This window comes from Streptomyces sp. NPDC085932, from assembly GCF_044540525.1.
GTDB lineage: Bacteria > Actinomycetota > Actinomycetes > Streptomycetales > Streptomycetaceae > Streptomyces > Streptomyces levis.
Genome location: NZ_JBITSJ010000003.1, coordinates 656,723 through 881,586, shown reverse-complemented (window position 1 = coordinate 881,586; position 224,864 = coordinate 656,723). Strand labels below are relative to the sequence as shown.

209 protein-coding genes, 4 tRNA genes, 3 pseudogenes and 1 riboswitch (2 of these 217 running past the window's edge) are annotated in these 224,864 nt (G+C 71.4%); of the genes and pseudogenes, 131 read left to right on the top strand and 85 right to left on the bottom strand.

The features are described 5' to 3' along the window. Nucleotides 1-1,049: the 3' portion of a PLP-dependent aminotransferase family protein gene (locus ACIGAQ_RS20135; protein ID WP_399784543.1), read on the top strand. The gene continues 175 nt to the left of window position 1, outside the view; 1,049 of the gene's 1,224 nt are visible here — the last part of the coding sequence; its start codon lies off the left edge, out of view; it ends in the stop codon at nt 1,047-1,049. A gap of 9 nt (nt 1,050-1,058) precedes the next feature. On the opposite strand, the gene ACIGAQ_RS20130 is transcribed toward ACIGAQ_RS20135, so the two are convergent. Genes ACIGAQ_RS20130 through ACIGAQ_RS20120 form a run of 3 tightly spaced genes read right to left on the bottom strand, consistent with a single transcriptional unit; the run spans nt 1,059 to nt 3,559 of the window. Further along, nucleotides 1,059-1,844, bottom strand: coding sequence for a DUF4253 domain-containing protein (locus ACIGAQ_RS20130; RefSeq protein WP_362286956.1), 786 nt, complete (start codon nt 1,842-1,844; stop codon nt 1,059-1,061). A 45-nt stretch (nt 1,845-1,889) separates the two neighbouring features. Further along, nucleotides 1,890-2,729, bottom strand: a complete 840-nt coding sequence (locus tag ACIGAQ_RS20125; protein WP_399784540.1) for a DUF2690 domain-containing protein — start codon at nt 2,727-2,729, stop codon at nt 1,890-1,892. Continuing rightward, nucleotides 2,726-3,559: a peptidoglycan-binding protein gene (locus ACIGAQ_RS20120; protein WP_399784537.1), complete on the bottom strand. Its 834-nt coding sequence runs from the start codon at nt 3,557-3,559 to the stop codon at nt 2,726-2,728. The genes ACIGAQ_RS20125 and ACIGAQ_RS20120 overlap by 4 nt, the downstream gene beginning before the upstream one ends. A gap of 307 nt (nt 3,560-3,866) precedes the next feature. Here ACIGAQ_RS20120 and ACIGAQ_RS20115 point away from each other — a divergent pair, with 307 nt between their 5' ends. Next, nucleotides 3,867-4,250, top strand: a complete 384-nt coding sequence (locus ACIGAQ_RS20115) for a peptidase inhibitor family I36 protein (protein WP_311688008.1) — start codon at nt 3,867-3,869, stop codon at nt 4,248-4,250. Nucleotides 4,251-4,341: 91 nt separating this feature from the next. Here ACIGAQ_RS20115 and argS read toward each other — a convergent pair whose 3' ends face one another. Beyond that, complete coding sequence (gene argS / locus ACIGAQ_RS20110; RefSeq protein ID WP_399784534.1) at nt 4,342-6,108, bottom strand: arginine--tRNA ligase; 1,767 nt, start codon at nt 6,106-6,108, stop codon at nt 4,342-4,344. 149 nt (nt 6,109-6,257) lie between these two features. On the opposite strand from argS, the gene lysS reads away from it, so the two are divergent. Next, entirely contained in the window at nt 6,258-8,006 is a 1,749-nt protein-coding gene (gene lysS, locus ACIGAQ_RS20105) for a lysine--tRNA ligase (protein ID WP_399784531.1), read from the top strand. A gap of 82 nt (nt 8,007-8,088) precedes the next feature. Here the strand turns inward: lysS and ACIGAQ_RS20100 are convergent, their stop codons facing one another. The 3 genes from ACIGAQ_RS20100 to ACIGAQ_RS20090 all read right to left on the bottom strand — a co-directional run bounded on the left by ACIGAQ_RS20100 (nt 8,089) and on the right by ACIGAQ_RS20090 (nt 11,316). Next, complete coding sequence (locus ACIGAQ_RS20100; RefSeq protein WP_399784528.1) at nt 8,089-9,345, bottom strand: DUF2637 domain-containing protein; 1,257 nt, start codon at nt 9,343-9,345, stop codon at nt 8,089-8,091. Nucleotides 9,346-9,469: 124 nt separating this feature from the next. Continuing rightward, nucleotides 9,470-10,363 (bottom strand): DUF3558 family protein, encoded by an 894-nt coding sequence (locus tag ACIGAQ_RS20095; protein WP_399784525.1) that lies wholly within the window; start codon nt 10,361-10,363, stop codon nt 9,470-9,472. Nucleotides 10,364-10,497: 134 nt separating this feature from the next. Then, nucleotides 10,498-11,316, bottom strand: a complete 819-nt coding sequence (locus ACIGAQ_RS20090) for a DUF3558 domain-containing protein (protein ID WP_399784523.1) — start codon at nt 11,314-11,316, stop codon at nt 10,498-10,500. 171 nt (nt 11,317-11,487) lie between these two features. Here ACIGAQ_RS20090 and ACIGAQ_RS20085 point away from each other — a divergent pair, with 171 nt between their 5' ends. Next, nucleotides 11,488-12,681, top strand: a complete 1,194-nt coding sequence (locus tag ACIGAQ_RS20085; protein ID WP_399784520.1) for an RtcB family protein — start codon at nt 11,488-11,490, stop codon at nt 12,679-12,681. 40 nt (nt 12,682-12,721) lie between these two features. On the opposite strand, the gene ACIGAQ_RS20080 is transcribed toward ACIGAQ_RS20085, so the two are convergent. Then, a complete protein-coding gene (locus ACIGAQ_RS20080; RefSeq protein ID WP_399784517.1) occupies nt 12,722-13,558 on the bottom strand; it encodes an LAGLIDADG family homing endonuclease in 837 nt (278 codons plus the stop codon). A gap of 144 nt (nt 13,559-13,702) precedes the next feature. Next, nucleotides 13,703-14,479 (bottom strand): SDR family NAD(P)-dependent oxidoreductase, encoded by a 777-nt coding sequence (locus ACIGAQ_RS20075; protein WP_399784514.1) that lies wholly within the window; start codon nt 14,477-14,479, stop codon nt 13,703-13,705. A gap of 118 nt (nt 14,480-14,597) precedes the next feature. Here ACIGAQ_RS20075 and ACIGAQ_RS20070 point away from each other — a divergent pair, with 118 nt between their 5' ends. After that, nucleotides 14,598-15,032 carry a nuclear transport factor 2 family protein gene (locus ACIGAQ_RS20070; RefSeq protein WP_311688015.1) on the top strand — a complete coding sequence of 145 codons (435 nt, stop codon included), beginning with the start codon at nt 14,598-14,600 and terminating at the stop codon, nt 15,030-15,032. 24 nt (nt 15,033-15,056) lie between these two features. On the opposite strand, the gene ACIGAQ_RS20065 is transcribed toward ACIGAQ_RS20070, so the two are convergent. After that, on the bottom strand, nt 15,057-15,392 hold the full coding sequence (locus ACIGAQ_RS20065) for a YnfA family protein (protein WP_311688016.1): 336 nt from the start codon (nt 15,390-15,392) through the stop codon (nt 15,057-15,059). A 42-nt stretch (nt 15,393-15,434) separates the two neighbouring features. Then, on the bottom strand, nt 15,435-15,842 hold the full coding sequence (locus tag ACIGAQ_RS20060) for a helix-turn-helix domain-containing protein (RefSeq protein ID WP_311688017.1): 408 nt from the start codon (nt 15,840-15,842) through the stop codon (nt 15,435-15,437). A 124-nt stretch (nt 15,843-15,966) separates the two neighbouring features. Here ACIGAQ_RS20060 and ACIGAQ_RS20055 point away from each other — a divergent pair, with 124 nt between their 5' ends. Further along, on the top strand, nt 15,967-16,857 hold the full coding sequence (locus ACIGAQ_RS20055; protein ID WP_399784510.1) for an NADP-dependent oxidoreductase: 891 nt from the start codon (nt 15,967-15,969) through the stop codon (nt 16,855-16,857). A gap of 243 nt (nt 16,858-17,100) precedes the next feature. On the opposite strand, the gene ACIGAQ_RS20050 is transcribed toward ACIGAQ_RS20055, so the two are convergent. Continuing rightward, nucleotides 17,101-17,925, bottom strand: coding sequence for a DUF6597 domain-containing transcriptional factor (locus ACIGAQ_RS20050; protein ID WP_399784507.1), 825 nt, complete (start codon nt 17,923-17,925; stop codon nt 17,101-17,103). 62 nt (nt 17,926-17,987) lie between these two features. Here ACIGAQ_RS20050 and ACIGAQ_RS20045 point away from each other — a divergent pair, with 62 nt between their 5' ends. The 5 genes from ACIGAQ_RS20045 to ACIGAQ_RS20025 all read left to right on the top strand — a co-directional run bounded on the left by ACIGAQ_RS20045 (nt 17,988) and on the right by ACIGAQ_RS20025 (nt 23,414). After that, entirely contained in the window at nt 17,988-18,590 is a 603-nt protein-coding gene (locus tag ACIGAQ_RS20045) for a TIGR03086 family metal-binding protein (protein ID WP_399784504.1), read from the top strand. Between the two features lie 52 nt (nt 18,591-18,642). After that, nucleotides 18,643-19,719, top strand: a complete 1,077-nt coding sequence (locus ACIGAQ_RS20040; RefSeq protein WP_399784501.1) for an LLM class flavin-dependent oxidoreductase — start codon at nt 18,643-18,645, stop codon at nt 19,717-19,719. A 127-nt stretch (nt 19,720-19,846) separates the two neighbouring features. Then, nucleotides 19,847-20,569: a response regulator transcription factor gene (locus tag ACIGAQ_RS20035; RefSeq protein WP_362276607.1), complete on the top strand. Its 723-nt coding sequence runs from the start codon at nt 19,847-19,849 to the stop codon at nt 20,567-20,569. Next, entirely contained in the window at nt 20,570-22,003 is a 1,434-nt protein-coding gene (locus ACIGAQ_RS20030) for an ATP-binding protein (protein ID WP_399784497.1), read from the top strand. A 145-nt stretch (nt 22,004-22,148) separates the two neighbouring features. Beyond that, a complete protein-coding gene (locus ACIGAQ_RS20025; protein ID WP_399784494.1) occupies nt 22,149-23,414 on the top strand; it encodes an ArgE/DapE family deacylase in 1,266 nt (421 codons plus the stop codon). A gap of 22 nt (nt 23,415-23,436) precedes the next feature. On the opposite strand, the gene ACIGAQ_RS20020 is transcribed toward ACIGAQ_RS20025, so the two are convergent. Continuing rightward, nucleotides 23,437-24,237, bottom strand: a complete 801-nt coding sequence (locus ACIGAQ_RS20020) for a GNAT family N-acetyltransferase (protein WP_399784491.1) — start codon at nt 24,235-24,237, stop codon at nt 23,437-23,439. A gap of 227 nt (nt 24,238-24,464) precedes the next feature. Here ACIGAQ_RS20020 and ACIGAQ_RS20015 point away from each other — a divergent pair, with 227 nt between their 5' ends. Next, nucleotides 24,465-25,877 (top strand): condensation domain-containing protein, encoded by a 1,413-nt coding sequence (locus tag ACIGAQ_RS20015; RefSeq protein ID WP_362276618.1) that lies wholly within the window; start codon nt 24,465-24,467, stop codon nt 25,875-25,877. 21 nt (nt 25,878-25,898) lie between these two features. Here ACIGAQ_RS20015 and ccsB read toward each other — a convergent pair whose 3' ends face one another. The 7 genes from ccsB to hemL form a co-directional block, all read right to left on the bottom strand. Next, the gene (ccsB, locus tag ACIGAQ_RS20010; RefSeq protein ID WP_311688027.1) at nt 25,899-26,978 is read right to left on the bottom strand and encodes a c-type cytochrome biogenesis protein CcsB; all 1,080 of its coding nucleotides are present in this window, start codon (nt 26,976-26,978) and stop codon (nt 25,899-25,901) included. Continuing rightward, complete coding sequence (locus tag ACIGAQ_RS20005) at nt 26,975-28,705, bottom strand: cytochrome c biogenesis protein ResB (protein ID WP_311688028.1); 1,731 nt, start codon at nt 28,703-28,705, stop codon at nt 26,975-26,977. The genes ccsB and ACIGAQ_RS20005 overlap by 4 nt, the downstream gene beginning before the upstream one ends. 3 nt (nt 28,706-28,708) lie before the next feature. Continuing rightward, nucleotides 28,709-29,482, bottom strand: coding sequence for a cytochrome c biogenesis CcdA family protein (locus tag ACIGAQ_RS20000; RefSeq protein WP_399784487.1), 774 nt, complete (start codon nt 29,480-29,482; stop codon nt 28,709-28,711). Nucleotide 29,483: 1 nt separating this feature from the next. After that, complete coding sequence (locus ACIGAQ_RS19995; RefSeq protein WP_399784484.1) at nt 29,484-30,107, bottom strand: TlpA family protein disulfide reductase; 624 nt, start codon at nt 30,105-30,107, stop codon at nt 29,484-29,486. A gap of 66 nt (nt 30,108-30,173) precedes the next feature. Then, nucleotides 30,174-31,472, bottom strand: coding sequence for a polysaccharide deacetylase family protein (locus ACIGAQ_RS19990; RefSeq protein WP_362276627.1), 1,299 nt, complete (start codon nt 31,470-31,472; stop codon nt 30,174-30,176). 158 nt (nt 31,473-31,630) lie between these two features. Continuing rightward, the gene (locus tag ACIGAQ_RS19985) at nt 31,631-32,278 is read right to left on the bottom strand and encodes a histidine phosphatase family protein (protein ID WP_311688064.1); all 648 of its coding nucleotides are present in this window, start codon (nt 32,276-32,278) and stop codon (nt 31,631-31,633) included. 89 nt (nt 32,279-32,367) lie between these two features. Next, nucleotides 32,368-33,684 (bottom strand): glutamate-1-semialdehyde 2,1-aminomutase, encoded by a 1,317-nt coding sequence (hemL, locus tag ACIGAQ_RS19980; protein WP_311688031.1) that lies wholly within the window; start codon nt 33,682-33,684, stop codon nt 32,368-32,370. Nucleotides 33,685-34,190: 506 nt separating this feature from the next. Between hemL and ACIGAQ_RS19975 the strand changes: the two genes are divergently transcribed. Continuing rightward, nucleotides 34,191-34,628 (top strand): hypothetical protein, encoded by a 438-nt coding sequence (locus ACIGAQ_RS19975; protein WP_003974483.1) that lies wholly within the window; start codon nt 34,191-34,193, stop codon nt 34,626-34,628. A 75-nt stretch (nt 34,629-34,703) separates the two neighbouring features. Here ACIGAQ_RS19975 and ACIGAQ_RS19970 read toward each other — a convergent pair whose 3' ends face one another. Together ACIGAQ_RS19970 and ACIGAQ_RS19965 are read right to left on the bottom strand one after the other, a co-directional pair. Then, nucleotides 34,704-35,027, bottom strand: coding sequence for a helix-turn-helix domain-containing protein (locus ACIGAQ_RS19970; protein ID WP_399784479.1), 324 nt, complete (start codon nt 35,025-35,027; stop codon nt 34,704-34,706). Further along, a pseudogene (locus ACIGAQ_RS19965) lies at nt 35,027-35,239 on the bottom strand (type II toxin-antitoxin system RelE/ParE family toxin); the annotation flags it as partial. The pseudogene ACIGAQ_RS19965 and the gene ACIGAQ_RS19970, both read right to left, overlap by 1 nt. A 90-nt stretch (nt 35,240-35,329) precedes the next feature. On the opposite strand from ACIGAQ_RS19965, the gene ACIGAQ_RS19960 reads away from it, so the two are divergent. Together ACIGAQ_RS19960 and ACIGAQ_RS19955 are read left to right on the top strand one after the other, a co-directional pair. Beyond that, nucleotides 35,330-36,223 (top strand): phosphorothioated DNA-binding restriction endonuclease, encoded by an 894-nt coding sequence (locus ACIGAQ_RS19960; protein WP_399784476.1) that lies wholly within the window; start codon nt 35,330-35,332, stop codon nt 36,221-36,223. Nucleotides 36,224-36,294: 71 nt separating this feature from the next. After that, complete coding sequence (locus tag ACIGAQ_RS19955) at nt 36,295-37,785, top strand: hypothetical protein (RefSeq protein ID WP_399784473.1); 1,491 nt, start codon at nt 36,295-36,297, stop codon at nt 37,783-37,785. Here the strand turns inward: ACIGAQ_RS19955 and ACIGAQ_RS19950 are convergent. Continuing rightward, on the bottom strand, nt 37,760-38,506 hold the full coding sequence (locus tag ACIGAQ_RS19950) for a MerR family transcriptional regulator (protein ID WP_399784470.1): 747 nt from the start codon (nt 38,504-38,506) through the stop codon (nt 37,760-37,762). The genes ACIGAQ_RS19955 and ACIGAQ_RS19950 overlap by 26 nt on opposite strands. 81 nt (nt 38,507-38,587) lie before the next feature. Between ACIGAQ_RS19950 and uvrA the strand changes: the two genes are divergently transcribed. Continuing rightward, complete coding sequence (uvrA, locus tag ACIGAQ_RS19945) at nt 38,588-41,047, top strand: excinuclease ABC subunit UvrA (RefSeq protein WP_399784467.1); 2,460 nt, start codon at nt 38,588-38,590, stop codon at nt 41,045-41,047. 88 nt (nt 41,048-41,135) lie between these two features. Next, on the top strand, nt 41,136-41,543 hold the full coding sequence (locus ACIGAQ_RS19940) for a DUF6281 family protein (protein WP_399784464.1): 408 nt from the start codon (nt 41,136-41,138) through the stop codon (nt 41,541-41,543). Nucleotides 41,544-41,558: 15 nt separating this feature from the next. Here ACIGAQ_RS19940 and ACIGAQ_RS19935 read toward each other — a convergent pair whose 3' ends face one another. Beyond that, nucleotides 41,559-42,167 (bottom strand): hypothetical protein, encoded by a 609-nt coding sequence (locus tag ACIGAQ_RS19935; protein ID WP_399784461.1) that lies wholly within the window; start codon nt 42,165-42,167, stop codon nt 41,559-41,561. A 105-nt stretch (nt 42,168-42,272) separates the two neighbouring features. Here ACIGAQ_RS19935 and ACIGAQ_RS19930 point away from each other — a divergent pair, with 105 nt between their 5' ends. Then, nucleotides 42,273-43,223 (top strand): Scr1 family TA system antitoxin-like transcriptional regulator, encoded by a 951-nt coding sequence (locus ACIGAQ_RS19930; protein WP_399784458.1) that lies wholly within the window; start codon nt 42,273-42,275, stop codon nt 43,221-43,223. Then, nucleotides 43,171-43,284 carry a DUF397 domain-containing protein gene (locus ACIGAQ_RS19925; RefSeq protein WP_311688065.1) on the top strand — a complete coding sequence of 38 codons (114 nt, stop codon included), beginning with the start codon at nt 43,171-43,173 and terminating at the stop codon, nt 43,282-43,284. Before ACIGAQ_RS19930 ends, ACIGAQ_RS19925 begins: the two co-directional genes overlap by 53 nt. A 1-nt stretch (nt 43,285) precedes the next feature. Here the strand turns inward: ACIGAQ_RS19925 and ACIGAQ_RS19920 are convergent, their stop codons facing one another. The 3 genes from ACIGAQ_RS19920 to ACIGAQ_RS19910 form a co-directional block, all read right to left on the bottom strand. Next, the gene (locus tag ACIGAQ_RS19920; RefSeq protein WP_362276654.1) at nt 43,286-43,630 is read right to left on the bottom strand and encodes a hypothetical protein; all 345 of its coding nucleotides are present in this window, start codon (nt 43,628-43,630) and stop codon (nt 43,286-43,288) included. Further along, nucleotides 43,627-44,232 (bottom strand): DUF6232 family protein, encoded by a 606-nt coding sequence (locus tag ACIGAQ_RS19915; protein ID WP_311688041.1) that lies wholly within the window; start codon nt 44,230-44,232, stop codon nt 43,627-43,629. The genes ACIGAQ_RS19920 and ACIGAQ_RS19915 overlap by 4 nt, the downstream gene beginning before the upstream one ends. Nucleotides 44,233-44,337: 105 nt before the next feature. Next, nucleotides 44,338-44,658 (bottom strand): PLD nuclease N-terminal domain-containing protein, encoded by a 321-nt coding sequence (locus tag ACIGAQ_RS19910; protein ID WP_094056886.1) that lies wholly within the window; start codon nt 44,656-44,658, stop codon nt 44,338-44,340. Between the two features lie 67 nt (nt 44,659-44,725). On the opposite strand from ACIGAQ_RS19910, the gene ACIGAQ_RS19905 reads away from it, so the two are divergent. The 3 genes and pseudogenes from ACIGAQ_RS19905 (at nt 44,726) to ACIGAQ_RS19895 (ending at nt 47,694) form a co-directional block, all read left to right on the top strand. After that, complete coding sequence (locus tag ACIGAQ_RS19905) at nt 44,726-46,177, top strand: menaquinone biosynthesis decarboxylase (protein ID WP_311688042.1); 1,452 nt, start codon at nt 44,726-44,728, stop codon at nt 46,175-46,177. Further along, on the top strand, nt 46,174-47,076 hold the full coding sequence (mqnP, locus tag ACIGAQ_RS19900; RefSeq protein WP_399784452.1) for a menaquinone biosynthesis prenyltransferase MqnP: 903 nt from the start codon (nt 46,174-46,176) through the stop codon (nt 47,074-47,076). The genes ACIGAQ_RS19905 and mqnP overlap by 4 nt, the downstream gene beginning before the upstream one ends. A gap of 46 nt (nt 47,077-47,122) precedes the next feature. Further along, nucleotides 47,123-47,694: pseudogene (locus ACIGAQ_RS19895) on the top strand (Uma2 family endonuclease). On the opposite strand, the gene ACIGAQ_RS19890 reads toward ACIGAQ_RS19895, so the two are convergent. After that, a complete protein-coding gene (locus ACIGAQ_RS19890) occupies nt 47,691-48,305 on the bottom strand; it encodes a rhomboid family intramembrane serine protease (protein ID WP_399784449.1) in 615 nt (204 codons plus the stop codon). The pseudogene ACIGAQ_RS19895 and the gene ACIGAQ_RS19890 overlap by 4 nt on opposite strands. A 91-nt stretch (nt 48,306-48,396) precedes the next feature. Here ACIGAQ_RS19890 and ACIGAQ_RS19885 point away from each other — a divergent pair, with 91 nt between their 5' ends. The 9 genes from ACIGAQ_RS19885 to ACIGAQ_RS19845 all read left to right on the top strand — a co-directional run bounded on the left by ACIGAQ_RS19885 (nt 48,397) and on the right by ACIGAQ_RS19845 (nt 54,887). Beyond that, nucleotides 48,397-49,083, top strand: a complete 687-nt coding sequence (locus ACIGAQ_RS19885; RefSeq protein WP_399784446.1) for a UbiX family flavin prenyltransferase — start codon at nt 48,397-48,399, stop codon at nt 49,081-49,083. 57 nt (nt 49,084-49,140) lie between these two features. Then, nucleotides 49,141-49,596 carry an Lrp/AsnC family transcriptional regulator gene (locus ACIGAQ_RS19880; protein WP_094056892.1) on the top strand — a complete coding sequence of 152 codons (456 nt, stop codon included), beginning with the start codon at nt 49,141-49,143 and terminating at the stop codon, nt 49,594-49,596. Nucleotides 49,597-49,678: 82 nt separating this feature from the next. Then, a complete protein-coding gene (gene mqnE, locus ACIGAQ_RS19875) occupies nt 49,679-50,842 on the top strand; it encodes an aminofutalosine synthase MqnE (RefSeq protein ID WP_399784443.1) in 1,164 nt (387 codons plus the stop codon). Nucleotides 50,843-50,912: 70 nt separating this feature from the next. Then, on the top strand, nt 50,913-51,563 hold the full coding sequence (locus tag ACIGAQ_RS19870; RefSeq protein WP_399784440.1) for a UdgX family uracil-DNA binding protein: 651 nt from the start codon (nt 50,913-50,915) through the stop codon (nt 51,561-51,563). A 16-nt stretch (nt 51,564-51,579) separates the two neighbouring features. Next, nucleotides 51,580-52,104, top strand: coding sequence for a GNAT family N-acetyltransferase (locus ACIGAQ_RS19865; RefSeq protein ID WP_311688049.1), 525 nt, complete (start codon nt 51,580-51,582; stop codon nt 52,102-52,104). A gap of 95 nt (nt 52,105-52,199) precedes the next feature. Beyond that, nucleotides 52,200-52,499 (top strand): DUF4229 domain-containing protein, encoded by a 300-nt coding sequence (locus tag ACIGAQ_RS19860; RefSeq protein WP_311688050.1) that lies wholly within the window; start codon nt 52,200-52,202, stop codon nt 52,497-52,499. A gap of 142 nt (nt 52,500-52,641) precedes the next feature. Then, a complete protein-coding gene (locus ACIGAQ_RS19855; RefSeq protein ID WP_311241034.1) occupies nt 52,642-52,743 on the top strand; it encodes a putative leader peptide in 102 nt (33 codons plus the stop codon). A gap of 73 nt (nt 52,744-52,816) precedes the next feature. Continuing rightward, nucleotides 52,817-54,130 carry a dicarboxylate/amino acid:cation symporter gene (locus ACIGAQ_RS19850; RefSeq protein WP_399784435.1) on the top strand — a complete coding sequence of 438 codons (1,314 nt, stop codon included), beginning with the start codon at nt 52,817-52,819 and terminating at the stop codon, nt 54,128-54,130. 91 nt (nt 54,131-54,221) lie between these two features. Further along, complete coding sequence (locus ACIGAQ_RS19845; protein WP_311688052.1) at nt 54,222-54,887, top strand: TetR/AcrR family transcriptional regulator; 666 nt, start codon at nt 54,222-54,224, stop codon at nt 54,885-54,887. Nucleotides 54,888-54,905: 18 nt separating this feature from the next. Here the strand turns inward: ACIGAQ_RS19845 and ACIGAQ_RS19840 are convergent, their stop codons facing one another. Next, nucleotides 54,906-55,790, bottom strand: a complete 885-nt coding sequence (locus ACIGAQ_RS19840) for a MaoC family dehydratase (RefSeq protein WP_399784432.1) — start codon at nt 55,788-55,790, stop codon at nt 54,906-54,908. Continuing rightward, nucleotides 55,790-57,100 carry a 3-oxoacyl-ACP reductase gene (locus ACIGAQ_RS19835; protein WP_399784429.1) on the bottom strand — a complete coding sequence of 437 codons (1,311 nt, stop codon included), beginning with the start codon at nt 57,098-57,100 and terminating at the stop codon, nt 55,790-55,792. The genes ACIGAQ_RS19840 and ACIGAQ_RS19835 overlap by 1 nt, the downstream gene beginning before the upstream one ends. A gap of 141 nt (nt 57,101-57,241) precedes the next feature. Here ACIGAQ_RS19835 and ACIGAQ_RS19830 point away from each other — a divergent pair, with 141 nt between their 5' ends. The 4 genes from ACIGAQ_RS19830 (at nt 57,242) to kstD (ending at nt 63,805) form a co-directional block, all read left to right on the top strand. Next, complete coding sequence (locus ACIGAQ_RS19830; protein ID WP_399784426.1) at nt 57,242-58,531, top strand: acetyl-CoA C-acetyltransferase; 1,290 nt, start codon at nt 57,242-57,244, stop codon at nt 58,529-58,531. Between the two features lie 229 nt (nt 58,532-58,760). Then, nucleotides 58,761-60,680 (top strand): AMP-dependent synthetase/ligase, encoded by a 1,920-nt coding sequence (locus ACIGAQ_RS19825; protein WP_399784423.1) that lies wholly within the window; start codon nt 58,761-58,763, stop codon nt 60,678-60,680. Nucleotides 60,681-60,792: 112 nt separating this feature from the next. Further along, nucleotides 60,793-61,917, top strand: a complete 1,125-nt coding sequence (locus ACIGAQ_RS19820; RefSeq protein WP_399784420.1) for a sugar ABC transporter substrate-binding protein — start codon at nt 60,793-60,795, stop codon at nt 61,915-61,917. A 97-nt stretch (nt 61,918-62,014) separates the two neighbouring features. Further along, the gene (kstD, locus tag ACIGAQ_RS19815; protein ID WP_399784417.1) at nt 62,015-63,805 is read left to right on the top strand and encodes a 3-oxosteroid 1-dehydrogenase; all 1,791 of its coding nucleotides are present in this window, start codon (nt 62,015-62,017) and stop codon (nt 63,803-63,805) included. Nucleotides 63,806-63,900: 95 nt separating this feature from the next. On the opposite strand, the gene ACIGAQ_RS19810 is transcribed toward kstD, so the two are convergent. From ACIGAQ_RS19810 to ACIGAQ_RS19800, 3 genes are all read right to left on the bottom strand, one after another. Continuing rightward, nucleotides 63,901-64,545: a class I SAM-dependent methyltransferase gene (locus ACIGAQ_RS19810; RefSeq protein ID WP_362276697.1), complete on the bottom strand. Its 645-nt coding sequence runs from the start codon at nt 64,543-64,545 to the stop codon at nt 63,901-63,903. Between the two features lie 266 nt (nt 64,546-64,811). After that, nucleotides 64,812-65,090, bottom strand: a complete 279-nt coding sequence (locus ACIGAQ_RS19805) for a hypothetical protein (RefSeq protein WP_399784414.1) — start codon at nt 65,088-65,090, stop codon at nt 64,812-64,814. 109 nt (nt 65,091-65,199) lie between these two features. Continuing rightward, nucleotides 65,200-65,403: a cold-shock protein gene (locus tag ACIGAQ_RS19800; protein WP_003974443.1), complete on the bottom strand. Its 204-nt coding sequence runs from the start codon at nt 65,401-65,403 to the stop codon at nt 65,200-65,202. Between the two features lie 321 nt (nt 65,404-65,724). On the opposite strand from ACIGAQ_RS19800, the gene ACIGAQ_RS19795 reads away from it, so the two are divergent. After that, complete coding sequence (locus ACIGAQ_RS19795; RefSeq protein WP_094056706.1) at nt 65,725-66,573, top strand: menaquinone biosynthetic enzyme MqnA/MqnD family protein; 849 nt, start codon at nt 65,725-65,727, stop codon at nt 66,571-66,573. Between the two features lie 94 nt (nt 66,574-66,667). Continuing rightward, nucleotides 66,668-68,416 (top strand): serine/threonine-protein kinase, encoded by a 1,749-nt coding sequence (locus tag ACIGAQ_RS19790; RefSeq protein ID WP_399784410.1) that lies wholly within the window; start codon nt 66,668-66,670, stop codon nt 68,414-68,416. Here ACIGAQ_RS19790 and ACIGAQ_RS19785 read toward each other — a convergent pair. After that, nucleotides 68,331-68,996 carry a hypothetical protein gene (locus tag ACIGAQ_RS19785; RefSeq protein WP_399784407.1) on the bottom strand — a complete coding sequence of 222 codons (666 nt, stop codon included), beginning with the start codon at nt 68,994-68,996 and terminating at the stop codon, nt 68,331-68,333. The two genes, ACIGAQ_RS19790 and ACIGAQ_RS19785, sit on opposite strands and share 86 nt — an antisense overlap. Before the next feature lie 4 nt (nt 68,997-69,000). Then, nucleotides 69,001-73,650 (bottom strand): FtsK/SpoIIIE domain-containing protein, encoded by a 4,650-nt coding sequence (locus ACIGAQ_RS19780; RefSeq protein WP_399784404.1) that lies wholly within the window; start codon nt 73,648-73,650, stop codon nt 69,001-69,003. Between the two features lie 360 nt (nt 73,651-74,010). Here ACIGAQ_RS19780 and ACIGAQ_RS19775 point away from each other — a divergent pair, with 360 nt between their 5' ends. From ACIGAQ_RS19775 to ACIGAQ_RS19750, 6 genes are all read left to right on the top strand, one after another. Further along, nucleotides 74,011-74,310 carry a WXG100 family type VII secretion target gene (locus tag ACIGAQ_RS19775; protein ID WP_082319687.1) on the top strand — a complete coding sequence of 100 codons (300 nt, stop codon included), beginning with the start codon at nt 74,011-74,013 and terminating at the stop codon, nt 74,308-74,310. Nucleotides 74,311-74,399: 89 nt separating this feature from the next. Then, a complete protein-coding gene (locus tag ACIGAQ_RS19770; RefSeq protein ID WP_399784400.1) occupies nt 74,400-74,723 on the top strand; it encodes a type VII secretion target in 324 nt (107 codons plus the stop codon). Continuing rightward, nucleotides 74,720-76,240 carry a putative T7SS-secreted protein gene (locus tag ACIGAQ_RS19765; RefSeq protein WP_399784397.1) on the top strand — a complete coding sequence of 507 codons (1,521 nt, stop codon included), beginning with the start codon at nt 74,720-74,722 and terminating at the stop codon, nt 76,238-76,240. The genes ACIGAQ_RS19770 and ACIGAQ_RS19765 overlap by 4 nt, the downstream gene beginning before the upstream one ends. 258 nt (nt 76,241-76,498) lie before the next feature. Continuing rightward, entirely contained in the window at nt 76,499-77,608 is a 1,110-nt protein-coding gene (locus ACIGAQ_RS19760) for a hypothetical protein (protein ID WP_399784394.1), read from the top strand. A gap of 32 nt (nt 77,609-77,640) precedes the next feature. Continuing rightward, nucleotides 77,641-78,279 carry a hypothetical protein gene (locus tag ACIGAQ_RS19755; RefSeq protein ID WP_399784658.1) on the top strand — a complete coding sequence of 213 codons (639 nt, stop codon included), beginning with the start codon at nt 77,641-77,643 and terminating at the stop codon, nt 78,277-78,279. Further along, nucleotides 78,272-78,865 (top strand): hypothetical protein, encoded by a 594-nt coding sequence (locus ACIGAQ_RS19750; RefSeq protein ID WP_399784391.1) that lies wholly within the window; start codon nt 78,272-78,274, stop codon nt 78,863-78,865. Before ACIGAQ_RS19755 ends, ACIGAQ_RS19750 begins: the two co-directional genes overlap by 8 nt. A 119-nt stretch (nt 78,866-78,984) precedes the next feature. Here ACIGAQ_RS19750 and ACIGAQ_RS19745 read toward each other — a convergent pair whose 3' ends face one another. From ACIGAQ_RS19745 to ACIGAQ_RS19695, 11 genes are all read right to left on the bottom strand, one after another. Then, nucleotides 78,985-79,644 (bottom strand): hypothetical protein, encoded by a 660-nt coding sequence (locus ACIGAQ_RS19745; RefSeq protein ID WP_399784388.1) that lies wholly within the window; start codon nt 79,642-79,644, stop codon nt 78,985-78,987. A gap of 107 nt (nt 79,645-79,751) precedes the next feature. Then, nucleotides 79,752-80,420 carry a hypothetical protein gene (locus ACIGAQ_RS19740; RefSeq protein ID WP_399784385.1) on the bottom strand — a complete coding sequence of 223 codons (669 nt, stop codon included), beginning with the start codon at nt 80,418-80,420 and terminating at the stop codon, nt 79,752-79,754. A gap of 116 nt (nt 80,421-80,536) precedes the next feature. Continuing rightward, nucleotides 80,537-81,205 (bottom strand): hypothetical protein, encoded by a 669-nt coding sequence (locus tag ACIGAQ_RS19735; RefSeq protein WP_399784382.1) that lies wholly within the window; start codon nt 81,203-81,205, stop codon nt 80,537-80,539. Next, complete coding sequence (locus ACIGAQ_RS19730) at nt 81,205-82,083, bottom strand: hypothetical protein (RefSeq protein WP_399784379.1); 879 nt, start codon at nt 82,081-82,083, stop codon at nt 81,205-81,207. Before ACIGAQ_RS19730 ends, ACIGAQ_RS19735 begins: the two co-directional genes overlap by 1 nt. Nucleotides 82,084-82,100: 17 nt before the next feature. Continuing rightward, nucleotides 82,101-83,363 carry a putative T7SS-secreted protein gene (locus ACIGAQ_RS19725; RefSeq protein ID WP_399784376.1) on the bottom strand — a complete coding sequence of 421 codons (1,263 nt, stop codon included), beginning with the start codon at nt 83,361-83,363 and terminating at the stop codon, nt 82,101-82,103. Continuing rightward, on the bottom strand, nt 83,360-83,665 hold the full coding sequence (locus ACIGAQ_RS19720; protein ID WP_399784373.1) for a hypothetical protein: 306 nt from the start codon (nt 83,663-83,665) through the stop codon (nt 83,360-83,362). Before ACIGAQ_RS19720 ends, ACIGAQ_RS19725 begins: the two co-directional genes overlap by 4 nt. Before the next feature lie 46 nt (nt 83,666-83,711). Beyond that, nucleotides 83,712-84,797 (bottom strand): hypothetical protein, encoded by a 1,086-nt coding sequence (locus tag ACIGAQ_RS19715; RefSeq protein WP_399784371.1) that lies wholly within the window; start codon nt 84,795-84,797, stop codon nt 83,712-83,714. Continuing rightward, entirely contained in the window at nt 84,794-85,465 is a 672-nt protein-coding gene (locus tag ACIGAQ_RS19710) for a hypothetical protein (RefSeq protein WP_399784368.1), read from the bottom strand. Before ACIGAQ_RS19710 ends, ACIGAQ_RS19715 begins: the two co-directional genes overlap by 4 nt. A 134-nt stretch (nt 85,466-85,599) precedes the next feature. After that, complete coding sequence (locus ACIGAQ_RS19705; RefSeq protein ID WP_399784365.1) at nt 85,600-86,529, bottom strand: hypothetical protein; 930 nt, start codon at nt 86,527-86,529, stop codon at nt 85,600-85,602. After that, a complete protein-coding gene (locus tag ACIGAQ_RS19700) occupies nt 86,526-87,854 on the bottom strand; it encodes a hypothetical protein (protein ID WP_399784362.1) in 1,329 nt (442 codons plus the stop codon). Before ACIGAQ_RS19700 ends, ACIGAQ_RS19705 begins: the two co-directional genes overlap by 4 nt. Nucleotides 87,855-88,007: 153 nt before the next feature. Next, complete coding sequence (locus ACIGAQ_RS19695) at nt 88,008-90,089, bottom strand: hypothetical protein (RefSeq protein ID WP_399784359.1); 2,082 nt, start codon at nt 90,087-90,089, stop codon at nt 88,008-88,010. Nucleotides 90,090-90,655: 566 nt separating this feature from the next. Between ACIGAQ_RS19695 and ACIGAQ_RS19690 the strand changes: the two genes are divergently transcribed. From ACIGAQ_RS19690 to ACIGAQ_RS19645, 10 genes are all read left to right on the top strand, one after another. Next, entirely contained in the window at nt 90,656-91,387 is a 732-nt protein-coding gene (locus tag ACIGAQ_RS19690; RefSeq protein WP_399784356.1) for a hypothetical protein, read from the top strand. A 17-nt stretch (nt 91,388-91,404) separates the two neighbouring features. Next, on the top strand, nt 91,405-92,361 hold the full coding sequence (locus ACIGAQ_RS19685) for a hypothetical protein (protein WP_399784353.1): 957 nt from the start codon (nt 91,405-91,407) through the stop codon (nt 92,359-92,361). Continuing rightward, nucleotides 92,358-93,665, top strand: coding sequence for an ATPase, T2SS/T4P/T4SS family (locus ACIGAQ_RS19680; protein ID WP_311680452.1), 1,308 nt, complete (start codon nt 92,358-92,360; stop codon nt 93,663-93,665). The genes ACIGAQ_RS19685 and ACIGAQ_RS19680 overlap by 4 nt, the downstream gene beginning before the upstream one ends. 7 nt (nt 93,666-93,672) lie before the next feature. After that, nucleotides 93,673-94,668: a type II secretion system F family protein gene (locus ACIGAQ_RS19675; RefSeq protein ID WP_399784350.1), complete on the top strand. Its 996-nt coding sequence runs from the start codon at nt 93,673-93,675 to the stop codon at nt 94,666-94,668. Then, on the top strand, nt 94,665-95,588 hold the full coding sequence (locus ACIGAQ_RS19670) for a type II secretion system F family protein (protein ID WP_399784347.1): 924 nt from the start codon (nt 94,665-94,667) through the stop codon (nt 95,586-95,588). The genes ACIGAQ_RS19675 and ACIGAQ_RS19670 overlap by 4 nt, the downstream gene beginning before the upstream one ends. Nucleotides 95,589-95,641: 53 nt before the next feature. After that, nucleotides 95,642-95,893, top strand: coding sequence for a hypothetical protein (locus ACIGAQ_RS19665; protein WP_283973369.1), 252 nt, complete (start codon nt 95,642-95,644; stop codon nt 95,891-95,893). Nucleotides 95,894-96,003: 110 nt separating this feature from the next. Next, complete coding sequence (locus ACIGAQ_RS19660; protein WP_394814202.1) at nt 96,004-96,384, top strand: TadE family protein; 381 nt, start codon at nt 96,004-96,006, stop codon at nt 96,382-96,384. Next, complete coding sequence (locus tag ACIGAQ_RS19655) at nt 96,384-96,815, top strand: TadE/TadG family type IV pilus assembly protein (RefSeq protein ID WP_311680449.1); 432 nt, start codon at nt 96,384-96,386, stop codon at nt 96,813-96,815. The genes ACIGAQ_RS19660 and ACIGAQ_RS19655 overlap by 1 nt, the downstream gene beginning before the upstream one ends. Nucleotides 96,816-96,820: 5 nt before the next feature. After that, nucleotides 96,821-97,282 carry a pilus assembly protein TadG-related protein gene (locus ACIGAQ_RS19650; protein WP_399784655.1) on the top strand — a complete coding sequence of 154 codons (462 nt, stop codon included), beginning with the start codon at nt 96,821-96,823 and terminating at the stop codon, nt 97,280-97,282. 300 nt (nt 97,283-97,582) lie between these two features. Further along, nucleotides 97,583-97,810 carry a hypothetical protein gene (locus tag ACIGAQ_RS19645; RefSeq protein WP_399784342.1) on the top strand — a complete coding sequence of 76 codons (228 nt, stop codon included), beginning with the start codon at nt 97,583-97,585 and terminating at the stop codon, nt 97,808-97,810. A gap of 76 nt (nt 97,811-97,886) precedes the next feature. On the opposite strand, the gene ACIGAQ_RS19640 is transcribed toward ACIGAQ_RS19645, so the two are convergent. Then, nucleotides 97,887-98,213: a hypothetical protein gene (locus ACIGAQ_RS19640; protein WP_311680446.1), complete on the bottom strand. Its 327-nt coding sequence runs from the start codon at nt 98,211-98,213 to the stop codon at nt 97,887-97,889. A gap of 180 nt (nt 98,214-98,393) precedes the next feature. On the opposite strand from ACIGAQ_RS19640, the gene ACIGAQ_RS19635 reads away from it, so the two are divergent. Then, on the top strand, nt 98,394-101,399 hold the full coding sequence (locus tag ACIGAQ_RS19635) for a BTAD domain-containing putative transcriptional regulator (protein ID WP_399784338.1): 3,006 nt from the start codon (nt 98,394-98,396) through the stop codon (nt 101,397-101,399). Beyond that, nucleotides 101,396-102,124 (top strand): prepilin peptidase, encoded by a 729-nt coding sequence (locus ACIGAQ_RS19630; protein WP_311680444.1) that lies wholly within the window; start codon nt 101,396-101,398, stop codon nt 102,122-102,124. The genes ACIGAQ_RS19635 and ACIGAQ_RS19630 overlap by 4 nt, the downstream gene beginning before the upstream one ends. Before the next feature lie 22 nt (nt 102,125-102,146). Here the strand turns inward: ACIGAQ_RS19630 and ACIGAQ_RS19625 are convergent, their stop codons facing one another. After that, nucleotides 102,147-102,320 (bottom strand): hypothetical protein, encoded by a 174-nt coding sequence (locus ACIGAQ_RS19625; RefSeq protein WP_399784334.1) that lies wholly within the window; start codon nt 102,318-102,320, stop codon nt 102,147-102,149. Between the two features lie 172 nt (nt 102,321-102,492). Here ACIGAQ_RS19625 and mqnC point away from each other — a divergent pair, with 172 nt between their 5' ends. Both mqnC and ACIGAQ_RS19615 read left to right on the top strand, forming a co-directional pair. Then, a complete protein-coding gene (mqnC, locus tag ACIGAQ_RS19620) occupies nt 102,493-103,692 on the top strand; it encodes a cyclic dehypoxanthinyl futalosine synthase (protein ID WP_094056679.1) in 1,200 nt (399 codons plus the stop codon). Nucleotides 103,693-103,709: 17 nt separating this feature from the next. Next, the gene (locus ACIGAQ_RS19615; RefSeq protein ID WP_399784330.1) at nt 103,710-104,372 is read left to right on the top strand and encodes an imidazolonepropionase-like domain-containing protein; all 663 of its coding nucleotides are present in this window, start codon (nt 103,710-103,712) and stop codon (nt 104,370-104,372) included. 9 nt (nt 104,373-104,381) lie between these two features. Here the strand turns inward: ACIGAQ_RS19615 and ACIGAQ_RS19610 are convergent, their stop codons facing one another. After that, nucleotides 104,382-105,392, bottom strand: a complete 1,011-nt coding sequence (locus ACIGAQ_RS19610; RefSeq protein WP_399784327.1) for a chitinase — start codon at nt 105,390-105,392, stop codon at nt 104,382-104,384. Nucleotides 105,393-105,841: 449 nt separating this feature from the next. Between ACIGAQ_RS19610 and ACIGAQ_RS19605 the strand changes: the two genes are divergently transcribed. Beyond that, nucleotides 105,842-106,537 (top strand): demethylmenaquinone methyltransferase, encoded by a 696-nt coding sequence (locus ACIGAQ_RS19605; RefSeq protein ID WP_094056673.1) that lies wholly within the window; start codon nt 105,842-105,844, stop codon nt 106,535-106,537. Between the two features lie 17 nt (nt 106,538-106,554). On the opposite strand, the gene ACIGAQ_RS19600 is transcribed toward ACIGAQ_RS19605, so the two are convergent. Continuing rightward, nucleotides 106,555-106,866: a PASTA domain-containing protein gene (locus tag ACIGAQ_RS19600; RefSeq protein ID WP_311680512.1), complete on the bottom strand. Its 312-nt coding sequence runs from the start codon at nt 106,864-106,866 to the stop codon at nt 106,555-106,557. 238 nt (nt 106,867-107,104) lie between these two features. Between ACIGAQ_RS19600 and ACIGAQ_RS19595 the strand changes: the two genes are divergently transcribed. Further along, on the top strand, nt 107,105-108,388 hold the full coding sequence (locus ACIGAQ_RS19595) for a geranylgeranyl reductase family protein (RefSeq protein WP_311680441.1): 1,284 nt from the start codon (nt 107,105-107,107) through the stop codon (nt 108,386-108,388). Between the two features lie 553 nt (nt 108,389-108,941). Here ACIGAQ_RS19595 and ACIGAQ_RS19590 read toward each other — a convergent pair. After that, the gene (locus tag ACIGAQ_RS19590; RefSeq protein WP_362276775.1) at nt 108,942-109,775 is read right to left on the bottom strand and encodes a C40 family peptidase; all 834 of its coding nucleotides are present in this window, start codon (nt 109,773-109,775) and stop codon (nt 108,942-108,944) included. 725 nt (nt 109,776-110,500) lie between these two features. Between ACIGAQ_RS19590 and ACIGAQ_RS19585 the strand changes: the two genes are divergently transcribed. The 14 genes from ACIGAQ_RS19585 to nuoN are packed head-to-tail and all read left to right on the top strand — an operon-like array spanning nt 110,501 to nt 126,572. Then, nucleotides 110,501-110,860 carry an NADH-quinone oxidoreductase subunit A gene (locus ACIGAQ_RS19585; RefSeq protein ID WP_003974383.1) on the top strand — a complete coding sequence of 120 codons (360 nt, stop codon included), beginning with the start codon at nt 110,501-110,503 and terminating at the stop codon, nt 110,858-110,860. Between the two features lie 13 nt (nt 110,861-110,873). Further along, the gene (locus tag ACIGAQ_RS19580; protein WP_007383964.1) at nt 110,874-111,428 is read left to right on the top strand and encodes an NADH-quinone oxidoreductase subunit B family protein; all 555 of its coding nucleotides are present in this window, start codon (nt 110,874-110,876) and stop codon (nt 111,426-111,428) included. Then, the gene (locus tag ACIGAQ_RS19575) at nt 111,425-112,177 is read left to right on the top strand and encodes an NADH-quinone oxidoreductase subunit C (protein WP_311680439.1); all 753 of its coding nucleotides are present in this window, start codon (nt 111,425-111,427) and stop codon (nt 112,175-112,177) included. Before ACIGAQ_RS19580 ends, ACIGAQ_RS19575 begins: the two co-directional genes overlap by 4 nt. After that, nucleotides 112,174-113,496 (top strand): NADH-quinone oxidoreductase subunit D, encoded by a 1,323-nt coding sequence (locus ACIGAQ_RS19570; protein WP_094056668.1) that lies wholly within the window; start codon nt 112,174-112,176, stop codon nt 113,494-113,496. Before ACIGAQ_RS19575 ends, ACIGAQ_RS19570 begins: the two co-directional genes overlap by 4 nt. Then, nucleotides 113,493-114,353, top strand: coding sequence for an NADH-quinone oxidoreductase subunit NuoE (nuoE, locus tag ACIGAQ_RS19565; protein ID WP_311680437.1), 861 nt, complete (start codon nt 113,493-113,495; stop codon nt 114,351-114,353). Before ACIGAQ_RS19570 ends, nuoE begins: the two co-directional genes overlap by 4 nt. After that, nucleotides 114,353-115,699 carry an NADH-quinone oxidoreductase subunit NuoF gene (nuoF, locus tag ACIGAQ_RS19560; RefSeq protein WP_394814201.1) on the top strand — a complete coding sequence of 449 codons (1,347 nt, stop codon included), beginning with the start codon at nt 114,353-114,355 and terminating at the stop codon, nt 115,697-115,699. The genes nuoE and nuoF overlap by 1 nt, the downstream gene beginning before the upstream one ends. Next, the gene (locus ACIGAQ_RS19555; protein ID WP_399784319.1) at nt 115,696-118,200 is read left to right on the top strand and encodes an NADH-quinone oxidoreductase subunit G; all 2,505 of its coding nucleotides are present in this window, start codon (nt 115,696-115,698) and stop codon (nt 118,198-118,200) included. Before nuoF ends, ACIGAQ_RS19555 begins: the two co-directional genes overlap by 4 nt. Next, the gene (gene nuoH, locus ACIGAQ_RS19550; protein WP_399784316.1) at nt 118,197-119,576 is read left to right on the top strand and encodes an NADH-quinone oxidoreductase subunit NuoH; all 1,380 of its coding nucleotides are present in this window, start codon (nt 118,197-118,199) and stop codon (nt 119,574-119,576) included. The genes ACIGAQ_RS19555 and nuoH overlap by 4 nt, the downstream gene beginning before the upstream one ends. Further along, entirely contained in the window at nt 119,569-120,234 is a 666-nt protein-coding gene (gene nuoI / locus ACIGAQ_RS19545) for an NADH-quinone oxidoreductase subunit NuoI (RefSeq protein ID WP_311680433.1), read from the top strand. Before nuoH ends, nuoI begins: the two co-directional genes overlap by 8 nt. Further along, the gene (locus ACIGAQ_RS19540) at nt 120,231-121,073 is read left to right on the top strand and encodes an NADH-quinone oxidoreductase subunit J (RefSeq protein WP_399784313.1); all 843 of its coding nucleotides are present in this window, start codon (nt 120,231-120,233) and stop codon (nt 121,071-121,073) included. The genes nuoI and ACIGAQ_RS19540 overlap by 4 nt, the downstream gene beginning before the upstream one ends. Then, entirely contained in the window at nt 121,070-121,369 is a 300-nt protein-coding gene (gene nuoK, locus ACIGAQ_RS19535) for an NADH-quinone oxidoreductase subunit NuoK (protein WP_003992252.1), read from the top strand. Before ACIGAQ_RS19540 ends, nuoK (ACIGAQ_RS19535) begins: the two co-directional genes overlap by 4 nt. 15 nt (nt 121,370-121,384) lie before the next feature. Continuing rightward, nucleotides 121,385-123,349 (top strand): NADH-quinone oxidoreductase subunit L, encoded by a 1,965-nt coding sequence (gene nuoL, locus ACIGAQ_RS19530; protein WP_383334323.1) that lies wholly within the window; start codon nt 121,385-121,387, stop codon nt 123,347-123,349. Between the two features lie 5 nt (nt 123,350-123,354). Next, a complete protein-coding gene (locus ACIGAQ_RS19525) occupies nt 123,355-124,926 on the top strand; it encodes an NADH-quinone oxidoreductase subunit M (protein WP_399784309.1) in 1,572 nt (523 codons plus the stop codon). Next, nucleotides 124,923-126,572 carry an NADH-quinone oxidoreductase subunit NuoN gene (gene nuoN / locus ACIGAQ_RS19520; RefSeq protein WP_399784307.1) on the top strand — a complete coding sequence of 550 codons (1,650 nt, stop codon included), beginning with the start codon at nt 124,923-124,925 and terminating at the stop codon, nt 126,570-126,572. The genes ACIGAQ_RS19525 and nuoN overlap by 4 nt, the downstream gene beginning before the upstream one ends. Nucleotides 126,573-126,633: 61 nt before the next feature. Here the strand turns inward: nuoN and ACIGAQ_RS19515 are convergent, their stop codons facing one another. After that, nucleotides 126,634-127,215 carry a hypothetical protein gene (locus ACIGAQ_RS19515; RefSeq protein WP_399784304.1) on the bottom strand — a complete coding sequence of 194 codons (582 nt, stop codon included), beginning with the start codon at nt 127,213-127,215 and terminating at the stop codon, nt 126,634-126,636. 326 nt (nt 127,216-127,541) lie between these two features. On the opposite strand from ACIGAQ_RS19515, the gene recQ reads away from it, so the two are divergent. Further along, nucleotides 127,542-129,746: a DNA helicase RecQ gene (gene recQ, locus ACIGAQ_RS19510; RefSeq protein WP_399784301.1), complete on the top strand. Its 2,205-nt coding sequence runs from the start codon at nt 127,542-127,544 to the stop codon at nt 129,744-129,746. A 55-nt stretch (nt 129,747-129,801) separates the two neighbouring features. Here the strand turns inward: recQ and ACIGAQ_RS19505 are convergent, their stop codons facing one another. From ACIGAQ_RS19505 to fahA, 8 genes are all read right to left on the bottom strand, one after another. Beyond that, nucleotides 129,802-132,615: a fumarate reductase/succinate dehydrogenase flavoprotein subunit gene (locus ACIGAQ_RS19505; protein WP_399784652.1), complete on the bottom strand. Its 2,814-nt coding sequence runs from the start codon at nt 132,613-132,615 to the stop codon at nt 129,802-129,804. Nucleotides 132,616-132,638: 23 nt separating this feature from the next. Then, the gene (locus tag ACIGAQ_RS19500) at nt 132,639-133,472 is read right to left on the bottom strand and encodes an ABC transporter ATP-binding protein (RefSeq protein ID WP_399784298.1); all 834 of its coding nucleotides are present in this window, start codon (nt 133,470-133,472) and stop codon (nt 132,639-132,641) included. Beyond that, entirely contained in the window at nt 133,456-134,352 is an 897-nt protein-coding gene (locus tag ACIGAQ_RS19495; protein ID WP_399784295.1) for an ABC transporter permease, read from the bottom strand. The genes ACIGAQ_RS19500 and ACIGAQ_RS19495 overlap by 17 nt, the downstream gene beginning before the upstream one ends. After that, on the bottom strand, nt 134,349-135,695 hold the full coding sequence (locus tag ACIGAQ_RS19490; protein ID WP_399784292.1) for an ABC transporter substrate-binding protein: 1,347 nt from the start codon (nt 135,693-135,695) through the stop codon (nt 134,349-134,351). Before ACIGAQ_RS19490 ends, ACIGAQ_RS19495 begins: the two co-directional genes overlap by 4 nt. 15 nt (nt 135,696-135,710) lie before the next feature. Next, nucleotides 135,711-135,938, bottom strand: coding sequence for a ferredoxin family protein (locus ACIGAQ_RS19485; protein WP_043497678.1), 228 nt, complete (start codon nt 135,936-135,938; stop codon nt 135,711-135,713). A gap of 33 nt (nt 135,939-135,971) precedes the next feature. Further along, nucleotides 135,972-136,772 carry a GntR family transcriptional regulator gene (locus ACIGAQ_RS19480; protein WP_399784284.1) on the bottom strand — a complete coding sequence of 267 codons (801 nt, stop codon included), beginning with the start codon at nt 136,770-136,772 and terminating at the stop codon, nt 135,972-135,974. Nucleotides 136,773-136,900: 128 nt separating this feature from the next. Continuing rightward, nucleotides 136,901-137,839 (bottom strand): M56 family metallopeptidase, encoded by a 939-nt coding sequence (locus ACIGAQ_RS19475; RefSeq protein ID WP_399784649.1) that lies wholly within the window; start codon nt 137,837-137,839, stop codon nt 136,901-136,903. 471 nt (nt 137,840-138,310) lie between these two features. Beyond that, nucleotides 138,311-139,522 (bottom strand): fumarylacetoacetase, encoded by a 1,212-nt coding sequence (gene fahA, locus ACIGAQ_RS19470; protein ID WP_311680419.1) that lies wholly within the window; start codon nt 139,520-139,522, stop codon nt 138,311-138,313. Nucleotides 139,523-139,839: 317 nt separating this feature from the next. Here fahA and ACIGAQ_RS19465 point away from each other — a divergent pair, with 317 nt between their 5' ends. The 5 genes from ACIGAQ_RS19465 (at nt 139,840) to ACIGAQ_RS19445 (ending at nt 147,109) form a co-directional block, all read left to right on the top strand. Continuing rightward, a complete protein-coding gene (locus ACIGAQ_RS19465) occupies nt 139,840-141,087 on the top strand; it encodes a DegT/DnrJ/EryC1/StrS family aminotransferase (protein ID WP_311680417.1) in 1,248 nt (415 codons plus the stop codon). A 4-nt stretch (nt 141,088-141,091) separates the two neighbouring features. Beyond that, nucleotides 141,092-143,497 carry a lipopolysaccharide biosynthesis protein gene (locus ACIGAQ_RS19460; protein ID WP_399784281.1) on the top strand — a complete coding sequence of 802 codons (2,406 nt, stop codon included), beginning with the start codon at nt 141,092-141,094 and terminating at the stop codon, nt 143,495-143,497. 215 nt (nt 143,498-143,712) lie between these two features. Next, complete coding sequence (locus tag ACIGAQ_RS19455) at nt 143,713-145,527, top strand: glycosyltransferase (protein ID WP_399784279.1); 1,815 nt, start codon at nt 143,713-143,715, stop codon at nt 145,525-145,527. Then, nucleotides 145,524-145,964 (top strand): hypothetical protein, encoded by a 441-nt coding sequence (locus tag ACIGAQ_RS19450; RefSeq protein WP_399784276.1) that lies wholly within the window; start codon nt 145,524-145,526, stop codon nt 145,962-145,964. Before ACIGAQ_RS19455 ends, ACIGAQ_RS19450 begins: the two co-directional genes overlap by 4 nt. Then, on the top strand, nt 145,961-147,109 hold the full coding sequence (locus ACIGAQ_RS19445; RefSeq protein ID WP_399784273.1) for a glycosyl hydrolase: 1,149 nt from the start codon (nt 145,961-145,963) through the stop codon (nt 147,107-147,109). The genes ACIGAQ_RS19450 and ACIGAQ_RS19445 overlap by 4 nt, the downstream gene beginning before the upstream one ends. A gap of 14 nt (nt 147,110-147,123) precedes the next feature. Here ACIGAQ_RS19445 and ACIGAQ_RS19440 read toward each other — a convergent pair whose 3' ends face one another. The 3 genes from ACIGAQ_RS19440 to ACIGAQ_RS19430 form a co-directional block, all read right to left on the bottom strand. After that, nucleotides 147,124-147,879, bottom strand: a complete 756-nt coding sequence (locus ACIGAQ_RS19440) for a polysaccharide deacetylase family protein (protein ID WP_362276834.1) — start codon at nt 147,877-147,879, stop codon at nt 147,124-147,126. A gap of 434 nt (nt 147,880-148,313) precedes the next feature. Further along, nucleotides 148,314-149,696, bottom strand: a complete 1,383-nt coding sequence (locus tag ACIGAQ_RS19435; protein WP_399784270.1) for a glycosyltransferase — start codon at nt 149,694-149,696, stop codon at nt 148,314-148,316. A 19-nt stretch (nt 149,697-149,715) separates the two neighbouring features. Beyond that, a complete protein-coding gene (locus tag ACIGAQ_RS19430; protein ID WP_311680409.1) occupies nt 149,716-150,801 on the bottom strand; it encodes a GNAT family N-acetyltransferase in 1,086 nt (361 codons plus the stop codon). A 171-nt stretch (nt 150,802-150,972) separates the two neighbouring features. Between ACIGAQ_RS19430 and ACIGAQ_RS19425 the strand changes: the two genes are divergently transcribed. After that, nucleotides 150,973-151,821 carry an HAD family hydrolase gene (locus ACIGAQ_RS19425; protein WP_311680408.1) on the top strand — a complete coding sequence of 283 codons (849 nt, stop codon included), beginning with the start codon at nt 150,973-150,975 and terminating at the stop codon, nt 151,819-151,821. Here the strand turns inward: ACIGAQ_RS19425 and ACIGAQ_RS19420 are convergent. Continuing rightward, nucleotides 151,785-152,546: a transglycosylase SLT domain-containing protein gene (locus ACIGAQ_RS19420; RefSeq protein ID WP_399784266.1), complete on the bottom strand. Its 762-nt coding sequence runs from the start codon at nt 152,544-152,546 to the stop codon at nt 151,785-151,787. The genes ACIGAQ_RS19425 and ACIGAQ_RS19420 overlap by 37 nt on opposite strands. 3 nt (nt 152,547-152,549) lie before the next feature. Beyond that, nucleotides 152,550-152,728: riboswitch (cyclic di-AMP (ydaO/yuaA leader) on the bottom strand. A 504-nt stretch (nt 152,729-153,232) separates the two neighbouring features. Here ACIGAQ_RS19420 and ACIGAQ_RS19415 point away from each other — a divergent pair. The 4 genes from ACIGAQ_RS19415 (at nt 153,233) to ACIGAQ_RS19400 (ending at nt 157,630) form a co-directional block, all read left to right on the top strand. Further along, nucleotides 153,233-154,243, top strand: a complete 1,011-nt coding sequence (locus ACIGAQ_RS19415; RefSeq protein WP_311680406.1) for a polyprenyl synthetase family protein — start codon at nt 153,233-153,235, stop codon at nt 154,241-154,243. A 231-nt stretch (nt 154,244-154,474) separates the two neighbouring features. Continuing rightward, nucleotides 154,475-155,725 (top strand): outer membrane lipoprotein carrier protein LolA, encoded by a 1,251-nt coding sequence (locus ACIGAQ_RS19410; protein ID WP_399784261.1) that lies wholly within the window; start codon nt 154,475-154,477, stop codon nt 155,723-155,725. Nucleotides 155,726-155,784: 59 nt separating this feature from the next. Beyond that, on the top strand, nt 155,785-156,768 hold the full coding sequence (locus ACIGAQ_RS19405; protein ID WP_399784258.1) for an ATP-binding cassette domain-containing protein: 984 nt from the start codon (nt 155,785-155,787) through the stop codon (nt 156,766-156,768). Next, nucleotides 156,755-157,630, top strand: coding sequence for an ABC transporter permease (locus tag ACIGAQ_RS19400; protein WP_399784255.1), 876 nt, complete (start codon nt 156,755-156,757; stop codon nt 157,628-157,630). The genes ACIGAQ_RS19405 and ACIGAQ_RS19400 overlap by 14 nt, the downstream gene beginning before the upstream one ends. A gap of 31 nt (nt 157,631-157,661) precedes the next feature. Here ACIGAQ_RS19400 and ACIGAQ_RS19395 read toward each other — a convergent pair whose 3' ends face one another. From ACIGAQ_RS19395 to ACIGAQ_RS19385, 3 genes are all read right to left on the bottom strand, one after another. Beyond that, complete coding sequence (locus ACIGAQ_RS19395) at nt 157,662-158,243, bottom strand: NAD(P)H-dependent oxidoreductase (protein WP_362276852.1); 582 nt, start codon at nt 158,241-158,243, stop codon at nt 157,662-157,664. Nucleotides 158,244-158,363: 120 nt separating this feature from the next. Beyond that, on the bottom strand, nt 158,364-159,605 hold the full coding sequence (locus tag ACIGAQ_RS19390; RefSeq protein ID WP_399784252.1) for an amidase family protein: 1,242 nt from the start codon (nt 159,603-159,605) through the stop codon (nt 158,364-158,366). A gap of 131 nt (nt 159,606-159,736) precedes the next feature. Further along, on the bottom strand, nt 159,737-160,240 hold the full coding sequence (locus ACIGAQ_RS19385; RefSeq protein ID WP_399784249.1) for a DUF6668 family protein: 504 nt from the start codon (nt 160,238-160,240) through the stop codon (nt 159,737-159,739). Between the two features lie 159 nt (nt 160,241-160,399). Here ACIGAQ_RS19385 and ACIGAQ_RS19380 point away from each other — a divergent pair, with 159 nt between their 5' ends. Continuing rightward, nucleotides 160,400-162,133 carry a tetratricopeptide repeat protein gene (locus ACIGAQ_RS19380; RefSeq protein ID WP_399784246.1) on the top strand — a complete coding sequence of 578 codons (1,734 nt, stop codon included), beginning with the start codon at nt 160,400-160,402 and terminating at the stop codon, nt 162,131-162,133. Between the two features lie 13 nt (nt 162,134-162,146). Here the strand turns inward: ACIGAQ_RS19380 and ACIGAQ_RS19375 are convergent, their stop codons facing one another. Next, nucleotides 162,147-163,097, bottom strand: a complete 951-nt coding sequence (locus tag ACIGAQ_RS19375; protein ID WP_311680399.1) for a M28 family metallopeptidase — start codon at nt 163,095-163,097, stop codon at nt 162,147-162,149. A 152-nt stretch (nt 163,098-163,249) separates the two neighbouring features. Next, on the bottom strand, nt 163,250-163,723 hold the full coding sequence (locus tag ACIGAQ_RS19370; RefSeq protein ID WP_311680398.1) for a VOC family protein: 474 nt from the start codon (nt 163,721-163,723) through the stop codon (nt 163,250-163,252). A gap of 74 nt (nt 163,724-163,797) precedes the next feature. Between ACIGAQ_RS19370 and ACIGAQ_RS19365 the strand changes: the two are divergent. Further along, nucleotides 163,798-165,000, top strand: a pseudogene (locus ACIGAQ_RS19365) (MFS transporter); the annotation flags it as partial. Nucleotides 165,001-165,032: 32 nt separating this feature from the next. Here ACIGAQ_RS19365 and rarD read toward each other — a convergent pair. Next, on the bottom strand, nt 165,033-166,046 hold the full coding sequence (gene rarD / locus ACIGAQ_RS19360) for an EamA family transporter RarD (RefSeq protein ID WP_311680397.1): 1,014 nt from the start codon (nt 166,044-166,046) through the stop codon (nt 165,033-165,035). A 121-nt stretch (nt 166,047-166,167) separates the two neighbouring features. Next, entirely contained in the window at nt 166,168-167,022 is an 855-nt protein-coding gene (locus ACIGAQ_RS19355) for an NAD(P)H-binding protein (protein WP_399784241.1), read from the bottom strand. A gap of 91 nt (nt 167,023-167,113) precedes the next feature. Here ACIGAQ_RS19355 and ACIGAQ_RS19350 point away from each other — a divergent pair, with 91 nt between their 5' ends. Beyond that, on the top strand, nt 167,114-167,494 hold the full coding sequence (locus ACIGAQ_RS19350) for a helix-turn-helix domain-containing protein (protein WP_311680395.1): 381 nt from the start codon (nt 167,114-167,116) through the stop codon (nt 167,492-167,494). Nucleotides 167,495-167,525: 31 nt separating this feature from the next. On the opposite strand, the gene ACIGAQ_RS19345 is transcribed toward ACIGAQ_RS19350, so the two are convergent. The 5 genes from ACIGAQ_RS19345 to ACIGAQ_RS19325 form a co-directional block, all read right to left on the bottom strand. Further along, the gene (locus tag ACIGAQ_RS19345) at nt 167,526-168,605 is read right to left on the bottom strand and encodes a 2-oxoacid:ferredoxin oxidoreductase subunit beta (RefSeq protein ID WP_399784238.1); all 1,080 of its coding nucleotides are present in this window, start codon (nt 168,603-168,605) and stop codon (nt 167,526-167,528) included. Beyond that, nucleotides 168,598-170,526: a 2-oxoacid:acceptor oxidoreductase subunit alpha gene (locus ACIGAQ_RS19340; RefSeq protein ID WP_399784235.1), complete on the bottom strand. Its 1,929-nt coding sequence runs from the start codon at nt 170,524-170,526 to the stop codon at nt 168,598-168,600. Before ACIGAQ_RS19340 ends, ACIGAQ_RS19345 begins: the two co-directional genes overlap by 8 nt. A gap of 158 nt (nt 170,527-170,684) precedes the next feature. Then, complete coding sequence (locus tag ACIGAQ_RS19335) at nt 170,685-171,344, bottom strand: response regulator transcription factor (RefSeq protein WP_311680509.1); 660 nt, start codon at nt 171,342-171,344, stop codon at nt 170,685-170,687. Between the two features lie 233 nt (nt 171,345-171,577). Next, complete coding sequence (locus tag ACIGAQ_RS19330; RefSeq protein ID WP_399784232.1) at nt 171,578-172,939, bottom strand: sensor histidine kinase; 1,362 nt, start codon at nt 172,937-172,939, stop codon at nt 171,578-171,580. A gap of 110 nt (nt 172,940-173,049) precedes the next feature. Then, nucleotides 173,050-174,258, bottom strand: coding sequence for a sensor histidine kinase (locus ACIGAQ_RS19325; protein WP_399784229.1), 1,209 nt, complete (start codon nt 174,256-174,258; stop codon nt 173,050-173,052). A 257-nt stretch (nt 174,259-174,515) separates the two neighbouring features. Between ACIGAQ_RS19325 and ACIGAQ_RS19320 the strand changes: the two genes are divergently transcribed. The 12 genes from ACIGAQ_RS19320 to ACIGAQ_RS19265 all read left to right on the top strand — a co-directional run bounded on the left by ACIGAQ_RS19320 (nt 174,516) and on the right by ACIGAQ_RS19265 (nt 186,424). After that, nucleotides 174,516-174,923, top strand: a complete 408-nt coding sequence (locus ACIGAQ_RS19320; protein WP_094054411.1) for an NADH-quinone oxidoreductase subunit A — start codon at nt 174,516-174,518, stop codon at nt 174,921-174,923. After that, a complete protein-coding gene (locus ACIGAQ_RS19315) occupies nt 174,914-175,543 on the top strand; it encodes an NADH-quinone oxidoreductase subunit B (RefSeq protein ID WP_399784226.1) in 630 nt (209 codons plus the stop codon). The genes ACIGAQ_RS19320 and ACIGAQ_RS19315 overlap by 10 nt, the downstream gene beginning before the upstream one ends. Next, the gene (locus ACIGAQ_RS19310) at nt 175,540-176,979 is read left to right on the top strand and encodes an NADH-quinone oxidoreductase subunit C (RefSeq protein ID WP_399784223.1); all 1,440 of its coding nucleotides are present in this window, start codon (nt 175,540-175,542) and stop codon (nt 176,977-176,979) included. The genes ACIGAQ_RS19315 and ACIGAQ_RS19310 overlap by 4 nt, the downstream gene beginning before the upstream one ends. Then, nucleotides 176,976-177,944, top strand: coding sequence for a complex I subunit 1 family protein (locus tag ACIGAQ_RS19305; protein ID WP_094054414.1), 969 nt, complete (start codon nt 176,976-176,978; stop codon nt 177,942-177,944). Before ACIGAQ_RS19310 ends, ACIGAQ_RS19305 begins: the two co-directional genes overlap by 4 nt. A gap of 2 nt (nt 177,945-177,946) precedes the next feature. Then, nucleotides 177,947-178,711 (top strand): 4Fe-4S binding protein, encoded by a 765-nt coding sequence (locus ACIGAQ_RS19300; RefSeq protein ID WP_399784220.1) that lies wholly within the window; start codon nt 177,947-177,949, stop codon nt 178,709-178,711. Next, on the top strand, nt 178,708-179,391 hold the full coding sequence (locus ACIGAQ_RS19295) for an NADH-quinone oxidoreductase subunit J (RefSeq protein WP_399784217.1): 684 nt from the start codon (nt 178,708-178,710) through the stop codon (nt 179,389-179,391). The genes ACIGAQ_RS19300 and ACIGAQ_RS19295 overlap by 4 nt, the downstream gene beginning before the upstream one ends. Continuing rightward, on the top strand, nt 179,391-179,798 hold the full coding sequence (nuoK, locus tag ACIGAQ_RS19290; protein ID WP_311680385.1) for an NADH-quinone oxidoreductase subunit NuoK: 408 nt from the start codon (nt 179,391-179,393) through the stop codon (nt 179,796-179,798). The genes ACIGAQ_RS19295 and nuoK (ACIGAQ_RS19290) overlap by 1 nt, the downstream gene beginning before the upstream one ends. Beyond that, entirely contained in the window at nt 179,795-181,789 is a 1,995-nt protein-coding gene (locus ACIGAQ_RS19285; RefSeq protein WP_399784214.1) for an NADH-quinone oxidoreductase subunit L, read from the top strand. The genes nuoK (ACIGAQ_RS19290) and ACIGAQ_RS19285 overlap by 4 nt, the downstream gene beginning before the upstream one ends. Nucleotides 181,790-181,795: 6 nt before the next feature. Beyond that, nucleotides 181,796-183,370 carry a NuoM family protein gene (locus ACIGAQ_RS19280; RefSeq protein WP_399784211.1) on the top strand — a complete coding sequence of 525 codons (1,575 nt, stop codon included), beginning with the start codon at nt 181,796-181,798 and terminating at the stop codon, nt 183,368-183,370. Next, nucleotides 183,367-184,893 carry an NADH-quinone oxidoreductase subunit N gene (locus ACIGAQ_RS19275; RefSeq protein WP_399784208.1) on the top strand — a complete coding sequence of 509 codons (1,527 nt, stop codon included), beginning with the start codon at nt 183,367-183,369 and terminating at the stop codon, nt 184,891-184,893. Before ACIGAQ_RS19280 ends, ACIGAQ_RS19275 begins: the two co-directional genes overlap by 4 nt. A gap of 278 nt (nt 184,894-185,171) precedes the next feature. Next, on the top strand, nt 185,172-186,035 hold the full coding sequence (htpX, locus tag ACIGAQ_RS19270) for a zinc metalloprotease HtpX (RefSeq protein ID WP_311680379.1): 864 nt from the start codon (nt 185,172-185,174) through the stop codon (nt 186,033-186,035). Further along, the gene (locus ACIGAQ_RS19265) at nt 186,032-186,424 is read left to right on the top strand and encodes a YccF domain-containing protein (RefSeq protein WP_311680378.1); all 393 of its coding nucleotides are present in this window, start codon (nt 186,032-186,034) and stop codon (nt 186,422-186,424) included. Before htpX ends, ACIGAQ_RS19265 begins: the two co-directional genes overlap by 4 nt. Nucleotides 186,425-186,848: 424 nt before the next feature. Here ACIGAQ_RS19265 and ACIGAQ_RS19260 read toward each other — a convergent pair whose 3' ends face one another. After that, entirely contained in the window at nt 186,849-188,162 is a 1,314-nt protein-coding gene (locus ACIGAQ_RS19260; protein WP_399784204.1) for an APC family permease, read from the bottom strand. Nucleotides 188,163-188,355: 193 nt separating this feature from the next. Here ACIGAQ_RS19260 and ACIGAQ_RS19255 point away from each other — a divergent pair, with 193 nt between their 5' ends. Beyond that, a complete protein-coding gene (locus ACIGAQ_RS19255; RefSeq protein ID WP_311680375.1) occupies nt 188,356-188,622 on the top strand; it encodes a GlsB/YeaQ/YmgE family stress response membrane protein in 267 nt (88 codons plus the stop codon). Nucleotides 188,623-188,710: 88 nt separating this feature from the next. Here the strand turns inward: ACIGAQ_RS19255 and ACIGAQ_RS19250 are convergent, their stop codons facing one another. Then, nucleotides 188,711-189,199 (bottom strand): YajQ family cyclic di-GMP-binding protein, encoded by a 489-nt coding sequence (locus tag ACIGAQ_RS19250; RefSeq protein WP_094054423.1) that lies wholly within the window; start codon nt 189,197-189,199, stop codon nt 188,711-188,713. A gap of 219 nt (nt 189,200-189,418) precedes the next feature. Between ACIGAQ_RS19250 and ACIGAQ_RS19245 the strand changes: the two genes are divergently transcribed. Continuing rightward, nucleotides 189,419-189,500 (top strand) — tRNA-Tyr (locus tag ACIGAQ_RS19245). A 163-nt stretch (nt 189,501-189,663) separates the two neighbouring features. Here ACIGAQ_RS19245 and ACIGAQ_RS19240 read toward each other — a convergent pair. Next, nucleotides 189,664-190,329: an HNH endonuclease family protein gene (locus ACIGAQ_RS19240; RefSeq protein WP_399784200.1), complete on the bottom strand. Its 666-nt coding sequence runs from the start codon at nt 190,327-190,329 to the stop codon at nt 189,664-189,666. A 368-nt stretch (nt 190,330-190,697) separates the two neighbouring features. On the opposite strand from ACIGAQ_RS19240, the gene ACIGAQ_RS19235 reads away from it, so the two are divergent. The 3 genes from ACIGAQ_RS19235 to ACIGAQ_RS19225 all read left to right on the top strand — a co-directional run bounded on the left by ACIGAQ_RS19235 (nt 190,698) and on the right by ACIGAQ_RS19225 (nt 193,635). Beyond that, entirely contained in the window at nt 190,698-191,741 is a 1,044-nt protein-coding gene (locus ACIGAQ_RS19235; RefSeq protein WP_399784197.1) for a polyprenyl synthetase family protein, read from the top strand. A gap of 230 nt (nt 191,742-191,971) precedes the next feature. Further along, a complete protein-coding gene (locus ACIGAQ_RS19230; protein ID WP_394814198.1) occupies nt 191,972-192,877 on the top strand; it encodes an ABC transporter ATP-binding protein in 906 nt (301 codons plus the stop codon). Beyond that, entirely contained in the window at nt 192,874-193,635 is a 762-nt protein-coding gene (locus ACIGAQ_RS19225; RefSeq protein ID WP_311680370.1) for an ABC transporter permease, read from the top strand. Before ACIGAQ_RS19230 ends, ACIGAQ_RS19225 begins: the two co-directional genes overlap by 4 nt. A gap of 77 nt (nt 193,636-193,712) precedes the next feature. Here the strand turns inward: ACIGAQ_RS19225 and ACIGAQ_RS19220 are convergent, their stop codons facing one another. After that, the gene (locus tag ACIGAQ_RS19220; RefSeq protein WP_311680368.1) at nt 193,713-193,955 is read right to left on the bottom strand and encodes a hypothetical protein; all 243 of its coding nucleotides are present in this window, start codon (nt 193,953-193,955) and stop codon (nt 193,713-193,715) included. 234 nt (nt 193,956-194,189) lie between these two features. Between ACIGAQ_RS19220 and ACIGAQ_RS19215 the strand changes: the two genes are divergently transcribed. Then, nucleotides 194,190-194,801 carry a CAP domain-containing protein gene (locus tag ACIGAQ_RS19215; RefSeq protein ID WP_399784192.1) on the top strand — a complete coding sequence of 204 codons (612 nt, stop codon included), beginning with the start codon at nt 194,190-194,192 and terminating at the stop codon, nt 194,799-194,801. A 7-nt stretch (nt 194,802-194,808) separates the two neighbouring features. Here ACIGAQ_RS19215 and ACIGAQ_RS19210 read toward each other — a convergent pair whose 3' ends face one another. Beyond that, entirely contained in the window at nt 194,809-195,882 is a 1,074-nt protein-coding gene (locus ACIGAQ_RS19210) for a glutamate dehydrogenase (RefSeq protein WP_399784189.1), read from the bottom strand. A gap of 241 nt (nt 195,883-196,123) precedes the next feature. Here ACIGAQ_RS19210 and rox point away from each other — a divergent pair, with 241 nt between their 5' ends. Both rox and ACIGAQ_RS19200 read left to right on the top strand, forming a co-directional pair. Further along, a complete protein-coding gene (gene rox, locus ACIGAQ_RS19205) occupies nt 196,124-197,554 on the top strand; it encodes a rifampin monooxygenase (protein WP_399784186.1) in 1,431 nt (476 codons plus the stop codon). A gap of 179 nt (nt 197,555-197,733) precedes the next feature. After that, entirely contained in the window at nt 197,734-197,946 is a 213-nt protein-coding gene (locus tag ACIGAQ_RS19200) for a hypothetical protein (protein ID WP_094054425.1), read from the top strand. A 66-nt stretch (nt 197,947-198,012) separates the two neighbouring features. On the opposite strand, the gene ACIGAQ_RS19195 is transcribed toward ACIGAQ_RS19200, so the two are convergent. Continuing rightward, nucleotides 198,013-198,669 (bottom strand): NAD(P)H-binding protein, encoded by a 657-nt coding sequence (locus tag ACIGAQ_RS19195; protein ID WP_362276948.1) that lies wholly within the window; start codon nt 198,667-198,669, stop codon nt 198,013-198,015. A gap of 122 nt (nt 198,670-198,791) precedes the next feature. Then, a complete protein-coding gene (locus ACIGAQ_RS19190) occupies nt 198,792-200,045 on the bottom strand; it encodes an amidohydrolase family protein (protein ID WP_399784182.1) in 1,254 nt (417 codons plus the stop codon). Between the two features lie 243 nt (nt 200,046-200,288). Here ACIGAQ_RS19190 and ACIGAQ_RS19185 point away from each other — a divergent pair. From ACIGAQ_RS19185 to ACIGAQ_RS19145, 9 genes are all read left to right on the top strand, one after another. Beyond that, a tRNA-Thr gene (locus ACIGAQ_RS19185) sits at nt 200,289-200,361 on the top strand. 45 nt (nt 200,362-200,406) lie between these two features. Continuing rightward, nucleotides 200,407-200,479 (top strand) — tRNA-Met (locus tag ACIGAQ_RS19180). A gap of 89 nt (nt 200,480-200,568) precedes the next feature. Then, a complete protein-coding gene (gene rpmG, locus ACIGAQ_RS19175; protein ID WP_003948671.1) occupies nt 200,569-200,733 on the top strand; it encodes a 50S ribosomal protein L33 in 165 nt (54 codons plus the stop codon). 100 nt (nt 200,734-200,833) lie between these two features. Continuing rightward, entirely contained in the window at nt 200,834-201,286 is a 453-nt protein-coding gene (locus ACIGAQ_RS19170) for a MaoC family dehydratase N-terminal domain-containing protein (protein WP_094054427.1), read from the top strand. A gap of 8 nt (nt 201,287-201,294) precedes the next feature. Continuing rightward, the gene (locus ACIGAQ_RS19165) at nt 201,295-201,723 is read left to right on the top strand and encodes a MaoC family dehydratase (RefSeq protein WP_399784645.1); all 429 of its coding nucleotides are present in this window, start codon (nt 201,295-201,297) and stop codon (nt 201,721-201,723) included. A gap of 113 nt (nt 201,724-201,836) precedes the next feature. After that, nucleotides 201,837-202,406: a TetR/AcrR family transcriptional regulator gene (locus ACIGAQ_RS19160; protein ID WP_311680358.1), complete on the top strand. Its 570-nt coding sequence runs from the start codon at nt 201,837-201,839 to the stop codon at nt 202,404-202,406. A 101-nt stretch (nt 202,407-202,507) separates the two neighbouring features. Next, entirely contained in the window at nt 202,508-203,944 is a 1,437-nt protein-coding gene (locus ACIGAQ_RS19155) for a DHA2 family efflux MFS transporter permease subunit (protein WP_399784177.1), read from the top strand. Between the two features lie 37 nt (nt 203,945-203,981). Next, nucleotides 203,982-204,362 carry a DUF3291 domain-containing protein gene (locus ACIGAQ_RS19150; RefSeq protein ID WP_311680356.1) on the top strand — a complete coding sequence of 127 codons (381 nt, stop codon included), beginning with the start codon at nt 203,982-203,984 and terminating at the stop codon, nt 204,360-204,362. A 94-nt stretch (nt 204,363-204,456) separates the two neighbouring features. After that, entirely contained in the window at nt 204,457-205,512 is a 1,056-nt protein-coding gene (locus ACIGAQ_RS19145; RefSeq protein WP_399784174.1) for a UDP-N-acetylmuramate dehydrogenase, read from the top strand. A 235-nt stretch (nt 205,513-205,747) separates the two neighbouring features. Here ACIGAQ_RS19145 and ACIGAQ_RS19140 read toward each other — a convergent pair whose 3' ends face one another. Next, nucleotides 205,748-206,779 (bottom strand): adenosine deaminase, encoded by a 1,032-nt coding sequence (locus ACIGAQ_RS19140; protein WP_362276962.1) that lies wholly within the window; start codon nt 206,777-206,779, stop codon nt 205,748-205,750. A 138-nt stretch (nt 206,780-206,917) separates the two neighbouring features. Further along, complete coding sequence (locus tag ACIGAQ_RS19135) at nt 206,918-208,144, bottom strand: pyridoxal phosphate-dependent aminotransferase (protein ID WP_094054433.1); 1,227 nt, start codon at nt 208,142-208,144, stop codon at nt 206,918-206,920. Nucleotides 208,145-208,450: 306 nt separating this feature from the next. Here ACIGAQ_RS19135 and ACIGAQ_RS19130 point away from each other — a divergent pair. The 15 genes from ACIGAQ_RS19130 to fusA all read left to right on the top strand — a co-directional run. Next, nucleotides 208,451-208,523: transfer RNA gene (locus ACIGAQ_RS19130), tRNA-Trp, on the top strand. A 108-nt stretch (nt 208,524-208,631) separates the two neighbouring features. Continuing rightward, on the top strand, nt 208,632-208,916 hold the full coding sequence (gene secE, locus ACIGAQ_RS19125; protein ID WP_094054434.1) for a preprotein translocase subunit SecE: 285 nt from the start codon (nt 208,632-208,634) through the stop codon (nt 208,914-208,916). Nucleotides 208,917-208,996: 80 nt separating this feature from the next. Then, entirely contained in the window at nt 208,997-209,824 is an 828-nt protein-coding gene (nusG, locus tag ACIGAQ_RS19120; protein ID WP_311680353.1) for a transcription termination/antitermination protein NusG, read from the top strand. A gap of 169 nt (nt 209,825-209,993) precedes the next feature. After that, nucleotides 209,994-210,428 (top strand): 50S ribosomal protein L11, encoded by a 435-nt coding sequence (gene rplK, locus ACIGAQ_RS19115; RefSeq protein ID WP_093613725.1) that lies wholly within the window; start codon nt 209,994-209,996, stop codon nt 210,426-210,428. An 80-nt stretch (nt 210,429-210,508) separates the two neighbouring features. Then, entirely contained in the window at nt 210,509-211,234 is a 726-nt protein-coding gene (gene rplA, locus ACIGAQ_RS19110; protein WP_311680351.1) for a 50S ribosomal protein L1, read from the top strand. 127 nt (nt 211,235-211,361) lie between these two features. Further along, a complete protein-coding gene (locus ACIGAQ_RS19105; protein ID WP_399784167.1) occupies nt 211,362-212,216 on the top strand; it encodes a hypothetical protein in 855 nt (284 codons plus the stop codon). 90 nt (nt 212,217-212,306) lie between these two features. Next, nucleotides 212,307-213,143: a DUF1396 domain-containing protein gene (locus ACIGAQ_RS19100; RefSeq protein WP_311680349.1), complete on the top strand. Its 837-nt coding sequence runs from the start codon at nt 212,307-212,309 to the stop codon at nt 213,141-213,143. A 312-nt stretch (nt 213,144-213,455) separates the two neighbouring features. After that, complete coding sequence (gene rplJ, locus ACIGAQ_RS19095) at nt 213,456-213,986, top strand: 50S ribosomal protein L10 (RefSeq protein ID WP_094054440.1); 531 nt, start codon at nt 213,456-213,458, stop codon at nt 213,984-213,986. A gap of 114 nt (nt 213,987-214,100) precedes the next feature. Next, the gene (gene rplL, locus ACIGAQ_RS19090; RefSeq protein ID WP_311680348.1) at nt 214,101-214,487 is read left to right on the top strand and encodes a 50S ribosomal protein L7/L12; all 387 of its coding nucleotides are present in this window, start codon (nt 214,101-214,103) and stop codon (nt 214,485-214,487) included. Between the two features lie 574 nt (nt 214,488-215,061). Further along, nucleotides 215,062-218,547 carry a DNA-directed RNA polymerase subunit beta gene (gene rpoB / locus ACIGAQ_RS19085; RefSeq protein WP_311680347.1) on the top strand — a complete coding sequence of 1,162 codons (3,486 nt, stop codon included), beginning with the start codon at nt 215,062-215,064 and terminating at the stop codon, nt 218,545-218,547. Nucleotides 218,548-218,640: 93 nt separating this feature from the next. Next, the gene (locus ACIGAQ_RS19080) at nt 218,641-222,540 is read left to right on the top strand and encodes a DNA-directed RNA polymerase subunit beta' (protein ID WP_311680345.1); all 3,900 of its coding nucleotides are present in this window, start codon (nt 218,641-218,643) and stop codon (nt 222,538-222,540) included. Nucleotides 222,541-222,840: 300 nt separating this feature from the next. Further along, nucleotides 222,841-223,371, top strand: a complete 531-nt coding sequence (locus tag ACIGAQ_RS19075) for a DUF1707 and DUF4190 domain-containing protein (protein WP_399784162.1) — start codon at nt 222,841-222,843, stop codon at nt 223,369-223,371. 343 nt (nt 223,372-223,714) lie between these two features. After that, the gene (gene rpsL / locus ACIGAQ_RS19070; RefSeq protein WP_003948652.1) at nt 223,715-224,086 is read left to right on the top strand and encodes a 30S ribosomal protein S12; all 372 of its coding nucleotides are present in this window, start codon (nt 223,715-223,717) and stop codon (nt 224,084-224,086) included. A 2-nt stretch (nt 224,087-224,088) separates the two neighbouring features. Continuing rightward, the gene (rpsG, locus tag ACIGAQ_RS19065; RefSeq protein ID WP_003998848.1) at nt 224,089-224,559 is read left to right on the top strand and encodes a 30S ribosomal protein S7; all 471 of its coding nucleotides are present in this window, start codon (nt 224,089-224,091) and stop codon (nt 224,557-224,559) included. Between the two features lie 39 nt (nt 224,560-224,598). Continuing rightward, on the top strand, nt 224,599-224,864 hold the 5' portion of the coding sequence (gene fusA / locus ACIGAQ_RS19060) for an elongation factor G (RefSeq protein WP_311680343.1). The gene runs 1,861 nt beyond the window's last position; 266 of the gene's 2,127 nt are visible here — the first part of the coding sequence; the start codon lies at nt 224,599-224,601; its stop codon lies off the right edge, out of view.

Genomic DNA, 224,864 nt, shown 5'->3' with positions numbered 1-224,864 from the left:
CGGACTCCTACCGGGCGGTGCTGGCCGAGCAGCCCGCGCGGGCGCTGCAGTACTCCACGACCGAGGGAGATCCCGCCCTGCGGGCCGCCCTGGCCGCCCGGACCACCGCCCGCGGGCTGCCCACCGGGCCCGACGACCTGCTCGTCACCACCGGCTCCCAGCAGGCACTCTCGCTCCTGGCCACCGCCCTGCTCGAACCCGGGGACACCGTCCTCGTCGAGAACCCCTGCTATCTCGCGGCGCTCCAGGCCTTCGGGTTCGCCGGAGCGCGGGTCGTGCCCGTGCCCGGCGACGAGCACGGGCTCGACCCCGAGGCGCTGGAGGAACTCGTCGTGCGCGAGCGGCCCAAGCTGCTGTACACCGTGCCCACCTTCCAGAACCCCACCGGCCGTACGCTGCCCGCCGACCGGCGCGCGGCCGTGGCCGCCGTCGCCGCCCGGCGCGGACTGTGGATCGTCGAGGACGACCCCTACGGCGAGCTGCGCTACGAGGGTGAACGCCTGCCCTGGATCGCCTCCCGGCCGGGCGCCGAGGACCGCACGGTACTGCTCGGCAGCTTCTCCAAGGTGATGGCGCCCGGGCTGCGGCTCGGCTGGCTGCGGGCGCCCTCGGAGCTGCGGCGGGCCTGTGCCGTCGCCAAGCAGGCCGCCGACCTGCACACCCCGACCGTCAACCAGCTCGCCGCCGCCCGCTACCTCGCCGACCACGACCTGGACGCCCACGTCGGCCGCGTCGCCGGGGTCTACCGCGCGCGCCGTGACGCCCTGCTCGCGGGGCTGGCCGGGGCACTGCCCGAGGGCTCGGTGTGGGACCGGCCCGAGGGCGGCATGTTCCTCTGGGCGCGGCTGCCGGAGCCCTACGACACGACCGCGCTGCTGCCGCGGGTGGTGCGGCACGACGTGGCCTACGTCCCCGGCGCTCCCTTCTACGCCGGCCGGCCCGACCGGAGGACCCTGCGGCTGTGCTTCGTCACACAGACGCCCGAGGAGATCGGTGAAGGCCTGCGCAGGCTGGGCGAGGGGCTGCGGGAGGGTGCGGCGGAGGACTAGGCCCCCCGGTCAGTCCCACCAGAAGTGCCAGGTCCGGCCGGCGAGAACCCGCTGCTCGGCGTACGCCCGCAGGGACGGGACCGCGGCGTGCCGGACGGTGTCCGGGCAGAACGCGAAGTGCTCGGCGGCGACGGCCTCCGCCTCGGCGAGCGTGGCCGGCGGGGCGGCGACCGACACCAGCAGATGGTCGAAGCCGAGCGCCGTGACGCGTATCCCGAAGCGGTCCTCCCAGTCGCGCAGGACCGCGCCGAGCCGGCCCGCGTCGGCCTCGTGGTGCACCGCGCCGGTCCAGCCGATCGCCGCCGGGATGTCGGCGCTGCGGCGGGCCGGGACGAGGGCCAGGCGGGGGTCCTTCAAGGGGCCGCCCTCCTCCAGCAGGGCGTCGCCCACGTCGGCGGCCACCGTGTCCGGGTCCTGTTCCGCGAGCGGCGCCGTGTCCGCGCCCGGCCAGGGGGCGCCGTCCGCCGCGTGCTCCTGCCAGTACTCCGCCAGTACCTCCCCGGCGTCGTGGTCCCCCGGGTACGACACGTCCGCGGGCGCCAACTCCCAGCGGTCCGGGCCGCCGTGGCCGCCCCCGACGTCCAGCACGACCGGCAGCAGGCCCCTGCGCCGGGCCGGCTCCAGCAGCTCCCGGTCACCCGGCCGGGCCCGCTCCCGCGCGCACCACAGCAACGGCTCGTGCCAGGGCCCCTCGGCCGTGGTGTCGACGAGCGCGCCGGCGGGCAGCCGCAGTCCGAGCGCGCGGCCGCCGGGGTCCGCCGCCAGGGTGGGCAGGGGGTTCGGGAGAGTCGCCATGGGGGTGACTGTAGGGCCGGCCACTGACACCGTGGCCGGCCGTCCTCACAGGCGGGCCTCGAAACACTCGCCCCGGGCTCCCGTCACCGGCCGGAAGCAGGCGCGCAGCACCGTGCCGGAACGGGCCGCGGTCATGGGCGTGTAGACGTACGACTGGGCGGCCAGGCCGTCGGTGATCTCGGCGGAGTGCGGCCGCCCGGCACCGGCCGCGTTCAGCTCCAGGCGGTCGCCGATGCGCGTGCTCCACATCCGCGCCCAGCCGGCCCCGCACTTGGCGCTGTAGCGCAGTTCGAGGTGGGCCCCCGTGGCCGTGCGGTGCGAGGCGAGGGTGCGCGGGTCCGTGCCGCACTTCATCAGCATCGGGCTCCCGCCCTCGCAGGCGCTCCCCCGGCAGCGGGGCGCCGGGACCGACGGCGACGGCGCTGCCGGGCGGGGTTCGGTCGACTGCCCCGCGAGCAGCACCAGGGCGACCGAGAGGCCGCCGGCGGCCAGCGCGCACAGTGAGGCCAGTACCGCCATGAACCGGCCCCGGCCGCCCGCCCGTTCGTCCCGCGGGGCCACCGGTGACCGCGGCGGCTGTGGCGCCCGCGGGGTCCCGGTGCTCGCCGGCGGCGTGGCGGCCCGCCCGCTCCACTCCGACTCCGCCAGCTCCCACAGCGCCAGACACCGGCCCTCCGGCTCGCCCGCCAGCCGGCACAACTCCCGTACCGCCTGATCCGGCGGCAGCGTCTTGCCGTTGAGGTACCGCTCCCAGGACGACTTGCTGAAGGTGGTCCTGTCCGCCAGGGCCGCCAGACTCAGGCCCGTGCCGTCCTTCAACTCCCGCAGGCGGCACACCAGCCGGGCGCGCTCCGGGGGCAGCCCGGCCGCCGGGGTCGGTGTCATTCCCGCAGCGCCTTCCAGGTGTGCGGGCCGACGATGCCGTCCACGACCAGCCCGGAACGCTTCTGCAGATCCCTGACCGCGCGTTCCGTGTGCGGGCCGAAGATCCCGTCGACGGCCCCCGGCGCCAGCCCCGCCTCCCGCAGCAGGCACTGGGCCTCGGCGACCTCCGGGCCCGCGTGCCCCTTCGCCAGGACGGCCTTGAGGGTACGGCTGTTGCCCGCGTACCACCGGCCGTCGATGCGCTCCGAGCGGCAGGTGTACACCGGGCGATCCGACTCCCGGGCCGAGGGGGCCGGCGCGGCCGACGACGCCGAGGCGGTCGGAGGGGCGGCCGCGACCGGCTCCTCGCCGTCCGTGAGCCGCACCGCGAGCAGGACCGCGGCGGCGACCGCCAGCACCAGCGCCACCGAACCGGCGACCAGCGTGACGCGCAGCGCCCGCCCGTGCGCCCGGGGCGGATCCGCCTCCGGGTCCGCCCAGGGGCCCGCCTCCGGATCCGCCTCTGGATGCGCCTCCGGGTCCGCCGGCGCCGGTGGGCGCGGTGCGGGCGTCACGTCGGGGGCTCTGCCCCACACCTCGGCCGCGACCTCGTGCAGCGCCAGCAGCCGGGCCGGGTCGTCACCGCCGAGCCCGGCGATCGCCTCGACGGCCTCCCGGGGCGGGAGCGATCTGCCGGACAGGTACCGCTCCCAGGACGACGTGCTGTAGCCCGTCTTCGCGGCCAGCCGGCGCAGGCTCAGTCCGCTGCGGTCCTTGACCCGGCGCAGCCCCACCACCAACTGGCGGACCCGCGGGTCGAGTTCTTCGGGCAGCCCTTTCCAACGCGACATGTTCCCCCCACTCGCGTGCGTGCGGACCGTGGTCAGCGGTCCCTCACCGCCGCATTCTGCAACAGCATCCACGCGGAGCCCCGTACAACGGTTCCGTTCCCCCCGCCGGCCCCTCCCGATTCGGCCACGCCCCGCCGCGAGCGTCCCGCCGCACCGTCCAGGCGCACGACGTCCCCGCAGGTCGGCGGGCGGGACGTCCCGCGAGGACGTCACTTTCGGGGCGATGGTGGCGGACCGGGGCGCGGGGGCCGCAGTCTCGTTCCCGAGCCGGCCGGTACGGTCGGCCGACCACGAAGGGGGACACACCATGCGTATCGCCGACAAGCTCGCCGTCATCGCCGGGGGGATCGCGCTGACCGGCGGTCTGCTGGCCGGCACCGCGGGCACGGCCGGTGCCGCGCAGACCGCGCCGCAGGCCGCCTCGGACTGTCCGTCGGGCTGGTTCTGCGTCTGGGCCGGGCAGAACTACACCGGCCGCATGCAGAAGGTCGCCGGCACCAACAGGGACCTCACCCAGTTCGCCGTGTTCCAGAACTTCAAGTCCTGGTACAACCACGGCGCGTCCTGCGACTTCAAGTGGTTCTCCGAGAAGAACCACGGCGGCTCCAGCGGCGTCGTCCCGCGGGGCTACAAGGAGACCGGCAGCGTGAGCCGCTACATGAAGTCCAACACGTGGGTCAACTGCCGGTGATCCACGGCTCCTGAAAACGCCGAGGGCGACACTCACGGGGGAGTGCCGCCCTCGGTCCGTCCGTGCGTCCCGGCCGTGTCCGGGCCCGGGCTCAGAGCCGCTCGGGCGTCCGGATGCCGAGCAGGGACATGCCCCGGTGCAGGGTGCGGGCCGTGATGTCGCACAGGAACAGGCGGTTCTCCGCGATGTCCTGCGGCGGCTGAGGCTTGATCACCGGGCACTTGTCGTAGAACGTCGTGTACAGCGACGCCAGCTGGTACAGGTACGCCGTCATCTTGTGCGGGGCGTACTCCCTCGCCGCCTCCGTCACCGTCTCCGCGAACGCGTCCAGGTGCAGGCCCAGGGCCCGCTCGGCCGCGTGCAGCTCCAGCTCCGGGTGTGCGGCGGGCCGCACCTCGCCGGCCTTGCGCAGGATGGACTGGATCCGGGCGTAGGCGTACTGCAGGTAGACCGACGTGTCGCCGTTGAGCGAGACCATCTGGTCCAGGTCGAACTTGTAGTCCCGGTTGGCCGACGTCGACAGGTCCGCGTACTTCACCGCGCCGACCCCCACCTGGGCGCCCCGCTCGGCGATCTCCTCCTCGGAGAGGTCCTGGGCCTTCTCCCGGACCACCGCCGAGGCACGGTCGATCGCCTCGTCCAGCAGGTCCACCAGACGGACCGTCTCGCCCTCACGGGTCTTGAACGGCTTGCCGTCCTTGCCGAGGACCGTGCCGAAGGCCAGCTGGTACGCCTTCACGTCGTCGTTGAGCCAGCCCGCCTTGCGGGCCGTCTCGAAGACCATCTTGAAGTGCAGCGACTGGCGGGCGTCCACCACGTAGATCAGGGAGTCGGCCTTCAGGTTGAAGACGCGGTCCCGGATCGCCGACAGGTCCGTCGCCGCGTAGCCGTAACCGCCGTCCGACTTCTGCACGATCAGGGGGACCGGCTTGCCGTCGGGTCCCTTGATGTCGTCGAAGAACACGCACAGCGCGCCCTCCGAGCGGACCGCGACACCGGACTCCTCCAGCAGGCGGCAGGTCTCGGCGAGCATGTCGTTGTAGCCGGACTCGCCGACGATGTCGGCGTCGCGGATCTCCATGTCCAGCTTCTCGAAGACGGAGAAGAAGTAGATCTTCGACTCGTCGACGAACTTCTGCCACATGGCGAGGGTCTTCTCGTCGCCCGCCTGGAGGTCCACCACCCGGCGCCGGGCGCGCGTCTTGAACTCCTCGTCGGAGTCGAACAGCTTGCGGGAGGCCTTGTAGAGACGGTCGAGGTTCGACATCGCCTCCTCGCCGGACACCTCGGCCGAGTCGTGGTCCAGCTCGTGCGGGTGCTCGTCCAGGTACTGGATGAGCATGCCGAACTGGGTGCCCCAGTCGCCGATGTGGTGCCGCCGGACCACGTTCTCGCCGGTGAACTCCAGCAGCTGCACCACCGCGTCACCGATCACCGCGGACCGCAGGTGACCGACGTGCATCTCCTTCGCCACGTTCGGCTGCGCGTAGTCGATCACCGTCGTGCCCGGGTGCTCCGCCGGGGGCACGCCGAGGCGGCCCGTGTCGTCCGCGTACCGCGCGGACAGGTTCTCGGTGATCGCCCGGTCGGAGACGGTGATGTTGAGGAAGCCGGGGCCGGACACCTCGATGTCCCGGAGCAGCTCGCCCGACTCCACCTGCGCGACGACCCGGGTCGCCAGCTCCCGCGGGTTGGCCTTCTCCTTCTTGGCGAGGGCCAGGATCCCGTTGGCCTGGAAGTCCGCCCGGTCGCTTCGTCGCAGCAGCGGGTCCGCGGAGCCGGCCTGCGGCAGAGCTGCCGACAGGGCCGCCGCGAGGCGCTGGTGGACGGAGTCGCTGAGGGACGTGACCGAGGCCATGGGCGAGGGTGCCGTTCTCCTAGGGGAAATCGATGGACCCGGCCAGTATCCCACGGGGGTAAAGCCGTTTTTCCGGGCGCGAGCCGGTCTGGGACAATGGGGCGGTCAGCCGTGCGACCGTACCGGCTGCCCGATGCAGAAAGAAGGACGTGCCGATCGTGGCTCAGAGCACCGAGACCACCGACTGGGTCTCCCGTTTCGCGGATGAGGTCATCGAGGAGTCGGAGCGCCGGGCCCCGGGCAAACCCGTCGTCGTCGCGTCCGGCCTCTCCCCGTCGGGCCCCATCCACCTCGGCAACCTCCGCGAGGTCATGACCCCGCACCTCGTCGCCGACGAGATCCGCCGCCGGGGCCACCAGGTGCGCCACCTGATCTCCTGGGACGACTACGACCGCTACCGCAAGGTGCCCGAGGGCATCCCCGGTGTCGACAAGGCGGAGTGGACCGAGCACATCGGCAAGCCGCTGACGTCCGTGCCCGCGCCGAAGGGCTCCGCGCACCCGAACTGGGCCGAGCACTTCAAGGCCGCGATGATCGAGTCGCTGGCCGAGCTCGGCGTGGAGTTCGACGGGATCAGCCAGACCCAGCAGTACACCTCCGGCGCGTACCGCGAGCAGATCCTGCACGCCATGAAGCACCGCGGTGACATCGACGCCATCCTCGACCAGTACCGCACCAAGAAGGCCCCGGCCAAGAAGCAGCAGGGGCAGAAGCCGGTCGACGAGGCCGAGCTGGAGGCCGCCGAGGGCTCCGGCGCGGCCGCCGAGGACGACGGCAGCTCCGGCTCCGCCGGCTACTTCCCGTACAAGCCGTACTGCGGCAACTGCGAGAAGGACCTCACCACCGTCACGTCCTACGACGACGACTCCACCGAGCTCACCTACGCCTGCACCGCGTGCGGCTTCTCGGAGACGGTCCGGCTGAACGAGTTCACTCGCGGCAAGCTGGTCTGGAAGGTCGACTGGCCCATGCGGTGGGCCTACGAGGGCGTGATCTTCGAGCCCTCCGGCGTCGACCACTCCTCGCCCGGCTCGTCGTTCCAGGTCGGCGGGCAGATCGTCGGCATCTTCGGCGGCAAGCAGCCCATCGGCCCCATGTACGCCTTCGTCGGCATCTCCGGCATGGCCAAGATGTCCTCCTCCAAGGGCGGTGTGCCCACCCCGGCCGACGCCCTGCAGATCATGGAGCCGCAGCTGCTGCGCTGGCTCTACGCCCGCCGCCGCCCCAACCAGTCCTTCAAGGTCGCCTTCGACCAGGAGATCCAGCGGCTCTACGACGAGTGGGACCGGCTCGACGCCAAGGTCGCCGACGGCAGCGCCCTGCCGGCCGACGTGGCCGCGCACTCCCGCGCGGTGCGCACCGCCGCCGGCGAGCTGCCCCGCACGCCCCGGCCGCTGCCGTACCGGACGCTCGCGTCCGTCGCGGACATCACCGCCGGGCACGAGGACCAGGCGCTGCGCATCCTCAGCGAACTCGACCCGGACCAGCCGCTGACCTCGCTCGACGAGGCCCGCCCGCGCTACGACAAGGCCGAGGCCTGGATCAACACGCACGTCCCCGCCGACCAGCGCACCATCGTGCGCGACGAGCCCGACGCCGAGCTGCTGAAGTCGCTCGACGAGCAGGGCCGCGCCTCGCTGCGGCTGCTGCTCGACGGACTCGCCGACCACTGGTCGCTCGACGGGCTGACCCACCTCGTCTACGGCGTGCCCAAGGTGCAGGCCGGCTTCTCCGCCGATGCCACGCCGAAGGAACTGCCGCCGGAGATCAAGACCGCCCAGCGGTCCTTCTTCGCGCTGCTGTACCACCTGCTGGTCGGCCGGGACACCGGGCCGCGGCTGCCCACGCTGCTGCTCGCGGTGGGCCAGGACCGGGTGCGGGCCCTGCTCGGGGAGTAGGCACGCGGACGGAGCACAACGGCGGATGAGGGGCCCTCGCACGAGGGCCCCTCATCCGCCGTTCCGTTCTCCTGCGTCGCCGTCAGGCGATGTGGTCCTCCTCCAGCTCCGCCGAGTGGCGCTTCTGGAAACGCTCCACGAGGGACTTCAGCTCACCGGGGCTCAGCGTCGTGCCGTAGGTGGCCTGGATGTTGTCGCCCAGCGCCCGGGGAGTGGGGTAGCTGCCGTCGATCGACTGGCGGAACACCTGGTAGTACGCCTCCTCGTCCGGCTCCGGGGCCGGGGGCGTGCCACCGCCCTCGCCGAGCTCGCGCGTGCGGTTCGGACCCACCGGGATCGGGAAGCTGCCGGTGTCCTCGGGGGACGGCGGCTCACGGTCGTACTCGGGCTGGTACTGCTCGGCCTCCTGCTGCTCCGCGATCCACTGCGCGTAGTGCTCGGCCGGGTCGTAGTTCGGGTCGTAGCCGCCCTGGTACTCGACGTCGCGCGGGGTGTTGAACCACGGGCTCTGGTCCGGCTCGGCGTCCTGGTCCGGGTACTGCGCCTCGGGGCTGCTGTCGAGCTCCAGGCGCTGCTCGCCGGAGGGCGCCGCCCGGCGCGGCTCGGGGGCCGGGCCCGCCGTACGGCGGCCCGCCGTCACCTCCGTCTGCTGCGGGGGCGGCGGGATCAGCGCCGGCTCGATGCCCGCCGCCGCCAGCCCCGCCGGGGCCGTCTCCGCCAGCGGCACGCCGTAGCGCGCCAGCCGCAGCGGCATCAGCGACTCCACCGGCGCCTTCCTGCGCCAGGACCGCCCGAAGCGGGACCGCAGCCGCGCCTGGTACACCAGGCGTTCCTGCTCCAGCTTGATCACCTGCTCGTAGGAGCGCAGCTCCCAGAGCTTCATACGGCGCCACAGCAGGAACGTCGGGACGGGCGAGAGCATCCAGCGGGTGAGGCGGACGCCCTCCATGTGCTTGTCGGCCGTGATGTCGGCGATGCGGCCGATCGCGTGCCGGGCCGCCTCGACCGAGACGACGAACAGGATCGGGATCACCCCGTGCATGCCCACGCCGAGCGGATCCGGCCAGGCCGCGGCGCCGTTGAAGGCGATCGTGGCCGCCGTCAGCAGCCAGGCCGTCTGACGCAGCAGGGGGAACGGGATCCTGATCCACGTCAGGAGCAGGTCCAGGGCCAGCAGGACGCAGATGCCCGCGTCGATGCCGATCGGGAAGACGTAGGAGAAGTCCCCGAAGCCCTTCTTCAGGGCCAACTCGCGGACCGCCGCGTACGAACCGGCGAAGCCGATGCCGGCGATGATCACGGCACCGGCCACGACCACGCCGATGAGAACGCGGTGCATCCGAGTCAGTTGCAGTGGCGCGGCCACCCGTACTCCCCTCCCCTTGCGAGTTGTTGCGCGCAACAGGGTGGCACATGCGTACGGAGAACGGGTGGCCGGATCCCGTCGGGCTTGTTCGGCTCCGCTACGCGGCCTTCTTGGACGGCGACTTCGACGCCGCCTTCGACGGCTCGTCCGAGGCGTCACCGGAGGCCGGCTTCGACGCCGACTCGGACGGGGACTTCGACGGGGACTTCGAGGCGGACTTCGACGGGGAGCCGCTCGCCTTGCCGCCACCCGCGCCGTTGGCCTCGGACACCGCGGCGACGGCCTCCTTCGCGGCCTTCTTCGCGTCCTTCAGCAGGTCGTCGGCGCTCGGCGTCTTGTCGCCCGCCAGGCCCGCGCCGTTGTAGTCGAGCGTGACGACCACGTTCTCCACGCGCGCCACGATCGTCTGCTGCTTGAAGGTGCCTTCCTTCTTCTTCAGGTCGTAGTGGACCGCCGTCGCCTGGTCACCCGTCCCGGACACCGGCTCCGACTTCACGCCCTTGGCGCCCTCCACGGCCTGCACGTCCTGGACCTGCTTCGCGTAGTACTCCTGCGCCAGCTTGTCGGCCGCGCCGCGGGTGACGTCCGACTCGAAGCGCAGCATCGACACGTTCAGCCAGCGGAACTGCGAGCCCTTCACGCCGTTGTTGTCGAGGCTGTTCCAGGAGCAGCTGGCACGCGTCGAAATGTCGTCCGACTTGCCCTCCTTGCCCGACTTGCTCTCCGGGACGAGGTCCTCCAGCGTCTTCTTCGACAACGCCTTGCACGGCTCCGGAAGCTTGCCGTACGCCGCCGCCTCCACGGTCGGCGACGGGCTCGCGGACGCCGACGCGGCGGCCTTCTCGGCCTTGTCCGTGCTCTCGCCGGAGCCGGAGTCCGAGGAGCAGCCGGCGGCGACCAGCATCACGGGGACGGCGGCCGCGCAGACAAGGACGCGGCCCAGGCGCTTCGCTCGCTGCTCTCGCTCTTCTCGCTGTGCTCGTCGCTGCATGGTTCCTTCACTCATGACGCTCGTGGTTCCCTGCGGTCGGAACGGGTCCGAGTGGTCACCGTACGCGGTGAGGCAGCGGTGTGTTCTTCCTTCGGCTGCTTTGCGGGCACCCGTGAAGGGGCCGTGAAAGGGCCTCAGCCGCTCAGCGAATCCGCCAGCCGGGAGGCCAGTTTCTGGGCCCTGTCCTGCATTTCCTTGCTGTCCGGGACCACGCCCACGGTCGCCGGCTGCTCCGCGTACTCGATGGTCACGATGACGTTGGACGTGCGGAACGCCACAGTCACCGTCCGCTGCTTGGCGGTCGAACCGGAACTGCTCAGCTCGTCGTCGAGGAACGCCTCGTCGCCCAGGTCCTCCAGCACGCGCGGCCGCAGCTCCGTCGGGGTCGTGGACGGGGACGCCGGGGGCGAGGAGGAGCCGGACGGGGACGGGGAGCCGCTCGGGGCCTCGGAGGAACCGCCCGCCGGGGTGCTGCCCGCGACGGCCGACTCCGTCGTGGTCGGCTCGGGCAGGTGGGCCGCCGCCTCCTGCTCCGCGAACAGCTGCTCGGCCTGGCTGTCGTCGCTGACGGCGTTGTCGTAGGAGACGACCCGCTCGAAGTCCACGAGCAGGTGGTCCGTGGCGTCCCGGGAGTCGACCTTCCAGCGGCAGCCGACCTTGCGGTCGGTGTCGAACGTCGTCGTGGGCGCGCCCTCGTAGGCCCGCTCGCGCTGCTCCTCGTCGCCGATCTGCCGGATGCCGGGCAGGAGTTCGTCGAGGGTGCCCTCGCCGACCGCGGTGCACGGCTCGGGCAGTGTGCGGTAGCGGCCGGGCTCGGCGGCGGGTGACGCCGTGCCGGTGTCGCCCGGGTTGGAGTCGTCCGTGGTGCCGCCGTCGCCCGAACCGCCGGTGCAGCCGGCCAGCAGCACCGCGAGGAGCGCGGCGATACCGGACGCGTACGCCTTCCGTTGCACGTGGTGGCTCCTCTCGACGCGGAAATCGGCTTGCCGCCGTGGGGCGGCCGATGAACACAATGTGTATCGCACGCACTGCCGTGGACGCCGGTCCGGAATCCCTTTCGTCGACCTTGGCTCCGGTATTTGCTCTTGAAGACTTCTGTTCGTTTACGGGGGATTGGGGACGTTATGTCGTATGTAGAGATGCCTGGTGCGAAGGTACCGATCCGGATGTGGGCCGACCCGGCCACGGTGGAGGACGGCGCGCTCCAGCAGCTCCGCAACGTCGCCACGCTGCCGTGGATCAAGGGCCTGGCCGTCATGCCCGACGTGCACTACGGCAAGGGCGCGACGGTCGGCTCGGTCATCGCCATGCAGGGCGCGGTGTGCCCGGCGGCGGTCGGCGTCGACATCGGCTGCGGGATGTCGGCGGTCAAGACGTCCCTGACGGCCAACGACCTGCCCGGCGACCTGTCCCGCCTGCGTTCCCGGATCGAGCAGGTGATCCCGGTGGGCCGCGGCATGCACGACGACCCGGTCGACCCCGGACGCCTGCACGGCTTCGGCACGGCCGGGTGGGACGACTTCTGGGGGCGGTTCGACGGGGTGGCGGATGCGGTCAAGTTCCGTGAGGAGCGCGCTGCCAAGCAGATGGGGACGCTTGGATCCGGCAATCACTACATAGAACTGCTGTTCGATGACGAGGGGTCGGTGTGGCTGATCCTGCACTCCGGTTCCCGCAACATCGGCAAGGAACTGGCCGAGCATCACATCGGCGTGGCCCGGAAGCTTCCGCACAACCAGGGTCTGGTCGACCGGGACCTGGCCGTCTTCGTCGCGGACACCCCGCAGATGGCGGCTTACCGCAACGACCTGTTCTGGGCGCAGGAGTACGCCAAGTACAACCGCTCGATCATGATGGCGTTCCTCAAGGACGTGATCCGCAAGGAGTTCAAGAAGGCCAGACCGACGTTCGAGCCGGAGATCTCCTGCCACCACAACTACGTGGCGGAGGAGCGGTACGAGGGCATGGACCTGCTCGTGACCCGCAAGGGCGCGATCCGGGCGGGCTCCGGCGAGTACGGGATCATTCCCGGCTCCATGGGCGCCAGTTCCTACATAGTGAAGGGCCTGGGCAACGAAAAGGCCTTCAACTCGGCTTCGCACGGAGCCGGCCGGCGTATGAGCCGGAGCGCGGCGAAGCGGCGCTTCACGGTCAAGGACCTCGAGGACCAGACGCGGGGAGTGGAGTGCCGTAAGGACTCCGGTGTGCTCGACGAGATTCCCGGCGCCTACAAGAACATCGAGCAGGTCATGAGTCAGCAGGGCGACCTTGTCCAGGTCGTGGCGAAGCTGAAGCAGTTCGTGTGCGTGAAGGGCTGACCGAAGACGCCCCCGGTGTGCACCGGGGGCGTCTTCTGCCTCATCGCTGGTCGGCCGGCAGCGGAAGCCTCTTGGTCTGCAGACGCCACAGGCGGATGCAGCAGCTCTTCTCGGTCCGGCCCAGTTCCTTGGCGGCCTGGACGTGATCGCCTAGCCGCAGCAGTGCGCGGTCCTCATCGTCTGACCAGCGGCGGCACTCGGGAGCAACCCTCATGTCCGCCGGGCGCATCCATGCCGATAGCGAGGCGGCCGCGAGGTTCTTGCGCTCCAGCGCCAAGCAGTCCTCGTAGTAGAGATCTGCTGCCAGCCTCTGGGCGTTCTCCTTCGTGTAGAGGACGTTGTAGATGCCGTCTCGTGCGTTGCGGCGGAGCGTGCGTTCAGCCCCCGTGACCTGCTCCGCGTAGGAGCACAGAAAGGTACCGATCGCGGTGCTGGCGGTGGTCAAGGAGACGAAGGGCAAGCCTTGCCCGGTGTAGCCCACTGATCCGTCGGCATCGATGATCCCTCGGACGTAGTCGCGGGCTGAGAATGCGCCGGGAGGCGGGGCGATCGTCTGCGACTTGCGGCCGTAGGGAAGGCCGAGGGCGTTGATCGTGGTTCGTGCCTCAAGGGAGCACAGGCGCCAGATCACCGACGTGTGCACAGCACTGAAGTTCGTGGATCGCGTGCGTTCGGTGATGCTGCTGTAATACGGCGTCAGCTCTTGGAACTTGTGCAGAAGGGCGACGTCTCGGGCGTTGATCTCGACGGCCAGACGGCCCCTCTGGCCTGCCCCCTGGGACAGATGCCCGTCCGCCTGTAAGAAGCCGAACATGTACGCGTACTCGGGGACCTTGAGGTCCATGAAGCGGTGAGCACTAGGCTCGCGGTCAGCCACGGGGAAGCCTCTACTTCCTTGTCGGCGAGGCCCTCGGTCGGGATGCCGGTCCCGGCCGGGGGCCGTCGTGTGAACCATGTGGCGCGAGCCTAGATCGGCAGTTCACATGCCGTTCGGGCGATCGAGGATGTTCACCGCTGTGGGTTATGCCTCCCGGTGGACCTTCGTGTTCGAGGCCTGGGCTCGGGGGCGGACCACCAGGAGGTCGATGTTGACGTGGGCGGGGCGGGTGACCGCCCAGGTGATCGTGTCGGCCACGTCGTCGGCGGTGAGGGGGGCGGCGACGCCCTCGTAGACCTTCGCCGCCTTCTCCTCGTCGCCGCCGAAGCGGGTCAGGGCGAACTCGTCCGTCCTGACCATGCCGGGGGCGATCTCGATGACGCGGACCGGCTGTCCGACGATCTCCAGGCGGAGGGTCTCGGCCAGCACGTGGGCGCCGTGCTTGGCGGCGACGTAGCCGGCGCCGCCCTCGTAGGTGGCGTGGCCCGCGGTGGAGGAGACGACCACGACCGTGCCGTCGCCGCTCGCGATCAGCTTGGGCAGCAGGGCCTGGGTGAGGTTGAGCGTGCCGATGACGTTCGTCTCGTACATCTGCCGCCAGTCGGCCGGGTCGCCGGTCGCGACCGGGTCGGCGCCGAGCGCTCCGCCCGCGTTGTTCACCAGGACGCCGATGGTCCGGAAGGCCGTGGCGAACTCGTCGACGGCCGCGCGGTCGGTGACGTCCAGCGGGTAGGCCGTGGCCTGGTGGCCCGCCGCGGTGATCTCCTCGGCCAGGGCCTCGATGCGGTCCTTGCGGCGCGCGGTGAGGACCACGCGGTAGCCCGCGGCGGCGAGTCGGCGTGCCGTGGCGGCGCCGATGCCGCTGCTCGCACCGGTGACGACGGCGATGCGGGAGGCTGCGGGCGGGACGGCGGTGGCCATGGGAGCTCCTCGGGTGGGTGGGCCGGCCGGCTGGTGCGCCGGGCTCGCGGCCAGGATAGAAGGGGCCCGCGGTGGGAGAATGAGGGCGGGTGATCCCCTGTTTCCCTGGAGGTGGATCATGGGTGAGGCACGTGAGGTCATGGACCGGCTCACGGACGCGGTCACCACGCACGCCGATCTGAAGGTCGTCGCCGACCTGTACGCCGAGGACGCGGTCGCCTTCACCCCCGACGAGGGCGAGCTGCGCGGGCGTGACGCCATCGTCGCGTACTGGAGGACGATGACGGAGGCGGTTCCCGACGCGACGTTCCGGACGCTGCACTCCTACGAGGCCGGGGACACGGCCATCGACGAGGGGATCTACAGCGGGCGGAACACGGGGCCGCTGGAGCTGCCGAACGGGGAGACGCTGCCTCCGACGCAGAAGGAGGTGCGGATCCGCGGGGTGGACATCGCCACCGTGAAGGACGGGCGGATCGTGGACTACCGGCTCTACTTCGACGAGATGGACTTCCTGGGGCAGCTGGGTCTGCTGCCCGACGAGCCGTTCTGAGCCCCGCTCGGGGCGGGGCCGCGGTCAGTTCCCTCGTGGGGCGTACATGATGACGGCCATGCCCGCGAGGCAGATCAGCGCGCCCGCGACGTCCCAGCGGTCGGGGCGGTAGCCGTCGGCGACGACGCCCCACAGGAGCGAACCGGCGACGAAGATCCCGCCGTAGGCGGCGAGGACGCGGCCGAAGTGGGCGTCGGGCTGGAAGGTCGCGACGAATCCGTAGGCGCCGAGCGCGAGGACGCCGCCGGCCGCCCAGAGCCAGCCCTTGTGCTCGCGCACGCCCTGCCAGACCAGCCAGGCGCCGCCGATCTCCAGCAGCGCGGCGAGGACGAAGAGGGTGGCGGAGCGCAGCACGGACATGGCGGTCAGCTTCGCATGCCCGGGCGCACGCGGGGCCCGGGGTCAGGCGTCGGCGTTCTCGGCGTCGTAGCGCTCCCGGGCGTCCCTGACCTCGTCGAAGTGGGTCTCCGCCCAGTCCTTCACGGCGGTCAGCAGCAGGGCCAGGTTGCTGCCGAGCGGGGTGAGTTCGTAGTCGACGCGGACGGGGACGGACGGGGTGACGCTGCGGGTGAGGATGCCGTCGCGTTCCAGCGAGCGCAGGGTCTGGGTGAGCATCTTGGGGCTGACGCCGGCGATCTTGCGGCCGAGGTCGCTGTAGCGCAGGGGGCCGGGGGCGAGCGCGGAGACGACGAGGCTGACCCACTTGTCGCTGATGCGGTCCAGGAGCTGGTTGGTGGGGCAGCTCCTGAGGAAGGCGTCGTACTCGACGCGGGCCTGTTCGCGCCGCTGGGCCGCGGTCATGGTCGCCATGGCTCACCTCCGGGGTAGGTACGCACTCCCAGGTAACTACTTACTGCTGGATAGTAACTCTTCCTAGGGTTGCGGTCAGTGGCCGGGAGGAGATCCCGGTACCGACCAGTCAAGGGGAGTCGCTGTGCGTGCGGTCGTGGTGAACGCGTTCGGTGGGCCGGAGGCCGTGGAGGTCGTGCGGACGGAGGTGCCGGAGCCGGGTGCCCGGCAGGTGCGGATCAAGGTGGCGGCGGCCGGGCTGAACCCGGTGGACGCCGGGGTGCGGGCCGGGGTCTTCGGGGGTGCGGGGAAGCGGATCGGGCTGGGCTGGGACGTCGCCGGGAGGGTGGACGCGGTGGGCGTGGCCGGCTCGTGGCGAGTCGGGGACGAGGTGGTGGCGCTCGACTACGGCATGGTCAAGCCGCTGGGCACCCATGCCGAGTACGTCGTCGTGGACACGGACGCCGTGGCGCCGGCGCCGGCCTCGGTGGACGCCGTGCACGCGGCGACGCTGCCGCTGAACGCGCTGACCGCGGCGCAGGCCCTGGACCTGCTGGAGCTGGAGCCGGGGCAGTCGCTGCTGGTGACCGGGGCGGCGGGGGCGGTCGGCGGGTACGCGGTCCGGCTGGCCGCGCACCGGGGCATACCGGTGACCGGGCTGGCCCGGGCGGCGGACGAGGGGTTCGTACGGTCCCTCGGGGCCGGGCATGCCACGGGTGACACGGTCGCGGACCGGGGCTTCGACGCGGTGCTGGACGCCGCGGTGCTCGGTGAGCCGGCCCTGGCGTGGGTGCGCGACGGGGGCCGGTACCTCGGTGTCATCCCGCAGGCCGAGCCGGCCTCGGTGCGGGGGGTGCGGACCGGTGCGGTCGAGGTGAGCGCGGACGGGGCGCGACTGGCGGAGCTGGTGCGGCTGGTCGACGAGGGGGTGCTGGAGACGCGCGTGGCGCAGACGTTCGCCCTGGACGACGCCGCGAAGGCGCATGCGCGGCTGGACGAGGGCGGGCTGCGCGGACGCCTGGTGCTGGTGCCCTGAGCGCACGGCGCGCAGCACGGCCCCTGCCGCCGGGGGCGGGGGCGGGGGCGGCGCGGGGCGCCGCCGAGCGGTCGGGGGCGGTGGGCGTGGGGCATGCGGAGCATGGGCGTGCGGGGCGTCGCAAGGCTGGTGGAGAGGCGGGTCGCCTCCCGGTCCCCACCGGAGTCGCCGCCGAGCGGGCGGGGAGTGCGGTGGTCAGAAGGCTGGGGGAAGGGGCCGGGTCGGTCGGGTCCGTCGGGGCCGTCAGCGTGTTGTGGTCGCCTCCGCCGCGTAGGCCGTCGGGGGGACTCCCACCGTCGCCGTGAAGTCGCGGACCAGGTGGGCCTGGTCGGCGTAGCCGAGGTCGGCGGCGAGGGTGGCCCAGTCGACGTCGGTGCGGGTGCCGGCCTGTTCCAGGGCCTCGTGGATGCGGTAGCGGAGGAGGATCCACTTGGGGCTGACGCCGACCTGGGCCGCGAAGAGCCGTTGCAGTGCCCGTACGGACAGGCCCTGCGCGCGGGCGAAGTCGCTGACGCGGCGCACGGTGCGGTCGGCGCGGATCCGCCGGACCAGGTCGATCGCGAGGTCGGCCTGGGGGTCGGGGGCGCAGGGCAGGGAGAGCAGGAAGGCGTCGAGGGCGGCCACCCGGGCGCGGTCGCCGGCGCCGGTGACGATCGCGCGGATCGTGTCGTCGGTGATCTGCGGGAACACCTCGCGGGCGGGCAGGGCGCGGCCCGTCCACCGGGTCGCCGGTGCCCCGGGCGTGTAGGGCCGGAAGCCGCCCGGGTGGAACTTCACCCCGCAGACCCGGCCCCGGCCGGTCAGTTTCCTGGTGTAGAGCCCGAGGGCGACGCCGGTGACCTCGGCGTAGGGCGGTCCTTCGTCCTCGTCCCACTGGAAGGTCAGGTTGACGGACGGGTGCGGGACGATGTGCGAGGCGTAGGGCGCGGGCAGGTCCCAGTCGATCAGCCAGTACCACTCGACGTACCGGCGCAGCGGCTCGGCGGGCTCGTGGCGGCGGAACCGCACGCGGCTGAGCAGCCCGGACGGGTCGACGATCCCGCGGGTGTCGCGACGGGGTGCCTCCATGGCCGGATCGTACGTCGCGTTTCTTCAAGAAGGGCGGCCCCGGTCCTTTCTACGGTCGGGGCATGGACACGAACCACGTGCGGACGTACGGAATCGGTGAACTGCTGGAGCTGGCCCGGGAGCGGGCGGTGCCGGTGGTGCGGGGCATCGGGGACGGGGTGCTCACGGCTCGCACACCCTGTGCCGAGTACGACGTGAAGGCCCTGGTCAATCACCTGTTCCAGGTGATCGTGCAGTTCCAGCGGCTGGCCGTGAAGGAGGCGGCGGACTTCGGTGAGCCGGCCGACGTGGTCTCCGCGGGCCCCGACTGGCGCGAGCGGCTGGCGCGGGAGGCGGAGCGGCTGGTGGCGGCCTGGTCGGCGCCCGGTGCCGAGCAGGGCACGACCGGCGGGATGGGCATGCCGGCGCGGCTGGTCGGCTCGATGGCACTGCTCGATCTGACGGTGCACGTGTGGGACCTGGCGCGGGCGACGGGCCAGGACGACCCGGGTGCCGACGAGGCGGTGGTGGCGGAGCTGGCCGGCGCGGTGGACGAGCTGGCGCCGACGGCCCGGAGGATGGGCGTCTTCGGGGAGCCGGTGCCCGAGGCCGAGGGCGCGTCGGCGTTCGAGCGGCTGCTGGCGCGCACGGGCAGGAATCCGGCCTGGGAACAATCCGGGGTGTGACGGCGCTCTCCAGGTATGGTTGAACAGTAAACAACCTGGAGGGTGAGCGACCATGCAGTTCGGGATCTTCAGCGTCGGGGACGTCACCCCCGACCCGACCACCGGCCGGACGCCGACCGAGCGCGAGCGGATCAAGGCCATGGTCGCGATCGCGCTGAAGGCCGAGGAGGTGGGCCTGGACGTCTTCGCGACGGGGGAGCACCACAACCCGCCGTTCGTGCCGTCCTCCCCGACCACGATGCTCGGCTACATCGCCGCCCGTACCGAGCGCCTGATCCTGTCCACGGCCACCACCCTCATCACCACCAACGACCCGGTGAAGATCGCCGAGGACTACGCGATGCTCCAGCACCTGGCCGACGGCCGGGTGGACCTGATGATGGGCCGCGGCAACACCGGGCCGGTCTACCCCTGGTTCGGGCAGGACATCCGCCAGGGCATCAACCTCGCCCTGGAGAACTACGCCCTGCTGCGGCGGCTGTGGCGCGAGGACGTCGTGGACTGGGAGGGGACGTTCCGCACCCCGCTGCAGGGCTTCACCTCCACGCCCCGCCCGCTGGACGGCGTGCCGCCGTTCGTCTGGCACGGCTCGATCCGCTCCCCGGAGATCGCCGAGCAGGCCGCCTTCTACGGCGACGGCTTCTTCCACAACAACATCTTCTGGCCGGCCGACCACACCAGGCGCATGGTCGAGCTGTACCGGGAGCGCTACGCGCACCACGGCCACGGCACGCCCGAGCAGGCGATCGTCGGGCTCGGCGGGCACGTGTTCATGCGCCGGAACGCGCAGGACGCGGTGCGCGAGTTCCGCCCGTACTTCGACGTCGCACCCGTCTACGGGCACGGGCCCTCGCTGGAGGACTTCATGGACCAGACGCCGCTGACCGTCGGCTCGCCGCAGCAGGTGATCGAGAAGACGCTGGCCTTCCGCGACTACGCCGGCGACTACCAGCGCCAGCTGTTCCTGATCGACCACGCCGGGCTGCCCCTGAAGACCGTGCTGGAGCAGATCGACCTGCTGGGCGAGGAGGTCGTACCGGTGCTGCGCAAGGAGTTCGCCGTCGGCCGCCCGGCGCACGTGCCGGACGCCCCGACGCACGCCACCCGCCTCGCCGGAACCCGGCGGTGAGGACACGGCGGGCACCGGCGGGCACCCCGCCCGGGGCGCCGTGTCCCCTGGTGAGAGGGCAGTAAGAAGGACGCCCCGGCGCAGCTCATCCGGCCCCGCCGGCCCGGCGGCGGGGCACACTGGACGCGTGCCCCACACCGTGCTGCTCGCCGAAGACGACCGCGCCATCCGCAACGCCCTGGAGCGCGCCCTGACCCTGGAGGGCTACCAGGTCATGGCCGTCGCCGACGGAGTCGAGGCACTGGCGCAGGCCCACCGCCACCGCCCGGACGTCCTCGTCCTGGACGTGATGATGCCCGGCATCGACGGCCTCCAGGTGTGCCGGGTGCTGCGCGCCGAGGGCGACCGCACGCCGGTGCTGATGCTGACGGCGCTCGTGGAGACCGCCGACCGGATCGCGGGGCTGGACGCGGGCGCCGACGACTACGTGGTGAAGCCCTTCGACGTGGAGGAGGTCTTCGCCCGGCTGCGGGCCCTGCTGCGCCGCACCAGCCCGGTCGCCGCCGTGAGCGCCCCCGCGCCCGCCGAGGCACCCCGGCCGGTGCCCGAGCGGTTCGTCGAGGCCGCCGGCATCCGCATGGACCCGCAGGCCCGCCGCGCCTGGCGGGGCGCGCGCGAGCTGGAGCTGACCCGCACCGAGTTCGAACTGCTCGAACTGCTGGTCCGCAACGCGGGCATCGTCCTGGACCACTCCATGATCTACGACCGCATCTGGGGCTACGACTTCGGTCCCGGCTCGAAGAACCTCGCCGTCTACGTCGGCTATCTGCGCCGCAAGCTCGACGAGCCGGACGCGCCGCAGCTGATCCACACGGTGCGCGGCGTGGGTTACGTGCTGCGGGAGGACTGAGTGCGCCGCCCCGGCCGCCCGGGCCGGCTGCCGGCCGGACGCCGGCCGAAGCTGGTCTCGCTGCGCACCACCTTCGCGGTGTCGTTCGCGGCGGTGACGGCGGCCGTGACGATCCTGGTCGGCATCCTGTCCTACAGCGCGGCCGCGCGGCTGGTGCGGGTCGACCAGCAGACCGTCTTCGACGAGGTCGTGCAGGACCTGCGGGACGAGGTCAGCGAGAACCGGATGACGCCCGGCGACTTCTCCTCCGCCTCGCCGGGCCACGACCTGGTGCGGCCCGCCCGCACGGACGTGCAGGTGCTGGGCCCGGACGGGCGGATCGTCGACCCGGGCAGCCCGGGGCTGCCGGTCGTCCGGGCCGACGTACGGATCGCCGCGGCGGCCGACTCCGGCCGGGTGGTGCAGCACAAGGACGTCGACGTCGGCGACGACGTCTACCGCGTCGCGACCGTCTCCCTCGGCGACGGCCGGGGGGCCGTGCAGGTCGCGCAGGAGTTCAGCGATGTCGAGGACCTGCTGCGGGCACTGCAGCGGCGCACGCTCGTGCTGGTGGCCGCGGTGGTGCTCGGCGCCGGGCTGTTCGGCTGGTGGCTGGCGAGGCGGATCACCCGCCGGCTGGTCGTCCTCACCGACGCCGCCGAGGACGTCGCCCGCACCCGCCGCCTCGGCATCCAGGTGCCCGTGGCCGGACACGACGAGGTCGGGCGGCTGGGCCGGGCCTTCGACCGCATGCTGGGCCGGCTCGCCCAGTCCGAGGAGGACCAGCGCCGCCTGGTCCAGGACGCAGGCCACGAGCTGCGGACGCCGCTGACCTCCCTGCGCACCAACATCTCCCTGCTGCGCCGCATCGACGAACTCCCGCCCGCCACCCGCGAGGAACTGGTCGCCGACCTCGGGCAGGAGGCCCGTGAGCTGACCGACCTGGTCAACGAGCTCGTCGACCTCGCGGCCGGGCAGTCCGACAGCGAACCGCCGCGCAGGGTGGACCTCGCCGACCTCGCGGAGGAGGTCGCGGCCCTCGCCCGGCGCCGCAGCGGCCGGCGGATCCTGCTGCGCGCCGCCGGCGACACCACGACCGACGGGCGGCCCGGGATGCTGACCCGGGCGCTGTCCAACCTCGTCGAGAACGCCGTCAAGTTCGACCAGGGCGGCACGGCCCCCATCGAGATCGTCGTCGCCGGGCCCGCCCGGCCCGGCGCGATCCGCGTCGAGGTCCTCGACCGGGGCCCCGGCATCGCCGACGGCGACCTGGACCGCGTCTTCGACCGCTTCTACCGCGCCGCCGACGCCCGTTCCCTGCCGGGTTCCGGCCTGGGCCTGTCCATCGTGCGGGAGGTGGCCCTCGCGCACGGAGGCGCGCCGTTCGCCCTGCGCAGGGACGGAGGCGGAACGGTGATCGGCTTCACGGTCGGCGGCGGCATCCCGGAAGCCTGACCTCCACCACTCCGCCACGGCCGCCGGGCCCTCGCCGGCCGCACGGCCGTTTCCCCGCACGGGTGTTCATGGAGGGCCCCGGCTGAGCAGATATCCGGGGCGGGGCCGTGAGCGTCGCGGCCCGGGCGAGGGGAGGACCGGCAGCGTGCTGAGTGACGAGGAGGCCGCCGCCCTGGCGGAGATCGACGAGGCGGCCCTGGCGCGGACCCTCCAGGAGCTCATAGCCGTGCCCAGCGTGACCGGCAGCGCCGCGGAATCGGAGCTGCAGCACCAACTGGCGGGCCGGCTGGAGTGGCTGGGCCTGGAGACCGACCTGTGGTCGATGGACCTGCCCGCCCTGCGGGCCCACCCGGACTTCCCGGGCACGGAGGCGCCCCGCGACGAGGCATGGGGCCTGGTCGGCACCACACCCGACGGCGGCGACGGGCCCACCCTCATCCTCCAGGGCCACGTCGACGTCGTCCCGCCCGGCGACCGCAGCGCCTGGGACGGCGACCCGTTCGTGCCCCGGGTGACCGGGGACGTCGTGCACGGGCGCGGCGCCTGCGACATGAAGGCCGGCATCGCCGCGCACCTCGCCGCGCTGGGCGCGATCCGCGCGGCCGGGATCCGCCTGCGCGGCCGGGTCGCCGCGCACTTCGTCGTCGGCGAGGAGGACGGCGGCCTCGGCGCCTTCGGCACCCTGCGACGCGGCCACCGCGGCGACGCCTGCGTCATCGCCGAACCCACCGCGGGCACCCTGATCACCGCCAACGCCGGCGCCCTGACCTTCCGCGTCACCGTGCCGGGCCGGGCCGCCCACGCCAGTTCCCGCGAGCGGGGCGTGAGCGCGATCGACGCGTACCTGCCGTTGCACCGGGCCCTGGCCCGCCTGGAGACCGTACGCAACGCCGGCCCCGACCCGCTGCTGGCCGAATACCCCATCCCCTACGCCCTGTCCGTCGGCACGGTGCGCTCCGGGGACTGGGCGAGCAGCGTCCCCGACCTGCTGGTCGCCGAGGGCCGGCTCGGCGTGCGCCTCGACGAGGACCCGGCCGACGCGCGCCGCGCCCTGGAGGAGTGCGTGACCGAGGCCTGCGCGGCCGACCCGTGGCTGCGCGACCACCCCCCGGCCGTGACCTGGCCCGGCGGCCAGTTCGCCCCCGGCCGCCTGCCCGACGGCCACCCCCTGCCCGGCGTCCTGCGCGGCGCCTGGTCCGACACGGCCGGCGGCCCCGCCCTGCGCGAACGCGGCGCGACCTACGGCAGCGACCTGCGCCTGTACACCGCCGCCGGCATCCCCACGCTGCAGTTCGGTCCGGGCGACATCCAGGTGGCGCACAGCGCGGGGGAGCGGGTGTCACTGCGGGAGACGGTGGCGGTGGCCCGGGCGCTGGTGGTGGGGGTGCTGCGGACGGTGGGGACGAAGTGAGCGGCCCGGTACGGGCCGGCCGCTACCCCCTGAGCCCGTAGAACCGGATCGGTGAGTTCGGCTCGAAGCCGATGCGGGGGTACACCGGGGCGCCCGCCGCCGTGGCGTGCAGGGTGGCGCGGGTCAGGCCGGTGGCCCGGAAACCCTCGTGGAGGGCCTTGCGGGTCACGGCCTCCCCGTAGCCGCGGCGTTCCCAGGCCGGGTCGGTGGCCACGAGGATGACGAAAAGGCGCCCTTGGGCCGCCACGGTGGCGGCGCAGGTGACGGGGACGCCGTCGCGCAGGCCGAGGTAGGCGTGCACCTCGCGCTTCCAGAGGGCGGAGCCGGCGAGGCCGTCGCGGCCGTCCTCCGGCGGGAAGCCGTAGGCCCGTGAGTTGAGGTCCGCGTAGGCCCGCAGCCCCTCGTCGTCGGTGACGCGGGCGAACGTCAGGTCGGGATGGGCCGGTTCGGGCAGGGACGGCAGGTCGGCGGCCATGCCGGTGCCCGGGAAGGCGTACGCGAGCCCGGCGGCGTCGGCGGCCTCGTCGAGTCCGGCACGGGCCGGCTCGTCGAGGAGGTCCTCGAAGACCCACAGGAACCCGGGCCGCTCCTTGGCGCGCATCACCCGTGCCGCCTCGTCGAGCCGCTGCTTCGTCAGCCCGGCGTCGGCGCCGACGTCCGTCAGCGTGAGGCAGTTCCAGAACGCGAACCGGCAGTCGGCCCACCGCACGGCGATCCCCGGCAGGTCGCGGACGTCCGAGCGCGGGTCACGGTCGAGCACCATGGCCCGCCAGACCAGCGCGAGTTGCTCCATCGATTCGACCGAGTCCGCGTGACGGCGCATGAAACCCCCAAGGGTGTCGAAAGGGCGCGAGCCGCACGGACAGTACACGCTCGCCACCGCCCGGGGGCGTGTACCGGACAGGCGTCAACCGGGGGCGGCGGCGTGGTCTCGGATCGTCGTTCGAGATGCCATCCGTTCCCCTGAAATACGGCCCCAGGCCGTGTGTCCGGCAGCCGGCTCGCCATTGAGTTGATCGGGTCTGTCCCAACTGCGAACGGAGACGCCCTGTGCGAATGTCTGATATCCAGCGCTGCGAGGTCCGGCCTGGACGACTCGTCGAATGGACGCTCAGTCCGGCGACCGTCGCGACGGCGAAGGCGCTGCCGGAGGACTCCCGGCCGCCCGCCTACATCCAGGAGTCCCACCTGAGGACGGCCCGTTCGGTGCGGGAGGACGGCCTGTTCGTGCCGACCTGGATCGGAGCCGCCTTCGACCTGCCCGGCCGGGCCGACCTCGACGCGCTGGGCGCGGCGCTGCGCGGCTGGACGCTGCGGCACGAGACGCTGCGCAGCGGTTTCCGCTGGGCGGGCGGGCCCGGCGACTCCATCCGCCGCTTCACGCTCGACGCGGACTCCGTGTCCCTGCACCGCGAGGACGTCGGCGACTTCACCGACCCCGCGGCCCTCGCCCAGCACCTCCAGGACCGCTTCGACACCACCGCGGACGCCCTGCGCTGGCCCAACCTCATCTACACGGCGGTCGTCCGGGACGACAGCACCAGCGTGTACATGGCCTTCGACCACAGCAACGTGGACGCGTTCTCGATCTACCGCATCCCGGCCGAGATCCACGAGCTGTACTCCGCCCACCGCAGCGGCCGCACCCCCGACCAGGCCCCGGTCAGCAGCTACGTCGACTTCTGCGAGGCGGAGCGGGCGGACGCGGACCGGATCGACGCCGACCACGAGATCGTCGCCCGCTGGCGGGACTTCATCCAGCGCTGCGACGGACGGCTGCCGAGCTTCCCCGTCGACCTCGGCCTGGAGCCCGGCGACGCGCTGCCCACCCAGAAGCTGATGCGCGAGATGCTCGTGGACGCGGACGCGGCCGCCGCGTTCGAGGCGTACTGCCGCCCCTGCGGCGGCACCCTGGTCGGCCTGCTGGCGGCGACCGCCCTGATCGTCCACGAGATCGGCGGCGAGTCCGTCTACCGCACCGTGGTGCCCTTCCACACCCGGGCGAGGTCGGCGTACTCGGACTCCGTGGGCTGGTACGTCGGCGGCGCGCCGATCGAGGTGCCCGTGGCCCGCACGCCCGACTTCCCCGCCGCGCTGACGACCGTGCGCAACGCGCTGCACGCGGCCCGGCCGCTGGCCCGCATGCCGCTCGCCCGGGTGCTGCGGCTGCTCGGCGCGGACTTCCGGCCGACCTCCCCGGACATGTACTCGATCGTGTCGTACACCGACACCCGCGCGATCCCGGACTCCACGAACTGGACCGAGCGCAACGCCTACGGGCTGATCCGGGTGTCCTACGGCGACCAGGTCTGCGCGTGGGTCACCCGGCTGCACGAGGGGCTGTGGTTCGCGGCCCGCCTTCCCGACACCGACGTCGCGCACAAGAACCTGCGGCTGTACGCCGACCGGCTGCGCGACATCATCCTGTCGGTCGCGGACCGCGCCCCCCACACCAGGCGGTGAGACGCCGGCGGAGTCCCCGCGCTACACGCCCGCGTACGAGTGCAGGCCGGAGACGAACATGTTCACGCCGTAGTAGTTGAACAGCCAGCAGGCGAAGGCGAGCAGGGCCAGGTAGGCGGCCTTGCGGCCCTTCCAGCCGGCCGTGGCGCGGGCGTGCAGGTAACCGGCGTAGGCGACCCAGGTGATGAAGGACCAGGTCTCCTTGGGGTCCCAGCCCCAGTAGCGGCCCCAGGCATCGCCCGCCCAGATGGCGCCCGCGATGATCGTGAACGTCCACAGCGGGAAGACGGCGGCGTTGACGCGGTAGGAGAACTTGTCGAGGGAGGCGGCGGAGGGCAGCCGCTCCAGGACCGAGGTCGCGAAGGTGCCGGGACGGCCGCCGCTCGCCAGCTTGTTCTCGTAGGAGTCCTTGAACAGGTACAGGATCGTGCCGACCGCGCCCACGTAGAAGACCGCGCCGCAGAAGATCGCGGTGGAGACGTGGATGTACAGCCAGTACGAGTGCAGCGCCGGGACCAGCTGGTCGCTCTCCGTGTACAGGACGGTGACCGCGAGGCCCAGGTCGAGCAGGACGGTGGTGGTCAGGAACAGGCCGAGCCAGCGGATGTTCTTCTTCAGCGCCAGCAGCCCGAGGTACACGCCGACGGCGACCGTGGAGAACGTGATGTTGAACTCGTACATGTTGCCCCACGGCGCCCGCTCCACCGAGGCCGCGCGGGCGATGACGCCGCCCAGCTCCAGCAGGAACGCGAGCACGGTGAGGGAGATGGCGATGCGGCCGTACAGGTCGCCCTGCGCGTCACCGCCGTGCGCTCCCGGGCCGTCCGGCACGTCCCGCTGGCCGGCCGCGGCCCGCACGGTGACCTTCGGCCGCTCCAGCACGGCGGTGCCGCCCGCCTGGTTGACGGTGACGGCGGGCGCCTTCTTCGCCTCGGGCTTCGCCGTGAGCGCGGCCGCGGTGCGGGCGACCTTGCTGCGGCTGCCGAAGAGCCATTCGGCGATGTACGCGAAGAAGGCCAGGGTGTAGACGGCCATCGCGGAGTAGATCAGCGTATTGCTGAGGTTGGCCAGGTTCTCGTTGGTCGCGGCGGCGAGCGTCACTGCTTCTCAGCCCCTTCGGCAGGTACGGGGGTCGTGGTGCCCGGCTCCTGGTCGGGGTCGGGGGAATCTGCGGGGTCGGGCGCGGCGGGCGCCTGGTCGTACAGGGTCCCGGCGAGGTCTCCGAGCTCCTCGGGGACCTTCGCGGACTCGCTGCGGCCGAGGCCGGCCATCTCGACGACGGTGACGCCGTCGGCGCCCCGCACCGCGCGGACCCAGACGCGGCGGCGCTGGATGAACAGCGAGCCGGCCAGGCCGAAGATCGCGGCGACGGCGCCGCCCAGGGCCCAGCCGCTGGCGGGCTGCTGGGTGATCTGGAACTGCGCCCACTCCTTGATGTCCTTCTCGAAGGTGATCGAGCCGGCACCGTCGGGCAGCTGCATGGTCTGGCCGGGCCTGAGCAGCTTCTTCAGCAGCTTGCCCTCGGAGTCCTTGAACTCCTTCATGTTCTTCTTGTCGAGCTGGTACACGCTCTGCGGCAGGCCCGAGTCGACGCCCAGGTCGCCGTGGTACGCGTTCAGCGCGAGCACCGGGCTCATCAGCGCCGGGAACTGGGAGACCATCGCACCGCCGTTGTAGGTGGGCACGAAGAAGGCCTGGAAGCCGAGCTGTTCCTTCTCGCCCTTGGCGTTGCGGTAGCCGTCCATGACCTTGACGGCGCCGGAGGAGGTCGCGAAGCCGTCCAGCGGCAGCAGCGGCACCGCGTCGCGGTAGACGACGTCCCCCTTGCCGTCGCGGACGGTGACGACCGGGGCGTAGCCGTGGGCGGCGAGGTAGACCTTGGTGTCGCCGATGGTGAGCGGCTCGTTGACCTTGATGGTCTTGTGCCGGTCCTTGCCGTAGGCGCCTTCGCTGTAGTCGACGGTCGCCTGGTACGTGCGCGGGGTGCCCCGGTTGGGGCCGCTCATCTCGTAGGTGCCCGTGAAGTCCTTCAGGCGGAAGCTGAAGGGGTTCAGGTCGTCCTGGGTGAAGAGGTTGCCGGACTTGAAGTCGTCGTACTGCGTGAGGGTGTTGGAGAAGCCGTCGCCCTCGACGACCAGCTTGAAGCCCTCCGCCTTGAACAACTGGCCCCAGGCGAAGGCGATCAGCATCACGATCAGGGCGAGGTGGAAGACGAGGTTGCCGACCTCGCGCAGATAGCCCTTCTCGGCGGCGACCGCGTCACCGGCGAGGTGCGCGCGGAAGCGGCGCTTCTTCAGCAGGGCCAGCGCGGCCTCGCGGACCTGCTCGGGCTCGGCCGTGGTGCGCCACGTGGTGTGGGCGGGCAGCCGGGTCAGCCGCCTGGGCGCGCCCGGCGGGCGGCCGCGCAGCTGGCCGACGAACTGCCACGTGCGGGGCACGATGCAGCCGATGAGCGAGACGAACAGCAGGATGTAGATCGCGGAGAACCACACCGAGCTGTAGACGTGGAACAGCCCGAGCTTGTCGTAGACGTCGCCGAGGGTGGGGTTGTTCTTGCGGAACTCGGCGACCTTGGTGGCGTCGATGCCGGTCTGCGGGATCAGCGAGCCGGGGATCGCGCCCAGGGAGAGCAGCAACAGCAGCAGCAGCGCGACCCGCATGGAGGTCAGCTGCCGCCAGAACCAGCGGGCCCAGCCGATGACGCCCAGGGACGGCAGGGTGGGCGCCTCCTCCTTGGGGGCGGTGGACAGCTGGGCTCCGGCGTCGCCGAGGTCGGTGTCCTCGGAGCCGCCGGCGGGGGCCGGGTCGGTGGTGCCGGTCTTGCTCATCGATCAGATCCCCACAGTGAAGCCGTTGGACCAGGACTGCATGTCCTGCACGATGACGTCCCAGGCGCCGGTCAGCAGCAGCAGACCGGTGATGATCATCATGCTGCCGCCGATGCGCATCACCCAGACGTAGTGGCGCTTGACCCAGTCGAAGGCGCCCAGCGCCTTGCGGAAGGCGACCGCGGCGAGCACGAACGGCACACCGAGGCCGAGGCAGTACGCCACCGTCAGTATGGCGCCGCGGCCCGCGCTGCCCTGGTTGGAGGAGAGCGCCAGCACGGAGGCGAGCGTGGGGCCGATGCAGGGCGTCCAGCCGATGCCGAACAGCGCGCCCAGCAGCGGCGCCCCGACCAGACCGGTCACCGGCCGCTTGTGGAAGCGGAACTCGCGCTGGGTCATCCAGGGCATCAGCCCCATGAAGAACACGCCCATGAGGATCATGAGCCCGCCCAGGACCTTGGAGAGCACGCCCCGGTTGGCCTGGAGCGTGTCGCCGAAGTAGCCGAACAGCGCCCCGGAGGAGACGAACACGGCGGTGAAGCCGAGCACGAACAGGGAGGCGCCGGCGACCATCCGGCCGCGCCGGGCCTCGGCCAGGTCGGTGCCGGTGACGCCGGTCACGTAGGAGAGGTAGCCGGGGACGAGCGGCAGGACGCAGGGGGAGAAGAAGGAAACCAGTCCGCCGAGCAGCGCGATGGGCAGGGCCGCCAGCAGGGCGCCGTTGAGCACCGTGCCGTTGTAGCCCGTCGCCGCGAGCGTGGTGACTGCGGAGGTCACGTCACTTCTCCGCGAGGACCGGGGCGATCATCTTGCGCAGCTTCTCCTCGCTCAGCGCCTGGAGCGAGCGGGCGGCGATCTTGCCGTCCCGGTCGAAGACGAGCGTGGAGGGGATGGCCTGCGGGTTGAGCGTGCCGCGCTCGAAGCGGAGCATCAGCTTGCCCGTCGGGTCGTACAGGCTCGGGTACGTCACCCCGTAGGTCTTCTCGAAGGCGAGGGCCGGGCCGGTGCTGGTGTCGCGGGTGTTGATGCCGACGAACTGGACGCCCTGGTCCTTCAGGTCCTCGGAGACCTTCTGGAAGCCGGGGGCCTCGGCGCGGCAGGGCGGGCACCACGAGCCCCAGACGTTGACGACGACGACCTTGCCCTTGAAGTCGTCGACGTCCAGCTGCTTGCCGTCGACGGTCTTGCCGGACAGGTCCGGGGCGTCGGCGCGCTCGCCCTTGTCCGCCGTGGCGATGCCGTCCTTGCCCAGGACGAAGTTGGTGTCACCGCCCCCGCCCGACGTCCCGCCGGAGCTGCACGCGGACAGGACCAGCGCCGCAGCCGCGGCACCGGCGGCGAGCAGGGCGGCGCGGCTACGGGTGCGGTTCGAGCACTGGGGGGCGCGGCTGGCGGCACTCATGTGAAAAGTTTCGCATGTCCGTTCCGGGGATCTCGCCCACCCCCCTTGCGGGCGGAAAACCGCATTTCAGGCGGCGTTCGAGGAGGGCGCACCCGATCCCTCGGGAGTCGCCTTCAGGAACTCCCGCCAGCCGCCCGCCGGCTGCTGCCCGACATCGAGGGTCCGCAGCTTCGCCAGCACCTCGGGCCGCTGCGCGTCCATCCAGTCCACGTACTGCCGGAAAGAGACGAGACGCACATCGCCGCCCTTGTCCTTCTCGCGCGCGATGTGCTTGAAGGCCTCCTCGACGGCGTCCATGTAGATGCCGCCGTTCCACTGCTCGAAGTGGTTGCCGATGAAGAGGGGTGCCCGGTTTGTCTTGTATGCCCGCTTGAATCCCTGGATGTACGCCTGGGCCGACTGCTCGCGCCAGCCCGGGTAGTTGTGCGCGGGCGCCTTGGTGGAGTTCAGGGACTGGTTGGCCAGCATGTTGTAGTCCATCGAGAGGACCTCGAAGCGGCGGCCGGGGAAAGGTATCTGCTGCAGCGGCAGGTCCCAGATGCCCTGCCGCTTCACGGGCCACACCTGGCGCCCGCCCGGGGAGGAGGCGTCGTAGCGCCAGCCCAGCTCGCGGGCGGTGGGCAGCAGGTTGTCCTGGCCGAGCAGGCAGGGGGTGCGACCGCCGACGAGCTCCTTGTCGTAGTCGAACGGCAGGGCCGGCAGGTCCGTCCAGCCGGTGTTGGTGCGCCACTCCTTCACGAAGGACTTCGCCTGGTCGATCTCGCTGCGCCACTGCCGGGGCGTCCAGTTCTTGACCGAGCCGTGGGACTCGCCGCAGAAGTGGCCGTTGAAGTGCGTGCCGATCTCGTGGCCCTCCAGCCACGCGCGGCGGATGTTCTTCAGCGTGTCCTTGATGTGCGCGTCGGTGAGGTAGCCGATGTCGGAGGCGCCGCGCGGGTTGTTCGGCGGGTCGTAGAGGCGCTTCTTCGACTCGGGCAGCAGGTACAGCCCGGACAGGAAGAAGGTCATGCTCGCGCCGTGTTCCTTGGCCAGGTCGAGGAAGCGCGGGAAGAGGCCGTTGCCGACCTCGCCGGCGCCGTCCCAGGAGAACACGACGAACTGCGGGGGTGCCTGGCCCGGCTGAAGCGGTTCGGGCTTCGCGGGCTGGTGGGGCTGCTTGCCGGTGTAGGCGGTGGAACCGTCGCCGATCGGGCGGGCGGTGGGCTTGGGCGCGGCGTCGGACCCGCCCTTGCCGGTGTCGCCGCCGGAACCGTCGGCGTGGCTCGCATCGTCCGACCCCGTGAGGCCGGCGCACCCGGCGAGCGAGACAGCGGCGGCGGCTCCCGCGCCGATTGAGAGCATTCCCCTGCGGGAGTAAGGGCGCATGGCTTCCCCGATCCGTCACGTTCTCTGGTGGTCACCCAGTCAGAGGACGTGATGGCCGGGGAGGTTCCGCCCAAATTTGCAGATTCCGTAACGAAAGAGCCAGAAGCGATCGGAAAGGGCCAGAGCCCGTCCGGGGCAGGCAACCCTTGGGAGACCGCCTAGGCGCCGAACGCCTTGTCCTTGCCCTTCACCGGCTTCGCACCCGCGAGGAGATGCGCCGGGACGAGATCGCGGGCCGGTTCGCTGTAGCCGACGGAGACGATCCGGTCGCCCTGGTACGTGAAGGTCGTCAGCGAGGCGAGCGTGCACTGCCGCTTGCGCGGGTCGTGCCACAGCCGCCGCCGCTCGACGTAGGACCGCACGATCCAGATGGGCAGCTGGTGGCTGACCACCACTGCCTCGTGGCCGCGGGCCTTGTCCTTCGCCGCGCCCAGCGCGCTCATCATGCGCACGACCTGGTCCACGTACGGCTCGCCCCAGGACGGCCGGAACGGGTTGACCAGGTGCCGCCAGTTGCCGGGCTTGCGCAGCGCCCCGTCCCCGACACCGAAGGTCTTGCCCTGGAAGATGTTCTCGGCCTCGATCAGCCGCTCGTCCGTGTCGAGATCCAGCCCGTGCGCCTTGGCGATCGGCTCGGCCGTCTCCTGCGCGCGCTCCAGCGGCGAGGCGACGACGTACGTCACGTCCCGCGGGGCCAGGTGCTCGGCGACCCGGTCGGCCATGCGGCGGCCCAGGTCGGAGAGGTGGTAGCCGGGCAGCCGGCCGTAGAGGATGCCGTCCGGGTTGGCGACCTCGCCGTGCCGCATGAGATGGACGACGGTGACGTCCTGGTCGCTCTTGCTGCTGCTCCTGCCGTTCGTACCGCTCTTGTCGCTGCCGGGGTTCGTCGCGTCGCTCATGCCGTCGCCTCCGCCGCCGCACGGGCCGCCGCCGGGAGGGCGTCGGCGATCTTCTGCAGGGCCCGCTCGTCGTGCGCGGTGGACACGAACCAGGACTCGAACGACGACGGCGGCAGGTAGACGCCGTTCGCGAGCAGGGAGTGGAAGAACGCGGTGAAGCGGAAGGACTCCTGCGCCTTGGCGTCCTCGTAATTGCGCACGGGCCGGTCGGTGAAGAACACGGAGAACATGTTGGAGGCGGTCTGCAGCCGGTGCGCGACGCCCTCCTTGGCCAGGGCCTCGGTGACCAGGCCCTGGATCTCCTTCGACACGGCGTCGACCTTCGCGTACGCGGCGTCGTCGAGGAGCCGCAGCTGGGCGAGGCCGGCGGCGGTGGCGACCGGGTTCCCGGAGAGCGTGCCGGCCTGGTAGACGGGCCCGGCCGGGGCGAGGTGCGCCATCACGTCCGCGCGTCCGCCGAAGGCCGCGGCCGGGAAGCCGCCGCCCATCACCTTGCCGAAGGTCATCAGGTCCGGGACCACGCCGTCGATGCCGAACCACCCGGCGCGGCTGGTCCGGAAACCGGTCATGACCTCGTCGGAGATGTAGAGGGCGCCGTTGTCGGAGCAGATGTCCTTCAGGCCCTGGTTGAACCCCTCGGCGGGCGGGACGACGCCCATGTTGCCCGGGGAGGCCTCGGTGATCACGCAGGCGATCTCGCCGGGGTGCGCCCGGAAGGCCTCGCGGACGGCGTCGAGGTCGTTGTAGGGCAGCACGATGGTGTCGCCGGCCTGGGCGCCGGTGACGCCCGGGGTGTCGGGCAGCGCGAAGGTGGCGACGCCGCTGCCGGCCGCGGCGAGCAGCGAGTCGACGTGGCCGTGGTAGCAGCCGGCGAACTTGACCACCTTCGTCCGCTGCGTGAACCCCCGTGCGAGCCGGATCGCGGACATGGTCGCCTCGGTCCCGCTGGAGACCAGCCGCACCTGCTCCAGCGGCGCGACCCGGGCGACCATCTCCTCGGCGAGCGCGACCTCGCCCTCACCGGGCGTGCCGAAGGAGGTGCCCCGGGCGACGGCGTCCTGCACGGCCGCGATCACCTCGGGGTGCGCGTGCCCGAGGATCATGGGGCCCCAGGAACAGACGAGGTCCACGTACTCCCGGCCGTCCGCGTCCGTCAGATACGGGCCCGTCCCGGACACCATGAACCGCGGGGTGCCGCCGACGGCCCGGAAGGCCCGGACCGGGGAGTTCACGCCGCCGGGCGTGACGGCCGCCGCGCGGTCGAACAGAGCCTGCGAGGCCGGTGCTTCATACGGATATGCCAGTTCGCTCATGACCTGCGACTTCTCCGACCTTCTCCGACGTAGTCGGGCTCCGGGTGCCAGTGACCTGTTCAGGGTAGGCCAGGGGGCCGCGGGCGAGGGCGTGGGACAACCGGACCCCGGGCCCCCGTCGTCTGCGAGACTGGGACCTGATACACACAGCTCGACCGGCCCCACGCTGGTCGGAGGCTGCGAAGATCCTGCGGACAGATGTTTCAGCGCACGTTTCGGCGGGCGGCCGTGGGGGAGGTCACTGACACGATGATCGGGTTGCGCGGCGGGGGCGACGCGTTCTGGAAAAGCAGTCGGGTGGAGATATGCATCGCGGTGGCGGACTGGGCGAGGGGACCGATGACCTGGGTCCTCGACGTGCCCGGCGGGGAAGGCACCGGCGCGAAGCGGAGGACACGCAGGAGACACGGCAGGCATCGGGTCGGCCGAGTGAACCGGAGCGCCTCGACGGACGTACTGAACGCCGAGTGGACGATCTTCGGGCCGGGAGCGGGAATGGTGGTCGGGTGGGGGTGACGTACAAGTACTTCGGCGCGCCCGACGGCGCCACCGCGGCCCGCGTCCCGATCTCGATGCGTCCCGAGGAACTCGGCGGCGACGAGCTCGGCATGAACGGCATGTTCACGAAGATCAAGCCGGAGACCATGGCGGCGATGGTCCTGACGGGCATCGAGGGCGTGCCGCTGCACAAGGTCCCGCCGCTGGAGCTGGTCGTCCTGCACCCCGACTACGCGGTCGTCAAACTCCCCATGACGGTCGTCGACCCGCTGCGCGGCATCGGCGAGGAGGCGGTCGGAGCGGCGGCCTTCATCTGGTCGACGGTCCCGGACCGCGGCGGCCCGCGAGACGCGTTCAACGTCTACCAACTCCTCCACGAATGGCAGGACTTCAGCCACCGCCTGCACGAGGCGGGGCACCAGCCGTACTGCCTGGTCTGGCCCTGAGCCGCGCTCCCGAAGGGCACCCACGGTCCGTCGCAGGCGCCCTTCGGGTTACGACCGGGCCCTCCCGCCGACGACTCAGGCGGCGTGCGGCGTGAAGGTGACACGCGAGTCACCTTCGTCGATCGTCAGGCTCAGCGTGCCGTCCAGCGCCTTGGCCAAGCGCCGCAGCAGCGGGAGGGTCGGCACGGTGTCGCCGCCCTCCATCCGGGAGACCTGGGGCTGGGTCATCCCGGCCCGCTCCGCCAGCTCTGCCTGGGACAGCCCCAGCTCGATCCGGCGGTCATAGACCGCCTGCCCGAGATCACCGGCCAGTCGCGCGTCGACGTACTCCTGGTCGTACTCCACCGCCTCACCCGCAAGCTGCCGGGCCCGACGCGTCCGCCATGCGCTGTGATGCATCAACTCTCCTTGCGGCGCTCGTGCGTGTGCTGAGCAGGGCCGTGCTCGGCCTCGCAGACCTTCTGGGCGTGGTGCGCGCGCTCGACTTCCGCCGCTTCACGCATCCTCGTCTTGCGGAAGACCGTCAGCAGCACGATCCGCCGTCCCGGCGCGAGCCAGTACGGGATGCGCACGGCTTCGCCGCCCAACTCGAAGCGCAGTTCTCGTCTCGATCTCCCACCGTTCCGTCATGCAATCGACGGTATATACCTTTGAATGCATACCGCAAGCGCACCGAGCAATGCCATCTACGATCAGCCTTCATGGACTGGCTGGAGCGGATGGCGGCGTTGCGGCAGTGGGCGAGGAACGGGATCCGGGCTCCGCACAAGCCGCTGCTGCTGCTCTACGCCCTCGGCCGGTTTCAGGAGGACGCCGATCGCGGGCTGCGATACACCGCGGTGGAGCAGGACCTGCAGCGGCTGCTCACCGAGTACGGACCGCCTCACAAGACGACTCCGGCCTACCCCTTCCACCACCTCACCAGCGACGGCGTCTGGGAAGTGCGGACGGACCGCGGACCCGGCAGTCCCGGCAGCGGGATACGTGATCTTCGCGAGTCGGGTGCCACCGGGCGGCTCGCCCCGGAGCTGCAAGCGGCTCTGCGGCGCGAACCCGACCTGCTCGGCAGGATCGCGCGTCTGCTGCTCGATCTGCACTTCCCGCCCTCCCTGCACGGGGAACTGTGCGAAGCCGTCGGCCTCGACCTGGAACCGGCGGAGGCCGAGCTGCTCGCGGCGGTGCGCAGGCGGCGGGACCCGCGGATGAGGGAACTCGTCCTGACCGCCTACGAATACCGGTGCGCCTTCTGCGGATACGACGGCAGGATCGGCGCGGTACCGGTCGGCCTCGAAGCCGCCCACGTGCGGTGGTGGGCGTTCGGCGGACCCGACGAGATCGAGAACGGGCTGTGCCTGTGCTCGCTGCACCACAAGCTCTTCGACAAGGGCGTCCTCGGCGTGGGGGACGATCACCGCATCCTGGTCTCGCAGCGCTTCGTCGGTCACAGCGACGCCGCCCGCCGGCACGTCACCGCCCTCGCGGGCCGACCACTGATCGGTCCGCAGCCGGGCACGAGCCCTGTCGCAGCCGAGCACCGCGACTGGCACGCCCGCCAGGTCTTCCACGGAGAACCGCGCCCCACCGCAGCCGTCTGACCCCGGCCGTACAACCTTGCGCACGCCTCACGCGTCATGGGGGCGCCTGTTGTTCAAGACAAGGAGTCCCGTTGCGCAGAGCAGTCACGGCGGTCGCCGTGCTCACCGCTTCCGCCGCTGTCACCCTCACACCGGTGGCCTCGTCCGCCGCCGCGCCCTACAAGGGGGCGAACACGGCCGCCGTGCAGGACGATTTCAACGGTGACGGCTATCGCGATCTGGCCGTCGGGGCTCCGAGTGCCACCAACGGCACGGTACAGGCGGCCGGTTCGGTCGTCGTGCTGTACGGCTCCGCCTCCTCGGTGAGCACCGCCCGCAGGACGGTCATCACCCAGTCGACCACCGGCGTCCCCGGCACCGCCGAGGAGTTCGACCACTTCGGGGCCACGGTGGCCAGCGCCGACCTGGACCGCGACGGCTACGCGGACCTGATCATCGGCGCCCCGGACGAGGACGTGGACGGTGCCGAGTCACGGGGCTCGGTGACCGTGGTGTGGGGCGGGCCGAACGGGCTGAAGGGCGGCGCGAACATCTCCCCTCCGGCCGGCTATGACGAGTACACGTCCTCCTGCGGGTTCGGCTTGTCGCTCGCCGCCGGTGACATGAACGGTGACGGGGCCCCCGAGCTCGGCGTCGCCTCGGACCTCTGTGCCGTCGCTTCCTACAGCGGCCCCTTCAGCCGCACCGGGCAGGCCGCCGAGCGCTACCTGGAATGGCGGCAGAACGTTCGTGGTGTGGTCATGGGCGACGTGAACGGCGACGGCAGGGCCGAGCGCTTCTACCTGGCCGGTCCGAGCGACGACGACGTCCGCGGACCGGTGACCCTCGACACCGGAGCCCCCGACCCGGAGGACACGTCCGTCAACCGGGGCATCGACCTGCCGTACGCCGACGGCTACGCCGGGCAGGTCGGCGACGTCAACGGCGACGGATACGGCGACCTGGTCACCGGCATCCCGGCCGACGACTCCGTCGCCAACGGCTTCACCCCCGCCGCACACCGCGGCGGTGAGATCCAGGTCCTCCACGGCGGCCCCCAGGGCATCACTCCCGCGCAGAAGCCGAAGGTCTTCCACCAGGACACGCCGGGCGTTCCCGGGACTGCGGAGTGGGGCGACCGGTTCGGCCGGTCCCTGAGCGTCGGTGACACCGACGGCGACAGGTACGCCGATGTCCTGGTCGGTTCCCCCGAGGAGGCCGTCGGCTCCCTCGCCTCCGCGGGCACCGCCGTCCTGCTGCGCGGCTCCGCGTCAGGCCTGACCACGGCCAAGGCAGTCGCCTACACCCAGAACACGGCAGGGGTCCCCGGCGCCGCGGAGACCGGCGACTGGTTCGGTACCGCCGTCCACCTCGCCGACCTCACCAAGGACGGCAAGGCCGAGACGGTCGTCGGTGCGCCGACCGAGAACTCCGACGGCTGCGCGTGGGTCGCCCGTGGCTCGGCGTCCGGACCTGTGCTGAACGGCTCGGTCAACCTGTGCGGCAAGAGCGCCGGCATCACCGTGGGCGAGGTGAAGGGCTACTTCGGGGCGGCCCTCACGAGCCCTCACTGGGAGAGCTGACGGCGCCGGAGCCGGCCGAGCCCTCCAGGTAGGCGTGCAACGCCCCCGCACCCCTGATCATCCCTCGGGTGCGAGTCGTCAGGGTTTCGGTGCGGGTGGTGATCGCTGCTCGCAGGGCCTCCGTGCTGCCCTCGCGGCGCAGGTCGTCCAGGATCGGTTTGATCTGGGTGAAGAGGTAGTGGCTGCGGCGCAGGGTGTGGACCAGGCGGGCGTCGCGGACGTCCGGCGGCTCGTACGTGCGGTAGCCCGTGGCGCGTTCGCGGGACGGGGTGAGCAGGCCGGCGGTCTCCCAGACGCGGAGGGCGGACTGGCGGACGCCCAGCAGAGCGGCCACCTCGCCGATGCGCAGGCCGCCGGAGCGGGGGAGGGCGGCCGGGGGCTCCAGGGCCAGCAGTTCCAGGGCCTCGCTCGCCGCCCGCAGGGACACCCGCTCCTCGTGCAGCGCCGCGTGCGCGGCGTCGACCCGGGCGAGCGCGCCCGGGACGTCCCCGTCGTGGACCGCGCGCATGATCGCCGTCGCCGTCATCGGGCCGTAGCCCCGGAGCATCGTCCGGTACGCCAGCAGCGCGCGGCGGTGCACGTCCCCGAAGACGCGGTAGCCGGACGCGGTCCGTGCCGCCGGAGGGAGCACCCCGGCGTCCTCGTAGTTGCGGATCTGCTGCGTCGAGACACCGGCCAGGCGGGCCAGGTCGACGGGGCGGAGGCGGCGGTCGTTCGACATCGATTTGAAGGTTAGGGCAGGAAGAGGTGCGTGCGCACGGCCAAAGTCTCAACAACGGACTTCAATGGAAGACTTGAAGGAATGGACCCCTGCATTGACCCCTGCATTCATGTCACCGGTGCGCGGCTGAACAACCTCAAGAACGTCTCCCTCTCCCTGCCGAAGAGCAAGCTGATCGTCATGACCGGTCTGTCCGGATCCGGCAAGTCCACCCTCGCCTTCGACACCCTCCACCAGGAGGGCCAGCGGCAGTACCTGGAGTCGCTGGGCATGGTCACCGGCTTCGTGAGCAAACCCGCCGTCGACTCGATCACCGGTCTGTCCCCGTCCATCAGCGTCGACCAGCACCACACCAACCGCAGCCCCCGCTCCACGGTCGGCACGGTCACCGAGGTCTTCACCTACCTGCGTCTGCTGTGGTCGCGCATCGGCGTCCGGCCGTGCCCGGACTGCGGGCAGAGCATCCCGCCCTCCTACGCCGACGGCACCGAGCCCGACGAGGACGCCGAGGCCGAGCAGCGGCCCTGCCCGCACTGCGGCACGCTCGTGCCCGAACTCGTCATGGGTTCCTTCTCGTTCAACAAGCCCGCGGGCGCCTGCCCGGCCTGCACCGGCCTGGGCGAGGTCATCCGCCCCGACGTGCAGCGCCTCGTCGACGGCGGCCGGTCGGTCGCCGACGGGGCGGTACGGGGCTGGAACGCCAAGTACACCGAGTGGGCCCTGCCGGTGCTGCGCGCCGCCGCCGCCCACTACGGCCTCGCCTTCGACCCGGACCGGCCGGTCGACGAACTCGACGCCGTCCAGCGGGACCTGCTGCTCCACGGCGTCGAAAGCCCCGCGTTCCGGAGGCACTTCCCCGGCACCGAGCCGCCGAGGACCGTCTCGGCGGGCCGTTTCGAAGGAGTCGCCACGGCCCTGCTGCGCCGCTACGAGGAGCGCGCCGACGACCCCGAGTACCGCGAACGGGCCGAGCGGCAGGGCCTGGTGAAGCAGCCCTGCGCGGAGTGCGCCGGCACCCGGCTGCGTGCGGAGAGCCGGGCGGTGACCGTGCACGGCCTGACCATCGTGGAGGCCGCGCAGCTCCCGCTGACCGACCTCGGCAGCTGGCTCGCCGGGCTGCGCGAGCGGTCCGCCGGGGACGAGTGGCTGCTCGTCGAACCGGTCGTCGCCGATCTGGAGGAGCGGGTGCGGCGCCTGGTCGACGTCGGTGTCGGCTATCTCACCCTCGGCCAGGCCACGCCCAGCCTCTCCGCCGGGGAGACGCAGCGGCTGCGGCTGGCCGCCCTGCTCGGCTCCGGACTCACCGGCGTCCTCTACGTCCTCGACGAGCCGACCATCGGCCTGCACCCCTCCGACACCGCCCGCCTGATCGGCGTCCTGCGCCGCCTGCGCGACCTCGGCAACACCGTGCTGGTCATCGAGCACGACCTGGGGGTGCTGCGCGCCGCGGACCACGTGATCGACGTCGGCCCGGGCGCGGGCCGGGACGGCGGCCGGATCGTCGCGGCCGGCACGCCGGAGGAGGTCGCCCGCACCGAGGGCTCGGTGACCGGCGCGTATCTGTCGGGCCGGCTCCCCGCCCCCCGCTCACGCGCCCGCGGCGACGGCGACACGGCCGTGGTCGTCCGCGGGGCCCGGGCCCACAACCTCAAGGACCTCACCGTACGGATCCCGCTGCGCCGCCTGGTGACGGTCACCGGCCCGTCCGGCTCCGGCAAGTCGACGCTGCTGCTGGACATCCTCGGCCGGGCCGCCCGCCGCCACTTCGACCGGGCGGGCGAGCTGCCCGCCGAACACGACGGCATCGACGGCTGGGAGCACCTGTCCAAGGCCGTCCTCATCGACCAGGAGCCGATCAGCCGCGTCCCACGCTCCAACGCGGCCACCTACTCGGACGTCTTCACCCCGATCCGCGAGGTCTTCGCCGCCCGCAGCCGGGGGGCGTTCACCGCCGGGCACTTCTCCTTCAACGTGCCCGGGGGCCGCTGCGAACGCTGCGAGGGCGCGGGCGTCCTCACCGTCCGCATGCACTTCCTCCCCGCCGTGGAGGTGCGCTGCCCCACGTGCAAGGGCCGCCGCTTCCGGCCGGAGGTGCTGACCGTGCGCCACGAGGGACACGACATCGCCGAGGTGCTCGCAGCGACGGTGGACGAGGCGCTGACCGTGTTCGCGGACGTCCCGGCGGTCGCCGCCCGGCTGCGCCGCATGGCCGACGTCGGCCTCGGCTACCTCCCGCTCGGCCAGCCCGCCACCACCCTCTCCGGCGGTGAGGCCCAGCGCCTGAAACTCGCCAGGGAACTGGGCCGGCGCACGACCGGCCGCGCCCTGTACCTCCTCGACGAACCCACGACGGGCCTGCACTCCGCCGACACCGCCCGTCTCCTCGACGTCCTCCAGCGCCTCGTCGACGCCGGGCACTCGGTCATCACCATCGAGCACAACACCGACGTCATCCGGGCCTCCGACTGGCTCATCGACCTCGGCCCGGAGGGCGGTGCGGGCGGCGGGCAACTGGTGGCCCAGGGCGCCCCCGGCAGCTGAACGTTTCCCGCCCCCCACCCGTCTTCGTCACGTGACCGTCGCACGGAGCCCGGGCTCCAGAAGGAGACGTACCGATGAAGGCGTACCGATGAAGGCGGGCCGGCTGACGTGGGCCCCGTGGGCCCCGGCGGTGGCGGGCGTCGCCGCCGCCCTGAGCGCGGGCTGCGCGCCCCCGTCCACGGACGGCGGCGCGCAGCCCGCGCCCTCCTGCGCCTACGTCGTCGAGTACGACGGCCGCACCTACCTCGGCAGGGAGGAGACCACCGTGCCCGTGGGGCGCTCGCTCGGCCCCGCGACCCGCCCGGCCTGCGACGACACGCCCGGCGACGGCGACGACGGGGAGGGCCCGGTCGCGACGACCGCGTACGCCGTGCGGGGCGTGGACCCCGCGGTCGCGGTCGCCGTCGCCGAGGACACCGGGACCCACCGCCTCGTCGTCGCGGAGTCCGTCGAGGACCTCCCGCCCGAGCTGCGGAAACTGACCGAAGGTTCCTGAGACCCGGCCGGGTCCTCAGCCGCCCTGCCGTTCCAGCACCGCGTAGTCGGCGAAGCTGCGGCGGTAGCGCAGGTGCCGGGTCTCCTGGGTGTGCCTGCGCTGCCACTCCTCCACCTCGCCGGGCGCGGGGCAGGGCCCCGAACTCGCCCCGCAGTCCACGTCCTCGCCCGAGACGCAGTACGCCTGGTACTCGGGCAGCGCGGACGCGTCCTGCACGATCGTGTACGGCACGTACCGGAAGACGCGGCGTCCCGCCGACTCCCCGCCGTGCTCCTCGCGCTGGTGCTTGCGCAGCAGGACGTTCGTGTCCGTCACGGCGCTCGCGTCGAACGCCGCCCGCGCCCTGTCCCGCCGGACCGACAGCTCCTCGCACACCGCGCAGCCCCGCACCGGCAGCGGAGGCCGGTTCGGATCAGCCGACAGCCCTTCCCGGGAACGGTCGTTGGCCGCGCGCACGCCCGCGCTGAGCCGTTCGTCCGGGGTCGCCTCCCGGACCCGCGCCGCGTCCGCCTGCCACTCCCGGCCGCCGCCGACCGGGCGCAGCATCACGTACGGGCCGATCCTGTCCTGGTACTCGCCGACCCTGTTCGTCCGCGGGTCGTAAACGAGCGTTCCCGGTTCCATTCCGTGCACCTCCGTCACTCTGGGTGTACCGAGCGTTGCGCACGGGAATGGCTCGCTTCAATGCTTGGCGTGTGACACCGGTGCACTGTCACGGAGGGGGCTGCCGTGGGCCGACGCAATGGCGGAGCGGAGTCGGGGGCGAGTACGGCCGCCGTGTTCGGAGAGGTGCTGCGGCACTTCCGCGAGGCCGCGCTGCTCACGCAGGAGGGTCTGGCACGCCAGATCCCGTGCGACCGCTCGCACGTGGCCCGTGTGGAGGCCGGTACGAGGGTGCCGCAGGAGTCCTTCGCCAAGGCGTGCGACGAACTCCTCGTCACGGGCGGGGTGTTGGCGCGGCTGTGGGCGAAGATCGACTGGTACCCGCAGGTGGAGCATCCCGACTGGTTCCGGCGACGGGCCGAGATGGATGAGGAGGCCATCGCTCTCCGGGAGTACCAGGAGCGCGTCATGCCGGGTTTGTTGCAGACGGCGGACTACGCCCGGGCGTTGTTCTCCTTGCTCGTCAGCGGGGAGGAAGTGGAGGAGCGAGTGCGAGCCCGACTGAGTCGGCAGCAGCGCTTCTTGGCGGATGGAGGCCCGCTCTACATCGTCGTCCTCGATGAGAGCTGCCTGCGCAACATGATCGGCAGCGCGACCGTGATGCGGGAGCAGTGCGCCCACTTGCTCAGCGTCGGCGAGCGACCCAACATCCGCGTCCAGGTCGCACCGGCCGGTCGTCTCGGCTTGTTCCGTCCCAGCGGATCCATGTCTCTCATCAAGCTGCCTGACGGGCACGACTGGATCTATTCGGAATCGCTGGATCGCGGCCACTTCAACGACGATCCGACCCTCTTCGCGAGGCACAGCCACACCTATGATGTGCTCAGGGCGGACGCCCTGTCAGCTCCCGAGTCCGCCGCTCTGATCCGCGAGACGATGGAGAGGTACGCGCATCATGGACCGGACCGAGCTCACCTGGGTCAAGAGCAGCTACAGCGACGCCAACGGCGGCAACTGCATCGAAATAGCCCCCGGTTACGACGAAACCGTCCCCGTCCGCGACAGCAAGAACCCTGACGGGCCGGTCCTGGTCGTGGGCCGGTCCGCCTGGTCCGCGTTTCTGTCCGCCGTGCGCTGACCTACTGCCCGCTCAGCATCTGCAGGATCCGGTTCGCGGCCTCCGCGACCGGTTGCCCCACGGCTCCCACGGCCGCGGCGATCGCGGCGACGGCCATCAGCGCCCGGTGCCGCTCCTGCGGCGGCGCCGCGTCCGCGGCCAGCACCGGCAGGGACTCGTCGATGAGCTGCACGCTGGGCTGCGGCAGCTGCTCGCGCAACTCGCGCACGCCCTGGAGCAGTTCGGCCAGGGCCAGCCGCAGCGCGGGGTCCGGCTCGCCGGTCGTGCCGTGCTTCACGATGCCCGTGTTGCCGCTGCCGCCGTGCATGTTGACGTTGTCGCCGTAGTAGTAGTTGTTGCCGCTCATGCCGCGATCCCCACGTTCCCGTTGCCGCCGTACATGTTGACGTTGTCGCCGAAGTGGTAGTTCGACGGCGAGTTGATCGTGAGGCGCTCCACCGTCACCTGGAACTCGGTGTCGGGGTTCTCCAGCGCGCCCGCGACGTAGCCCACCAGCCGGTCGAGGTGCTGGGGGTCCCGGCTGGTGACCATCGCGGTGGACGGGCCGGCCGTCTCGACGGCGAGGACGTAGTGCGACTGGGCCGTCACGACGGAGAGCATCTCGACGAAGAAGTAGATCAGCGCCGCGATCGAGCAGATCCAGACGAAGACCAGCAGACCGCCGGCCGCTGACTCGTCGGCGAGGTAGGTCAGGCCACCGATGATCGACAGGCCGATCGCGACGGCGAGGGTGATCCCGGCGCGGGTCAGGAAGCGGAAGACCGCTTCCTTGCGCTTGGGGTGGAGCGTGAAGGTGTAGACCCGGGCGATGTTCCGCAGCGGGTAGGCCGCTCCGCCGACCCATAACAGGCGCTTGTGGACCCGGAGTTCGACGTCGGTCAGGGTGCGGGGCGGAGTCGCGGGCGGGGGTGGGACGTCCCACTGCCCCGGTGGCTGCTGCGTTTCCATGGTGTCCCCCTGAAGGCCGGTGAGCACGAAGTGACCGCGGTCACTGTGGGAACACCATTGACGACCACGCGTGCCAGGAGGGCAACCCGTTTCTCACAGGCCCGGTCAGGACTCGTCGCGCCGGGGGTCGTCGTCCTTCTTCTTGTCGTCGTCGAGGGACTTCAGGAAGTCGGGGTTGTCGTCCGGCGCCACCCACTGCTGCCGGGAGCGGCCGCCGCGGACGCCGGACCAGCCCTCGGCGGCCGGGCTGCGCTTCTTGCCGGCGATCAGCCAGGAGATCGAGCCGACGAGCGGGAACAGCAGCACGAGGATCGCCCACAGCGGCTTGGGCATGTGACGGATGTCGTCGTCCTTGGTGCTGATGCAGTCGATGAACGCGTACACGCTCAGCGCCAGCGGCACGAGGAACATCAGTACCCGGAGCATGCGCGGCCTCTCAGCAAAGCGGTGGGTGGTTCCAGGCCAGCGTAGCCGCTCGGGGATACTGGACCCCATGGCTTACGACGATCTTCGCTCCCTGCTCAGGGCGCTGGAGCGCGAGGGCGACCTCAAGCGCATCAAGGCCGAGGTGGACCCGTACCTGGAGGTCGGGGAGATCGTCGACCGGGTGCAGAAGTCCGGCGGCCCGGCGCTGCTCTTCGAGAACGTGCGCGGGTCGAGCATGCCGCTCGCGATGAACGTGTTCGGCACGGACCGCCGGCTGCTGAAGGCCCTGGGCCTGAAGTCGTACGCGGAGATCTCCGAGCGGATCGGCGGGCTGCTGAAGCCCGAGCTGCCGCACGGGTTCGTCGGCGTGCGGGAGGCCTTCGGCAAGCTCGGCGCGATGACGCACGTGCCGCCGAAGAAGGTGAAGGACGGCCCCGTGCAGGAGGTCGTGCTGACCGGGGACGACGTGGACCTGGAGCGGCTGCCGGCGCTGTTCACCTGGCCGAAGGACGGCGGGTCGTTCTTCAACCTCGGGCTCACCCACACCAAGGACCCGGAGAGCGGCGTGCGCAACCTGGGGCTCTACCGGCTCCAGCGGCACGACAAGCGCACCATCGGCATGCACTGGCAGATCCACAAGGACAGCCGGAACCACTACCAGGTGGCCGCCCGGCGCGGTGAGCGGCTGCCGGTCGCCATCGCCTTCGGGTGCCCGCCCGCCGTGACGTACGCCTCCACCGCACCGCTGCCGGGGGACATCGACGAGTACCTGTTCGCCGGGTTCCTCGCGGGCAAGCGGATCGAGATGGTCGACTGCAAGACCGTTCCGCTGCAGGTGCCGGCGCAGGCGGAGGTCGTGATCGAGGGCTGGCTGGAGCCGGGCGAGATGCTCCCCGAGGGGCCGTTCGGCGACCACACGGGCTTCTACACGCCGCAGGAGCCCTTCCCCGCGCTGAAGATCGACTGCATCACGATGCGGAAGCGGCCGCTGCTCCAGTCGATCGTCGTGGGGCGGCCCCCGACGGAGGACGGGCCGCTGGGCCGGGCGACGGAACGCTTCTTCCTGCCGCTGCTGAAGATCATCGTGCCGGACATCGTGGACTACCACCTGCCGGAGGCGGGCGGCTTCCACAACTGCGCGATCGTCTCGATCGACAAGAAGTACCCCAAGCACGCGCAGAAGGTCATGCACGCCATCTGGGGCGCGCACATGATGTCGCTGACCAAGCTGATCGTGGTCGTGGACTCCGACTGCGACGTGCACGACCTGCACGAGGTGGCCTGGCGGGCGCTGGGCAACACGGACTACGCCCGGGACCTGAGCATCGTCGAAGGCCCCGTCGACCATCTGGACCACGCCTCCTACCAGCAGTTCTGGGGCGGCAAGGCCGGGATCGACGCGACGAAGAAGTGGCCCGAGGAGGGCTACACGCGCGACGGCGGCTGGCCCGACATGGTCGAGTCGGACCCGGAGACGGCGGCGAAGGTGGACCGCCGCTGGAAGGAGTACGGGCTGTGACCTCCGCTTCCGCCGCGATCCCGCAGCCGGGACGCACCAAGGCGTTCCTGCGGCTGGTGATGATCGAGCACTCGGTCTTCGCGCTGCCCTTCGCGTACATCGCCGCGCTCACGGCGATGTACCAGTGGGACAGGAACATCCACTGGGGGCGGCTGCTGCTCGTCACCGTCTGCATGGTCGGCCTGCGCACGTTCGCCATGGCGGTCAACCGGATCATCGACCGGGAGATCGACGCGCGGAACCCGCGCACGGCGCAGCGCGAGCTGGTGACCGGCGCGATGTCGGTGAAGCACGCCTGGACGGGCGCGCTGATCGCCCTGGCGGTCTTCCTGGGCGCGGCGGCCCTGCTGAACCCGCTGTGCCTGGCCCTGGCGCCCATCGCCGTGATCCCGATGGTGGTCTACCCCTACGGCAAGCGGTTCACGAACTTCCCGCAGGCCATCCTCGGCCTCGCCCAGGCGATGGGCCCGATCGGCGGCTGGCTGGCGATCACCGGCTCCTGGTCCTGGGACGCGGTCATCCTGGGGCTCGCCGTGGGCATCTGGATCGGCGGCTTCGACCTGATCTACGCCTGCCAGGACGTGGAGACCGACCGCGAGATCGGCGTCAGGTCCGTCCCGGCCCGCTTCGGCATCCCGGCGGCGATCTGGGGCGCGCGGGTCTGCCACGCCCTGACGACGGCCCTGTTCGTCTGGTACGCCCTGGCCACGGACGCGGGCGCCTTCTTCTGGCTGGGCCTGCTGATCGTCGCGGCGGCGTTCCTCTACGAGCACTCCATCGTCCGCCCCCACGACCTCTCCCGCGTGAACAGGGCCTTCTTCAGCGTCAACGGCTTCATCGGCATCGCCCTGTTCGTGTGCGCCCTGCTGGATCTCCTCGTGCGGGGTCTGACCGTGTGATTACGGTGCGGCCTACCATCGGGTGCAGGATCCCAAGGAGGCCGCCATGACCGTCTCGGACATCGACCGCCTGCACTCGCAGCTCAGCAAGCTGGAGGACCTGTTCCCCGGCTATCTGACGGAGATTGTCGAGGGCAGCATCGTGATGAACCCGGTCAGGCCGTTCCACGGGAAGACCATCCAGAGGCTGTGGAACATTGTCGAGGGACAGTTGCCTCCCGAGTGGGCCCTGGTGAGCGACGTCGCCTTTCCGTTCGACGACGCCAACGAGTTCTGCCCCGACCTCGCCGTCATCCCGGCGGAGGCGGAAGACGAGAACCACAGCGCTTACCCGGCCGACTTGATCGAGCTCGTGGCCGAAGTGGTGTCACCGGAGAGCGTTCGCCGCGACTACGAGGTGAAGCCTCGCTGGTATGCCTCCCGCGGCATCGCCAACTACCTGGTCCTCGACCCGCTCCAAGGGCATCTCGTGACCATGTGGAACCCGGCCCCGACGGCTACCGCGGGCGGGACACCCTTCCGTACGGTCACGAACTGACCCTCGACTCCCCGCTCGGCAAGCTGATCATCCCCACCACCCACCTGCCGGTCGACCGCAAGGCGCGCGACCGCGACTAGAAGCGTTCCTCCCAGGTGAGGGTTCGACTCGCGGCCCGGCGGCGGAAGGCGAACGCCGCTGCCACCCCCGCCAGGAGGCCCAGGAGGTGGCCCTGCCAGCTGATGCCCGTCTGGGTGGGGGCCAGGCCCGACAGGATCGAGCCGCCCCAGATCGCGGCGATCAGGACGCCCGCCAGGATGCCCCAGGGGCGGCGCTCCACGAAGCCGGTGACCAGGAGGAAGCCGAAGAGGCCGAAGACCAGGCCCGACGCGCCGGCCGTGTTCGTGTGCGCCGGGGATATGAGCCAGACGCCCAGGCCGTCGACGAGGATGATCAGCGCGCAGACGAGCAGGAAGCGCCGCAGACCCGACAGGGCCGCCAGGAAGCCGAGGACCAGCAGCGGCAGCGTGTTGGACACCAGGTGCGCGAAGCCGAAGTGGACGAAGGCAGCGGGGACGACGTCGATCAGCTCGGACGGGTCGCGCGGGGTGATGCCGAAGCCGTCCAGCGCGTGACCCGTCGCCACGTCGACCGCTTCCAGCAGCCACAGCAGCGCGACCCAGGCCAGCATCAGCTTGCCCGCGGCCGGCGCCCGGTCCGCCGTCGACCACGCTTCTCGCGGACCCGGCATGGCGACCCCCAGTGCTCGCTCGTCCCCTCCGTGCAACGCCCCGCACCCCTGGGCCGGTTCCCACCCTGCGAGGCCGGATAGGCTCGGAGATGTGAACCCAGTCAAGCCAGGCGAGACGCCGCGTACGCCTTGGATCGTAGGGGTGTCCGGCGCCTCCGGCACCCCGTATGCCGCCGCCGTGCTGCGGGCCCTGCTCGCCGCCGGCGAGAGCGTCGACCTCGTGGTGTCCCGGGCCTCCCGGCTCACCCTCCTCGACGAGACGGGCATCTCGTTCCGGGACGCCCACTGGCGTGACGACCTGCGCGAATGGCTCGCCCGGGGCGCCGACGGCAAGCCGGACACCTTCTCCGTCGACCTCGACGCCGTACGGCACTGGAGCGCCGGCGACCTGGCCGCCGGACCCTCCTCGGGGTCGTACCCCACCCAGGGCATGATCATCGTGCCCGCCTCGACGGCGAGCGTGGCCGGTGTCGCGCTCGGGCTGTCGAAGGACCTGCTGCAGCGGGCGGCGAGCGTGACCCTCAAGGAGGGACGCAAGCTGATCGTGGCCGTGCGGGAGACCCCGCTGAACGGCCAGACCCTGCGGCACCTGGTCACCCTCGACGACGCGGGCGCGACCGTGGTGCCCGCCTCACCCGCCTTCTACGCGGGCGCGACGCACATCCAGGACCTGGTGGACTTCGTCGCCGGACGCGTACTCGACGCGGCGGGCGTGCCGCACACGCTCTACCGCCGTTGGCAAGGTGAGCTCGGCGGCGGAGCACACCGCGCCGGCTGAGCGCGCACACGGAACTCATCGGACCACAGACAACTTCAGCGGAAGGCTTCGATCGCAATGGACGCGGTGGACAGGCAGCTCATCCAGGCCCTGAGGGAGAACGGCCGGGCCTCCTACGCGGAGCTGGGACGCCTCGTCGGCCTGTCGGGACCCAGCGTCACCGACCGCATCAACCGGCTGGAGGCGGCCGGCGTCATCACCGGCTACCGGGCCACCGTCGACGCGGCCTCGCTCGGCCTCGGCGTCACCGCCCTCATCGGCATCTCCCTGTCCGACGCCACGGACCACGAGGACGTGGCACAGCGGCTGCGGGACCTCTCGGAGATCGAGGACTGCTGGTTCATCGCGGGCGACGACTCGTACATGCTCAAGGTGCGGGCGGCGGACGTGGACGGCCTGGAGAAGATCATCCGGCGGCTCAGCGGGACCAAGGGCGTCTCCCGGACCCGTACCACCATCGTGCTCTCCACGAAGTGGGAGAACCGGGTCGGGGAACTGCCCGAAGAGGTCTAGGCCCGGAGGGCCGTATGGGGGCACCTCCCGCCCGAAGGGTGGGGGCGTACGGTTGGGGACGTTTCCGTAGAAAGGTGTGGGCATGGATCTCGGGCTCAAGCGCGAGCTGGAGGAGAAGGTCAGGGCCGGTGAGCGCCTGACCCGTGAGGACGGCATCGCGCTGTACGAGTCGGACGACCTGGCCTGGCTCGGCGGCCTGGCGCACGAGGTGCGCACGCGCAAGAACGGCGACGTCGTGCACTTCAACGTCAACCGTCACCTCAACATGACGAACGTGTGCACGGCCTCCTGCGCGTACTGCTCCTTCCAGCGCAAGCCGGGGGAGAAGGACGCGTACACGATGCGCATCGAGGAGGCCGTCAAGCTCGCCAAGGCGATGGAGTCGGAGAACCTCACCGAGCTGCACATCGTCAACGGGCTGCACCCGAACCTGCCGTGGCGGTACTACCCGCGGTCCCTGCGGGAGCTGAAGGCCGCGCTGCCGAACGTGTCGCTGAAGGCCTTCACGGCCACCGAGATCCACCACTTCGAGACGATCTCCGGGATGAGCGCGTCCGAGATCCTGGACGAGCTGATCGACGCGGGTCTGGAGTCGCTGACCGGCGGTGGCGCGGAGATCTTCGACTGGGAGGTACGGCAGCACATCGTCGACCACCGCACGCACTGGGAGGACTGGTCCCGGATCCACCGGCTGGCGCACGAGAAGGGTCTGAAGACCCCGTGCACCATGCTGTACGGGCACATCGAGGAGCCGCGGCACCGGGTGGACCACGTGCTGCGGCTGCGCGAGCTGCAGGACGAGACCGGCGGCTTCCAGGTCTTCATCCCGCTGCGCTACCAGCACGACTTCGTCGACATGAAGGACGGCAAGGTCCGCAACCGGCTCCAGGCCCGGACGCAGATGGCGACGGGGGCGGAGGCGCTGAAGACCTTCGCGGTGTCGCGGCTGCTGTTCGACAACGTGCCGCACGTGAAGGTCTTCTGGGTGATGCACGGGGTGCAGACCGCGCAGCTGGCGTTGCAGCACGGTGCGGACGACATGGACGGGTCGGTCGTCGAGTACAAGATCACGCACGACGCGGACAACTTCGGCACGCCGAACAAGCTGACGCGTGAGGATCTGCTGGATCTCATCCGTGACGCCGGGTTCCGGCCGGTGGAGCGGAACACGCGGTACGAGATCATCCGGGAGCACGAGGGGCCCGACCCCTCGATTCGCGATGCCCCGCAGGCCATGCGGGTGTGAGTGCGGCTTTCCAGCGCGAGGGGGTTGCTCGCGCAGTTCCCCGCGCCCCTGAGGTGGGTACCCGGCCGGCATGGTTGCCACCGGGGCGCCGGAAGACGCCTATACCGCTGAGCCGTTCGTTCCCGGACGCGGCGGTCTTCCCGCTCTGCGGAAGGCCGCTGCCGGGTGCCGGGGGTGTCCGTTGCACCGGGACGCCACTCAGGTCGTCTTCGGGGCCGGGAGCGCCGACGCCCGGGTGATGCTCGTGGGGGAGCAGCCCGGGGATCAGGAGGACCGGCAGGGGAAGCCGTTCGTCGGGCCCGCGGGCAAGCTGCTCGACCGGGCCCTGGCGGACGCCGGCATCGACCCGGGCGAGGCCTACGTCACCAACGCCGTGAAGCACTTCAAGTTCACCCAGGCCGAGCCGCGCAAGCGCCGGATCCACAAGGCGCCGAACCTGCGCGAGATGAGCGCGTGCGGGCCCTGGCTCGCCGCCGAGCTGGCCGTCGTGGAGCCGGAGCTGATCGTCGTGCTGGGGGCCACCGCCGGGAAGGCGCTGCTCGGGTCCTCGTTCCGGGTCACGCAGGTACGCGGGACCGTGCTGGAGGAGGAGATCCACGGGCGGCCCGAGCGGCTGGTGCCGACCGTGCACCCGTCGGCGGTGCTGCGGTCCGACGACCGGGAGGCGGCCTACCAGGGGATGGTGTCGGATCTGAAAGTGGCCGCACGGGCCCTTTCGTAATAGCTACAATCCCCGCATGCCCCTTACCTTCACGCTGGACCCGGCCGTCACCCCGGAGCTCCGCGACGGCATCCTCGACCTGTGGACCGACGTCTCCAACGCAGGCGGAGCCGTCGGCTTCGTGCCCCCGGTGACGCGCGAGGACATCCGGCCGCAGCTGGTCACGCACTTCGCGTCCATGGCCGAGGGGCGGATCCGGCTGCTCGTCGGACACGACGAGGAGGGGCGGGTCGCGGCCACCGCGTTCCTCACCCTCAACACGCACCATCTGATGACGCACTGGCTGTGGCTGTACACGGTGATGGTGCACCCGCGTCACCAGGGCAAGGGCTACGGCCGTGATCTGCTGGCCGCCGCCGCCGAAGCCGCCCGCGGGATCGACGGGATCGAGGCGATCCGGCTGACCTGCCGGGGCGGGCTCGGCCTGGAGCGGTTCTACGCCTCGTGCGGCTACAAGGAGGTCGGCCGCATCCCGGGCGCCATCCGGGTCGCGCCGGGCGACGACCGCGACGACGTGATCATGCTCCTCCCGCTGCACTGACCCCCCTGCAAGATCGGCCGTCCGGCGTGCTTCACTGGACGGTGCCCCTTTGGGTGTGTTCGTTCCGGCCGTTCGAAACGGAAGAGTGGATTGAGATGCTCCGCTACACGCTGATGCGCCTCGGTGTCTTCGTGGGCTGCCTCGTGGTCGTCTGGGGCGCCGTCTACTCGGGTCTCGCCCCGCGCGGCCTCGGTGACAGCAACGGCCTGTGGGTCGTCCTGCTCGCCCTGCTGATCTCCGCACCGATCAGCTTCGTCGTGCTGCGCAAGGAGCGCGACCGAGCCTCCATCCAGGTCGCCCAGCGGGTCGACCGGATGAAGGCCGGCCTGGACGCCAACCGCAACCAGGAGGACGTCGCCGACGACGCCGCCCGGGCCCAGGGGCAGACCTCGTAAGGTCCCCTCCGCAGGCGAACAGCGCCCCGTTTCCGCACATGCGCGGACACGGGGCGCTTTGCCTTTGTATGGGTGTGTGTGTCCCGTCACCTGTCAAAGCCAGGCTTTGGGGTCCTCAAAGCTCAGGTGTTAAGGTCTGTGTATGAAGTCAGCAGTCGTGCCTCATTCGCCCCTGAGCGCTCCGCTCGTGGCGCGGCTGCACGTGGATCTCTGTCGGTGCGCGTCCGCTTTCTGTCGTCCCTGACGTAACGCAACCCCCGTCGTCTCCCACGTCAGTTCCCCCCGCCGTTACGCGTCCCCCCAACGGAGTCAGTCGCGTGTCCTCACACACGAAGTCCTTCAAGGTGCCTTTCTGGGCCCAGATACTCGCCGGTCTCGTCCTGGGCGTGCTGCTCGGCTGGCTCGCCCGCAGCCAGGACCTGTCCTGGCTGGTCACGACCCTGGAGAAGGTCGGCGACACCTTCATCGGCCTGCTGAAGCTGGCCGTCGCCCCGCTCGTCTTCTTCGCGATCCTGGTGTCGATCACCAACCTGCGGAAGGTCAACAACGCGGCCCGCCTGGCCTCGCGCACCCTCCTGTGGTTCATGATCACGTCGCTGATCGCGGTGAGCATCGGCCTCGTCATCGGCCTGGTGACCAACCCCGGCTCCGGTACCGGCCTCACGCCCAAGGACGGCGGGAAGCCCGAGACCACCGGCTCCTGGATCGACTTCCTCACCGGCATCGTGCCGACGGACGTCATCACGCCGTTCACCGAGCTGAACGTCCTGCAGATCGTCTTCATGGCCGCCGTCGCCGGTATCGCCGCCCTGAAGCTCGGCGAGAAGGCCCAGCCGATCCTCACCCTGAGCGAGTCCGTGCTCAGCCTGCTGCAGAAGGCGCTGTGGTGGGTCATCCGGCTCGCCCCGATCGGCACCATCGGCCTGATCGGCTACGCCATCGCCACCTACGGCTGGAACCTGATCGGCAAGTACGCGACCTTCACGGCCGACATCTACGTCGGCTGCCTCATCGTGATGTTCGGCGTCTACCCGACGCTCCTCGCGGTCGTCGCCAAGGTCAACCCGGTCCAGTTCTTCAAGGGCGCCTGGCCCGCCATCCAGCTGGCCTTCGTCTCCCGCTCGTCCGTGGGCACCATGCCGCTGACGCAGAAGGTCACCGAGCGGCTCGGCGTGCCGAAGGAGTACGCGTCCTTCGCGGTGCCGTTCGGCGCCACGACCAAGATGGACGGCTGCGCCGCGATCTACCCGGCCATCGCCGCGATCTTCGTCGCCCAGATCTTCGACATCCAGCTGGGCATCGGCGACTACCTGCTGATCGCGTTCGTCTCGGTGGTCGGCTCCGCCGCCACGGCCGGCTTGACCGGTGCGACGGTCATGCTGACCTTGACCCTGTCCACCCTCGGCCTGCCGATGGAGGGCGTGGGCCTGCTCCTCGCGATCGACCCGATCCTGGACATGATCCGCACCGCGACCAACGTCGCCGGACAGGCGCTGATCCCGGTCCTGGTCTCGGCCCGCGAGAACCTGCTCGACCGTGACGCCTACGCCACGGCCCACGGATCCGCCCTCGCGGTGGACGACGACGAGCCGCGCGACGCGCAGCCCGAGCGGGTGCCCGCCGCGGCCTGACGCGCCGGACGCCCCGACGTGACGGGCCCCCGGCCGCCCCTCTCCGGTTCTTCCGGCGGAGGGGCGGCCGGGGGCCCGTACGCTAAGCGGTATGGGTGCCGTGAAGACGAAGCGGATGCCGCGTGCGGTCCGTGAACAGCAGATGCTGGACTCCGCCGTGCGCATCTTCGGCCAGCGCGGCTACATGGCCGCCTCGATGGACGAGATCGCCGAACTGGCGGGCGTGTCCAAGCCGTTGGTCTACCTGTACCTGAACTCCAAGGAAGACCTGTTCACCGCCTGCATCCGCCGGGAGGCCAAGGCCCTGGTCGAGGCGGTGCGCGCCGGTGTCCGGCGGGACCTGCCCGCCGACCGGCAACTGTGGGAGGGCCTCGGCGCGTTCTTCGCGCACACCGCCCAGAACCCCGACGCCTGGTCGATCCTGCACCTCCAGGCCCGTACGCACGGCGAGCCCTTCGCCGCCGAAGTCGCCGCGATGCGCGAGGAGATCGTCGCGTTCGTGACGCAGTTGATCCTGGCCGGCGCCCGCGAGGCGCACCGCGACCCGGACCTGCCCGAGCGCGAGGTCGCCGGACTCGCCGAGGCCCTGGTCGGCGCCGCCGAGTCCCTGGCGGCCTGGGCCAACGCCACAGAGGGCGTCACCGCCCGGCAGGCCGCCGCGACCCTGATGAACTTCGCCTGGGCCGGCCTCGGCGACCTCATGGAAGGGCGGCCCTGGTCCCCTCCCGGCGAGGGGACGGACACCCGGGCCGGGTAGCCGCCCGGCCGGCGCCCCTCAGCCGGGAAGGACCTCCCCGGTCACATGCACCCGGTCGTCCCGGCCCCGCAGTTCGAACCGGGGGCCCTTCGCCGCGTAGGTCACGGTCCCCGGCAGAAGGACCGGTGCCCGGAAGTCCGCCCGGACGTGGCAGGCGTCCGGTGCGCCGTGCGCGGCGAGGCAGCGGGCCGCCGTCCACATGCCGTGCGCGATGGCCCGGGGGAAGCCGAACAGCCGGGCGGTGAGCGGGTGGAGATGGATGGGGTTGCGGTCCCCGGACGCGGCCCCGTAGCGCCGCCCGACGTCGGCGCCGAGCCGCCACTCGGCGACAGCGGGCAGCGGCTCGGCGACAGCCGGCGAGGGCTCGGCGGCGGGTGGCAGGGGCGCGGGCTTCCCGTCCTCCCGGCGGGCCTCCGTCGGGCGTCCGTGCCGGGCCAGGTACGTGCTGCGCGACTCCCACACGACGTCCCCGCCGTCGCGTACCCCGGTGACGACCGTCGCCTGAGTGCCGCGCCGGTGCGCGGCCAGCCCCTCGACGTGGACGGAGAGTTCGTACGCGCCCGTGGCGGGCATCCGCGCGTGCCGCGTGATCGAGATCGACGTGTGGACGAGCCCCAGCAGCGGCAGCGGGAAGGCCCGCTCGCTCATCAGCCGCATGGCCGCCGGGAAGCCCAGCACGTGCGGATAGGTCACCGGCAGCGCGTCCTCCCCGGTGGGGAAGCCGCACACCCGCTCGTACGCCGCGAGCCGCGCGAGGTCGACGCGCAGGCCGGGCAGGACGAGCCGGGTGCGCGGGAACGCCGCGTCGGGGGCGGGCCGTTTGAAGGGGGACAGCAGGGCACCGCGGGCCAGCAGCGGGCCGAGGGACGGGGACCCGGTGAGGACGACAGGGGCGCCGGTCATCACGCCCCCAGCAGACTCTGGCCGCAGACGCGGACGACCTGGCCGTTGACCGCGCCGGAGGCGGGGTGGGCGAGCCAGGCGGTGGTCTCGGCGACGTCGGCCGGCAGACCGCCCTGCGCCAGGGAGTTCATCCGGCGGCCGGCCTCGCGGATGAACAGCGGGATCGCGGCCGTCATCTTCGTCTCGATGAAGCCGGGCGCCACCGCGTTCACCGTCACGCCGTGCTCGTCGAGCGCGCGCGGGGCCAGCGAGCGGACCAGTCCGACGACGCCCGCCTTGCTCGCCCCGTAGTTCGTCTGGCCGGCGTTCCCGGCGAGACCGGCGATCGAGGCCGTGGCGACGACGGAGCCGCCGCGCTTGAGCGTCCCGGCCTTCAGCAGGGCGTCCGTGGTGCGCAGCACGCTCGCCAGGTTCACCTCCAGCACGGAGATCCAGCGCTCGGCCGGCATGTTCACCAGCCGCCGGTCACGCGTGATGCCCGCGTTGTGGATCAGCAGGTCCAGGCCGTCCGGGAGGGCCTCGGCGATCCGCGCGCCCGCGTCGGCGGTGGTGATGTCCAGCGGCAGGGCGGTGCCGCCGATCCGGTCGGCGACGCGCCGGGCGTCCTGTTCGGCCTGCGGCACGTCGAGCACGACCACCCGGGCCCCGTCCCGCGCGAGCGTCTCGGCGACGGCCTCCCCGATGCCCCGGGCGCCGCCGGTGACCAGGGCGGTGCGCCCGGCCAGGGGGCGGTCCCAGTCCAGGGCGGCGGGGCTCTCGTGGAGCGGTCCGACCTCGATCACCTGGCCGCTGACGTAGGCGGACTTGGGCGACAGCAGGAACCGGAGCGTCGACTCGGCGGCGGCCGCGTCCGTCAGCCGGACCAGGTTCACGGTCCTGCCCCGGCCGATCTCCTTGCCGAGCGAGCGCGTGAAGCCCTCCAGGGCCTGCTGGGCCGCGGCCTGGTGGTGGTCGGCCGGGTCGAGGGGGGCGCCGAGCACGAGCACGCGGCCGCTCGGGGCGACCGACCGCACGACCGGATGCAGGGCCGCGTGCACCTCGGCCAGGGCCTCGACGTCCCGCACGCCGGTCGCGTCCAGGACGACGGCGCCCGGAGGCTCCTTCGCCCCGCCCGGTCCGAGTCCCGTCCTGGCGAGCACCGGGGCCAGGTCCAGGGCGGACGTCCCGGCCGTCAGGTGGCGCAGGCCGCCGTCCAGGGCGGGGTGCTCGGGGGACCAGCGGGCCAGCGCCGCGGGCTGCGGCAGCCCGAGCCGGCGGGTGAGGAAGCGGCCGGGCGCGGTACCCGTGAGGCGTAGATAGCGGTCGGCCATGGCGACTCCTGGTTCCGGCGAAGCAGTGCGGTCGGGGCGGCGTGGCGAAACAGCGCGGTGAAACAGCGCGGGGCAAAGGTGCTTACTCTGGAGTAAGGTTACCGGAGGTAAGGGTATGGCACGGACAAGGAGCAGGTCGAGATGAGCCCCCAGCAGCTGTCGCCGTCGGTCCGGCGCGTGGCGATCGTCGGCGGAGCCCGCATCCCCTTCGCCCGCTCCGACGGCCCCTACGCCACCGCCTCCAACCAGCAGATGCTCACCGCCGCCCTGGACGGCCTCGTCGAGCGGTACGGCCTGGACGGGCCCGGCGCGGTCGGCGAGTTCGTCGCCGGCGCGGTCCTCAAGCACAGCCGCGACTTCAACCTGGCCCGCGAGACCGTCCTCGGCTCCACGCTCCACCCCCGCACCCCCGCCTACGACATCCAGCAGGCCTGCGGCACCGGCCTCCAGGCGGTCATCGCCGCCGCCAACAAGATCGCCCTCGGTCAGACCGACTCGGCGATCGCGGGCGGTTCCGACACCGCGAGCGACGCGCCCCTCGGCGTCAACGACTCCCTGCGCCGCGTCCTGCTGGAGGCCCGCCGGGCGAAGACGCTCGGCGGGCGGATGAAGGCGCTGGCGAAGGTCCGCCCCGGGCACCTCGTCCCCGACATCCCGCGCAACGCCGAGCCGCGCACCGGCCTGTCCATGGGCGAACACGCCGCCGTCACCGCCCGGGCCTGGGGCATCGGCCGCGCGGCGCAGGACGAACTCGCCGCGACCAGCCACCAGCGGCTCGCCGCGGCCTACGAACGCGGTTTCTTCCAGGACCTGGTGGTGCCCTTCCGCGGACTCGCCCGCGACCAGAACCTGCGCCCCGGCTCGACAGTGGACAAACTCGCCGCCCTCAAGCCGGTGTTCGGCCTCGACCACCCCGAACCGACCATGACGGCAGGGAACTCGACCCCGCTGACCGACGGCGCGGCGACCGTGCTGCTGGCGAGCGAGGACTGGGCCCGCGCGCGCGGACTGGAGCCGCTGGCGTACCTCACGGCGTACGAGACGGCGGCCGTCGACTTCGTCGGCGGGGACGTCGCGGGCGGCGAGGACGGCCTGCTCATGGCACCGGCGTACGCCGTTCCGCGCATGCTGGAACGAGCCGGCCTGGGCCTGGACGACTTCGAACTCGTCGAGATCCACGAGGCGTTCGCCTCACAGGTGCTGGCGACGCTCGCCGCCTGGGAGAAGCGCGGCCTCGGTACGGTCGACCGGGCCCGGCTGAACGTCGCGGGCTCCTCCCTCGCCACCGGGCACCCCTTCGCCGCCACCGGCGCCCGGATCGTGGCCACGCTGGCCAAGCTGCTCGCCGAACGGGACGCCCCCGCACGGGGGTTGATCTCCATCTGCGCTGCGGGCGGGCAGGGCGTGACGGCGGTCCTGGAACGGGCCTGAGGCGACGACGGCCGGAAGCTGAGAGACCCTCACATAACCTCCGAGCATGCACAGGCCTGGCCCCGGACCATCCCCGAACCCGCACAAGGCCGCCACGTGAGCGCCGTACGATCCCGTTCCTACCGGCAGTAACCCCTTTCTGGGGATTCAGCCGGTTGAGCGCCTCGGCGTGCGAGGCACGTACGTCATGCAGCAAGCAGTCCATCGCTGCACGCCCCAGGAGCCGCCCGTGTCCACTGCGTATCCCTCCTCCGCCCGCGGCGACGTGTACGGCGGACCGGTCCTGGTCGAGCCCGAGGTCAAGCGGCTCGACGGAGCGGTACGGGAGGCGTCCGTACCGCCGCTGGCACCGCCGTGGACCCACGGGTCGCTCGCCGACCTGCCGTTCGACAACGCGAGCGCGGCCCCCGACGCCGTGGTGCTCAGCCGCAAGAACGCCGACGGGCACTGGAGCGACGTCACCGCGGCACAGTTCGCCGCCCAGGTGACGGCCGTGGCGAAAGGGCTGATCGCCGAGGGGCTGGCGCCGGGCGACCGGGTCGCCGTGATGGCCCGCACGATCTACGAGTGGACCGTCCTGGACTTCGCCGCCTGGGCCGCCGGACTGGTCACCGTCCCCGTCTACCCCACCTCCTCCGTCTTCCAGGCCCGCTGGATCCTCCAGGACTCCGGCGCCGTCGCGCTCCTCACCGAGACGACCGCACAGGCCGCCGCCCTCGGCCCCGAGCGCGAGCGGCTGCCCGACCTCAAGCACCTGTGGGTCGTGGAGAAGGGCCACGTGGACCGCCTCGCCGAGGCCGGGACCCACCTGACCGACCAGGAGGTCGAGGTACGGCGCGGCATGCTCGGCCCCGACACCCTCGCCACCCTCGTCTACACCTCGGGCACCACCGGCCGCCCCAAGGGCTGCGCGCTCACCCACGGCAACTTCTTCGCCGAGGTCGACAACGCCATCGAGCTGCTCTACCCCGTCTTCCGGGACCGGACCAGCGAAGAGGCCTCGGTCCTGCTGTTCCTGCCCATGTCCCACGTCTTCGGCCGCATGGTCGCGATCGCCTGCGTCCGGGCCCGCGTCCGGCTCGGGCACGCGCCGAGCATCAAGGCCGACGACCTCCTCCCGGACCTGGCCGGCTTCCGGCCGACCTGCCTGCTGGCCATCCCGTACATGCTGGAGAAGGTCTTCAACTCGGCCCGCGCCAAGGCCGAGGCGAGCGGCCGGGCGGCCTCGTTCGACCGGGCGGTGTCGGTGGCGCAGCGCTACGGAGAGGCGGTGGAGGCCCGCCAGACGGGCACCGGCCCCGGCCCCTCCCGCGCCCTGAAGACCGCCCGCGCCTTCTACGACCCGCTGGTCTACCGCCGCATCCGCAACGCCATGGGCGGCCGCGTCCGCTACGCCATCTGCGGCGGCTCCCCGCTGGGCCGCCGCCTCGCCGCCTTCTACGCCGGAGCCGGCATCGAGATCTTCGAGGGCTACGGCCTCACCGAGACCACCGGCGCGAGCACCGTCACCCCGCCCCTGAAGCCGCGCCTGGGCACGGTCGGCTGGCCGCTGCCCGGCACCCGCGTCCGGATCGCCGCCGACGGGGAGATCCTCGTCGCCGGCGACCACGTGCTGCGCGGCTACTGGGACCCGCAGGCCGGCGGCGTCGTGTCCGCCGCGCCCGACGGCTGGCTCGCCACCGGCGACATCGGCGAACTGGACGACGAGGGCTACCTCACCATCACCGGCCGCAAGAAGGAACTCCTCATCACCGCGGGCGGCAAGTCCGTCGCCCCGGCCCCCCTGGAGAACTGGCTGCGCTCGCACCCCCTGATCTCCCAGTGCATGGTCCTGGGCGACGGCCGCCCCTACGTCACCGCGCTCATCACCCTCGACGAGGCCGGCATCACCCACTGGCGCCGCATGAACGGCAAACACCCCGTCCCGCCCGTCCTCCTCGCCGACGACGAGGAACTGCGCGCCATCCTCCAGCGCGCCGTCGACGAGGCCAACAAACTCGTCTCCCGCCCCGAGTCCATCCGCCGCTTCACGGTCCTCCCCCGGGACTTCACGGAGGAGGAGGGCCACCTCACCCCGTCGATGAAACTCCGCCGAGAGACGATCCTGCGCGCCTTCGCGACGGAGGTGGAGGGCCTGTACCCGCGGTAAGGCACCTTTGCGAGGTCTTCACACCTGGTTCTTGACGACGCACGGTGTCTCGCCGTTGGCTTTCTGCCACCTCCACGTCGCGATGATCCCCCCACCTCGGAAGGCACCACCAGTGAAAGCGCGTAACACCCGCCGGGCCGCCGTGCGTCATCTCTCCACAGGTCTGGCGGTCTCCGTGTCGGTCCTGTCCCTCGCCGCGTGCGGTGACGGCGGGAGCGACGACTCGGCCGGGGGCAAGAAGGGCAACGACATCACCGTCGGGTTGCTGCTGCCCGACCGGGACACGGCGCGCTTCGAGCGGTTCGACCACCCGCTCATCAAGCAGGAGGTCGCCTCCCTCACCGAGAACCAGGGCAAGGTCCGCTACGCCAACGCCGAGGCGAGCGTGGCCAGACAGAGCGAGCAGTTCCGGCAGATGATCGCCGACAAGGTGGACGTCATCCTCGTCGACGCGGTGAACTCCAAGGCCATCGCCCCGGACGTGAAGAAGGCCAAGGCCGCGGGCATCCCGGTCGTCGCCTACGACCGGCTCGCCGAGGGCCCCATCGACGCGTACGTCTCCCACGACAACGAACTCGTCGGGCAGGTACAGGGCCGCGCGCTCATCGGCGAACTGGGGGAGAAGGCCGAGAACAGCAAGGTCGTCATGATGAACGGCGACCCCGCCGACCCCAACACGGCCCGGTTCAAGGACGGCGCGCTGAGCGAACTCCAGGGCCAGGTCGACATCGTCCAGCAGTACGACACCAAGGAGTGGAAGCCCGCGATCGCCAAGGCCAACATGGCGAAGGCGATCAAGGCGGTCGGGCTGAAGAACATCGCCGCGGTCTACTCGGCCAACGACGGCATGGCCGGTGCCGTCATCGAGGCGCTGGAGGAGGCGGGCGCCACCGAGATGCCGCCGGTGACCGGCCAGGACGCGAACCTGGACGCGGTGCAGCGTGTGGTGTCGGGGGAGCAGTACATGACCGTGTACAAGTCCTTCCTGCTGGAGGCGACCAACGCCGCGAAGATCGCCGTGGCCAAGGTCCAGGGCCGCTCGATCGAGTTCGCCGCGCTGACCCGGGAGACGGTCGACAGCCCGACGCGGAAGAACATCCCCGCGATGCTGGTGCCGGTGGTCGCCCTCACCCGGGACAACATCAAGGAGACCGTGATCACCGACGGGGTGTACACGGTGAAGGACATCTGCACCGCCGAGTACCGGGCGGACTGCGCGGCCATCGGCCTCGAATAGGACAACCCAGAACGGCCTTACTGGGCGGGCCTTGACTTCTTCAGGCCCCCGCGCGACAGTCCCCACCCTTCGTGTTCCTCGCCGGGCGGGAGCGGCCATGACCACCAGCGCGAACTCCGCGGGGACGGCCGGCGGCCCGTCCCGAAGACGACTGCTCGCCGGGGCCGCCGGGGCTGCCGGGGCCGGGCTCGCGGTCACCGCGGGAGGGCGGCAGCGTGCGCGGGCGGCGGACCTGCCGCCGCTCGGCACGTACGACGTCGTCGTCATCGGCTCCGGCGCCGCCGGGATGACCGCCGCGCTGACCGTGGCACGGCAGGGGCTGAGCTGCATGGTCGTGGAGAAGGCGCCGACCTTCGGCGGCTCCACCGCCCGCTCCGGGGCCGGGATCTGGATCCCCAACAACGAGGTGATCCTGGCGGCCGGCGTCCCGGACACCCCCGCGAAGGCAGCCGCCTACCTCGCCGCCGTGGCCGGCCCCGACGTCCCCGCCGACCGGCAGCGCGCCTTCCTCGCCCACGGCCCGGCGATGCTCTCCTTCGTCATGGCCAACAGCCCGCTCCGCTTCCGCTGGATGGAGGGCTACAGCGACTACTACCCGGAGCTGCCCGGGGGCCTGCCGGGCGGCCGTTCCATCGAGCCCGACCAACTCGACGGCACCGTCCTCGGCCCCGAACTGGAGCGGCTCAACCCGCCGTACCTGGACGTCCCGGCCGGCATGGTCGTCTTCAGCGCCGACTACAAGTGGCTCGCCCTGGCCGCCGTGAACGCCCGGGGCGCCGCCGTCGCCGCCCAGTGTCTGGCCCGCGGCACGAAGGCGGCGCTGCTCGGGCAGAAGCCCCTGACCATGGGGCAGGCCCTCGCGGCCGGGCTGCGCGCGGGGCTGCGCTCCGCCGGGGTGCCGGTGTGGCTGAACACGCCCCTGACCGACCTGCACGTCGAGAACGGCACGGTCACCGGAGCCGTCGTCACCCGCGACGGCGCGCCGGGCCTGGTCCGCGCCCGCCGGGCCGTCATCGTCGGCTCCGGCGGCTTCGAGCACAACGCGGCCATGCGCGACCACTTCCAGCGGCAGCCCATCGGCACGGACTGGACGGTCGGCGCGAAGGAGAACACCGGCGACGGCATCCGCGCCGGGCAGCGGCTCGGCGCGGCCCTGGACCTGATGGACGACGCCTGGTGGGGCCCGGCGATCCCGCTGCCCGGGCAGCCCTGGTTCTGCCTCGCCGAACGCACCCTGCCCGGCGGGCTGCTGGTGAACCGGGCGGGCCGGCGCTTCGTCAACGAGGCCGCGCCCTACAGCGACGTCGTCCACACCATGTACGACGTGCACGACACCGACCCGGCCATCCCGTGCTGGCTGATCGTCGACCAGAACTACCGCAACCGGTACCTGTTCAAGGACATCGCCCCCACCCTGCCGCTGCCCGGCGACTGGTACGACTCCGGCGCCGCGCACAAGGCCTGGACACTGGACGCCCTGGCCACGTCGATCGGCGTCCCGCCGACGGCCCTGCGCACCACCGTGGACGGTTTCAACACCCTCGCCCTGCGCGGCCGGGACACCGACCACCATCGCGGCGACAGCGCGTACGACCACTACTACGCGGACCCCTCGGTCCTCCCGAACTCCTGCCTCGCCCCCCTCTGGCTCCCGCCCTACCACGCCTTCCGCGTCGTCCCCGGTGACCTCGGCACGAAGGGCGGCCTGCGCACGGACGCCCGCGCGCGGGTCCTGCGCGAGGACGGCACGGTCGTCCGCGGCCTGTACGCGGCGGGCAACGCGAGCGCGGCGGTCATGGGCCGCAGCTACGCGGGGGCCGGGTCGACGATCGGGCCGGCGATGACGTTCGGGTACGTGGCGGGGAGGGACGCGGCGGAAGCGCCGTGAGACCAACGGCACCGCGCCGTTCGCGGCGTGCAGGACCCGGGCGCGGGCGTCCGTGAGCAGGCCGCCCTCCGTCGTCTGTGGGGCGGCTTCGGCGGCTATGTGGTCGGTCTGCGGGCCACCAGCGCCGCCTGGGCAACGGGCTCGCCGCGCTCCTCGTCGGCCTCCCGTACCGTCCGCGCCCGCACCGTGAAGCCGGCCCCTTCCAGCAGTGCGGCCATCCGCTCCGGCCGCCGGCGGTGGAAACTCAAGGACACCCGGTGGCCGAAGGCCTCCTCGTAGCGGCGGGGCTCCTCGCCGTACTGGAAGCCCAGGAGCAGGTGCCCGCCCGGGCGCAGGACGCGGTGGAAGCCGGCGAACAGGGCGGGCAGGTGCTCGGCGGGGGTGTGGATGGTCGAGTACCAGGCCACGACACCGTCCAGCGACTCGTCCGGCAGGTCCAGGTCCAGCATCGAGCCCTGCCGGAACCGCAGCGCGGGATGCTCGCGCCGGGCGATCGCCAGCATGGACTCCGACAGGTCCAGCCCGAAGACCGACAGCCCCCGCGAGGCCAGGTACGCCGTCACCCGCCCGGGCCCGCATCCGAGGTCGGCGACCTCGCCGCCCTCTCCCACGAGCTCCGCGAACCCGTACAGCAGACCCAGGTCCAGCGGGGTGGTGGCGTCCCGGAACCGCTCGGCGTACTCCTCGGCCACGGTGTCGTAGAAGGTACGGGTCTCGCTCAGGAAGTCGGCGTCGGTCATGGCCGGTGACCCTACTGCCCACCCCCGACACCACCCCGGCCGCACCCCCGGCACCGTCCCGGCCCACCAGCGCCACCGCCCCGGCCGCGCCCCCGACACCGTCCCAGCCCACCAGCGACACCACCCCGGCCGCGCCACCGGCACCGGGCCGACCCACCAGTGACACCGCCCAGGCCCTCCGCCGCACCGGGCCGGCCCATCAGCGCGTCTGACCGGGCCGGTGGTCGTGGGGCCGGCTGACCACTGCCTCGGGGTTCGGTCCGTGGTCAGTCCGTGGGGCCGCCCGGCGTCTCTCCGCCCCCCGACGCGCGGGCGCGTGCCTGCCCCGCTCCGAGGCCGGCCCCGGCGCCGATCGCCGTGCCCAGGCCCAGGCCCAGGGCAAGCCCCAGCCCCACGTTGTCGAAGACGGTGATGCCCAGCACGAGACCGGCCGCCGTGCCGAGCGACAGGCCGAGCGACAGGCCGAGCGAGACGGCCGTCGCCGGGCTCCTGTCGGCGGGCGCCGTACCGCCGTCCTCCCCGATGTTCTGCTGATCTTTCCCCATCGGCCCATCCTCGCACGGGGAGAATTCGCCCGGAATTCACCGGGCGAAAGGGCCCGAAAAGGGCAGGAGCCCCGTCGCCTTGCGGCGCGGGGCTCCTTGGGTACTGCTATCAGACCGGCGTGACGTTCTCAGCCTGCGGGCCCTTCGGACCCTGCGTGACGTCGAAAGACACCTGCTGGTTCTCCTCCAGGGACCGGAATCCCTGCGCGTTGATCGCGGAGTAGTGGACGAAGACGTCGGGGCCGCCGCCCTCCTGGGCGATGAAACCAAAGCCCTTTTCGGCGTTGAACCACTTCACGGTTCCGGTAGCCATAAGCCCTCCTTGGGCTCAAAAGGGTTGCCCTGCTCCAGAACCAGCAAGTGTGAAGAGTGAATTCTGCACAAGTGCGTATGTCTGAGAATGACGAGAGCCCGCGGTCACATGCTCCGCAGGCTCTGTACTGCAAGGGAAACCAAACTGCAACTTGCGACGAGCCTAGCACGCGGACCCCGGAATGCAATAGGGGTCAAGATCACGTCACCCGAATGTTTGAACATCCCCCGGCCGACTGGCGCAGCGGCCGTGAGCGGAGCCCGGAGCCCCGACGGCGGGGCCGGACGCGGACCCGTGGGCCGTGAGGGCTAGCCTCACGATGTGGACAATCCTCGCACCCGGCCGCGCGTCGGCCACATCCAGTTCCTGAACTGCCTGCCCCTGTACTGGGGGCTCGCCAGAACGGGCACGCTCCTCGACTTCGAGCTCACCAAGGACACCCCGGAGAAGCTCAGCGAGAAGCTGGTGCAGGGCGATCTCGACATCGGTCCGGTCACCCTGGTCGAGTTCCTCAAGCACGCCGACGACCTGGTCGCCTTCCCCGACATCGCCGTCGGCTGCGACGGCCCGGTCATGTCCTGCGTGATCGTCTCGCAGGTCCCCCTGGACCGGCTGGACGGCGCCCGGGTCGCCCTCGGCTCGACCTCCCGCACCTCCGTCCGCCTCGCCCAGCTGCTCCTCGCCGAGCGCTACGGCGTCCAGCCGGACTACTACACCTGCCCGCCCGACCTCGGCCTGATGATGCGGGAGGCCGACGCCGCCGTCCTCATCGGCGACGCGGCATTGCGCGCGAACATGCTCGACGGCCCCCGCTACGGCCTGGACGTGCACGACCTGGGCGCGCTGTGGAAGGAGTGGACGGGGCTGCCGTTCGTCTTCGCGGTCTGGGCGGCGCGCCGCGAGTACGCCGAGCGCGAGCCGGCCATCACGCGCAAGGTGCACGCGGCGTTCCTGGACTCCCGCAACCTCTCCCTGGAGGAGGTCGGCAAGGTCGCCGAGCAGGCCGCCCGCTGGGAGGCCTTCGACGAGGAGACCCTCGCCCGGTACTTCACCACCCTCGACTTCCGCTTCGGCGGACCCCAGCTGGAGGCGGTCGCCGAGTTCGCCCGGCGGGTCGGCCCGACCACCGGCTTCCCGGCGGACGTGAAGGTGGACCTGCTCCAGCCGTGAGCCCGGCGGTGCCCCGGCACTACTCTGCTGGGAGGTGCAGGCGTGCCGGGGCCGGGGAGCGCCCCCACGGCGCCTACGGGGGAGGGGTGACGCCATGCGGCCGCTCGACGTCGACGAGCCCACGGTCGTGGGTCCCTACCGGCTGCTCGGCCGGCTGGGCTCCGGCGGCATGGGCCGGGTCTATCTGGGCCGCAGCGCCGGGGGCCGCACGGTCGCGGTGAAGATCGTGCATCCGCACTTCGCGCTGGACGAGGAGTTCCGGGCGCGCTTCCGGCGCGAGGTCGAGGCCGCGCGCCGGGTGGGTGGTGCCTGGACGGCGTCCGTGCTGGACGCGGACCCGGACGCGCGGGTGCCGTGGGTGGCGACGGCGTACGCCGCCGGCCCGTCGCTGTCCGCCGCCGTCGCCGACGTCGGGCCGCTGCCGGCCCACACGGTACGGGCGCTCGGGGCGGGGCTCGCCGAGGCACTGACGGCGGTGCACGAGCTGGGGCTCGTCCACCGCGACGTGAAGCCGTCGAACGTCCTGCTCACCCTGGACGGGCCGCTGCTGATCGACTTCGGCATCGCCCGGGCCACCGACGGCACGGCGTCCCTGACGTCCACCGGCGTTTCCGTCGGCTCGCCCGGATACATGTCTCCCGAGCAGATCCTGGGCAAGGGCGTCACGGGCGCGGCGGACGTCTTCTCCCTGGGCGCGGTCCTCGCGTACGCGGCGACCGGCGAACCGCCCTTCCCCGGTGACTCCTCGGCGGCCCTGCTCTACAAGGTGGTGCACGAGGAGCCGGAACTGGGCCTGCTGGACGGGGAGTTGCGCTCCCTGACGGCGGCCTGCCTGGCCAAGGACCCGGGCGCGCGGCCGGCCCCGGCGGAGCTGGCCCGGCGGCTCGCTCCCCACGGGGCGGCCCGTCTGGTCGCGGGTGGCTGGCTGCCGGGAACGCTGGTGGAACAGGTCAGCCGCAGTGCCGTACGGCTGCTGAACCTGGAGGCGACGGCGGCGGGCGCGCCCTCGGGGCCGGTGGGGTTCAGCAGCCCGTCGGTGGCGGAGCCGGAGGCGAGCGGGGCCGAGGGTGTCCAGGCCGGCCCCGGCGTGACGGGTGGCTCGGGTGGCGCGGGGGTCTTCGGACCGCCCCCGGTGATGGACGGGCCGACGGCCACACCTCGTGGACCGGCGTCAGCCGCACCGGCCCCCACCGCCGTACCCGAACCCCGCGACGCGCACCGCGAGGACACCGTCGTCCCCTCCGAGGGCCGTCGGCCCGGCAAGGTGTCCCTCTCCGTCGCCGCGACCTCCACGCCCGAGGGCGAGGGGCGGGTGCGGAGGCTGAGCTGCACCGTCGCCCTGGCCGTCGCCGGAGCGATGGCCGCCGTGACGATCGGGTCGGTCCTCGTCTTCGACCTGCTGCCGGGCGGGGGCGGCGGGGACGACGGGGGTTCGGGCAGCACCGACGCCTACTCGCCGCCCGGGGCGAGCGCGAGCTCCGCCCCGTCCGGTACGGTGCCCGCCGCCTACCTCGGCACATGGGAGGGCCAGGGCACCGCCCTGGACGGCAGGCTGCCGCTCGGCACGTTCCGGGTCACCGTGCAACGGGCCGGAGTCGGACAGGAGTTGGGACGCGTCCGGCAGACCGACCAGCTGGGCGGCGTCTGCGTGGACGTCCTCACGCTGAAGCAGGTGACGAAGAAGGAACTCGTCGCCACGTCGGTCGGCGCGAAGACCAACCACAGCGGCTGCAACCCGGCCCCCACGACCGTCCGGCTCACACCGGTGGGCGACGATCTCCAGTACCGCTCGGAGAGCGCGGAGTCGGGCCGCCCGCAGGCGCGGCTGTCGAAGGTGCGGTAGCGGACGACCGGCGCACGTGCCCGACGAACAGGCCGATGAGCAGCGCGATCACCGCCAGGCAGGCTGCCAGGCCCACGGCCCACAGCCACGGGTAGTGCACGTGCACCCAGCAGGGGCCGCCCTCGCGGTGGCAGTCGCCGTCCCAGTCGCGGCGCCGCTTGGGCCGTACGGTGGCGCTGATCACCCCGGTGACCAGGTAACCCGCGGCCAGTCCGGGCAGGGACGCGATCGCCCAGGCCAGCGAACGCGCTTTGCTCTTCTTCCAGTCCATCCGGACCAGCGGCGCCACCCAGGCGAGGAAGACCAGCGGCACCGAGGCGCCGACCGTGCCGGCGAAGACGTACGCCCCGCCGGGCCACGCCGGGGCGAAGTCGCCCCAGAGCGCGTGGCCCCAGTGCATGTCGAACAGAACCACCGGCATCAGCAGGACGACGAAGCCGGGGAGGACCAGGCACCCCCAGGCGCACCCCCAGTCCCGCTTGCTCGGCTCGTCGGCCTGCGGCCGCCCCGGCCGGTGCTCGTATCGCAGCGCGGCCCCCGCCGCCCTCCTCCGCTTCGGCTTCGCCGAACCGCCGCTCATCGCCTCAGCCCGGGACGACGACCGTGCGCAGCTCGCCGTCGCCGAGGTGCAGCATGCCCTTGCCCGGGGCGACCTGGCCACCGACCATGCTGCGGGAGAGGCGGACGCCGATGAGGTCGCCGCTGGAGGACTCCTGCGGGGAGAGCAGGATGCCGCGGCGGGCCTTCTTCGCGTCGACCTGCCAGCCCGAGAAGCCGCTGCACACGTCCTCCTCGTCACCCGCGATGACCAGGGCGAGGCCCCGCTCGGCGCCCCGCGAGACCAGCTTCTTCAACTGGCTCTCGGCGTCGCAGTCCTCCAGGATCTCCCCGTCGTCGACGAGCACGGCGATCGGCTCCTCCAAGGACGCCTGGTCGATCAGCTCCTCGAAGTCGTCCTCGTCGATGTCGTCGCCGGTGAAGACCTTCAGCACGCCGTCCGTGCCGTCGAGCCCGCGCAGCGGCGACTGGCGCGGCGCCGCGATCACGAGGCGCGTGCCCTGGGCCAGGAACGAGTGCGCGAAGTTCAGCAGCACCGTCGAGCGGCCCGACTTGGCCGGGCCCGCGATGACGAACGCCGGTACGCCCTGGGCGAGATCGGGCCCGAAGCCGACGATCTCGTCACCGCCGATGCCGGCCAGACCGTACAACCGCGAACGGGCCGCGTCCGGGTCGCGCAGCTCCCACGCCTCCGGGAAGGAGATCCGGCTGGGCAGGCTGTCCACGCGGAACGGGCGTCGCGCGCGCGGCACTTCGGCGTCGCGTGCGGTGGCCGCCTCGCCGATCGCCGCCAGCGCCGCCGCCTGGCCCTGACCGCTGGTGTCCTCGGCGAGCAGCGCGAACTGCGTCTCCGTACCGGACTCGTTGCGGAAGGCACGGCCCGGCGGGATCTCCTCCGGCACCTTGCGCACCGGGATCCCGAGCGACGAGAAGTCGCTGCGGTCCGCCAGCCGCAGACCGTACTTGTCCTCGGTGAGCGTGGCGATCCGGCCCACCAGCAGCGTCCGGTCACCGGTGAGCACCAGGTGGATGCCGACGCTCGCGCCCTCGCGCATCATCGTCTGCAACTCGTCGGTGAGCGAGCCGTGGTCGATCTCGCCGAGCGTGGGCACCCAGCCCTCCCAGCGGTCCAGCAGCACCACGATGTGCGGCAGCCGCTCGTCCTCGGACACCGCCGCCCGCTGCTCCCCGATGTCCGCGAAGCCCTTGTCCGACAGCAGGTCCTGGCGGCGGCCCAGCTCGCCCTTGAGCCGGTTGACCAGCCGCACCACCCGCTCGGTCTGGTTGCGCCCGACCACCGCCCCGCAGTGCGGCAGCCGCGTCAGGGCGTTGAGCGCGCCGTTGCCGCAGTCGATGCCGTACAGGTGCACGTCGGCGACGGAGTGGGTGCGTGCGATCGAACCGGCCAGGGTGCGCAGCACCTGGGAGCGGCCGCTGCGCGGCGCGCCGCCGATCATCAGATGCCCGAAGGAGGAGAAGTCCACCACGACCGGACGGCGCGACTGGCTCGCCGGCAGGTCCTCGATGCCGTACGGCGCCGGCGCCAGCCTGCCGGGCCCGCCGGCGAAGGCGGGCAGCTCGATCTCGTCCAGCAGCAGCGTCTCGTCCAGGGCGGGCAGCCACGGGCTGTGCTGGGGCGGGATGCCGAGGGAGCGGTTGGCGTCCCGGATCGTGTCCACCAGGACCTTCAGGTCGGTGATCTCCTCGTCCTCCCGCGCCTCGGCCTTCGGCTTGGCCAGCGCCGCCCTGCCGAGATCCTCCCAGGCCAGCGGACCCACCCAGGGCATCAGCACGGCCGGGTCGGCGGCACCCGGCCGCCGCCCGCCGACACGCCCCGACTGGAAGGGGACCAGCGAGGCGTGCCCGAGACGGGCGTACGCGCGGCCTGGGGTGCTCTTGGAGATGTGCCCCGCCTCGGGCGAGTCGATCACGTCGGTCGACTCGCCGCCGTCCGTCACGCGCAGCGCGATCCGCAGGTTGGTGTTGGCGCGGATCTCGGGGGAGACGACGCCGGACGGCCGCTGCGTCGCCAGCAGCAGGTGGATGCCGAGGGACCGCCCTCGCTGGGCGATGTTCACGAGCCCCGTCACGAAGTCGGGGAGATCGCGCACCATCGAGGCGAACTCGTCGATGACGATGAGGAGCCGGGGCACGGGCCGGTGCGACGGATCGCGGCGCACCAGGTCCTGGTAGTCCTCGATGTCCTTGGCGTCCGCGGCGGCCAGGATGTGCTCGCGCCGGTGCAGCTCCGCCCCGAGCGACTCCAGCGCGCGCTCCACGAGATGGGCGTCGAGGTCGGTCACCATGCCGACGGTGTGCGGCAGATGCACACAGTCCTTGAAGGCCGCGCCGCCCTTGTAGTCGACCAGCACGAACGTCATGTTCTCGGGCGTGTTCGCCACCGCCAGCGCCGCCACGATGGTCTGCAGCAGCTCCGACTTGCCGGAACCGGTCGTACCGGCGATGAGACCGTGCGGTCCGTCCTTGCGGATGTCGATCCCGAACGGCCCGTCGTACGACTCGCCGATCACGGCCAGCGTCGACTGCCCGCCCATCCGCCAGCGAGCGACGATCGCGTCACTGGTCGGCGGCTCCAGCTGCAGCACGTCCAGCAGCCGGCTGGAGCCCGGCAGCGCCGAGTCCTCGGTCTCGCCGCTGATGTCCCGCAGCGGCGACAGCGACCGCGCCAGCCGCAGACACCAGGCCGGGGAGACGAAGTCGGGCCGTACGTCCGTCAGCCGCTCGGCGCCGGCCTCCTCCACGCGCAGCCGCAACTTCTCCACCCGGCCCGCCTGTTCGGGCTGCGGGGCGGTGGCGTGCCAGGCCTGGAAGGAGGGGAAACCCCCGGCCACCGGCTGCGCCTCCCGCTGTCCCTGCTGCTGGAGCTGCCGGTCGGCTTCGGACTCCTCGGCCTTCGGCTCGGCGACGACGTACGCCTGGCACTCGCCGGGCAGGAACCGCTCCTCGGCGTCCAGGCAGATGGCGAACATGGACACCGACGGCCCCTCGCGCAGCAGCCGTACGACGCCGGGCAGGGACCGCAGCCGCCGCGACCCGTCCCACACCACCACGATGTCCGGGTCGCTGAACGTCGAGCCCTGCGCCCTGTTCTGCTCGGCGGCCTTCTTGCGGGCGTCGAGGATCTGCGTCAGCTCGCCGATCCGGGCACCCACGGTCTCGGCGTCGGTCCCGATCAGCGCGTTGACGTCCTGCCCGCCGGAGGGGCGGGCGTGCGGCAGCCAGCGCACCCAGTCCCAGGACTCCCGCGCGGCGTTCTCACTGAGCACGTAGAACTGCACGTCCATCGGGCTGTGCAGCGCCGCCGCCTGCGCGACGGCCCAACGCCCCAGCGCCCGGGCCGAGTCGCCGGGCCCGGCCATGCCGACGACCCCGAGGGTGCGCAGGTGCAGCGCGACCGGGGCGTCCTCGATCTTCCAGGTCACCTGGCGGCGGTGGTCGTCCTGCTCGGGGTCGTCCAGCACGACCTCGGAGGGCAACCGGCCGGTCCCGACCCGGAGCAGCAGATGGTCACGGTCGGTACGCCGCCGCTCCCACAGCCGGGTGCGGGGTCCCGTCCCGAGGGCCAGCACGGTCGCCGGGTCGGGTATGGCGTGCCGCCGGTCGTTCCGCTCCGCGACGAGGGCGTCCTGCGCGTCCTTCTCGATCCGCTCCTTCTGCTCCTCGTACTCCTGGACCTGCTTGGCGTGCGACTTACGGCCGTGCTTCTTGTCGTTGTAGTAGTTCGCGAAGAGCAGGACGGGGCTCAGCGCGGCCATGATCAGGTAGTACCAGCGCTGGAAGATCATCACCGACACGACGGCGCCGACCAGGGGCGTCAGCGCCATCAGCCAGGGCAGCGGGCGGGCCTCGTAATCGCGGGGCGCCGAGGGCAGCCGGAAGGTGGTCTGCCGCTCGGGAGGGCGCAGCCGCGGGGGCCGGTTGTAGTCCAGCCCGATGCCGTCGTCGGACCACTTGAGCGCGGCGTTCGGCGGTGTGTAACGGGTGAGTTCGAGGAGGGTGTTCCCGACCCCGATCTGCGCCCCGAGGGGCCACTCGGCGGGCCCGTCGTCGGCGTCTTGTTCCTGCTCGCCCTTCTTGCTCTTCCGCTTACGGCCCTTGTCGCCGCCGGACGTCTCCTTGTCGTCGCCGGCGAGGGGAGTGCCGTCGAGGGTGACGTGCTCCTTGTCCGTGTGGACGGCGACCCGGCAGGTGCCGTCGGTGGCGACGGAGAGGGTCAGGGCCCGGGCGTCGACCTCGGGATCGTCGATGCGGACGTAGGAGGCGGCGCCGCTGCCGATGTCGTAGCGGCCGACGCCGAGCCGGTGCACGAACCCGGCGGCCGGCCCGCCGACGACCCGCAACTCGACCAGCCCGGTGGGCTCGCCCGGCAGACAACCGGAGGGATCCTGGAGGCTGACGACGGCGCCCTCGCGCAGGGGCGAGCCGACGACGGTGGCGGCGGGATCGACGGCGTATCCGTCCACGTACACGAGGGGCGCGTTGCCGGCCGGTGCGTGCCGGTGCTGCCCGAGCGGGATGACCTGCGCCCCGCTGTGCCCGACCTGCTTGGCGAGCTCCTGGGCGATGTCCCCCACGGTGGACTCAGGATCCGCATCGAGCACGACGTCGGCGGTGCCACCGCCGTACGGGTCGACGACGGTCAGAGTCAGGCGCACGACTTGTCCTCCCCGTGCCACTGGGCCGTGTGGCCGCTGTGGTGTCCGTTGCTGCGTCCGCTCCAGTCACTTCCCGTCACTGGGGTCACAGCCGTAAGGACGATATCCGTTCGGTGCGGTGACGGGGCAATGGGGAGGTGCGGTGATGTTCCCAATGGCAATCTCGTGCACGCTTTCACGACGCCTCGTTCACAAGCCGAGGATGTGGCACCACAGGCCACACCCGTAAGCTGCATGCGCAAGAGCGGACGATCACACCGGTTGCCACGTGCGATCGGCAACTCGGCTCACGGGCCGACGAGTCCGCACACAGGGAGCCACGGGGGTTGGCCCTGCGGCGTTGTGAGAGGAAGCGGCTTCATGGCCAAGGACCTTGACATCACATATCAGGACATGCGGGAAGCTGCCAAGCATGTCGTGAAGGAGAAGGAAAAGCTCCAGGAGAAGCTCGAGGGCCTCCGCAAGTACATCAACAACCTCGTGCAGTCCGGCTATGTCACGAAGAGCTCGTCGAAGGCGTTCGACGAGAACTTCGACGAGTTCGTGCAGGGCACGAAGACGACGCTGGACGGTCTGGACGGCATGGGTGACTACCTGACCATGGCGGCGGACAAGTTCGAGCAGATCGACGAGGAACTGGCGAAGCAGGCTCGGAAGTGACCTTCTGCTAGATAATGCAATGCGGTGGGGCGGGCCGAGCGGTCCGCCCCACCCCGGCCGCACCAGGACGACTCGCAGCGGGGGGATCCGTGTCGGACCAGACTGCCGATATCGAACGCATCAAGGAAAGCGCCAAGTCTCTGTCGAAGATTCACCGGGAGTTCGACAAGAACGCTAATCCGGCCGAAGGGCTGGGCGTGGCCACCTTGGGTGATAAAGGGCTTGTCGATGTATTCAATGATTTCGGCGACAACTGGAAGATTCACCGGGAACGCCTCACGGAGGAGCTGGAGAACCTTTCGAAGTTGCTCTCCACGGCGGCGAAGGCGTACGAGGACGTCGATCACCATCTTGCCGAGGCATTGCGCAACGCAGGAAAAAAGAAGCCCGCTGCCGGGGGAGGTGCCAAGTGACACGCCCGCGCTCCGAGGAGTGGGCGGTTATCGGGGAGGCCGCCGACCCGATCCCTGGCGATCCAGATGAGGTCGCCAAGCTGGGGCGACAGCTGAGGAAGACTGCCGAGGCTATCAAGAAGCAAGCGGACGAAATCAAAGCGCTTGCGTCTGTTGACGAGTGGAAGAGCAAGACGGCCGAAGAGTTCCGCAAGGATGCCGAAGAGGCTGAAGGGAAGTTGCGGAAGGCGTTCAAGCGCTACGATGCCGCCGCTGATGCCCTCGGGGAGAAGGTAGTCGAGGGCGGCTGCTCAAGCCAGTACGCCTCGGAACTTCACCGAGCTCAGACCATGGCTGACAAGGCGCTCCGCGATGCCCGAGACGCTCATGACGAGCAGAACGCGAGCAGTTCCGCGATCGGCAAGCTTCCCCAATCGACAGGCGACGACGATCCGGACCGCCAGAAGCTGGAGAAGCGCCAAGACGCGGCGAGTGCGGCTCTGGAACGAGCCAAGAAACACTTGGAAGCAGCCAAGGACGTGCGTGATGCTGCCGCAAAGAGGGCACGTGATTCCATCCGTCACGCAATTGATAACGATGGCCTCAAAGACGACGCATGGGACAAGTTCAAGGACTGGGTCAACGACAATTCCGGTTGGATAGAGGACGTCCTCAAATTCTCCGGTTGGGTGTCGACCATTTGCGGGACACTGGCACTCATGGTCGGATGGATTCCGATTGTCGGGCAGGTCCTTGCCGGTGTTCTCGGTACCATCGCCCTAGTGGCCACCCTGATTTCACTCGTGGGGCACACCCTCTTGGCGCTAGGAGGTAAGGGGAGCTGGTTCGACGTCGCCCTCGACGTCGTGGGAATCGCTACGTTGGGCATCGGTCGAGGCGCCCTAGCCGGCGCGAAGGGCGCGTCGGCGGCGGCAAAAACACTTGGGCGATCCGCGAGAGCGAAGGCTCTTAGGGAGGGCATCAAGGCGAAACCCGGATCTGCCGCTTATAAGAAGGCTGTCAATGACGCCTGGAAGCGGGCCAATCGGGAAAGTGGCGGAGCCTTGCGAGGCAAGGCTGGCGTCGAGGCGATTGGCAAGGCGCCAAAGGGTTGGTTCCCCGGTGCCCAGAGGATGGCAGATGCCTTTAACCCGAAACTGATCTACAGAGAATCGATGGACAGCCTCAAAGCCGTCAAAGATCTGCGTTGGAGTGACGTCCGGCAGCTCGGGCAGGCCGACAATTGGTCGGGGGTTCGACCGGGGCTGAATGATCCCGGAATCACGAGCCTGCAAAGGAGCCTTGACGAGATGTCCGACGGCCTACGTGCCGACGATGCGGTGAGAGCCGCAAGCGACGTGTTCGAGACTCAGACCCGGATCTGGGCCGGCTCCACAGCTGTAGCGTCCACTACTGACTTGCTTGACAAGGGCGAAATCACGGGGAAGATCGGTGATCTTGTCGGGGTGCAGGGATTGGATGACGGCGTCTGGTCGGCCACCGGTATCAAGGGTGCCACCACAACGAGTAACGGATGATCAGGGTAAGCAATGGCTGAGCAGCCTCGACTGAGTACGTCGCTACCACAACCGGCCGAGCCGACGGCTCGTCCCGCGGGTGCGCTGCCCCATCACACGCATGTCGTGCGTCGGGCCCGTCTCTATGCCGAAGGGCGCACCTTGGTGGTGCGGGACGCTCGGCTTGGGGAACGCCGGTACGCGGTCGGTGCCGATGGTATTCGCCGTGCGGTTTTCCATCCGCCTGCTGACCTCTGGGAGACGGTGCAGAAGCACCCCATGAAACGCTGGGGCGTCCTGACGTTCAAGGGGGAAGGGGAACGAGACCTTCTGCACGTACCGCTCGCAGCATGGTTGCCTGAGGCTGGTGTGGTCGGTGCCATGGACCTTGACCCTTCGAAGTGTCTAAAGCGGACTGGACTCAGCGACCTGGTCGCCAGCCTCGGGATTGCGCTTGAGGAGGGTTCGCAGCCCAGCGGCCGTGCGGAAGCTCAGGGCGACAGCACAGGAAGCCGGCCGGATCGTGCTGCCCATGCCGACCTGCCGCGCTGGCACAGCTGGGTACGCGGGCTCGGCATGTTCGGGTGGCTCGTCGCTCTCGTCACTGCCTTCGCCGCTGATCTGACGCGAGCCATGCCTGTTGCTGCATGCGCTCTCTTCCTGATCCCTGCATCGGACGGCGCTGTCCGTGTCACGGCTTGGTGGCGGAACAAGACGACTGGTGTGTTCGCTGACGCCTCGGTGATCAGGCCATCGCCAGCAGGCAGTGCGACCCGACGGTTCTTGCGAACGGCCTCCGTGCGTGTGCTTCCCGGTGATGTGATCCTGACCAATACGGTCGGGGAAGAGCGCTGGCTCGGACGGGCCGGTATGCACGGTGTATCGCGAGTGGTGCGACTTGTCGCTCCTGTGACGGGCGAGCCGCTCGCTGTGGAGCTCCGGGACGGCAGAGGTGAAGCCCGGGCACTGCTGCCTTGGAGAGACTGGTTTGCGGGGCAGCAGGGACCCGAGCGATGGAAGGAACTGCAAGCAGCGCTGGGAGTTCCAGTGTCGGACGAGGAGTTGGACCGGGACAAGAACAGCAGCGGCTGGTGGCAGGGGCACATGCTTGGTGCGGATGCCCGCAAGATGTCACCCATGGAGGGGAAGGAAGTTCGCCGAGAAACTGATTGGCAGCGCTCCGTCATCGGCAGGAACGAACTCCTCACGCTTCCGCTCTTCAGTGCCGTGCTGCTCGCCGGACTCTTCAGCGATGATTCATCAGCGTTCGTGGCGGGCTTGTTGTCCGCGCTGACCATCGCTGCGGCCTTGGTTCCCGCCGCTACGATTGCGCTTGTCAGCCGCCTTTCGTACGACAAGGTGATCGAGAAGGCAGAGGCCCACGTATGAGAGCAGCCGACCGGACCGGAGCACTCGTGAACATGCTGAAAGGCGCGGAAAACGTGGCACCGCCTATTGATTACCGCCTACTTCTGCCGGAGGGGTGGTTCCGCGTGCGCATCGAACCGGAGCTCCGCGAGCGCTCAGTCGACGCACTGATCAATCGGCAGTTCGAGGGAGTCGACAACGCACCGCACCTCAAGCAGCAGTTGCGGGACAGCCTCTTGGCCCAAGCGGCCGCAGCGTTCCGGGACGGTGGTATCGAGCTCTACTTGAGCCTGCAGAAGGCCGGCGCTTTGACCATCCCGGCTTCTCTTCTCGTCACGTTTCTGCCGCCGAAGAGTGAAGGGCCGCTCACGGCGAGGGACATCGCTGCCTACCTCTCCGCCGACGAGGACCTGGAAGTGTCCGTCGTCGAATTGTCTTCGGGGCCTGCGGTGCGCACTCGCAGGACGACAGGGCAGTCGGAGCAGCCCGTTCCGCCCAATATGCCGGGTTCACCCGGCGAGACTCTTCCGTCGGTCACGCTCGACTACCAACTGCCGGTTCCCGCAACTGATGCCTGGCTGCTGCTGACCTTCTCGACGCCTTTGGTGCAGATCGCGGACGCCATGGTTGAACTCTTCGACGCTGTGGCCGCCTCGTTGGCCTGGGTGGGGGGTGACGGCGGACATGAGTGATATCAGTGCCTGCGGCATCGTCGTACCAACGGACTGGGTGTCGCTTCCGGTCGAGCCGTCGGACGACGTCAAGGGCTGGGCCAAAAGCACAGCAGCGGAACTGCGAGACCGCAGTGCAGCGGCGGGATACGAACTGGACAAGCGGACGCTGCGAAAGGAGTTGCTCGCCCGAGCCGAAGACAGCCGCAGCCGAGACCCCTTCTATGCGTTCGCCTTTTTCCCCGACGGGTTCGACAGTGCCCTGGCGATCCTGGAAGTCGACCTGCTCCATCCTGACGAGACGGTTCCCGTGATCACTCTGGATTGGCTGGCTGAGACCTTTAGCGCCGACGACTTCGGCCCTCCGCAAATTTCCCGTGTGGACCTGCCGGTCGGCCATGCCGTGCGCATCCGTCAGGACTTTGCCGCTGGTCCGGCTTCACGCCGCGGCCCTGGCGTGCTGATGGAGACACTGACGTACGGGATTCTTCCGGCTGGCGCAGAGAGCGCCGTCATGTTGCTGGTGTCGTGGACGGTGCCTGGTATTACGCAAGAATTGGAAGAGGCCACGGACAGCATTGCCCAGACTGTGACGGTGGACCTCTGAAGTGGGTTCTCATGCCCTAGTTCAGCGGGACACGATAGTGAACGCCGCTAGAGGTCATGTGTTGGTCGGCGAGCCCGTGTATCACTTCGACTTCCAGCCGGCCGTGGCGATGCAGCGAGTCAGGACGCGCACGTCCTGTCCCCTCGCTTGGACAACACCTCCGTGGTCTGCCAGACCTCGTTGCTGTTCTTCTTGAGCCGAGTGCTGTACGTGACGTATGGGCTCTCGTCGGAGGGTGCCTTGTCCACCTTCCCGGTCTTGCGGTTCTTGTTGTAGGCCTTGCTCTCGTCGGCGCAGTAGATGACGGCGGCCGTGTCACTGTCCGCGACCTCGACCTTCGGGCTGAAGTAGCGCGTGACACCCGTCCACGTGAGGTCCTCCTCCAGCCAGGCCCGGACCCACTTCTGAGCGCTCGCGAGCGCTTCGCCCTGGCGGTAGTAGGCGAGTGCCGTCGAGTTCGTGTCGCCACGGAGGATCGCATCGTCCACCGCGTTCACCGTCTGCGCGACGTCGGACAGCACGGCGTCCTCCGCTCGGTCACCTGTCTTCCAGCTGCCGAACCTGTTCTCCACACCCTTGGGCAAGGTGATCTCAGACCTGTTGGTGGGACCGGATGCGCCGGTGTTCGGTGAGACCGACGTGGTCGCAACGCTCACATCGGCGCCTGCTGCGGTCTCGTCGTTACTCTTCGAGTTCTCGTCTCCGCTACCACAGGCCGTCAACAGCAGCGAGGCCGTCACCATCAGCGCGGCAGCAACGGGCAATGGGCGGCGCTTCACAGTGGCTCCCAGATGTGCAGTGTCGGCCCGGCAGCGGTCGCGGAGGGTCGTCAGCCTCTTACGCCGGTGATTCCTGGGTGGAACCCTTTCGGAGAAGGCGGATCCTTCTATCGACACTGCTCCACCGTCCTCTCGACGAATACCTTGGACGCCTGCCATACCCCGGCCGCCGCCACTGACTTGACCATCACGATCTTGTAGTAGCCGAAATCCTTCAGACTCGGTTTGGTCTTCAGGACCTTTCCCGTCCTGATCTCTTTGCCGTAGAACCTGCTGGTGTCTGCGCAGAACCCCACCTCCACCGACTTGCCGTTCCCGGCTGACCGTGTGGTGACGTCGTAGTGCCGACGGGTGCCGGTCGCCGTCCAGCCGCCCTTGATCCACTCGTCGATCTGGGCCTGCGCGTAGTGAAGTCCGCCTTCGGTGGCGTACGTGGTGACGGCCGCTTCCTCGGCGGAACGTTGGTCGACGCCGCGATAGATGGCGCGGAGGAAGTTGGCGGCGTCATCCATGGCAGCAGCCTCATTCGCGCTTTGTGGCCTACTCCAGTCGAAGACGAGGTTCATGTCCTTGGGTAGGGACACGTCTACGCCGTCGGGCTTCTCACCGGCCTGCGCCGCTGGCGGCTCGGTGGGCGTCTTGGGCATCTCAGCGCTCTGGCTGGTGTCGGCGACCTTGTTGTTGTCGGTCGACTCATCGTTCCCACTACCGCAGGCCGTCAACAGCAGTACTCCCGTCGTCAACAGGACGGTGACGGGCGATGCGGGGCGTTTCACAGTGGCTCCCTGTAGCAGAGGTGCGGTACGAGCGCTGACCGTAACGCTGGGTGGATGGCGCGAGGAACTGCCCCCATGGGGCACATCGCAAGTCAACGACTAGGTCTTTTCGCAAGTCAACGACTAGGTATTTCCTGCGGATTTTCGAAGGACACCGTTTCCAGCACTGCCACGGTCATGTCGCATATTTCACCCCAGTACTCCATGGCTGCGGTGTTCAGCGTGAATATCGCTATGAAGCGTTGGGTCGGAAAGGGGACAAAGACCTGGATCTGGCCGGTGAGGAGCTTCGTCTCATCGCCGGTCGCGGTGAGTTCTGCACCGATCGTGACCTCGCGGATGGATATGTTCGACACCGCGGGTCCGCAGGGCAGCGTGATGCGGCGACTGTCATTCCCGGGGTCCCGGCCGAGGGACTGCACGATCGCGCCCGCGGCCTCGTCCGGAGTTGCGTACGGTGACTCGATCGCGCCGACGGTAAAGGAGAAGTGCACGACACCGCCGTGGTCGTCGCTGAACACCCCCATCGCCGAGTACGCCAGCCCGGCGTCTGCGAAAACCTCGGTGAGTCCGGCGTAGAAGGGTGCTGCCGACTCCCACAGGTGGGCGTCACCCTCGGGAAAGAGTTCGCGGGCGAAGGCGTCGGCGGCGGACAGCCGGGCACCTGGCTCGGCGTCCACGGGCAGGGCGTGAAAGCCCTCGGGCGCCACGAACCAGAGGGGAGGGATGGCCGGATCGTCAAGAATTGTCGGGATGCCGGACAGTGCCGGGCGGTTGGTGCTCATCACGCCTTGCTCGGTTCGATGTCTCCGGGAGCGGGCGCCGCGTCCTGGCCGGCCTCGTTCATCACGAAACCCCGTGACTCGGAGACGATGCCCTGTCTGTGTCCGGGAAGGGTGAACTCCACTCGCACCAGGCCACTAGGCAGTTCTGTGATGACAGGGCGCGCGACATCTGCCGGTAGTGACGACGCGAAGCCGGAGAGCCGCTCGCGCTGGGCGGGTGAGAGTTCGACCTCGGACAGTCGACGGTGACTTCCCGACAGGAGGCCGATCAGTTCGACGGTGCTGGGGGAGGCGTTGGTCGTCAGCCTGGCCCAGGAGCCGTCCTGAAAGGTGATTTGAAAGTCCCTGCGGCCGACGCTGAAGCGCTTGCCTGTAACGTCGGCGATGTTGTCCCGAGGTGTCTCCCACAGAACTGTGCCGGATCCCAGGACGAGGAGACGCCGAGTGGTCAGGACGATCTCCGAGACGTAGCCATGCGGTCGTCGGGACGGATCGAGCTGCCAGGGCAGCCCACGGGCGGTGTCCTGTGCGTCGGCCCACAGGACGGGAAAATCGTCGACCTCGTTCTCTCTGTCCTCCAGCTTGCCGCGCCCCGGCTCGGGATTGGTCACCCCGCCGCCCAGCAGTTCGGAGAAAATTCCCCAAGCCACCGCGAAGATGCCCGAAAGGGTGTGGCTGATCTGCACTCCGATTCTGCTGGGCAGACGGCGCACCTTGAAGGTGCCCCGCTCGGGCCAACCGGGCAACTGGGATTCGATGTCATTGCGTTGCCGGTCGCGGAATGAGCGGCGCCCCTTCACGGACGCGGCGGTTCCGGTCGCGAACGAGACCGGGTAGCGTGCCAGTTGCATCTCGTCGGTATCTGGGTGCCAGTCCATTGGGATTCCAGCCCTCGTCATGAAGCGACCGATTCGTGGAAGCGGTCGCCGGGATTGATGAGTTCGCCTACGTGCGTGGGGATTGAAACCAGCTTGGGGGCGATCTTGAGGCCGGCGTCGATACCGCGGCCCAAGTTGCTCATGGGGTCGATCGTCCGTTCTCCCCTGTTGAGCAGATTCCATCCTCGGGTACCGAGCCATTGGCCATTGTGAACGGTCTTCTCGGCCACCAGCGTCATGCGCCCCATCAGCCCCTCGGCCTTGATGAGGCCACCGTGCTTGAGCCCCCACAAGCCGATGGTCTTTCCCTTGACCGTGAAGCTCACTGCTCCGGCCACGTTGTCGCCTATTCCGACGATGTTCCGACCGATCGTGGTGACGCCGCGGACTCCCTTGCCGAGTTGCCGTGCACGTGCCACCGCGATCGCACCGTCGGCCACCTTGACGCCCTTGGCGAATGCGCTGATGCCGGGGATGGCCCCCAGGGCCTCAAGACCCACGCTGAACCAGCTGACGTCTGCTCCGCCGGCCTTCGCCAAGAGATGGCTGATCAGGGCGATGCCGCTGGTCACAGCGGCGGCCGTGGCGAAGATGGCTCCGAGAGGTGGGAAGGGCATCGTGATGATGGCGAGCATGCCGAGAATGCCGCTCAGATCTCCGACCAGGTCACCGATCGTCTTGAAGAGCTCGGCGTTGTCGTGGAGCCAGCCCTTGGCGTCGTCCCAGAAACTGTCCTCAATGGCGTCGTCGAGTTCATCGCGGATCTTGTCCGCGTAGTGTGCGGCACGCTCGTCGCGCTCCGACGTGATCCGGTTGAGCTGCAACCGGTATTCGATGAGCGGATCGTGGTCGGTGCCGCTCGGTGAAGGACTGGGTTCGCCGGGACCGGGCCTGTTCGTCTCCGCCCTTTTCTTCTCGGCGTCAGCTTCCTCCTGCGCCTTCTTCGCGTTGGCCAGTACCTTGTCGGCCTGGATCTGGAAGCCCTCCAGTTCACCGGCCCAGCTGGTCAGGTAGCTGTGGACGTTCTCGTAGCGCTCGGCCACGTCACGGAGCTTCTTCTCCAAACCCTCGGACTCCTCGCGAAGGGCACCGGCGTACTTGCCCTTCAGCTCGTCGTCGTTGCCGATACCGCGGAGGAGACGGGCCTGCTCACGCAGGGAGCTCGCGACGCCCTTCATCCGCTTGACCTCGGACCGTATCTCGTCCGCGTCGCCCGGGACGGGGTCGGACTCGGCGAGGGGATGCCAATTGCGAGGCCGGGCTTTGGGAGCCGTTGTCACTTCTTCTTTTCCTTCTTGCGCAGTTCCTTGGCAAGCTCGGCGTCCAAGCCGGTGAACCCGTCGATGGTGGCCTTGATCAGCTTTCCCACAGCGTCGATGTGGGTGAGCAGGCTCTCGCGGTAGTCGTCCCAGTTGTCCACGAATTCGTCCATGGCGCCCGTGATGTCACCGCTGCCCCAGTGCTCGCGCATGTCGTCGCGGTGATTGCCCAGGTTCTTGAACTCCCTCTTGATTTTTCTGAGTCGGGACTCCGACTCCACAAGAAGGTCGACATTCACCTTGAGGTCTGCGTCGTTCGACACGCTTACTTCTCCGGCCGGGCTCGTGGTCTGTACTGATGGACAGCTATCAGCGGTTGACGGACTGGATTTCCTGGACCGTGACGGCCTGTTCGTTGCCAAACGTGCCGTTGGGGAGGTCGCCGCCCGTGCCGCCGGTGCCTGTCCAGGCGATGTCCCACGTGATGGTGGCCTGGAGCTTGTACGTGCCGTTGCCGGAGGAGCGGAGGTACTTCAGGCCGCAGGGTGGGGTCCGGTCGGCCTTGCCCTTCGCGTACGGCTCGCCGATGGAGCCGTCGTTGTTGATGACGCAGTCGCCGGAGGCGGGGTACGTCTCGGCGTCCTCGGTGCCCGGTTGCAGTTTGAGGGCCACCGGCCTGGCGGTCGTGGTGGCCTGGATGTTGAAGCCGGGGACGTTGATGGCCGCCGTGGCCTGCACCTCGTCGAAGACGGCCTTGTCCAGCCAGGCCCACGTCGGCAGGTTCACCTTGGTCTCCGCCTCGGGCGCGAGGGTGACCTTCGTATCCGGCAGCTCCATGTGCTGGTAGGCCAGCGCAGCGAGCATCTCGGGCCTGATCGCCTGCTCGTACTGGGGCGGCGGGGCTTCGCCGTTGTCGACCCAGAAGGGGAGGTCGTTGCACGAGCCCCGCAGGAGGGGGTCAGGTTCGTTGGGGTTCTCCACAGCAGCCCAGAACATCCCCTGACCGTCTTTGTCGACGTTGTAATCCTTGTAGCCGGGAGTGTCGGTCCAGCCGTAGTCGTCCTCGTAGTGGCGCTGCACTTCGTTGAGGGCTGCGCCTGCATGGCCTCCCATGCCGGGCGCGCTGAGCTGGTTCTCGAGGTCCTTGGACATCTTCTTCTTGAAGTCCTTGGCTCCGAGGTAGGGGGCGTACCAGCAGGGCGGCGGCGTCCACTTGACATCGGCGGACGTCACGTTGCCGGTGCTGCCGTTCTTGGCAACGGAGCCGGAGTACCGGATACGGGCGGCGGCGTAGATAGCGTTGCCGTCACCTCCACCCGACTGCTCGATGTCGGAACCTTGGGTGTTGCCCGGCTCCTCGCCCGCGTGAGCGGGTTGCGCGAGCGCGATGACACTCAAGGCGAGAGTCAGGGCGGTTGCGCTGGCGATGCTTGCCGTATGCCGTGACCTGTTCACTGACACTTCGCCGCCTTGGGCTGGACGTACACCTTGGAGGCCTGCCAAAGGCCCTCTCCCGTGACGACCTTAGTCATGATGATCTTGAAGTAGTCGAAGTCCTTGATGCTGGGCTCGCCCTTCAGGACCTTCCCGGTCTTGACCTCTTTCGAGTAGAACTTGGTCGAGTCGACACAGAACGCGACCTCGACCGAGTTGCCGTTCGGTGCGGACCGAGTGGTTGCCTCGTAGTGGCGACGGGTACCGGTGGCCGTCCAGCCGCCTTCGAGCCTGACGTCGATCTGCGTCTTCGCGTACCTCAGCCCATTGCCTGTGGCGTAAGCGGTCACGGCCGCGTCATTGGACGTGCGCTTGTGCACGCCCCGGTAGATCGCCCGGACGAAGTTCGCCGCGTCATCCATCGCAGCCGCCTCGTTCGCGTTCTTCGGCTTCTGCCAGTCGAAGACGAGGTTCATGTCCTTCGGGAGGGACACGTCCACGCCGTCCGGCTTGTCCTCGGCCTCGGCCGCTGACGGGTCGGCGGACTCCTTCGGGGTCTCCGCCCCCTGGTCGGCTCCTGCGATCTTGTCGTTGTCGGCCGGCTTGTCGTCCCCGCTGCCGCAGGCCGTCAACAGCAGTACCGCCGTCGCTGTCAGTGCGGCAGCGGCGGGCAAGGTGCGGCGCTTCACAGTGGCTCCCCGTGAAAGACAGATGTGCAGTACGAGCACTGACGGTACCGGTGAGGTTTTCGGTTTCACCAGCGCGAATTTCCGAGTGAACAGGGCAAGAGGGTAGGTATGGGGCTCACCTTGGCGGGATCGGCTCAGTAGAGGACCCCCTTCGGCAGTTCGATCTGCCGGTACTGGACCCAGCGCTCCGACCACGCGAAGCGTCCCGACGTTGCGAACAGGACGAAGGGCGCCGGTAGTCCGATGAGGGCCACCGCCCAACTGGGCAGCAGCCAGCCCAGTTGGGACAGGCTCAGGCAGAGCGCGAGCAAGGCCGTCGCCGTCCGGGCGAAGCTCTTCGCGTCGTCGCTCATGCTGCGGCGCGTGTCCGGCGAGGCCGTCAGCAGCGCGCCGATGCCCATGCCCACGGCTGCCCCCGCCGTCAGGCCCCAGAGCGCGCCGCCGGGAAGGAACACGGCCGGGAAGCCGGCGCGCGGGAAGGAGAAGTTGTAGCCGGTGGTCAGGCCCGCGACCAGGCCGATGACGCCGCAGCACAGGATCGCGAACGCCGTGAGCTGGTCCCGGACCGGCGTCCCGCGCTCTCGTCCCTCGCGGAACACGCCGCCCGAGCCGACGACGAACAGCGGTGGGGAGACGACCAGCAGGATCGCCGCGCCGAACAAGCCACCCTGCTTGCCGGGAGCGTCGGTCGCCGGGAAGAACCCCGCCACCTCCCAGGCCACCGCCGCCATCAGCATCACGTACAGCCAGTATCCGGCCACCAGCGCCCAACCGGTGCCGACGCGAGCCCGCCTGGCCAAGGCCGACGGAGTGTGGAGCAGGCCAGCGACAGGGAGAGCGATCAGGGCCCATACGAAGATGAATGCCTCGGACGACCGGCCCACGGCGTGGACGTTCTCGAAGACCTCAGGGGAGGCGGAGAGGCCGAATCGCTCCGGCGACGACGTCAACGCCAGGGCCAGGACCAGCGCGACGGCAACCGCGGCGATACCCGTTGTGACGCGTGCCGCCTTGGCGCGGCGCATCGGTCTCTCGCTCCCCGGCTCGTCCGCCGCCACGGTCATGTCTGCCGTTCCTCTCCCGTGGGGCTTACGGTTCGGTGCCTGCTGAACCCGGCCGACACCGGCATCAGCGAGCCGTACCCCGTCGCCGCCCAGACGCTCCGCTCCGGCGGCATCTCGAAATAGGGCACAGGACGGCCGTCTTCGTCCCGGTCCGTCAGCACCTCAGGGGCGCGGCGGTCCCGTAGGGCGTCCGCGCAGGTGCGGCACACCGCCACGTCGAGACGGTCCCGGTGACCGAGTCGGCGCCAGGGCGTGCGGAGGGTGGCGCGGCCGTGCCGGGGGTCGAAGAAGCAGAGGGGGAGGCCGGGGGTGTCGTCGAGAGCGTCCTGGCCCTCCCGTGCCAGGGCCAGGACGCCCGCCAGGTCCGGCAGGCCCCGGGCCTCGTCGAGGGCCCGGGCGGCCGCTGCGTACGCGTCGAGGGCGGTCTGGATGCCGGGTGTCGTCGTGACGTCCGCGGCATGTGCGGCCTCGCCGAGGGCCAGGACCTCCGCCTCCGCCCTGCGGCGCAGTTCCGCCTCGTCGGCGGCCCGGGCGGTCGCGAACACCAGGTGCGGCACGGCCGGAGCGGCCCGGCGGGAGCGGAGCAGGGCGTGGGCCACGAGGGCGGTGAGGGCCAGGGCCCCTGGGGCGGCGGCGAGCAGCCACCAGTCGGGGCCTCCGGACCTCTCCTTCCCGGCCTGTGGAGCGGAGGTCCGGAGGTTCTTCGTCGCCTCCGCGTAGCGTTGTTCGCCCCTGCCCTCCGCCACCAGGTCCACGGCCTTGGCGGTCAGGTCCGCCAGGCCCGCGTTCCGTGTCTCGTCCAGGAAGCCGGTGGCGGCCACGGCTTCCCGGGCCTGGTGCTTGTCCGCGGGCCACTCGAACCCGCGCAGGGAGTCGGGGAAGTCGCCGTCCGTCGTGATGAGGACGAGTTCCCGCTGTGCGGGGAGCCGGTCGCGGACCGTGCCCGCGAGCACGGCGGAGTCGCCGTCGAAGGCGTCGCCCTTGGTGAGCGGCGTCAGGACGACCTTGAGGGGCAGGCCGGTGCGACGGATCCGGTCCGCCCACTGCCGTTGCCGGGCGGGCGGTACGGCGTCGGTGTAGGCCTCGTCGACGTAGACGGGCGAGCTGCGCAGCGCGTGGGCGATGCGCTGCCCGGGGCTGGCGTCGCTACTGGGGTGAGTAGGGCCGGCGGGGCTACTGGGGTGAGCAGGGCCGGCGGGGGCACTGATGCCGCCAGGGCCGCCGATGCCCCCAGGGCCGTCCGCCGCGCGGGCCGGTGTGACGGCCAGGATCGTCAGCAGCAGTGCCGCGAGGGCCGTGGCGGTGCGTCTGGTGTCAGTGGGCACCGGTGGTCTCCCTCGCCTCGTCGTGGAACGTCAGCAGCAGTGCCGCGAGGGCTGTGGTGGTGCGTCTGGTGTCAGTGGGCACCGGTGGTCTCCCTCGCCTCGTCGTGGATCGTCAGCAGCAGTGCCACGAAGGGCTCGCGCACGGGCCTCGCGTCAGTGGACACCGGCCGTCTCCCTCACCCTTTCGACGACCCGGGCGATTCCCCTGGGCACCGCGGTCAGTGGGCCGTCCGTGGCGTCGTAGTAGGGGACGCGGTCGCCGCCGGACGGGGCGGGCAGTCTCAGGAGCCGGGGCGGGATGCCGAGGGGGTCGGCGATGGCGGTGTCGCGGCACAGTTCGCAGACCGGCAGCAGGCGTCGGCCGGTGGCGCTGACCCGGACGTGGGAGAGCCGTACGCCGGGCCCGTGCAGGGGGTTGACGCCGCAGCACAGGTCGTCGTCGCGGCCGGTGAGCGCGGCACGGCCCGCCCGGGCCAGGACGATCACGGTGACCAGGGTCGCGGGGTCCGTCCCCGGCCGGCGGGCCCGGCCGGGGTCGTTGTCGACGAGGAGCAGCGCGGCGTCCAGGCGGTCCCAGGCGCGGGGCTGGTCCTCGCGCTCGGCGAACTCCCTGACCAACGCGCGCAGCTCGGCGTACGCGGTGCGCCGCAGCCAGGACGCCGACGGTTGCGTGGGTGCCGTGAAGGGGAGTCGCGCGAACGGTTCCGTCGCCGGGCGCCGCCGGCGCAGCACGAGCGCCGCCACCCCGGCCAGCACGGCGGAGAGCAGGAGGGCCGCGAAGGCGCCCACCACCAGCCCCGGCCAGAAGTCGGTGGCGAACAGCGGGGGGAGGGCGGTGTCCTCGGCGGGGCTCGGGGCGGGTGCGGGGGTGGCGCCCTCGACGGGCCGGTCCGTGCGGGGCGTCCGGTCGAGGAAGGTCATCAGCGCGTCGAGGCGTTCGCCGAGGAGGTGGTCCTCGGACCGGTCCGCCCTGCTGTCGCCGAGCGTGATGGCGTCCGGCAGATCGAAGAACAGGCGGTCGCGGTCCAGCCGCAGGCCGTGGTTGTACGCGTCGATCGTGCCGTCGGCCGGGTCCGCGACGACGTACACCCCGGGTTCGCCGACCTTGGCGTGCACCGCCGCGGCGAACAGCTCCGCGTCGCCGGCCGACTCGTTCTCCGACGTCTGCGGCACGAGCGCGACGTACACCGGACCGCCGCCGTCGGAGCGCCGGAAGTCGTCGATCCGCTGGTGCAGCCGGTCGAGCCGGCGGGCGTCGAGGACGCGTGGACTCTCCGGATCCGTATAGACGGGGTCCTGCCGCAGACCCGCCGCGACGCGTTCGGCCCGGGCGGACATCTCCGCCGGGGTGGGCGGCTTCGTCCCGCTGGAGGCGGTCTGGTCGAAGACGGCGGTGGCGGTCAGGGCCACCGCGGCGGCGGCGAGAGCGGCCGAGGCGACGACGGCGACGACGCGGACGACCGGGGCCGCGGCCGGCTTCCGGCGTGCCGCGGGGTCCGGCTTCCGGGCGGCTCCCGCGTAACGGCGGCGCAGGTGGCGTCCGTGGGCCGCCAGCAGCAGGATCAGCAGAGGGACGCCCGTGAGCAGGATCCCGGTGACGAACGACTGGTTGCGGCGGTCGGACGGACCGATGTACATCGCTTCGGGCTCGTCGTCCTCGTACGCCGCGCGAGCCGCCGCCGCACGGGCTGCGGCCTTCTCCGGCCCCTGGGCGACGACCTCGGCGAACCGCTCGAAGCTGAGCAGGGGGCCCGCGTCGTAGGGGAGTTCGTAGAGCTGGGTGCTCCAGGCGTCGTCGGCGGGAGCGCGCACGCCGAAGGCTGTGGCATCCGTCACCCCGTGGTCGTCGACGAGTACGTACAGCCCGTCCCGTCCCAGCCGGTCGTGGACCGCGCCGAGCAGCGCCTCGCCGTCCCGGACGCTCTCGGAGGCCAGGACGAGGACGTAGGTCGGGACGCCGGTCGTCCTGGCGAGCCGCGCGAACTCGGGTGCGGTGGACCGCGGTACGGCGCGCGGCAGTTGGTCCGTCACATAGACCGGGCGCTCCCGCAGGCGGTCGGCGAGATAGGCCGCCTGGGTGGGGGCGCCGGGCGTCTCGGCCCGGGCGGGGGTGGCGGTTGCGAAGAGCGCCGTCAGCGCGCAGAGGGTGAGGAGGAACAGCAGGGCGCGGCTGCGGCCACGGTGCGCTGTCCGTATCAGCCCTGCGTGCACGTGGTTCGACGTGACTGCTTCCACCGGTGAGCCCCCCGCGGTCCGATCGCTGTCCGCGCGGCACTCTACTAAGAGCTTCGCGAGTGCTACAGATCGGCGTGGAGCAACCGGCCCTGGAACGAACGGCTTTGGCGTTCCGGGTCCGGCGGCCGGCTCCAGGGAGGGGTGTCCGGACGGTGCCGGACGTACGCCGGAGCCGCCTCCCGGAGAGACGGGAGACCGTAACGGCGCGGTCCCGACTTGGTGAGTGAATCGTGCAGACGTGATGACCGGCACGTGGCCAACCGGTCCCCCGGGGCGCGCGGTTGGCGGTGTCCCGGATTCGCTGGTGCACAGGTGCCGGTGCGTTGCGCGGCTGGTGCCAGCCGGGCGCAGCGGGGCGGACGTTGCAGAGGGATAACGGGCCGCGGCCTGGGGTCGGTGGGGCCTGAGGCGCCTTGAGGGGCTTATGTGCGGCTGATACGGTGCCCTGGCTTGACACTCACTTCGGCGCTGGCTATTCCGCCAGCTCAGGCGCCACTTCAGCGGGCCGAGAAGTGCGAAGTGTCCCATTTGGTCAATAACATCTTGGGTGTACGGGGAGCGGTTGCGTGAAGATCCAAGAGCGTACGGGGGCGGGCGTCGGTCGGTCCGCCGCTCCGGCTCAGCCGTCGGTCGGTGACCGGCTTCCCACGCCGCCTCGCGAGCGCAAACCGGCACTGGCCGCGCTCGCCGTGCTGCTCATCCTCGTGGGCGCGCTGGGCGCGACGATGCTCGTGCTCCAGGCCGGCGACCGCATCGAGGTCGTCATGGTGAAGAACCAGGTCCAGGCCGGGGACTCCCTCAAGGACAGCGACGTGACCTCCGTCATGGTCGCCAGGGACGACAGCATCCACTACGTCGAGTGGGCGCAGCTCGACACCATCAAGACGTACAAGGCCAAGTCCACGCTCTACCCGGGCACCCTCGCCGTCGGTGAGATGTTCGCCAAGAAGGCCAGCCTGCCCGCCGGGAAGGCCTCCGTCGGGCTCGCCCTGAAGGAGGGCCACTACCCCTCCGACATCAAGGCCGGTGACGTCGTCTCCGCCTACCGCGTCGGCACGACGGGGGGCTCCGGCTCGAACAACTCCGGCAACGGCTCCGGCACGGGCGGCGGCACCTCCTCCGCCGGCGGCGCCCTCGTCGACGACGCGCGGGTGAACACCGTCGCCGAGGACGACGACGCCACCGTGAGCACGGGCAACCTCTCGCTCACCCTCCTCGTCGACCAGGCCGACGCGGCCGCGCTCGCCACCGCGGCGGCCGCGGGCGAGGTCGCCATCGTGCACGTCCCCGGCAACTAGAAGGCGGCACCCACCCCATGGCGCTCATCGCTCTCGCCGCCGACAAGGGTTCCCCCGGCGTCACCACCGCGGCCGTCGCCCTCGCGGCGGTCTGGCCGCGGCGTGTCCTGCTCGCCGAGACGGACCCGGCGGGCGGTGACCTCGTCTACCGCAGCGCGGCCGCGCACGGCGGACCGCTCAACCCCAACACCGGCATGCTCTCCATCGCCGCGACCGCGCGCCGCGGCCTCGTGCCGGACCAGCTCTGGGACCACGTCCAGCCGCTCAGCGGCGGACTGGAGGTGCTCGTCGGGCTCGGCATCGCCGAACAGGCCGCCGGACTCGCCGGGTTGTGGCCCACCCTCGGGCACGCCTTCGCCTCCCTCGCCGACTCCCCGCACGCCGCCGCGGACGTCATCGCCGACTGCGGACGCATCAGCGGTGACACCCCGGCCCTCGAACTGTTCCCGCACGCCTCCCTGGTGCTGCTGCTGTCGCGCACCGAGCCGGAGTCCCTCGCGCGGGTGCGCGACCGGGCCGCCGCCCTCGCGGGCAAGCTGCACGGCGGGCCGCGCGGCGCCGCATCCCTCGCCAACCCGGTCATCGGCGTCGTCCTGATCGCCGACACCGGCACGGCGGGCAAGCTGGCCTCGCAGGTCAACGACATGCTGGTGCACGCCCAGACCGGCGCCCGCGTGGTCGGCACCATCGCCGACGACCCGGCCGGCGCCGACCAGCTGGCCGGCCGCAGGCGCGGCCGGCTCGACAAGTCGCTGCTGATCCGCTCGGCCCGCAAGGTCGCCGCCGACATCCACCAGCAGTACGGCGCCGCCTGGGCCGCCTCCGCCCAGGCGAACCAGGCCCCGCACGTCCCGCAGGGCAACCACGCCCACCAGGGCAACCATGCCCAGCAGGGCAACCATGCCCAGCAGGCCCCGCACGTCCCGCATCAGCAGGCGGGTCACACCCAGGGCCACGCGGGGGCCGGCACATGACCGCTGTCGACCACCAGTTGGTCAAGCGGTTCCGTCAGGACGCCGGCGACCGTATCGCCGAACAGCGCCGGCAGGACCAGCTCAACAACGTCACTCCGATGTCCACGGAGGACGAACGGCAGTACGCGCGTGCCGTCATAGCCCAGATCCTGGAGGAGTACGCCCGCGCGGAGATCAACGCGGGCCGTACGCCGCTGGACGCCGAGACCGAGGAGCAGTACGCGGCCGCCGTGCACGCCGCCCTGTTCGGCGTCGGCCGGCTCCAGCCGCTGCTGGACAACCCCGAGGTCGAGAACATCGACATCAACGGCTGCGACCAGGTCTTCGTCGGGTACGCCGACGGCCGCGAGGTCAAAGGCGACCCCGTCGCCGAGACGGACGAGGAGCTCATCGAGCTCATCCAGGTCCTCGGCGCCTACTCGGGCCTGTCGTCCCGGCCGTTCGACTCGGCCAACCCGCAGCTGGACCTGCGGCTGCCCGACGGGTCGCGACTGTCGGCCGTGATGGACGTGGCCCGGCGCCCGGCGCTGTCCATCCGCCGCGCGCGCATGGGCAAGGTGTTCATCTCCGACCTCGTCGGAAACGGCACGCTGACCCCCGAGGTCGCCCACTTCCTGGCCTGCGCGGTCCGCGCCCGCAAGAACATCATGATCGCCGGTGCCACCAACGCCGGAAAGACGACGCTGCTGCGCGCCCTCGCCAACGAGATCCCGCCGCACGAGCGCCTCATCACCGTCGAACGGGCCCTGGAGCTCGGCCTCGACACCTTCCCCGACCTGCACCCCAACGTCGTCGCCTTCGAGGAGCGCCTGCCCAACTCCGAGGGCCAGGGCGCCATCTCGATGGCGGAGCTGGTGCGCCGGTCGCTGCGCATGAACCCCTCCCGGGTCATCGTCGGTGAGGTCCTCGGCGACGAGATCGTCACCATGCTCAACGCGATGTCCCAGGGCAACGACGGCTCGCTGTCGACGATCCACGCCAACAGCTCCAGCGAGGTGTTCAACCGCATCTCCACCTACGCGCTGCAGGCCTCCGAGCGACTGCCCATCGAGGCCAGCCAGATGCTGATCGCCGGTGCCGTGAACTTCGTCGTCTTCATCCAGCGGCGCAACGACTTCGGCAACGGCGGCCGACTGCAGCGCATGGTCACCTCCGTCCGCGAGGTCAACGGTGTCGACGGCCGGGTCCTGTCCAGCGAGGTGTTCGCGGAGACTCCCGACGGCCGGGTCGTGCCGCACGCCCCCCTTGCCTGCCTGGAGGAACTGATGGCACACGGCTACCGGCCGACCGGGACCTGGGGGTGAGCCGGCGATGAACACGACGACTCTCGCCGCACTCGGCTCGCTCGGCTCCATGGGCGGCCTGTTCTCCACCGAGGTTCTGTACTCGATCGGCAGCGGCGTCGCCGTCGGCGGCGGGCTCGCCCTGCTGATCGTCGCCGTACGCGGGCTGCCCGCCAAACCCGACCACGAGAAGCAGAAGGCCGCCCAGCGGGCGAGCGAACTGATCCGCTTCGCCGGGCAGCGCGGGTCCCTCGCCGCGATCGTCGGCCTCGTCGTCCTGCTGCTGACCCGCTGGGCGGTCGCCGGCATCGCGGCCGGTGTCCTCGTCTTCTTCTGGGACCGCCTCTTCGGCGGTGCCGGCGAGGAGCGGGCCGCCATGCGCCGCGTGGAGGCCCTGGCCTCCTGGACGGAGTCCCTGCGCGACACCATCGCCGGCGCCGTCGGCCTGGAACAGGCCATCCCGGCCTCCGCCCGCGCCGCGGCCCCCGTCCTTCGCCCGCACCTCGACGCCCTCGTGGACCGGCTGCGCGCCCGCACCCCGCTGCCCGAGGCGCTCCAGCAGCTCGCCGACGAGATCGACGACGCCTCCGCCGACATCATCGTCGCGGCCCTGATCCTCAACGCCCGGCTGCGTGGGCCCGGTCTGCGTCAGGTGCTGGGCGCGCTCGCCAAGTCCGCGCGCGAGGAGGTCGACATGCGCCAGCGCGTGATGGCACAGCGCGCCTCGACCCGGCGGTCGGTGCAGATCGTCGTCGCGGTCTCCATCGCCTTCGTCCTCGGCCTGTCCATCTTCAACCGCGACTTCGTCGAGCCGTACGGCACGGCGGTCGGGCAGCTCGTCCTCGCCTGCGTGTGCGGCCTGTTCGCGCTCGGCTTCTGGTGGCTGCGCAAGCTGTCCACCATCGAGACGCCCGAGCGCTTCCTCGTCCGCGACCAGGCGGGTGTCCAGTTCGTCCGGCCCAGGACGCCGGCGCAGCAGCAGCCGCAGCAGACGCTGCCGCAGGAAGAGGGGGCACGCCGGTGAACCTCACCATGCCGCTCGTCGTCGGCGCCGTCATCGGCCTCGGCCTGTACGCCCTCGTCCGCGCCCTCATGCCCGCCAAGCGCAGCGCGATCGCGCAGGTCGCGCGGATCGACGCGATGCGGGCGCGCGGCTCGGCCTACGCGTCGGCGCGCGTCGAGCGCGAGACGGGCCGCCTGGGCGCGCTGCGCGCCGAAGTGGGCCTGCGGGTCAGCGAGTTCTACCTCCAGCAGGGGTGGGAGCAGCGCTCGCTGCGCGCCGACCTCGCGGTCCTGGAGCGCAGCTGGGAGAAGTTCCTGGCGACGAAGGTGCTGCTGGGTGTGGCGGGTCTGTTCTTCGGCCCGTTCCTCTTCGCCGTCGTCTGGACGCTGGGCGTCGGCAGCAGCCCGATCATCCCGGTCTGGCTGGCCCTCCTCTTCGCGGTGGTCTTCTTCTTCCTGCCCGACCTGGAGGTACGGCGCGACGCCGCCGAGAAGCGGCGCGACCTGCGGCGCGTGATCGGCGCCTACCTGGACCTGGTGTCGATGAGCCTGGCCGGCGGACGTGGTCTGCCCGAGGCCCTGATGGCGGCGGCCGAGGTCTCCGACGGCTGGGCCAACCAGCGCATCAGGAACGCCCTGGCCGACGCCCGGATCACCGGCGTCAGCCAGTGGCAGGCGCTGGGCGCGCTCGGCGAGGAGATCGGCGTGGAGGAGCTCAAGGACCTCTCCGCCTCGCTGGCCCTGGTCGCGGACGACGGCGCGAAGGTGCGCGAGTCCCTCGCCTCCCGGGCCGAGACCATGCGGCACCGCGAACTCGCCGAGATCGAGGGCAGCGCGGGTGAGAAGTCCCAGTCGATGCTCGTGGCGCAGCTGCTGCTGTGCGCCGGGTTCCTGGTGTTCCTGATCTTTCCGGCGGCGATGCGGGTGTTCCAGGTGCAGTGAGCCGGCCTCCCAACTGAAGAACCTCCGAACGGATCTCGAAAGGACAAGACGTCATGAACGGACGCACCTTCCACACCGGCATCCCCGCCGTGGACTTCCTGGTCACCTTCCTCCGGGCCCGCACCGAGCGGGCCCGCTCCGGCGAGCTGGACCGCGGTGCCTCCGCGGTCGAGTGGGTCATCATCTCCGCGGTCGTCGTGGCGATCGTCGGGGTCGTGGCCGCCATCATCAACGCCGCGCTGAGCGAGGGCGCCAACAAGGTCGGCGACTGCATCAAGGGCGCGGACGCGGGCAAGACCTGCTGACGTTTCCAAGGACAACGGGGTTCACGGGGATGCCGGCAGCGCTGGGCAGACGGATACGCCGCAGAGTGGAGGCCGCACGGAGACGGGCGGCCGCCGGCGGCGACTCGGGCATGTCCGCCATCGAGTTCGTGCTGCTCACCCCGGTCCTGTTCTTCATGATCTTCGCGACCGTGCAGTTCGCCCTGTACTTCTTCGCGGACCACGTCGCCCAGGCGGCGGCCCAGGCGGGCGCGCGCAAGGCCCGCGCCACCGCCGACGAACAGCCGGGCGGATGGCGGGGCGAGGCACGGGACGTGGTCGACAGCTACATCCAGCAGCTGGGCCCGCAGCTGGTCCTGTCGCCGGACGTGACGATGCTGCAGCCGGAGCAGAACACCGTGGGAGTGGAGATCGAGGCACGCGTCCCCACGGTCTTCCCCGGGTTCGATCTGACGGTGCACGCCCAGTCGGTGGGACCGGTGGAGCGGTTCGTCCAGGAGGAGGGGAACTGATGCCCGGCTCGTCTTCCCCGCCGGGGACCCGCCGGCAGGCCGACGACAGCGGTCTGTCCACCGTCGAGGTCGTGATCCTCGCACCGGTGATGATCCTGTTCATCCTCGTCCTGGTGGCCTTCGGGCAACTCGTGGACGGCCGCGGAGCCCTGGACGGCGCGGCCCGGGACGCGGCCCGCGCGGGCTCCATCCAGAAGAACCACGCCCTGGCCATGGCCGAGGCGAAGAAGGCCGCTGAGGCCAATCTGGCCGACGTCTGCTCGGGGCCGGTCTCGGTCGTCCAGACGAGCCAGGGCTTCGAACCGGACACCATCTTCACGGTCGAGGTGAGCTGCCAGGTGCGGGGGCTGGCCATGCTCGGCCTCGACATCCCGACACGGCTGTCGGCCAGCTTCAGCTCCCCGCTCGACCCGTTCCGGAGGTCGGCGTGAGACACATGCCGCGGACCGTGCGCTCCTGGTGGGCCGCGCGCCGGACGCAGCTGGACGACCGGGGCTCGGGGGCCGGCGCGGTCATCATCTTCGCGCTGGTCTTCCTCTCCCTCTCCGCGTTCGTCATCGACGGCGGCCTGTCCATCTCCAAGCGTGAACGCGCCGCGGACATCGCCGAACAGGCCGCCCGCTACGCCGCCCAGGACATCGACCGTGAGGCGCTCTACGAGAACGAGGGCGGCCCGGCGCCCATCAATTTCGCGAACTGCGACGCCCGCGTGAAGGCCTTCGCCCGCGAGATGGACATGACGGGCGCGGACATCGCGGCGACCCACTGCGTCGCGGCGAACGCCGACGCCGTCGAGGTCGAGGTGCAGCTCACCTACTCCCCGGTCTTCACCGGGATGTTCTACGGCGGCGACGTGACCGTGCGCGGCCAGGCGGTGGCGGAGAACCAGGTCGGCTGACGACCGCGGGCGGAACCTTCCAGGGATCTGCACACCGTTCACCGCGAGGTCGCGGAAACACCGGCCGTGGACGGATCCCGGCGCATTTCCCCCGCCGCACCGCACCCGCGTGTACCGCGATACGGCGGAAGATGTGAAGAGAACGGGCCCGCCGGTGACCGAACGCCCACACACATGAATGCGGGCGCCCTTTTCCACCGCGCGCACCGAACTCCGGGCTGGCCGCCCGTAATCCCCGCGTGCTTTGATCGGTCGCGCTTGAGCACGCCGGAATTGCCGAAACGAAGGGAACCGCCTCCCATGGCCTTCACCCCGCAGATCGAGACCGCTCAGATGTCCGACGCCGAACTGGACGGCATCGCCGGCGGCCAGGCGGGTGTCGCCGCGGGCGCCGGCGCCGCTGCCGGTCTCTACGTCGAGACCACGGCCGCCGGCCTGACCGCCGGTGTCGGCGGCGGCGTGGGCCTCGCCGTCTCCCCGCAGGGCATCGCGGCGGACCTGCACCTCAACGCGGTCGTCGCTTCCTGACGCGCGCGTCGCGACGCACGGAAAAGGCCCCGGTCGGTCGGAACCGGGGCCTTTTTCCCGTCTCCCGGGACAGCGGTCACTTCGCCTTCCGCTTGTCCTCGGTCTTCATCGCGTCGTTCACCTTCTTGGTGAGCTCGTCATCGAGCTTCTTGAACTCCCGCACGACAGCGTCGGACATACTCGCCAGGGCGTCCAACTGCTGGCCGATGTCCTCGCGCCCGTCCTCCCAGTTGGACTCGAAATCCCCGAGCGCGTCATTGACGCTGCCGTCGCCGATGTCGTCCTGGTAGGACTCGAAAAGCTTCTTGGTGTGATTCAACCGGGTCTTGAGAGAACGCAGCCGACGCCCGAACCCCTCCAACTCGGTCAGCGGGAGCGCGAGATCACTCTTGCCCTGTCCCATACGGCGGTCCCCCCACGTCCGGCATGTCCTGCGCCCTGATCGTTCCAGCACCGTATCCCGGCCCTCATGCGCCTCCCAACGGTGAGTCCATAAGATCTCTGTAGGCTCAGCAGACCCACACCCCACAGCTCGGCCTCACGCAGTCCACGCACGTCCCCTCACGACCCCAGGACACCCGCCATGCCGCGACGCCGCACCTCAAGCTCGTCAAGCTCGACGGGAGACACGACGGGAACGACGGCTCCGAGGAACCGGACGCCGCAGCCGGTGCGGATCCGGCGGCGGTCGTTCGGGGACTTCGTCAAGGCGTTCCTCGCGTTCGTCGCGCTGGCCGTGCTCCTCGTGGGCGTGCCCCTCGCGCTCGCCACGCAGATCGGCTGGCCGCTGCCCGACGGCGTGCCGAGCCTCGACTGGCTGCAGCAAGAGATCACCGTCCACACCTTCCTCAACATCCTCACCGTCATCGTGTGGTTCGCGTGGGCGCAGTTCACCGCCTGCGTGCTGGTGGAGATGAAGGCCGCGCTCTCGGGCGTCGGCGTGCCGGGACGGGTGCCGGGCGCCGGACCCAGTCAGCTGCTCGCGCGCCAGCTCGTCGCCGCGCTGCTGCTCGTCGGCGCCACCGCCGCAAGCCTCACGCCGGGGCTGTCGCAGCTCGGGCAGGGATACGACGCCCACCAGAAGCCGACCGTGGCCGCGGCGCAGGCCACGCCCGGGCTCTTCGCCCAGCAGCAGGAGCAGGCCTCCGGTGCGGCCGCCGCCCTCGCCGAGCAGGCCTCGCACGCCGCCGCCCACGCCGACGCCGGCGGCAGTACGGCCCGGCAGGGCGACACGAAGTACTACCGCATCCAGCCGCCCGAGGGACGGCACCACGACTCGCTGTGGGAGATAGCCGAACGCCACCTCGGTGACGGGCGGCGCTACAAGGAGATCTTCGAGCTCAACAAGGACCGGGTGCAGCCGGACGGTTCCAGGCTCTCCGAGGCCAGCCTCATCCGGCCCGGCTGGATCATGGAGATGCCGGGCGACGCGCGGGGCGGTGAACTCGTCGAGATGCCCGGCGAGGCACCGGACGTCCCGCCCGACGTGCAGCAGCAGATCGCCGACTACGCGCAGACCGGCGACCACGCCCAGGGTGGCGGCGGAGCCGGCGCCCGGGACGGCGGGGCCACGGGAGGCCGGGGCGGTGAGCACGGGCACACCGGCGGGGGCGCCGCCCAGGTGTCCGTCCCCGAGCAGCAGCGGCCCGCCCCCGACGGCGACCGGCAGCAGGCCACGGCGGCCACCGGGTCCGGGAGCGCCTTCGGCCTCCCCGAAGCGCTCCTGGCGGCGCCCCTGCTCGCCGCCGGCCTCCTCGGTGCCCTCGGACGGCGGCGCCGGCAGGCGCTGTGGCAGTCGGCGTTCGGCTCCGTCGGCGGGCGGCGCGGCATGGAGCCGCCCACGCCGGGCGGGGACGCGCAGGACGTCCAGGACGCGCTGCTCGTCGGCGCCGACCCGGAGGGCGTCCGGCTGCTCGACCGGTCCCTGCGCGGGCTCGCCGCCTCCCTCGCCGAGGAGTCGCGGGCGCTGCCGGTGGTGTACGCGGCCTGGCTCAGCAACGGCGACCTGCACCTCCAGCTCGCCCAGCCCTCGGGGAAGCCGCCCGCGCCCTGGCAGCAGGGGCAGGACCAGACGTTCTGGATGCTGGCCCGCGCGGACGCCGAGGGCTACGGCGACGTCGACACGGCCGCGCCCTATCCCGGCCTCGTCAGCCTCGGCACCATGGACGACTCGCGGCTGCTGCTGAACCTGGAGGCCGTGCCCGGCATCGTGTCGCTCTCCGGCCGGGAGTCCGACCGGGCTGCCGTCTTCGCTTCCGTGGCCGCCGAGTTGGCCACCAACGGGTGGTCCGACCGCATGACCATCACGCTCGTCGGTTTCGGCGAGGACCTCACGCCGCTGGCCCCGAACCGGATCCGGCACCTGGAGGACGTCGAGGCGCTCGTCGAGACCATGGAGGCCGAGACGCGGCAGCGGCGCGGAGCACTGGGCGCCGCCGGGCACGACTCGGTGCTCACCGGGCGCACCGGCCCCGCACAGCACACCCGTTGGGCCCCGCACCTCGTCCTGCTCGCCGCCCAGCCCTCCGCCGAGGACGCCGTCAAGCTCGCCGAACTCGCCGCCGACGCGAGCCGGCTGGGCATCGGCTACCTCGTCGGCACCGAGACCGGCGATCTGCCCGGCGCCGCCTGGGAGATGGAGATCACCGGCCAGGGCAAGCTGCTCGCGCCGCTCCTCGGCCTGGAACTCGACGCCCAGCTGCTCCCCGCCGCCCAGCAGCGCGCCGTGGTGGAGCTGTTCGTCGAGAGCGACCCGGAGAGCCGGCCCGAGGGCGACCCGGCCCACCGGCCGCCGTTCCTCGTCGACATCAGCGAGCAGGGACGCCCGGCCGTCTACGCACGGCTCGTCGGGCCGTACGAGATCATCGGCCTGGACACCCCGGACGGGGACCGCAGCGCCCTGCTGCACGAGGCGCTGGCGCTGCTGCTCCTGCACCGCGAGGGCGTGCACCCGCGGGTGCTGTCCTCGGCGCTGTGGCCGCGCGGGGTCACCGACGACGTGCGCGGCGCGCTGCTGGACCGGCTGCGCGACTGGCTGGGCACCGACCCGGACGGCACGCCCCGTCTGGGCACCGACGACAGCGGGCGGCTCACGCTCGCCCCGTCGGTCGTCTCCGACCTGGACGTGCTGCGGTCGCTGTACTACGAGGCCACGCAGGGCAGGGGCGTCGGCAGCCGGGCCGTGCGCGGGCGGCTGCTCACCGACGCGCTCGTGCTGGTGCGCGGACCGCTGCTCGCCGACCGGCCCGAGGGGCGCTACCGGTGGCTCACCCACGAGATCGTCGACGCGCAACTGCCGCTGCTGGTCGCCGACACAGGGCTGGCGCTGTGCGCGTTCCACATGGAGAAGGGCCGCGCGGAGAAGGCCATCGAGGCGCTGAACGCGGCGCTGCGCACCGCCCCGGAGGACGAGCGCCTGTGGCACGAACTGCTGCGCGCGACCCACGCCACCGGCGAGGCGGACCGGCTGACGGCCCTCGCCACCGACCTCGTCCGCCGCAGCGGGGCCCGCGGGTTGCCGCCGCGCACGGAGGCGCTGCTCGACGAGCTGCTGCCGACGTGGCGTGACGCGATCGCGGCGGTGGGATGAGCACCGGGCTGCTGGTCCTGGCCGCCGCGCTGTGGGGCGCGGCGGCGGGAGCGCTGCTGCCGAGGGCGGCCTACCGGTTCTCGGCGCCCTCGGGCGAGCCGTGGCGGCGGGAGTGCCCCGGCGGGCACGCGGTCCGGGGCTGGCTGGGCCCGGCCTCCTGCCGGGCCTGCGCGGAACCCGCGTACGGTCCGCGCACGGTCCCCCTGGCCCTCGCCACGGCGGCCGTCTGCGCCGCCCTCGCCGCCGCGACCGGCACCCGCCCCGAGGTCGGCGTCTGGCTGCTGCTCGCCCCGGTCGGAGTCCTGCTCACCGTGGTCGACTTCCGGGTCCGGCGCCTGCCCGACCCGCTCACCCTCCCCTTCGCCGCGGCCGCCCTGGCCCTGCTCGGCCTCACCGCCCTCGTCCCCGAACACGCGGGGGAGTGGACGACCGCCCTCCTCGGCTCCCTGGCCCTCGGCGGCGGCTACTTCGTCCTCTTCCTCGTCAACCCCGCGGGCATGGGCTTCGGCGACGTCAAGCTGGCCCTCGGCGCGGGCGCGGTCCTCGGCTGGTACGGCTGGCCCACGGTGATGCTCGGCACCTTCGCCGGCTTCCTCCTCGGCGCCCTGTACGGCGCCGCCCTGGTCCTCACCCGCCGCGCCACCCGCAAGACGGCCATCCCGTTCGGCCCGTTCCTGATCACAGGCGCCCTCCTGGGCCTCCTGATCGGCGCGTACACGGCCTGACCCGGCCGCCGCCCGACGCGGGTCATCCCCCGACGCCGGCGGCGACCCGGCACACCACGCACAGGCCGTACGCGGCGAGCGGCGCACCGAGCAACCGGGTCCAGCCGGCCAGCGGCCGGCTCCGATGCGCGCCGGCCATGCGGCGCAGCCGTAAGCCGGTGACCACGCCACCGACCACGGCAGGGGCCGCGAACACCCGGAACACCAGGGGCCGCTCGCCCGGCTTCCCCGCCCTCCCTGCACGCGGCGCGCCCCGCCGCCCGTCCCGACGGTCCGGGGCCGGCCCCGGACAGCCTGGCGTCCGGTCGTCCGGACCGCTGGCGTACGCTGGGCGGGTCCGTCCAGAACCCTTACGAAAGGGACGCCCGGTGACCGAGAAGGCCGACCTTCAGCCCATCCTCGACCGTGCTGCCGCCGGTGGGCGGATCACCCCGGACGAGGCGCTCGTGCTCTACCGGGACGCCCCGCTGCACGCGCTGGGGGCCGCCGCCGACGCCGTACGGCGACGCCGGTACGCGGGGACCGAGCACATCGCGACGTACATCATCGAGCGCAACATCAACTACACGAACGTCTGCGTCACGGCCTGCCGCTTCTGCGCCTTCTACGCCGCCCCCAAGGACACCGCCAAGGGCTGGACGCGCGACCTCGACGACATCCTGCGCCGCTGCGCCGAGACGGTCGAGCTGGGCGGCACCCAGATCATGTTCCAGGGCGGGCACCACCCGGACTACGGCGTCGAGTACTACGAGAAGCACTTCAAGGCCATCAAGGACGCCTTCCCGCAGCTGGTGATCCACTCGCTGGGCGCGTCCGAGGTCGAGCACATGGCCCGGATCTCCAAGGTGAGCGTGGAGGAGGCCATCCAGCGCATCCACGCCGCCGGCCTCGACTCCTTCGCCGGTGCCGGCGCCGAGCTGCTGCCCGAGCGGCCCCGCAAGGCCATCGCCCCGCTGAAGGAGTCGGGCGAGCGCTGGCTGGAGATCATGGAGATCGCGCACAACCTGGGCGTGGAGTCCACCTCCACCATGCTCATGGGCACCGGCGAGACCAACGCCGAGCGCATCGAGCACCTGCGCATGATCCGCGACGTCCAGGACCGCACGGGCGGCTTCCGTGCGTTCATCCCGTACACCTACCAGCCCGAGAACAACCACCTGAAGGGCCGGACGCAGGCGACGCTCTTCGAGTACCTGCGGATGATCGCCATCGCCCGGCTGTTCATGGACAACATCGCCCACATCCAGGGCTCCTGGCTGACCACGGGCAAGGAGGTCGGCCAGCTCTCCCTGCACTACGGCGCCGACGACCTCGGCTCGATCATGCTGGAGGAGAACGTGGTGTCGTCGGCCGGAGCCAAGCACCGGTCGAACCGCATGGAGATCATCGACCTCATCCGCAAGGCGGGCCGCGTCCCCGCCCAGCGGTCCACCACCTACGAGCACCTCGTCGTGCACGACGACCCGGCGAACGACCCGGTCGACGACCGCGTGGTCTCGCACATCTCCTCCACGGCCATCGAGGGCGGCACGGCTCACCCCGAGCTGAAGCTGCTCGCGTCCAACTGAGCCCGGCCGGCCCCGCCGTGCTGACGATCCACGCCGCCCCGCTGGTCCTGCCCGCGGGTGCGGACCCCGTCACGGACGGAGCGGTCGCGGTCGACGGCGACCGGATCACGGCCGTCGGACCGTACGAGGACGTCGCCGACGAGACGCCCGGCGCGCGCGTGCGGCGCTGGCCGGGCGTGCTCACCCCGGGCCTGCGCCAGTGGCACCCCCTGTGGCTGCTGCGCCAGTGCTACCACCCCGACCCGCGCGAGGCCGGCGAGCTGGGCGAGGAACCCCTGTGGGGCGAGCGGCTGGCCGCCCTCGGCGAGCTGGGCGAGTCCCGCTGGTCGGGCAGCGTGCGGCGCGGCGTGCAGCGGATGCTGCGCTACGGCACCACGGCCGTCGCCTCACCCGGGGCCCGCTTCCGCGACCCGCTGGTGGCCATGGCGGTCGCCCGCTCCGGCCTGACCGTCGTCGGCACCACGAACGCCCCCGGCACGCTGCTCGGCGAGCGGCCCGACCTCGACCCGTTCGCCGAGGGCCACGACCTGCGCGGCACGGTCCACGGCCCGCTGACCATCGGCGGCCGGGCCGACCTGGCCGTGTTCGACGTGCCCGACGAGAGCGCCCTGCGCGAGCGCGGCGCGGCCAGCTGCGTGGCGACCGTGCTGGCCGGCCGGCTGGTGTACCGGGCCCGCTGAAGCGGGGGCTCAGCCCGCGAAGGCCTTCGCGAACGCCCCCGAACTCTGGCGCACACCACTACAGTCGGTGGCCGCCTCACCGGTGTCGGTGCCGGGCGCGCACTGCCGGTCCCGGGCCGTCGACCACATCGACACCCAGGCGATGCCCTTCTCCTCGGCGAAGGCACGGACCTCGGCCGCGTCGGCGAGCGTGAAGGTCTCACCCGCGACGTCGTTGACGCCGATCATCGAGGTGAGCGCCATGCCCCGCCAGGCCTCGCCGTCGGACGTGCCGAAGACCTTCCTCAGCTGCGTGTGCGCGGCCCGGGCGGCGGTGAGCGCGTAGCCGCCCATGTCACCGTCGTAGGACGAGCCGTAGTTCATCGTCATCAGGTTGACCGTGGCGACCCGCACGCCGTGGTCGTTGGCCGACGCGAGCAGCGCCAGGCCGTCCCCGTCCAGACCGGAGGGCATCACGGGCAGGGTGAACGAGACCTCCAGATCGTCCCGTTCCTCCTGCAACCGCGCGATCGCCCGCGAACGCAGCGCGACGGACGCCGAGTCGGACAGGTCGTCGCCCTCGATGTCGAAGTCGGCGAGCGTGGTGCCGGCCGCGTCCAGGGCCTTGCCGTAGGCCGCCGCCAGTGCGGAGACGCTGTCGCAGTTCGCCGCGAGTTCCTTCCCGGAGGCGCCGCCGAAGGAGACCCGGACCCGGCCGCCGTCCTCCTTGAGCGCCGCGACGCGGGCGGCGACCGCCGGGTCGCCGAGGGCGTGGGTGCCGTTCCAGCGCGGCGCGCAGTCACGGCCCTCGGCCATGACGAAGGCCAGGTTGTACGTCGTGGGGGAGCCGGCCGTGTCGGTGCCGGCGGCCTCGGTGGCGCTGACGTACGGGGCGTACGAGGTGCCGGCGACGGCCGAGGAGCCGGGCGCCGCCGTCGCCGAGGGGGCCGCGCGGGCCGGGCTGTCCTGGCCCGAACAGCCCGTGGCGGCGAGGGCGATCAGACAGCCGGCCGCGGCGGCCGGTCTCCGCAGACTCCTCATACGGCGCGCTCCCGTTCTCGCGAGATCTCAGGGGTCAAGGCTCAGTACGTTTCCCAGCCGCAAACGTCTCACGAAGGTGGGGCACAGACGCGTTCCGCGGGCATGCTCGAGAACTCTCGGAGAAAGGACGGCCCGGGTCTTTTCTCCTGACTTGCTCACAAGGAGACCCGAGTTTAGGGCACGTGAAGTCGCTCCGGTGTCCCGTGTCCGGGGAATGCGTTCCGGACCGCCATCGAGAACCGTGCCTCGCGCGGTCACCGCCGCAAACGCGGCAACGGGCCCTCCGAAGGCCCCGTGTCCGTCGACACCTCCGCACGCCGCACCCGGCTGCTGCGCCGAAGCCGGGTGCCGACCGCGGTGTTCGTGCTGCCGTGCGGGTGGGGGGAGGACGCGGCGGCACGGCGCGCACCCCGGCTCCTGCCCGGAGGGCGTGCTGCAAGAATGGCTCCGTGACCCGCGCATCCCTGGACAAGCAGCCGCACGAAGTCGCCTCGATGTTCGACGACGTGGCGGAACGGTACGACCTGACCAACGACGTGCTGTCCCTCGGCCAGGACCGGCGATGGCGCAAGGAGGTCGCCAAGGCGGTCGACGCGCGCCCGGCGCAGAAGATCCTCGACCTGGCGGCGGGCACGGGAACGTCCTCGCTGCCCTTCGCGCGGACCGGCGCCTACGTCGTCCCCTGCGACTTCTCCCAGGGCATGCTCCAGGTCGGCAAGCAGCGCCAGCCCTGGCTGCCCTACACCGCCGGGGACGCGACGCGGCTGCCGTTCAAGGACGACAGCTTCGACGCCGTCACCATCTCCTTCGGGCTGCGCAACGTGCAGGACACGGACGCCGCGCTGCGCGAGATGCACCGGGTGACCCGGCCCGGCGGGCGGATCGTGATCTGCGAGTTCTCGCACCCCACGTGGGCGCCGTTCCGCACGGTCTACACCGAGTACCTGATGCGCGCCCTGCCGCCGGTCGCCCGGGCCGTCTCCTCCAACCCCGACGCCTACGTCTACCTCGCCGAGTCCATCCGCGCCTGGCCCGACCAGCCCGCCCTGGCGCAACGGCTGGGCGGGGCCGGCTGGTCGCGGGTGGCCTGGCGCAACCTGAGCGGCGGGATCGTCGCCCTGCACCGGGGCTTCAAGAAGGACTGAGACCCGGCGGACACGGTCTAGCGGTCGCTGAGCACCATGTACGGGTCGCCCGGTTCGTCCAGCTCCCGGCGCAGTCCGCCCCGGGGCGGACTCGGGACGCGCGGCTCGTGCACGCCCCCGCCGCCCTCGCCCGGCCCGAAGTCGAACCAGACGTAGACCATCGAGTCCCGCGGCACCTCGGCACCGGGCTGCGGGTACTGCCGGACCACGTAGTCGACCACGGCGAGATGGAAGTCGGGCCGGTCCGGCGCGTTGAGGAACAGTCCCTGCGCCCGGGCCGTCTCGCGGGCGTCCACGGCCATCAGACCGACCAGGCGCGGTACCCGCACCTCGGGTGGTTTGTGGGATATGTGCACAGATGTCACCCCCAGCGGTACAGGAAGGGTAACTCCGGCCCGGTGGCGGCCGGAAGCGACAGGTGTCTTTCTGTGACACTCGATTACGTAGCGTCACCGGAAGTCTCGCGTCGGGGGCGGCCCTTCAGCCGGGTGATCAAGGGCGCTGAATAGACTGCCCGTGTCCTGTGCCGGTCGGCACGCAGATTTCGAACCTTGGGGAGATCCCGCCGTGACCGAGCCCCTCTCCGAAAACACCGCCGATGTCATCGTCGTCGGCGCGGGGCCAGCCGGCTCCACCACCGCGTACCACCTCGCCAAGGCCGGACTCGACGTACTGCTCCTGGAGAAGACCGAGTTCCCGCGCGAGAAGGTCTGCGGCGACGGCCTGACCCCGCGCGCCGTCAAGCAGCTCGTGGCGATGGGCATCGACATCTCGGAAGAGGCCGGCTGGCTGCGCAACAAGGGTCTGCGGATCATCGGCGGCGGAGTGCGCCTCCAGCTCGACTGGCCGGATCTCGCCTCGTTCCCGGACTACGGCCTGGTCCGCAAGCGCGACGACTTCGACGAGCAGCTCGCCCGGCAGGCCCAGAAGGCCGGTGCCCGGCTGTTCGAGAAGTGCAACGTGGGCGCGCCGATCGTCGACGACCGCACGGGCCGCATCACCGGCGTGCACGCGAAGCTCGGCGAGGAGAAGCGCGAGGTCACCTTCCACGCCCCGCTGGTCGTCGCCGCCGACGGCAACTCCACGCGGCTCTCCCTCGCGATGGGACTGCACCGCCGCGAGGACCGCCCGATGGGCGTGGCGGTCCGCACGTACTTCACCAGCCCGCGCCACGAGGACGACTACCTGGAGTCCTGGCTCGAACTGTGGGACCGCCGCGGCCCCCAGGACCGCCTCCTGCCCGGCTACGGCTGGATCTTCGGCATGGGCGACGGCACCTCCAACGTCGGCCTGGGTGTGCTCAACACCTCCGAGTCCTTCAAGGAGCTGGACTGGCGCGAGGTCCTCAAGGCCTGGTGCGCCTCCATGCCGGAGGACTGGGGCTACACCCCGGACAACATGACCGGCCCGATCCGCGGCGCCGCGCTCCCCATGGCCTTCAACCGCCAGCCGCACTACACCAAGGGCCTGCTGCTGGTCGGCGACGCCGGCGGCCTGGTGAACCCGTTCAACGGCGAGGGCATCGCCTACGCCATGGAGTCCGGCCAGATCGCCGCCGACGTCATCGTCCAGGCCCACGCGCGCTCCACCCCGGCCGGCCGGGAGCTGGCCCTCCAGCGCTACCCGCGCGTCCTGAAGGACACCTACGGCGGCTACTACACCCTCGGCCGCGCCTTCGTGAAGCTCATCGGCAACCCCAAGGTCATGCAGATCGCCGCCCAGCGCGGCCTCACGCACCCGCTGCTGATGAAGTTCACGCTGAAGCTCCTCGCGAACCTCACCGACCCGACGGGCGGCGACGCGATGGACCGGATCATCAACGGGCTGAGCAAGGTCGCGCCGAAGGCCTGACGGGCGGCTCGGAGCAGTCACGCCGACGGCCCGGCGCGCGTCCACCTCGTCGCGCGCCGGGCCGTCGGCGCGTCGTCTCGCCGGTGCGCCGGGCTGCCGGCGCGTCGTCACGTCCGCGCCCGGGTCGTCGGCTGCCGTCATGTGTCCGCCCGCTCGCGCCCCGGGTCGTCGGCTGCCGTCGTGTGTCCGCACGCTCCTGCCCCGGCACGTCGGCTGCCGTCCTGTGTCCGCACGCTCGCACACCGGACGCCGTCGGCTTCTCATGTCCCGTCAAGGCACCGCCGCGCGGGGATGATTCGGGCATAGGGGGCTGATCGGCCCGGGAGTCGTATCGGCCGCCGGGGTCGAAGCCCCTGCGGCGCGTGGGCGGGCCGCGGCGCGCGCTCGGACCTCCGGGCGCGTCCGGCCCCGGCGAGGCGCTCACAGGGGCCCTGGAGGGGCGTCTGGGCGTGCCGGGGTGCGCGGGGTGAGCCCGGACAGGCCGGGAGGGCCGTTGCCGACCGGCGGCAGCGACCCTCTTGCCCGTTATGCGGGTATCAGTGGTGAAGTGACGTCAGAGGACGCGCACCGCGCCCGACGCCGGGTAGCCCGACAGGTCCTGGATGACGACGCCCTTGGAGGGGTTGGCCGCGTCCAGGTACTGGCCGTTCCCGATGTAGACACCCACGTGGTACGCGGAGCCCTTGCCGCCCCAGTACAGGATGTCGCCGACCTGGACGTTGGAGAGCGGCACGTCCGTGCCGGCCATCGACTGGTCCTGCGAGATGCGCGGCAGGTCCACACCCACCTGCTTGTACGCGGCCTGCACGAGGGAGGAGCAGTCCCAGGCGTTGGGACCGGTGGCGCCCATGACGTAGGCGTCGCCCAGCTGTGCCTTGAGGAAGGCGATGACGGTGGCGACGCTGCCGCTGGCGGGCGCCGAGACCGACGTGGAGGTGGAGGCGGAGGCGGAGAGCGTGGCGCGCTCGGCGCTGCGCTCGGCACGCTCGGCGGCGGCCTTGCGGGCGGCCTCGGCGGCCTTCTTCTTGGCCTCGGCCTTCTTCTTCGCCTCGGCGAGGTCCTTCTTGGCCTCCGCCGCGGCCTTGGCGGCGGCGGCGTCACGCTCTGCGCGCAGCTCGTAGTTCGCGGCGGCCTGCTGCGTGGCGGCCGCGGACTGGGCGACCGCGGCGGACATGTCGGCCGTCAGGGTGGGCAGTTCGATGGTCTGCGTCACCGGCTCGGCGGCGTTCGCCGAGGCCGACGCACCCGCCGCTGCCATGCTGAGAACGCCACCGGCAACTCCGGCACGCATGGCGATCGAAGAGGTCGCGCTGCGGCGGGGCTTCCGGTGGCTGCGTATGTGAGCGGTGTGGGACATGGGAACAACCGGTACCAGGGGCTCCTTCATATCTTCAAGAAACGTGTGCTGCGCCACAGTTGTTCAACGCGGGGCCCAAAATCCCCGAACGAGGCCCTTTATTGACGCCGTAACGGACATTGCGGGCGCACTGTAACCGGCCTGTGATCACGGTGTTTGATCAATACGCCCGAATTGCCCCGCACCTACCACTGGTTGGGTTGATTGGCCAAGCCCCGTTCTCACGCGGCTCTCATCAATGTGGCGGAGGTCACGGAACGGTTGCCCCGGCGGTCGCGTCCCCGGCGCGTGGATCACGGCCGGATCACGGCGCCGCGAAGATCGTGAACGCGCTCACGCGTCCACACCCCGCCCTCTGTGCCCCCGGAGGTGTGAACGCGCCTCTATCAAGAGATCCCGCCCACCGCCAATTTGCATGCACGCGAACTCTCTTGATATTGAGACGCGCCCTCCGAGCTGCGCTGACGAGCCAAAATGTCACCTCTGGTGATCACTCGGACGCTTCGCGTGTGAAGATCACCGCTCATCCGACTTCATGATCGATCGTCAGGTGGTGGAGATCACAAAGCTTGTGCAATACCCCGTGTCGCAGATCACAGAGCGTCGGGCATAAGATGCACGCGGTTGGGCTTGTGACCTGCTTCACATGTTCCCGATCTTCGCCGGGGCGGGCGGGGTTCGCGGGGCTGCTGAGGCGGACGTGAGCCCGACGCTAACCGCCAGCAGTCAGTGCCGACTGAGAGGAGCGAGGAGCGGTGAACGCTTATGCGCCCATCCTCGTACTGGGAGCCCTCGGGGCAGGCTTTGCGATCTTCTCCGTGGTCATGGCCACGCTGATCGGGCCCAAGCGGTACAACCGGGCCAAGCTCGAGGCCTACGAGTGCGGTATCGAGCCGACCCCCACGCCGGCCGGCGGCGGGCGCTTCCCGATCAAGTACTACCTGACGGCGATGCTCTTCATCATTTTCGATATCGAGATCGTCTTCCTCTACCCCTGGGCCGTCACCTTCGACGCCCTGGGGATCTTCGGGCTCGTGGAGATGCTGCTCTTCGTGCTCACCGTCTTCGTCGCGTACGCGTACGTATGGCGGCGCGGCGGCCTGGAATGGGACTGAGGGGCCACACGTCATGGGACTCGAAGAAAAGCTGCCGAGCGGCTTCCTGCTGACCACCGTCGAGCAGGCCGCGGGCTGGGTGCGCAAGGCGTCGGTCTTCCCGGCCACGTTCGGCCTCGCCTGCTGCGCCATCGAGATGATGACCACCGGCGCCGGCCGCTACGACCTGGCGCGCTTCGGCATGGAGGTCTTCCGGGGATCGCCGCGCCAGGCGGACCTGATGATCGTCGCCGGCCGGGTCAGCCAGAAGATGGCGCCGGTGCTGCGGCAGGTCTACGACCAGATGCCGAACCCCAAGTGGGTGATCTCCATGGGGGTCTGCGCCTCCTCCGGCGGCATGTTCAACAACTACGCGATCGTCCAGGGCGTCGACCACATCGTGCCGGTCGACATCTACCTGCCCGGCTGCCCGCCACGGCCGGAGATGCTGATGGACGCCATCCTCAAGCTCCACCAGAAGATCCAGTCCTCCAAGCTCGGCGTGAACGCCGAGGAGGCCGCCCGCGAGGCGGAGGAGGCGGCGCTCAAGGCCCTGCCCACGATCGAGATGAAGGGGCTGCTGCGATGAGCGGCGCGAACGGCGAGGGTGGCGCGGGTGGCGCCAACCCCGAGAAGGACCTCAGCGCGTCGAACCTCCCGGGCCAGCGCGGCCAGGGCGGCGAGGAGATCCGCGTCCAGCGCGGCATGTTCGGCGCGAACAACGGCGGCGACACCTCCGGCTACGGCGGCCTGGTCCGTTCGGTCCGGCTCCCGGGACCGGCGAACCGCCCCTACGGCGGCTGGTTCGACGAGGTCGCCGACGAGCTGGAGGGGGCCCTGGAGGAGCAGGGCCTGCTTCCGGAGAACGCCATCGAGCGGACGGTCGTCGACCGCGACGAGCTGACGTTCCACATCGAGCGCGAGCACCTCGTCCGCGTCGCCCGCACCCTGCGCGACGACCCGGCCCTGCGCTTCGAGCTGTGCACCGGCGTCAGCGGCGTCCACTACCCGAACGACAAGGGACGCGAGCTGCACGCCGTCTACCACCTGCGCTCGATCACCCACAACCGGGTGATCCGCCTGGAGGTCAGCGCCCCCGACAGCGACCCGCACATCCCGTCCCTGTTCGAGGTCTATCCGACCAACGACTGGCACGAGCGCGAGACGTACGACTTCTTCGGGATCGTCTTCGACGGCCACCCGGCCCTGACGCGGATCATGATGCCGGACGACTGGCAGGGCTTCCCGCAGCGCAAGGACTACCCCCTCGGCGGCATCCCCGTCGAGTACAAGGGCGCCCAGATCCCGGCTCCGGACCAGCGGAGGTCGTACTCATGAGCACTTCGCACGCCTCCCCCCGGGAGACCACCGAAGGAACCGTCTACACCGTCACCGGCGGCGACTGGGACGAGGTCGTCCAGTCCGCGGCCCGCGCCGACGACGAGCGCATCGTCGTCAACATGGGCCCGCAGCACCCGTCCACGCACGGCGTGCTCCGCCTGATCCTGGAGATCGAGGGCGAGACCGTCACCGAGGCCCGCTGCGGAATCGGTTATCTGCACACCGGCATCGAGAAGAACCTCGAGTACCGGACGTGGACGCAGGGCACCACGTTCGTGACGCGCATGGACTACCTGACGCCGTTCTTCAACGAGACGGCGTACTGCCTCGGCGTCGAGAAGCTCCTCGGCATCGAGGACCAGATCCCGGACCGCGCCTCGATCATCCGCGTGCTCCTGATGGAGCTGAACCGCCTCTCCTCGCACCTGGTGTGCATCGCCACCGGCGGCATGGAGCTCGGCGCCACCACGATCATGATCTACGGATTCCGTGATCGTGAACTCATTCTCGACATCTACGAACTGATCACCGGCCTGCGGATGAACCACGCGTACATCCGCCCCGGCGGCCTCGCCCAGGACCTGCCGCCCGGCGCCGTGGACCAGATCCGCGAGTTCGTGAAGAAGATGAAGAAGAACCTCCCGGAGTACGACAAGCTCGCCACCGGGAACCCCATCTTCAAGGCCCGCATGCAGGACATCGGCTACCTCGACCTGGCCGGCTGCATGGCCCTCGGCGCCACCGGCCCGATCCTGCGCTCCACCGGCCTGCCGCACGACCTGCGCAAGGCCCAGCCGTACTGCGGCTACGAGACGTACGACTTCGACGTCCCGACCGCCGACACCTGCGACGCCTACGGCCGCTTCCTGATCCGCCTGGAGGAGATGCGCCAGTCGCTCAGGATCGTCGAGCAGTGCCTGGACCGGCTGCAGCCCGGCCCGGTCATGGTCGCCGACAAGAAGATCGCCTGGCCCGCCCAGCTCGCCCTGGGCCCCGACGGGCTCGGCAACTCCCTCGACCACATCAAGAAGATCATGGGCACCTCGATGGAGGCCCTGATCCACCACTTCAAGCTGGTCACCGAGGGCTTCCGCGTCCCGCCGGGACAGGCCTACGCGGCGGTCGAGTCACCCAAGGGCGAGCTCGGGGTGCACGTCGTGTCCGACGGCGGCACCCGCCCCTACCGGGTCCACTTCCGCGACCCGTCCTTCACCAACCTGCAGGCGATGGCGGCGATGTGCGAAGGCGGCCAGGTCGCCGACGTCATCGTCGCCGTCGCGTCCATCGACCCCGTGATGGGAGGCGTCGACCGGTGACCACTTCGTCTTCCGAGCGGGGCGTCGGCCTGGGCATGCCCGAACTGCCCCCACCCGCCTACCCCGACGACGTCCGGGCCCGGCTGGAGACCGACGCGCGCGAGATCATCGCCCGCTACCCGGACTCCCGCTCCGCCCTCCTGCCGCTGCTGCACCTGGTGCAGTCGGAGGAGGGGCACGTCACGCGCACCGGCATGCGCTTCTGCGCGGACGTGCTCGGCCTGACCACGGCCGAGGTCACCGCCGTCGCGACCTTCTACACCATGTACCGGCGCCGTCCCAGCGGGGACTACCAGGTCGGGGTGTGCACCAACACCCTGTGCGCCGTCATGGGCGGGGACGCCATCTTCGAGGAGCTCCAGGAGCACCTCGGCGTGGGCAACGGCGAGACCACCGACGACGGCAAGGTCACGCTGGAGCACATCGAGTGCAACGCGGCCTGCGACTTCGCGCCGGTCGTGATGGTCAACTGGGAGTTCTTCGACAACCAGACCCCCTCCAGCGCCAAGCGCCTCGTCGACGACCTGCGCGCCGGACGCCCGGTCACGCCCACGCGCGGGGCGCCGCTGTGCACCTTCAAGGACACCGCCCGGATCCTGGCCGGCTTCCCCGACGAGCGGGACGGCGCCGTGGAGTCCGGGGGCAGCGCCGGACCGGCCTCCCTGGTGGGCCTGAAGCTCGCCAAGGGGGAGGCGTCCCCCGCGCGCGTGGTGCACCCGCGCGGTGAGGCGGCCCGCACCGGGGCACCGCACGACCCGTCACCGACGGAGCACTTGAGCTCGCACGACGCGCCGCAGGACACGTCGGCCTCCGACCCGGCCCACCCGGCCGGGCCCGCAGCCGAGGAGGGGGAGTGATGACCTTGGCACCCGAGCTGAAAGACATGAGCCCCGAGAAGCTGCTCGCACCGGTGCTGTCGGCCTTCTGGGACGAGGACAGGTCCTGGACGCTGGACGTGTACCGGCGGCACGACGGCTACGAGGGGCTGCGCAAGGCGCTCGCCATGACGCCGGACGACGTGATCGCGTACGTCAAGGAGTCCGGTCTGCGCGGACGCGGCGGCGCCGGCTTCCCGACGGGCATGAAGTGGCAGTTCATCCCGCAGGGCGATGGAAAGCCGCACTATCTGGTTGTCAACGCCGACGAGTCGGAGCCCGGGACGTGCAAGGACATCCCGCTCCTCTTCGCGAACCCGCACAGCCTCATCGAGGGCATGATCATCGCGTGCTACGCGATCAGGTCGTCGCACGCCTTCATCTATCTGCGGGGTGAAGTCGTCCCCGTCCTGCGGCGGTTGCACTCGGCCGTACGCGAGGCGTACGCGGCGGGCTTCCTCGGCGAGAACATCCTGGACAGCGGACTCGACCTCGACATCACCGTGCACGCGGGCGCGGGCGCGTACATCTGCGGTGAGGAGACCGCACTGCTCGACTCGCTCGAAGGCCGCCGGGGTCAACCGCGGCTCCGTCCCCCCTTCCCCGCCGTCGCGGGCCTCTACGCGTGCCCGACTGTGGTGAACAACGTCGAATCGATCGCGTCGGTTCCCGCGATCATGAACCGGGGCAAGGACTGGTTCCGGTCGATGGGGAGCGAGAAGTCGCCCGGCTTCACCCTCTACTCCCTCTCCGGTCACGTCGCCAGCCCCGGCCAGTACGAGGCGCCGCTCGGCATCACGCTCCGCCAGCTCCTCGACATGAGCGGCGGGATGCGCCCCGGGCACCGCCTGAAGTTCTGGACGCCGGGCGGCTCCTCGACCCCGATGTTCACCGACGAGCACCTCGACGTCCCCCTCGACTACGAAGGAGTGGGCGCCGCGGGTTCCATGCTCGGCACGAAGGCACTCCAGTGCTTCGACGAGACGACCTGCGTGGTCCGTGCCGTCACGCGCTGGACCGAGTTCTACGCCCACGAGTCCTGCGGCAAGTGCACGCCCTGCCGCGAAGGGACCTACTGGCTCGTGCAGCTGCTGCGCGACATCGAGGCCGGCAAGGGACAGATGTCCGACCTCGACAAGCTGAACGACATCGCCGACAACATCAACGGCAAGTCCTTCTGCGCCCTCGGTGACGGCGCCGCCTCGCCGATCTTCTCCTCGCTGAAGTACTTCCGCGAGGAGTACGAGCAGCACATCACGGGCCGGGGCTGCCCCTTCGACCCGGCCAAGTCGACGGCCTGGGCCGACCGCACGGAGGTGAACGCATGACCGTGACCACCAGCTCTCCCTCCGGCGGGGGAGAGGCGGCGGTCCCGCCGGAGGACCTCGTGTCGCTGACGATCGACGGCGCCGAGATCAGCGTGCCCAAGGGCACCCTGGTCATCCGGGCCGCCGAACAGCTCGGCATCGAGATCCCCCGGTTCTGCGACCACCCCCTCCTGGACCCGGCCGGCGCCTGCCGCCAGTGCATCGTCGAGGTCGAGGGCCAGCGCAAGCCGATGGCCTCCTGCACCATCACCTGCACCGACGGCATGGTCGTCAAGACCCACCTCAGCTCCCCGGTCGCGGAGAAGGCCCAGAAGGGTGTGATGGAGCTCCTGCTCATCAACCACCCGCTGGACTGCCCGGTCTGCGACAAGGGCGGCGAGTGCCCGCTGCAGAACCAGGCCATGTCGCACGGCGACGCCGAGTCCCGCTTCGACGGCCGCAAGCGGACCTACGAGAAGCCCGTCCCGATCTCCACCCAGGTGCTGCTCGACCGCGAGCGGTGCGTGCTGTGCGCCCGCTGCACCCGGTTCTCCAACCAGGTCGCGGGCGACCCGATGATCGAGCTGGTCGAGCGGGGCGCGCTCCAGCAGGTCGGCACCGGCGAGGGCGACCCGTTCGAGTCGTACTTCTCCGGCAACACCATCCAGATCTGCCCCGTGGGAGCGCTGACCTCGGCGGCGTACCGATTCCGCTCCCGCCCCTTCGACCTGGTCTCCTCCCCGTCGGTGTGCGAGCACTGCTCCGGCGGCTGCGCCACGCGCACCGACCACCGGCGCGGCAAGGTCATGCGGCGGCTCGCGGCGAACGACCCCGAGGTCAACGAGGAGTGGATCTGCGACAAGGGGCGGTTCGCCTTCCGGTACGCCCAGCAGCGTGACCGGCTCCAGACGCCCCTGGTGCGCAACGCCGAGGGTGAGCTGGAACCGGCCTCCTGGCCGGAGGCCCTGCAGATCGCCGCCCAGGGGCTGCTCGCCTCCCGGGGCCGTACCGGCGTGCTGACCGGTGGCCGCCTCACCGTCGAGGACGCCTACGCCTACAGCAAGTTCGCGCGCGTGGCGCTCGACACCAACGACATCGACTTCCGCGCGCGCGTGCACAGCGGCGAGGAGGCCGACTTCCTCGCCGCGCAGATCGCCGGGCGCGGCCGGGACCTCGACGGCACGGGCGTCACCTATACCGCGCTGGAGAAGGCCCCGGCCGTCCTGCTGGTGGGCTTCGAGGCGGAGGAGGAGGCGCCCGGCGTCTTCCTGCGGCTGCGCAAGGCCTGGCGCAAGCACGGGCAGCGGACCTTCTCGCTCGCCACGCACACCACCCGGGGCCTGGAGAAGGCCGGCGGCACCCTGCTCCCGGCGGCTCCCGGCACCGAGACCGAGTGGCTGGACGCGCTCGCGAGCGGGGTCGGCCTGGCGGACGACGGTGCCCGCGCCGCCGAGGCGCTGCGCGCCGAGGGCGCGGTGATCGTCGTCGGCGAGCGGCTGGCCGCGGTGGCCGGCGGTCTGACGGCCGCCGTCCGCACCGCCGCCGCGACCGGCGCCCGCCTGGTGTGGATCCCGCGCCGGGCCGGGGAGCGCGGGGCGGTCGAGGCGGGCGCGCTGCCGTCGCTGCTGCCGGGCGGACGCCCGGCCACCGACCCGCGCGCGCGGGACGAGGTCGCCGCCGTCTGGGGCGTGGCCGGTCTGCCGCACCGCTACGGCCGGGACACCGGCCAGATCGTGGAAGCCGCCGCGACCGGTGAACTCCAGGCGCTGCTGGTGGCGGGCGTGGAGCTCGCCGACCTGCCCGACCCGGCACGCGCGCGTGCCGCGCTCGACGAGGTGGGCTTCCTGGTCTCGCTCGAACTGCGGCCCAGCGAGATCACCCGCGAGGCCGACGTGGTGCTGCCCGTCGCGGCGGTCGCCGAGAAGGCCGGCACCTTCCTCAACTGGGAAGGCCGGGTCCGCTTCTTCGAGGCGGCGCTCAAGCCCGACCAGATGACCCGCACCCTCGCACCCACCGACGCGCGCGTGCTGCAGATGCTCGCCGACGCCATGGACGTCCACCTCGGGCTGCCCGATCTGCGCACCGTGCGCGCGGAGATCGACCGGCTCGGCGCCTGGGACGGACCGCGGGCCACCGAGCCCCTGGAGACCGCGGCCGCGCTGCCCCGCCCGGCCGCCGGGGAGGCCGTGCTCGCCGGGCACCGGCTCCTGCTCGACCAGGGCGTCCTGCAGCAGGGCGACGAGGCCCTCGCCGGCACGCGGCACGCCGCACACGCGCGCGTGTCGGCCGCCACGGCCGCCGAGGCGGGCGTCAAGGACGGCGACCTCCTCGCGGTCACCGGCCCCGAGGGCGACGTCGCACTCCCGCTGCGGATCAGCGACATGCCCGACCGGGTGGTGTGGCTCCCGCTGAACTCCACCGGCGGTGGCGTCGCCTCCGACACCGGGGCGCGGCCCGGCTCCCTCGTCCGCATCGGCCCGGCGACCCTCGCCGGCGAGGCCCCCAAGGAGGTGGAGGCATGAGCCCGTCGTCCCTCGCCGCTGAAGACCTCTCCATGTTCGGCACCGACCCCTGGTGGCTGGTCGTCATCAAGGCGGTGTTCTGCTTCGCCTTCCTGATGGTGACCGTGCTGGTCTCCATCGTCATGGAGCGCAAGGTCGTCGCCTGGATGCAGCTGCGCATCGGCCCCAACCGGCACGGCCCCTGGGGCATGCTCCAGTCGCTCGCCGACGGCATCAAGCTGATGCTGAAGGAGGATGTGATCGTCAAGCGCGCGGACAAGGCGGTGTACGTCCTCGCGCCGATCATCGCGGCCATCCCGGCCTTCATGGCGATCGCGGTGATCCCCTTCGGCCCGGCCGGCAACGAGATCTCGATCTTCGGCCAGCGCACCACGATGCAGCTCACCGACCTGCCGATCGCGATGCTCTACATCCTCGCGGTCGCCTCGGTCGGCATCTACGGCATCGTCCTGGCGGGCTGGAGCTCCGGCTCGACCTACCCGCTGCTGGGCGGTCTGCGCTCCTGCGCGCAGATGATCTCCTACGAGATCGCGATGGGCGCCGCCTTCGCCTCGGTGTTCCTCTACTCCGGTTCGATGTCGACGTCGACGATCGTGGAGGGGCAGACCGACCGCTGGTACATCCTGCTGCTGCCGGTCTCCTTCATCCTCTACATCGTCACCATGGTCGGCGAGACCAACCGCGCCCCCTTCGACATGCCGGAGTCCGAGGGCGACCTGGTCGGCGGCTTCAACACCGAGTACTCGTCGATCAAGTTCGCGATGTTCATGCTCGCCGAGTACGTCAACATGGTGACCGTCTCGGCCGTCGCCACCACGCTGTTCCTCGGCGGCTGGCGGGCCCCCTGGCCCATCAGCACCTTCTGGGAAGGCGCCAACCACGGCTGGTGGCCGCTGCTGTGGTTCACCGTCAAGGTCCAGCTGCTGCTGTTCATGTTCATCTGGATCCGCGGCACCCTCCCGCGCGTCCGCTACGACCAGCTGATGAAGCTCGGCTGGAAGGTCCTCATCCCGGTCTCGCTGGTCTGGCTGATGCTCGTCGCCAGCGTCCGGGCCCTGCGCAACGAGGGCTACGACTTCGCCGACATCGCCCTCTACGTCGGCGGCGCCGTGCTCGCCCTGCTGCTGCTCTCCTTCGTGGCCGACATGTTCCGCGAGAAGACCAGGCAGGCCGAGCAGCCGGCCGAGGCCCCGGCCGCCTTCGACCCGATGGCCGGCGGGTTCCCCGTACCGCCCCTGCCGGGACAGGAACTGCCGCCGGTTCCGCGACGGCCCTCGCGCCGTGAGCGGGAGCTGATTGTCAGTGGTGGGCCCGATACTCACAGTGACGGATCTGTGGGCGGATCTACGGAGGGAAAGGAGGCGTCCGATGGCTGAGGAAATCGAGCGTTCGCAGGCCGAGGAACCCAAGGACACCAAGCCCGGTTTCATGAACCCGGTGGCCGGTTTCGGCGTGACCTTCAAGGCCATGTTCAAGAAGCGGCTGACCGAGCAGTACCCCGAGCAGCCGAAGACCACGGCCCCGCGCTTCCACGGACGGCACCAGCTCAACCGCCATCCGGACGGCCTGGAGAAGTGCGTCGGCTGCGAGCTGTGCGCCTGGGCCTGCCCCGCCGACGCGATCTACGTCGAGGGCGCGGACAACACGGACGAGGAGCGCTACTCGCCGGGCGAGCGGTACGGCCGCGTCTACCAGATCAACTACGCCCGCTGCATCCTGTGCGGCCTGTGCATCGAGGCGTGCCCCACGCGCGCGCTGACCATGACCAACGAGTTCGAGCTGGCCGACTCCAGCCGCGCCAACCTCATCTACACCAAGGAGCAGCTGCTCGCCGGTCTGGAGGAGGGCATGGTCGACACACCCCACGCCATCTACCCGGGCACGGACGAACAGGACTACTACCGCGGCCTGGTGACGGAGGCCGCGCCCGGCACCGAGCGGCAGGTCGCCCACTCCAAGGGCGAGGTCGTGCAGGAGGCCGACACGACCTTCGGCGGGACGGAACCGGCATCGGAGAAGGTGATCGGCCGATGACCGCCCAGCTCGCCGCCTACTCCACCTCCACCGGAGAGGCCGTCCAGTTCTGGATCCTCGGCACCGTCGCGGTGATCGGCGCCCTGTGCACCATCCTGATGCGGCGGGCCGTGCACAGCGCGCTCTGCCTCGCCGGGACCATGATCATCCTGGCGGTGTTCTACCTCGCCAACGGCGCCTACTTCCTGGGTGTCGTGCAGATCGTCGTCTACACCGGCGCGATCATGATGCTGTTCCTGTTCGTGGTGATGCTGGTCGGCGTCACCGCGGCGGACTCCCTGAAGGAGACCATCAAGGGCCAGCGCTGGCTGGCCCTGCTGTGCGGACTCGGCTTCGGTGTCCTGCTGATCGCCGGGATCGGCAACGCCTCCCTGACGGAGTTCAACGGCATCGGCCAGGCGAACGCCGGCGGCAACGTGGAGGGCATCGCCGCCCTCATCTTCACCAAGTACGTCTTCGCGTTCGAGATCACCGGCGCCCTGCTCATCACGGCCGCCGTCGGCGCCATGGTGCTCACCCACCGCGAGCGCACCGAGCGCGCCAAGACGCAGCGCGAACTCGCCGAGGAGCGCGTGCGCGAGGGCAAGTACCTGCCGCCGCTGCCGGCGCCCGGCGTCTACGCCCGGCACAACGCGGTCGACATCGCGGGCCTGCTGCCCGACGGCACCCCCTCCGACCTCACCGTCAGCAAGACGCTGCGCGAGCGGGGCCAGGTCCGGGACGTGTCGCAGGAGGCGCTCAACGACCTCAGGGCCCTGGAGCAGCGGGCCGAGGAGCGCCTGGAGCGGAAGGCCGTCGAACCGGCCACGTTCAAGCGGCCCGAGGAGGCATCGAAGTGAACCCGGTCAACTACCTCTATCTCGCGGCCCTGCTCTTCACGATCGGCGCCACCGGCGTGCTGATCAGGCGCAACGCGATCGTGGTGTTCATGTGCATCGAGCTGATGCTCAACGCCTGCAACCTCGCGTTCGTCGCCTTCTCCCGGATGCACGGCAACCTCGACGGGCAGATCATCGCCTTCTTCACGATGGTCGTCGCCGCCGCGGAGGTCGTGGTGGGGCTCGCGATCATCGTGTCCCTGTTCCGTGCCCGCCACTCGGCCTCGGTCGACGACGCCAGCCTGATGAAGCTGTAAGGGGTCGGGAGAAAAGTGGAGAACCTGATTGCGCTGCTGGTGGCGGCGCCCCTGCTCGGAGCGGCGGTCCTGCTGTGCGGCGGACGCCGGCTGGACGCCGTCGGCCACTGGCTCGGCACGCTGCTCGCGGCCGTCTCCTTCGTGCTCGGCCTGGTGCTGTTCAGCGACATGCTCGCCCAGGACGCCGACCAGCGCCTGATGAGCCAGCACCTGTTCAGCTGGATCCCGGTCGAGGGCTTCCAGGCGGACGTCGCCTTCCAGCTCGACCAGCTGTCCATGACGTTCGTCCTGTTGATCACGGGCGTGGGGACGCTGATCCACCTGTACTCCGTCGGGTACATGGAGCACGACGAGCGGCGCCGCCGCTTCTTCGGCTACCTGAACCTGTTCCTCGCGGCGATGCTGATCCTCGTCCTCGCCGACAACTACCTGCTGCTGTACGTCGGCTGGGAGGGCGTCGGTCTCGCCTCCTACCTGCTGATCGGCTTCTGGCAGCACAAGCCCAGCGCCGCCACGGCCGCGAAGAAGGCCTTCCTGGTCAACCGCGTCGGCGACATGGGCCTGTCCATCGCGATCATGCTGATGTTCCTGTGGTTCGGCACCTTCGCCTTCGGGCCGGTGCTGGGCAGCCACGGAGAGGCCGGGCTCGCCGGCGCGGCCGGTGAGGACAAGCTCACCGCGATCGCCCTGATGCTGCTGCTCGCCGCCTGCGGCAAGTCCGCCCAGGTGCCGCTGCAGTCCTGGCTCGGGGACGCGATGGAGGGCCCGACCCCGGTCTCGGCCCTCATCCACGCCGCGACGATGGTGACGGCGGGCGTCTACCTGATCGTCCGCTCCGCCGCCGTCTTCAACGGCGCCCCGGACGCGCAGCTGGTCGTCACGATCGTCGGCGCGGTCACGCTGCTGTTCGGTGCGATCGTCGGTTGCGCCAAGGACGACATCAAGAAGGCCCTGGCCGGCTCGACCATGTCGCAGATCGGCTACATGATCCTCGCCGCGGGCCTCGGCCCCATCGGCTACGTCTTCGCGATCATGCACCTGGTGACGCACGGCTTCTTCAAGGCCGGTCTCTTCCTCGGCGCCGGTTCGGTGATGCACGGCATGAACGACGAGGTCGACATGCGCAGGTACGGCGGCCTGCGGAAGTACATGCCGGTCACCTTCATCACCTTCGGCCTCGGATATCTCGCGATCATCGGCTTCCCGGGCCTGTCCGGCTTCTTCTCCAAGGACAAGATCATCGAGGCGGCGTTCGCCAAGGGCGGCACCGAGGGCTGGATCCTCGGCGCGTGCGCCCTGCTCGGCGCGGCCATCACCGCGTTCTACATGACGCGCGTGATGCTGATGACGTTCTTCGGCGAGGAGCGCTGGCGCCACGCCCCGACGCCGTCCCCGGCCCAGCCGGACGTGGAGCCCGCGGCGGAGACGCGCGGCGAGTACACCCCGCCGCACCCGCACGAGTCGCCCAAGGTCATGACGATCCCCATGATCGTGCTGGCCGTCGGGTCGGTCTTCGGCGGCGCGTTCTTCAGCATCGGCGACCGGTTCGTGCACTGGCTGGAGCCGATCACCGGGCACGACCACGGCCACCCGCCGGTCAGCGCCCTCACGGTCACGCTGTCCACGGTCGCCGTCATGGTCATCGGCGTCGCCCTCGCCTGGGCGCAGTACGGCCGCCGCCCGGTCCCGGCCGTCGCCCCGCGCGGCTCGCTGCTCACCCGGGCCGCCCGCCGCGACCTGCTCCAGGACGACTTCAACCACGTCGTCCTGGTCCGCGGCGGCGAGCACCTGACGCGGTCCCTGGTCTACGTCGACCACACCCTGGTCGACGGCGTCGTCAACGGCACGGCGGCCTCGGTCGGCGGCCTCTCCGGGCGGATGCGCAGGCTGCAGAACGGCTTCGCCCGCTCCTACGCGGTCTCGATGTTCGGCGGCGCGGCGGTCATCGTCGCCGCGACCCTGCTGATGAGGGCGGTCTGATACCGATGTCCTTTCCCCTGCTGACAGCGACAGCGGCGCTCCCGGCGATCGGGGCGATCGCCACGGCCGCCGTACCGGCCGCGCGGCGCACCGCCGCCAAGTGGCTGGCGCTGCTCTTCTCGCTCGCCACGCTCGTGCTGGCGATCGTCGTCCTGGTCCGCTTCGACCCGGGCGGCGAGCGCTACCAGCTCACCGAGTCCCACGCCTGGATCGCCGACTTCGGCGTCCGCTACGAACTGGGCGTGGACGGCATCGGCGTGGCGCTGATCGGGCTCACCGCCCTGCTCATCCCGTTCATCATCCTGGCGGGCTGGCACGACGCCGACCCGCTGGAGACGGGCAGCAGCCGGTGGCGGCCGACGCAGGGCTTCTTCGCCCTGATCCTGGCCGTCGAGGCGATGGTGATCCTCTCCTTCGAGGCCACCGACGTCTTCCTCTTCTACATCTTCTTCGAAGCCATGCTCATCCCGATGTACTTCCTCATCGGCGGCTTCGGGGACCGTGCCCACGAGCACGGCGAGAAGACGGCGGCGACGCAACGCTCGTACGCCGCGGTGAAGTTCCTCCTCTACAACCTGGCCGGCGGCCTGATCATGCTGGCCGCGGTGATCGGCCTGTACGTCGTCGCCGGGAACTTCTCGCTCCAGGAGATCGCCGAGGCCCGCGCCAACGGCACGCTCGACATGGCGACCAGCACCGAACGCTGGCTGTTCCTCGGCTTCTTCTTCGCCTTCGCGGTGAAGGCGCCGCTGTGGCCGCTGCACACCTGGCTGCCCAACGCGATGCAGGAGTCGACGGCCCCGGTCGCGGTCCTCATCACGGCGGTCGTCGACAAGGTCGGCACCTTCGCGATGCTCCGCTTCTGCCTCCAGCTTTTCCCGGAGGCCAGCAAGTGGGCCACGCCCGCGATCCTCGTCCTCGCCCTGATCAGCATCATCTACGGGGCGCTGCTCGCGGTCGGCCAGCGCGACATCAAGCGGCTGGTGGCCTACGCGTCGATCTCCCACTTCGGCTTCATCATCATGGGCATCTTCGCGATGACCAGCCAGGGCCAGTCCGGCGCGACGCTGTACATGATCAACCACGGCATCTCGACGGCCGCGCTGATGCTGGTCGCCGGCTTCCTGATCTCCCGGCGAGGCTCGCGGCTCATCGCCGACTACGGCGGGGTGCAGAAGGTCGCCCCGGTGCTCGCCGGCACCTTCCTGATCGGCAGCCTCGCGACCCTGTCGCTGCCGGGGCTGGCGCCGTTCGTCAGCGAGTTCCTCGTCCTGGTCGGCACGTTCACGCGCTATCCGGTGATCGGCATCATCGCCACCTTCGGCATCGTCCTCGCCGCGCTCTACACCCTCGTCCTCTACCAGCGGACGATGACGGGCCCGGTGAAACCCGAGGTCAGCGCCATGCCCGACCTCAAGGCGCGGGAACTCGTGGTGGTCGCCCCGCTGGTCGTACTGCTGATCTTCCTGGGCGTCTACCCGAAGCCCGTCACGGACATCGTCAACCCCGCGGTGGAGCAGACCATGTCCGACGTTCAGAAGAAGGACCCCCAGCCCGAGGTGGAGGCGGCCAAGTGAGCGCATCAGCCGTCCACAGCCTGTGGACAACCGCGGCCGAGCCGATCACCAAGATCGACGCGCCCGAGTTCGAGTACGGCCAGCTGGCGCCCACCCTGATCGTCGTCGGAGCGGCGATCGTCGGGATCCTGGTCGAAGCGTTCGTACCGCGCAAATCCCGTTACTACGTCCAGATGTTCGTCTCCGTCGTCGCGCTGGCGGCCGCCTTCGCCGCGGTCGTCGCCCTCGCGGCCGACGGCTACGGCACGACCAAGGCGCGCATCGCGGCGATGGGTGCGATCGCCGTCGACGGACCGGCCCTGTTCCTCCAGGGCACGATCCTGCTCGCGGCCCTGGTCGGCCTGTTCACCTTCGCCGAGCGGCGCCTGGACCCGGTGGCGCACGGCAACCGCGTGGACTCCTTCGCCGCGCAGGCCGCGTCCGTGCCGGGCAGCGAGAGCGAGAAGGCCGCGGTCAAGGCCGGGTTCACCACCACCGAGGTGTTCCCGCTGCTGATGTTCGCCGTGGCCGGCATGCTGATCTTCCCGGCGGCCAACGACCTGCTGACGCTGTTCGTGGCCTTGGAGGTCTTCTCCCTGCCGCTGTACCTGCTGTGCGCCCTGGCCCGCCGCAAGCGGCTCATGTCGCAGGAGGCGGCGGTCAAGTACTTCCTGCTGGGTGCCTTCGCCTCCGCGTTCACGCTGTTCGGCATCGCGCTGCTGTACGGCTACGCGGGCTCGATGTCGTACGCGACGATCGCGCAGGTCGTCGACGGCACCGTCCAGGACGTGAACCCGGCGCTCGCCGACACCATGGGCAACGACGCGCTGCTGCTGGTCGGCGCCGCGCTGCTGGTGATGGGCCTGCTGTTCAAGGTGGGCGCGGTGCCCTTCCACATGTGGACACCGGACGTGTACCAGGGCGCGCCGACCCCGGTGACCGGCTTCATGGCGGCGGCGACCAAGGTGGCGGCCTTCGGCGCGCTGCTGCGGCTGCTGTACGTCGTCCTGCCCGGCCTGCGCTGGGACTGGCGGCCGGTGATGTGGGCCGTGGCGATCGTCACCATGCTGGGCGGTGCGATCGTCGCGATCACCCAGACCGACATCAAGCGGCTCCTGGCGTACTCGTCGATCGCGCACGCCGGGTTCATCCTCGCGGGTGTCATCGCGACCACGCCCGACGGTGTCTCGTCCGTCCTCTTCTACCTGGCCGCGTACTCGTTCGTGACGATCGGCGCCTTCGCGGTGGTCACGCTGGTGCGCGACGCCGGCGGCGAGGCGACGCACCTGTCGAAGTGGGCGGGGCTGGGCCGGCGCTCGCCGCTGGTGGCGGCCGTGTTCGCGGTGTTCCTGCTGGCCTTCGCCGGCATTCCGCTGACGTCCGGCTTCTCCGGGAAGTTCGCCGTGTTCAAGGCGGCTGCGGAGGGCGGGGCGGCCCCGCTCGTCGTCATCGGTGTGATCTCGTCGGCGATCGCGGCGTTCTTCTACATCCGTGTCATCGTGCTGATGTTCTTCAGCGAGCCGCGGCCCGAGGGCCCGACGGTGGCCGTGCCGTCGCCGCTGACCATGACGGCGATCGGCGTCGGTGTGGCGGTCACGCTGGTGCTCGGTGTGGCGCCGCAGTACTTCCTGGACCTGGCGGGGCAGGCGGGCGTGTTCGTCCGCTGAACGCCCGAGCGAGCGCGGGACCCGGTCTCCTCAGGGGGCCGGGTCCCTTCGCGTGTGCGGGTCAGGGGCACTGCACCCTGCGGTTCCAGGGGTGGAAGACGCCCCTGGGGTTGTCCGTGAAGATCCAGGCGTGCAGCGTGTAGACGACGCCCAGGCCGGGGATCTCCTCCGGCCCCTCGAAGTGGCGGTCGCCGAACATGACCGGCCGGTCGCGGTCCGTCTCCACGTTCTGGTCGGCGTCCCGGACGATCCACTCCACGGCCCCGGCGCGCAGCTTGCCGTGCCGGTCCCTGTGATAGACGACCGCGGCCGGTTTCACCGGATCGGTGGAGTTGATCAGCCGCTGGTTGACGTAGTGGTAGCCCATGGCGCCCTCGCCGGACCGGGCGGCGCAGGGGCCGGCGGGGAGGTAGCCGTCCCGCTGGGCGCGCTTCACGTGCTGGTAGTGGCGCGTGGCGGCGTAGGTCTGGATCAGCTCCGGTGCGGAGTCGTGGCCGTGTCCGGTGCCGATTCCGGTGCCGATTGCGGTGCTGTGCCCGGCGCCGTGGGCGGGGGCGGCGGTGAGGGCAGGGGCGGCGGTGAGGGCGAGCGCGGTGGTCAGGGCGAGGACGCAGGCGGCCTTGAGGGTCTGGACGGGGGGCATGTCGAGTGCTCCTTGCGGAGAGGGACGCCCGGGCGGGCGCTCGTCAGGAGGACGCGGTGGCGCCCGCCGGGGGGAGGGACGGACGGGGGGCGTGGGACGCGGGCCGCACCCGGGCCGCGTGAGCAGCTTCGCCCGACGGGTGGGGGCGTGCCAGACGGGCCGTCCATTGGGCTGAGTCGAACGGGAGTGTGGGCCGCTCTCGCCCCATCGGCCGGGACCTGTGGATAACTCCGGGGCTGTCGGTGCGGGCGCCTATGGTGGACGCAGTGGTCGAGGCGCGACGCACGGGGGACGCAACGATGGGCGCGACGGGCGGGACGGGTGTGATGACGGAACGAGGCACGGTGACCGGCGCCGGGACGGATGCCGGTACGGGCGCTGAGACCGAGGCCGGTACGGGCGCCGAGACGGACGTCGGTACGGGGGCGGGGACGGATGCCGGGGCGGACGCGGAGGCCGGCGCCGGGTTCGGTGCCGGGAGCGCGGCCGGGTTCGGCGGTGGATCCGGCGCTGCCGGCGACGGACCGGCCGGGCCGCTCGGCGCCGACGCGAGCGAGGCACTGACCGCGCTCCACCGGGTCTTCGGCTACGGCGCCTTCCGCGGCGAGCAGGAAGCGGTCATCGAGCACGTGGTCGCCGGCGGCGACGCCGTCGTACTCATGCCCACCGGCGGCGGCAAGTCCCTGTGCTACCAGATCCCGTCCCTGGTCAGGCCGGGTACGGGCGTGGTCGTCTCCCCGCTCATCGCCCTGATGCAGGACCAGGTGGACGCGCTGCGGGCCCTGGGCGTGCGGGCCGGGTTCATGAACTCCACGCAGGACTTCGACGAGCGCCGGATGGTGGAGGCCGAGTTCCTCGCCGGCGAGCTGGACCTGCTGTACCTGGCGCCGGAGCGGCTGCGCCTGGAGAGCAGCCTGGATCTGCTCTCCCGCGGCAAGATCTCCCTCTTCGCCATCGACGAGGCGCACTGCGTCTCCCAGTGGGGCCACGACTTCCGGCCCGACTACCTGGCGCTGTCGCTGCTCGGCGAGCGCTGGCCGGACGTCCCGCGGATCGCGCTCACGGCCACGGCCACGCGGGCGACGCACCGGGAGATCACCGAGCGGCTGAACATGCCGTCGGCCCGCCACTTCGTGGCCAGCTTCGACCGGCCCAACATCCAGTACCGGATCGTGCCCAAGGCCGACCCGAAGAAGCAGCTGCTGGCCTTCCTGCGCGAGGAGCACGCGGGCGACGCGGGCATCGTCTACTGCCTGTCGCGCAACTCGGTGGAGAAGACCGCCGAGTTCCTCAGCCGCAACGGCATCGAGGCCGTGCCCTACCACGCGGGCCTGGACGCGGGGACGCGCGCGGCCCACCAGTCCCGCTTCCTGCGGGAGGACGGCCTGGTCGTGGTGGCGACCATCGCCTTCGGCATGGGCATCGACAAGCCGGACGTCCGTTTCGTCGCCCACCTCGACCTGCCCAAGTCGGTCGAGGGGTACTACCAGGAGACCGGCCGGGCCGGCCGCGACGGACTGCCGTCGACGGCCTGGATGGCCTACGGGCTCAACGACGTCATCCAGCAGCGCAAGCTGATCCAGTCCGGCGAGGGCGACGAGGCCTTCCGGCGGCGGGCCCAGGCCCACCTCGACTCGATGCTGGCGCTGTGCGAGACGGCCCAGTGCCGCCGGAGCCAGCTCCTCGCCTACTTCGGCCAGGACCCGGACCCGGCCGGCTGCGGCAACTGCGACACGTGCCTGACCCCGCCGGAGACCTGGGACGGCACGGTCGCCGCGCAGAAGGTGCTCTCGACGGTGGTGCGGCTGCAACGGGAGCGCGGGCAGAAGTTCGGTGCGGTGCAGATCATCGACATCCTGCTGGGCAAGCGCACCGCCAAGGTCATCCAGTTCGACCACGACCAGCTGTCGGTGTTCGGCATCGGGGAAGACCTGACCGAGGGCGAATGGCGGGGCGTGATACGGCAGTTGCTCGCCCAAGGGCTGCTCGCGGTGGAGGGCGACTACGGCACGCTGGTGCTGACCGAGGCCAGCGGAGCGGTGCTGCGGCGGGAGCGGGAGGTACCGCTGCGCAAGGAGCCGAAGAAGCCGGTGGTCTCGCGCTCCGGGTCGTCCGGGTCCTCCGGAGGGTCCGGGCGGGGCGAGCGCAAGGGCAGAACCGTCGCCGCCGAGCTGCCCGAGGAGCTGCTGCCGGCGTTCGAGGCCCTGCGCGCCTGGCGGGCCGAGCAGGCCCGCGAGCAGGGCGTCCCGGCGTACGTCATCTTCCACGACGCGACGCTGCGGGAGATCGCCCTGGCGTGGCCGGCGTCGGTGAGCGAGCTCGGCGGGATCAGCGGGGTGGGCGAGAAGAAGCTCGCCACCTACGGCGAAGGAGTGCTCGGCGTGCTCGCCTCACTGGGCGGGCCGCCCGGAGCGGCCCCGGCGCCCGACTCGACCTCGCCGGCTCCGGCTCGGGCCTCCGGCCCGGGCGGGAAGGACCCGGACGACTGGCCCGAGATGGACGCGGAGCCGGAGCCCGACGACTGGATATAGCTGCGGACCCGGTCGGGAGACGGCCGCCCGGCACCGGACCCGCAGGCCCCGTAGGTCACAGCGCGCGTGACGCGTATGCCCTGACGTCGGCGTCGGAGTCCGTCGTCGCCGTGGCCAGGGCCGCTCGGGCCTCCGCCGAGGACCGGTGCCGGGTCAGGGCCAGGACGGCCGCCTTGCGGACATCGGCGTTGGCGTCCGCGAGGGCCTTGGCGAGCGCGGGGACGGCCACGTCGGGTGCGGCGACGGACAGGGCCGTCGCCGCACCGGCCCGCACCTGCCAGGCCGGCTCCGCCAGGGCGGCGACGGCGCGTCCGGCCAGGGGCGCCGGGCAACCGGTCGTGCCCAGTGCTCCGTAGGCCGCCGCGCGCACCAGGGCGTCGGGGTCGTCGAGCAGCCCGGTGAGGGCGTGGGCGACCGGGTCGGCCCCGACGGCGTCGCCCTCGCCCGGCGGCGCTCCGGCGGACAGCCGTTCCGCCCTCACGGTGGCCAGGCCCTTGGCGATCGCCACCCGGACCTCGCGGGACGGGTCGGTGGCCGCCGCGCCCGCCAGTGCGTCTGCGGCGTCGACCGACACCAGGGCGCGCACGGCCTCGATCCGCACCGAGAGGTCCGAGTCGCCCAGGGAGGCCGCGAACAGGCCGGGGTCCCCGAGGCGCAGGGCGCGCAGGACGTCCAGGGCGGCGGCCCGGACCACCGGGTCGGGCTCGTCCAGGGCGGTGGCGAGACCGTCGCGCAGGCCGGGCTCGGGAGGGAGCGTCTCGACGAGCTCGCGCAGGGACGCGGCCGCTGCGGCACGGACCTCGGCGGCGGTGTCCCCCAGGGCCGCGGCGAGGGCGGGACCCGTCCCCGGCGGCAGCGTCTCGGTGAGCACGGCGACCGCCTCGCGCCGGACGGCGGGCGCGGGGTCGGCCAGGTACGGCTGGAGGGCGTCGAGTTCGGGCTCCTCGTCGGCGAGGGCGACGAGTTCGAGGAGGCGGGCGGAGGACCGTCCGCCCGCGGGGGCGGCGGGTGAGGCGGCGGGTGCGGCGACAGCCCGCTCCGGCTCCGGGACGCCGGCCCCGGCCGCCACCGGTGCCAGATCGCGGGACCCCGCCGTCGCGACGTCCTCGGCGTGCACCTCGCCGATGGGCCGGGACGCGCCGCCGACCGGATCGAAACCGTCGACCGGAACGAGATAGGGAGCCACGGGACGAGCCGTGAACTCCATCGCGCCAGAGGGGGACTTGTGCAGATCGAGGTGGTGGAACCAGGACGTGTCGTCCCGCCGGGGGTGGTCGAGCCGGTCGTGGTAGAGACCCCAGCGGGACTCCGTGCGGGCCAGGGAGGAACGCGCGGCCATCTCCGCGCAGTCGCGGATGAAGCCGACCTCGGCGCAGCGCATCAGTTCGTGCGCGGTGCGGGCGCCCATCGCGGCGATGTCGTCCCGCATCCGTTCGAACGCCTCCAGGGCCAGCGACAGCCGGGCGCCGGACTTGGGCGGGGCGACGTAGTCGTTCACGAAGCGGCGCAGTTTGTACTCGACCTGGGGCTGGGGCGGGCCGTCGGGGTGGCGCAGCGGGCGGTAGATCAACTCGTGCGCCTCGCGCAGCTGGTCCGCCGGCAGTGTTCCCTCGTAGGCGGTGTACTGCGCGGCGTCCGCGCCCGCCAGGTCGCCGAAGACGAACGCGCCGATCATGTAGTTGTGCGGCACGCAGGCCAGGTCGCCGGCCGCGTACAGGCGGGGCACGGTGGTGCGGGCGTGGTCGTCCACGCGGACACCGGAGGCGGAGTGGCCGCCGCACAGCCCGATCTCGGAGATGTGCATCTCGACGTCGTGCGTGCGGTAGTCGTGACCGCGGCCGGAGTGGAAGGTGCCACGGGTGGGGCGTTCGGTGGAGTGCAGGATCGACTCCAGCGCGGAGACCGACTCCTCCGGCAGGTGGCTCAGCTTGAGGTAGACCGGGCCCCGGTCGGACGCCACCTCTGCCGCGAACTCGGCCATCATCTGGCCCGACCAGTAGTCGGAGTCGACGAAGCGCTCGCCGTGCCGGTTGACCTGGTAACCGCCGAAGGGGTTGGCGACATAGGCGCAGGCCGGGCCGTTGTAGTCCTTGATCAGCGGGTTGATCTGGAAGCACTCGATGCCGGTGAGCTCGGCCCCGGCGTGGTAGGCCATGGCGTAGCCGTCGCCGGCGTTGGTGGGGTTCTCGTAGGTGCCGTAGAGGTAGCCGGAGGCGGGCAGGCCCAGGCGGCCGCAGGCGCCGGTGGCGAGGATGACCGCGCCCGCGCGGACCTGGACGAACCGCCCGGTGCGAGTGTGGAAACCGGCCGCCCCGACGGCACGCCCCTGCGCCGTGAGGACACGCACCGGCATCACCCGGTTCTCGATGCGGATCCGCTCCCGCATCTCCCGCCGCCGCAGTTGCCGGTAGAGGACCTTCTTGACGTCCTTGCCCTCCGGCATGGGCAGGACATAGGAGCCGGAGCGGTGCACCTGGCGGACCGCGTAGTCGCCGTGCTCGTCCTTCTCGAACTTCACGCCGTAGGACTCCAGCCGCTGCACCATCGAAAAGCCGCGGGTGGCGGTCTGGCGGACGGTGGACTGGTCGACGATGCCGTCGTTGGCACGGGTGATCTCGGCGACGTAGTCGTCGGGTTCGGCACGGCCCGGCACGACGGCGTTGTTGACACCGTCCATGCCCATGGCGAGCGCGCCGGAGTGACGGACGTGCGCCTTCTCCAGCAGCAGCACGTTCGCGCCGTGCTCGGCGGCGGTCAGGGCGGCCATGGTGCCGGCGGTGCCGCCGCCGATGACGAGGACGTCGCAGGTCAGTTCCTCTGCGTCGGCGAGGGGAGGGACGGCGAGGGGGGTGCCCACGGGGGAGTTCACGGAGATGGTCACCGGGGTGCCTTTCACGTACCGAGCGAGGTGAGGACGTCGCGCCGCAGGGCCAGGCGCGCGGGGTCGTCGTGCGCGCCCCGGTCGCGGGGGCGGGGTACGTCCCGGACGGCGGCGACACCGCCCGCGGCGAGCAGGGCCACGCGGTCGCCGAGGAACAGCGCCTCGTCCACGTCGTGGGTGACGAAGACGACGGTGGCGCCCGTGCCCCGGAGCACCTCCACCAGGAGGTCCTGCATGCCGGCACGGGTCTGCGCGTCGAGCGCTCCGAACGGCTCGTCCATCAGGACGGCGCGCGGGCGCGCGGCCAGGGCGCGGGCCAGCTGGACGCGCTGGCGCTGTCCGCCGGAGACCCGGTGCGGCAACTGCCCCGCGTGGGCGCCGAGTCCGACCCGTTCCAGCCAGGCCCGGGCCCGGTCCCGGCGTTCCGCGCGGGGGACGCCCCGGATGGCGAGCGGCAGTTCGACATTGGCGCGCAGCGTGCGCCAGGGGAGCAGGGCATCCTCCTGGAAGATCAGGGCGCGGTCGGCGGCGGGGCCGGACAGCGGGTGGCCGTCCTGGGTGAGCTCTCCGGCCAGTGGCGCCAGCAGGCCCGCGAGGGTGCGCAGCAGGGTCGACTTGCCGCAGCCGGACGGGCCGACGACGGTGAGGATCTCACCGGGCGCGACATCGAGGTCGACGCCGTCCAGGGCGGGTGCGCCGGGGCGGCCGAGACGGGCACCGGCGAGGACGAGCCGGGTACCGCGCCCTGCCGTCCCCGCGGCTCGGGCCTCCGGCTCGGGCGACGTGCCCGGGACGGTCCCCGGCTCGGGCGACGTGCCCGGGACGGTCTCAGACGAGGTGCTCATCGCGTGCCTCCTCGGGTCGGGCCCCGCCGGGCCGGGCGGGGGGCGCGGCGGGCGTCGGCTGTCCGCCTCCGGTGAGGCGTGCGGGCCGCGGGGGCCGGGGCGTCCGGACGGCGGGGTCGTAGGCGGTGCGGGGGAGCCAGCGGGTGAGGCGGCGGCCCAGCAGTTCCACGGCCGTGGAGGTGAGCCAGCCGAGCACGCCGATCGTGGCCATGCCGACGAAGACGCCCGGGTAGTCGACGACGGTGTAGTCCTGCCAGGTGCGGTAGCCGACGCCGTACTGGCCGGAGATCATCTCGGCGGAGATCACACAGATCCACGAGACGCCGATGCCGACGGACAGGCCACCGAAGACGCCGGGCAGCGCGCCCGGCAGGACGACCGAGCCCAGGATCCGCCACCGACCGCCGCCCATGGTGAGCACCGCCTCCTCCCACACAGGGGTCAGCGCGCGCACGGCGTGCCGGGTGGAGACGAGGACCGGGAAGAAGGCGGCGGTGCAGGTGATGAAGACGATGCCCTGCTCGTTGGAGGGGAACAACAGGATCGCGACCGGGACCAGGGCGATCGCCGGGACCGGGCGGATCACCTCCAGCACCGGCCCGAGCAGGTCCTCGGCGAGACGCGAGCGGGCCACGAGCACGCCCGTGGCCACGCCCAGGACGGCGGCCAGCAGGAAGCCGGTGAGGATCCGGGTGAGGCTGTCGGTGAGGTCCGTCCAGTAGTCCGGCCCGGACAGCCGTGCGGCGAAGGCGCGGGCCACGTCGGCGACCGTCGGGAACTGCGAGAACCGCAGCCACAGATCGACGTTCAGGCCGGTCAGCGCCTGCCACAGGCCGAGAGCGGAGGCCAGCGAGAGCAGGCGGAGCGCATACCGCCTCATGACGCCCGCTCCAGGGCGTCGGCGTAGGAGACGATCCGCGCCCCGGCGTGCCCGGCGATGTACGCCCGCGCGGTGTCGGGGGCGACGAAGGGCAGCAGCGTGTCGCCGTCGGCCACCCACACGGCCCGGTCGGCGAACCAGAGGGTGCCGGTGGTGGTGTCGGGGACGTAGGCGGCGCGCAGGGCGTCGCGGTGCCGGGCCACATGACGCAGCAGTGCGGAGGGGGAGGTGAACGTGAGGGTCTTCGAGGCGCCTTCGGGCCAGGCCTCGCTCGCGGCCGGGGCCGGCTTCGAGGCCAGCCGGTCGCGGTACGCCGCCGCTCCCAGGGCCTTCTTCACGTACCGGTCGTCGACGAAGGAGTCGACGTCCACGTCGCCGGTCAGCTCGGCCGACTTCAGAACCGACACGTCCTGCTTCAGGGCGGCCACGAGCCGGGGCTTGATCGCCGGATCGAAGGTGGCGATGCCGTGAGCGCCGTTGTAGAGGTAGACGACCTCGGCGGGCAGGCCGGTCGCCTTCGCGACCTTCTCGGCGGCGTCCACCGGGTGCTCGTTCAGGTAGTCGGTAGCCTCCGCCTGCGCCTTCAGGAACGCCTCCAGCACGGCCGGGCGCCGCTCGGCGAAGTCCTCCCGGGCGGTGACGCCGTGGAAGGTCGGCAGGTTCAGCCGGGCGCCGTCGTAGAGCGCCTTCGCCTTGCCCTGGTAGGCGAGCAGGCCCGGCCAGGCGACGAACTGCGACAGGGCGTCCGTGCTGCCGGCGGCGAGGGCCGAGGCGCCGACCGCCGGCTGCTGGTTGAGCTTCTCGATGCCGTCGGCCGGGTCGATGCCGGCGCGTTGCAGGGCCCGCACGAGCGTGCCGTCGGCGGCGGATCCGACGCTGGTGGAGACCTTCTTGCCCTTCAGGTCCTTCAAGGACGTCAGTTCGGAACCGGGTGCGGTGACGATGGTGTTGAGGCCGCCGCGCAGGTTGTAGCCGGTGACCGACACCAGCCGGGTGGGCCGGTCGAGCTGCTTGCCGCGGGCCGCGTTGATGAGCAGCGGGAAGTCGCCCATCGAGCCGATGTCGATCTTCCCGGCGGTCATCTGTGCGGTGATCGGGGCGCCGGTGGCGTAGTCCTGCCAGCTCACCTTGTAGCGGACGCCGTCGTCCAGGGCGTTGAGCTGCTTCTCGAAGGAGCCGAGGGAGCGCAGCAGGGTGCCCGCGGTAACGGTGTTGATCGTCCGGGACTGGTAGCCGACGGTGACGGTCACCGTGGAGCCGCCGCCGGCCTCGGCGTCACCGCCGCAGGCGCTGAGCGGGAGCAGCAGGACGGCGGCGGACACGGCGACGACTGTGCGTTTCATGACGGTTCGGGCCTCTCACCGGAGCAGATAGGGCATGTTGACGGTGACGGCTCCGGTGGGGCAGCGCGCCGCGCACGGGCCGCAGTACCAGCACTCGTCGACGTGCATGTAGGCCTTGCCGTTGCGCTCGTCGATGGCGAGGGAGTCCAGCGGGCACATGTCCACACAGAGCGTGCAGCCGTCGATGCACTTCGACTCGTCGATGGTCACGGGCACGTCGGCCCGCTGGGGCACCAAGGGCATGGCTGTCTCCAGGAGTGTGCGCGAGCGGGTGGGTCAGACGGACCGGTGCAGCAGACCGCTCATGGCGATGCGGTCGCCGCGGAACCGGATGAACTCCAGGTCGACCGGGCGGCCGTCCGCGAGGTGGGTGAGGCGTTCCAGCATGAGGACGGCGGCGCCGCGCGGGGCCTCCAGGACGGCGGCGGAGTGGGTGTCCGCGCTGACCGCCTCCAGGGTGATCTCGGCGTGGCCGAGGCGCCGGCCGGTGACGGCTTCCAGCAGGCGGAAGACGTCGGTGTTCTCGAGGTCGGCGCCGAGCAGTCCGGTGCCGATGTCGAGGGGGATGTAGGTGAGGTCGAGGGACAGGGGAAGGCCGTTGAGGCGGCGCAGGCGTTCGATGTAGAGGACGTCGGTGCCGGGCGCGAGGCCGAGGCGTGCGGCCACGGGCACGGGCGCCGGGGCGGGACCCATGGCGCGGACCTCGTTGGTGACGTGGCCGTGTTCGCGCAGGGTCTCCGCGAGGCCCATCAGCCGGTCGAGGCCGTGGGGGTACTTGTGGGCCACGACCACGGTGCCGACACCCGGCTGCCGTTCCACCAGCCCTTCGGACCGCAGCAGGTCGAGGGCCTCGCGGACCGTGTTGCGGCTGGCGCGGTAGTCGGCGGCGAGTGCCGACTCGTGGGGCAGGACGCCCTCGCCGAAGTCGCCGGTGAGCAGCTGACGGCGGAGCAGGTCCGCCAGTTGCCGGGCCCGGTCGGCGCGCAGCCGTCGCCGCGCGCGGTGGGCGGCGACGGTGGTCGCGGCGCCCTGTCCGGCGTGGTCTCGGATGCGGTCGGTCGGCATGGATCGGACCATACCTATCCGATAGGAAAAGTGGTGTTGCGGGAATGTTGCGCCACCGGGAGGGCGACCGGTTCCCCGTTCGACCTGCGTGTTCGCGGCGCCGACGGGCAGATCCGCCACCGGCCGCCGGCCCGGTGCGGCTACGACAGCGCCGTCAGGCCCGGGGCGAAGGCGATCAGCAGGGGCAGCAGCGGGACGAGCGCGGCCGTGGTGGTCGTCAGGGCGCGGTGCCTGCGGCCGAGCCGGGGCGGCGGTTCGAGGAGCCGGTCGACCCGTTCGCCCAGCAGCCGGTGGCTGGAGGCGCACGACAGCACGCCGCGGTGCTGGTTGAGCTCGATCAGGGCCAGGGCGGTGGTCAGGTGGCCGCAGCGGCGGGAGGCGGTGTCGTCGGCGGCCAGTTCGACCAGGCGGTGGGTCTGGTCGCAGAAGTGGGCGAACAGCGGGACGCGGGGGAAGCCGGTGGCCAGAGCGGTGGACAGGTGCAGCAGCCAGTCGTGGCGGGCCCGGGCGTGGCCGCGCTCGTGGGTGAGGACGGCGTCCAGCTGGTGGCCCGTCAGGCGGTGCAGGGCGCCCGTGGTGACGATCAGCTGGGGCGGGCTGCCGGGCATCCACCAGGCGTCGGGGTACTCGTCCTCCAGAACCAGCAGTGGACCCTTGGCGGCGGGCAGGCCGGCCGGCAGGTCGGGGGCACGCTCGCGCAGATGGGCGCGGGCCCGGGCCCTGCGCCGGCGTGCCTCGACGAGCTCCCGCGCGAGCATCGCGGTCGTCCAGGCGGCGCCGCAGGCCAGCAGCACGGTGAGGGCGGCGGCCCAGGGCGGGGCGGCGGACAGGTCGTACGCGGCGGTCACCGCGGGCGGAGCCGGGGCGAAGAGCTGCGCGCGGACCGTGCCGAACACGGCGGCCGCGCCCAGCGCGAGCGCCGTCACGCAGCACAGCAGGACGGTGGCGACCAGGCACTGCCACACCCACAGGGCGACCACCGGCTCCCGCTCCGGCCACGAGGCCCGGGTGAGCGCCTGGGGGACGGGGACGGCGGCCGTCACGGCGACGACGCTCAGCAGGAGCAGGCAGACGGTCATGGCCACGGGCTCCGGTTCCTGGTCGGAAAAGGGGCGGCTACGGGTCGTGCGGCGGGGGCGGTCACCGTGCGCGGGTGCCGCGCCCGGCGAGCGCACGGGTGACGCGGTCTCCGTGCCCGTCGGGGTCCGGCTGCCGTGCCCACCGGGGTCCGGCTGCCGTGCCCACCGGGGTCCGGCCGCCGTGCCCACCGGGGTTCGGCTGCCGTGCGCACGCGTGACCGCGACGAGCGCGGCCGGCGTGCCGTGCACCGCGCGGGTACGGGCACACCGCCCGTCGCCCAGTATGACGGGCCCGGGCGGTGTGCGTCAGGAGCCGGACGCCAACGGAAGGGCCGCGAGGGGCGATGGCCCGCCGGCCCGGACCGCTCGGGCGTCCACGGGGACCGTCCTGCCGGGTTCGTTCGGGTCCGTCCTGGGTCCGTCCTGGGCCCGTCCCACCGGGGTTCAGTCCTGGGCCCGACCCACCGCGGATCAGTCCGGGACCACCCGTCCCGTCACCTCGCCCAGTCCCACCCGGACACCGTCGGGCCCGGGGGCCCACGCCGAGAGCGTCACCACGTCACCGTCCTCCAGGAAGGTCCGCTTGCCGTCCGGGAGTTCGAGCGGGTCGCGGCCGTTCCAGGTCAGCTCCAGCAGCGAGCCGCGCTCGCGCTCCGACGGCCCGCTGACCGTCCCGGAGCCGTACAGGTCACCCGTGCGCAGGGAGGCGCCGTTGACGGTCATGTGGGCCAGCTGCTGGGCGGCCGTCCAGTACATGGTGGAGAAGGGCGGCTCGGAGACGACGTGGCCGTTGACGGCGACGCTGATCCGCAGGTCGTAGCCGCCGGGCTCCTCGTCGTTGTCGTCCAGGTACGGCAGCAGCGGGTGCGTCCGGGCCGGAGGCGCCACGAGCGCCTCCTCCAGGGCGTCCAGCGGGGTGATCCACGCCGAGACAGAGGTGGCGAAGGACTTGCCGAGGAACGGGCCGAGCGGCACGTACTCCCAGGCCTGGATGTCGCGCGCGGACCAGTCGTTCAGCAGACACAGGCCGAAGACGTGCTCGCGGAAGTCGCCGAGCGCCACGGGCCGGCCCATGCGGGAGGGCACGCCGACGACGAAGCCGACCTCGGCCTCGATGTCCAGCCGGACGGACGGGCCGAAGACGGGGGCGGCGTCGCCGGGCGCCTTGCGCTGGCCCGAGGGACGGACGACGTCCGTGCCGGAGACGACGACCGTGCCGGAGCGGCCGTGGTAGCCGATCGGCAGGTGCTTCCAGTTGGGGGTGAGGGAATCCTCGGCGTCGGGCCGGAACATCCGCCCGACGTTTCGCGCGTGGTTCTCGGAGGCGTAGAAGTCGACGTAGTCCGCGACCTCGAAGGGCAGGTGCAGCTCCACCGAGGACAGCGGGTGGAACAGCTTCCCGACGGTCTCGCGGTGGGAGGGCACGGTCACCCAGGCCGTCAGCGCCCGGCGGACGTCCGACCAGGCCGTGCGGCCCGCGGCCAGCAGCGGGTTGAGGCTCGGCTGCGCGAGCAGGGAGGCGTACGGGGAGCCGAGCGCGTGGGCCGCCGCGCCCGCGTCCAGCACATGGTCGCCGAGCCGGACGCCCACGGTCCGGTGCTCGGAGCCGGGAAGGGAGAACACGCCGTACGGCAGGTTGTGCGGACCGAAGGGGTCGCCCTCGGGGACATCGAAGGGGGGCATCGGGTGCTGCCTCGCTTTCGGGTGCGCCATGTCGTCGCCACGTGTCCGTGGTCGTGCCACACGTTACGGGTGACACACCGGTCCTGGGCAGGGTCCGCGGGGGCGAGCGGGAAGAACGGGGCAGGTGGAGCCGGGTGCGACCGGAGGAACCCGCCGGCGGTGACGGGCGCGGCGGACGGGACCGCACATGTGTACGTGCCGGAAGTTATCCACAGGACGCGACGCAATCTTGACGGAGCGGTGCGAACGGGGCGACTCTGGGCGGGTGCCGGAAGGCCTCGGGGAGGGGGCGTTCCGACGGCACACCAGGGGGGCGGATGGCCATTGGGGAGGCCGGTCCGGGCTCGGTGCGGCATGGTTCACGGCCGAAGCGGCTGGAAGAGACCATGCGCCTGCGGCTCGGCCGGGAATGTGTGTATGTACCGTCGTGCCGTTTCGGGCTGTACGTGGCGCTGCGCCACTGGTGCCCGCCCGGCGGACGGGTGCTGATGTCGCCGGTCAACGACGACGTGATCTTCTTCGTGGTGCTCGCCGCCGGACTGCGCCCGGTGCAGGCGCCCTTGAACCCGCTCGACGCGTCCATCGACATCGATGCCGTGCCGGACGAGGTGTGGAGCTCGGTGTCGGCCGTGCTCACCACGAACCTCTACGGCAACCCCGACCCGGCGCCGCGCCTGAGAAACACGTGCGACGCCTTGGGCATCCCGCTGTTCGAGGACGCGGCCCACGCCATCGGCAGCCGGGTGGGGGACCGGCCGGTCGGGGCGTGGGGCGAGGCCTCCGTGTTCAGCCTGTCCAAGCACGTCGGCGCCAAGGCCGGCGGCATGCTGTCCCTCGCCGACCCGGACCTGCGCCGGGCCGTGCAGGAGACCCGGGCGCGGCTGCTCACCCCGAGCCGGATCAGCTCCGAACTGGCCTTCGCGGTCAGGCCGTACGCCGAGGCGGCCGTGCGCGGGCTGCGGCTGCGGCGGGCCGCCCGGTCCGCGATCCGGCTGCTCGGGCTGGCCGACCGCGAGGAGATCCGGATGCCCCTGCGCCCGGACGAACTCGCCCTGGCCGCCCGCCGGGCGCCCGGGCTCGACGCTCACCACCCGTGGCTGCGCGTCGACATGCACGACTACCGCCTGGAGTCCGGCCGGCTGCGGCTCGGCCGCATCGGACGCAAGCTCGACCGGCTGGACGACGTGCTGGACGCCTGCCGGGCGGGCACGGAACTGCTGCTGGCCACGCCCTGGGCCAAGCCGCGCGACGCGCAGGGGACGCAACCGCTGTTCCGCGTCCCGCTGTTCGTCGAGGACCGGGACGCGGCGATCGCGGCCCTGGCGGACCGGGGCGTCGTCGTCGGCTACCTCTACGACCCGCCGCTGGACGACTACGCGGGCGCGCGGTTCACCGACCCCTCACCGGCCCCCGAGGCGGCCCGCTGGTTCGCCCGGCACGCACTGCCCGTGGACCCGCTGCGGGCGCGCACGGTCGTGGAGGTGCTGGAGCGCTCCGGGGCACGACCGGTCGACGCTCCGGGACGGCTGTCCCGGAGCGGACCGACACCGGGAGGGCTGGGGTAGTCCCGTGGCTGAGATCCAGGTGCACGAGCCCGCCACCGCGCGCGCCGGCGGCGGACCGAAACCTGCCGACAGCGAGCACACGCACGACTCGCTGTTCAAGAACGCCTACTTCCTCATGCTCAGCACCGGTGTCTCGGCCGTGCTGGGCCTGGGCTTCTGGCTGGTGGCCGCCCGCTACTACACGGAGGAGGCCGTCGGCCAGGGCTCCGCGGCCATCGCCGCGATGCGGCTGCTGGCCAGCATCACGGCGACGACCATGATCGGCGCTGTCGTCCGTTTCGTCCCCCGCGCGGGACGCGAGACCGGACGCCTGGTGTGGGGCACGTACGTGGCCAGCTCGCTGATCGTGGCGCTCGCCGCGGCCGTCTTCCTGCTCACGCTCGACGCGTGGGGGGCGTCGTACGCGCCGCTGGGCACGCCCCTGGCGGGCGCGGTGTTCGTCGCCGCGTGCGTGGCCTGGGCGCTGCTCACGCTCCAGGACGGGGTGCTCACCGGACTGCGCAAGGCGGAGTGGGTGCCCGCCGGGAACGCGGTGTTCTCGGTGGGCAAGCTCGTCCTGCTGGCCGTCTTCGCCGGCACGCTGCCCGTCCTCGGCATCTTCGTCTCCTGGGCGGTGGCGATCGCCTTCTCCACCCTGCCGCTGGGCTGGCTGATCTTCCGCAGGCTCATCCCGCGCCAGGCGGAGGCCGACCGCGACAAGGAGCCCCCGAAGATCCGGGACATGGGCCGCTTCCTGGCCGGTGACTCGCTGGGCGCGCTGTTCAGCCTGGCGATGATCAACCTGCTGCCGGTGATGGTCGCGGTCCGCTTCAGCGCCGCGGAGAACGGCTACTTCTACGTCGCCTACACCGTCGGCGGCACGATGGAGTTCATGGCCATCAACATGGCCTCCTCCCTCACCGCGCACGCCTCGCACGACCCCCGCCAGCTCGCCGACGGCGTCAAAGGGGCCCTGCGGCGCATGACGCTGCTGCTGGTCCCGGTCGTGCTGGTCCTCGTCCTGTTCGCCCCGTACATCCTCACGCCCTTCAGCCCGGACTACGCCGAGCACGGCTCGACCGTGCTGCGGCTGCTCGCGCTCGGCGCGCTGCCCCGGGTCGTGGTGGAGCTGTACATCGGCGTCCTGCGCGTCCAGGGGCGCACGGGTGTGCTCGCCGCGCTCCAGGGGGCCATGTGCGCCCTGGTGCTGGGCAGCGCGGCCGTGCTGTTCACTCCGGCCGGGATCGCCGGAGCGGGCTGGGCCGTGCTGCTCAGCATGACCCTGATCGCCGTCGTCTCCATGGCCGGACTGCGCGCCGCCCTGCGGCCCGACGAGCGCACACCCGCCGTGCGCGCGCCGGCCGACCCCTCCTACGGCACCCGCTGGGCGAAGCTGAACGCCACCGCCGGGTACGGCACGAGCTGGGCCCGCAAGGCCGCCTACCAGCCCACGGACGGCGACCAGGACACGGTCACGCTGTTCATAGGGCGCCCCGGTTACGAACGCGAGGCGCTGCAGGCGGACACGCTGGCCCTGATCGTGCGCGAGGAGGGGCCCACCCGCGAACCGCCGCAGGAGTCCGCGGACCCGCCCCCGGGGCAGGAGCCGTGGGAGCGGCGGCTGCGGGGTGCCCTCTGGGGCCTGCTCGGCGTGGCCGCGGTGTTCTTCCTCGCGCCGCTGCGGGACCTGCCCTGGCTGGACCGGGCGTCCGACACGGCACTGACCGGGCGTCAGCTGCTGGAGGGCCTGCCGCTGCCGTCGCTCGCCGCGGGAGGTCTGCTGCTCGTGGTGTTCGCCGCCGCCGTGACGCTGTGTGCCCGGCGCGATCCCTGGCTGCCCGGGACGGCTCTGTACGCCACCCTGCTCGCCCTGTACGCCGCGCCGGTCGCCCTCGGACGGGAACCGCGGCCGGTGGACGGGGCGTTGTACGAGAAGACGGCCGGCTTCCTCGCGGACGCACTGGGGCTTCACGGCCCCGAGGCGCTGCTGCGCTGGGCGCCGCCGGCCTGCCAGCTGCTGTGCCTCGTCCCGCTGTGGCTGCTGCTCGCGAGCGCGGGCGGACGGCTGACCTGGCCGGGGCGCTGGGGGCTTCTGTACCTGGTCGCGGTCGCCGGCTGGGTGTGGCGTGAGGCGCTCGCACCCGCCGCGCCGCCCCTGCTCGCCGCCCTCTGCGTACTCGCGCTGCTCCTGCCGCTCGGCCGCCGCGCCGCGTCCTCCCGGGGCCCGGCCGGCCCCACCCGCACGACCGTCACGACCACCACGACCGCCACGACCGCGGGCCGCACGGCCGACCGGATCGCCGACCGGATCGCCGACCGTCCCGCCGAGCACAGAGCCGAGCGTAGGTCCGGGCCCCCGGCCGAGCGCCCGTCCGGGCCCGCGGCCGAGCGCCCGTCCGAGCACACGGCCGACCGACGGCCCAGCGACTGACCGAACCGAGAGCCGGACCGGCCGAACCGGGCCGCGAAGAGCCGAACCGCCAGGGGGGAACCACCGTGCGTCCGCCAGTAACGCCAAAGGAGAGATCCACGCCAGAACCCACACCGGCACGCGACGGCGCGAACACCCCCGGCGGCACCCCCGAGACCGCCAGCCAGTCCTCCAGCCCGTCGTCCACGGAGTCGTCGAGTGCGGTCCACGAGCCCGTGACCGACCTGTCCGACCTGAGCCCGGTCCGGCCGGGCCGCGGCGCGCTCGCCTGGCCCGGCCTGCCGCTGCTCGCCGCGCTCGCGCTGTGGGTCTACGCGGTACGGCACACGGACGTCTCACGACTCGACGACTACGGTCTGGTCACCGCGCTGCACCCGACGTTCTGGGCCGGGCTGGTGGTGCTCACGGCCGGCTTCTGGTTCACGGTCCGCGATCCGCGCCGGCCGGGCGCCTGGGCGGCGGCGTACGTCCTCGGCCTGCTGGTCATGGAGCGGGCCACCCAGGCCGTGCTCTACCCGACCCCGCTCTACGCCTGGGCGTGGAAGCACGACGCGGTCATCGACCACCTGCTCACGGCCGGCGGCCTGCAGACGGCCGACCAGGTCGGCGACATGGCGGTGTACGACCAGTGGCCGGGCTTCTTCGCCGCGCAGGCCGCCCTGGTGCGGCTGCTCGGGGTGGAGTCGTCGGCGATGTTCATGGCCTGGTGGCCGCTGGTCTCCAGTCTGATGCTGCTGCTCCCGCTGCTGCTGATCTACCGCACCTTCACCGAGGACCGGCGGCTGATCTGGACCGCGGTGTGGCTCTTCTACGTCGCCAACTGGGTCGGGCAGGACTACTTCTCGCCCCAGTCCGTGGCCTACGCGCTGCACGTCGCCGTCCTCGCCGTCGTCCTGCGCCGCTTCGGCCGGTCCGCCGCACACGGCGGGCGGCCGCGGCAGGCGGTGTGGACGGTGGTGATCACGCTCCTGATCACGGCGATCGTCATCTCCCACCAGCTCACCCCGGGGATGCTGGTCGTCTGCCTGGCCGCCCTGTGCCTCAGCCGCCGCTACCGCGACTGGGTCCCGGTGGTCACGACCGTGGTGATCTTCCTGGCCTGGTGCCTGACGGCCGCGCTGCCCTTCCTGTCCGCCGCGATGCCCGACATGATCCGCTCCGTGGGCGACGTCGGCGCCAACGTCGAGACCGGCTACGGCGCCACCCCGACCGGCACGGGCGCCATCGCGACCTCCTGGGCGGCCCGGCTGCTGTCCGGCTCGGTCCTGCTGCTCGCGGCCGCCGGGGTGCTGCGCCAGCGGGTGGTGCGCCACCGCGCCCGGCCGTTGCTGCTGATCGCGGCGGCCCCGCTGCCGATGTTCGCGGCGAGCAGCTACGGCAGCGAGATGATCTTCCGGGTGCTGCTGTTCATGCTGCCCGGAGCCGCCTTCTTCGCCGCCGCGGCGATCCTGCCCAAGGTCCGCACGCTCGCCGCCGACGCCGCCGCGCAGGCCGCCGACGGCCCACGGACCGGACCCGCCCGCGGCAACCGCCTGCGGGCCGGCACCTGGGTGCCGCTGGCCGCGCTGCTCGGCGGCACGCTGGCCTTCGTCCCGGCCTACTCCGGCAAGGACCGGATCAACTACTTCCCGCCGCAGGAAGTCGCCCTCGTACGGCAGCTGTTCGACCAGGCACCCGACGGCTCGCTCGTCGTGGCCGCCAACCGCAACTACCCGCTCGCCTACGACTCCTACTGGAGCGTCGACCACTACTGGTTCCTGGACGACGCCCGCAGCCATGTCGACCGGATCGTGCGGGACCCGGCCGCCACGCTCGCCGGCGACATGGCCGGGGTGGAGCGGCCGGCCCGGGCCTACTTCCTGCTCACCCAGGGGCAGTTGGCCAACTCCGAGATGAACGGGCAGCTCACGAGGGAGCAGCTGGACCGGATCCAGGACTCGGTCGCCGCCTCGCCGAGGTTCCGGCTAGTCGCGGAGAACGGCGCCGGATGGCTCTACGAACTGAAGCAGGCGGGGGGAGTAGAGCGATGACACCGCAGGAGCTCGTGGTCCGGATGCTGCCGCCGTTCACCGGCTGGCTGGCGCTCGCCGCGCTCGCCCTGCCCGGCGGGTCGCCGCTGCGGGGCGCCGCGGTCGCGCTCTTCCTCGCGGCGGGCCCGGGCGCGGCCCTGGTCAGGGTCTGCGCCCCCGCGTTCGCGGCGCGGCCCGCGGAAGGGCCCGTCGAGCGCCGCGACCCCGACTTCGCCCGCCACTCCGACCTGCTGGAACGGCTGATGCTGACGCTGTTCCTGAGCATCAGCGCCGTGATGCTCGTGGCGACCGTGCTGATCGCCACGCACACGTTCAGCGCGCAGCGGGTGCTGCTGACGCTGACGCTGCTGACCACACTCGCCGCGTTCTGTCCGCCGCTGCGCGCCTCCCCGCCGGCGCGGACGACACCGAGGACACCGAAGGGTTCCGCTCCGTGAGGTTCAACCGTCCCCACCGTCCCTTTCGCCGCGGGCAGCATCCGGCCGGACAGCACCGCAGGCCACCGCTGGAGGAACAGCGGGCCACCCGCCCGTTCGCGTCGAGCCGGCGCCGCCTGCTGATCACCTCGGCGACGGTCGTCAGCGCGGTCCTGGTCGCCGTCCTCGCCCTGCGGGACGCCTCCGGGCCGCAGGACCAGGGAGCCGCCGGTGCCAAGGCGGACTGCCGCCCCACACAGCTCCTGGAACCGCCCTGCGGCGCCTGGTTCGGCGCGTTCGTGCCGCACGAGCGGGACGACCTGCCGGAGAAGGTGCGGGCCTACGAGAAGCGCGTGGGCCGCCCGCTCGACATCGTGTACACGTACCACGACATGTCCCTGCCCGAGGGCACCCGCCGTGAAGGACAGCTGCTCACGCCGGAGGAACAGCGCGTCGGCGAGGATCGCCTGCTGCTGCTGTCCTGGGAGAGCAAGTGGTGGGGCGGTACGAAGCGGCAGCAGCCGACCTGGAAGCAGATCGCCGACGGCCGGCTGGACCGGACGGTCATCGACGTCCAGGCCCGGCGCATCAAGGACTACGGCAGGAAGGTGTTCCTCTCCTTCGACCTGGAGATGGACACCCGCACCCCGGCCAACGGCACGCCCGCCGAGTTCGTGAAGGCCTACCGGCACATCCACGACCGGTTCCGCGAACTGGGCGTCGACAACGTGGTGTGGACGTGGATCACCACGGGGTATCTCGACCACGCCGACGTGATCAGGAAGATGTACCCGGGCGACGAGTACGTCGACTGGATCGGCTACAACCAGTACAACTACTACCGCTGCCACAACACCGGCTGGCTCACCTTCGCGCAGACGCAGGACGCCACGCACGAGTGGATCCGGAAGAACATCTCCGACGACAAGCCGCTGATGCTCTCCGAGTTCGGTACGGCGGCGGACTCGGCCCGCCCGCAGCGGCAGGCCGAGTGGTACGCGCAGGTGCCCGGGGTGCTGAAGGGCCTGGAGGGCGTGAAGGCGGCCCTGCAGTGGAACTACCGCGACCCCGGACCGCACTGCAACCTCGCCCTGGCCGACGACGCGGCCTGGGACAGCCTGCGCAAGGCGGTCGCCGACCCGTATCTCAACCAGCCGCTGAAGTAGCCGGGGCGGCCGCGTCAGCCGGCGAACTCGGGCCCGCGCACCAGTGCGCGGGTCCGCCGGTACCACCGCCAGGCGATCGTCTTCGGCCCGTCCCGGTACGGCGCGACGCGCGCACCCGTCCCGGCCAGCCAGGCCTCGACGTCGGCGACGGTGTGGCCGCGGCGGACGATGAGCCGGGCGATGCGGTACCGCTCGTCGTGGTCGGAGCTGAGGGCGTGGCGGACGGCGGTCGCGGTCTCGTAGCCGGCCCGGGCCGACATGGCGCGCACGCGCGGGCTGTTGTAGCCGTGCGGGTAGGCGAGGTGCCGGACCTCGTGCCCGAGGGCGTCCTCCAGCACGGCCTTGGAGGTGCGCAGTTCGTACGCCAGGTCCTTCGCGGACAGCGTGTCGAGTTGCGCGTGCGTGACCGTGTGACTGCCGATCTCCATGCCGGAACGTTCCAGCTCCGCCACGCCGGCCAGGGACATCATGGGGGCGGGCGGCAGCAGACTGCGGCCGCCCGGGGCGAGGGCGCCGGTGGTGAGATAGGCGGTGGCGGGCAGCTCCCGTTCGGCCAGCGCCTCGGCGGTGGGTCCGGGCAGATCGGCGAACCCGTCGTCGAAGGTGAGCAGCACGGGCCGGGGCGGCAGGGGCGCCCGCCCGGCCAGATGATCGGCGACCGCGCTGATCGTCACGGGCGTGCGCCCGCTGCGCACCACGGCGTCCAGATGCGTGGCGAACTGCTTCGGCGTGACGGTGAACTCGGCGATCCAGTCGGGCGGATCGTCCATGACGGAGTGGTAGAGGAAGACGGGGATGACCGCCGAACGACCAGCCCCGACCGCGTCCTTCGCGTCCCGAGCCGCGCCCCCATCAGCCGCATCCCCCCGCTGCCCGCCGCCGCGCGCCGGGTCTGCCGGCCCCTTGTCCCCGCGCGGGCCGAGGGTGCCTGCCGGGTCTGTCGGTGTCCCGTCCCCGCGTCGGCCGTGGGTGCCTGCCGGGTCTGTCGGTGTCCCGTCCCCGCGCGGGCCGTGGGTGCCTGCCGGGGTCACCGGTGCCGCGTCCCCGTGCCGCGCACCAGTGCCTGCCGCTGTCGACTGTGCCTCGACCCCGTGCCGGGCAGCGGTGTTCGCCGGGGCTATCGGTCCCTCGCCGTCCCCGGTGGCACGCTCCGCCCGGCCTCTGCCGTCCCCCTGGCCCTCGCCGCGCGTACTCGTCGGTGTCCTCATCCCGCCCCCCGCACACTCGCGCGCAGCGCACGCCGCGCCTTCAGATAGCCGACCGGTCCGTAGACCATTCCTCTGCGCTGCAGGCGGGAAAGGCGCCGTGGCCAGGGGTGGGTGCGTGCGTCGTGGTCCCCCGGCGTGCCGCCACCGGCCGCCCCCTCCGTCTCGCGGACCGCCGTCAGGGACCGGGCGTGCGCCAGGCCGCGCGGCAGCCGCGCCAGGAACGCCGGCAGCAGCGCGGGCCGGTTGACCAGCACCGCCGTGAGATACGCGGTGAGTCCGGCACCGTAGCCGTACGCCTGCGTCTCCAGGTCCTGCCAGGTCTCCCGGTGGTGGTGCCAGACCAGGGCGTACGGCGTGTAGCGCAGCCGGTGGCCCTCGGCCAGGACCCGGACGAAGCCGTAGAGGTCGTCACCGCCCCGGGCGGCCGTACCCGCCCCGGTCGCCGGGTCGAAGCCGCCGACGCGACGCAGCACCTCCGTACGGAACGCCATGTTCGCGCCCGAGCCGAACCGCCCGGCGGTGAACGGGAACAGCGGCTCGTCGCCCGGCGGGTCCGCCGGGTCGTACGTCCTTGGAGTGAAGCCCTTCGCGAAGCCGCCGTGGCTCTCCAGCAGCACCTGGGCCGGTGTCGTCAGCCGCGCGGGCAGGATCAGTCCGGTGCTGCACCCCAGCCGGGCGTCGGCGGCGAACGGAGCGGTGAGCTCGGTGAGCCAGCGCGGGTCGGCCACGACGTCGTCGTCCGTGAAGGCGACGACCTCGCCCCGCACGGCCGCCAGCCCCGCGTTGTGCGCCGCCGCGAGGCCCGGCACCGGCTCGCACACGTACCGCACGCGCTCGGCGTACTTCCGCTCGACCAGCTCCCGCGTCTCGCTCGTCACGGGCGCGTTGTCGACGACGACGACCTCGAACCGCGGATGGTCCTGGGCCAGCAGCGAGTCCAGCGCCCGGGCCAGCTGCCCGGCCCGCTCCCGGGTGGCCACGACGACACTGGCCTGCGGCACCTCCACCGGCACCGCGGCGTCCGCCCCGGCGCACTCCGCCCGAGGGGGCTCCTCCGGCCGGCCGGCATCCGCCCCGGCATGCTCCGCCCGAGTCGGCTGCACCGCCTCGCCGGCATCCGCCCCGGCGCACTCCGCCCGCGCACGCGCCGCCAGCACGGCTCGCGGATCGGCTCCTTCCGGTACCCGCGCCAGCAGCGTGCCCACCGGGCGGCCGTGGCGTCTGACCAGGACGAACACCTCACCGGGCGTCACCGGAGGACTGCCCGGGCCGGGTCTGAGCACCGCCCCCTCGTCGTTCAGATCCAGCTCGGCGACCTGTACCGACCCGATGGCCAGGAACCGCCGTATCTCCTCCTGCGCACGCGCCGAACGGGCCATGCGCCCTCCCCCCTCGTCGTCAGGTACGGCGCAGCCGGGCCGCGCCCTTCAGGGTCCGCGCGGCCAGCGCCGCCAGCCGCGGCCGGCCGCGGACGAAGCTGTGTGCGCGGCGCGCCGGCTCGCGGCTCAGCCAGTGCAGCGCCGCGCCCGCCCCCGGCCGCGTCACCGCACCCTCGTACACGGGCAGTTCGCCCGTCTTCAGCGCGTCCTTGTACTCGGCCGCGCCGCGCCCCAGGTCGAGCGTGCCGATGCCCGCGGCGGCCGCCGCCTCGGCCATCCGCAGATGCAGCACCAGCCCGGGCGAGTACTTCGCGAACTCCGGCTCGTAGGCCGGGAACCAGCAGGCCAGCACCGAGGCCGAGCGCAGCCCGAAGTGCGCGGCGACGGGCCGCTCACCGGCGTACAGCACGGACAGGGTGCCGCTGCACTCCGGTGCCCGGGTGCGGGCCAGGTGCCCGACGAGCCGGGTGATCCACTCCTGCGCGAACCGGTCCCGGCGGCCGGTCCTGCGATACTGCGCCGACTTCCACTCCATGAGGGTGCGCAGCGCGGCCGGGTCGCGTTCGTCGAACACGAACCGCACCTCGCCGACCTGCCGGCCCAGCCTGCGCTCCTTGGCCAGGGTCGTCTTCAGGAACTTCGGCGACTGGGCGCGCAGCACCGTCTCGTAGGTCTCGTAGCCCTTCTCCACGTCGACCACGTAGGTGGCGTGCTCCTCCGCCGCGTGCGGGACGAACAGCCGCTGCTCGGCCTCCAGGTTGTCGAAGGCGAAGGACGACAGCGAGCAGGCCCGCAGCAGTTCGCCCGGCTCCAGATCCAGGCCGGGGCGCAGGATCGCGCCCTGCGCGTCCGAGACCCCGAGCCCGATGGCCCGGCCCTGCCCCCACGGGCCGCGTTCATGGGGCAGGAAGCCGGCCGGCTCCAGCCCTTCGTAGACCACCGCGACCCGGGCCCGCGGCCTCACCAGACCGACGGCCTCGGTGAACTCCGGTTCCATGAAAGGGTTGCGCGGTGTCTTCGAGGCGGCGCGCAGCGCACGCCAGCGCTCCCTCTCCTGCTCACCGAGCTCCCCGGGCCCGGCCACGCGAATGCGCCCACTGCTCAACCTGACCCCCCGATCAAGTCCCCCCTGGACACTTGGAAGGTACCGCTCGATGCGGCCCCTCGGGTAGGTAGCGGACCATGTTGTTGCCAACCGGTGCAGAGGCCCTCAACCGGGCAATCGGCGTGCGCCGTGCGATGAAACGAACGGGCGCGTTGTCCGTATTCTCTGATCATGGCCGCACCCCTCGCATATTCACTCATCGCCACCGATCTGGACGGGACGTTGCTGCGCGGCGACGACACCCTGTCCGACCGGTCCCTCACCGCGCTCGCGCGGGTGGCGGACGCCGGTGCCCAGCACCTCGTGGTGACCGGTCGCCCGGCGCCGAGAGTGCGGCCGCTCCTGGACGACCTGGGGTGCACGGGGCTCGCGGTGTGCGGGCAGGGCGCGCAGGTCTACGACGCCGGCGCGAACCGGCTGCTGTGGTCCGTCACGCTCGACCGGGAGCTGGCCGAGACGGCCCTCGGGAAGATCGAGGCCGAGGTGGGGGAGGTGTACGCGGCGGTCGACCAGGACGGGGTCGACGGGCTCACGCTCATCGAGCCGGGCTATCTCATGCCGCACCCGACACTGCCCGCGGTGCGGGTCGACCGGCGCGACGAGCTGTGGGGCGAGCCGATCAGCAAGGTGCTGCTGCGCCATCCCTACCTGTCGGACGACGAGCTGGCGGCGACGGCCCGCTCGGTGGTGGGTTCACTGGCGACGGTGACGATGTCCGGGCCGGGCACGGTCGAGCTCCAGCCGTGCGGTGTCACCAAGGCGACGGGTCTGGCACTGGCCGCCGAGCACCTGGGGCTGCGGCCCGCGGACACCATCGCCTTCGGTGACATGCCCAACGACATCCCGATGTTCGACTGGGCGGCGCACGGCGTCGCGATGGCCAACGGCCATCCCGAACTCAAGGCCGTGGCCGACGAGATCACCCTGTCGAACGAGGACGACGGCATCGCCGTCGTCCTCGAACGACTGCTGGGCGGGACGGCTCAGTACGGGCCGTTGACGTTGTCGATCGAGCCGTAGCGGTCGGCCGCGTAGTTGCAGGCCGCCGTGATGTTGGCGACCGGGTCGTACGGGTCGTACGGGGTGCCGGACACGTGGTAGGCGGCGAAGGTCGGGTCGATGACCTGGAGCAGGCCCTTGGACGGGGTGCCCTTGGCGGCGTTCGAGTCCCAGTTGTTGATCGCCTGCGGGTTGCCGGACGACTCCCGCATGATGTTGCGGTAGATGCCGTCGTACGAGCCCGGGATGCCCTTCTGGGCCATGATGTCCAGCGCCTCGCGGATCCACCCGTCGAGGTTGTTCGCGTAGGTCTTCGCGGCGGCCGGGGTGGCCTGGGTCACACCACCGGCCGGCTTGGCCGGGGCGGACGACTGCGTCGCCTTCTTCGGGGCGGCGGCCTTCGCGGTCTCCACCTTCAGCTTCAGCCCCGGGTGGATCACCTTCGGGTCGTCGCCGACGGCGCCACGGTTGTCCTTGTACAGCTGCTTCCAGCCGCCGGAGACGTCGTACTTCTCCGCGATGCCGTAGAGCGTGTCGCCCTTGGTCACGGTGTACGAGAGCGACTTGGCGGGCTGGGCCGCCTGCGGCACGGTCTGCGCGGCGGGCGCGCTCTGGGGCTCGGCGGCGCCGGCGTGCGTGGCGCCGAGGAGCGGGAGGGTCAGTGCCGCTCCGCCGGTGCCGACGACGGCGACACCACGGGAGATCGGGTTCCTTCTGGGGCGACGGTGCTTACCTCGTCCGGGCATGGTGATGTTCCTCTCCGGCGCCTGCGAGGTGAGCTGTCGGGTTCGGGCCGGGAGGTGCCCGGCCGCACACGGCGTGGTGCTGTCGTGCGCGGCTTCACCCCGAGCCGGTCCGTGTCACGGACCGGCGACTTACCTGGGTCCCCCGCTCCTGCCCTGCGTGAGTGAGTCGGTGTGTGTGGGGAGTCCGGGCGGCGGCAGGATTCGGCGGTCCGCCGGACTGGGCCGGAACGTATGCGAGAGCACATGCCGGGAACAAGCACCGGAGTCACACAAGGCGCCGGATGACCTTGATCGGGGGGTAATGGGCGGCTTGATCCTTTGCGTGAGCCAAGCCTCAACTCGCTCTCGCCGAAGGGCGGGACCGCTCGGTGCCCGGGTGGGGCCGCAGAGGGCCGGAAGTGATTCAATTCACTGATCACAACCCGGGGCGCAATGCCCCGCAAGTGGAATTTGCTTCATCAATGGTGCAAATACCACATAGACCGTGAATTCCCGGTAAGTCGGAACATGTCTGTTCTTATGAGCTGATCGAAAACATAGCGGTCGTGATCGGATACCACCCGGCCTGTAACCATGGGCGCTGGCGGTGATCGAAACGTGACCGGATACGCTGATCCGAGTGATGGCAGCGACCTATCGACAATCCGCGTAAGCACCGGCAGACACCAGCAGACAGGAGACCCCTCGTGACCGACGTCGGGCCGTTCGGGCTGAGCGTGCGGGACCAGGCTCTGGAAGCCGATGTCCAGGCCGGACTGGCGGCTGTCGAGGAAGGCTTGCTAGAGGCCACCAAGAGCGAGGTGCCCTTCATCACGGAGGCCGCCCAGCACCTGGTGCGGGCCGGGGGCAAGCGGTTCCGGCCGCTGCTCGTGATGCTCGCCGCCCAGTTCGGCGACCGGCACGCCCCCGGGATCGTGCCGTCGGCCGTGGTCGTGGAGCTGACCCACCTCGCCACGCTGTACCACGACGACGTGATGGACGAGGCCGCCGTGCGCCGCGGGGTGGACAGCGCCAACACCCGCTGGGGCAACTCCGTCGCGGTCCTCACCGGCGACTTCCTCTTCGCCCGCGCCTCGCACATCCTGGCCGACCTCGGCCCGGAGGCGGTGCGCGTGCAGGCCGAGGCGTTCGAGCGGCTGGTCACCGGCCAGATCCTGGAGACGGCCGGACCGCAGGACGGCCGCGACCCCGTCGAGCACTACCTGGACGTGCTGGGCGGCAAGACCGGCTCGCTGGTGGCGGTCTCGTGCCGGTTCGGCGCGATGATGTCCGGCGCCGACGAGACGGTCGTGGACGTGCTGACCCAGTACGGCGAGCGGCTCGGCGTCGCCTTCCAGCTCGCCGACGACGTCCTGGACATCGCCTCCGACTCCCACGAGTCCGGCAAGACCCCCGGCACCGACCTGCGCGAGGGCATTCCCACCCTGCCGGTGCTGCGGCTGCGCGAGCGGGCGGCCCGGCTCGGGCTGGCCGAGGACCTCGCCCTGTGCGAGCTGCTGGACTCCGACCTCACCGACGACGAGCGGCACGCTGAGGCCCTGCGCCTGCTGCGCGCCCACCCGGCGCTCGAACAGGCCCGCCGGGACACCGTCCGCTACGCCGAGGACGCCCGTTCGGCACTGGCGCCGCTGCCCGAGTGCGCCGCGAAGACGGCCCTGGTGGAACTGTGCGACGCGGTGGTGCACCGGGCCGGCTGACCGCCCGCCGCCCCCCGACCCCTACGGGTCGGGGGAGAAGCCGCCCTCCCGTGTCATACCCCAGCAGTACGCGGAGTTGAGTCCGGGGTCTGACGTATCTCCCTGGCCGATTTGGTCAGATGGAAACCACGGAAAACACCACTCCTCACCTGTTCGGGTGAGAATGGCGGCTCAGGGACGAGTGCGTGGACGACACGGACAGCCGCCGCCGACCACGGAGGTAGGGCACACATGGCACCGTACGCATCCGACGACAGCACGACCGGCGGGGAGGTCGACGAGCAGCACTCCCGGCGGCGCAAGGCCGCGCGGTACGTCGTCCCGGTCACGGTGGTGGGGGTGGCGGCCGCGACGATCGGCCTGGTCCCCGCACTCGCCGACTCCGGTGACCCCGACCTTCCGAAGATCACCGCACAGCAGCTCATCCAGAAGATCGCCGAGTCGGACACCGAACAGCTCTCCGGCACGGTGAAGATCAGCACCGACCTCGGTCTGCCGGACCTCGGCGGCCTGGAGTCCGGACTGATGTCCGGCGCCGCCGGCCGCGGCGAGGGCGGCTCCTCCGCCGACCCCACGGCCAAGCTCACCGAACTGGCCACCGGCACGCACACCCTGCGCGTCGCCGCCGACGGCCCCGACCGGCAGAAGCTGTCGCTGCTGGAGAACGCCGCCGAGTACAGCATCGTCCACAACGGCAAGGACGTCTGGGCCTACGACAGCAAGTCCAACGAGGTCTACCACGGCACCGCCTCCGAGAGCCCGGAGCGCGACAAGGACCGGCAGCCGCCGGCCACGCCGAAGGACTTCGCCGCGAAGGCCCTGAAGGCCGTGGACGACACGACCTCCGTGACCGTGGACGGCACCGCCCAGGTCGCCGGCCGGGACGCCTACAAGCTGCTGGTCGAGCCCCGGCAGTCCGGCTCGACCGTCGGCGCGATCACCGTCGCGGTGGACGCGGAGACGGGCACGCCGCTGAAGTTCACGCTCACCCCGGCGAGCGGCGGCGCCGCCGTCGTCGACGTGGGCTTCACCCAGGTCAGCTTCGCCAAGCCGGCCGCCTCGACCTTCGACTTCACCCCGCCCAAGGGCGCGAAGGTCACCGAGGAGAAGGACGCCGGCAAGGAGTTCGGCAAGGAGTTCGGCAAGGAGTTCGAGAAGGGCGAGGCGCGCGGTCACGCCGAGAAGGCCCCGAAGCCCGGTGAGGACCTCGGCAAGGGCCCCGACGGCATGCAGACCATCGGCGAGGGCTGGAACGCCATCGCCACCTTCGACACCGGCGGCGAGGGCGTGCCCTCCGGCGAGGCGGCCGGCCAGTTCGGCGGCTTCCTCGACTCGCTCGGCGACAAGGTCACCGGCAAGTTCGGCTCGGGCACGGTCTTCTCGACCCGTCTGATCAACGCCCTGATCACCGACGACGGCAAGGTCTACGTGGGCGCCGTGACCAAGGACGCGCTCGTGAAGGCGGCCGACGCCGGGAAGTAGGTCCCGTACACCCGCGGGGCACAGGCCCGGCGCGGGACGCCGAGAGAACGAGGAAGCCGATGGGCGAACCGTCCGCCACGGAGCCGGAGCAGCCGGGCGAGCAGGAGGCCGGGGAACCGGTCATCGCCACCCGCGCGCTCACCAAGCGCTACCGCGGCGGACAGCTCGCCGTGGACGGTCTGGACCTGACCGTCCCGGCGGGCAGCGTCTTCGGCTTCCTCGGCCCCAACGGCTCCGGCAAGACCACCACCATCCGCATGCTGATGGGCCTGATCGAGCCCACCTCCGGCACGGCACGCGTCCTCGGGCGGCCCCTGCCCAGGGCCACCCGCGCCGTGCTCCCGCACGTCGGCGCCCTCATCGAGGGCCCGGCCCTCTACGGCTTCCTCTCCGGCCGCGACAACCTCCTGCGTTACGACTGCGCCGACCCGGCCGCCGATCCGCGCACCCGGCGGGCCCGGGTCGCCGCCGCCCTGGACCGGGTGGGTCTGACGGCCGCGGCGGGCAAGAAGGCCAAGGCGTACTCGCTCGGCATGAAGCAGCGCCTGGGCCTCGCCGCGGCCCTGCTCCAGCCGCGCCGGCTGCTGGTCCTCGACGAGCCCACCAACGGCCTGGACCCGCAGGGCATGCGCGAGATCCGCACGCTGATCCGCGCACTCGCCTCGGACGGCACGACCGTCTTCCTCTCCTCGCACCTCCTCGACGAGATCGAGCAGGTCTGCACGCACGCCGCCGTGATGGCCCAGGGACGGCTCCTCGTCCAGGGGCCGGTCGCCGAGCTGGCCGCCGGAGCGCGCGGGCTGCTCGTGGTGACCACACCGGACGGGGCGGAGGCGGCCCGCGTCCTGAAGGAGCAGGGCGTCGGCGACATCACCGTCACCGGCGACCGGGTGACCGGCGAGGTCCCGGACCGCGACCTGGCCGAGGTGAACGCCGCGCTGGTCGCGGCGGGGGTGCGGGTCCGCGGCTTCACGGTCGAACGGGCCTCGCTGGAGGACGCGTTCGTGGCACTGACCGGGGAGGGCTTCGATGTCGCGGGCTGACGTGGCGCGGGCCGCACGGCCGGTGAGCCCGCTGTGGACGTTCGGGCTGCTGCGCAACGAGCTCACCACCACCTTCCGCCGCTGGCGCACCCTCGCCCTGCTGGCGGTCCTGGCGGGCGTGCCGGTCCTGGTCGGCATCGCCGTCAGGATCGAGACGGGTGACGGCTCCTCGCCCGGCGGCGGGGGCGGCGGTCCGGCCTTCATCCCGCAGATCACCAACAACGGCCTGTTCCTGGTCTTCACCGCTCTGGCCGCCACGCTGCCGTTCTTCCTGCCGATGGCGGTCGGTGTCGTCGCGGGCGACGCGATCGCCGGCGAGGCCAACGCCGGGACGCTGCGCTACCTCCTGGTCGCCCCGGCCGGCCGGACGCGCCTGCTGCTCACCAAGTACGCGACGGTCGTCCTGTTCTGCCTGGCGGCCACGCTGGTGGTCGCCGTCTCGGCCCTGGCGGTCGGCGCGCTGCTCTTCCCGCTCGGCGACCTGACGACCATCTCCGGTACGCGGATCGGCTTCGCCGAAGGCCTGGGCAGAGCCCTGCTGATCGCCCTGGCCGTCGCCGCGTCCCTCACGGGCGTCGCCGCCCTCGGCCTGTTCGTGTCGACGCTGACCAACAGCGGTATCGCGGCGATGGCGACGACGGTGGGCCTGCTGATCACGGTCCAGATCCTCGACCAGATCCCGCAACTGGACGCCCTGCAGCCGTACTTCTTCTCGCACTACTGGCTGTCCTTCGCCGACCTGATGCGCGAGCCGGTCTACTGGGACGACCTCACCCGGAACCTCGGCCTGCAGGCCCTGTACGCGGCGGTGTTCGGCACGGCGGCCTGGGCGCGCTTCACGACGAAGGACATCACGGCCTAGGCGCGCTGACCGGGCGGGCCGCCAGTGGGCCTCACTGCTCGTACAGGAACCGGGCGAGCGGTGCCTCCTGTGCGAAGAAGGTCTTGGCGCGGGCCAGGGCCTCGGTGTCGTTCAGCACGTCCCCGGGCTTGCTGCCGTTGCCGAGCAGCACCCCGCCGAAGCGCATGCCCATGTACGCGGCGGAGTTGCTGAGCGTGCCGACCAGCGGGTCGGCGACGACCTCCTCCTCGTGCGCCAGGGCGGTGACGCCCCACAGGGTGCGTCCGGCCAGGGTCGCCTTGAAGTCGATGCCGGGCGTGCGCAGCCAGCCGGACCAGTGGTCCAGGTAGCGCTTGGTCTGCGCGGAGACCGAGTACCAGTACAGAGGCGAGGCGATCACGATGTCCGTCGCGGCGAGCGTGGCGTCGAGCAGCAGGGCCGTGCTGCCCTCGGTCGGGCGGACGTGGTCGCTGTCGTGCCGCAGGTCCTCGAAGTCGGGGAGCGGGTGCTCGGTGAGGTCGATCCACTGCTGTGCGACGCCCGGCGGCAGCTGCTCGGCAGCTCGGCGGGCCAGCAGTTCGGTGTTGCCGTCGGCGCGGGCGCTGCCCAGGACGAAAAGGAAGCGGCGGGTCATGGCGGTCCCCTCTGAATTGCTCGGCGCGCAGCAATTATGCGCGCTTGCATCATATGCGTACGCAAGTAAATCTGCCAAGGGTGCCCGTCGGTGTCCCCGCCGGGGGCGGGAGAGGGAAGTTCAGCCGCCGAGACGCCTCTCCGCCTCCCGTGCGACGGCCAGAAGCAGCGCGTCCTGCCCGTGCGGGGCCACGAGCTGGAGGCCGGCCGGGCAGCCGTCGTGGCCGAAGCCCGCGGGGAGACTCAGCGCCGGGTGTCCGCTGAGGTTGAACGCCCAGGTGAGCGAGGTGGAGTAGCGGTCGCCTGGCCCCTCGTGACCGTGCGGGGCGGTCGGGGCCGTCGGCGTCAGCAGCAGGCAGACCTCGGTGAACAGCCCGGCCAGCCGCCGGTCGTTCCCGGCCCGGACACGGTGGGCGGCGGCGAGGCCGGGCCCGGGCGCCGACTCGCTGCCGGACGGCCCGGCCCCGGCCGCGCGCAGGGCGAGCCACGCGGGCCCGGGGTCCAGGAGCCGCAACGGCTCCCGCGGCCGCACGAGCCGTACGACCCCCGCCGCATCGAGCCGCTCGGTCATCGCCCGGGCCAGGGCGACGGGCTCCGGGTCCGGCCCGGCGAAGCCGAGGTCGGGCGACCAGAGGGCGGTGAGGGGGAGGGGCGGACGGGCGGCCGCCGGTTCGCCCGACACGACCTGCCACCACGCCGCCGCGTCCGACGCCGAGCGGGCGAGCACGCCCGGTGCGGCCAGGCCCGTGCGGTCGGCGGAGGCGAGCCGTCCGTTCGTGGTCTTCACCCCGAGCACCCCGCACCAGGCCGCCGGGATCCGCACCGACCCGGCCCCGTCGCCGCCCGTCGCCAGCGGCACCAGTCCGGCCGCCACCGCGACCGCGGCCCCGGCCGAGGAGCCTCCCGGCGTCCGGTCGGCCCGCCACGGGTTGACGGTCCGGCCCCGGGCCCCGAGCCCCCAGGTCTGCCACGGCGTCCCCGGCCCGGGCACCGAGGTCGCCCCGACGACGACGGCACCGGCGGCGAGCAACGGCCCCGCCGCACGCAGCCCGTGCCGCCCCTTGACGGCCACCGGCACACCGGCCAGCAGCAACGCCCCGCCTCGGTCGGAGCGGTCGGTCTTGGCCGTGTCGAGCAGCGGCCTGCCTCGGTCGGAGCGGTCGGTCTTGGCTGTGTCGAGCAGCGGCCTGCCTCGGTCGGAGCGGTCGGCCTTGGCTGTGTCGAGCAGCGCCCTGCCTCGGTCGGAGTCGTCGGCCCTGGCCCCCTCGGGCAGTGTCCCGCTTCCGCCGGAGTCGTCGGTCCCGGCCGCGTCCAGGAGGGTGTCCACCTCCGCCGCCCTGCGCAGCGCCTCCTCGTGCCACACCTCGGCGAACGCGCACAGTTGCGGGTCCGCCCGGTCGATCCGTTCCAGCGCCGCCGTGACGACGTCGACCGCGCGCAGCTCCCGGGTACGGACGCCCGCCGCGATGTCCCCGGCCGACAGCCGTACGGCCGTCAGCGCGCCACTCCCGTCAGGCGGGCCAGGGCCTCCGTCTCGCGCGGCGGGCGGCCGAGCTCACCGAGCCGCCAGGCCGGCACCCACGGCACGCGGTACACGTCGATGACCGACTCCAGAGCCTTCACCCGCTGGGCGAGCGGACGCGGCATCCGGCCCGGGGCGTCCGCGACCAGGACGACGGCGTCGAGGTCCAGCTCCGGGGGCGCCTGGCCGCGCCGGAAGACCTCCACCGCGCCGGCGACCGTGTCCAGGCCGGCCGCGTGCGTCCGGGCGACCAGCAGCACCGACGGCGGGGCACCGGCCCCGGGCCAGTTGCGGCCGCTGTCATGACCGCCGTAGACCGCCGCGAGGGTGGAGACGCCGGCCCCGCCGTGCGTACCGACCCAGGAGAAACGCCGTGCCGCGGCACGGTCGTGCGCGGCTTCCGGACGGCCCGTGCCCGGGCCCGTCACCGGGGGCCTGAGCCAGATCTCCGGTCCCTGTCGCATGCCTGTGTGCATGCCCTTCTCCTCCCTCGTGCACCCGGTCCTCACGCCCCACGGAACGGCTCATTCCGGGCACACGGGCCTTGGGACGAGCCTGTGACACCCCGGTGACGTGAGAAACGAGGGCGAGCGGACACACTCGACACTAGGTGTACGACGCCCAGTGAGGGGACGATGTCGCGACTCAGCCGCGAGAAGAAGCGGGAACAGAAGCAGGCCGCACACGCGGCGAGCCCGGCGGCGCCGATCGACGTCCACGTCCCCGGGGCCGTACCGGACCCGGGAGCGGGCGGGGCGTCGGAGGGCGCCTCGGTCGGCGGCGTCCGTGTCTTCGCGGCCCCCGGCGAGGAGATCCAGCACGCCGTCCTCGGCCGCCTCCACCACATCGCCCTGGCCACGGGCCACCCCGTCCTCGCCACGGTCCACGACGAACGCATCGGCTACGTCGTCCCGCTCCGCGTCGACCCGGACGGTTCCAGCCACTTCACCTCCGAGCCCCTGCGCACGCCTCCGGCCGGGTCCGAGGACCCACTCCCGCCCGCCCCGGCGCAGACGCCCGGGTCCGGCCAGGCCGCCCTGGCCCAGGGCAGGCCCGCTCCCATGCCTCCGGCGGGTCCGGTGCACACGCCGCCGCGTATGCCTCCGGCCGGTCCGGTGCACGCGGGAGACCCGGCCGGGTCGTCCCCTCCGGCCTTCACCGAGCCCTCGCGCCAGGAGCGTGCCGAGACGGCGTCCTCGACTCCGGCCGGGCCCGAGCGGCCCGAGGGGGACCGGGCCACGCATGTCCTGCGCCCCGTACCGCAACCGGCGCCCGGCACGACCCCGACGTTCCCGCTGCGGGCGGTGCCCGAGCCGCAGCCGTCGGGCCAGCCCGTCCCGACGTTCGAACTGCGCGCCGTCCAGGAACCCGCACCGCAGGACACGCCCCCGGCCACGCCCCAGGACGCGCCCCCGGCCATGCCCCAGAGCGCACCGCCGGCCATGCCCCAGAGCGCACCCCTGGCCACGCCCCAGGACGCTTCGCCGGCCACGCCTCCAGCCACGTCCCAGGACACACCCCCTGCCATGCCGCAGGACACGCCCGCGCCGCCCGGCACCGTCGCACCGCCCACGGGCGCGTTCGGCCCACCGCCGCCCATGGACGCCCGGCCGCTTCCGGGTCCGGAGTCCGGTCACGCGCCCATGGACGTGCGGCCGCTCCCGGGTCCGGAGTCCGGTCACGCGCCCATGGACGCCCGGCCGCTCCCGGGGTCCGAGTCCGGTCACGCGCCCATGGGCGTGCGGCCGTTGCCTGTTCCCGGGAGCACGTCCGGGGGACGGGCCGAGGCGGTCCCGGAGGCCGCGTTGCTCGCCTCCGATCCCGACCCCAAGCCCACCCCCGCCCGCGGTTTCGACGCCGTCGCGGAGGCCGTGCTCGGGGACGAACCCCTCGGCGCCCCGGGCGACTCCGCCGCGCCCGCGCTCCTCGCGGAGCCGGTCGCGCGGATCAACGAGGCCGTGAAGGAGGGCCGCATCGACGCCGCGGCCGAGCTGGCGGACCGGACCGTCGCACAGGCCTCGCAGACGCTGGGGCCGGAGCACCCGGAGGTGCTCCGGCTGCGCGAACTGACCGCGTACATCGCCTACTTGGCCGGCGACCCGCTCCGCGCCTTCCACCTCTCGCTCGACCTGGCGGCTGCCCGCCGCCGCGCCGGCGACGCGGAGGGCGCCTACGGCAACGTGCGCAGCGCGGCCACCGCCTGGCGTGCCGTGCGCGATCCGGCCCTGGGGCTGGAGCTGGGACGGGGCCTGGTCGGCCTGTGGACCGAGCTGGCCTCCGAAGGCGGCCCCGCCGCCGAGGAGATCGAGGAGCTGGAGTCGGCCCGCGCCCGCATGGGCCGGCTCACCGCCCGCGCCGCCCGGTCGTAGGCGAGCCCGGGGGCTACTCCGACAGCTCCCACACCGCGTACGCGAGGGCGTCGCTGTTGCGGTCGAGGGCGGTGTCGTTGATGTTGGCGGTGGTGTCGCAGGAGGAGTGGTAGCAGCGGTCGAAGGCCTGCCCGGCCGTACCGCCCCACTTGGCCGCCTGCGCCGCCGTCTTCGCCCGGCCGGCCCCGGTGAACAGGCCGCCCACCGGTACGCCCGCGCTCTTGAAGGGCGCGTGGTCGGAGCGGCCGTCGCCCTCGGTCTCGATCTCCGTCGGGACGCCGATGCCGGTGAAGTAGTCCTTGAAGGTCTTCTCGATCGCCGGGTCGTCGTCGTAGACGAAGTAGCCCGGGTTCGGGGAGCCGATCATGTCGAAGTTCAGGTACGCGCTGATCCGTGCGCGGTCGCCGGTGGCCAGCCGGCTGACGTAGAAGCGGGAGCCGACCAGGCCGAGCTCCTCGGCACCCCACCAGGCGAACCGCAGGTGCTTGGTGGGCTTGTACTGCGCCCGGGACACGGCGAGAGCGGTCTCCAGGACGGCGGACGAGCCGGACCCGTTGTCGTTGATGCCGGGCCCGGAGGAGACGCTGTCGAGGTGCGAGCCGGCCATCACGACCTGGTTCGCGTCACCGCCGGGCCAGTCGGCGATCAGGTTGTAACCGGTGCGGCCGGAGGCGGTGAACTGCTGGACGGTGGTGGTGTACCCGGCGGCGTCCAGCCTGGCCTTGAGGTAGTCGAGCGAGGCCTTGTAGCCGGCGCGGCCGTGCGCGCGGTTGCCACCGTTGGCGGTGGCTATGGACTGCAGCTGGGACAGGTGGGCCTTGACACCCGCCAGGGGTATGTCCGGCGCTGCGGCCGCTCCGGAGGGTGCGGAGGACGCGGCGTCGGCCACGGCACCGCCGGTCAGCAGCATGGCGGTCGCCAGGCCGGCCGCGGCGGCGGCGCGCGCGGAAACGGAGAGCTTCATGTGGGGGCTCCGGATTCCCTTGGGGCCGCGCGTGGGGTGTCCACGGGCAGCCCACAGTGAATGGGGTGCCTGGATGGTGAAGCTGTTACTGACTCTCCGTCAAGACACCTATCCAGCCACGTGGTTGGCGGCCACGTCCGGCCCCTCGGCCGTCACTGCACGCAGAACTCGTTGCCCTCCGGGTCCGCCATCACGAGCCACGCGCCGCCCTGTTCCTCGACCCGCCGCAGCACCCGCGCCCCGAGCGCCTCCAGCCGGGCGGCCTCCTCCTCGCGCCGTCCCTCGCCCGGGTGCAGGTCGAGGTGGAGCCGGTTCTTGACCGTCTTGGCCTCGGGCACCCGCTGGAACAGCAGCCGCCTGCCCAGCCCGGTCCCGCTCTCCGGCTCGAAGGGGTCCTCGGGGTGCCGGACGGCGACCAGGTCCCGGAAGGCGCGGCGGCCGTGGAAGTCGACGGTGGCCTCCTCGGGCAGGGCGCCGAGGCCGAGCAGCCTCTCGATGAGGGCGCTGTTGTCCTCGACCTCGTACCGCAGCGCCGCGGCCCAGAAGTCGGCCTGCGCGTGCGGGTCGCCGGCGTCGATGACGACCTTCCAGTGCACGGGGACGGGCGGTGCCGGTGTCTGCGTCATGCGCCCACTTGTACCGCACCGGCGGGACCGCCCTTCGTTTGCGTGGCCGGCCCGTGTCGGAGGAGGGTTGATGCATGGGCACGCGGGCCTGGGCGTTGCTGCTCGTCCTGTGCGGGACGATCTTCCTGGAGGGCGCCGACGTCGCGATGATGGCGGTGGCCGTTCCGGCCATCCGCTCCGACCTGGGCCTGTCCACCGGCACGGCGGCCTGGGTGCTGAGCGCCTACGTGCTCGGATACGCCGGCTTCACCCTCCTCGGCGGCCGCGCCGCCGACCTGCTCGGACGACGGCGGATGTTCCTGCTCTGGCTGACCGTCTTCCTCGCCTTCTCCGGACTCGGCGGTCTCGCCGCGGACGGCTGGATGCTGATCGTCGCCCGGTTCGTCACCGGCGTCGCCGCCGCGTTCATGACCCCGGCCGCGCTCTCCCTGATCACCACCTCCTACGAGGAGGGGCCGAAGCGCAACAAGGCCCTGCTGGTCTTCGCCGGGACCGGCGCGGCCGGCTTCTCCCTCGGCCTGGTCATCGGCGGCCTGCTCACCGAGCTGGGCTGGCGCTGGGTGTTCTTCGCGCCCGTGCTGCTGACGGCCGGCCTGCTCGTCACGGCCGCGCGCCTGGTGCCCCGGCAGGACGCCCCGCCCGCGCGGGGGCGCACCTTCGACCTGCCCGGCGCGATCACCGCCGCCGGCGCCATGCTGCTGGCCGCCTACACCGTCGTACGCCTGGAGCACGGCCTGCGCGACTGGCCGCTCACCCTGGTCTCGGGGCTGGCGGCCCTGCTGACGGCCGGTGCCTTCGTCGTGTTCGAGCGGCGCTGCCCGGACCCGCTGGTGCGCCTGGGGCTCCTGCGCCGAGGCCCGGTCGTCCGCGCCGACCTGGGAGCGCTGCTCTTCCTGGGCGCCTTCTTCGGCTTCCAGTTCGTCGTCACGCTCTACTTGCAGGAACTGCGCGGCTGGTCCTCCCTGCAGACCGCCGTCGCCCTGATCGTCATGGGGGTCGACGCGGTCCTCGCGCCGACCCTCACCCCCAGGCTGGTCAACCGCTTCGGCAACGCCCGGGTCATCCTCGGCGGATTCCTCCTGGGGGTGGCCGCCTACGCCCTGTTCCTGCCGGTCGGCATGGACTGGTCCTACGCGATGATGTTCCCGACGCTGCTGCTGTCCGGCCTCGCGTTCGCCCTGGCCTACGGGCCGCTGACCATCGCGGCGACGGCCGGGGTCGACGAGTCGGAGCAGGGCCTGGCCGGCGGGCTGCTGACCACGGCGACGCAGTTCGGTTCCGCCATCGGCATCTCGGCGGTGACCGCCGTCTACGGCCTCGCGTCCACCGGGCCCGGTCCGGAGGCCACGCTGTCGGCGTTCCGCGCGGCGCTGGTCGTCCCGGTCGTCCTGGTGGTGCTGGGCGCGCTGATCTCCGTGGTCAGCGCGCGGGAGGCCCGGCGTGCGGTGCGCAGCGCGTCACCGGTGAGCAACGCCAGCGCCAGCCACACCAGCGCGAAGCCGGCCCAGCGCTCCGGTGGCATCTCCTCGTGGAAGTAGAAGACGCCGAGCAGGAACTGGAAGACGGGCGTCAGGTACTGCAGCAGACCGATGGTGGACAGGGGCACACGGATCGCGGCCGCGCCGAAGCAGACCAGGGGGAGCGCGGTGACGATCCCGGCCGAGGCGAGCAGCAACGCGTGCCCGGCGCCCTCGGCGGCGAAGGTGGCCTCGCCCCGCGTGCCCAGCCACACCAGGAAGCCGAGCGCGGGCAGGAACTGGATCGCGGTCTCGGCGGCCAGCGACTCCACACCGCCGAGGTTCACCTTCTTCTTCACCAGCCCGTACGTGGCGAAGGAGAAGGCCAGGCACAGGGAGATCCACGGCAGCCGGCCGTAGCCGATGGTCAGCACCACGACCGCGGCGCAGCCCGTGCCCACCGCCGCCCACTGGGCCGGCCGTAGCCGCTCCTTCAGCAGCAGCACGCCCATCGCGATGGTGACCAGCGGGTTGATGAAGTAGCCCAGCGAGGCCTCGACGACGTGCCCGGAGTTCACGGCCCAGATGTACAGGCCCCAGTTGACGGTGATCACCGTCGCGGCGACCGTGATCAGGCCCAGCTTGCGCGGCTGTCGCAGCAGCTCGCCCGCCCAGGCCCAGCGGCGCAGCACGAGCAGGGCGGCACCGACGAAGACCAGCGACCACACCATCCGGTGGGCCAGGATCTCCGTCGCCCCGGCCGGCTTCAGCAGGGGCCAGTACAGGGGGACCAGGCCCCACATGCCGTAGGCCGCGAAGCCGTTCAGCAGTCCTATGTGCCGCTCACCCCTCGGCTTGCGCGTCACGGGCCCCTCCTTCGCACGTCCTGTCCGCGTGCTCGACGGTAACGCCGGGCGCCCCCGGCTGTCATGCCCGTATCGGCATACGGTCATGACAGGGCGGGGGCGTGCGGGGGAGCGGGGGAGGTCAGCCCTTGAGCGCGGCGGCGACGGCCTCGGCGAGCGGAGTGGTCGGGCGCCCGATGAGGCGGGACAGGTCGCCGGTGGACACCACCAGCTCGCCCTTCTCGATGGAGACGTCCACGCCCGCGAGGATCTGCGCGAACGGCTCCGGCAGCCCCGCGCCGGTCAGGAGGGAGACCAGGGCCTCGGGCGGGACGGGCTGGTAGGTGATCTCCCTGCCGGTCTGCCGGCTCAGTTCGGCCGCGTACTCGGCGAAGCCCCAGGGGGTGTCGCCGCCCAGCTCGTACGTCTTGTTCTCGTGGCCCTCGCCGGTCAGCACGGCGACGGCGGCGGCGGCGTAGTCGGCACGGGAGGCGGAGGAGAGCTTGCCTTCGCCGGCCGCGGCGACGACCGCGTCGTGCTCCAGCACCGGGGCGAGGTTCTCGGTGTAGTTCTCGTGGTACCAGCCGTTGCGCAGCAGCGCGTAGGGCACGCCGGAGTCCAGCAGGAGCTGCTCCGTGCCGCGGTGGTCGTCGGCGAGCGCGGCGGTCAGGGTGCCCGGGGCGCTGGTGTAGGCGAGCAGGGCGACACCGGCGGCCCCGGCCGCGTCGATGACGACCTTGTGCTGCTGCACGCGACCCTTGTCGAACTCGTTGCCCGAGATCAGCAGCACCTTGTCACCGGCGGAGAACAGGCCGTCGAAGGAGGCGGGCGCGTTGTAGTCGGCGACGGCGATCCGGACGCCGCGCTCCGCGAAGCCGGCGGCCTTCTCCGCGTCGCGCACGACCGCGGTGATCTGCTCGGCCGGGACCTTCTCCAGCAGCTGCTCCACGACGTGACGGCCGAGGTGTCCGGTGGCTCCGGTGACGACGATGCTCATGGTGAGGACTCTCCTTGTGGGGTGCGATGTCACTAACCATAGGAGCGGCGCTAACTGTTGGAAAGTACCCACTTTGAAGTAAGGTACTGGCATGACAGTAAGTGGCAGCGAGGCGCTGTGCCCGCACCGGCTCGTCCTGGAGCACGTCACCAGCCGCTGGGGCGTGCTCGTGCTGATCGAGCTCCTGGACCGGTCGCGCCGCTTCAGCGAGCTGCGCCGGGCGATCGGCGCCCAGGGCGGTCGCGCGGTCAGCGAGAAGATGCTCACCCAGACGCTGCAGACCCTGGAGCGCGACGGCCTGGTCCACCGCGACGCCAAGCCCGTCATCCCGCCCCGTGTCGACTACTCCCTCACCGGCCTCGGCCGCGAGGCCGCCGAGCAGGTCCGGGCCCTCGCGCTGTGGACGCAGCGGCGGATGGACGACGTGGAGCGGGCACGCCGTACGTACGACGAAGCCCGGGCCGCCTCGTAGCGGTCCCGGGCCCCTCGGCTCGTGCGGCCGGTCAGCCGACGACGGTCCAGGTGTCGCCGCCCGCCAGCAACGCGGACAGATCGCCCTTGCCGTGCTGCTCGATCGCGTGGTCCAGCTGGTCGGCCATCTGCGTGTCGTAGACGGGCCGGTCGACCGAGCGGAACACGCCGATCGGGGTGTGGTGCAGGGTGTCCGGGTCGGCCAGCCGGGACAGCGCGAACGCCGTGGTCGGGGACGGGGAGTGCGCGTCGTGGACGAGGATCCGCCCCTCGTTCTCCGGCGTCACCGGCACCACCTTCAGGTCCCCGGTCAGCTCGTCGCGCACGACGCCCTTGGCCTGGTCGGCGCCGAAGCGGATCGGCTTGCCGTGCTCCAGGCGGATCACGGCCTCGTCGGCCTGCTGCTTGTCCTTCAGGGCGTCGAAGGCGCCGTCGTTGAAGATGTTGCAGTTCTGGTAGATCTCGATCAGGGCCGTGCCCTGGTGGGCGGAGGCCTGGCGCAGCACCTCCGTCAGGTGCTTGCGGTCCGAGTCCACCGTCCGTGCCACGAACGACGCCTCCGCGCCGATCGCCAGCGACACCGGGTTGAACGGCGCGTCCAGCGAGCCCATCGGCGTCGACTTCGTGATCTTCCCGACCTCGGAGGTCGGCGAGTACTGGCCCTTGGTCAGACCGTAGATCCGGTTGTTGAACAGCAGGATCTTGAGGTTGACGTTGCGGCGCAGCGCGTGGATCAGATGGTTGCCGCCGATGGACAGCGCGTCGCCGTCACCGGTGACGACCCACACCGACAGGTCCCGGCGGGAGCTCGCCAGACCCGTGGCGATGGCCGGGGCGCGGCCGTGGATGGAGTGCATCCCGTAGGTGTTCATGTAGTACGGGAAGCGCGACGAGCAGCCGATGCCCGAGACGAAGACGATGTTCTCCTTCGCCAGCCCCAGCTCCGGCATGAAGCCCTGCACCGCGGCGAGGATGGCGTAGTCGCCGCAGCCCGGGCACCAGCGCACTTCCTGATCGGACTTGAAGTCCTTCATCGACTGCCGGCCCTCGGCCTTGGGGACCAGGGACAGCGCTTCGACGGTGCCGGTGCCTGTCGGGGACGTCTCAGCCATCGATGGCCTCCTTCAGAGCCGCGGCGAGCTGCTCCGCCTTGAACGGCATGCCGTTGACCTGGTTGTACGAGTGGGCGTCGACCAGGTACTTCGCCCGGATGAGCGTGGCGAGCTGCCCGAGGTTCATCTCGGGGATCACCACCTTGTCGTAACGCTCCAGCACGGAGCCCAGATTCCGCGGGAAGGGGTTGAGGTGGCGCAGGTGCGCCTGCGCGATCGACTCGCCGGCCCTGCGCAGCCGCCGCACCGCCGCCGTGATCGGCCCGTACGTCGAGCCCCAGCCGAGCACCAGGGTCCGGGCGCCGTCCGGGTCGTCCACCGTCAGGTCCGGGACGTCGATGCCGTCGACCTTCGCCTGCCGGGTGCGCACCATGAAGTCGTGGTTGGCCGGGGCGTAGGAGATGTTGCCCGTGCCGTCCTCCTTCTCGATGCCGCCGATCCGGTGCTCCAGACCCGGCGTGCCCGGGATCGCCCACGGACGGGCCAGCGTCTGCGGGTCCCGCTTGTACGGCCAGAACACCTCGGTGCCGTCGTCCAGCGTGTGGTTCGGGCCCTGCGCGAACTGCACCCTGAGGTCCGGCAGCTCCTCCAGGTCCGGGATCCGCCACGGCTCGGAGCCGTTGGCCAGATAGCCGTCCGAGAGCAGGAACACCGGCGTGCGGTACGTCAGCGCGATCCGCGCCGCCTCCAGCGCGGCGTCGAAGCAGTCCGCCGGCGTCCGCGGCGCGACCACGGGCACCGGCGCCTCGCCGTTGCGCCCGTACATCGCCTGCAACAGGTCCGCCTGCTCCGTCTTGGTGGGCAGACCCGTCGACGGGCCACCGCGCTGGATGTCCACGATCAGCAGCGGCAGCTCCAGCGAGACCGCGAGCCCGATCGTCTCGGACTTCAGCGCCACGCCCGGGCCGCTCGTCGTCGTCACGGCCAGCGAACCGCCGAACGCCGCCCCCAGCGCCGCCCCGATCCCGGCGATCTCGTCCTCCGCCTGGAAGGTCCGCACGCCGAAGTTCTTGTGCTTGCTCAGCTCGTGCAGGATGTCCGACGCCGGGGTGATCGGGTACGACCCCAGGTACAGCGGCAGATCCGCCTGCCGGGAGGCGGCGATCAGACCGTACGACAGGGCGAGGTTGCCCGAGATGTTGCGGTAGACGCCCGGCGGGAACGCCGTGGCCGCCGGCGCGACCTCGTAGGAGACCGCGAAGTCCTCCGTCGTCTCGCCGAAGTTCCAGCCGGCCCGGAACGCGGCGATGTTGGCCGCCGCGATGCCGGGCTTCTTGGCGAACTTCGACCGCAGGAACTTCTCCGTGCCCTCCGTGGGCCGGTGGTACATCCAGCTCAGCAGGCCCAGCGCGAACATGTTCTTGCTGCGCTCGGCCTCCTTGCGGGTGAGGTCGAACTCCTTCAGCGCCTCCACGGTCAGCGTGGTCAGCGGCACCGGGTGCACGTGGTAGCCGTCCAGCGACCCGTCCTCCAGCGGCGACGCCTCGTAGCCGACCTTCTGCATCGCCCGCTTGGTGAACTCGTCCGTGTTGACGATCACCTCCGCGCCGCGCGGCAGGTCCCCGATGTTCGCCTTCAGTGCCGCCGGGTTCATCGCCACCAGCACGTTCGGCGCGTCCCCGGGTGTGAGGATGTCGTGGTCGGCGAAGTGCAGCTGGAAGGACGACACACCCGGCAGCGTTCCGGCGGGCGCCCTGATCTCGGCCGGGAAGTTCGGCAGGGTCGACAGGTCGTTGCCGAACGACGCGGTCTCCGAGGTGAAACGGTCACCGGTGAGCTGCATACCGTCACCCGAGTCCCCCGCGAACCTGATGATCACCCGGTCCAGGCGCCGGACGTCCTTCGCGCCCGCCGCTTTGCGCTGCTCTCCTACGACTGCTCCGTCGGCCTGCTCCGCTGGGCTACTGACCTGGCTGGTCACTGAACTGGACCTCCCTAGAGGCGGCTGTCCGGGACAGGCCTTCCCGCAGGCCCTCCCAGATCAACCCTACGACCGCAAGGATCGCCTTCCCTGGGTCATTCGCATGTTGGACACGACTTTGAGACCTTCGAGACGCTCCGACCCACATGTCACGAGTTTCACGAATTCAGGTACGTCAACACGGCCAGCACCCGGCGGTGGTCGCCCTCGCTCGGGGACAGCCCCAGCTTGAGGAAGATGTTGCTCACGTGCTTCTCGACCGCCCCGTCGCTCACCACCAGCTGCCGGGCGATCGCCGAGTTCGTCCGCCCCTCGGCCATCAGCCCCAGCACCTCCCGCTCGCGCGGGGTCAGCCCCGCCAGCACGTCCTGCTTGCGGCTGCGGCCCAGCAGCTGGGCGACCACCTCCGGGTCCAGGGCCGTCCCGCCCTCGGCCACCCGCACCACCGCGTCCACGAACTCCCGGACCTCCGCCACCCGGTCCTTCAGCAGGTAGCCCACGCCCCGGCTGGAGCCAGCCAGCAGCTCCGTCGCGTAGCGCTCCTCCACGTACTGCGACAGCACCAGCACACCGAGCCCCGGGTGCGCCTTGCGCAGCCGCACCGCCGCCCGGACGCCCTCGTCGGTGTGCGTCGGCGGCATGCGCACGTCGGCCACGACCACGTCCGGCAGCTCGCCCTGCGCGTCCAGCTCCGTGATGGTCTTGATCAGCGCCTCGCCGTCCCCGACCCCGGCGACGACGTCGTGCCCCCGGTCGGTCAGCAGCCGGGTCAGGCCCTCCCTGAGCAGCACGGAATCCTCGGCGATGACCACCCGCACCCTGTCCTCCACGATGTTTCGGCCCCCCACAGCCCGGTGCCGCCCGTCCGCGGCCCACTACGGCTCCGCGCCCACCCGTGCGACGGGTACCAGCATTTCAGGCCCGGGGGGTGTGTGGGGCGGGAAAGGCTTCTCGGCCGACCCGTTCGGGTCGTGGACGGACAACGGCCGGGGCCGGAGGGCGGTGCCCTCCGGCCGTCACGGTGTGTGCGGGGGCCGGGCCCCCGCGGGGATCACCTCACGTGCTCCCCGCGCCAGGGCAGCTCGGCCGTCACCCGGGTCGGGCCGCCCGCCGGCGAGTCGATCACCAGGATCCCGTCCACCGCGTCGAGCCGCTCCGCCAGGCCCGCCAGCCCGGACCCCGGGGCGACCTCGGCGCCGCCCACGCCGTTGTCCACGACCTGCAGCATCAGCCGGTTCTCCGTCCGCCAGACCTCCACGCCCGCCCAGGTCGCCCGGGCGTGCTTGCTGATGTTCTGCAGCAGCTCCGACACCGTGAAGTAGGCGATCCCCTCGATCGCGGGCGCCGGCCGCTCCGCCAGGTCGACCTCGACCTGCACCGGGACCGTGCAGCGCGAGGCCACCGAGGACAGGGCGGCGTCCAGGCCGCGGTCGGTCAGCACCGCCGGGTGGATGCCCCGGGCCAGGTCCCGCAGCTCCTGCAGCGCCGTCTTCACCTCGCCGTGCGCCTCGTCCACCATCCGCTGGGCCGCCTCCGGATCCTCCTGCAGCTTCTCCTTCGCCAGGCCCAGATCCATCGCCAGCGCCACCAGCCGGGCCTGCGCCCCGTCGTGCAGGTCCCGCTCGATGCGCCGCAGGTCGGCCGCCGCCGTGTCGACCACGACCCCGCGGTCCGACTCCAGCTCCACCACCCGCGAGGCCAGCCGCGAAGGCCCGAGCAGACCGTGCACCAGCAGCCGGTCCACCATGGTCAGCGCCCGCACGATCCACGGCGTGGCGATCGTGAAGAGCAGACCCACCAGCGCCGTCACCGTGATCTCGAACGGGTTGTCCAGGTAGACCCGGTGCGTCTCGTCGCCGTACAGCTGGATCCCGTCCTGCCCGGCGTACGCCGGGAACACCCAGAACCACAGCGGGTAGCTCAGCAGCCCCCAGCCCAGCGCCCAGACGTTCACCGTGACGACGAACGAGAACACCGCCCAGGGCAGATGCAGCACCGAGTACAGCAGCGCCCGCCAGGAGGTGCCGCTCTTGAGGACGGCGCCCGTCCACGCCAGCGCGCCCTGCCGCTTCATCCGCAGCGGCTCCGGCTCGGCCACGTCCAGGTCCAGCAGCGCCCTGGCCCGCGCCCGCTCCAGCGCCCCGATGCCGCGGCAGCCGGCGAGTGCCCCCGCCAGGACCGGGATGCCGAGGAACGTCACCAGCAGGCCCGCCCCCAGCGACACCATCGTGACCGCGTAGGTGAACAGCAGGATGCTGATCGGCAGGCTCAGCAGCACGTACCCGAGCTCGCGCCAGGTGCGGCCCTCGACCGGCGCGCGCAGGGCGGCCGGCAGCCGGTGCCGCCGTTCGGTGCTCCCGGGGAACCCGGACCCGCTGTCGAGCCCGTATCCCTGTCCGTACTCCGTGGCCATCGGCGTCGTCCTTCTCCTCGTCCTGCGGCTGTGCTCTGCTACCTCCACCCTGCTCCGCCGCAGGTCGGCGGACCATGGAGGCCGTCGGCGTCTTGGACGGGGGGTTTTCCCTACCCGGCGGCCTCCGACCGGTCGCGCCACGGCAGTTCCGCCGTGACCGTCGTCGGGCCACCCTCGGGCGACTCCAGGACGAACAGACCGTCGACGGCGTCCAGCCGGTCGGCCAGACCCTTCATCCCCGTACCGCCGTCGAGACGGGCGCCGCCGCGGCCGTCGTCCCACACCTGGATGAGCAGCCGGTCGTTTGTGCGCCACACCTCCACCGACGCCGACTTCGCCCGGCTGTGCTTGCTGACGTTCTGCAGCAACTCGGAGACCGTGAAGTAGGCGATGCCCTCGATCGCGGCGGCCGGCCGGGCGGGCAGGTCGACGGTCACCTTGACCGGGACCGTGCAGCGCGAGGCCACCGAGGACAGGGCCGCGTCCAGGCCGCGGTCGGTCAGCACCGCCGGGTGGATGCCCCGGGCCAGGTCCCGCAACTCCTGGAGCGCCAGCTTCACCTCGCCGTGCGCCTCCTCGACCATCGCCGCCGCGGCGTCCGGGTCCTCCAGCACCTTCTCCTTGGCCAGACCCAGGCCCATCGCCAGATTGACCAGCCGGGCCTGCGCCCCGTCGTGCAGATCCCGCTCGATGCGCCGCAGGTCCGCCGCGGCCGTGTCGACCACGACCCCGCGGTCCGACTCCAGCTCCGCGATGCGCCGCTCCAGCTCGTCCGAGGGCGACAACAGACCGCGCACCATCGCCCGGTCCACGTTGGTCAGACCCCGCGCCACGAACGGCAGCACCGGCCACAGCACGAACAGCGACGCCAGCGTGAAGGAGAACGTGAAGACCCCCCACGGCAGCCGCACGAACTCGTACAGCACCGTGCGCCAGCCCACCGGGTCCTTCAACTGCATCCACAACCGCTGGACGAAACCGCCCTCGCCGCGCAACCGCAGCCGGCTCGGCTCGTCCACCCGCACCCCGAGCAGCGCCCGGGCCCTGGCCCGCTCCATCCTGCCCAGCTGCCGGGCCCCCATGAGCCCCGCCGCCAGCAGCGGGAAACCGACCACCGTGAGGGTCAGCCCGAGGCCGGTGAACAGCACCGTCACGACATAGGTGAAGCCGAGCAGCGCGACCGGAAGGTTCGCCAGGAGGTGCGCGATCTCCTTCCAGGTGTGCCGGTCGTAGGCGAGGCGGGGCGGGGGCGGGCGGTCGTCCCGCCCGGCCGCCGTCGTGGCCCCGGAGGTGCCGGGGGACGGGAAGCGTTCGGTCATACGCGTAAGCGTGCCCGGCGGCGCACCACCGCGCCATGAGGTGGACCGCCAGGATCGACTGAGGAAAACCCCACCCCCGCATGCCGGGGTGTGACGGGCTGCTTACCCTGCCTTTATCAGGGCCTAGACTCCCGTGCGTACAGATCGTCGAACAGCGGCGCCCGCTTCCCGGCAGGGCCGGGACGCCTCCCGGCCGACCGGGACGCCGCGGTCTCGGCGCAGGATCCAGTCCGAGTTTCAGGGAGCGAGGGACGGACGTGCCGGAACGGACCGTCGTCACCACGACCGTCGTCGCGGCGGACTACTTCCAGTCCTACTCGGTCGTCGGACTGCTCGCCGTCGTCGGCGTGCTGTTCGTCGCCGTCGCCTTCGGGGCCGGCCGCCTGCTGCGGCCCGTGGTGCCCACGCCGGAGAAACTCCTGACGTACGAGTGCGGCGTCGACCCCGTCGGCGAGGGCTGGGCCCACACCCAGGTCCGCTACTACGTCTACGCGTTCCTCTACGTGATCTTCGCCGTCGACTCGATCTTCCTGTTCCCCTGGGCCACCGTCTTCGCCGCCCCCGGCTACGGCGCGACGACCCTGGTGGAGATGTTCATCTTCCTCGGCTTCCTGGCCGTGGGCCTGCTCTACGCCTACAAGAAGGGCGTCCTGGCATGGACGTGACCCCCGAGCCCGTGCTGCTGCCCGAGCCGAAGCGGCTCGGCGCCCTCGCGCGTCTCGCGCCCGAGCCGATGAAGGTGATCCTCAACTGGGGCCGCCGCTACTCGCTGTGGGTCTTCAACTTCGGCCTCGCCTGCTGCGCCATCGAGTTCATCGCCGCGTCGATGGCCCGCCACGACTTCATCCGCCTCGGCGTCATCCCGTTCGCGCCCGGGCCGCGCCAGGCCGACCTGATGGTCGTCTCCGGCACGGTCACCGACAAGATGGCCCCGGCCGTCAAGCGCCTCTACGAGCAGATGCCCGAGCCCAAGTACGTCATCTCCTTCGGCGCGTGCAGCAACTGCGGCGGCCCCTACTGGGACTCGTACTCCGTCACCAAGGGCGTCGACCAGATCATCCCCGTCGACGTCTACGTCCCCGGCTGCCCGCCCCGGCCCGAGGCGCTGCTGCAGGGCATCCTCAAGCTCCAGGAGAAGATCGCCCGCGAGTCGCTGGGGGAGCGGTACGCGACGGATGCGGGGCGCCCCTCGACGGCGGCGCTGCAGAGCGGCCTGGTGCAGCCGCCGGCCCCCGCGCAGGATCCCGCCGGGGGCTCCGGCTCGACGTCCGGGGAGGGCCGATGACCGCGGTCGGCTGGCTCCCCGCCGACGCCGGGGAACTCTTCGGCCCCGGCGCCACCGCCGAGGAGTCCTACGAGGTCCTGACGGTCGACGTACCGCCGGCTGCCTGGATCACCGCCCTGGAGACCGCCCGCGACCGGCTCGGCTGCACCTACTTCGACTGGCTGAGCGCGGTCGACGAACCGGGCACGGGCTTCCGCGTCTCGGCGCACGTCGCCGCGCTCGCCCCGGTCCGCCGTCTCCTGCTGCGCACCACGGTCCCGCACGACGCCCCGGCCCTGCCGTCGGCCATCGGCGTCTACGCGGGCGCCGCCTGGCACGAACGCGAGACGCACGAGATGTTCGGCGTCACCTTCGAGGGCCACCCGGCCCTGGACCACCTGCTCCTCCCCGAGAACTTCGAGGGCCACCCCCTGCGCAAGGACTTCGTCCTCGCCGCCCGGGTCGCCAAGGCCTGGCCCGGCGCGAAGGAACCCGGCGAGTCGGAGCACGGCGGCCCCAAGCGCCGCCAGATGCTCCCGCCCGGCGTGCCCGACCCGAACGAATGGGGCCCCCTGAAGGGCCAACTCCCTCCGGCCCCGGCCCGCCCGGCCCGAGGCACGGCCCGCACGGCGGGCGACCGTCCGACCCGCACGGCGGGCGACCGCCCGGTGCGCGCAGCGGGGGACCGCCCGGTGCGTCGCACCCGGTCGGCGTCGGAGGGTTCGGCGAGTCAGGCGGCGGTTGCGGGTGGAGTGGCCGGATCGTCTGCTGCGGCGGGTGAGACGGGCGCGGCGCCTGCGGCGGGTCCGCGTCGTGCGCGTTCGGCGTCGGAGGGTTCGGCGAGTCAGGCGGCGGCTGCGGGTGGAGTGGCCGGATCGTCTGCTGCGGCGGGTGAGACGGGCGCGGCGCCTGCGGCGGGTCCGCGTCGTGCGCGTTCGGCGTCGGAGGGCTCGGCGAGCCAGGCGGCGTCCGACGAGGCGACTTCTTCGGCGTCCGGGCCTGAGGCGGTGGCGTCGGACCCGGCGTCGCAGCGCACGCAGCCGGGTACGCCCGCCGGGCCGCGCCGGGCGCGGAGCGCGTCCGAGGGCAGTGCGAGCCAGCGGGCCGTGGCCGACCGCGCCGACAGCGAGCCGGGCCGGACCCCACGCGCGCCGCGCAGCTCGGACGCCCCGTGGCACCACGCCCGCCCCGCCTTCGACGAACCGGCACCCCAACCGTCCCCCGAGGCGGCGCCATTGCCGGACCCGGAACCCTCGGACGCGCCGGAAGCCCCGGGCGAGCCCAAGCCCAAGCCCGAAGCACCCACAGGACCCACAGGACCCACCGAGCCCGGAACACCCACCGAGCCCGGAAAACGCAGCGAGGCCGAAGAAGCCGACGAGCCCGGGGCACCCACCGAGCCCACGGAACCGGTCCAGCCCGAAGACCCGACAGATCCCACAGGAGGCCCGCGGTGAACGACGTGCTCGACGTCACCCTGCGACTCCTGATCGTCTTCGTCGTCTTCCTCACCTTCCCCCTGATCATCGGCCAGACCGAGCACAAGGTCATGGCCCACATGCAGGGCCGCCTCGGCCCCATGTACGCCGGCGGCTTCCACGGCTGGGCCCAACTGATCGCCGACGGCGTGAAGTTCGCGCAGAAGGAGGACGTCGTCCCCGCGGGCGCCGACCGCCGCATCTTCCAACTGGCTCCCGCCGTCGCCCTCCTGCCCTACCTCCTCGTCCTGCTCGCCATCCCGATCGGCCCCGACGAGGGAGCCGTCGGGCAGGTCATCGACGCCGGCGTCTTCTTCGTCCTGGCGGTCATGGGCGTCGGCGTCCTCGGCTCGCTGATGGCCGGCTGGGCCTCCGCGAACAAGTTCTCCCTCCTCGGCGGCCTGCGCACCGCCGCCCAGCTCCTCGCCTACGAGCTGCCGATGCTCCTGACGGCCGCCTCGGTGGCGATGGCGGCCGGCACCGTCTCCCTCCCCGGCATCCTCGACGCCTTCGAGTGGTGGTGGCTGCCCTGGCAGATCGTCGGCGCGATCGTCTTCTTCGTCGCCGGCCTCGCCGAACTCCAGCGCCCGCCCTTCGACATGCCCGTCGCCGACTCGGAGATCATCTTCGGCGCGTACACCGAGTACACCGGCCTTCGTTTCGCTCTCTTCCTCCTCGCCGAGTACGCCGGGATCGTCGTCCTGTGCGGCCTGACCACCGTCCTCTTCCTGGGCGGCTGGCACGGCCCTTGGGGCGCCGACGGCCTCGGCTGGGTCTGGACCCTGCTGAAGACCGCCGTCCTCGCCTTCCTCGTGATCTGGCTGCGCGTCACCTACCCGCGCCTGCGCGAGGACCAGCTCCAGAAGCTCTCCTGGACCCTCCTCGTCCCCCTCTCCCTCGCCCAGATCGCCCTCACCGGCATCGTCAAGGTGGTGATCCAGTAACCATGGCCCCGATCCCAGGAAGTGGCCTGGCCAAGGGCCTGGCCGTCACCCTCCGCACGATGACGAAGAAGTCCGTCACCGCGCAGTACCCCGACGTCCAGCCCGAGCTCCCGCCCCGCTCCCGCGGTGTGATCGGCCTGTTCGAGGAGAACTGCACGGTCTGCATGCTGTGCGCCCGCGAGTGCCCGGACTGGTGCATCTACATCGACTCCCACAAGGAGACGGTCCCCCCGGCGGCCCCGGGCGGCCGCGAACGCAGCCGCAACGTCCTCGACCGCTTCGCCATCGACTTCTCCCTGTGCATGTACTGCGGTATCTGCATCGAGGTCTGTCCTTTCGACGCCCTGTTCTGGTCCCCGGAGTTCGAGTACGCCGAGACCGACATCCGCGACCTCACCCACGAGCGCGACAAGCTCCGGGAGTGGATGTGGACCGTCCCGGCCCCGCCGGCCCTCGACCCAGGCGCGGAGGAGCCGAAGGAACTCGCCGCCGCCCGCAAGGCCGCCGAGAAGCTGGCCGCCCAGCAGACCCCGCCGGCCACCACATCCCACGCCGACGAGCAGGCCCGCGCCGCCGAACAGCCCACCCGCCCCCAGGGCGCCTCCAAGCAACAGGTCGACCAGCCGAGCCCGGACGAGCCGAGCAGCCGTGACGAGCCGAGCAGCACCGACGAGCCGAGCAGCCCCGACGAGCCGAGCCCGGGCCGGCCGAAGCCGATTCAGCCCGAGCCGAATCAGCCAGCCCCGAGGCAGGAGGGCCACGAATGAGCCTCGCCGCCCCCCTCGCCGCGACCGCCGGTCTCCTCGCCACCGGCCCGGCCCCCACCGCCGCCGAAACCCAGGGCTTCCTCTCCCCGACCGGCGTCGAGATCGCCTTCCTCCTCGTCGGCCTGGTCACCTTCGGCGCCGCGATCGTCACCGTCACCACCCGCCAACTGGTGCACGCCGCCCTCTGGCTCGTGGTCGCCCTCGGCGGCCTGGCCGTCGAGTACCTCCTGCTCACCGCCGAGTTCATCGCCTGGGTGCAGGTCCTCATCTACGTCGGTTCCGTCGTCGTGCTCCTCCTGTTCGGTCTGATGCTCACCAGGGCCCCCATCGGCCGCTCCCCGGACGCCGACTCCGGCAACCGCTGGGCGGCCCTCACCGTGGCCGTCACCTCGGCCGCCGCCCTGGTGTGGGTCGTCGTAGACGCCTTCCGCACCACCTGGATCGACCTGGACGGCCCCGCCGCCGGCTCCACCGAGGCCACCGGCGCGAGCCTCTTCCAGAACTGGGTCCTCCCCTTCGAGGCCCTCTCCGTTCTCCTCCTCGCGGCCCTGGTCGGCGCGATCGTCCTGTCCCGCAAGGCGAAGGCCGAAGCGGCGACCGCGGCTGAACCCGCCCCGCCCGGAAGCCCTCCTGCCGCGAGTGGCCCGGCCGCCCCGAGCGAGCAGGAAGGGACCCGCTGATGCACCTCGCCTACCCCGCCGTGCTCTCCGCCCTCCTCTTCTGCACGGGCCTCTACGGCGTCCTCGCCCGCCGCAACGCGATCCTGGTCCTGATGTCGGTCGAGCTGATGCTCAACGCCGTCAACCTCAACCTGGTCGCCTTCGACGTCTGGCTCAGCAAGGCCGCCGAGGAGACGCTGCACTCCGGCCAGGCCCTGACCCTGTTCACCATCGCCATCGCCGCCGCCGAGATCGGCATCGGCCTGGCGATCGTCCTCGCCGTCCACCGCAACCGCGGCACCTCGGACATCGACAAGCTCCGCGACACCGCCGAACGGCACGACCCCGACGGCCCGGACGGACCCGGCCACGACGCCCGCACGTCCGGCCCGACCGACGAGGCCCAGAAGGCTGAGGCCACCGCGTGACCACGACCACCCTCGCCGTCCTCGTCCCCCTCCTTCCGTTCCTCGGCGCCGTCGCCGGCCTGCTGCTGGGCCGCACCGCCCCCGGCTTCGTCCGCCCCCTCGCCGTCCTGCCGACGCTCGCCGCTCTGGTGCTCGCCGCGCTGGTCGCGGTGCGCCAGGGCGGCGACGCGGCCGTCGACGCGGCCGCGGAGCTCACCCCCACCGGCTCGGTCCCCGTCGAACTGGCCCTGCACATCGACGGCTTCGCCGCCCTCGCCGCCGTCCTGGTCGGCCTGGTCGCCTCCTGCGTGCAGATCTACTCGACGGGCTACCTGCGCGACGACCCGCGGTACCCCTCCTACGCCGCCCTCGTCTCCCTGTTCACCTCCGCGATGCTGCTGGTCGTCTACTCCGGCGATCTGATGGTGCTGCTGGTCGGCTGGGAGGTCATGGGCATCTGCTCCTACTTCCTGGTCGGCCACTACTGGGAGACCCCTCAGGCCCGCGCCGCCTCCCTCAAAGCCTTCCTGGTCACCAAGCTGGGCGACGTCCCCTTCCTGATCGGCCTGTTCGCCCTGGCCACCGACGCCGGCTCCTTCCGCATCACCCGCATCCTCGGCACCGTCGCGAGCGGCGGGCTGGACCACCCGACGGTGATCGCCCTGCTGCTCCTGGCGGGCGTGGCGGGCAAGTCGGCGCAGTTCCCGCTGCACACCTGGCTCCCCGACGCGATGGCGGGCCCCACCCCCGTCTCCGCGCTGATCCACGCCGCGACGATGGTCGCCGCCGGTGTCTACTTCATCGCCCGTCTCCTCCCGGTCTTCGAGGCCTCCCAGGCCGCGATGGTCGTCCTCGCCGTCATGGCCGCCGTCACCATGGCCGGCTCGGCCCTCGCCGCGCTCGCCCAGGACGACATCAAACGTGTCCTCGCCTACTCGACGATCGGCCAGCTCGGCTACATGACCGGCGCCCTCGCCGTCGGCGACCGCGGCGCCGCCGTCTTCCACCTCCTGTCCCACGGCGCCTTCAAGGCGCTGCTGTTCCTCGCGGCCGGCGTGATCATCCACGCCGCCGGCACCAACTCCCTCGCCGCGATGTCCCGCATGCGGAACCTGCGCGACCGGATCCCCGACGCCTACTGGACGATGACCGTGGCGCTCCTCGCGCTCGCCGCGATCCCGCCGTTCAGCGGCTTCTTCTCCAAGGAGGCCGTCCTCGGCGTCGCCGAGCACGTCGTCACCGGACACACCGAGCACGCCCCCGCCGCCGCGGGCTGGATCGTCCTCGTCACCGGACTGCTCACGGCCGTCCTCACCGCCGCCTACGCGACACGCCTGTGGCTGCTCGCCTTCCGCGGCCGGGGCGCCGAAGCCCCCGACCACGGCAGGCAGCCGCTGACGATGACCGTGGTGCTGTGGGTGCTGGCCGTCCCCTCCCTGGCCCTCGGCGGATTCGCCTTCCGCGTGCTGCCCGACTGGTTCGACGGCCGCGACCTGGGCCCGACCCTGACCACCTCCGTCCTCGGCACGGGCCTGGCCCTGGCCGGCGGCCTCGTCACCTACGCCGCCTGGCGCCACACCACCGCCCTCGCGGCCCGCGTACCGCTCGGCGCCGTCGCGGCCCACCCCGAGGGCGACGCCGCCAGGGTCGAGGCGGAAGCCATCGCCACGCACGAGCCGGCCTACGGCGACATCGCCCACGCCCCGGACCCCGCCGACCCCGGACGGCTCCTGCTCGGCCCGCTGCACCGGCACGCGGCCGCCGGCTTCCACCTGGACGCCGTCTACACGGCCCTCTTCGTCCGCCCGGTGCAGGCCGGAGCGAGTCTCGTACGGTTCCTCGACCGCGAGGTCGTCGAGACCTATGTGCGCGGTGCCGGTGCGCTGCCCCGCTGGCTCGGCACCGCCGTGCGGCGGTCCCAGACCGGCAACGTCCAGACCTATGTGAGCGCGCTGCTCGCCGGCACCGTCGTCCTCGCGGTCGCCGTCGTCCTCGTCGCCACGGGAGCGTGAGCAGGCGTGATCGATATCAACGAGTCCGTGATGCAGTTCCTTCTGGCATTCGTCGTCGTCGGCCCGCTCCTCGGCGCCGCCGCGGCTCTCCTGCCCGCCCCGCCCGGGCTGAAGGGGACGTCACCCGAGCAGGCCGTGCTGCGGCACGGCGTCACCGCCACCGGTGCCGTCCTCATCGCGGCGATCGTCCTCGCGCTCGGCTTCGACCACGACCAGCCGTCGAAGATGCAGGCCAGCACCGACATCAGCTGGATCCCCGCACTCGACGTGCGCATCCACCTCGGCATCGACGGCATCTCCCTCCCCCTTCTGGTCCTGACCGCGCTGCTGACCTTCCTCTGCGCGCTCTACTCGTACTTCAAGATGCCCGCGGGTCCGACCCCGAAGGCCTTCGTCGCCCTGCTGCTCGTCCTCGAGTCCGGCACGCTGGCGACCTTCGCCGTCCTCGACCTGCTGCTGTTCTTCCTCGCCTTCGAGATGGTCCTCATCCCGATGTACTTCCTCATCGCCCGCTGGGGCGGCGAGGGCCGGAGCCAGGCCGCGTGGCGCTTCATCCTCTACACGCTGCTCGGATCCGTGGTCATGCTGCTCGGCCTGCTCCTGATCGGGCTGGAGGCGGGCACGTTCGACATGATGGCACTCGCCACTGACAACGGCCGGTCGCTGACCACAACAGTGCAGGTCATCGCCGTACTGGCGATCGGGATCGGGCTGGCGGTCAAGACGCCGATGTGGCCGCTGCACAGCTGGCTGCCCGACGCCCACACCGCGGCCCCGACCGTCGGTTCCGTGCTGCTGGCCGGCGTCCTGCTGAAGATGGGTACCTACGGATTCGTCCGGATCCTGCTCCCCGTCGCACCGGACGGCTTCCGCACCTTCGCCCCCTACCTCGCCGCCCTGGCCGTCGTCGGCATCATCTACGGATCCCTCGCCTGCCTGGCCCTCGCCAAGCAGGGCGCGAAGGGCGACCTGAAGCGCCTCATCGCCTACTCCTCCGTCGGCCACATGGGCTTCGTCCTGCTCGGCATCGCCACGATGACCCCGACCGGCGTGAACGGCGCCCTGTTCGCCAACATCGCCCACGGCCTCATCACCGGCCTGCTCTTCTTCCTGGTCGGCGCCCTGAAGGACCGCACCGGCACCACCGACCTGGACACCCTCGCCGAGGAGACCGGCGCCGCCCTGTACGGCAAGGCTCCCCGCCTCGGCGGCCTCCTCGCCTTCGCCGCCGTCGCCTCGCTCGGCCTGCCGGGCCTGGCCGGCTTCTGGGGCGAGATGCTCGCCCTGTTCGGCGCGTTCCGGCCCGCCGAAGGCCTCAACCGCGCGGCCTTCCTCACCTTCATGGCGATCGGCGCGTTCGGGACGCTGCTGACGGCCGCGTACCTGCTGATCGTGGTCCGCCGCGTCTGCATGGGCGCCCTGCCGCAGGACGCCCCGAGGCTCACCGACGTCCGCTCGTACGAGTTCGCGGCCTGGACCCCGCTCGTCGTCCTCACCGTCGTCGCGGGCCTGTGGCCCAAGGCCCTGCTCGGCCTGAGCGACCCGGCCGTCCAGCAGCTCCTCGCAGGAGGCACCCGATGAGCTCCCCGGCCCAGCCCCTGGCCGCCTCCCTCGTCCAGTCCGTCGACTGGCTCGCGATCGCGCCCCCCACCATCGCGGCCGTCGTCGCACTCGCCGTGCTGGTCGCCGACCTGTTCGTCGCGGAGCACCGCAAGGCGCTCCTCGGCTGGACGTCGGTGGCCGGGCTGGCCGCCGCCACACTCATGCTGCTGCCCCTCCTGGACGGCGACCGCAGCACCTTCTGCCTGACCGGCGACGCCGCCGTGTGCAGCTACACGGCCGACCGCTTCACCCTGGTCATCCAGTTCCTCGTCCTGGGCGGCGCGCTCCTCGCCGCCCTGCTGTCGGTCACCGCCCTGAAGGACGCCCGCAAGACGCTGCCCGAGGGGGAGTACTGGTTCCTGCTGCTGTCCTCCGCGGCCGGCGCCGCCCTCCTGCCCGCCTCCCGGGACCTCGCCACGCTGATCGTCGCCCTGGAGGTCGCGTCCCTGCCGGCCTTCGCGCTGGTCGGCCTGAAGTACGGCGACCGGAAGTCCTCCGAGGCGGCCCTGAAGTTCTTCCTGTCCTCGGTCACCGCCACCGCGGTCAGCCTCCTCGGCATCAGCTTCCTGTACGCCTCCACCGGCACCCTGTACCTGACCCAGGTGGCCGACCGCATCCAGGACGTCGACGGCCAGCTCCACACGCTCGCGGACACCGGCGTCGTCCTCACCCTGGTCGGCTTCGCCTTCAAGACCGCCGCCGTGCCCTTCCACTTCTGGGTCCCCGACACCTACGTGGGCGCGCCCCTGCCGATCGCCGCCTATCTGTCGGTCATCGGCAAGGCGGTCGGCTTCAGCGGCCTGATCCTCGTCACGGTCGTGGCCCTCCCGTCGTACGCCGACGTCTGGGGCCCGGCCCTGGCCGCCCTGGCCGCGCTCACCATGACCATCGGCAACGTCGGAGCCCTCCGCCAGCAGGCCACGCGCGCGTACAGCGCGGTACGCCTGCTCGCCTGGTCGTCCGTCGGCCAGGCCGGCTACCTGCTGGTGCCGATCGCGGCCGCCGCGTACTCCGGGGACGCCGAGAGGTCGATCGGCTCCACCGTCGCCTACGCCCTGATGTACGGCGCCGTGAACCTCGGGGCCTTCGCCGTGGCCGCTCTCGTCGGCCGGACGAAGCTCCTCAATCGCATCGCCGACTACCGCGGCCTGTACGCGTCGAACCCCCTGTCCGCGCTCCTCCTGGCGTTCTTCCTGCTCTGCCTCGCCGGGCTGCCGCCGGGCATCATCGGCCTCTTCGCCAAGGTCACCGTCTTCTCGGCGGCCGTCGACGCCGGCCTCGGCTGGCTGGCCGTGATCATGGCCGTGAACGTCGTCATCGCGCTGTTCTACTACCTCCAGTGGACGGCCCTGCTCTTCCGCGCCGCACCCGAGGGCGAGGCCGCGACCCACCGGGTCCCCGCGCCCGTCACCGCCGCGCTCGCCGTCACCGGCGTCCTCGGCGTCGCCCTGTCCGGTGCACCCCAGCTGGTGCTGCGCTTCACCGACACCGGACTCTTCTGACCCAGCCGACCGAGCGGAGCGGACCGACCACTCACGGAAACGACGCCACACGGCTTTCACCACGCGCGCGCAGGGCACTCGGCCCCACGCGCGCGTGCCGCTTCCCGGCGCCGTCACCCGTACGGTCAAGGGCCGGCCCCGCGCGCACAAGGGAACTAGTGCTCCCCGCCTGGCGTTGACCAGTACGGGAGGGTCCACTGGACGTGGCACCACGGCACCAGTGGCACCGCAGAACAGCAAGCGAGGGTCCCCCTGCCGCACCACTTGGAGGGCGTACCGTGCACCGCCGGCACAACGGGCTCAGGACAGCAGTCCTCCTCGGAGGACTGTCCGCACTCATCATCGTCATCGGCAGCTTCTTCGGCCGCATGGGGCTCGTGATCGCCGTCCTGGTAGCGCTGGCCACCAACGCGTACGCGTACTGGAACAGCGACAAGCTGGCCCTCCGCGCGATGCGCGCCCGCCCGGTGAGCGAGTTCGAGGCCCCGGGGCTCTACCGCATGGTGCGCGAACTCTCCACGCAGGCCCGCCAGCCCATGCCGCGCCTGTACATCTCCCCGACGGAGGCGCCGAACGCCTTCGCCACGGGCCGCAACCCGCGCAACGCAGCCGTGTGCTGCACCGACGGCATCCTGCGCCTGCTGGACGAGCGCGAGCTGCGCGGCGTCATCGGCCACGAGCTCAGCCACGTCTACAACCGCGACATCCTCATCTCGTCGGTCGCCGGCGCCCTCGCCTCCGTGATCATGTTCCTGGTCAACTTCGCCTGGCTGATCCCGATCGGACGCTCCGACGACGACGACGGCCCCGGCCTGCTCGGCATGCTGCTGATCATGATCCTGGGCCCGCTCGCCGCGTCCCTCATCCAACTGGCCATCAGCCGCTCCCGCGAGTACCAGGCGGACGCTTCCGGCGCCCAGCTCACCGGCGACCCCCTCGCCCTGGCCAGCGCCCTGCGCAAGCTCGAACACGGCACGAAGCAGCTCCCGCTGCCGCCCGAGCCGCGCATCGAGACGGCCAGCCACATGATGATCGCGAACCCGTTCCGCCCCGGCCAGGGCCTGTCGAAGATGTTCTCCACACACCCGCCGATGGCGGAACGCATCGCCCGGCTCGAGAAGATGGCAGGTGGGAATCAGTGAAGACCATCCTGAACGTCATATGGCTCGTCTTCAGCGGCTTCTGGCTGTTCCTCGCCTACATGCTGGCGGGCCTGCTCCTGTGCATCACCATCATCGGCATCCCGTTCGGCGTCGCGGCCTTCCGCATCGGCGTCTACGCCCTGTGGCCCTTCGGGTACACCACGGTCGAACGACGCGACGCGGGCGCGCCGTCCTGCGTCGGCAACGTCCTGTGGCTGGTCCTCGCGGGCTGGTGGCTCGCCCTCGGCCACATCGCCACCGGGATCGCCCTGTGCGTCACGATCATCGGCATCCCGCTGGGCATCGCCAACTTCAAGCTCATCCCCGTCTCGCTGCTCCCGCTGGGCCGCGACATCGTGCGCACGGACGAGCCGTTCGTGGTGCGCTGACGGCGCGAGCCCGACCCGGATCCCCGGCCCGGAACGGGCCCTGACCCACCCGGTTCTCCACAGGCCACGAGTTATCCACAGGCCCACCCGGCGGTCGGCGGCGGCCCGCATGATGAACCCATGACCACGAACGAGCAAACGCAGCGCAGCCCCGAGCCACGGCAGGCACGCACAACAGCGACCAGCCAGGCCGTACTTCCCTCCGCACGCAGGCAGACACGCTGCGAGCCCGGTTCACCAGGGAGCGGGGATCCACCCGCCACTCAGCGAGCTGGCCCTGCCACTCAGCGAGCAGCGCCCCCGGCACTCAGCGAGCAGGGCCCCGGCACTCAGCGAGCAGGGCCCCGCCACTCAGCGAGCGGTTAGCGGGGACACCGCCACTCAGCGAGCCGGAACTCCCGCCGACAGGGCATCCCGCACACCCCTACACCGCCCGACCGGCTCCCGGCCGCATCCTCCGCCGCACCCCATAAGCGACAACCCCCACCAGCAGCACCCCCGCACCCACCGCCACGGACACCCCCGGCAGCGAGAACGCCAGCACCCCGCACCCGACCAGCCCCACCACCGGCACCACGCGCGCCGCCGGTGCCCGATCCAGAGTCCAGGCCGAGGCGTTGGCCACCGCGTAGTACGCGAGCACACCGAAGGACGAGAACCCGATCGCGCCCCGGACGTCCACCGTGGCGGCCAGGACCGCGACCACCGCGCCCACGGCCAGCTCCGCCCGGTGCGGCACCTGAAAGCGGGGATGCACCGCCGCCAGCGTCCTCGGCAGATGCCGGTCCCGGGCCATGGCCAGCGTCGTGCGTGACACCCCCAGGATCAGCGCGAGCAGCGAGCCCGTCGCGGCCACGGCCGCCCCCACCCGCACCACCGGCACGAGCCAAGGCATCCCGGCCGCCTCCGCGGCGTCGGCCAGCGGTGCCGTCGCGTCCCCCAGCCTGCCCGACCCCAGAACCGAAAGGACAGCCACCGCCACACACACGTACACGACCAGCGCGATGCCCAGCGCCAGCGGGATGGCGCGCGGAATGGTGCGTGCCGGGTCGCGCACCTCCTCGCCGAGCGTGGCGATGCGGGCGTACCCGGCGAACGCGAAGAACAGCAGCCCCGCCGCCTGCAGCACACCGCCCGCACCGCCCGACGCCCCGATGTCCAGCCGGCCGGCATCGGCCTCGTCGGACACCAGACACACGACCACCACGAGAGCGAGGACCGCCAGGACCACGGCCACGATCACCCGCGTCAGCCAGGCGGACTTCTGGATGCCGCCGTAGTTCACCGCGGTCAGCGCCACGACGGCCGCGACCGCCACCGCGTGCGCCTGCTCCGGCCAGACGTAGGTGCCCACGGTGAGGGCCATCGCCGCACAGGAGGCCGTCTTCCCGACCACGAACGACCATCCCGCGAGATAGCCCCAGAAGTCCCCGAGCCGCTCCCGCCCGTACACGTACGTGCCGCCCGAGGCGGGATAACGGGCGGCGAGACGGGCCGAGGACATGGCGTTGCAGTACGCGACCACGGCAGCGACGGCGAGCCCGACGAGCAGCCCGGAGCCGGCCGCGTGCGCCGCCGGCGCGAGCGCGGCGAAGATCCCGGCCCCCACCATCGACCCGAGTCCGATGACGACGGCGTCCCCCACCCCGAGCGTGCGGCGCAGCCCGGAGCCCGAAGCGGCGGAGGAACCCGGGGTGCCGGAGGAACCCGAGATGGCGGAGGAGCCGGAGGCAGTCATGCGTCGCACCCTACTGATCAGCGCAACCGGGACACGCAGCCAGGACGTCCTCCTCACCAAGAGGGCGTGAACGGGTACGGCAAGGACGACGCACCCGGGAGACCCGACGTACGACGCACGGGCACGGCCCGCGGGGAGCGAGCTCACAGGGCCGCGACAGTGCGGGCACAGCCTGAAAGGGCAGGTTCACGGCATGACCGTCATCAGCTGGATCATCCTGGGACTGCTGGCCGGGGCGATCGCGAAGTTCCTGCTGCCGGGACGCGACCCGGGCGGCCTCATCGGCACCACCCTGATCGGCATCGCGGGCGCGTTCATCGGCGGCTGGATATCGGCCCGCTGGATGGACCACCCGATCACCAAGGACTTCTACGACGGCGCCACCTGGGCGGCGGCGATCGGCGGATCACTCGTCCTCCTGATCGCCTACCGCCTGCTGTTCGGCAACTCCCGCGACTGACCACGCCCACGGGCCACGCCCGCAGCGCAGGCAGCGAGAAGGGCGGGCACCGAACAGGAACCCGCCCCGAACCCAGCGTCCTACCGGCCTACCGGTAGTTCACGAACTGCATCGCGAAGTCGAAGTCCTTGCCCTTCAGCAGGGTGATGACGGCCTGCAGATCGTCACGGCTCTTGGAGCTGACCCGCAGCTCCTCGCCCTGCACCTGCGCCTTCACGCCCTTGGGGCCTTCGTCGCGGATGGTCTTGGCCACCTTCTTCGCGTTCTCCTGGGAGATGCCCTCCTTGATCGACGCGAAGATCTTGTACTCCTTGCCGGAGAGCTGGGGCTCACCCGCGTCCAGGGCCTTCAGCGAGATGCCGCGCTTGATCAGCTTGGACTGGAAGACGTCGAGGATGGCCTTGACCCGGTCCTCGGAGTTCGCCTCCATCAGGATCTTCTCGCCGGACCAGGCGATCGAGGCGCCCACGCCCTTGAAGTCGTAGCGCTGCGAGATCTCCTTGGCGGCCTGGTTCAGTGCGTTGTCGACCTCCTGCCGCTCGACCTTCGAGACGATGTCGAAACTGGAGTCGGCCATGTCCTGTGGCTCCTTGTATCGGGGTGCGTGACTGCGTACCGGCGTACGGGGCGGCCGCCGGGCCCGTTCAGGCCCCGGCCGCATCCGGACAAGCCTAGCCACCCCCCGCCCTCCGGGCGCCGATCAATCGGGTGGCGAAGCACCCCTCCACATCGGGTATCGTTTACGTCGTTGCCACGGAGTACCGCCGAAAAAAGCGGTTCGACGAGCAGCAACCCCGGCGGTGTGCCCGAGCGGCCAAAGGGAGCAGACTGTAAATCTGCCGGCTCAGCCTTCCCAGGTTCGAATCCTGGCGCCGCCACACTGGGGAAGACCCCCTCTCATCTGCGGAGACGCAGGCGAGAGGGGGTCTTTCGTTGTGCCCTCCCCTCGGAGGGAGCGGAGCCCGGAGTTCAGTGATGTGTTTCACCCGGCCGTCCACCCGCCCTCTCGCAGGCCCCGCCCCAGGCACCCGCGCGATCCGCCTACGGCGCCGGCGTGTACGTGACCGTCGTGTCCGGGCAGGCTTCCGCGAGGCGGGTGAGGGACTCGCGTTCCTCCGTGTCCGCGGTGAGGCCCCAGCGCAGCTTCACGGCCGTCCACTCCACCAGGTAGCGGCACGTCGCCTTCGTGTTGGGCGGCAGCCACTGCGCCGGGTCCTGGTCCGCCTTGCTGCGGTGCGCGGCGGCGGACACGGCCACCAGGCTGCGCGGGTCGCCCAGGTCGTTGGCGAACGCCTCGCGGCGGGCGGCCGTCCACTGGGAGGCGCCCGAGTCCCACGCCTCGGGCAGCGGCACCAGGTGGTCGACGTCCATGGCCGCGGCCGAGGCCACCTGGCGGGCGTCGTAGTAGGACGACCAGGTGCCGCCCCGCAGCGTGCAGCCCGGGCCGGTGGCCGGGGGATCGATCGCCTCGGCGATCAGCACCTCGGCGCGGGTGTCGCAGTCGTCGTCGGGGTTCGCGCCGGCGTTCCAGTGAGGGAACTTGGCCCGCTCGTACCCGTCGCGGGACTCGGCCGCCTGCGGCAGGGCGGCGACGGCTTGGTCCAGCGGCAGGGATCTCGCGGCGGCGTGGGCGGGGCAGGACAGGGCGAAGGTGCAGGCGGTGCCCGTCAGGGCGGCAGCACAGGCGCGTGCCAGGGAAGCGATCACGCCCAGCAGGATGAGCGCCCCGTCGTCCAGCAGGGCGGTCGGACGCGCGCGGGGATCACTCGGCGGCCGTATGCAGAAACGATGCCGCGCCGCCTCGGCGTCAGCCGGGAGTTGACGACGGTCGTCCCGCGGCACGCTGTCGGCGGGCTCTGACCACGACTTCTGCGACCGGCCGGGCAACTCCCCGGCACCATCGGCCGATTGTCGGCTTGATGCACGGTACTAAGGCTGGTCCGGCCAAGTGATCTTTCGGCGGGCCGTGCGGCGCGGCTTCTCGGGGCGGGTGGCCACCGCTTGACTGAGGCGGGTCACGCGGCGCGGCGGTCCCTGCCGGCGCGGCCCCCCTTCGCGGTTCTGAGGAGCAGTACATGGCGCAGATCACCGGCCACGCCCCGGTCGGCTCGTTCCCTCGTCTGGGCTGGGTCGACGACCTGCTGAACCCCGCCCTGCGGTCGGCCGTGGCCGCGCTGCCGGCCGCCGAGAGCCGGGTGGCGCGCTACCACCGCGGCTGGTGCGAGGCCGACGGCACACCGGTGGAGGCCGCCGCACGTACGGGCAAGACCGTCCGCCCGGCGCTGTCCCTGCTGTCCGCCGCGGCGGTCGGCGGCAGCCCGGACCTCGCCGTACCGGGCGCGGTGGCCGTGGAGTTGGTGCACGACTTCACGCTGCTGCACGACGACGTCATCGACGGGGACGCCCTGCGCCGCCACCGGCCGGCCGCCTGGTCGGTGTTCGGCACCCCCGCGGCGGTGCTGACCGGCGACGCCCTGCTCGTGTCGGCGCTGCGAGCGCTCGCGGACGTTCCCCCGCAGCGGGCGGCCGAGGCGGTGCAGGAACTGGTCACGACCCTGCTGGAACTGGTCGAGGGGCAGAGCCGCGACGTGGCGTTCGAGAAGGCGCCCGAGGTGTCGGTGGCCCAGTACCTCGCCATGGCGGAGGGCAAGACCGGTTCGCTGATCGGCTGTTCGTGCGCCCTGGGCGGCATCCTGGCCGGGGCGGACTCCGAACGGGTGCGGGGGCTGAGGGAGTTCGGGCGCCGCCTGGGCGTGGCCTTCCAGTGCGCCGACGACGTCCTGGGCATCTGGGGCCGTACCGCGCGCAGCGGCAAGCCGGTCGGGTCCGACCTGGCGGCACGGAAGAAGTCGCTGCCCGTCGTGGCGGCCCTGGCCGGTGAGGGCGCGGCGGCCGAGCGGCTGCGCGCGCTGTACGCCGCCGCGCATCCCCTCGACGAGCGGGACGTCGCCCTGGCACGCTCCCTGGTGGAGGAGGCCGGAGGCCGCGAGGCCGCCGAGCAGGAGGCCCGCCGCCAGGTGTCGGCCGCGCTGCGGGCGCTGTCCTGGGCCCGGCCGACCCCCGACACCTACCGTCAACTCCAGGACATCGCCTGGGCGATGACGCACCGCGAGGCCTGATCGCCACATGCCGTGAGGCGGGCGCCCGAACGGACGGGGACAAAAGCCGTGACTTCGGTGCAAGTGGGCCGTTGTCTGTGCGGCGGCCCACGGCCGCCGTGCCCCACAGCAGCCGCGCCGCGCCCCTGGCCGAAGCCCCGACCCGCCTCCTGGCCCAAGCCCCGACCCGCCGCCGCAGCCGCGCCGGGCGGCGCCGTCCGGCGCTCCGGCCGCTGCGAGCGGAGCCGAACGTGACGAAACTCAGTGGAGTCGTGCAGCAGACCGAGACCAGCCCAGCGCTGCCGGGGGACCTTCCCGCCGTGGCCGCCTACGGACTGCGGGTGGTCCGCGGCCGCCACACGGTCCTGCAGGACGTCAGCTTCACCGTTCCCCGCGGCTGCATCGTCGGCCTGCTCGGGCCGAGCGGCTGCGGCAAGACGACGCTGCTGCGGTCCGTGGTCGGCGTGCAGCAGACCACCGCCGGCCACGTCCAGGTCCTCGGCTACGCGGCCGGCGCACCGCAGTTGCGCACCCGCGTCGGCTACGTCACCCAGGCCCCGTCGGTCTACGCGGACCTGACCGTCCTGGAGAACCTGCGCTACTTCGCCGCCGCCCTCGGCATGCGCGGCTGGCGCCGGGAGGACGCCGTGGTGCGCGTGGTGAAGGAGGTCGACCTGGCCTCGTACGCGGACAAGCTGGTCGCCCGGCTGTCGGGCGGCCAGTACTCGCGGGTCTCCCTGGCCGTGGCGCTGCTGAACAAGCCGGACCTGCTCGTGATGGACGAACCGACCGTCGGCCTCGACCCCATGGTGCGCCGGGAGTTGTGGCTGGTGTTCCAGCGGCTGGCCGAGGAGGGCACCACCCTGCTGGTCTCCAGTCACGTCATGGACGAGGCCGACCGCTGTGACCGGCTGCTGCTGATGCGGGCGGGGCGGCTGCTGGCCGGGGCCGACCGGGAGACGCTCCTGGAGCACACCGGCTGCGACGACGTGGAAGAGGCGTTCATGCACCTCGTGCAGGCCGCGACCGAGGCCGAGGAACGCGCCCGGCGGCGGGCGGCGGCGCAGAGCCTGCTGCCCACGCTGCCCGGCCTGCTCGACCAGGGCGGCGCCCCCGAGGCGGAACGGGCCTACTTCGCCACGGACCCGGCCCGGTGAGCGGCCTCGGACTGGCCGAACGGCTGCCGTTCTCGCCCACCATCACCGGCGCGACCGCGGTCCGGGTGCTCCAGCAGATCTCCCGAGACAAGGGCAGCACGGCGCTGCTGCTGGGCATCCCGTGCATGCTCATGGTGCTGCTGAAGCTGATGTTCCACGACTCGGAGGCCACGTTCGAACGAGTCGGGCCGCAGGTCTTCGGCATCTTCCCGGTCATCGTGATGTACCTGGTGGCGTCCGTGTCGACACTGCGGGAGCGCACCACCGGCACCGCCGAGAGACTGCTGACGATGCCCGTGCGACGGCTGGACATCGTGCTCGGCTACAGCCTCGCCTTCGCCTTTCTGGCGCTCCTCCAGGCCGTCCTGTCCACGCTGCTGTCCATCGGCCCGCTCGGCCTGGACATCAAGGGCCCCGCGTATCTGCTGATGGTCATCGCCATGCTCGGCGCACTGCTCGGGCTGGCGCTGGGGCTCCTGGTCAGTGCCTTCGCGCGCAACGAGTTCCAGGCGGTGCAGTTCCTGCCCGCCGGGGTGCTGCCGCAGTTCCTGGTCTGCGGCCTGTTCGTCCCGCGCGACGAGATGCACGGCGCCCTGTCGGCGGTGGCCAAGGCCATGCCGATGACGTACGCCGTGCAGGCAGCCGGCGAGGCCGCCACGCACACCGGGGTCACCGGGCTGTTCGTCCGCGACGCGCTGCTCATCCTGGGGTGCGTGGTCCTGGTCCTGGTGGCCAGCGCGACCACCCTGAAGCGCTGACCCGCCCGCTCTCCCCGCACCCGACGCGAACGACCGAGGGCCGCCCGTGGGGCGGCCCTCGGCACGGTCAGGTCCCGCTAGTCGCGCACGCCCCAGGAGAAGCCGCCCGAGACGGAGCCGTAGCGGGGGAACTCGAACGGACCGAAGTGCAGCGGCCGGTCGTGGCCGTGGCCGCCGCCCCCGAATCCGTCGGGGCCGGGGTTGCCGATGGCGGCGGCCGCCGGCTGCGCCGAAGCGGCGGCGGCCATCACCGTCCCGCCCGCGGTGAGAGCCAGTGCGGCGAGCGACACGACAGCGATGCGGCGAACCCGCAGCGACATGAGAAACCTCCACGAGGAAAAGAAGGGGAAGAGCAGGAAAGGGAAGAGAGAACGAGCGCGTCCCAGCCTAGTCACGAAAGTCACCCGTACCGGCGCGGGAAATGCCGCATTCCCTCGAAGGAACGGCTGGACACAACAGCGGAATTAAATATCGGTACGGTGGGCATCGCACTCCGCCGACTCCGGCGACTCCGGGCTGACTCCGACGGACGCAGAGAAAAGAAGAGAGAAAAGATGACCGGGATGCGCAGGGCCGCGCTCGCCCTGGGAGGCACTCTCCTCGCCTGGACCGGACCGCCCGTGGCGCCGCCACCGCCACACGTACCGCCGCCACCGCCGCACTACGAGGCACCCGCGTGGCCCCCGCCCGCACCCGCACCCGCGCCCGGACCCGGCCCCGGACCCGGACCCGACAGGGCACCGCGGGACGGCACGGCGTACGCCCTTCCGGAGCGGTCCCGCGACAGCGCGGCGGCCGAGGTCGTCGCCGCCGTCAACCGGCACCGGGTCCAGGCCGGCTGCCGTCCCGTGCGGCTGCTGGCCTCCCTCAACCGGGCCGCTCAGGGGCACAGCGCCGACATGGCCCGCCGGCAGCGCCTCACCCACACCGGGGACGACGGCAGCGGCCCGGCCGCCCGGATGCGGGCGGCCGGCTTCGACCCCGGCCACACCGCCGAGAACATCGCCGCGGGTCCCCGCACGCCCGAGGCCGCCGTCCGCACCTGGATCGACAGCCCCGGGCACCGGGCCATCATCCTGACCTGCCGGTACACCCACGCGGGGGTCGGCGTCGCGCCCGGCCACGGGGGACCCTGGTGGACGCTGGACCTGGCCACGGGCCGCTGAGCGGGCCTCAGGCGAGATCGTCGTCCCACCACCACGCGACGTCCGGAGCACCCTCCAGCGGACCCGGGCGGGTGTCCGACGGATCCTGCGCCCAGGTCAGCGCGGTGTCCTCCATGGCGTCGGGCCACCGTCCGAGGCTGAGGTAGCGGGGTACGCGCAGGCCCCACTCGTTGTTGCCGCGGATGCCGTGGCGCAGCCCCCGCAAGTAGGCCGCGAGCTCCGGGCCGGCCGTCGGGCGGACCCGGTCGTGCAACCGCAGGAACCGCAGCAGGACGCGGTCCCGCAACCCGTTCGCCGCCTCGACCGCCTGCTGCAGCGTCAGGTCCCGCTCGTGCATCAGGACGGTGTAGATGTTCTGGTCGGCCTGGTCCCGGGCCCGCTCCTTGGGCAGTGAGTGCCGGTCGTTGTCGAGGGCCGCCACCAGGATGGCCATCTCCTTCAGCGCCCGTACCGCCGGCCGGTACAGGTCGCGGTCGGGCACCTCGGCTCCGTCGGCGATCTCCAGCATCGCGAAGGTCGGCTCGCCGCCCGCCGACAGCAGCCGCATCGTCAGGAAGTCGTTCAGGCCGGGCATCCGCCCCAGCGCCTGGTTGCCGACCTGCCAGGCCACGCCCGACAGCCAGGCGCGGTGCGCGTGCGCGAACCTGCCCACCTGGGCGGGCGTCCCGAGCGACCGGAAGAGCCGCACGATGTCCCGCAGCGCCCCGATGTACCGGTCCGTGCCGGCCGCCGTGTCGTTCTCGCACGCCCGCTGCACCTGGCAGGCCAGCGCGTTGAACTGCGCCGGGCGCGTGCTGAGCGGGCCCCGGTCGCAGCGCGCGTCGTCGAAGCCGAAGCCCCAGTACACCCACAGGGCCGTAGCGAGCAGCCGGTCGTCGTCGGCGTCCGGGACGAACCGGGCGTAGAAGTCGGTGCTGTGCGTCGCGACGACCCAGGCCAGTTCCTCCTCGGAAGCGCACATGCCGCTGCGTGCGATCCACTCCTCGGCGCGTTTCTCGATCTGCCGGGCGCGCGGATGGACGGCCGATTCCAGCGGGCAGAAAAGAGGCGGCAGTTCCACCTCGGACACACGAGATCCCATGGGGAGGATCATCTGGGACCTGCGGGTGCGAGGCGACACGAACACCCGGTCACCGGAAAAGACACACAGGCGGCCCAGCTGATAAGCGGAGAGAAAAAGGGAGAAAAGCAGAAAGGCAAGGAGTCGGATACTCCCTGCCACTCTCAAGATATAGCGCACGGGGGGACTTGCGGCAAGGCCCCCGGCAGGGCGCAGAATCCTCCGCCTGAGCCCGGAAAGGGCGTAGGAACAGGGGGCTGTCGTGTTCGATGTGATCATCGTCGGTGGCGGGCCGACCGGCATGATGCTCGCCGGCGAGCTGCGGCTGCACGGCGTGGACGTGGTCGTGCTGGAGAGGCTGGCGGAGCCGACCGGGCAGACGCGCGCGCTCGGCCTGCACGTGCGCAGCATCGAGGTGCTGGACCAGCGAGGCCTGCTGGAGCGGTTCCTGTCGCTCGGCACCGGGCACGAGACCGGGGGGTTCTTCGCCGGCATCACGGCGCCCCGGCCCGCCCGGCTGGACACCGCGCACGCGTACGTCCTCGGCATCCCGCAGCCCGTCACCGAGCGCCTGCTGGCCGAGCACGCCGCCGAGGCCGGTGCCGGGATCCGGCGCGGCCACGAACTGGCCGGGCTGAGCCAGGACGACGACGGTGTGACGGCCGAGCTGTCCGACGGCACCCGGCTGCGCTCGCGCTACCTCGTCGGCTGCGACGGCGGCCGCAGCACGGTGCGCGGGCTGCTCGGCGTCGGCTTCCCCGGCGAGCCGAGCAGGGCCGAGACGCTCCTGGGCGAGATGGAACTGACCGCTTCACAGGAGGAGTTGGCGGCCGTGACGGCCGAGGTCCGCCGGACGCACTTCCGGTTCGGCGCCATGCCCACCGGGAACGGGCTGTACCGCGTCATCGTGCCGGCCGAGGGTGTGGCCGGGGACCGCACGATCCCGCCGACCCTGGAGGAGTTCAGGCGGCGGCTGCGAACGTGCGCGGGCACCGACTTCGGGATCCACTCACCGCGCTGGCTCTCCCGTTTCGGTGACGCCACCCGGCTGGCCGAGCGCTACCGCACCGGCCGGGTCCTGCTGGCCGGCGACGCGGCGCACATCCATCCGCCGACCGGCGGGCAAGGGCTCAACCTCGGTCTCCAGGACGCCTTCAACCTCGGCTGGAAACTGGCCGCGGAGGTGCGCGGCTGGGCACCGGAGGGCCTGCTGGACACCTACCACGCCGAACGCCACCCGGTGGCCGCCGCCGTGCTGGACAACACCCGCGCGCAGATGCACCTGCTGACACCCGAGCCGGGGCCGCGGGCCGTACGGGGGCTGCTGGCGGAGCTGATGCGGTTCGAGGAGGTGAACCGGTACCTCACCGAGAAGGTCACCGCCGTCTCGGTCCGCTACGACCTCGGCGAGGGCCACCCACTGCTCGGCCGCCGGCTCCGGGACGTGCGGCTGCGGCAGGGGCGCCTCTACGAGCGGATGCGCGAGGGCCGCGGTCTGCTGCTCGACCACACTGGCGGACGGCTGTCGGTGACGGGCTGGGAGGACCGCGTCGACCACGTCGTGAACACCGGCGGGGAACCGGACGTCCCCGCGGTCCTGCTCCGCCCGGACGGCCACGTGGCGTGGGTGGGCGAGGACCAGCGGGACCTGCTGCCCGGGCTGTCCCGCTGGTTCGGTACGGCGACGGGCTGAGCGGCGACGGGGTGAGCGTGGCTGGGATGACCGCGCGGGCCGCTCGACCCTGCCGGAGCGACCACGCGGTCACAATCAAGCGAAGCCAATCGATGGAGCAGGCAGCTGGATTGAGGGCTGGGGACAGGCCAGGCCAGGGGAGAGGCGTACCGGCGCCGCCCGCGCGGCACACTGACCCCATGTCCTCCCGTCGCAGAACGTGCCCCGAGTGCCGCCGCGAGATCGCCGTCGTCGCCGGGCGGTACGCGCGCCACGACCCGCCCGGCGCCCGCGAGCACGGCGAACTCACCTCGTGCCCGGGCTCCCGCCGCCACGCCCTGCCCGGCCCCGAGCAGCCGTCCCTGGACGGCTACACGGTTCCGGACTTCCCGGGCCAACTACCGTTGTTCTAGCCGGACCTGCCGAGCGAGCCGGCGGGTCCTTGGCCTGTTCCGGGCGGGCCGGCCGGAGCGGCCGCCTCAGTTGCCGGCGACCGACTTCACGGCGACCGACACCGGCGCCGAGCCGCTGATCAGCTCCAGCGTGAGCCCGGCCGTCGCCGGGGTGTCCACCAGCTCGGCCAGGACGGCGGCCACGTCGTCACGCGGGATCGGCCCGCGGCCCGTGTGCGCCTCCAGGCGGACGAGGCCGGTGCCGGCGTCGTCGGTGAGCTGACCGGGGCGCAGGACCGTCCAGTCCAGGGCGTCCAGACTCCGCACGTACGCGTCGGCCTCGCCCTTGGCGCGCAGATACACGTCGAAGATCTCGTCGCCCCGGTGTTCCGGGTCGGCGCCCATCGACGACACGATCACGAACCGCCGCACACCCGCCTGGACGGCCGCGTCCGCGAAGAGGACCGCCGCGGCCTTGTCGACGGTGTCCTTGCGGGCCGCCCCGCTGCCCGGGCCCGCGCCCGCCGCGAAGACCGCCGCGTCCGCGCCCCGCAGCCGCTCGGCGACCTCGTCCACGGACGCCGACTCCAGGTCGAGCACGACCGGTTCGGCACCGGCCTGCCGCAGGTCGTCGGCCTGCTCGGCCTTGCGGATGAGCCCCGCCACCTCGTCCCCGCGCCCGGCGAGCAACCGCTCCAGCCGCAACGCGATCTGACCATGACCACCAGCGATGACAATGCGCATGCCTTCGACCGTACGCCCGCACGGCCCCGCCCGCCGCACGACCCGTGCCACGTCTGGGAAGTCCCGCCCGCCGCACGACCCGTGCCACCGACGCCCCTCCGCCGGCCCGCTGCCTGCCCGTCCTAGGACACCTGCCCCCGCCCCTGACGCGGCAGTCCCAGTTCCACCGCGGCAGTCGAACTGCAGTACTCCCGCACCGCGCTGGTCCGCGCCACCACGCGCCCCCGGTGCACGACCACCCGGCTGTACGCCAGCGAGAGCGCCCCCGCCAGCCGGTCCCCGCGCACCGCGAGCAACTCGGCCGGGAAACCCGCCTCCACCCGCACCTCGGGCAGCCCCAGCACCGCCCGCGCCGACGAACTCACCGCGTCGTACGCCTCCTCGGGCGACAACCCGTGACGCGAGGCCAGCAGGAAGGCGGCCTCCAGCGGATCGCCACGCCCCACCGGATTGGACACGTCCCGCAGCGCCCCGCTCCCGGCGGCCACCCGCACCCCGGCCGCGCGCAGCAGCCGTACCGGCGCCGTGCCCCGCTGTTCGACCCCGCAGCAGCCGCCCTGTGGCAGGCAGACCACCGCCACCCCGGCCGCGGCGAGTCGGTCCGCCGTCCGCGAGGCCACCTCGGAGGGCAGCCGGCCGAGGTCGCCGCACGGGCTGAGCGTCACCCCGGGGCGCAGCCCGCCCGCCATCGCCGCGAGCCGGGCCAGCCGTGCCGGGTCCCCGGCGTCCGTGTGCAGGTCGACGGGGCAGCCGTGCTCGGAGGCCACCTCCAGGACCGCCTCCACGTACCCCGCCGGATCCGGGTCGAGGTCGGGCCGGCCGCCCACCACCGAGGCGCCCATCTTCACCGCGTCCCGCAGCATCGCCAGCCCGTCGGCCCCGGCCACCCCGGTCAGCACCCGCGGCATCGCCACGGTCGTCAGCTCCGCCAGCCCCCGCAGCGCCCGCCGCGCCTGCAGCACCGCCCCCAGCGCACCCAGCCCCTGGACGTCCCCCACGCGCACGTGCGCCCGCAGCGCCGTCGTCCCGTGCCCGAGCTGGAGCAGCGCGGCCTCGGTCGCCCGGCGCTGGACGTCCTGGGGCTCGTGGGAGGCAGGGCCCTCGCGGTCGGCCGACAGGGCGGTGTCGGCGTGCGCGTGCGGCTCGGCAGGGGCCGGCAGCAGCAGATAGCCCCGCAGATCGATCCGGGCGCCGCACGCGTGCGTGCCGCCCAGACTGCCGGCCGTGCCGACCGCCTCGATACGCCCGCCGTCCAGCCGCACGTCCACGGTCCTGCCGTCGGTGAGCCGCGCTCCGCACAGCAGCAACGACGACGTCTCTCCGGGGCCCGGCGAGGACGACGGGGGACGTGGCGGCTGTGGCTGGCTGTCGGGCATCGCGCTCCAGGGGCTCGGGCTGTGCACGCGAGGACGCATGATCACTCAGAGTGAGACGAGCCTAGGGCGGCCCCCCGCCCGTCGCGGGGAGGAGCGCAATAGTCGTACTGGTGTGGTCCCCGGCGCGGTCCCGGCGTGGTCGGGTGCGCGGAACGGCGGGAACACGGGGGCGGGCGGCCCGGGCGGGTGCCCCGAAACGGATTTGGGCGAACGGCGGGCGAGCGTGTAATGTCTTCATCGCTCGCCCCAATAGCTCAGTCGGCAGAGCGTCTCCATGGTAAGGAGAAGGTCAACGGTTCGATTCCGTTTTGGGGCTCTGGTGTGACTGGTTCCGTCGCGAGGCGGGGCCGGACCACATCAAAGCGGTGTAGCTCAGTCGGTAGAGCAAGCGGCTCATAATCGCTGTGTCACCGGTTCAAGTCCGGTCACCGCTACTCTCAGTAGCCGATTGCGGGGTCGGTCCTTCGATCGGCTACTCTTCTTGCGTTAATACAGTCCATCCGTTCGTCTTAGGAGCACTCACGTGGCTGCCACCGACGTCCGCCCGAAGATCACGCTGGCCTGCGTGGAGTGCAAGGAGCGGAACTACATCACCAAGAAGAACCGGCGTAACAACCCGGATCGCCTGGAGATGAAGAAGCACTGCCCGCGTTGCAACGCGCACACCGCGCACCGCGAAACGCGATAAATCAGGCTCGTACACGAGGCCGCTCCCGAGAGATCGGGGGCGGCCTCGCGTCGTTGAGTGACCCATACCGGTCAGTAGAGCTACCAGGAGGTGCCGAGCCATGGCGCTCGACCAGTCCTTCGTGGGGCGGACGTACCCGCCCACCGCGCCCTACGAGGTGGGCCGCGAGAAGATCCGTGAGTTCGCCGAGGCGGTCGGGGACGCCCACCCGGCGTACACGGACGCGGAGGCCGCCAAGGCGCTCGGCCACCCCGACGTGATCGCCCCGCCGACCTTCGTGTTCTCGATCACCTTCAAGGCCGCCGGCGAGGTCGTCCAGGACCCCCAGCTCGGCCTGGACTACAGCCGCGTGGTGCACGGCGACCAGAAGTTCGCCTACCGCCGCCCGGTCCGGGCCGGTGACCGGCTCACCGTCACCTCGACCATCGAGTCGATCAAGTCCCTCGCGGGCAACGACATCCTGGACATCCGCGGCGAGGTCCACGACGAGGCCGGCGAGCACGTCGTGACCGCCTGGACCAAGCTCGTGGCCCGCGCGGCCGAGGAGGCGTGAGCGATCCCATGACGGCGAAGATCTCCTGGTCCGACGTCGAGGTCGGCACCGAACTGCCGGGGCGGACGTTCCCCGTGACCCGCGCCACCCTCGTGCAGTACGCGGGTGCCTCCGGCGACTTCAACCCGATCCACTGGAACGAGAAGTTCGCCAAGGAGGTCGGTCTGCCGGACGTCATCGCCCACGGCATGTTCACGATGGCCGAGGCGATCCGCGTGGTGACCGACTGGGCCGGCGACCCGGGTGCCGTCGTCGAGTACGGCGTCCGCTTCACCAAGCCCGTCGTCGTCCCGAACGACGACCTGGGTGCCGTGATCGAGGTCGGCGGCAAGGTCGCGGCCAAGCTCGACGACAACACCGTCCGCGTGGACCTGACGGCGACCTGCGCCGGACAGAAGGTGCTGGGCATGTCGCGGGCGGTCGTCCGGCTGGCCTGAGCCGGCGAGAGGGACGAGGTCAGGGGCGCCCTTCCGCCGGAGGGCGCCCCTCGCTCGCGAGATCCGGCGGTACCCGCTTGACGTAGTTAGTGATTGAGTACTAACTTAGCTGCATGCCCAGGATGAGTGCGGAGGAGCGACGCGAGAGCGTCATCCGGGCCGCGACGACCGAATTCGCCCGCGGTGGCTACCACGGCACGTCGACCGAGGCGATCGCCCGGCGCGTCGGGGTCTCGCAGCCCTACCTGTTCCGGCTCTTCCCGGGCAAGAAGGCGATCTTCCTGGCCGCGGCCGAGCGCTGTGTGGAGGACACCATCCGCACCTTCGCGGAGGCCTCCGAAGGGCTCGAAGGCCAAGAGGCCCTGCACGCCATGGGCAACGCGTACACCAAGGTCATCGAGGAGCGGCCCGAGCGGCTCCTGATGCAGATGCAGATGTACGTCGCGGTGAAGGCCGCCGACGAGGAGGGCGACCACGAGTTCGGCGAGTCGGTGCGGGCCGGCTGGATGCGGCTGTGGGACACCGTCCATCTGCCGCTCGGGGCCGACCCCGCCGAGACGACCCAGTTCATGGCGTACGGGATGCTCATCAACTGCCTGGTCGCCATGGGATTCCCGCCCGAGCACCGCGTCTGGGAGGGCATGTACCCCTCGGCGCGCGCCAAGGGGCGGCTGCAGCACTGACCCGGGAAGCCGGTTGCGCTGCGCCGCTTCATGTCCGCGAAAGTTAGTAATCAATAACTAATCGATCATCGCAGAGCACAGCACACACTCCTGGGGGAGCGATGTCACAGCAGACCGCACGCCGCGGGGGAGCCGCCTGGGCCCTCGTCATCACCAGCGTCGCCGGATTCATGGCGGCCCTCGACAACCTCGTCGTCACCACCGCCCTGCCCTCCATCCGCGAGGACCTCGGCGGTGGCCTGCACGACCTGGAATGGACCGTGAGCGCCTACACGCTCACCTTCGCCGTCCTGCTGATGTTCGGCGCGGCCCTCGGTGACCGCTTCGGCCGCCGCCGGCTCTTCCTCGCCGGACTCGCCGTCTTCACCGGCGCCTCCGCCGCGGCGGCCATGGCGCCCGGCATCGACTCCCTCATCGCCGCCCGCGCGGTCCAGGGCGCCGGCGCGGCCGTGATGATGCCGCTGACCCTCACCCTGCTGACCGCGGCCGTGCCCGCCGCCAAGCGGGGCATGGCCTACGGCATCTGGGGCGCCGTCAACGGACTCGCCGTCGCCTCCGGGCCGCTGGTCGGCGGCACCCTCACCGAACACATCTCCTGGCAGTGGATCTTCTGGCTGAACGTCCCGCTCGGTCTGGCCCTGCTGCCGCTCGCCCGTCTCCGTCTCGCCGAGTCCCACGGCACCGGAGCCCCCCTCGACATCCCCGGCACCCTGCTCGCCAGCGGCGGCCTCTTCGGCATCGTCTACGGCCTGGTCCGCGGCCCCGTCGACGGCTGGACCGGCGGCCTGGTGCTCACGGGCCTGTTCGCGGGCGCGGCGCTGCTGGCCGGCTTCGTCCTCTACAGCACCCGCGCCAAGAACCCCATGCTCCCCATGCGGCTGTTCCGCTCCCGGGCGTTCTCCGGCATCAACGCGGCGAGCCTGCTGATGTTCCTCGGCATGTTCGGCTCGATCTTCCTGCTCAGCCAGTACATGCAGGGCGTCCTCGGCTACTCGCCCACCGAGGCGGGCCTGCGGATGCTGCCCTGGACCGGCATGCCGATGCTCGTCGCCCCCGTCGCCGGCATCCTGGCCGACCGGATCGGCGGCCGCCCGGTCGTCGCCGCGGGCCTCTTCCTCCAGGCCCTCGGCCTCGGCTACATGGCGGTCGTGGCCACGGCGGACGCCTCCTACGCCGCCCAGCTGCCCGCCCTGATCATCAGCGGGATCGGCATGGCCCTGTTCTTCGCCCCCGCCTCCCACCTGGTCATGTCCAGCGTCCTGCCCCGGGAGCAGGGCATCGCCTCCGGCGCGAACAACGCCCTGCGCGAGGTCGGCGGAGCGCTCGGCATCGCCGTCATGGCGTCGATCTTCTCCGCCCAGGGCGGCTACGAGACCGGCCGGACCTTCGTCGACGGCATGCGGCCCGCCCTGGTCACGGGCTCCGCGGTGGTCGCCCTGGCGGGTGTCGCGGCCCTGCTGATCCCGAGCCGCCGCCGCACCGGGCCGCAGGCCGCCCCGGCCGAACCGGCGCCGGTGCTGGAGACGGCCTCCCACTGACCCCCCGGCCTCAGGACCCCGACAAGGAGAAACGGCCATGCCCACCCTCCCCTGGACCGTCCCGAACACCCCGCCCCAGGGCACCGAGGTGCACGTCTTCGCCTCCCGCTTCGAGACCCGCACCCTGTGGGGAGCGCTGAAGTTCCTCGCCGGCACCCCCGCCGTCTGGCGGCAGGTCCGCCGCAGCCCCGGCGCCTACGGGGCCACCCTGAGGGCGAAGCCCTTCCGGCGGACCTTCTGGACCCTGTCGGCCTGGGAGTCGAAGGACGCGCTCCACGCCTTCGTCCGCGCGGGCGCCCACGGACCCGCCGCCCGGGGTCTCGCCCCGCAGATGCGGGACGCGTCCTTCACCACCTGGCAGGCGAGCAGCGACGACCTCCCGATCACCTGGACCGAGGCGCTGCGCCGCCTGCCCTGACCGTCACCACGCGCGCGTGCGGCCCACGTCCGTCCGACGGGGGCCGCACCCACGCGTGCGGGGGCCTCCGATGCCGTCTCGTACTCTTGAGCCCGTGCAGGAACTCCACGACGCCCCCCTCGCCCCGCTGACCACCTTCCGGCTGGGGGGACCCGCGACCCGGCTGGTCACCGCCACGACGGACGACGAGGTCGTCGCCGTCGTCCGGGAAGCCGACGAGACGGGGACGCCCCTGCTGCTCATCGGCGGCGGCTCGAACCTGGTCATCGGCGACAAGGGCTTCGACGGCACCGCCCTGGTCATCGCCACCGAGGGCTTCTCCCTCGACGGCACGAGCCTGGAGCTCGCCGCCGGCGAGGTCTGGACCGACGCGGTCGCCCGTACGGTCGAGGCGGGCCTGGCCGGCATCGAGTGCCTGGCCGGCATCCCCGGCTCGGCGGGCGCGACGCCCATCCAGAACGTCGGGGCGTACGGCCAGGAGGTCTCCTCCACGATCACCGAGGTCGTCGCCTACGACCGCCGCACCGGCGAGACGGTCACCCTCTCCAACGAGGACTGTGCCTTCTCCTACCGCCACAGCCGCTTCAAGTCCGACCCCGAGCGCTACGTGGTCCTGCGCGTCCGCTTCGCCCTGGAGGACGCCGACGGCCTCTCCGCGCCCCTGCGCTACGCCGAGACGGCCCGGGCGCTCGGAGTCGAGCCGGGCGACCGCGTCCCGCTCGCCTCGGCCCGTGAGACGGTGCTCAAGCTGCGGGCCGGCAAGGGCATGGTCCTGGACCCCGAGGACCACGACACGTGGTCGGCCGGGTCGTTCTTCACCAACCCGATCCTCACGGACCCGGACTTCGCCACGTTCCGGGCGCGGGTGCGCGACCGGCTCGGCGACGAGGTGGAGCCGCCGGCGTACCCGGCAGGCGAGGGCCGTACGAAGACGTCCGCGGCCTGGCTGATCGACAAGGCCGGCTTCACCAAGGGGTACGGGGACGGTCCGGCCCGGATCTCCACGAAGCACACGCTGGCGCTGACGAACCGCGGCAGCGCGACGACGGAGGACCTCCTCGCCCTGGCCCGCGAGGTCGTGGCCGGTGTCCACCAGGCCTTCGGCATCACCCTGGTCAACGAGCCGGTGACGGTCGGGGTCAGCCTGTAGCCACCGCGGCGTTGCTGCTGGTGCCGGGTGGGCCCGCAACCCGGCGGAGCGCACGCATGCCCGCGGCCAGGGCGGACCCGCACCCGCCGTCGTACGCCAGGGGACGTGCCGGGGGGTGTCCGCCCGCAGCGGTCGGCGCGTCGACGCACAGTCAGTCGGCACGCAACCCCATCGCGCCGTTCCGAGGACGGACACCCCCCCCGGCGCGGCGGCGACCCGCACTCGGCGTCGGGCGCTACGACACCAGCCACGCGTCCACCCCCGCCAGCAGTTCCTCCTTCACCCCCTCCGGGGCCGCCGACCCCCGGACCGACTGCCGGGCCAGTTCCGCGAGCTCCGCGTCCGTGAAGCCGTGATGGACCCGCGCGATCTCGTACTGCGCCGCCAGCCGGGAGCCGAACAGCAACGGGTCGTCCGCGCCCAGCGCCATCGGCACCCCCGCCTCGAACAGCGTCCGCAACGGCACGTCCTCCGGCTTCTCGTACACCCCCAGCGCCACGTTCGACGCCGGACACACCTCGCAGGTCACCTGCCGGTCCGCCAGCCGCTTCAGCAGCCGGGGATCCTCCGCCGCCCGCACGCCGTGCCCCAGCCGGTCCGCCCCCAGGTCGTCCAGACAGTCCCGCACCGACGCCGGCCCGGTCAGCTCACCCCCGTGCGGCGCCGACAGCAGCCCGGCCTCCCGGGCGATCGCGAACGCCCGGTCGAAGTCCCGCGCCATGCCCCGCCGCTCGTCGTTGGACAGCCCGAACCCGACCACGCCCCGGTCCGCGTACCGCACCGCCAGCCGCGCCAGCGTCCGCGCGTCCAGCGGATGCTTCATCCGGTTCGCCGCGACGAGCACCCGCATCCCGAGCCCGGTCTCCCGCGAGGTCGTCTCCACCGCGTCCAGGATGATCTCCAGCGCCGGGATCAGCCCGCCCAGCCGCGGCGCGTACGACGTCGGATCGACCTGGATCTCCAGCCACCCCGACCCGTCCCGCAGGTCCTCCTCCGCGGCCTCCCGCACCAGCCGCTGGATGTCCTCCGGCTCCCGCAGGCACGAGCGCGCCGCGTCGTACAGCCGCTGGAAGCGGAACCAGCCCCGCTCGTCCGTCGCCCGCAGGCTCGGCGGTTCCCCGCTGATCAGCGCCTCACTCAGCGCGTCGGGCAGCCGGACCCCGTACTTGTCGGCCAGTTCCAACACCGTCGAGGGCCGCATCGACCCGGTGAAGTGCAGGTGCAGATGGGCTTTCGGCAGCTCAGAGACATCACGTACACGCTCCATCCCAAGATCCTGCCGCACGCCTCAGCCGTCCCGGTAGCGGTTTCCCCGAACGTGGTCTTGCTCGCACGGGCAGACGAGAAAAAGCGGGCCGCTCCCCGCAAGGGGAACGGCCCGCCGGCGCCTCGCGTGAGGCACAGGTCAGTCCCTGGCCTCCGCCAGCAGCTTCTGGATCCGGCTCACGCCCTCGACGAGGTCCTCGTCCCCCAGCGCGTACGACAGCCGCAGGTACCCGGGCGTACCGAACGCCTCACCCGGCACGACCGCGACCTCGGCCTCCTCCAGGATCAGCGCGGCCAGCTCGACCGTGTCCTTGGGCCGCTTGCCCCGGATCTCCTTGCCGACCAGCGCCTTCACGGACGGGTAGGCGTAGAACGCGCCCTCCGGCTCCGGGCAGACCACGCCGTCGATCTCGTTCAGCATCCGCACGATCGTCTTGCGGCGCCGGTCGAACGCCTCCCGCATCGTCGCCACGGCGTCCAGGTCACCGGAGACGGCGGCCAGCGCCGCGGCCTGGGCGACGTTGGAGACGTTGGACGTGGCGTGCGACTGCAGGTTCGTCGCGGCCTTGACCACGTCCTTCGGGCCGATGATCCACCCGACGCGCCAGCCGGTCATCGCGTACGTCTTCGCGACACCGTTGACCACGACGCACTTGTCGCGCAGCTCGGGCAGCACCGCCGGGAGCGACACCGCGGAGGCGCCGCCGTAGACGAGGTGCTCGTAGATCTCGTCGGTCAGCACCCACAGGCCGTGCTCCACGGCCCAGCGGCCGATGGCCTCGGTCTCCTGCTCGCTGTAGACCGCGCCGGTCGGGTTCGACGGCGAGACGAAGAGCACGACCTTCGTCTTCTCCGTACGGGCCGCCTCCAGCTGCTCCACGGTCACGCGGTAGCCGGTCGTCTCGTCGGCGACGACCTCCACCGGGACACCCCCGGCCAGCCGGATCGACTCCGGGTAGGTCGTCCAGTACGGCGCGGGCACGATGACCTCGTCGCCCGGGTCGAGGATCGCGGCGAAGGCCTCGTAGATCGCCTGCTTGCCGCCGTTGGTGACGAGGATCTGCGAGGCGTCGACCTCGTAGCCCGAGTCGCGCAGCGTCTTCGCGGCGATCGCGGCCTTCAGCTCGGGCAGACCACCGGCCGGCGTGTAGCGGTGGAACTTGGGGTTCTTGCAGGCCTCGATCGCGGCCTGGACGATGTAGTCCGGGGTCGGGAAGTCGGGCTCACCGGCGCCGAAGCCGATCACCGGCCGCCCGGCGGCCTTGAGGGCCTTGGCCTTGGCGTCCACGGCGAGGGTGGCGGACTCGGAGATCGCGCCGACTCGGGCGGAGACCCGGCGCTCGGTGGGAGGGGTTGCAGCGCTCATGGGCCCCATCGTTTCAGACAGGAAACCCGGGCGGCACGGGGGTTTCACAGACTGAACAACGCCGGGCAAACCCCTGAACACCAGTCCGGATCCCGCGTGCGGCCAGGTCGATCTTCAGCCGATATCCCGGCATCCGGTGGCCTCACGGCAGGCGATCTTCCGCCAACGTGCCCGTCCCGCGGCCCTATCTGTTCGACGACCGGCCGCGGACCACGTACACTCTCACCTCGTTGGCCTCTCGCAGGCCGCGCCCGTCCGGTGCACACCAAGCATCCGGACGGATGCGGTACGTTGGGGGACACACAAAGGGTCGTAGCTCAATTGGTAGAGCACTGGTCTCCAAAACCAGCGGTTGGGGGTTCAAGTCCCTCCGGCCCTGCTACACACACCTTCGCCAGGATGTGTGCGCATGTACGTACAGCAATGCACCGCCGTGCGGCTCAGACCGGGCGCGGCACGGCCACGACCCGGAATCAGGTGAGGACGAGTGACGGACGCCGTGGGCTCCATCGACATGCCTGATGCCCAGGACGAGGCGCCGGAGTCCAAGAAGACCCGCAAGGGCGGCAAGCGCGGAAAGAAGGGCCCGCTGAAGCGGCTCGCCCTCTTCTACCGCCAGATCGTCGCGGAGCTGCGCAAGGTCGTCTGGCCGAGCCGCAACCAGCTCACGACGTACACGACCGTGGTGATCATCTTCGTCGTCATCATGATCGGCCTGGTCACCGTGATTGACTATGGGCTCAGCCACGCCGCCAAGTACGTGTTCGGCTGAGCAGCCCGCGAAGAGCGCCGAGGTACCCGGCGCTCCTTTCGCATGTTCCACCCCTATGTATCCAGGAAGAAGCAGCCACCGTGTCTGACCCGAACGTGAACGACGCCATCGAGCCCGTCGAGTCCGTCGAGGACGAGCTCGACACCGTCGAGGGCGCGGACAGCGAGGACACCGAGACCTCCGCCGAGGTCGAGGCTGCCGACGCCGTCGCGGACGACGACGCCGCCGAGGCGGAGACCGAGACCGGTGAAGAGGTCGAGGCCGAGGCCGAGGAAGAGCCCGAGGACGACCGCGACCCGATCGAGAAGCTCCGCGAGGAACTGCGCGTCCTGCCCGGCGAGTGGTACGTCATCCACACCTACGCCGGCTACGAGAACCGCGTGAAGACCAACCTGGAGCAGCGCGCCGTCTCGCTCAACGTCGAGGACTACATCTTCCAGGCCGAGGTGCCGCAGGAAGAGGTCGTCCAGATCAAGAACGGCGACCGCAAGACGATCAAGCAGAACAAGCTCCCGGGCTACGTCCTGGTCCGCATGGACCTGACGAACGAGTCCTGGGGCGTCGTCCGCAACACCCCCGGCGTGACCGGCTTCGTGGGCAACGCCTACGACCCGTACCCGCTGACCCTGGACGAGATCGTCAAGATGCTCGCCCCGGAGGCCGAGGAGAAGGCCGCCCGCGAGGCCGCCGAGGCCGAGGGCAAGCCGGCTCCGCAGCGCAAGGTCGAGGTCCAGGTGCTGGACTTCGAGGTCGGCGACTCGGTCACCGTCACCGACGGCCCGTTCGCCACGCTGCAGGCGACCATCAACGAGATCAACCCCGACTCGAAGAAGGTCAAGGGCCTCGTGGAGATCTTCGGCCGCGAGACGCCGGTCGAGCTCTCCTTCGACCAGATCCAGAAGAACTAGGTTCTTCCGGACTCACAGCTTCCGCGCAGGTCAGGCGAACGCTCCGGCGCTTGTCTGACCTGCTCGGTTTTTGGCCGCGCATCCATACCCGTTATCGTTGTGCGGTATGCCTGCATCCGGGTGGTCCCCGGGCGCGGGCAGGACCCGAACCGAAAGGACCCGGAGAGCTATGCCTCCCAAGAAGAAGAAGGTCACGGGGCTCATCAAGCTCCAGATCCAGGCCGGTGCCGCCAACCCGGCCCCGCCGGTCGGCCCCGCGCTGGGTCAGCACGGCGTCAACATCATGGAGTTCTGCAAGGCCTACAACGCCGCGACCGAGTCGCAGCGTGGCTGGGTCATCCCGGTGGAGATCACGGTCTACGAGGACCGCTCCTTCACCTTCATCACGAAGACCCCGCCGGCCGCGAAGATGATCCTCAAGGCCGCGGGCGTGGAGAAGGGCTCCGGCGAGCCGCACAAGACCAAGGTCGCCAAGATCACCCAGGCGCAGGTCCGCGAGATCGCCGAGACCAAGATGCCCGACCTCAACGCCAACGACCTGGACGCCGCGTCGAAGATCATCGCCGGCACCGCCCGTTCCATGGGCATCACGGTCGAGGGCTGAGAACCCACCTCGTAGACAAGCAGTAGTGGCAGGGCCTGCTCGGCCCGGACCACGACTCCTAAGAATCCACAGGAGCAGTAGTGAGCAAGCGCAGCAAGTCCCTTCGCGCTGCGGACGCCAAGGTCGACCGGGAGAAGCTCTACGCCCCGCTCGAGGCCGTCCGTCTCGCCAAGGAGACCTCCACGACCAAGTTCGACGGCACCGTCGAGGTCGCCTTCCGCCTGGGTGTCGACCCGCGCAAGGCCGACCAGATGGTCCGTGGCACCGTGAACCTCCCGCACGGCACCGGCAAGACCGCCCGGGTCCTGGTCTTCGCGACCGGTGACCGTGCCGAGGCCGCGCGTGCCGCGGGCGCCGACATCGTCGGCGCCGACGAGCTGATCGACGAGGTGTCGAAGGGCCGTCTGGACTTCGACGCCGTCGTCGCCACCCCGGACCTCATGGGCAAGGTCGGCCGCCTCGGCCGCGTGCTCGGTCCGCGTGGTCTGATGCCGAACCCGAAGACCGGCACCGTCACCCCCGACACCGCCAAGGCCGTCACCGAGATCAAGGGCGGCAAGATCGAGTTCCGCGTCGACAAGCACTCGAACCTGCACTTCATCATCGGCAAGACGTCGTTCGACGACACCAAGCTGGTGGAGAACTACGGCGCCGCGCTGGAGGAGATCCTCCGTCTGAAGCCGTCCGCCGCCAAGGGTCGCTACATCAAGAAGGCCGCCATCACCACCACGATGGGCCCCGGCATTCCGCTCGACCCGAACCGCACCCGCAACCTCCTCGTCGAGGAGGACCCGGCCGCGGTCTGAGCCTTCCGGCTCACGCAACCGGTCACGGGCCCCGCACCTCTCACAGGTGCGGGGCCCGTTCCCTTTTCCGGTACGCGCGTCCCCGGCCTGGGTTAACGTGCGGGAACCGGATGGGAACGGGGGACGTATGCAGGGCACGACCGTGCGCCGAGCGGGCCTGGCGCTCGCGGCGACCGCGCTGGCGGCACTGGCCGCCTGCACCTCCCCGGACCCCGCCGACCGCCCCGGCGGGGACGACCGCGCCCCGCGCGGCAGCTCCCTGGCCGCCCTGCGCTCCGCCGAGCGCGCCACCGAGCGGGCCGGATCCGCTCGGGTCGAGTCCACGACGACCATGGGCTCGCTGATGTCCATGACCGCCCACGGCACCCTCGGCTGGCGCGACGGCATCACCGGCACCCTGACCATCACGTACACCGGCGGCACGATCGCCGACACCATGCGCCGGCTGGGCACCACCTCCATGGAGGCCCGCTACCTGCCCGACGCGTACTACGCGCGCATGGGCGAGAAGTTCGCCGAGAAGGCCGGTGGCAAGCGCTGGATCCGGTACGGCTACGACGACCTCGAAGCCCTCGCCGGCGGCTCCGGCGCCCACCTGGGCGACCAGATGCGCTCCAGCACGCCGCACCAGTCCGTCAGGCTGCTGCTCTCCTCCGGGGACGTCCGCAAGGCCGGCGAGGAGACCGTGCGCGGCCGGCCCGCCACCCACTGGTCCGGCACGGTGGACACGGCGGACGTCACCGACGACGCCCTGAGGAAGCGGCTCACCGAGGCCGGCGTCACCTCCGAGACCGTCGACATCTGGGTGAACGAGCGCGACCTGCTGGTCAAGAAGGTGGAGAAGGCGCGGATGGCCGACGGCCTGATGACCCAGACCGCGCACTACGGCGACTACGGCGTACGGGTCCGTGCCGAGCGGCCCCCGCGGTCCGACACCGGGGACTTCGAGGACCTCGTACGGCAGGGGACCGGGAGGCCCTGAGGCCCGCAATCCCGATAGATCATCTGTGCCCCCCTGGGATAGGCTCGCCGCCTTGCTGTGCAGCAAGCATGTATTCCTTGGGGGGAATCTATGAACAAGTCCATACCCGCCGCCGGTCTCGGTGCCCTGCTGCTCGCCGCCGGCGCGGTCGGCTGCGGAGCCGGGAAGTCGGAGTCGCCGGAGATGACCCCGGCCGCCGCCGTCGCCAAGGCGGCGAAGAACACGGAGGACATCACGTCCCTCCACTACCGCATGAGCGGTACGGCGCCGGAGTCCGGCAAGGTCGAGGGCGAGGCGTCGATGCGCCTGAAGCCCACGATCGCCATGAGCATGAAGGTCTCGGCGTCCGGCCAGGCGGCCGCCGCCGGGGAGACGGAGATCCGCCTCGTCGACAAGGCCATGTACATCGGTGGGGGAGCCGAGATGGCCAAGGAGATGGACGGCAAGACCTGGATGAAGTTCGACCTGTCCGGCTCGGACGCCGGCAAGGAGCTGGACCAGCTGGGATCGCCCAGCCAGGCCGAGCAGAACCCGGCGGCGGAGTCCACCTTCCTCACGGGCGCCAAGGACGTGAAGAAGGTCGGCACCGAGAAGGTCGACGGCGTCGAGACGACCCACTACTCGGGCACCGTCACCCTCGCCGACCTGCGCGCCTCCCTCAAGAAGGAGGACGCGCAGACCCGCGAGCGGCGCGAGAAGAGCATCAAGCAGTACGAGAAGATGGGCGTCGACAAGCTCACGATGGACATGTGGATCGACGGTGACGACCACACCAAGCAGTTCCGCACCAAGGGCGACACCGACAAGGGCCCGCTCGACATGACCATCACCTTCCTCGACTACAACGAGCCGGTGGAGATCAAGGCCCCGCCCGCCAAGGACGTCGCCGACCTCGCCGACCTGTTCAAGGACCTCGACGCGAGCTGACCCGTCCGGTCCCGCCGGTCCGCCGCACGGGCGATTTGCTTGACAGCGACCCGTTCCCGTACGCTCCTACAGAAGCCAAAGACCGCTGGTCGTTACCGCGCGCTCGGACGAGGGCGCGGTGGCCGAAGGATCCGCTGAACGGCGGACGACCCGCGCAGGTGACACAGGAGAAGCTCCCGGAGCCCGCCGCCCCCGTGCGTGCGTGAATCCGGTCGAGCTACGCCCCGTGCGCTTGCGCCGGGGCGTTTCGTTTTCCCCAGTCCTCCTTCGGGTCCGCGCGGTCCGAATCACCCGGAAGGAGGCCGAGGCTCTATGGCGAGGCCCGACAAGGCTGCCGCGGTTGCCGAGCTGACGGACAAGTTCCGCAGCTCCAACGCCGCCGTGCTGACCGAGTACCGCGGTCTCACCGTGGCGCAGCTCAAGACGCTGCGTCGTTCGCTCGGTGAGAACGCCCAGTACGCCGTGGTGAAGAACACGCTGACCAAGATTGCGGCCAACGAGGCCGGGATCACGCTCGAGGACCAGCTCTTCGCTGGTCCGACGGCCGTCGCCTTCGTCACCGGTGACCCGGTGGAGTCGGCGAAGGGTCTTCGTGACTTCGCCAAGGACAACCCGAATCTCATCATCAAGGGCGGTGTCCTTGACGGCAAGGCGCTGTCCGCCGATGAGATCAAGAAGCTTGCGGACCTCGAGTCCCGCGAGGTTCTGCTCTCCAAGCTGGCCGGTGCCATGAAGGGCAAGCAGTCCCAGGCTGCCTCTGTCTTCCAGGCGCTGCCGTCGAAGCTCGTCCGCACCGTGGACGCGCTCCGTGCCAAGCAGGACGAGCAGGGCGGTGCCGAGTAACTCGGCTCGCATCCCGGCCGCCGCTGCCTGAACGCGGCGACCGTAGCGGGCCAGTAGTACGCCCGCCTCACATGTACATCCGGCACCTGCCGATTTAGTGGAAGGACCGCCATCATGGCGAAGCTGTCTCAGGAAGACCTGCTCGCGCAGTTCGAGGAGATGACCCTCATCGAGCTCTCCGAGTTCGTGAAGGCGTTCGAGGACAAGTTCGACGTCACCGCCGCCGCGGCCGCCCCGGTCGTCGTCGCCGGCCAGGGTGGCGGCGCCGCCGCCGAGGCCCCGGAGGAGAAGGACGAGTTCGACGTCATCCTCTCCGGCGCCGGTGACAAGAAGATCCAGGTCATCAAGGTCGTGCGTGAGCTCACCTCCCTGGGCCTGAAGGAGGCCAAGGACCTGGTCGACGGTGCGCCGAAGCCGGTTCTGGAGAAGGTCAACAAGGAGGCCGCCGACAAGGCCAAGGAGGCCCTCGAGGGCGCCGGTGCCTCCGTCGAGGTCAAGTAAGACCTCCCGGATCCGCCAGGATCCACAACACGTCCCGCTGGGCGTGTAACGCGTAAGCGCCGAGGAGCGATCATCCATCCGGGTGGTCGCTCTTCGGCGTTCCCGGGGTGCGGCCACGGTTGCCTTGCGGCCTCCGTGACGGGGGGTATGGTGATCTTCGTCGTGTCTCCGGGCGGCCCGGGTTCGGGGGCAGGGGGGCCTTGACGAACCGCACGCAGCGCGCAATTCTCAGGACGCGTCGTCACAAGGATCCAATCCGAGGCATGGATCGGCGGCGAAGAGGGCAGTATCAACGTGCGTTGAGGGCAGGGCCTTGTCGCAGGAGTGGAACAACGAGGGTGAACACGGGTTCCAGAACCCGCACTGGACATCAGTGTGCCAAGTGGCTACACTGACCCTTTGCGCTGCCTGTTAGCTGTCCCCTGCCCGTCACCAGGGGTCTGCCCTCGCCCGAGCATCGATGACAAGACATGCCTGACCTGGCCTTTCGGCCCTGTGGGCACAGCTTGTCTCCGTGTACGGGAGAGGGGCCGGTACGCGCGTAGTGAGTCCGAGCCCTCGGAAGGACCCCCTCTTGGCCGCCTCGCGCAACGCCTCGACCGCGAATACGAACAACGCCGCCAGCACTGCCCCGCTGCGCATCTCTTTTGCAAAGATCAAGGAGCCTCTCGAGGTTCCGAACCTGCTCGCGCTGCAGACCGAGAGCTTCGACTGGCTGCTCGGCAACACCGCCTGGCAGAGTCGGGTCGAGGAGGCTCTCGAGAACGGTCAGGACGTCCCCACCAAGTCCGGGCTCGAGGAGATCTTCGAGGAGATCTCCCCGATCGAGGACTTCAGCGGGTCGATGTCGCTGACCTTCCGCGACCACCGCTTCGAGCCGCCGAAGAACTCCATCGACGAGTGCAAGGAGCGCGACTTCACGTACGCGGCCCCGCTCTTCGTCACCGCTGAGTTCACCAACAACGAGACCGGCGAGATCAAGTCCCAGACGGTCTTCATGGGCGACTTCCCGCTCATGACGAACAAGGGCACCTTCGTCATCAACGGCACCGAGCGTGTCGTGGTGTCGCAGCTCGTCCGTTCGCCCGGTGTCTACTTCGACTCCTCGATCGACAAGACGTCCGACAAGGACATCTTCTCCGCCAAGATCATCCCGTCCCGGGGTGCCTGGCTGGAGATGGAGATCGACAAGCGCGACATGGTCGGTGTGCGCATCGACCGCAAGCGCAAGCAGTCCGTCACCGTCCTGCTCAAGGCGCTCGGCTGGACCACCGAGCAGATCCTGGAGGAGTTCGGCGAGTACGAGTCCATGCGCGCCACCCTGGAGAAGGACCACACCCAGGGCCAGGACGACGCGCTGCTCGACATCTACCGCAAGCTGCGTCCGGGCGAGCCCCCCACGCGTGAGGCCGCGCAGACGCTGCTGGAGAACCTCTACTTCAACCCCAAGCGCTACGACCTGGCCAAGGTCGGCCGCTACAAGGTCAACAAGAAGCTGGGTGCGGACGCTCCGCTGGACGCGGGCATCCTGACCGTCGAGGACATCATCTCGACGATCAAGTACCTGGTGAAGCTGCACGCGGGCGAGACCGAGACGGTCGGCGACAGTGGCACCTCGATCGTCGTCGAGACCGACGACATCGACCACTTCGGCAACCGCCGCCTGCGCAGCGTCGGCGAGCTCATCCAGAACCAGGTCCGCACGGGTCTGGCGCGTATGGAGCGTGTCGTCCGCGAGCGGATGACGACCCAGGACGTCGAGGCGATCACGCCGCAGACCCTGATCAACATCCGGCCGGTCGTCGCCTCCATCAAGGAGTTCTTCGGCACCAGCCAGCTGTCGCAGTTCATGGACCAGAACAACCCGCTGTCGGGTCTCACCCACAAGCGCCGTCTGTCGGCTCTTGGCCCGGGTGGTCTCTCCCGTGAGCGGGCCGGCTTCGAGGTCCGTGACGTGCACCCCTCGCACTACGGCCGCATGTGCCCGATCGAGACGCCCGAAGGCCCGAACATCGGTCTGATCGGCTCGCTCGCCTCCTACGGCCGGGTCAACGCGTTCGGTTTCGTCGAGACCCCGTACCGCAAGGTCATCGACGGCCAGGTCACCGACGAGGTCGACTACCTGACCGCCGACGAGGAGGACCGCTTCGTCATCGCGCAGGCCAACGCCACGCTCGGTGACGACATGCGCTTCGCCGAGGCCCGCGTGCTGGTCCGCCGCAAGGGCGGCGAGGTCGACTACGTCGGCCCCGAGGACGTGGACTACATGGACGTCTCGCCGCGCCAGATGGTGTCGGTCGCGACCGCCATGATCCCCTTCCTCGAGCACGACGACGCCAACCGTGCCCTCATGGGCGCGAACATGATGCGTCAGGCCGTGCCGCTGATTAAGTCCGAGTCCCCGCTCGTCGGCACCGGCATGGAGTACCGCTCCGCGGTCGACGCCGGCGACGTGGTCAAGGCCGAGAAGCCCGGTGTGGTCCAGGAGGTCTCCGCGGACTACATCACCACCGCCAACGACGACGGCACGTACATCACGTACCGCCTGGCCAAGTTCGCCCGCTCCAACCAGGGCACCTCGGTCAACCAGAAGGTCATCGTCAACGAGGGCGACCGGATCATCGAGGGCCAGGTCCTGGCCGACGGCCCGGCCACCCAGAACGGCGAGATGGCGCTGGGCAAGAACCTGCTCGTGGCGTTCATGCCGTGGGAGGGTCACAACTACGAGGACGCGATCATCCTGTCGCAGCGCCTCGTGCAGGACGACGTCCTCTCCTCGATCCACATCGAGGAGCACGAGGTCGACGCCCGTGACACCAAGCTCGGCCCCGAGGAGATCACCCGGGACATCCCGAACGTCTCCGAGGAGGTCCTCGCCGACCTCGACGAGCGCGGCATCATCCGCATCGGTGCCGAGGTCATCGCCGGCGACATCCTCGTCGGCAAGGTGACCCCCAAGGGTGAGACCGAGCTGACCCCCGAGGAGCGCCTGCTGCGCGCGATCTTCGGTGAGAAGGCCCGTGAGGTCCGTGACACCTCGCTGAAGGTGCCGCACGGCGAGACCGGCAAGGTCATCGGCGTCCGCGTCTTCGACCGCGAGGAGGGCGACGAGCTTCCCCCCGGTGTGAACCAGCTGGTGCGCGTCTACGTCGCGCAGAAGCGCAAGATCACCGACGGTGACAAGCTCGCCGGCCGTCACGGCAACAAGGGCGTCATCTCGAAGATCCTGCCGATCGAGGACATGCCGTTCCTGGAGGACGGCACCCCGGTCGACATCATCCTCAACCCGCTGGGTGTGCCGTCCCGAATGAACCCGGGACAGGTCCTGGAGATCCACCTCGGCTGGCTCGCCAGCCGCGGCTGGGACGTCTCCGGCCTCGCGGAGGAGTGGGCGCAGCGCCTGCAGGCGATCGGCGCCGACAAGGTCGAGCCCGGCACCAACGTCGCGACACCGGTCTTCGACGGTGCCCGCGAGGACGAGCTGGCCGGTCTGCTCAACCACACCATCCCGAACCGGGACGGCGAGCGCATGGTGCTCCCGACCGGCAAGGCGCGGCTGTTCGACGGTCGTAGCGGTGAGCCGTTCCCGGACCCGATCTCGGTCGGGTACATGTACATCCTCAAGCTGCACCACCTGGTCGACGACAAGCTGCACGCCCGCTCGACCGGCCCGTACTCGATGATCACCCAGCAGCCGCTGGGTGGTAAGGCCCAGTTCGGTGGCCAGCGCTTCGGTGAGATGGAGGTGTGGGCGCTGGAGGCTTACGGCGCCGCGTACGCCCTCCAGGAGCTGCTGACCATCAAGTCCGACGACGTCACCGGCCGCGTGAAGGTCTACGAGGCCATCGTCAAGGGCGAGAACATCCCCGAGCCCGGCATCCCCGAGTCCTTCAAGGTGCTCATCAAGGAGATGCAGTCCCTCTGCCTGAACGTGGAGGTGCTGTCCAGCGACGGTATGTCCATCGAGATGCGTGACACCGACGAGGACGTCTTCCGCGCTGCGGAGGAGCTCGGCATCGACCTGTCCCGGCGCGAGCCGAGCAGCGTCGAAGAGGTCTGACGGGAGTCCGGACGGGCTCCGCGTGAGCCCGTCCGGCCCCAGGACCCCCGTTTCAGACCAAAGACTTACAACCCTGAGAGGGATTGACGCATAGTGCTCGACGTCAACTTCTTCGACGAGCTCCGGATCGGTCTGGCTACCGCTGACGACATCCGTCAGTGGAGCCACGGCGAGGTCAAGAAGCCCGAGACCATCAACTACCGCACCCTCAAGCCCGAAAAGGACGGACTCTTCTGCGAGAAGATCTTCGGTCCGACCCGGGACTGGGAGTGCTACTGCGGCAAGTACAAGCGCGTCCGCTTCAAGGGCATCATCTGTGAGCGCTGTGGCGTCGAGGTCACGCGCGCCAAGGTGCGCCGTGAGCGGATGGGCCACATCGAGCTCGCCGCGCCCGTCACGCACATCTGGTACTTCAAGGGTGTCCCGAGCCGGCTGGGCTACCTGCTCGACCTGGCTCCCAAGGACCTCGAGAAGGTCATCTACTTCGCGGCGTACATGATCACGTACGTCGACGAGGAGCGCCGCACGCGCGACCTGCCCTCGCTGGAGGCCCATGTCTCCGTCGAGCGTCAGCAGATCGAGCAGCGCCGCGACGCCGACCTGGAGGCCCGCGCCAAGAAGCTCGAGACCGACCTGGCCGAGCTGGAGGCCGAGGGCGCCAAGGCCGACGTGCGCCGCAAGGTGCGCGAGGGCGCCGAGCGCGAGATGAAGCAGCTGCGCGACCGCGCGCAGCGCGAGATCGACCGTCTCGACGAGGTGTGGAACCGCTTCAAGAACCTCAAGGTCCAGGACCTGGAGGGCGACGAGCTGCTCTACCGCGAGCTGCGTGACCGCTTCGGCACGTACTTCGACGGCTCGATGGGTGCCGCGGCGCTGCAGAAGCGCCTGGAGTCCTTCGACCTCGACGAGGAGGCCGAGAAGCTCCGCGAGATCATCCGCACCGGCAAGGGCCAGAAGAAGACCCGTGCGCTCAAGCGCCTGAAGGTCGTCTCCGCGTTCCTGCAGACCAGCAACAGCCCCAAGGGCATGGTGCTGGACTGCGTGCCGGTCATCCCGCCGGACCTGCGTCCGATGGTGCAGCTGGACGGTGGCCGCTTCGCGACCTCCGACCTGAACGACCTGTACCGCCGTGTGATCAACCGCAACAACCGCCTGAAGCGGCTTCTCGACCTCGGCGCGCCCGAGATCATCGTGAACAACGAGAAGCGCATGCTCCAGGAGGCCGTGGACGCGCTGTTCGACAACGGCCGTCGTGGCCGCCCGGTCACGGGCCCCGGCAACCGTCCGCTGAAGTCCCTCAGCGACATGCTGAAGGGCAAGCAGGGCCGCTTCCGTCAGAACCTGCTCGGCAAGCGCGTGGACTACTCCGCGCGTTCCGTGATCGTCGTCGGTCCGCAGCTGAAGCTGCACCAGTGCGGTCTGCCGAAGGCGATGGCGCTGGAGCTCTTCAAGCCGTTCGTGATGAAGCGTCTGGTCGACCTGAACCACGCGCAGAACATCAAGAGCGCCAAGCGCATGGTCGAGCGCGGCCGCACGGTCGTGTACGACGTGCTGGAAGAGGTCATCGCGGAGCACCCGGTTCTGCTGAACCGTGCGCCCACGCTGCACCGCCTCGGCATCCAGGCCTTCGAGCCGCAGCTGGTCGAGGGCAAGGCCATCCAGATCCACCCGCTCGTCTGCACCGCCTTCAACGCGGACTTCGACGGTGACCAGATGGCCGTGCACCTGCCGCTGTCCGCGGAGGCGCAGGCCGAGGCCCGCATCCTGATGCTGTCCTCGAACAACATCCTCAAGCCGGCCGACGGCCGCCCGGTGACGATGCCGACCCAGGACATGGTCCTCGGTCTGTTCTTCCTCACCACCGACGGCGAGATGCGCGACCTCAAGGGCGAGGGCCGTTCCTTCGCCTCGGTCGCGGAGGCGATCATGGCCTTCGACGCGGGCGAGCTGTCGCTCCAGTCGAAGATCGACGTCCGCTTCCCGGTCGGCACCATCCCGCCGCGCGGCTGGACCCCGCCGGCGCGCGAGGAGGGCGAGCCCGAGTGGCAGCAGGGTGACAGCTTCCGGCTGAACACCACGCTGGGCCGCGCGCTCTTCAACGAGCTGCTGCCCGAGGACTACCCGTTCGTCGACTACGAGGTCGGCAAGAAGCAGCTCTCCGAGATCGTCAACGACCTCGCCGAGCGCTACCCGAAGGTCATCGTGGCGGCGACGCTCGACAACCTGAAGGCGGCCGGCTTCTACTGGGCCACCCGCTCCGGCGTCACCGTCGCGATCTCCGACGTCGTCGTCCCCGAGGCGAAGAAGGAGATCGTCCGCGGCTACGAGGCGCAGGACGAGAAGGTCCAGAAGCAGTACGAGCGCGGTCTGATCACCAAGGACGAGCGCACGCAGGAGCTCATCGCGATCTGGACCAAGGCGACCAACGAGGTCGCCGAGGCGATGAACGACAACTTCCCGAAGACCAACCCGATCTTCATGATGGTGAACTCGGGTGCACGAGGCAACATGATGCAGATGCGTCAGATCGCCGGTATGCGTGGTCTGGTGTCGAACGCGAAGAACGAGACGATCCCGCGTCCGATCAAGGCGTCGTTCCGTGAGGGCCTGTCCGTGCTGGAGTACTTCATCTCCACGCACGGTGCCCGTAAGGGTCTGGCGGACACCGCTCTGCGTACCGCCGACTCGGGTTACCTCACGCGTCGTCTGGTCGACGTCTCCCAGGACGTCATCATTCGCGAGGAGGACTGCGGCACCGAGCGCGGTCTGCGTCTGAAGATCGCCGACCGGAACGCCGAGGGCACCCTGCTCAAGGCGGAGGACGTCGAGACGTCCGTGTACGCGCGCTGCCTCGCCGAGGACATCGTGGTCGACGGTCAGGTCCTGGCCCCGGCCGGCACCGACCTGGGCGACGTCCTCATCGAGGAGCTCGTCTCCCGCGGCGTCGAGGAGGTCAAGACCCGCTCGGTCCTGACCTGCGAGTCCGCCGTCGGCACCTGCGCGATGTGCTACGGCCGTTCGCTGGCCACGGGCAAGCTGGTCGACATCGGTGAGGCGGTCGGCATCATCGCCGCCCAGTCCATCGGTGAGCCCGGTACCCAGCTGACGATGCGTACCTTCCACACCGGTGGTGTGGCCGGTGACGACATCACCCAGGGTCTGCCGCGTGTGGTCGAGCTCTTCGAGGCCCGTACCCCGAAGGGTGTCGCCCCGATCTCCGAGGCCTCCGGCCGCGTGCGGATCGAGGAGACCGAGAAGACGAAGAAGATCGTCATCACGCCGGACGACGGCAGCGACGAGACGGCCTACCCGATCTCCAAGCGCGCCCGTCTCCTGGTCAGCGAGGGCGAGCACGTCGAGGTGGGCCAGAAGCTCACCGTGGGTGCCACCAACCCGCACGACGTGCTGCGCATCCTGGGCCAGCGTGCCGTCCAGGTCCACCTGGTCGGCGAGGTCCAGAAGGTCTACAACTCGCAGGGTGTGTCGATCCACGACAAGCACATCGAGATCATCATCCGGCAGATGCTGCGCCGCGTGACGATCATCGAGTCCGGCGACGCCGAGCTGCTGCCCGGCGAGCTGGTCGAGCGCTCGAAGTTCGAGCACGAGAACCGTCGTGTGGTCCAGGAGGGCGGTCACCCGGCCTCCGGTCGTCCGCAGCTGATGGGTATCACCAAGGCCTCGCTGGCGACGGAATCCTGGCTGTCGGCCGCCTCCTTCCAGGAGACGACCCGAGTTCTGACGGACGCGGCGATCAACGCCAAGTCCGACAGCCTCATCGGCCTCAAGGAGAACGTCATCATCGGTAAGCTCATCCCGGCCGGTACGGGTCTGTCCCGCTACCGCAACATCCGGGTCGAGCCGACCGAGGAGGCCAAGGCCGCGATGTACTCGGCCGTCGGCTACGACGACATCGACTACTCGCCGTTCGGCACGGGCTCCGGCCAGGCCGTTCCGCTGGAGGACTACGACTACGGTCCGTACAACCAGTAAGCGAGTCGCTTGAGACGAAGGGCGGTCATCCTGCGGGGTGACCGCCCTTCGGCGTGCCCGGACGAGCCCTTCGCCCGCCGGACGCGTTTCTCCGGCCGCCGGACGCCCCCTGCCGGGCCGGTCGGGACCCGGTGGCCCAGTGGATCCCGGGCGGGTCCCGGTGGTCCCGGTGGAGGCGTCAGGGGGCCTCTCGTGGGCTGCCGGCGTGGCCGACACGCGGAACCCGAGGCGGACGCCCCGGTGCCGGAAGCGGCGCTTCGGCGCATCATGGAAGGACTCCGGCTCCGGGGGAGGTGCTCCGTGTCGCAGCCGTCCTATCCGTCCTGGCAGCCCTGGCAGCCCTGGCAGGGTCACGGCGGGTCGTCCATGCTGGCCTCGCACGCCGACCGGGAGCGGGCCGTCGACGTGCTCAGAGCGGGGTACGGCGAGGGGCGGATGGAGCACGCCGAGTTCGAGAAGCGGGTGGCGCGGGCGTACGCGGCGCGGACCGTGGGGGAGCTGGCGCTGCTCGTCGCCGATCTGCCCCAGGGGCCGGTGCCGCAGTCCCTGCCGACCGTGGCCGTGCCGCCGGCGTTCCTGCCGGTGCCGCGGCCGCAGACCAACGGCAAGGCGGTCGCCGCCGCCGTGTGCGGGCTGCTGTGCGTGCCGACGATGGGGCTGACCGGGCTTCCGGCCGTGGTGCTGGGGCATGTGGCGCGGTCCGAGATCCGCAGCCGGGGCGATCTGGGGGACGGGCTGGCCCTGACCGGGCTGGTGCTCGGGTGGTTGTCCACCGCCGGCTGGGCATTCGTCCTGGTGTTGCTGACCCTGGTGTCGATCGCGGCCGGATGACGCCCGGCCGGGGACACCGGTAATGTATGCAAATCGGACAGCTGCCGCTGAATTGAAGATCGAAGACGGCCGTGGGTCTTGACATGTCCCGCATACCGATGCGGGCGGTGCCCATTTGTTTTGACCGCAGCGAATGCGGTAGGTACGCTCAGACCTTGTGCCTGGGGTGTGCCCTGGCTCTCGTGCGTGCCATCAACCGCACGTCGAGCCGTAAGCGGCCACCGTAATCTGCGCTTAATTCTGCCTGGCGGCGGGAGTCCGCGGGATTCGACACACCCGACCGCGTGGGTCGGCGACGTTCCAGGTTAGCTGTACCCATCGGCACACAGAAACCGGAGAAGTAGTGCCTACGATCCAGCAGCTGGTCCGCAAGGGCCGGCAGGACAAGGTCGAGAAGAACAAGACGCCCGCACTCGAGGGTTCCCCTCAGCGTCGTGGCGTCTGCACGCGTGTGTTCACGACCACCCCGAAGAAGCCGAACTCGGCCCTGCGTAAGGTCGCGCGTGTGCGTCTGACCAGCGGCATCGAGGTCACGGCCTACATTCCGGGTGAGGGACACAACCTGCAGGAGCACTCCATCGTGCTCGTGCGCGGCGGCCGTGTGAAGGACCTGCCGGGTGTTCGCTACAAGATCATCCGCGGCTCGCTCGACACCCAGGGTGTCAAGAACCGCAAGCAGGCCCGCAGCCGCTACGGCGCCAAGAAGGAGAAGTAAGAATGCCTCGTAAGGGCCCCGCCCCGAAGCGCCCGGTCATCATCGACCCGGTCTACGGCTCTCCTCTGGTGACCTCCCTGATCAACAAGGTGCTGCTGAACGGCAAGCGCTCCACCGCCGAGCGCATCGTCTACGGCGCCATGGAGGGCCTGCGCGAGAAGACCGGCAACGACCCGGTCATCACGCTGAAGCGCGCTCTCGAGAACATCAAGCCGACCCTCGAGGTCAAGTCCCGCCGTGTCGGTGGTGCCACCTACCAGGTCCCGGTCGAGGTCAAGCCCGGCCGTGCCAACACCCTGGCGCTGCGCTGGCTCGTCGGTTACTCCCGCGCCCGTCGCGAGAAGACCATGACCGAGCGTCTGCTCAACGAGCTCCTCGACGCCAGCAACGGCCTCGGTGCCGCTGTGAAGAAGCGCGAGGACACGCACAAGATGGCCGAGTCCAACAAGGCCTTCGCGCACTACCGCTGGTAGTCGCAGACCCCATCGAGACCGAGAGAAGACTGAAGCCTTATGGCTACCACTTCGCTTGACCTGGCCAGGGTCCGCAACATCGGGATCATGGCCCACATCGACGCGGGCAAGACGACCACCACCGAGCGGATCCTGTTCTACACCGGCGTTTCGTACAAGATCGGTGAGGTCCACGACGGCGCTGCCACCATGGACTGGATGGAGCAGGAGCAGGAGCGTGGCATCACGATCACCTCTGCTGCCACCACCTGCCACTGGCCGCTCGAGGGCGACGACTACACCATCAACATCATCGACACCCCGGG

Coding starts and splice junctions, on each gene's coding strand:
- ACIGAQ_RS19405 (WP_399784258.1), top strand. CDS start 155,785: ATGGGCGAACCGTCCGCCACGGAGCCGGAGCAGCCGGGCGAGCAGGAG.
- ACIGAQ_RS19350 (WP_311680395.1), top strand. CDS start 167,114: ATGACAGTAAGTGGCAGCGAGGCGCTGTGCCCGCACCGGCTCGTCCTG.
- ACIGAQ_RS19645 (WP_399784342.1), top strand. CDS start 97,583: ATGGCCTTCACCCCGCAGATCGAGACCGCTCAGATGTCCGACGCCGAA.
- ACIGAQ_RS19450 (WP_399784276.1), top strand. CDS start 145,524: ATGACACCGCAGGAGCTCGTGGTCCGGATGCTGCCGCCGTTCACCGGC.
- ACIGAQ_RS19860 (WP_311688050.1), top strand. CDS start 52,200: ATGCTCCGCTACACGCTGATGCGCCTCGGTGTCTTCGTGGGCTGCCTC.
- ACIGAQ_RS19610 (WP_399784327.1), bottom strand. CDS start 105,392: ATGAGGAGTCTGCGGAGACCGGCCGCCGCGGCCGGCTGTCTGATCGCC.
- ACIGAQ_RS19935 (WP_399784461.1), bottom strand. CDS start 42,167: ATGGAACCGGGAACGCTCGTTTACGACCCGCGGACGAACAGGGTCGGC.
- ACIGAQ_RS19580 (WP_007383964.1), top strand. CDS start 110,874: ATGGGACTCGAAGAAAAGCTGCCGAGCGGCTTCCTGCTGACCACCGTC.
- rplK (WP_093613725.1), top strand. CDS start 209,994: ATGCCTCCCAAGAAGAAGAAGGTCACGGGGCTCATCAAGCTCCAGATC.
- ACIGAQ_RS19915 (WP_311688041.1), bottom strand. CDS start 44,232: ATGGAAACGCAGCAGCCACCGGGGCAGTGGGACGTCCCACCCCCGCCC.
- ACIGAQ_RS19500 (WP_399784298.1), bottom strand. CDS start 133,472: ATGAGCACCTCGTCTGAGACCGTCCCGGGCACGTCGCCCGAGCCGGGG.
- ACIGAQ_RS19755 (WP_399784658.1), top strand. CDS start 77,641: ATGCTGAAAGGCGCGGAAAACGTGGCACCGCCTATTGATTACCGCCTA.
- ACIGAQ_RS19255 (WP_311680375.1), top strand. CDS start 188,356: ATGACCGTCATCAGCTGGATCATCCTGGGACTGCTGGCCGGGGCGATC.
- ACIGAQ_RS19150 (WP_311680356.1), top strand. CDS start 203,982: ATGCCCACCCTCCCCTGGACCGTCCCGAACACCCCGCCCCAGGGCACC.
- ACIGAQ_RS19105 (WP_399784167.1), top strand. CDS start 211,362: ATGCAGGGCACGACCGTGCGCCGAGCGGGCCTGGCGCTCGCGGCGACC.
- ACIGAQ_RS19665 (WP_283973369.1), top strand. CDS start 95,642: ATGAACGGACGCACCTTCCACACCGGCATCCCCGCCGTGGACTTCCTG.
- nuoH (WP_399784316.1), top strand. CDS start 118,197: ATGAGCCCGTCGTCCCTCGCCGCTGAAGACCTCTCCATGTTCGGCACC.
- argS (WP_399784534.1), bottom strand. CDS start 6,108: ATGGCCTCGGTCACGTCCCTCAGCGACTCCGTCCACCAGCGCCTCGCG.
- ACIGAQ_RS19845 (WP_311688052.1), top strand. CDS start 54,222: ATGGGTGCCGTGAAGACGAAGCGGATGCCGCGTGCGGTCCGTGAACAG.
- ACIGAQ_RS20115 (WP_311688008.1), top strand. CDS start 3,867: ATGCGTATCGCCGACAAGCTCGCCGTCATCGCCGGGGGGATCGCGCTG.
- ACIGAQ_RS19635 (WP_399784338.1), top strand. CDS start 98,394: ATGCCGCGACGCCGCACCTCAAGCTCGTCAAGCTCGACGGGAGACACG.
- rplJ (WP_094054440.1), top strand. CDS start 213,456: ATGGCGAGGCCCGACAAGGCTGCCGCGGTTGCCGAGCTGACGGACAAG.
- fahA (WP_311680419.1), bottom strand. CDS start 139,522: ATGCCCCCCTTCGATGTCCCCGAGGGCGACCCCTTCGGTCCGCACAAC.
- nuoK (WP_311680385.1), top strand. CDS start 179,391: ATGCACCTCGCCTACCCCGCCGTGCTCTCCGCCCTCCTCTTCTGCACG.
- ACIGAQ_RS19330 (WP_399784232.1), bottom strand. CDS start 172,939: ATGGCCACGGAGTACGGACAGGGATACGGGCTCGACAGCGGGTCCGGG.
- uvrA (WP_399784467.1), top strand. CDS start 38,588: ATGGACCCCTGCATTGACCCCTGCATTCATGTCACCGGTGCGCGGCTG.
- ACIGAQ_RS19940 (WP_399784464.1), top strand. CDS start 41,136: ATGAAGGCGGGCCGGCTGACGTGGGCCCCGTGGGCCCCGGCGGTGGCG.
- ACIGAQ_RS19855 (WP_311241034.1), top strand. CDS start 52,642: ATGAAGTCAGCAGTCGTGCCTCATTCGCCCCTGAGCGCTCCGCTCGTG.
- ACIGAQ_RS19970 (WP_399784479.1), bottom strand. CDS start 35,027: ATGCATCACAGCGCATGGCGGACGCGTCGGGCCCGGCAGCTTGCGGGT.
- ACIGAQ_RS19425 (WP_311680408.1), top strand. CDS start 150,973: ATGGCCGCACCCCTCGCATATTCACTCATCGCCACCGATCTGGACGGG.
- ACIGAQ_RS19905 (WP_311688042.1), top strand. CDS start 44,726: ATGGCTTACGACGATCTTCGCTCCCTGCTCAGGGCGCTGGAGCGCGAG.
- ACIGAQ_RS19865 (WP_311688049.1), top strand. CDS start 51,580: ATGCCCCTTACCTTCACGCTGGACCCGGCCGTCACCCCGGAGCTCCGC.
- ACIGAQ_RS19295 (WP_399784217.1), top strand. CDS start 178,708: ATGAGCCTCGCCGCCCCCCTCGCCGCGACCGCCGGTCTCCTCGCCACC.
- ACIGAQ_RS19640 (WP_311680446.1), bottom strand. CDS start 98,213: ATGGGACAGGGCAAGAGTGATCTCGCGCTCCCGCTGACCGAGTTGGAG.
- ACIGAQ_RS19190 (WP_399784182.1), bottom strand. CDS start 200,045: ATGCCCGACAGCCAGCCACAGCCGCCACGTCCCCCGTCGTCCTCGCCG.
- ACIGAQ_RS19200 (WP_094054425.1), top strand. CDS start 197,734: ATGTCCTCCCGTCGCAGAACGTGCCCCGAGTGCCGCCGCGAGATCGCC.
- hemL (WP_311688031.1), bottom strand. CDS start 33,684: ATGAGCGAACTGGCATATCCGTATGAAGCACCGGCCTCGCAGGCTCTG.
- ACIGAQ_RS19475 (WP_399784649.1), bottom strand. CDS start 137,839: ATGACCGTCTGCCTGCTCCTGCTGAGCGTCGTCGCCGTGACGGCCGCC.
- ACIGAQ_RS19675 (WP_399784350.1), top strand. CDS start 93,673: ATGAACACGACGACTCTCGCCGCACTCGGCTCGCTCGGCTCCATGGGC.
- ACIGAQ_RS19810 (WP_362276697.1), bottom strand. CDS start 64,545: ATGACCGACGCCGACTTCCTGAGCGAGACCCGTACCTTCTACGACACC.
- ACIGAQ_RS19680 (WP_311680452.1), top strand. CDS start 92,358: ATGACCGCTGTCGACCACCAGTTGGTCAAGCGGTTCCGTCAGGACGCC.
- ACIGAQ_RS19325 (WP_399784229.1), bottom strand. CDS start 174,258: ATGACCGAACGCTTCCCGTCCCCCGGCACCTCCGGGGCCACGACGGCG.
- ACIGAQ_RS19235 (WP_399784197.1), top strand. CDS start 190,698: ATGGCGCAGATCACCGGCCACGCCCCGGTCGGCTCGTTCCCTCGTCTG.
- ACIGAQ_RS20020 (WP_399784491.1), bottom strand. CDS start 24,237: ATGCGCCGTCACGCGGACTCGGTCGAATCGATGGAGCAACTCGCGCTG.
- ACIGAQ_RS19555 (WP_399784319.1), top strand. CDS start 115,696: ATGACCGTGACCACCAGCTCTCCCTCCGGCGGGGGAGAGGCGGCGGTC.
- ACIGAQ_RS19100 (WP_311680349.1), top strand. CDS start 212,307: ATGAACAAGTCCATACCCGCCGCCGGTCTCGGTGCCCTGCTGCTCGCC.
- ACIGAQ_RS20130 (WP_362286956.1), bottom strand. CDS start 1,844: ATGGCGACTCTCCCGAACCCCCTGCCCACCCTGGCGGCGGACCCCGGC.
- ACIGAQ_RS19395 (WP_362276852.1), bottom strand. CDS start 158,243: ATGACCCGCCGCTTCCTTTTCGTCCTGGGCAGCGCCCGCGCCGACGGC.
- ACIGAQ_RS20045 (WP_399784504.1), top strand. CDS start 17,988: ATGGACACGAACCACGTGCGGACGTACGGAATCGGTGAACTGCTGGAG.
- ACIGAQ_RS19160 (WP_311680358.1), top strand. CDS start 201,837: ATGCCCAGGATGAGTGCGGAGGAGCGACGCGAGAGCGTCATCCGGGCC.
- ACIGAQ_RS19920 (WP_362276654.1), bottom strand. CDS start 43,630: ATGAGCGGCAACAACTACTACTACGGCGACAACGTCAACATGCACGGC.
- ACIGAQ_RS20005 (WP_311688028.1), bottom strand. CDS start 28,705: ATGAGCAAGACCGGCACCACCGACCCGGCCCCCGCCGGCGGCTCCGAG.
- ACIGAQ_RS19480 (WP_399784284.1), bottom strand. CDS start 136,772: ATGGTCCGATCCATGCCGACCGACCGCATCCGAGACCACGCCGGACAG.
- ACIGAQ_RS19685 (WP_399784353.1), top strand. CDS start 91,405: ATGGCGCTCATCGCTCTCGCCGCCGACAAGGGTTCCCCCGGCGTCACC.
- ACIGAQ_RS19435 (WP_399784270.1), bottom strand. CDS start 149,696: ATGGCCCGTTCGGCGCGTGCGCAGGAGGAGATACGGCGGTTCCTGGCC.
- ACIGAQ_RS19355 (WP_399784241.1), bottom strand. CDS start 167,022: ATGAGCATCGTCGTCACCGGAGCCACCGGACACCTCGGCCGTCACGTC.
- ACIGAQ_RS19490 (WP_399784292.1), bottom strand. CDS start 135,695: ATGAAACGCACAGTCGTCGCCGTGTCCGCCGCCGTCCTGCTGCTCCCG.
- ACIGAQ_RS19890 (WP_399784449.1), bottom strand. CDS start 48,305: ATGCCGGGTCCGCGAGAAGCGTGGTCGACGGCGGACCGGGCGCCGGCC.
- ACIGAQ_RS19785 (WP_399784407.1), bottom strand. CDS start 68,996: ATGAGCGGCGGTTCGGCGAAGCCGAAGCGGAGGAGGGCGGCGGGGGCC.
- ACIGAQ_RS19410 (WP_399784261.1), top strand. CDS start 154,475: ATGGCACCGTACGCATCCGACGACAGCACGACCGGCGGGGAGGTCGAC.
- recQ (WP_399784301.1), top strand. CDS start 127,542: ATGACGGAACGAGGCACGGTGACCGGCGCCGGGACGGATGCCGGTACG.
- ACIGAQ_RS19630 (WP_311680444.1), top strand. CDS start 101,396: ATGAGCACCGGGCTGCTGGTCCTGGCCGCCGCGCTGTGGGGCGCGGCG.
- ACIGAQ_RS19705 (WP_399784365.1), bottom strand. CDS start 86,529: ATGACCGTGGCGGCGGACGAGCCGGGGAGCGAGAGACCGATGCGCCGC.
- ACIGAQ_RS19840 (WP_399784432.1), bottom strand. CDS start 55,790: ATGACCGGCGCCCCTGTCGTCCTCACCGGGTCCCCGTCCCTCGGCCCG.
- ACIGAQ_RS19485 (WP_043497678.1), bottom strand. CDS start 135,938: ATGCCCTTGGTGCCCCAGCGGGCCGACGTGCCCGTGACCATCGACGAG.
- ACIGAQ_RS19140 (WP_362276962.1), bottom strand. CDS start 206,779: ATGGAGCGTGTACGTGATGTCTCTGAGCTGCCGAAAGCCCATCTGCAC.
- ACIGAQ_RS20050 (WP_399784507.1), bottom strand. CDS start 17,925: ATGGAGGCACCCCGTCGCGACACCCGCGGGATCGTCGACCCGTCCGGG.
- ACIGAQ_RS20060 (WP_311688017.1), bottom strand. CDS start 15,842: ATGGCGACCATGACCGCGGCCCAGCGGCGCGAACAGGCCCGCGTCGAG.
- ACIGAQ_RS19660 (WP_394814202.1), top strand. CDS start 96,004: ATGTCCGCCATCGAGTTCGTGCTGCTCACCCCGGTCCTGTTCTTCATG.
- ACIGAQ_RS19800 (WP_003974443.1), bottom strand. CDS start 65,403: ATGGCTACCGGAACCGTGAAGTGGTTCAACGCCGAAAAGGGCTTTGGT.
- ACIGAQ_RS19385 (WP_399784249.1), bottom strand. CDS start 160,240: ATGCACACAGGCATGCGACAGGGACCGGAGATCTGGCTCAGGCCCCCG.
- ACIGAQ_RS19210 (WP_399784189.1), bottom strand. CDS start 195,882: ATGGGATCTCGTGTGTCCGAGGTGGAACTGCCGCCTCTTTTCTGCCCG.
- ACIGAQ_RS19310 (WP_399784223.1), top strand. CDS start 175,540: ATGACCGCGGTCGGCTGGCTCCCCGCCGACGCCGGGGAACTCTTCGGC.
- ACIGAQ_RS19380 (WP_399784246.1), top strand. CDS start 160,400: ATGTCGCGACTCAGCCGCGAGAAGAAGCGGGAACAGAAGCAGGCCGCA.
- ACIGAQ_RS19655 (WP_311680449.1), top strand. CDS start 96,384: ATGCCCGGCTCGTCTTCCCCGCCGGGGACCCGCCGGCAGGCCGACGAC.
- ACIGAQ_RS19275 (WP_399784208.1), top strand. CDS start 183,367: ATGAGCTCCCCGGCCCAGCCCCTGGCCGCCTCCCTCGTCCAGTCCGTC.
- ACIGAQ_RS19910 (WP_094056886.1), bottom strand. CDS start 44,658: ATGCTCCGGGTACTGATGTTCCTCGTGCCGCTGGCGCTGAGCGTGTAC.
- ACIGAQ_RS19540 (WP_399784313.1), top strand. CDS start 120,231: ATGACCGCCCAGCTCGCCGCCTACTCCACCTCCACCGGAGAGGCCGTC.
- ACIGAQ_RS19300 (WP_399784220.1), top strand. CDS start 177,947: ATGGCCCCGATCCCAGGAAGTGGCCTGGCCAAGGGCCTGGCCGTCACC.
- ACIGAQ_RS19220 (WP_311680368.1), bottom strand. CDS start 193,955: ATGTCGCTGCGGGTTCGCCGCATCGCTGTCGTGTCGCTCGCCGCACTG.
- ACIGAQ_RS19805 (WP_399784414.1), bottom strand. CDS start 65,090: ATGGGGAAAGATCAGCAGAACATCGGGGAGGACGGCGGTACGGCGCCC.
- ACIGAQ_RS19830 (WP_399784426.1), top strand. CDS start 57,242: ATGAGCCCCCAGCAGCTGTCGCCGTCGGTCCGGCGCGTGGCGATCGTC.
- ACIGAQ_RS20100 (WP_399784528.1), bottom strand. CDS start 9,345: ATGCACCGCGTTCTCATCGGCGTGGTCGTGGCCGGTGCCGTGATCATC.
- ACIGAQ_RS19990 (WP_362276627.1), bottom strand. CDS start 31,472: ATGCGCCCTTACTCCCGCAGGGGAATGCTCTCAATCGGCGCGGGAGCC.
- ACIGAQ_RS20125 (WP_399784540.1), bottom strand. CDS start 2,729: ATGACACCGACCCCGGCGGCCGGGCTGCCCCCGGAGCGCGCCCGGCTG.
- ACIGAQ_RS19775 (WP_082319687.1), top strand. CDS start 74,011: ATGGCCAAGGACCTTGACATCACATATCAGGACATGCGGGAAGCTGCC.
- ACIGAQ_RS19315 (WP_399784226.1), top strand. CDS start 174,914: ATGGACGTGACCCCCGAGCCCGTGCTGCTGCCCGAGCCGAAGCGGCTC.
- ACIGAQ_RS19345 (WP_399784238.1), bottom strand. CDS start 168,605: ATGGCTGAGACGTCCCCGACAGGCACCGGCACCGTCGAAGCGCTGTCC.
- ACIGAQ_RS19370 (WP_311680398.1), bottom strand. CDS start 163,723: ATGACGCAGACACCGGCACCGCCCGTCCCCGTGCACTGGAAGGTCGTC.
- ACIGAQ_RS19400 (WP_399784255.1), top strand. CDS start 156,755: ATGTCGCGGGCTGACGTGGCGCGGGCCGCACGGCCGGTGAGCCCGCTG.
- ACIGAQ_RS19165 (WP_399784645.1), top strand. CDS start 201,295: ATGACGGCGAAGATCTCCTGGTCCGACGTCGAGGTCGGCACCGAACTG.
- ACIGAQ_RS19375 (WP_311680399.1), bottom strand. CDS start 163,097: ATGAAGCTCTCCGTTTCCGCGCGCGCCGCCGCCGCGGCCGGCCTGGCG.
- ACIGAQ_RS19870 (WP_399784440.1), top strand. CDS start 50,913: ATGGTTGCCACCGGGGCGCCGGAAGACGCCTATACCGCTGAGCCGTTC.
- ACIGAQ_RS19170 (WP_094054427.1), top strand. CDS start 200,834: ATGGCGCTCGACCAGTCCTTCGTGGGGCGGACGTACCCGCCCACCGCG.
- ACIGAQ_RS19735 (WP_399784382.1), bottom strand. CDS start 81,205: ATGAGCACCAACCGCCCGGCACTGTCCGGCATCCCGACAATTCTTGAC.
- ACIGAQ_RS19215 (WP_399784192.1), top strand. CDS start 194,190: ATGACCGGGATGCGCAGGGCCGCGCTCGCCCTGGGAGGCACTCTCCTC.
- ACIGAQ_RS20075 (WP_399784514.1), bottom strand. CDS start 14,479: ATGGCCACCGCCGTCCCGCCCGCAGCCTCCCGCATCGCCGTCGTCACC.
- ACIGAQ_RS19575 (WP_311680439.1), top strand. CDS start 111,425: ATGAGCGGCGCGAACGGCGAGGGTGGCGCGGGTGGCGCCAACCCCGAG.
- ACIGAQ_RS19440 (WP_362276834.1), bottom strand. CDS start 147,879: ATGGACGATCCGCCCGACTGGATCGCCGAGTTCACCGTCACGCCGAAG.
- ACIGAQ_RS19420 (WP_399784266.1), bottom strand. CDS start 152,546: ATGCCCGGACGAGGTAAGCACCGTCGCCCCAGAAGGAACCCGATCTCC.
- kstD (WP_399784417.1), top strand. CDS start 62,015: ATGACCACCAGCGCGAACTCCGCGGGGACGGCCGGCGGCCCGTCCCGA.
- rplL (WP_311680348.1), top strand. CDS start 214,101: ATGGCGAAGCTGTCTCAGGAAGACCTGCTCGCGCAGTTCGAGGAGATG.
- ACIGAQ_RS19570 (WP_094056668.1), top strand. CDS start 112,174: ATGAGCACTTCGCACGCCTCCCCCCGGGAGACCACCGAAGGAACCGTC.
- ACIGAQ_RS19835 (WP_399784429.1), bottom strand. CDS start 57,100: ATGGCCGACCGCTATCTACGCCTCACGGGTACCGCGCCCGGCCGCTTC.
- ACIGAQ_RS19880 (WP_094056892.1), top strand. CDS start 49,141: ATGGACGCGGTGGACAGGCAGCTCATCCAGGCCCTGAGGGAGAACGGC.
- nuoF (WP_394814201.1), top strand. CDS start 114,353: ATGACCTTGGCACCCGAGCTGAAAGACATGAGCCCCGAGAAGCTGCTC.
- ACIGAQ_RS19950 (WP_399784470.1), bottom strand. CDS start 38,506: ATGTCGAACGACCGCCGCCTCCGCCCCGTCGACCTGGCCCGCCTGGCC.
- ACIGAQ_RS19760 (WP_399784394.1), top strand. CDS start 76,499: ATGAAACGCTGGGGCGTCCTGACGTTCAAGGGGGAAGGGGAACGAGAC.
- ACIGAQ_RS19995 (WP_399784484.1), bottom strand. CDS start 30,107: ATGAGTGCCGCCAGCCGCGCCCCCCAGTGCTCGAACCGCACCCGTAGC.
- ACIGAQ_RS19730 (WP_399784379.1), bottom strand. CDS start 82,083: ATGGACTGGCACCCAGATACCGACGAGATGCAACTGGCACGCTACCCG.
- ACIGAQ_RS20040 (WP_399784501.1), top strand. CDS start 18,643: ATGCAGTTCGGGATCTTCAGCGTCGGGGACGTCACCCCCGACCCGACC.
- ACIGAQ_RS19155 (WP_399784177.1), top strand. CDS start 202,508: ATGTCACAGCAGACCGCACGCCGCGGGGGAGCCGCCTGGGCCCTCGTC.
- ACIGAQ_RS19260 (WP_399784204.1), bottom strand. CDS start 188,162: ATGACTGCCTCCGGCTCCTCCGCCATCTCGGGTTCCTCCGGCACCCCG.
- ACIGAQ_RS20095 (WP_399784525.1), bottom strand. CDS start 10,363: ATGCAGCGACGAGCACAGCGAGAAGAGCGAGAGCAGCGAGCGAAGCGC.
- ACIGAQ_RS19960 (WP_399784476.1), top strand. CDS start 35,330: ATGGACTGGCTGGAGCGGATGGCGGCGTTGCGGCAGTGGGCGAGGAAC.
- ACIGAQ_RS20070 (WP_311688015.1), top strand. CDS start 14,598: ATGGGTGAGGCACGTGAGGTCATGGACCGGCTCACGGACGCGGTCACC.
- ACIGAQ_RS19650 (WP_399784655.1), top strand. CDS start 96,821: ATGCCGCGGACCGTGCGCTCCTGGTGGGCCGCGCGCCGGACGCAGCTG.
- ACIGAQ_RS19135 (WP_094054433.1), bottom strand. CDS start 208,144: ATGAGCGCTGCAACCCCTCCCACCGAGCGCCGGGTCTCCGCCCGAGTC.
- ACIGAQ_RS19465 (WP_311680417.1), top strand. CDS start 139,840: ATGGCCATTGGGGAGGCCGGTCCGGGCTCGGTGCGGCATGGTTCACGG.
- mqnE (WP_399784443.1), top strand. CDS start 49,679: ATGGATCTCGGGCTCAAGCGCGAGCTGGAGGAGAAGGTCAGGGCCGGT.
- ACIGAQ_RS19515 (WP_399784304.1), bottom strand. CDS start 127,215: ATGCCCCCCGTCCAGACCCTCAAGGCCGCCTGCGTCCTCGCCCTGACC.
- nuoI (WP_311680433.1), top strand. CDS start 119,569: ATGGCTGAGGAAATCGAGCGTTCGCAGGCCGAGGAACCCAAGGACACC.
- ACIGAQ_RS19525 (WP_399784309.1), top strand. CDS start 123,355: ATGTCCTTTCCCCTGCTGACAGCGACAGCGGCGCTCCCGGCGATCGGG.
- ACIGAQ_RS19590 (WP_362276775.1), bottom strand. CDS start 109,775: ATGAAGGAGCCCCTGGTACCGGTTGTTCCCATGTCCCACACCGCTCAC.
- ACIGAQ_RS19195 (WP_362276948.1), bottom strand. CDS start 198,669: ATGCGCATTGTCATCGCTGGTGGTCATGGTCAGATCGCGTTGCGGCTG.
- ACIGAQ_RS19985 (WP_311688064.1), bottom strand. CDS start 32,278: ATGCGGCACGGCGAGGTCGCCAACCCGGACGGCATCCTCTACGGCCGG.
- ACIGAQ_RS19750 (WP_399784391.1), top strand. CDS start 78,272: ATGAGTGATATCAGTGCCTGCGGCATCGTCGTACCAACGGACTGGGTG.
- ACIGAQ_RS19495 (WP_399784295.1), bottom strand. CDS start 134,352: ATGAGGCGGTATGCGCTCCGCCTGCTCTCGCTGGCCTCCGCTCTCGGC.
- ACIGAQ_RS20065 (WP_311688016.1), bottom strand. CDS start 15,392: ATGTCCGTGCTGCGCTCCGCCACCCTCTTCGTCCTCGCCGCGCTGCTG.
- rpsG (WP_003998848.1), top strand. CDS start 224,089: ATGCCTCGTAAGGGCCCCGCCCCGAAGCGCCCGGTCATCATCGACCCG.
- ACIGAQ_RS20085 (WP_399784520.1), top strand. CDS start 11,488: ATGTCGTATGTAGAGATGCCTGGTGCGAAGGTACCGATCCGGATGTGG.
- ACIGAQ_RS20120 (WP_399784537.1), bottom strand. CDS start 3,559: ATGTCGCGTTGGAAAGGGCTGCCCGAAGAACTCGACCCGCGGGTCCGC.
- ACIGAQ_RS19250 (WP_094054423.1), bottom strand. CDS start 189,199: ATGGCCGACTCCAGTTTCGACATCGTCTCGAAGGTCGAGCGGCAGGAG.
- ACIGAQ_RS19790 (WP_399784410.1), top strand. CDS start 66,668: ATGCGGCCGCTCGACGTCGACGAGCCCACGGTCGTGGGTCCCTACCGG.